Origin of the sequence: Cyanobacterium aponinum PCC 10605 (assembly GCF_000317675.1) — a bacterium.
Lineage (GTDB): Bacteria > Cyanobacteriota > Cyanobacteriia > Cyanobacteriales > Cyanobacteriaceae > PCC-10605.
The window spans coordinates 461,371-692,056 of record NC_019776.1 but is presented as its reverse complement, the minus strand read 5'-3'; the positions used below and the strand labels follow the sequence as shown (position 1 = coordinate 692,056).

General features: G+C 35.2%; 199 protein-coding genes, 4 tRNA genes and 1 pseudogene (1 of these 204 cut by a window edge). 121 read left to right on the top strand and 83 right to left on the bottom strand.

From position 1 onward, the window contains the following. A protein-coding gene (locus CYAN10605_RS02860) for a glycosyltransferase family 4 protein (RefSeq protein ID WP_015218436.1) crosses the window boundary here: on the bottom strand, positions 1-148 show its 5' portion. 1,043 nt of this gene lie to the left of the window's left edge; only the first 148 of its 1,191 coding nucleotides appear in the window; the start codon lies at positions 146-148; its stop codon lies off the left edge, out of view. 91 nt (positions 149-239) lie between these two features. Between CYAN10605_RS02860 and CYAN10605_RS02855 the strand changes: the two genes are divergently transcribed. After that, positions 240-878, top strand: coding sequence for a bifunctional 4-hydroxy-2-oxoglutarate aldolase/2-dehydro-3-deoxy-phosphogluconate aldolase (locus CYAN10605_RS02855; protein WP_015218435.1), 639 nt, complete (start codon positions 240-242; stop codon positions 876-878). A gap of 126 nt (positions 879-1,004) precedes the next feature. On the opposite strand, the gene CYAN10605_RS02850 is transcribed toward CYAN10605_RS02855, so the two are convergent. Next, entirely contained in the window at positions 1,005-2,795 is a 1,791-nt protein-coding gene (locus CYAN10605_RS02850; protein WP_015218434.1) for an ABC transporter ATP-binding protein, read from the bottom strand. A 57-nt stretch (positions 2,796-2,852) separates the two neighbouring features. After that, a complete protein-coding gene (hisG, locus tag CYAN10605_RS02845) occupies positions 2,853-3,482 on the bottom strand; it encodes an ATP phosphoribosyltransferase (RefSeq protein ID WP_015218433.1) in 630 nt (209 codons plus the stop codon). A 57-nt stretch (positions 3,483-3,539) separates the two neighbouring features. Here hisG and CYAN10605_RS02840 point away from each other — a divergent pair, with 57 nt between their 5' ends. Continuing rightward, positions 3,540-4,253, top strand: a complete 714-nt coding sequence (locus tag CYAN10605_RS02840; RefSeq protein WP_041922411.1) for a response regulator transcription factor — start codon at positions 3,540-3,542, stop codon at positions 4,251-4,253. Between the two features lie 45 nt (positions 4,254-4,298). After that, the gene (locus tag CYAN10605_RS02835) at positions 4,299-4,871 is read left to right on the top strand and encodes a DUF8196 domain-containing protein (protein ID WP_015218431.1); all 573 of its coding nucleotides are present in this window, start codon (positions 4,299-4,301) and stop codon (positions 4,869-4,871) included. Between the two features lie 333 nt (positions 4,872-5,204). Here the strand turns inward: CYAN10605_RS02835 and CYAN10605_RS02830 are convergent, their stop codons facing one another. Beyond that, entirely contained in the window at positions 5,205-5,555 is a 351-nt protein-coding gene (locus tag CYAN10605_RS02830; protein ID WP_015218430.1) for a DUF1830 domain-containing protein, read from the bottom strand. A gap of 563 nt (positions 5,556-6,118) precedes the next feature. After that, positions 6,119-6,961 carry a diaminopimelate epimerase gene (gene dapF / locus CYAN10605_RS02825; protein ID WP_015218429.1) on the bottom strand — a complete coding sequence of 281 codons (843 nt, stop codon included), beginning with the start codon at positions 6,959-6,961 and terminating at the stop codon, positions 6,119-6,121. A gap of 40 nt (positions 6,962-7,001) precedes the next feature. Here dapF and CYAN10605_RS02820 point away from each other — a divergent pair, with 40 nt between their 5' ends. Then, a complete protein-coding gene (locus CYAN10605_RS02820; RefSeq protein ID WP_015218428.1) occupies positions 7,002-7,211 on the top strand; it encodes an Hfq-related RNA-binding protein in 210 nt (69 codons plus the stop codon). Positions 7,212-7,406: 195 nt separating this feature from the next. On the opposite strand, the gene gifA is transcribed toward CYAN10605_RS02820, so the two are convergent. Further along, positions 7,407-7,607, bottom strand: a complete 201-nt coding sequence (gifA, locus tag CYAN10605_RS02815; protein WP_015218427.1) for a glutamine synthetase inactivation factor IF7A — start codon at positions 7,605-7,607, stop codon at positions 7,407-7,409. Positions 7,608-7,878: 271 nt separating this feature from the next. On the opposite strand from gifA, the gene CYAN10605_RS02810 reads away from it, so the two are divergent. Next, positions 7,879-8,115, top strand: a complete 237-nt coding sequence (locus CYAN10605_RS02810; protein WP_015218426.1) for a hypothetical protein — start codon at positions 7,879-7,881, stop codon at positions 8,113-8,115. A gap of 46 nt (positions 8,116-8,161) precedes the next feature. After that, positions 8,162-9,415, top strand: a complete 1,254-nt coding sequence (locus CYAN10605_RS02805; RefSeq protein ID WP_015218425.1) for a dihydroorotase — start codon at positions 8,162-8,164, stop codon at positions 9,413-9,415. Between the two features lie 118 nt (positions 9,416-9,533). Here the strand turns inward: CYAN10605_RS02805 and CYAN10605_RS02800 are convergent, their stop codons facing one another. The 4 genes from CYAN10605_RS02800 to CYAN10605_RS02785 all read right to left on the bottom strand — a co-directional run bounded on the left by CYAN10605_RS02800 (position 9,534) and on the right by CYAN10605_RS02785 (position 14,562). Beyond that, positions 9,534-10,268 carry a DevA family ABC transporter ATP-binding protein gene (locus tag CYAN10605_RS02800; protein ID WP_015218424.1) on the bottom strand — a complete coding sequence of 245 codons (735 nt, stop codon included), beginning with the start codon at positions 10,266-10,268 and terminating at the stop codon, positions 9,534-9,536. A 144-nt stretch (positions 10,269-10,412) separates the two neighbouring features. After that, a complete protein-coding gene (gene ureC, locus CYAN10605_RS02795; protein ID WP_015218423.1) occupies positions 10,413-12,152 on the bottom strand; it encodes an urease subunit alpha in 1,740 nt (579 codons plus the stop codon). A 52-nt stretch (positions 12,153-12,204) separates the two neighbouring features. Further along, positions 12,205-12,897: an SDR family NAD(P)-dependent oxidoreductase gene (locus CYAN10605_RS02790; protein WP_015218422.1), complete on the bottom strand. Its 693-nt coding sequence runs from the start codon at positions 12,895-12,897 to the stop codon at positions 12,205-12,207. A 186-nt stretch (positions 12,898-13,083) separates the two neighbouring features. Continuing rightward, on the bottom strand, positions 13,084-14,562 hold the full coding sequence (locus tag CYAN10605_RS02785; RefSeq protein ID WP_015218421.1) for a DUF4335 domain-containing protein: 1,479 nt from the start codon (positions 14,560-14,562) through the stop codon (positions 13,084-13,086). Positions 14,563-14,739: 177 nt separating this feature from the next. Here CYAN10605_RS02785 and CYAN10605_RS02780 point away from each other — a divergent pair, with 177 nt between their 5' ends. After that, positions 14,740-15,036: a 2Fe-2S iron-sulfur cluster-binding protein gene (locus CYAN10605_RS02780; protein WP_015218419.1), complete on the top strand. Its 297-nt coding sequence runs from the start codon at positions 14,740-14,742 to the stop codon at positions 15,034-15,036. A 120-nt stretch (positions 15,037-15,156) separates the two neighbouring features. Here the strand turns inward: CYAN10605_RS02780 and CYAN10605_RS02775 are convergent, their stop codons facing one another. The 8 genes from CYAN10605_RS02775 to CYAN10605_RS02740 all read right to left on the bottom strand — a co-directional run bounded on the left by CYAN10605_RS02775 (position 15,157) and on the right by CYAN10605_RS02740 (position 27,131). Beyond that, the gene (locus CYAN10605_RS02775; RefSeq protein ID WP_015218418.1) at positions 15,157-16,539 is read right to left on the bottom strand and encodes a UDP-glucose dehydrogenase family protein; all 1,383 of its coding nucleotides are present in this window, start codon (positions 16,537-16,539) and stop codon (positions 15,157-15,159) included. 136 nt (positions 16,540-16,675) lie between these two features. Next, positions 16,676-17,605: a UDP-glucuronic acid decarboxylase family protein gene (locus tag CYAN10605_RS02770; RefSeq protein ID WP_015218416.1), complete on the bottom strand. Its 930-nt coding sequence runs from the start codon at positions 17,603-17,605 to the stop codon at positions 16,676-16,678. Positions 17,606-17,827: 222 nt separating this feature from the next. Beyond that, positions 17,828-18,526 (bottom strand): bifunctional demethylmenaquinone methyltransferase/2-methoxy-6-polyprenyl-1,4-benzoquinol methylase UbiE, encoded by a 699-nt coding sequence (ubiE, locus tag CYAN10605_RS02765; RefSeq protein WP_015218415.1) that lies wholly within the window; start codon positions 18,524-18,526, stop codon positions 17,828-17,830. A 223-nt stretch (positions 18,527-18,749) separates the two neighbouring features. Beyond that, positions 18,750-21,986 (bottom strand): efflux RND transporter permease subunit, encoded by a 3,237-nt coding sequence (locus tag CYAN10605_RS02760; protein WP_015218414.1) that lies wholly within the window; start codon positions 21,984-21,986, stop codon positions 18,750-18,752. A 253-nt stretch (positions 21,987-22,239) separates the two neighbouring features. Beyond that, positions 22,240-22,581 (bottom strand): hypothetical protein, encoded by a 342-nt coding sequence (locus CYAN10605_RS02755; protein WP_150108923.1) that lies wholly within the window; start codon positions 22,579-22,581, stop codon positions 22,240-22,242. Positions 22,582-22,604: 23 nt separating this feature from the next. Beyond that, on the bottom strand, positions 22,605-24,752 hold the full coding sequence (locus CYAN10605_RS02750; protein ID WP_015218412.1) for an FHA domain-containing protein: 2,148 nt from the start codon (positions 24,750-24,752) through the stop codon (positions 22,605-22,607). Beyond that, the gene (locus CYAN10605_RS02745) at positions 24,752-25,960 is read right to left on the bottom strand and encodes a glycosyltransferase family 4 protein (RefSeq protein WP_015218411.1); all 1,209 of its coding nucleotides are present in this window, start codon (positions 25,958-25,960) and stop codon (positions 24,752-24,754) included. Before CYAN10605_RS02745 ends, CYAN10605_RS02750 begins: the two co-directional genes overlap by 1 nt. A 265-nt stretch (positions 25,961-26,225) precedes the next feature. After that, positions 26,226-27,131 carry an alpha/beta fold hydrolase gene (locus CYAN10605_RS02740; RefSeq protein ID WP_015218410.1) on the bottom strand — a complete coding sequence of 302 codons (906 nt, stop codon included), beginning with the start codon at positions 27,129-27,131 and terminating at the stop codon, positions 26,226-26,228. Between the two features lie 90 nt (positions 27,132-27,221). Here CYAN10605_RS02740 and CYAN10605_RS02735 point away from each other — a divergent pair, with 90 nt between their 5' ends. Next, positions 27,222-27,659 carry an ATP-binding protein gene (locus CYAN10605_RS02735; RefSeq protein ID WP_015218409.1) on the top strand — a complete coding sequence of 146 codons (438 nt, stop codon included), beginning with the start codon at positions 27,222-27,224 and terminating at the stop codon, positions 27,657-27,659. A gap of 29 nt (positions 27,660-27,688) precedes the next feature. On the opposite strand, the gene CYAN10605_RS02730 is transcribed toward CYAN10605_RS02735, so the two are convergent. Together CYAN10605_RS02730 and CYAN10605_RS02720 are read right to left on the bottom strand one after the other, a co-directional pair. Continuing rightward, positions 27,689-28,651 carry a pentapeptide repeat-containing protein gene (locus CYAN10605_RS02730; protein WP_015218408.1) on the bottom strand — a complete coding sequence of 321 codons (963 nt, stop codon included), beginning with the start codon at positions 28,649-28,651 and terminating at the stop codon, positions 27,689-27,691. A 343-nt stretch (positions 28,652-28,994) separates the two neighbouring features. After that, positions 28,995-30,008, bottom strand: coding sequence for a DMT family transporter (locus CYAN10605_RS02720; protein WP_015218407.1), 1,014 nt, complete (start codon positions 30,006-30,008; stop codon positions 28,995-28,997). Between the two features lie 349 nt (positions 30,009-30,357). Here CYAN10605_RS02720 and CYAN10605_RS02715 point away from each other — a divergent pair, with 349 nt between their 5' ends. Beyond that, positions 30,358-31,404: a PstS family phosphate ABC transporter substrate-binding protein gene (locus CYAN10605_RS02715; RefSeq protein ID WP_015218406.1), complete on the top strand. Its 1,047-nt coding sequence runs from the start codon at positions 30,358-30,360 to the stop codon at positions 31,402-31,404. 121 nt (positions 31,405-31,525) lie between these two features. On the opposite strand, the gene CYAN10605_RS02710 is transcribed toward CYAN10605_RS02715, so the two are convergent. Then, positions 31,526-32,308 (bottom strand): type 1 glutamine amidotransferase, encoded by a 783-nt coding sequence (locus CYAN10605_RS02710; RefSeq protein ID WP_015218405.1) that lies wholly within the window; start codon positions 32,306-32,308, stop codon positions 31,526-31,528. Positions 32,309-32,571: 263 nt separating this feature from the next. On the opposite strand from CYAN10605_RS02710, the gene CYAN10605_RS02705 reads away from it, so the two are divergent. From CYAN10605_RS02705 to CYAN10605_RS02690, 4 genes are all read left to right on the top strand, one after another. Beyond that, a complete protein-coding gene (locus CYAN10605_RS02705) occupies positions 32,572-33,396 on the top strand; it encodes a hypothetical protein (protein WP_015218404.1) in 825 nt (274 codons plus the stop codon). Positions 33,397-33,744: 348 nt separating this feature from the next. Then, positions 33,745-33,816 (top strand) — tRNA-Asn (locus tag CYAN10605_RS02700). A 430-nt stretch (positions 33,817-34,246) separates the two neighbouring features. After that, positions 34,247-35,932: a bicarbonate transporter BicA gene (gene bicA, locus CYAN10605_RS02695; protein ID WP_015218403.1), complete on the top strand. Its 1,686-nt coding sequence runs from the start codon at positions 34,247-34,249 to the stop codon at positions 35,930-35,932. 254 nt (positions 35,933-36,186) lie between these two features. Further along, positions 36,187-37,566 (top strand): cation:proton antiporter, encoded by a 1,380-nt coding sequence (locus tag CYAN10605_RS02690; protein ID WP_015218402.1) that lies wholly within the window; start codon positions 36,187-36,189, stop codon positions 37,564-37,566. Between the two features lie 435 nt (positions 37,567-38,001). On the opposite strand, the gene CYAN10605_RS02685 is transcribed toward CYAN10605_RS02690, so the two are convergent. The 3 genes from CYAN10605_RS02685 to CYAN10605_RS02675 are packed head-to-tail and all read right to left on the bottom strand — an operon-like array spanning position 38,002 to position 41,658. Next, positions 38,002-38,721 carry an SOS response-associated peptidase gene (locus tag CYAN10605_RS02685; protein ID WP_015218401.1) on the bottom strand — a complete coding sequence of 240 codons (720 nt, stop codon included), beginning with the start codon at positions 38,719-38,721 and terminating at the stop codon, positions 38,002-38,004. 5 nt (positions 38,722-38,726) lie between these two features. Continuing rightward, the gene (locus CYAN10605_RS02680) at positions 38,727-39,044 is read right to left on the bottom strand and encodes a YbjQ family protein (protein ID WP_015218400.1); all 318 of its coding nucleotides are present in this window, start codon (positions 39,042-39,044) and stop codon (positions 38,727-38,729) included. Between the two features lies 1 nt (position 39,045). Continuing rightward, the gene (locus CYAN10605_RS02675; RefSeq protein WP_015218399.1) at positions 39,046-41,658 is read right to left on the bottom strand and encodes a hypothetical protein; all 2,613 of its coding nucleotides are present in this window, start codon (positions 41,656-41,658) and stop codon (positions 39,046-39,048) included. 491 nt (positions 41,659-42,149) lie between these two features. Between CYAN10605_RS02675 and rplC the strand changes: the two genes are divergently transcribed. The 33 genes from rplC (at position 42,150) to CYAN10605_RS02515 (ending at position 61,212) form a co-directional block, all read left to right on the top strand. Continuing rightward, positions 42,150-42,830, top strand: a complete 681-nt coding sequence (gene rplC / locus CYAN10605_RS02670; protein WP_015218398.1) for a 50S ribosomal protein L3 — start codon at positions 42,150-42,152, stop codon at positions 42,828-42,830. Between the two features lie 46 nt (positions 42,831-42,876). Then, positions 42,877-43,512, top strand: coding sequence for a 50S ribosomal protein L4 (gene rplD / locus CYAN10605_RS02665; protein WP_015218397.1), 636 nt, complete (start codon positions 42,877-42,879; stop codon positions 43,510-43,512). After that, positions 43,502-43,840, top strand: coding sequence for a 50S ribosomal protein L23 (locus CYAN10605_RS02660; protein ID WP_015218396.1), 339 nt, complete (start codon positions 43,502-43,504; stop codon positions 43,838-43,840). Before rplD ends, CYAN10605_RS02660 begins: the two co-directional genes overlap by 11 nt. 65 nt (positions 43,841-43,905) lie before the next feature. Next, positions 43,906-44,748 carry a 50S ribosomal protein L2 gene (gene rplB, locus CYAN10605_RS02655; RefSeq protein WP_015218395.1) on the top strand — a complete coding sequence of 281 codons (843 nt, stop codon included), beginning with the start codon at positions 43,906-43,908 and terminating at the stop codon, positions 44,746-44,748. A gap of 42 nt (positions 44,749-44,790) precedes the next feature. Continuing rightward, positions 44,791-45,069: a 30S ribosomal protein S19 gene (gene rpsS, locus CYAN10605_RS02650; RefSeq protein WP_015218394.1), complete on the top strand. Its 279-nt coding sequence runs from the start codon at positions 44,791-44,793 to the stop codon at positions 45,067-45,069. Positions 45,070-45,174: 105 nt separating this feature from the next. Beyond that, positions 45,175-45,528, top strand: coding sequence for a 50S ribosomal protein L22 (gene rplV / locus CYAN10605_RS02645; RefSeq protein WP_041922623.1), 354 nt, complete (start codon positions 45,175-45,177; stop codon positions 45,526-45,528). Positions 45,529-45,557: 29 nt separating this feature from the next. Next, positions 45,558-46,280 carry a 30S ribosomal protein S3 gene (gene rpsC / locus CYAN10605_RS02640; RefSeq protein WP_015218392.1) on the top strand — a complete coding sequence of 241 codons (723 nt, stop codon included), beginning with the start codon at positions 45,558-45,560 and terminating at the stop codon, positions 46,278-46,280. A 116-nt stretch (positions 46,281-46,396) separates the two neighbouring features. Beyond that, a complete protein-coding gene (gene rplP / locus CYAN10605_RS02635) occupies positions 46,397-46,813 on the top strand; it encodes a 50S ribosomal protein L16 (protein ID WP_015218391.1) in 417 nt (138 codons plus the stop codon). Positions 46,814-46,816: 3 nt separating this feature from the next. Then, entirely contained in the window at positions 46,817-47,050 is a 234-nt protein-coding gene (rpmC, locus tag CYAN10605_RS02630) for a 50S ribosomal protein L29 (protein WP_015218390.1), read from the top strand. 12 nt (positions 47,051-47,062) lie between these two features. Beyond that, positions 47,063-47,311, top strand: coding sequence for a 30S ribosomal protein S17 (gene rpsQ / locus CYAN10605_RS02625; RefSeq protein WP_015218389.1), 249 nt, complete (start codon positions 47,063-47,065; stop codon positions 47,309-47,311). Between the two features lie 87 nt (positions 47,312-47,398). Next, positions 47,399-47,767 carry a 50S ribosomal protein L14 gene (gene rplN / locus CYAN10605_RS02620; RefSeq protein ID WP_015218388.1) on the top strand — a complete coding sequence of 123 codons (369 nt, stop codon included), beginning with the start codon at positions 47,399-47,401 and terminating at the stop codon, positions 47,765-47,767. Positions 47,768-47,770: 3 nt separating this feature from the next. Further along, entirely contained in the window at positions 47,771-48,127 is a 357-nt protein-coding gene (rplX, locus tag CYAN10605_RS02615; RefSeq protein ID WP_015218387.1) for a 50S ribosomal protein L24, read from the top strand. A gap of 65 nt (positions 48,128-48,192) precedes the next feature. Continuing rightward, a complete protein-coding gene (gene rplE / locus CYAN10605_RS02610) occupies positions 48,193-48,735 on the top strand; it encodes a 50S ribosomal protein L5 (protein WP_015218386.1) in 543 nt (180 codons plus the stop codon). Between the two features lie 27 nt (positions 48,736-48,762). Continuing rightward, positions 48,763-49,164 carry a 30S ribosomal protein S8 gene (rpsH, locus tag CYAN10605_RS02605; protein ID WP_015218385.1) on the top strand — a complete coding sequence of 134 codons (402 nt, stop codon included), beginning with the start codon at positions 48,763-48,765 and terminating at the stop codon, positions 49,162-49,164. A gap of 45 nt (positions 49,165-49,209) precedes the next feature. After that, positions 49,210-49,749, top strand: a complete 540-nt coding sequence (gene rplF / locus CYAN10605_RS02600) for a 50S ribosomal protein L6 (protein WP_015218384.1) — start codon at positions 49,210-49,212, stop codon at positions 49,747-49,749. Positions 49,750-49,751: 2 nt separating this feature from the next. Next, positions 49,752-50,120, top strand: coding sequence for a 50S ribosomal protein L18 (gene rplR, locus CYAN10605_RS02595; RefSeq protein ID WP_015218383.1), 369 nt, complete (start codon positions 49,752-49,754; stop codon positions 50,118-50,120). Positions 50,121-50,131: 11 nt separating this feature from the next. Further along, entirely contained in the window at positions 50,132-50,671 is a 540-nt protein-coding gene (gene rpsE / locus CYAN10605_RS02590) for a 30S ribosomal protein S5 (RefSeq protein WP_015218382.1), read from the top strand. A 28-nt stretch (positions 50,672-50,699) separates the two neighbouring features. Further along, positions 50,700-51,173 carry a 50S ribosomal protein L15 gene (rplO, locus tag CYAN10605_RS02585; protein WP_015218381.1) on the top strand — a complete coding sequence of 158 codons (474 nt, stop codon included), beginning with the start codon at positions 50,700-50,702 and terminating at the stop codon, positions 51,171-51,173. 186 nt (positions 51,174-51,359) lie between these two features. Next, the gene (secY, locus tag CYAN10605_RS02580) at positions 51,360-52,673 is read left to right on the top strand and encodes a preprotein translocase subunit SecY (RefSeq protein WP_015218380.1); all 1,314 of its coding nucleotides are present in this window, start codon (positions 51,360-51,362) and stop codon (positions 52,671-52,673) included. A 110-nt stretch (positions 52,674-52,783) separates the two neighbouring features. Further along, complete coding sequence (locus CYAN10605_RS02575) at positions 52,784-53,338, top strand: adenylate kinase (RefSeq protein WP_015218379.1); 555 nt, start codon at positions 52,784-52,786, stop codon at positions 53,336-53,338. A gap of 138 nt (positions 53,339-53,476) precedes the next feature. Next, complete coding sequence (gene infA / locus CYAN10605_RS02570) at positions 53,477-53,704, top strand: translation initiation factor IF-1 (protein WP_015218378.1); 228 nt, start codon at positions 53,477-53,479, stop codon at positions 53,702-53,704. A gap of 146 nt (positions 53,705-53,850) precedes the next feature. Continuing rightward, a complete protein-coding gene (rpmJ, locus tag CYAN10605_RS18040; RefSeq protein ID WP_015218377.1) occupies positions 53,851-53,964 on the top strand; it encodes a 50S ribosomal protein L36 in 114 nt (37 codons plus the stop codon). Between the two features lie 87 nt (positions 53,965-54,051). Beyond that, positions 54,052-54,432, top strand: a complete 381-nt coding sequence (rpsM, locus tag CYAN10605_RS02565) for a 30S ribosomal protein S13 (RefSeq protein ID WP_015218376.1) — start codon at positions 54,052-54,054, stop codon at positions 54,430-54,432. A 132-nt stretch (positions 54,433-54,564) separates the two neighbouring features. Next, on the top strand, positions 54,565-54,957 hold the full coding sequence (gene rpsK / locus CYAN10605_RS02560; RefSeq protein WP_015218375.1) for a 30S ribosomal protein S11: 393 nt from the start codon (positions 54,565-54,567) through the stop codon (positions 54,955-54,957). Positions 54,958-55,066: 109 nt separating this feature from the next. Beyond that, positions 55,067-56,056: a DNA-directed RNA polymerase subunit alpha gene (locus tag CYAN10605_RS02555; RefSeq protein WP_041922409.1), complete on the top strand. Its 990-nt coding sequence runs from the start codon at positions 55,067-55,069 to the stop codon at positions 56,054-56,056. 260 nt (positions 56,057-56,316) lie between these two features. Continuing rightward, positions 56,317-56,667 (top strand): 50S ribosomal protein L17, encoded by a 351-nt coding sequence (rplQ, locus tag CYAN10605_RS02550; protein ID WP_015218373.1) that lies wholly within the window; start codon positions 56,317-56,319, stop codon positions 56,665-56,667. A 21-nt stretch (positions 56,668-56,688) separates the two neighbouring features. Beyond that, the gene (gene truA / locus CYAN10605_RS02545) at positions 56,689-57,513 is read left to right on the top strand and encodes a tRNA pseudouridine(38-40) synthase TruA (RefSeq protein WP_015218372.1); all 825 of its coding nucleotides are present in this window, start codon (positions 56,689-56,691) and stop codon (positions 57,511-57,513) included. 18 nt (positions 57,514-57,531) lie between these two features. After that, on the top strand, positions 57,532-57,987 hold the full coding sequence (rplM, locus tag CYAN10605_RS02540; protein WP_015218371.1) for a 50S ribosomal protein L13: 456 nt from the start codon (positions 57,532-57,534) through the stop codon (positions 57,985-57,987). After that, a complete protein-coding gene (gene rpsI / locus CYAN10605_RS02535; protein ID WP_015218370.1) occupies positions 57,987-58,385 on the top strand; it encodes a 30S ribosomal protein S9 in 399 nt (132 codons plus the stop codon). The genes rplM and rpsI overlap by 1 nt, the downstream gene beginning before the upstream one ends. A gap of 172 nt (positions 58,386-58,557) precedes the next feature. Further along, a complete protein-coding gene (gene rpmE, locus CYAN10605_RS02530; RefSeq protein ID WP_015218369.1) occupies positions 58,558-58,794 on the top strand; it encodes a 50S ribosomal protein L31 in 237 nt (78 codons plus the stop codon). 111 nt (positions 58,795-58,905) lie between these two features. Next, the gene (locus CYAN10605_RS02525) at positions 58,906-59,175 is read left to right on the top strand and encodes an urease subunit beta (protein WP_015218368.1); all 270 of its coding nucleotides are present in this window, start codon (positions 58,906-58,908) and stop codon (positions 59,173-59,175) included. A 614-nt stretch (positions 59,176-59,789) separates the two neighbouring features. Next, complete coding sequence (locus CYAN10605_RS02520) at positions 59,790-60,881, top strand: RNA polymerase sigma factor, RpoD/SigA family (protein ID WP_015218367.1); 1,092 nt, start codon at positions 59,790-59,792, stop codon at positions 60,879-60,881. A 73-nt stretch (positions 60,882-60,954) separates the two neighbouring features. Beyond that, the gene (locus tag CYAN10605_RS02515) at positions 60,955-61,212 is read left to right on the top strand and encodes a type II toxin-antitoxin system HicA family toxin (protein WP_015218366.1); all 258 of its coding nucleotides are present in this window, start codon (positions 60,955-60,957) and stop codon (positions 61,210-61,212) included. 108 nt (positions 61,213-61,320) lie between these two features. On the opposite strand, the gene CYAN10605_RS02510 is transcribed toward CYAN10605_RS02515, so the two are convergent. Both CYAN10605_RS02510 and CYAN10605_RS02505 read right to left on the bottom strand, forming a co-directional pair. Continuing rightward, entirely contained in the window at positions 61,321-61,500 is a 180-nt protein-coding gene (locus CYAN10605_RS02510; RefSeq protein WP_015218365.1) for a hypothetical protein, read from the bottom strand. 2 nt (positions 61,501-61,502) lie between these two features. After that, positions 61,503-61,844, bottom strand: coding sequence for a hypothetical protein (locus CYAN10605_RS02505; RefSeq protein ID WP_015218364.1), 342 nt, complete (start codon positions 61,842-61,844; stop codon positions 61,503-61,505). A 135-nt stretch (positions 61,845-61,979) separates the two neighbouring features. Between CYAN10605_RS02505 and CYAN10605_RS02500 the strand changes: the two genes are divergently transcribed. Further along, a complete protein-coding gene (locus CYAN10605_RS02500; protein WP_015218363.1) occupies positions 61,980-62,858 on the top strand; it encodes a cold-shock protein in 879 nt (292 codons plus the stop codon). A 183-nt stretch (positions 62,859-63,041) separates the two neighbouring features. Here CYAN10605_RS02500 and gltB read toward each other — a convergent pair whose 3' ends face one another. Then, positions 63,042-67,700: a glutamate synthase large subunit gene (gene gltB / locus CYAN10605_RS02495; protein ID WP_015218362.1), complete on the bottom strand. Its 4,659-nt coding sequence runs from the start codon at positions 67,698-67,700 to the stop codon at positions 63,042-63,044. Between the two features lie 264 nt (positions 67,701-67,964). On the opposite strand from gltB, the gene CYAN10605_RS02490 reads away from it, so the two are divergent. The 5 genes from CYAN10605_RS02490 (at position 67,965) to CYAN10605_RS02470 (ending at position 73,282) form a co-directional block, all read left to right on the top strand. Further along, entirely contained in the window at positions 67,965-69,104 is a 1,140-nt protein-coding gene (locus tag CYAN10605_RS02490) for a hypothetical protein (protein WP_015218361.1), read from the top strand. Between the two features lies 1 nt (position 69,105). Continuing rightward, positions 69,106-69,957, top strand: a complete 852-nt coding sequence (locus CYAN10605_RS02485) for a DNA adenine methylase (protein WP_015218360.1) — start codon at positions 69,106-69,108, stop codon at positions 69,955-69,957. A gap of 287 nt (positions 69,958-70,244) precedes the next feature. Next, a complete protein-coding gene (locus CYAN10605_RS02480; RefSeq protein WP_015218359.1) occupies positions 70,245-70,973 on the top strand; it encodes an SDR family oxidoreductase in 729 nt (242 codons plus the stop codon). Between the two features lie 280 nt (positions 70,974-71,253). Continuing rightward, complete coding sequence (folE, locus tag CYAN10605_RS02475) at positions 71,254-71,973, top strand: GTP cyclohydrolase I FolE (protein WP_015218358.1); 720 nt, start codon at positions 71,254-71,256, stop codon at positions 71,971-71,973. Between the two features lie 283 nt (positions 71,974-72,256). After that, positions 72,257-73,282: a daunorubicin resistance protein DrrA family ABC transporter ATP-binding protein gene (locus CYAN10605_RS02470; RefSeq protein WP_015218357.1), complete on the top strand. Its 1,026-nt coding sequence runs from the start codon at positions 72,257-72,259 to the stop codon at positions 73,280-73,282. Between the two features lie 403 nt (positions 73,283-73,685). Here CYAN10605_RS02470 and CYAN10605_RS02465 read toward each other — a convergent pair whose 3' ends face one another. Further along, positions 73,686-74,837, bottom strand: a complete 1,152-nt coding sequence (locus CYAN10605_RS02465; protein ID WP_015218356.1) for a DUF58 domain-containing protein — start codon at positions 74,835-74,837, stop codon at positions 73,686-73,688. 40 nt (positions 74,838-74,877) lie between these two features. Further along, the gene (locus tag CYAN10605_RS02460; RefSeq protein WP_015218355.1) at positions 74,878-75,162 is read right to left on the bottom strand and encodes a DUF427 domain-containing protein; all 285 of its coding nucleotides are present in this window, start codon (positions 75,160-75,162) and stop codon (positions 74,878-74,880) included. A gap of 127 nt (positions 75,163-75,289) precedes the next feature. Here CYAN10605_RS02460 and CYAN10605_RS17710 point away from each other — a divergent pair, with 127 nt between their 5' ends. The 8 genes from CYAN10605_RS17710 (at position 75,290) to pipX (ending at position 84,145) form a co-directional block, all read left to right on the top strand. After that, the gene (locus CYAN10605_RS17710; protein ID WP_015218354.1) at positions 75,290-76,699 is read left to right on the top strand and encodes an SGNH/GDSL hydrolase family protein; all 1,410 of its coding nucleotides are present in this window, start codon (positions 75,290-75,292) and stop codon (positions 76,697-76,699) included. Between the two features lie 362 nt (positions 76,700-77,061). Then, the gene (locus CYAN10605_RS02450) at positions 77,062-77,958 is read left to right on the top strand and encodes a carbohydrate ABC transporter permease (RefSeq protein ID WP_015218353.1); all 897 of its coding nucleotides are present in this window, start codon (positions 77,062-77,064) and stop codon (positions 77,956-77,958) included. A gap of 70 nt (positions 77,959-78,028) precedes the next feature. Then, positions 78,029-78,868 (top strand): carbohydrate ABC transporter permease, encoded by an 840-nt coding sequence (locus CYAN10605_RS02445; RefSeq protein WP_015218352.1) that lies wholly within the window; start codon positions 78,029-78,031, stop codon positions 78,866-78,868. Between the two features lie 3 nt (positions 78,869-78,871). Further along, the gene (locus CYAN10605_RS02440) at positions 78,872-79,993 is read left to right on the top strand and encodes an ABC transporter ATP-binding protein (RefSeq protein ID WP_306302776.1); all 1,122 of its coding nucleotides are present in this window, start codon (positions 78,872-78,874) and stop codon (positions 79,991-79,993) included. Between the two features lie 185 nt (positions 79,994-80,178). Further along, the gene (locus tag CYAN10605_RS02435) at positions 80,179-80,952 is read left to right on the top strand and encodes a DUF8623 domain-containing protein (RefSeq protein ID WP_015218350.1); all 774 of its coding nucleotides are present in this window, start codon (positions 80,179-80,181) and stop codon (positions 80,950-80,952) included. A gap of 91 nt (positions 80,953-81,043) precedes the next feature. Next, complete coding sequence (locus tag CYAN10605_RS02430) at positions 81,044-82,237, top strand: Coenzyme F420 hydrogenase/dehydrogenase, beta subunit C-terminal domain (RefSeq protein ID WP_015218349.1); 1,194 nt, start codon at positions 81,044-81,046, stop codon at positions 82,235-82,237. 343 nt (positions 82,238-82,580) lie between these two features. Next, entirely contained in the window at positions 82,581-83,414 is an 834-nt protein-coding gene (locus CYAN10605_RS02425; protein WP_015218348.1) for an inositol monophosphatase family protein, read from the top strand. 461 nt (positions 83,415-83,875) lie between these two features. Continuing rightward, a complete protein-coding gene (pipX, locus tag CYAN10605_RS02420; RefSeq protein ID WP_015218347.1) occupies positions 83,876-84,145 on the top strand; it encodes a transcriptional coactivator PipX in 270 nt (89 codons plus the stop codon). A 344-nt stretch (positions 84,146-84,489) separates the two neighbouring features. Here the strand turns inward: pipX and CYAN10605_RS02415 are convergent, their stop codons facing one another. The 9 genes from CYAN10605_RS02415 to CYAN10605_RS02375 form a co-directional block, all read right to left on the bottom strand. Beyond that, on the bottom strand, positions 84,490-86,376 hold the full coding sequence (locus CYAN10605_RS02415; RefSeq protein WP_241212793.1) for a glycoside hydrolase family 10-like protein: 1,887 nt from the start codon (positions 86,374-86,376) through the stop codon (positions 84,490-84,492). A 489-nt stretch (positions 86,377-86,865) separates the two neighbouring features. Beyond that, the gene (locus tag CYAN10605_RS02410) at positions 86,866-87,441 is read right to left on the bottom strand and encodes a TerB family tellurite resistance protein (protein WP_150108922.1); all 576 of its coding nucleotides are present in this window, start codon (positions 87,439-87,441) and stop codon (positions 86,866-86,868) included. 92 nt (positions 87,442-87,533) lie between these two features. Then, a complete protein-coding gene (locus tag CYAN10605_RS02405; protein ID WP_015218344.1) occupies positions 87,534-90,014 on the bottom strand; it encodes an EAL domain-containing protein in 2,481 nt (826 codons plus the stop codon). Between the two features lie 592 nt (positions 90,015-90,606). Next, entirely contained in the window at positions 90,607-91,680 is a 1,074-nt protein-coding gene (gene mraY, locus CYAN10605_RS02400) for a phospho-N-acetylmuramoyl-pentapeptide-transferase (protein WP_015218343.1), read from the bottom strand. A gap of 137 nt (positions 91,681-91,817) precedes the next feature. Then, the gene (locus tag CYAN10605_RS02395; RefSeq protein ID WP_015218342.1) at positions 91,818-93,692 is read right to left on the bottom strand and encodes a two-component system response regulator; all 1,875 of its coding nucleotides are present in this window, start codon (positions 93,690-93,692) and stop codon (positions 91,818-91,820) included. A 380-nt stretch (positions 93,693-94,072) separates the two neighbouring features. Continuing rightward, complete coding sequence (locus tag CYAN10605_RS02390; RefSeq protein WP_015218341.1) at positions 94,073-94,930, bottom strand: PfkB family carbohydrate kinase; 858 nt, start codon at positions 94,928-94,930, stop codon at positions 94,073-94,075. An 87-nt stretch (positions 94,931-95,017) separates the two neighbouring features. Continuing rightward, complete coding sequence (locus CYAN10605_RS02385) at positions 95,018-95,836, bottom strand: uroporphyrinogen-III synthase (protein WP_015218340.1); 819 nt, start codon at positions 95,834-95,836, stop codon at positions 95,018-95,020. A gap of 247 nt (positions 95,837-96,083) precedes the next feature. Next, positions 96,084-96,773: a uroporphyrinogen-III C-methyltransferase gene (gene cobA / locus CYAN10605_RS02380; RefSeq protein WP_015218339.1), complete on the bottom strand. Its 690-nt coding sequence runs from the start codon at positions 96,771-96,773 to the stop codon at positions 96,084-96,086. A gap of 159 nt (positions 96,774-96,932) precedes the next feature. Beyond that, positions 96,933-97,385: a hypothetical protein gene (locus CYAN10605_RS02375; protein WP_015218338.1), complete on the bottom strand. Its 453-nt coding sequence runs from the start codon at positions 97,383-97,385 to the stop codon at positions 96,933-96,935. Between the two features lie 222 nt (positions 97,386-97,607). Here CYAN10605_RS02375 and argC point away from each other — a divergent pair, with 222 nt between their 5' ends. After that, on the top strand, positions 97,608-98,666 hold the full coding sequence (argC, locus tag CYAN10605_RS02370) for an N-acetyl-gamma-glutamyl-phosphate reductase (protein WP_015218337.1): 1,059 nt from the start codon (positions 97,608-97,610) through the stop codon (positions 98,664-98,666). Positions 98,667-98,898: 232 nt separating this feature from the next. Here argC and CYAN10605_RS02365 read toward each other — a convergent pair whose 3' ends face one another. Beyond that, the gene (locus CYAN10605_RS02365; protein ID WP_015218336.1) at positions 98,899-99,789 is read right to left on the bottom strand and encodes a S66 peptidase family protein; all 891 of its coding nucleotides are present in this window, start codon (positions 99,787-99,789) and stop codon (positions 98,899-98,901) included. 447 nt (positions 99,790-100,236) lie between these two features. Here CYAN10605_RS02365 and psaA point away from each other — a divergent pair, with 447 nt between their 5' ends. The 4 genes from psaA (at position 100,237) to CYAN10605_RS02345 (ending at position 107,077) form a co-directional block, all read left to right on the top strand. Further along, positions 100,237-102,489 carry a photosystem I core protein PsaA gene (gene psaA / locus CYAN10605_RS02360; protein ID WP_015218335.1) on the top strand — a complete coding sequence of 751 codons (2,253 nt, stop codon included), beginning with the start codon at positions 100,237-100,239 and terminating at the stop codon, positions 102,487-102,489. A gap of 283 nt (positions 102,490-102,772) precedes the next feature. Further along, positions 102,773-104,989 (top strand): photosystem I core protein PsaB, encoded by a 2,217-nt coding sequence (gene psaB, locus CYAN10605_RS02355; protein ID WP_015218334.1) that lies wholly within the window; start codon positions 102,773-102,775, stop codon positions 104,987-104,989. 334 nt (positions 104,990-105,323) lie between these two features. Further along, complete coding sequence (gene bchI, locus CYAN10605_RS02350) at positions 105,324-106,397, top strand: magnesium chelatase ATPase subunit I (protein ID WP_015218333.1); 1,074 nt, start codon at positions 105,324-105,326, stop codon at positions 106,395-106,397. Between the two features lie 350 nt (positions 106,398-106,747). Further along, on the top strand, positions 106,748-107,077 hold the full coding sequence (locus CYAN10605_RS02345; protein WP_015218332.1) for a DUF3082 domain-containing protein: 330 nt from the start codon (positions 106,748-106,750) through the stop codon (positions 107,075-107,077). Between the two features lie 277 nt (positions 107,078-107,354). On the opposite strand, the gene CYAN10605_RS02340 is transcribed toward CYAN10605_RS02345, so the two are convergent. The 3 genes from CYAN10605_RS02340 to CYAN10605_RS02330 form a co-directional block, all read right to left on the bottom strand. After that, a complete protein-coding gene (locus tag CYAN10605_RS02340; protein WP_015218331.1) occupies positions 107,355-108,434 on the bottom strand; it encodes a Gfo/Idh/MocA family protein in 1,080 nt (359 codons plus the stop codon). A gap of 174 nt (positions 108,435-108,608) precedes the next feature. Further along, positions 108,609-110,039, bottom strand: a complete 1,431-nt coding sequence (locus CYAN10605_RS02335; RefSeq protein ID WP_015218330.1) for an isochorismate synthase — start codon at positions 110,037-110,039, stop codon at positions 108,609-108,611. 86 nt (positions 110,040-110,125) lie between these two features. Further along, positions 110,126-111,193, bottom strand: coding sequence for a cation:proton antiporter (locus CYAN10605_RS02330; protein WP_015218329.1), 1,068 nt, complete (start codon positions 111,191-111,193; stop codon positions 110,126-110,128). Positions 111,194-111,452: 259 nt separating this feature from the next. On the opposite strand from CYAN10605_RS02330, the gene menA reads away from it, so the two are divergent. The 3 genes from menA to mnmE all read left to right on the top strand — a co-directional run bounded on the left by menA (position 111,453) and on the right by mnmE (position 114,988). Beyond that, the gene (gene menA, locus CYAN10605_RS02325) at positions 111,453-112,382 is read left to right on the top strand and encodes a 2-carboxy-1,4-naphthoquinone phytyltransferase (protein WP_015218328.1); all 930 of its coding nucleotides are present in this window, start codon (positions 111,453-111,455) and stop codon (positions 112,380-112,382) included. A 124-nt stretch (positions 112,383-112,506) separates the two neighbouring features. Beyond that, on the top strand, positions 112,507-113,481 hold the full coding sequence (locus tag CYAN10605_RS02320) for an acetyl-CoA carboxylase carboxyltransferase subunit alpha (protein WP_015218327.1): 975 nt from the start codon (positions 112,507-112,509) through the stop codon (positions 113,479-113,481). Positions 113,482-113,563: 82 nt separating this feature from the next. Next, on the top strand, positions 113,564-114,988 hold the full coding sequence (mnmE, locus tag CYAN10605_RS02315; protein ID WP_015218326.1) for a tRNA uridine-5-carboxymethylaminomethyl(34) synthesis GTPase MnmE: 1,425 nt from the start codon (positions 113,564-113,566) through the stop codon (positions 114,986-114,988). A gap of 619 nt (positions 114,989-115,607) precedes the next feature. Here the strand turns inward: mnmE and CYAN10605_RS02310 are convergent. Both CYAN10605_RS02310 and CYAN10605_RS18755 read right to left on the bottom strand, forming a co-directional pair. Next, a complete protein-coding gene (locus CYAN10605_RS02310; RefSeq protein ID WP_015218325.1) occupies positions 115,608-116,105 on the bottom strand; it encodes a hypothetical protein in 498 nt (165 codons plus the stop codon). A gap of 8 nt (positions 116,106-116,113) precedes the next feature. Continuing rightward, positions 116,114-116,266, bottom strand: coding sequence for a hypothetical protein (locus tag CYAN10605_RS18755; protein ID WP_165776071.1), 153 nt, complete (start codon positions 116,264-116,266; stop codon positions 116,114-116,116). A 195-nt stretch (positions 116,267-116,461) separates the two neighbouring features. Between CYAN10605_RS18755 and CYAN10605_RS02305 the strand changes: the two genes are divergently transcribed. Both CYAN10605_RS02305 and CYAN10605_RS02300 read left to right on the top strand, forming a co-directional pair. After that, a complete protein-coding gene (locus CYAN10605_RS02305; protein ID WP_015218323.1) occupies positions 116,462-116,860 on the top strand; it encodes an acyl-CoA thioesterase in 399 nt (132 codons plus the stop codon). Between the two features lie 221 nt (positions 116,861-117,081). After that, positions 117,082-118,809 (top strand): ABC transporter ATP-binding protein, encoded by a 1,728-nt coding sequence (locus tag CYAN10605_RS02300; RefSeq protein ID WP_015218322.1) that lies wholly within the window; start codon positions 117,082-117,084, stop codon positions 118,807-118,809. A gap of 189 nt (positions 118,810-118,998) precedes the next feature. Here CYAN10605_RS02300 and CYAN10605_RS02295 read toward each other — a convergent pair. Together CYAN10605_RS02295 and CYAN10605_RS02290 are read right to left on the bottom strand one after the other, a co-directional pair. After that, positions 118,999-119,085 (bottom strand) — tRNA-Ser (locus tag CYAN10605_RS02295). A gap of 130 nt (positions 119,086-119,215) precedes the next feature. Further along, positions 119,216-119,288, bottom strand: a tRNA-Thr gene (locus CYAN10605_RS02290). 257 nt (positions 119,289-119,545) lie between these two features. On the opposite strand from CYAN10605_RS02290, the pseudogene CYAN10605_RS02285 reads away from it, so the two are divergent. Further along, positions 119,546-120,771 (top strand): annotated as a pseudogene (locus CYAN10605_RS02285) (RNA-guided endonuclease InsQ/TnpB family protein). A 315-nt stretch (positions 120,772-121,086) separates the two neighbouring features. Here the strand turns inward: CYAN10605_RS02285 and CYAN10605_RS02280 are convergent. The 3 genes from CYAN10605_RS02280 to CYAN10605_RS02270 form a co-directional block, all read right to left on the bottom strand. Next, entirely contained in the window at positions 121,087-122,511 is a 1,425-nt protein-coding gene (locus CYAN10605_RS02280) for a GAF domain-containing sensor histidine kinase (RefSeq protein ID WP_015218321.1), read from the bottom strand. A 72-nt stretch (positions 122,512-122,583) separates the two neighbouring features. Then, on the bottom strand, positions 122,584-123,540 hold the full coding sequence (locus CYAN10605_RS02275) for a glycosyltransferase family 2 protein (protein ID WP_015218320.1): 957 nt from the start codon (positions 123,538-123,540) through the stop codon (positions 122,584-122,586). 279 nt (positions 123,541-123,819) lie between these two features. Beyond that, positions 123,820-124,716, bottom strand: coding sequence for a universal stress protein (locus CYAN10605_RS02270; protein ID WP_015218319.1), 897 nt, complete (start codon positions 124,714-124,716; stop codon positions 123,820-123,822). 478 nt (positions 124,717-125,194) lie between these two features. Here CYAN10605_RS02270 and CYAN10605_RS02265 point away from each other — a divergent pair, with 478 nt between their 5' ends. The 3 genes from CYAN10605_RS02265 to CYAN10605_RS02255 all read left to right on the top strand — a co-directional run bounded on the left by CYAN10605_RS02265 (position 125,195) and on the right by CYAN10605_RS02255 (position 130,041). Continuing rightward, positions 125,195-127,489 (top strand): ribonucleoside-diphosphate reductase subunit alpha, encoded by a 2,295-nt coding sequence (locus CYAN10605_RS02265; RefSeq protein ID WP_015218318.1) that lies wholly within the window; start codon positions 125,195-125,197, stop codon positions 127,487-127,489. 435 nt (positions 127,490-127,924) lie between these two features. Further along, complete coding sequence (gene pstB / locus CYAN10605_RS02260; protein WP_015218317.1) at positions 127,925-128,734, top strand: phosphate ABC transporter ATP-binding protein PstB; 810 nt, start codon at positions 127,925-127,927, stop codon at positions 128,732-128,734. Between the two features lie 389 nt (positions 128,735-129,123). Continuing rightward, positions 129,124-130,041 (top strand): NAD(+) kinase, encoded by a 918-nt coding sequence (locus CYAN10605_RS02255; protein ID WP_015218316.1) that lies wholly within the window; start codon positions 129,124-129,126, stop codon positions 130,039-130,041. A gap of 112 nt (positions 130,042-130,153) precedes the next feature. Here the strand turns inward: CYAN10605_RS02255 and pflA are convergent, their stop codons facing one another. Further along, the gene (pflA, locus tag CYAN10605_RS02250; protein WP_015218315.1) at positions 130,154-130,897 is read right to left on the bottom strand and encodes a pyruvate formate-lyase-activating protein; all 744 of its coding nucleotides are present in this window, start codon (positions 130,895-130,897) and stop codon (positions 130,154-130,156) included. Positions 130,898-131,276: 379 nt separating this feature from the next. Beyond that, complete coding sequence (locus CYAN10605_RS02245) at positions 131,277-132,779, bottom strand: cryptochrome/photolyase family protein (protein ID WP_015218314.1); 1,503 nt, start codon at positions 132,777-132,779, stop codon at positions 131,277-131,279. A 141-nt stretch (positions 132,780-132,920) separates the two neighbouring features. On the opposite strand from CYAN10605_RS02245, the gene CYAN10605_RS02240 reads away from it, so the two are divergent. Together CYAN10605_RS02240 and CYAN10605_RS02235 are read left to right on the top strand one after the other, a co-directional pair. After that, positions 132,921-137,345, top strand: coding sequence for a PAS domain S-box protein (locus CYAN10605_RS02240; protein WP_015218313.1), 4,425 nt, complete (start codon positions 132,921-132,923; stop codon positions 137,343-137,345). 187 nt (positions 137,346-137,532) lie between these two features. Then, entirely contained in the window at positions 137,533-138,414 is an 882-nt protein-coding gene (locus CYAN10605_RS02235; RefSeq protein WP_015218312.1) for a carbohydrate ABC transporter permease, read from the top strand. Between the two features lie 80 nt (positions 138,415-138,494). Here the strand turns inward: CYAN10605_RS02235 and ureE are convergent, their stop codons facing one another. Together ureE and ureA are read right to left on the bottom strand one after the other, a co-directional pair. Then, complete coding sequence (ureE, locus tag CYAN10605_RS02230) at positions 138,495-138,947, bottom strand: urease accessory protein UreE (protein ID WP_015218311.1); 453 nt, start codon at positions 138,945-138,947, stop codon at positions 138,495-138,497. Between the two features lie 224 nt (positions 138,948-139,171). Beyond that, positions 139,172-139,474, bottom strand: coding sequence for an urease subunit gamma (gene ureA, locus CYAN10605_RS02225; RefSeq protein ID WP_015218310.1), 303 nt, complete (start codon positions 139,472-139,474; stop codon positions 139,172-139,174). Between the two features lie 469 nt (positions 139,475-139,943). Here ureA and CYAN10605_RS02220 point away from each other — a divergent pair, with 469 nt between their 5' ends. Beyond that, positions 139,944-142,073, top strand: coding sequence for an EAL domain-containing protein (locus CYAN10605_RS02220; RefSeq protein WP_015218309.1), 2,130 nt, complete (start codon positions 139,944-139,946; stop codon positions 142,071-142,073). Between the two features lie 208 nt (positions 142,074-142,281). On the opposite strand, the gene CYAN10605_RS02215 is transcribed toward CYAN10605_RS02220, so the two are convergent. The 3 genes from CYAN10605_RS02215 to CYAN10605_RS02205 all read right to left on the bottom strand — a co-directional run bounded on the left by CYAN10605_RS02215 (position 142,282) and on the right by CYAN10605_RS02205 (position 146,252). Beyond that, positions 142,282-142,992 (bottom strand): PHP domain-containing protein, encoded by a 711-nt coding sequence (locus CYAN10605_RS02215; RefSeq protein ID WP_015218308.1) that lies wholly within the window; start codon positions 142,990-142,992, stop codon positions 142,282-142,284. 197 nt (positions 142,993-143,189) lie between these two features. Further along, the gene (locus tag CYAN10605_RS02210; RefSeq protein WP_015218307.1) at positions 143,190-145,289 is read right to left on the bottom strand and encodes a glycosyltransferase family 2 protein; all 2,100 of its coding nucleotides are present in this window, start codon (positions 145,287-145,289) and stop codon (positions 143,190-143,192) included. A gap of 387 nt (positions 145,290-145,676) precedes the next feature. Then, complete coding sequence (locus CYAN10605_RS02205; RefSeq protein ID WP_015218306.1) at positions 145,677-146,252, bottom strand: Uma2 family endonuclease; 576 nt, start codon at positions 146,250-146,252, stop codon at positions 145,677-145,679. Between the two features lie 148 nt (positions 146,253-146,400). On the opposite strand from CYAN10605_RS02205, the gene CYAN10605_RS02200 reads away from it, so the two are divergent. Beyond that, positions 146,401-148,983, top strand: coding sequence for a glycogen/starch/alpha-glucan phosphorylase (locus CYAN10605_RS02200; protein ID WP_015218305.1), 2,583 nt, complete (start codon positions 146,401-146,403; stop codon positions 148,981-148,983). 58 nt (positions 148,984-149,041) lie between these two features. Here CYAN10605_RS02200 and CYAN10605_RS02195 read toward each other — a convergent pair whose 3' ends face one another. Further along, on the bottom strand, positions 149,042-151,681 hold the full coding sequence (locus CYAN10605_RS02195) for a trans-splicing intein-formed DNA polymerase III subunit alpha N-terminal partner DnaE-N (protein WP_015218304.1): 2,640 nt from the start codon (positions 151,679-151,681) through the stop codon (positions 149,042-149,044). A 167-nt stretch (positions 151,682-151,848) separates the two neighbouring features. On the opposite strand from CYAN10605_RS02195, the gene CYAN10605_RS02190 reads away from it, so the two are divergent. The 6 genes from CYAN10605_RS02190 (at position 151,849) to CYAN10605_RS02165 (ending at position 158,821) form a co-directional block, all read left to right on the top strand. Further along, positions 151,849-152,214, top strand: a complete 366-nt coding sequence (locus CYAN10605_RS02190) for a nucleotidyltransferase family protein (RefSeq protein ID WP_015218303.1) — start codon at positions 151,849-151,851, stop codon at positions 152,212-152,214. After that, positions 152,201-152,704, top strand: coding sequence for a ribonuclease toxin HepT-like protein (locus CYAN10605_RS02185; RefSeq protein WP_015218302.1), 504 nt, complete (start codon positions 152,201-152,203; stop codon positions 152,702-152,704). The genes CYAN10605_RS02190 and CYAN10605_RS02185 overlap by 14 nt, the downstream gene beginning before the upstream one ends. A gap of 112 nt (positions 152,705-152,816) precedes the next feature. After that, a complete protein-coding gene (locus tag CYAN10605_RS02180; protein ID WP_015218301.1) occupies positions 152,817-153,248 on the top strand; it encodes an EVE domain-containing protein in 432 nt (143 codons plus the stop codon). Positions 153,249-153,452: 204 nt separating this feature from the next. Next, positions 153,453-156,413: a dynamin family protein gene (locus tag CYAN10605_RS02175; protein ID WP_015218300.1), complete on the top strand. Its 2,961-nt coding sequence runs from the start codon at positions 153,453-153,455 to the stop codon at positions 156,411-156,413. 30 nt (positions 156,414-156,443) lie between these two features. Then, positions 156,444-158,204, top strand: coding sequence for a dynamin family protein (locus CYAN10605_RS02170; RefSeq protein ID WP_015218299.1), 1,761 nt, complete (start codon positions 156,444-156,446; stop codon positions 158,202-158,204). A 26-nt stretch (positions 158,205-158,230) separates the two neighbouring features. Further along, complete coding sequence (locus CYAN10605_RS02165; protein ID WP_015218298.1) at positions 158,231-158,821, top strand: hypothetical protein; 591 nt, start codon at positions 158,231-158,233, stop codon at positions 158,819-158,821. 484 nt (positions 158,822-159,305) lie between these two features. Here the strand turns inward: CYAN10605_RS02165 and CYAN10605_RS02160 are convergent, their stop codons facing one another. Both CYAN10605_RS02160 and CYAN10605_RS02155 read right to left on the bottom strand, forming a co-directional pair. Beyond that, a complete protein-coding gene (locus CYAN10605_RS02160) occupies positions 159,306-160,970 on the bottom strand; it encodes a GAF domain-containing hybrid sensor histidine kinase/response regulator (RefSeq protein ID WP_015218296.1) in 1,665 nt (554 codons plus the stop codon). A 282-nt stretch (positions 160,971-161,252) separates the two neighbouring features. Beyond that, the gene (locus CYAN10605_RS02155) at positions 161,253-161,483 is read right to left on the bottom strand and encodes a type II toxin-antitoxin system CcdA family antitoxin (protein WP_015218295.1); all 231 of its coding nucleotides are present in this window, start codon (positions 161,481-161,483) and stop codon (positions 161,253-161,255) included. Positions 161,484-161,640: 157 nt separating this feature from the next. On the opposite strand from CYAN10605_RS02155, the gene lepA reads away from it, so the two are divergent. From lepA to CYAN10605_RS02125, 6 genes are all read left to right on the top strand, one after another. Continuing rightward, positions 161,641-163,449 (top strand): translation elongation factor 4, encoded by a 1,809-nt coding sequence (gene lepA / locus CYAN10605_RS02150; RefSeq protein WP_015218294.1) that lies wholly within the window; start codon positions 161,641-161,643, stop codon positions 163,447-163,449. 288 nt (positions 163,450-163,737) lie between these two features. Next, entirely contained in the window at positions 163,738-164,154 is a 417-nt protein-coding gene (locus tag CYAN10605_RS02145; RefSeq protein ID WP_015218293.1) for a cupin domain-containing protein, read from the top strand. Positions 164,155-164,245: 91 nt separating this feature from the next. Then, on the top strand, positions 164,246-164,578 hold the full coding sequence (locus CYAN10605_RS02140) for a HesB/IscA family protein (protein ID WP_015218292.1): 333 nt from the start codon (positions 164,246-164,248) through the stop codon (positions 164,576-164,578). Between the two features lie 9 nt (positions 164,579-164,587). Next, positions 164,588-165,847: a glucosylglycerol 3-phosphatase gene (gene stpA / locus CYAN10605_RS02135; RefSeq protein WP_015218291.1), complete on the top strand. Its 1,260-nt coding sequence runs from the start codon at positions 164,588-164,590 to the stop codon at positions 165,845-165,847. 66 nt (positions 165,848-165,913) lie between these two features. Beyond that, positions 165,914-166,471, top strand: a complete 558-nt coding sequence (locus CYAN10605_RS02130) for a Uma2 family endonuclease (protein ID WP_015218290.1) — start codon at positions 165,914-165,916, stop codon at positions 166,469-166,471. Positions 166,472-166,495: 24 nt separating this feature from the next. Next, positions 166,496-167,053 (top strand): Uma2 family endonuclease, encoded by a 558-nt coding sequence (locus tag CYAN10605_RS02125; RefSeq protein WP_015218289.1) that lies wholly within the window; start codon positions 166,496-166,498, stop codon positions 167,051-167,053. Positions 167,054-167,068: 15 nt separating this feature from the next. Here the strand turns inward: CYAN10605_RS02125 and ggpS are convergent, their stop codons facing one another. After that, positions 167,069-168,559, bottom strand: a complete 1,491-nt coding sequence (gene ggpS, locus CYAN10605_RS02120; protein ID WP_015218288.1) for a glucosylglycerol-phosphate synthase — start codon at positions 168,557-168,559, stop codon at positions 167,069-167,071. 584 nt (positions 168,560-169,143) lie between these two features. Between ggpS and rpsL the strand changes: the two genes are divergently transcribed. The 7 genes from rpsL (at position 169,144) to gloB (ending at position 177,774) form a co-directional block, all read left to right on the top strand. Next, a complete protein-coding gene (gene rpsL / locus CYAN10605_RS02115; RefSeq protein WP_015218287.1) occupies positions 169,144-169,518 on the top strand; it encodes a 30S ribosomal protein S12 in 375 nt (124 codons plus the stop codon). Between the two features lie 58 nt (positions 169,519-169,576). After that, positions 169,577-170,047, top strand: coding sequence for a 30S ribosomal protein S7 (gene rpsG / locus CYAN10605_RS02110; RefSeq protein WP_015218286.1), 471 nt, complete (start codon positions 169,577-169,579; stop codon positions 170,045-170,047). A gap of 253 nt (positions 170,048-170,300) precedes the next feature. Beyond that, positions 170,301-172,376: an elongation factor G gene (fusA, locus tag CYAN10605_RS02105; RefSeq protein ID WP_015218285.1), complete on the top strand. Its 2,076-nt coding sequence runs from the start codon at positions 170,301-170,303 to the stop codon at positions 172,374-172,376. A 38-nt stretch (positions 172,377-172,414) separates the two neighbouring features. Further along, entirely contained in the window at positions 172,415-173,644 is a 1,230-nt protein-coding gene (tuf, locus tag CYAN10605_RS02100; protein ID WP_015218284.1) for an elongation factor Tu, read from the top strand. 286 nt (positions 173,645-173,930) lie between these two features. Beyond that, positions 173,931-174,248 carry a 30S ribosomal protein S10 gene (rpsJ, locus tag CYAN10605_RS02095; protein ID WP_015218283.1) on the top strand — a complete coding sequence of 106 codons (318 nt, stop codon included), beginning with the start codon at positions 173,931-173,933 and terminating at the stop codon, positions 174,246-174,248. Positions 174,249-175,180: 932 nt separating this feature from the next. Beyond that, the gene (locus tag CYAN10605_RS17705) at positions 175,181-176,599 is read left to right on the top strand and encodes a diguanylate cyclase (protein ID WP_015218282.1); all 1,419 of its coding nucleotides are present in this window, start codon (positions 175,181-175,183) and stop codon (positions 176,597-176,599) included. 401 nt (positions 176,600-177,000) lie between these two features. After that, positions 177,001-177,774 (top strand): hydroxyacylglutathione hydrolase, encoded by a 774-nt coding sequence (gene gloB, locus CYAN10605_RS02085; RefSeq protein ID WP_015218281.1) that lies wholly within the window; start codon positions 177,001-177,003, stop codon positions 177,772-177,774. Positions 177,775-177,889: 115 nt separating this feature from the next. On the opposite strand, the gene dndD is transcribed toward gloB, so the two are convergent. Further along, entirely contained in the window at positions 177,890-179,869 is a 1,980-nt protein-coding gene (dndD, locus tag CYAN10605_RS02080) for a DNA sulfur modification protein DndD (RefSeq protein ID WP_015218280.1), read from the bottom strand. A 693-nt stretch (positions 179,870-180,562) separates the two neighbouring features. Here dndD and CYAN10605_RS02075 point away from each other — a divergent pair. Together CYAN10605_RS02075 and CYAN10605_RS02070 are read left to right on the top strand one after the other, a co-directional pair. Then, positions 180,563-180,886, top strand: coding sequence for a thioredoxin family protein (locus CYAN10605_RS02075; protein ID WP_015218279.1), 324 nt, complete (start codon positions 180,563-180,565; stop codon positions 180,884-180,886). A gap of 65 nt (positions 180,887-180,951) precedes the next feature. Further along, entirely contained in the window at positions 180,952-182,130 is a 1,179-nt protein-coding gene (locus tag CYAN10605_RS02070; RefSeq protein ID WP_015218278.1) for an LL-diaminopimelate aminotransferase, read from the top strand. A 90-nt stretch (positions 182,131-182,220) separates the two neighbouring features. Here the strand turns inward: CYAN10605_RS02070 and CYAN10605_RS02065 are convergent, their stop codons facing one another. Next, the gene (locus CYAN10605_RS02065; RefSeq protein ID WP_041922404.1) at positions 182,221-182,487 is read right to left on the bottom strand and encodes a DUF2283 domain-containing protein; all 267 of its coding nucleotides are present in this window, start codon (positions 182,485-182,487) and stop codon (positions 182,221-182,223) included. Then, positions 182,480-182,746: a DUF4258 domain-containing protein gene (locus CYAN10605_RS02060; protein WP_015218276.1), complete on the bottom strand. Its 267-nt coding sequence runs from the start codon at positions 182,744-182,746 to the stop codon at positions 182,480-182,482. Before CYAN10605_RS02060 ends, CYAN10605_RS02065 begins: the two co-directional genes overlap by 8 nt. Positions 182,747-182,854: 108 nt before the next feature. Between CYAN10605_RS02060 and nadC the strand changes: the two genes are divergently transcribed. Continuing rightward, positions 182,855-183,697 carry a carboxylating nicotinate-nucleotide diphosphorylase gene (gene nadC, locus CYAN10605_RS02055; RefSeq protein ID WP_015218275.1) on the top strand — a complete coding sequence of 281 codons (843 nt, stop codon included), beginning with the start codon at positions 182,855-182,857 and terminating at the stop codon, positions 183,695-183,697. Between the two features lie 110 nt (positions 183,698-183,807). On the opposite strand, the gene lipA is transcribed toward nadC, so the two are convergent. Next, entirely contained in the window at positions 183,808-184,701 is an 894-nt protein-coding gene (gene lipA, locus CYAN10605_RS02050; RefSeq protein WP_015218274.1) for a lipoyl synthase, read from the bottom strand. Positions 184,702-184,799: 98 nt separating this feature from the next. Here lipA and CYAN10605_RS02045 point away from each other — a divergent pair, with 98 nt between their 5' ends. The 3 genes from CYAN10605_RS02045 to CYAN10605_RS02035 all read left to right on the top strand — a co-directional run bounded on the left by CYAN10605_RS02045 (position 184,800) and on the right by CYAN10605_RS02035 (position 186,721). Further along, complete coding sequence (locus tag CYAN10605_RS02045) at positions 184,800-185,354, top strand: response regulator (protein WP_015218273.1); 555 nt, start codon at positions 184,800-184,802, stop codon at positions 185,352-185,354. 3 nt (positions 185,355-185,357) lie between these two features. After that, positions 185,358-185,564 (top strand): hypothetical protein, encoded by a 207-nt coding sequence (locus CYAN10605_RS02040; RefSeq protein WP_015218272.1) that lies wholly within the window; start codon positions 185,358-185,360, stop codon positions 185,562-185,564. Positions 185,565-185,692: 128 nt separating this feature from the next. Then, positions 185,693-186,721 carry an AI-2E family transporter gene (locus tag CYAN10605_RS02035; protein ID WP_015218271.1) on the top strand — a complete coding sequence of 343 codons (1,029 nt, stop codon included), beginning with the start codon at positions 185,693-185,695 and terminating at the stop codon, positions 186,719-186,721. 271 nt (positions 186,722-186,992) lie between these two features. Here the strand turns inward: CYAN10605_RS02035 and CYAN10605_RS02030 are convergent, their stop codons facing one another. From CYAN10605_RS02030 to CYAN10605_RS02020, 3 genes are all read right to left on the bottom strand, one after another. Beyond that, the gene (locus tag CYAN10605_RS02030) at positions 186,993-187,538 is read right to left on the bottom strand and encodes an NUDIX hydrolase (protein WP_015218270.1); all 546 of its coding nucleotides are present in this window, start codon (positions 187,536-187,538) and stop codon (positions 186,993-186,995) included. A 132-nt stretch (positions 187,539-187,670) separates the two neighbouring features. Then, positions 187,671-188,915, bottom strand: a complete 1,245-nt coding sequence (locus CYAN10605_RS02025) for a bifunctional cobalt-precorrin-7 (C(5))-methyltransferase/cobalt-precorrin-6B (C(15))-methyltransferase (RefSeq protein WP_015218269.1) — start codon at positions 188,913-188,915, stop codon at positions 187,671-187,673. Between the two features lie 290 nt (positions 188,916-189,205). Beyond that, on the bottom strand, positions 189,206-190,702 hold the full coding sequence (locus tag CYAN10605_RS02020; RefSeq protein WP_015218268.1) for a helicase C-terminal domain-containing protein: 1,497 nt from the start codon (positions 190,700-190,702) through the stop codon (positions 189,206-189,208). Positions 190,703-191,033: 331 nt separating this feature from the next. Here CYAN10605_RS02020 and pgl point away from each other — a divergent pair, with 331 nt between their 5' ends. Then, positions 191,034-191,747 (top strand): 6-phosphogluconolactonase, encoded by a 714-nt coding sequence (pgl, locus tag CYAN10605_RS02015; RefSeq protein WP_015218267.1) that lies wholly within the window; start codon positions 191,034-191,036, stop codon positions 191,745-191,747. A gap of 33 nt (positions 191,748-191,780) precedes the next feature. Further along, positions 191,781-192,296 (top strand): FHA domain-containing protein, encoded by a 516-nt coding sequence (locus CYAN10605_RS02010; RefSeq protein ID WP_015218266.1) that lies wholly within the window; start codon positions 191,781-191,783, stop codon positions 192,294-192,296. Positions 192,297-192,482: 186 nt separating this feature from the next. Here CYAN10605_RS02010 and CYAN10605_RS02005 read toward each other — a convergent pair whose 3' ends face one another. Both CYAN10605_RS02005 and lepB read right to left on the bottom strand, forming a co-directional pair. Continuing rightward, positions 192,483-193,439: a PhoH family protein gene (locus CYAN10605_RS02005; RefSeq protein WP_015218265.1), complete on the bottom strand. Its 957-nt coding sequence runs from the start codon at positions 193,437-193,439 to the stop codon at positions 192,483-192,485. Between the two features lie 150 nt (positions 193,440-193,589). Beyond that, complete coding sequence (gene lepB / locus CYAN10605_RS02000; protein WP_015218264.1) at positions 193,590-194,153, bottom strand: signal peptidase I; 564 nt, start codon at positions 194,151-194,153, stop codon at positions 193,590-193,592. A gap of 272 nt (positions 194,154-194,425) precedes the next feature. Between lepB and CYAN10605_RS01995 the strand changes: the two genes are divergently transcribed. From CYAN10605_RS01995 to CYAN10605_RS01980, 3 genes are all read left to right on the top strand, one after another. Continuing rightward, positions 194,426-194,860 (top strand): CAAD domain-containing protein, encoded by a 435-nt coding sequence (locus CYAN10605_RS01995; protein ID WP_015218263.1) that lies wholly within the window; start codon positions 194,426-194,428, stop codon positions 194,858-194,860. Between the two features lie 390 nt (positions 194,861-195,250). Further along, positions 195,251-196,234 carry a GntR family transcriptional regulator gene (locus CYAN10605_RS01985; RefSeq protein ID WP_015218262.1) on the top strand — a complete coding sequence of 328 codons (984 nt, stop codon included), beginning with the start codon at positions 195,251-195,253 and terminating at the stop codon, positions 196,232-196,234. Between the two features lie 509 nt (positions 196,235-196,743). Next, positions 196,744-198,492 (top strand): R3H domain-containing nucleic acid-binding protein, encoded by a 1,749-nt coding sequence (locus CYAN10605_RS01980; RefSeq protein WP_015218261.1) that lies wholly within the window; start codon positions 196,744-196,746, stop codon positions 198,490-198,492. 173 nt (positions 198,493-198,665) lie between these two features. On the opposite strand, the gene CYAN10605_RS01975 is transcribed toward CYAN10605_RS01980, so the two are convergent. Beyond that, entirely contained in the window at positions 198,666-199,730 is a 1,065-nt protein-coding gene (locus CYAN10605_RS01975; protein WP_041922402.1) for an ABC transporter ATP-binding protein, read from the bottom strand. 288 nt (positions 199,731-200,018) lie between these two features. Here CYAN10605_RS01975 and CYAN10605_RS01970 point away from each other — a divergent pair, with 288 nt between their 5' ends. Further along, positions 200,019-201,701, top strand: a complete 1,683-nt coding sequence (locus CYAN10605_RS01970) for an alpha/beta hydrolase (RefSeq protein WP_015218259.1) — start codon at positions 200,019-200,021, stop codon at positions 201,699-201,701. 153 nt (positions 201,702-201,854) lie between these two features. Here the strand turns inward: CYAN10605_RS01970 and CYAN10605_RS19495 are convergent, their stop codons facing one another. From CYAN10605_RS19495 to CYAN10605_RS01945, 6 genes are all read right to left on the bottom strand, one after another. Further along, positions 201,855-202,148: a hypothetical protein gene (locus tag CYAN10605_RS19495; RefSeq protein ID WP_306302775.1), complete on the bottom strand. Its 294-nt coding sequence runs from the start codon at positions 202,146-202,148 to the stop codon at positions 201,855-201,857. Between the two features lie 24 nt (positions 202,149-202,172). Continuing rightward, complete coding sequence (locus CYAN10605_RS01965; protein WP_306302774.1) at positions 202,173-203,411, bottom strand: phytoene desaturase family protein; 1,239 nt, start codon at positions 203,409-203,411, stop codon at positions 202,173-202,175. Between the two features lie 1,086 nt (positions 203,412-204,497). After that, on the bottom strand, positions 204,498-204,710 hold the full coding sequence (locus tag CYAN10605_RS01960) for a hypothetical protein (protein WP_041922401.1): 213 nt from the start codon (positions 204,708-204,710) through the stop codon (positions 204,498-204,500). A gap of 347 nt (positions 204,711-205,057) precedes the next feature. Beyond that, positions 205,058-205,633 (bottom strand): CPBP family intramembrane glutamic endopeptidase, encoded by a 576-nt coding sequence (locus CYAN10605_RS01955; protein ID WP_015218257.1) that lies wholly within the window; start codon positions 205,631-205,633, stop codon positions 205,058-205,060. Positions 205,634-205,726: 93 nt separating this feature from the next. Further along, entirely contained in the window at positions 205,727-206,203 is a 477-nt protein-coding gene (locus tag CYAN10605_RS01950) for an NUDIX domain-containing protein (protein ID WP_015218256.1), read from the bottom strand. 422 nt (positions 206,204-206,625) lie between these two features. Then, positions 206,626-208,221 (bottom strand): flavin monoamine oxidase family protein, encoded by a 1,596-nt coding sequence (locus CYAN10605_RS01945; protein WP_015218255.1) that lies wholly within the window; start codon positions 208,219-208,221, stop codon positions 206,626-206,628. A gap of 146 nt (positions 208,222-208,367) precedes the next feature. Between CYAN10605_RS01945 and cobM the strand changes: the two genes are divergently transcribed. Together cobM and CYAN10605_RS01935 are read left to right on the top strand one after the other, a co-directional pair. Beyond that, positions 208,368-209,153: a precorrin-4 C(11)-methyltransferase gene (cobM, locus tag CYAN10605_RS01940; protein ID WP_015218254.1), complete on the top strand. Its 786-nt coding sequence runs from the start codon at positions 208,368-208,370 to the stop codon at positions 209,151-209,153. Positions 209,154-209,394: 241 nt separating this feature from the next. Then, positions 209,395-210,606, top strand: a complete 1,212-nt coding sequence (locus CYAN10605_RS01935; protein ID WP_015218253.1) for an RNA-guided endonuclease InsQ/TnpB family protein — start codon at positions 209,395-209,397, stop codon at positions 210,604-210,606. 17 nt (positions 210,607-210,623) lie between these two features. Here the strand turns inward: CYAN10605_RS01935 and CYAN10605_RS01930 are convergent, their stop codons facing one another. The 5 genes from CYAN10605_RS01930 to CYAN10605_RS01910 form a co-directional block, all read right to left on the bottom strand. Beyond that, a complete protein-coding gene (locus CYAN10605_RS01930; RefSeq protein WP_015218252.1) occupies positions 210,624-212,210 on the bottom strand; it encodes a site-2 protease family protein in 1,587 nt (528 codons plus the stop codon). A 169-nt stretch (positions 212,211-212,379) separates the two neighbouring features. After that, positions 212,380-213,273 (bottom strand): N-acetylmuramic acid 6-phosphate etherase, encoded by an 894-nt coding sequence (murQ, locus tag CYAN10605_RS01925; RefSeq protein WP_015218251.1) that lies wholly within the window; start codon positions 213,271-213,273, stop codon positions 212,380-212,382. A gap of 88 nt (positions 213,274-213,361) precedes the next feature. Beyond that, a complete protein-coding gene (locus CYAN10605_RS01920; RefSeq protein WP_015218250.1) occupies positions 213,362-213,901 on the bottom strand; it encodes a DUF8196 domain-containing protein in 540 nt (179 codons plus the stop codon). A gap of 108 nt (positions 213,902-214,009) precedes the next feature. Next, a complete protein-coding gene (locus CYAN10605_RS01915) occupies positions 214,010-214,390 on the bottom strand; it encodes a DUF3110 domain-containing protein (protein ID WP_015218249.1) in 381 nt (126 codons plus the stop codon). Between the two features lie 167 nt (positions 214,391-214,557). Further along, on the bottom strand, positions 214,558-215,460 hold the full coding sequence (locus CYAN10605_RS01910) for a D-alanyl-D-alanine carboxypeptidase (RefSeq protein WP_015218248.1): 903 nt from the start codon (positions 215,458-215,460) through the stop codon (positions 214,558-214,560). A gap of 71 nt (positions 215,461-215,531) precedes the next feature. On the opposite strand from CYAN10605_RS01910, the gene CYAN10605_RS01905 reads away from it, so the two are divergent. Continuing rightward, positions 215,532-216,182 carry a lysophospholipid acyltransferase family protein gene (locus CYAN10605_RS01905; protein WP_015218247.1) on the top strand — a complete coding sequence of 217 codons (651 nt, stop codon included), beginning with the start codon at positions 215,532-215,534 and terminating at the stop codon, positions 216,180-216,182. A 421-nt stretch (positions 216,183-216,603) separates the two neighbouring features. Then, positions 216,604-220,197, top strand: a complete 3,594-nt coding sequence (gene mfd, locus CYAN10605_RS01900; RefSeq protein ID WP_015218246.1) for a transcription-repair coupling factor — start codon at positions 216,604-216,606, stop codon at positions 220,195-220,197. Between the two features lie 601 nt (positions 220,198-220,798). On the opposite strand, the gene CYAN10605_RS01895 is transcribed toward mfd, so the two are convergent. Beyond that, a tRNA-Lys gene (locus CYAN10605_RS01895) sits at positions 220,799-220,870 on the bottom strand. Between the two features lie 152 nt (positions 220,871-221,022). Between CYAN10605_RS01895 and CYAN10605_RS01890 the strand changes: the two genes are divergently transcribed. The 4 genes from CYAN10605_RS01890 to CYAN10605_RS01875 all read left to right on the top strand — a co-directional run bounded on the left by CYAN10605_RS01890 (position 221,023) and on the right by CYAN10605_RS01875 (position 224,014). Continuing rightward, on the top strand, positions 221,023-222,546 hold the full coding sequence (locus CYAN10605_RS01890; RefSeq protein ID WP_015218245.1) for a YifB family Mg chelatase-like AAA ATPase: 1,524 nt from the start codon (positions 221,023-221,025) through the stop codon (positions 222,544-222,546). Between the two features lie 73 nt (positions 222,547-222,619). Next, complete coding sequence (hetL, locus tag CYAN10605_RS01885) at positions 222,620-223,339, top strand: heterocyst differentiation pentapeptide repeat protein HetL (protein WP_015218244.1); 720 nt, start codon at positions 222,620-222,622, stop codon at positions 223,337-223,339. A gap of 24 nt (positions 223,340-223,363) precedes the next feature. Beyond that, positions 223,364-223,582, top strand: coding sequence for a DUF167 domain-containing protein (locus CYAN10605_RS01880; protein ID WP_015218243.1), 219 nt, complete (start codon positions 223,364-223,366; stop codon positions 223,580-223,582). A gap of 126 nt (positions 223,583-223,708) precedes the next feature. Continuing rightward, positions 223,709-224,014, top strand: coding sequence for a 2Fe-2S iron-sulfur cluster-binding protein (locus CYAN10605_RS01875; protein ID WP_015218242.1), 306 nt, complete (start codon positions 223,709-223,711; stop codon positions 224,012-224,014). On the opposite strand, the gene CYAN10605_RS01870 is transcribed toward CYAN10605_RS01875, so the two are convergent. Further along, entirely contained in the window at positions 223,987-224,688 is a 702-nt protein-coding gene (locus CYAN10605_RS01870; protein WP_015218241.1) for a TrmH family RNA methyltransferase, read from the bottom strand. The two genes, CYAN10605_RS01875 and CYAN10605_RS01870, sit on opposite strands and share 28 nt — an antisense overlap. Before the next feature lie 457 nt (positions 224,689-225,145). On the opposite strand from CYAN10605_RS01870, the gene CYAN10605_RS01865 reads away from it, so the two are divergent. From CYAN10605_RS01865 to CYAN10605_RS01850, 4 genes are all read left to right on the top strand, one after another. After that, complete coding sequence (locus CYAN10605_RS01865; protein ID WP_015218240.1) at positions 225,146-226,714, top strand: polysaccharide biosynthesis/export family protein; 1,569 nt, start codon at positions 225,146-225,148, stop codon at positions 226,712-226,714. A 476-nt stretch (positions 226,715-227,190) separates the two neighbouring features. Next, on the top strand, positions 227,191-228,834 hold the full coding sequence (locus CYAN10605_RS01860) for a serine/threonine-protein kinase (RefSeq protein WP_015218239.1): 1,644 nt from the start codon (positions 227,191-227,193) through the stop codon (positions 228,832-228,834). 93 nt (positions 228,835-228,927) lie between these two features. Further along, complete coding sequence (locus CYAN10605_RS01855) at positions 228,928-229,860, top strand: LysR family transcriptional regulator (RefSeq protein WP_015218238.1); 933 nt, start codon at positions 228,928-228,930, stop codon at positions 229,858-229,860. A 431-nt stretch (positions 229,861-230,291) separates the two neighbouring features. Further along, entirely contained in the window at positions 230,292-230,483 is a 192-nt protein-coding gene (locus tag CYAN10605_RS01850; protein ID WP_015218237.1) for a hypothetical protein, read from the top strand. Positions 230,484-230,686 lie beyond the last annotated feature (203 nt).

The window sequence follows — 230,686 nt, the reverse complement described above, 5'->3', positions numbered from 1 at the left end:
CTAAAATGGGAGAATCTCCTGATCTAACCGTAATTAAATGAACTTCATGACCTAACTTAACGATTTCAGGGTATAATTCAGCAACATGACGAGCAATGCCCCCCACAATTCTCGGTGGAAACTCCCATGATAATACCAGTATTCTCACTTTTGTTGTCCCTAAACCAATAACTACTAATCAATTATTCATTATTAGTTATGAACGAATAATTATCAATTTTATTTTCTCTTTATTACCTATGTTAGATCGTTGGCTGTCTGTTTTACAAAAAAATCGTTTGATTGCGGTGATTAGGTGTAACAATTTGGAGTTAGGCAAAAAACAGGCTCATGCTATGGCAAAAGCAGGAGTTAAGTTAATTGAGGTGACGGGAAATAGTTATCAACCATTGGAGTTAATTTCCACTTTAAGAGATGAGTTACCTTCTTGTTATATCGGTGCTGGTACAATTTTAAGTCATGATTTTTTGACAAATGCGATCGCATCTGGAATACAGTTTTGTTTTACTCCTCATTTTGATCCAGATTTATTAGCTTTAGCTCATTATCATAATATCCCGATGATACCGGGTGCTTTGTCTCCCACAGAAATTATCACAGCTTTTAATTATGGAGCAAAAACCGTTAAAGTTTTCCCCATTCAGTCGGTGGGGGGTGTTACTTATCTGAAAAATATTCTTGCCCCTTTACCCCATATTCCTCTTATTCCCACAGGGGGGGTAAATATCAGTAATGCTGTTGATTATATCAAAGCAGGTGCGATCGCAATCGGACTAGCCAGTGATTTATTTCCCACTGATTTAATAATGGAGGATAACTGGCAAGAAATTACAAATCGGACAAAGAAACTATTAGAAAATCTGGAAAAACTGCAATAAATGGATTCCAAAAAAGCAAAGGTGAATAGTGAATAGTAAATAGTGAATAGTGAATAGTGAATAGTGAATGGTTGATAATTACTCGTTACTCATTACTTTCTTCTAAAACCTGACACCTATTATCTATCAACTGCCCAACATTTGTAGTTTATAAAGTCCTGCATAAATGCCATTTTGCGCTAAAAGTTGATCATGGCTACCAGACTCAATTAATTCTCCCTGTTTCAGCACGAGGATTTTATCTACGTTACGGATAGTTGATAAACGGTGAGCAATGATAATAGCCGTTTTACCCACTAATAGTTTTTCCAACGCCTCTTGAGTGTCTGCTTCTGTCGCAACGTCAAGGCTGGAGGTGGCTTCATCTAAAACAAGAATGTTGGGGTTACGAATGGCAACCCTAGCAAAGGCAAGAAGTTGTTTTTGTCCTCCAGAAAGGTTCGCTCCTCTTTCTCTCAAAATGGTATCATAACCATCAGGTAATTGGCGAATGAAGCGATCTACGTTGGTTACTTTTGCCGCTTCTTCAATTTCTGTGAGAGAATATTCTTCTCCAAGAGTGATATTTCTTCTCACATCCCCTGCAAAGATAAAACTTTCTTGTAAAATCACCCCGATATGACGGCGTAACTCCGCTTGGGTTATGTCACGAATGTCTATCCCATCTACTAAAATTCGCCCTTGATTTGGCTCGTATAAACGGCATAGAAGGCGAATTATGGAACTCTTTCCTGCTCCAGTTGGCCCCACAATGGCAATTTTTTCGCCCGGGTTAATGGTAAAGTTGAGGTTTTTCAAAATATATTCATCGGGTTTGTAAGCAAAACTCACGTTTTCAAATCTAATTTCCCCGACTTTTCCTTGATCTGCATTTTCATCAAAGCTAATATTATCATGGCGATCTTGAATTTCCACAGGAATATTCATCAATTCGCTAATTCTCTCAATAGCAGTGAATCCTGACTGAAACATTGTAAATTTATCCGCAAACTGGCGTAGGGGATCAAATAATCGTTGAGCGTAGAGAATAAAAGCCGACAAAATCCCAAAAGTTAAGCTATCCTGAAGAATAAAAATTCCCCCGATCCATAAAACGGCTGCGATCGCAACTAAAGAAATCCACTCTAGGGTTGCTGATACTGCGGAATCATGAAAAATGGTTTTATCAATAGCAATACGATAACGTTCATTTACAGTGCGAAACAGTTCACTATTATACTTTTCTCTTTGAAATAGTTGAACTACATTAATCCCCATAACATTTTCCTGCAACATGGAGTTGAGAACAGATAATTCCTCCCTTGCAGTGTAGTTAGCTTTGCGATACTGTTTTTGAAAGTAAATAATTAAGCCAGTGACAGGAATCAAGAGGAAAACTAATAAGGAGGCTAATTGCCACTGTAAAGTAAAGATAGTGACGATAATTGCCAAAATATAGACCACATCGCTTAAAATTCCGATCGCACCTGTGGCGAATACGTCTCCTAAAGCCTCCACATCGTTAGTGATACGAGTAACTAATTTACCCACAGGGGTTTTATGGAAAAAATTAGAGGATAAAGAAGTAACATGATCAAATAAATCTTGACGAATAAAAGCAGTAATTTCCTGCCCAACTTTTTGAACTAAAAAACCCTGCCACGCTTGAAAAAGAGTGCGAATAATAATTGTAGAAAGTAAAATAATTGCTAATAAATTTAAACCACTAGATATTGAATTAGAGTCTAAAAAAGACCATGTAGGCTCTTTTCTTAATAAAGAAATAGCTTGTCCCACAATCAAAGGCTGAATTGCACCAGAAGCGGCAAGGGGAATTAATAAGATTAAAGATAATAATAAAATAGATGAATTTCGTTTTGCATAGGGGACAATTTTTAAGATTAATCCCCAGTCATTTTCTTTAGTTTTTGAAAACATATTTTCAGCAATGAGTAGTGAGTGAAAGGCAAAAGCATTTCTCTATTCTACCAATTCTTAATTTCTAATGATTTTCTTCACCCATTCACTAAGTTGATAACTATTGAGACGATAGGTAAGAGGATTTGCCACTAAATAAGCACTGCTTTCAAATAAAATATCTATTTCAATTAAACCATTTTCCCTCAAGGTTTTGCCCGTAGAAACTAAATCCACGATCGCTTCTGACATACCTGTAATCGGACCTAATTCTACTGAACCATAAAGGGGAACAATTTCCACAGGTAAATCTAAAGCCCGAAAATGCTCCTTAGCACAATTAACAAACTTAGAAGCAACAATCCCATGAGCAGGTAAATCACTGGAACTACGATAAGAACTAGCAGAAGGAACAGCCACAGACATACGACAATAACCAAACCCTAAATCAGCAATCTGTGCAACATCAGCTTGTTTTTCCTTTAAGACATCATAACCAACAATACCTAAGTGAGCTTGACCATATTCCACATAAACAGGTACATCTTGAGCCCTTACCAATAAAGCCTTTGCTAAACCTTGAGGATCTTCTATTTGTAATTGACGGTTACTTTCTTCCAAAAATAAGCTAAAATCTAATCCCGCTTGTTGACAAAGTTTAATACTATCTTTTAAAAGAGCCCCTTTCGGCAATGCAATGGTTAACATAAGTGGTTAGTAGTTTGACAATTAATTATTAAATATCAGTTAAAAGCAGTCATGTCAATGAGGATTTTGTTAGTAGAAGATGAAATCGAGTTAGCTACAACTTTACAAGGGATTTTACAACAAGAAGGTTATCACGTAGAAATATCCCATGATGGGGAACAAGGTTTAAATTTAGCCCTAAAACAAAACTATGATTTACTGATTCTCGATTGGATGTTACCTCATAAAAGCGGTTTAGAAATTTGTCAGCAAATACGTCATCAACCTTTTTTTATTAAAACTCCTGTATTATTTTTAACCGCAAAAGATACTTTAGATGATCGGGTTTTGGGATTAGATGCAGGAGCAGATGATTATTTAGTGAAACCCTTTGAATTAAGGGAATTGTTGGCTAGGGTGAGGGCTTTATTGAGGAGAGTTAGCACAATTACTGATAGTCAAGAAGAACAAAATAAGCTCGAAACAAGAATCAAAGTAGCCGATTTAGAAATAGAGGTTGAAAGTCAAATTGCCTATCGTAACGGCAAAATGATTAAGTTGTCAGAAAAAGAGGTTAAATTACTACAATTTTTCAGCCAAAACCTTCATCAGTTAGTTACTCAAGAAGAAATCTATAACTATCTTTGGACAACAGAAGAAGCTCCTAGTAGTAATGTCGTAGCGGCAATGGTGAGACTTTTACGAAAAAAAATTGAGTCTAATCAAGAGCCTCCCTTAATTCATACTATTTACGGTAAGGGCTATTGGTTTGGCTTAGAAAAAGAAAGTTAATATACAATTATCTTATGTAAGCAATTAACCAGAAAACAAATAATCATGACAACCACTGCCGATGATGTCTGGAAAATTTTAGCCGAATTAGCAGAGTCACAAAAAGAAAGTGATCATCGTTTACAAGAAATAGAGCGTATTCTCAAAGAAAAATCCTTAGAAACCGATCGCCAAATTACGAGATTAAGCAAAGAAATCGGTAATTTAGGGGGAAAATGGGGGCGTTTTGTGGAAAATATGGTTGCTCCTGCCTGTGAAACATTGTTTATCAGTCGTGGTATTCCTGTCCATCAAGTTAGTCAACGGGTGAAAAAGAAGCTCGATGGTAGGGTTTTAGAAATAGATATTTTAGTGACTAATCAAGATCATGTTTTAGTCGTAGAGGTTAAAAGTAGCTTAGGGGTTGAGAATGTTAAAGAATTGATGGAAGATTTACAAGAATTTAGGGAGTTTTTCCCTGAATATAGTCAAAAAAGAGTATATGGTGCAGTGGCAGGAATTGAAATCGAGGAAGGAGCGGATAAATATGCTTATCGTCAAGGTTTATTTGTTTTAACTCAGTCTGGAGAAAATGTAGTTATTGTCAATGGTGATGATTTTCAGCCAAAAACTTGGTAATACTATCAATATATTTAGCAAGGGCATTTTACAGATTGATGAAAAAAAGCTACGTCACAATTATTGATTGAATAGATTTGATTATCAAGCTAAGAAAGAGGCAATAAATATTTCATTATGCCCCTCTATTTCACTGTTAAATGATCCCAAATTCTGTTTTTCATTAATAGACTTTTCCGAAAATAAAAAGTTAAATCAAGTTTAGTAGATAAAGCATCATTTTTATTTTTTATTCGGTTAGAGATTATTTCCTAAATTCGGTTATTGTCTAGTATATTTAGGGTTTTTTATATAATTAAATTATTGTTAATAATGAGTTGTAATTAAATTATTTCAAGTTAAAACGACTTCTAATTTTTCTGATTCATCTTCCTTTCTTTTATTGTACAAACTACTATCTTCATCTTCTTTTTTTTCCTCAATTTTTTCTTCACTAATACATAAACGTTTGCAAGGAATTGTATCCGACAAAATTGCACTAGCCATCATTCCTGAATGAATTTCTAAGAGAGCTTCTGGTAATGTTTCAAACATTAATCTTTGTCCGGGGAATACTACTCTCTCAAAATACCAATTTTCGATATTTGTAATTCTTGCTACTTGAATTTGGCTAGTCGCATTGACGTAACAACAGAGAATACTATCATTTTCATTGTTGGGAATTGCGTCCAGTATTTGAGCCATAATAACCATTAATTTTTTTATTTTCTTTTATCTTGACACTATCTAAACTAACATTCCTTGATCCCAATTAGTTGTAAAGATGATTACTAATTTCATTTAATTTTCTTCTTTGTCTTTTTTTCATGATATTTTCGGCAAATTATTAAAAAATTATTAAAATTGTGTTAGTTAAATCAAAAATAATGACATAGAATTGAATTGAGTTTAGTAATTATTTCCTCTATTTCACGCTGTTTTGTTTATATTATCTTCAATTTTCTTTGATGGCAAAGTAAAAAGGGCAAAGGGCAAACCCCCCTTTATCAGCCCTCTTGAGGGGGGAGGGCAAAGGAAAAATTAAGAATTAGGAATTAAAAACCCCGAACACTCATTATTTGTTACTCATTACTTTCTCTCAACACCTGCTGTTCCTGCAACCTGAAACCTGACACCTACCCTTATCCAATATTCTTAAACCGAACTGAGGTTACTTAATAGACATCTCCAACAATCCTCAAAATAAGGGAACCAAGCCCTAACTACGAGCCTATATTAATATTTTCTGAAGATGTCTAATTATTAGCTTAAGCAATTTGTCCTGAAAATACTTTGGTTGCGGGGCCAGTCATATAGACATGGTTATCTTTTTCTGACCATTCTATTTCAAGACATCCTCCGGGTAATTCTACGGTAGAGATGCGATCGCATCTTTCATTTAAGACACCCGCCACCACGGTAGCACAAGCACCCGTACCACAAGCAAGGGTAATTCCCGCACCTCTTTCCCAAACTTTCATTTTTAGATAATTATGACTAATGATTTGGATGAATTCTGTATTGGTTTTTTGAGGAAACACGGGATGATTTTCAAATTTTGATCCAATTTCATTGAGATTGATTTGCTCAATATCTTCAACAAAAACTAAACAATGAGGATTACCCATACTCACACAACTAACATGATAAGTGCGATCGCCTACTATTAATGATTCATTGACTACTTTTTCCCCAGTTTTGCCAAGGGTAGTAGGAATTTTCTCCGCTTCTAATTGGGGTTCTCCCATATCCACCTTAACTTGTCCATTACCCATAATAGTGGGGCAGATTAAACCTGCTAGGGTATGAATACGATAGGTTTTGCCGATTTCTTCTTTTCCTTCCAATTCAGTGATAAACTGAGCAAAGCAACGAATGCCGTTACCACACATTTCTGGTTCTGAGCCATCAGAGTTAAAAATTCTCATAGTATAGTCAGTATCTCCCTCTCCTGCTAAAACAAAAATCACTCCATCCGCTCCAATGCCAAAATGGCGATCGCACATTTTTACAGCATCTTCCTGAGAAACGAGGGGTTGAGACTGGTGACGATTATCTATCAAAATAAAATCATTGCCGAGTCCGTGATATTTGCTAAACTTCAGTGTCATAGTCTAAATATTCCCAATTTTTAGTTAACAATAATTAATTATGACCGCATTTGATACAGGATTTCCTAGCGTTCGTCAAATTCAATCTTTCATCAAAAACAAAACCCCTATCGAGATTGGCTTAATGACCAATAAGACTCTGGAAGGGGTGGTAAAATGGCAAGATCAAAATTGTCTTTCTTTAGTAACTACCAGCCAAGAAAAAATCCTTGTTTGGATTCAGGCGATCGCATATATTAGGTATAGATAATTTATGTTACGCACAATGAAATATTAATTATTTTAGGAAGGTGTCGGGTGTCAGGTGTCGGAATTATAGTATTAAAAAATAAAAAACCGATCAGTTAGACGAAGACATCTTCCCTAAGTTTATTTATTATCGCCATGCTGTCAAATCACAATAACTTTTACTTTAATTATTTTTATCAAACCTAAAACCTATTATCTAACTTAAAGAAGCATGGGAGCGATCATAACTAACACGGAAACTAGAATTAGGTTTTCCCTGAACAGGATTCCAGTATTCTGAACCGTTTATATCCATCCCAATTTCTGAAGCGGTGCGTCCTAACATTGACTGTTGACGATTTTTGATAAATTTATGATGACGCATCATTAAACTACGGGCTTGACTTTCTGCACTCATTTTCTTCTCTCCTTTACTTTCTTAACTCTATTTAAGCATATTTCTGTATAAAATTTTACAAAATAGATAACTTTTTACAAAAATTTACCTGAGAATTTTTATGAGGTTTTATCAATTTGTGAAATCGAGATTTGCATACTATGTAAAGTGAAATGTTAAGAAAAACAGTATTTATCACCCTTTTTGTTTTTGAATGGGTTAAACTTCTGAACATCCTAAAAAATGAAAAAGTGTTTACAATTGTTAATAAAAGTCGAGGGGGGTAAAAAATATGATTTCTTGTTTAACTTGTGACTCCAATCAGCTCGATTATCCTTGTAGCGAAAAAGTGTCCGCAGAAATAGTCGCAGAGGCGATCGCATCTTTAGTGGAAAAAACCCACTATGAAGGAAAATCTTTAGAAGACCTAATCAAAGAAGTATTGGCAGAAGATCAAATATTAGATCAAGTACAAAGACGATGGTTGAGTAAAATAGTAACTCAGGCATGGAAAAGTTTAACCGATTAAAGGTAGATACTTTTTCACCGTTATTGAGTTGTAAATAGGAACCAAGGTGAATCAAACACTGCTTTTTCAACAAATTAGAACTTTAGATCCTGTATCTGGATTTGACCAAGTAACTGACATCTTAATTGATGATAATAAGATTCAAGAAATCAGCCCAAAGATTGAATTAACAGACGATTCAGCGAAAATAATTGATGGTAATGGCTTAATATTAGCCCCTGCCCTAGTAGATTTATTTTGTCATAGTGGTGAACCGGGATACGAAGAAAGAGAAACTCTACAAACCCTTAATGCTTCTGCAAAAGCAGGGGGAGTGTCAAGGGTGGCGATTTTACCCAATACTTTGCCAGTTGTAGATAATCCCAATACGGTGACATGGATTCAAAATAAAACTAAATCCCTAGAAACAAACTTTGATTGTTGGGGTAGTTTAACCAAAAATTTAGAGGGCAATACCATTGCCGAGTTAGCAGATTTAGCAGAGTCAGGAGTAGTTGGTTTTACAGATAATCGTCCCCATAGCAATTTACAGTTAGTACGTAAGTTATTAGAATATGCTCAACCTTTTCATTTACCTATTGCCCTTTGTCCTACAAATCTACAACTAAAAGGAAAAGGGGTAGTTAGAGAGTGTCGCACTTCCATTCGTCTTGGTTTAATCGGAAATCCAGAGATAGCGGAAACGGTTGCTATTGCTTCTTTGTTGGAAATAGTGGCATTAACAAAAACCCCCATTCACTTAATGAATATTTCGACAGCTAGGGGCGTGGATTTAATTAAAAGGGCAAAAGAAGAACAATTACCTGTTACTGGGAGTGTTAATTGGCATCATCTTATCCTCAATATTGAAACCATTGCTAGTTATAATCCTCATTTACGTTTTGATCCCCCCTTGGGTACTGAAATTGATCGTTTGGGCTTATTGGAAGGGATAAAAACAGGTGTGATTGATGCTATTTCTATTAATCATACTCCTTATACTTACGAAGAAAAAACCGTTGCCTTTGCAGATGCTCCATCAGGCTCAATTGGCTTAGAATTAGCTTTACCTTTACTATGGCAAAATCTTGTGATTACTGGTGAATTATCCGCTTCACAATTATGGAAAGCCTTAAGTGTTAATGCCTTGAAATGTCTATACCAAGAACCATTAAAAATACAAATTGGACAAAGGGCAGAGTTTATCGTTTTTGCCCCCCAACAGCCATGGCAAATAACTCCGAATCAACTAAAATCTCTTTCTTACAATACTTACTGGTTGGAAAAGGAAATAAAAGGTAAAATCCTCTGTAATTATTGACAACAATAAATTTTTGTTTAATAATAATATATATTCCTAATTCCTAATTCCCCCCCCTCCTGGGGGGGTCCCCTTTTTCGGAGAAGGTTTTTATTTTTCAAAAATATAGTCCTAGTCGTTACACTTGGGATTCTGTCAATAGTTTTCCATCTTCTAACTCAATAATACGATCTGCTACATCCAAAATGCGATCATCATGGCTAACGATGAGAATAGTACAGCCTTGCTGTCTAGCCAACTTTTGCATAATATCCACCACATCTCGCCCTGATTTACTGTCTAAAGCGGCAGTGGGTTCATCTGCTAGTACCATTTTTGGATGAGAGACTAAAGCACGTGCGATCGCAACTCTTTGTTTTTGACCACCAGAAAGATTTTCAGGATAGTAGTTAATACGATCTCCTAAACCAACAGCATTCAACATTTCGATTGATTTTTGTTTTACTTCTTCATGGCTAAATTGAGAATGCAACTCTAAAGACATTTGTACATTTTGTCGGGCGGTGAGAGAGTTTAATAAATTATGAGCTTGGAAGATATAACCAATATTTTTTCTAATATTAATAAGCAGTTTTTCAGGAGCATTTATCAATTCTTGATTAAATACTTTCAAAGAGCCATAACTAGCACTGCGTAAAGCCCCCATGAGGGTTAAAAGAGTTGTTTTTCCTGAGCCTGAAGGACCTTTTAAGATAACAACTTCTCCTTTTTTTAGAGTTAAATTAATATTAAATAATATTTGCTTTCTGATACTACCATGACCAAAATAAAAGTCTAAGTTTTTAATTTCAACTACTTTATTATTATCTAAATTTTCGGGATTATTATTAGTATTTTCTGTTATAGTGATCATGATTTTTACTAATAAATTATGTAGGATAAGCAGATAGAGTTCGAAGTTCGGAGTTGCTAATTGCTAATTTTTTATTCCCATTGCCTATTACCCTTCTCCCCTTTTAAGGGGAGACACAGAGGGGTTTGCCCCTTGCGATTATGGTTAGAACAAAAAATAGCGTTGTGCCATTGGTAAAACTTCTGCTGGTTCGCAGGTTAGTAATTCACCGTCTGCTCTTACTTCATAGGTTTCAGGATCTACTTCCATTTTAGGGGTATAGTCATTAAGTTTGAGATCTTTTTTGGTGAGGTTACGGGTATTTTTGACAGCAATGGTGGGTTTTCTTAGCCCTAGTTTTCCTTTTATATCTAAGTCTAATGCCGCCTGAGAAATAAAGGTTAAAGAAGTAGATGCGATCGCACCTCCATAACTAGCAAACATGGGTTGAGAATGAACAGGTTGAGGAGTGGGAATACTAGCGTTGCTGTCTCCCATTTGACTATAAGCAATCATACCGCCTTTGAGAACTAATTGAGGTTTGACACCGAAAAAGGCGGGTTTCCATAAGACTAAATCGGCTAATTTACCAACTTCGATCGAACCCACATAATCAGCGATACCATGGGTAATAGCAGGATTAATGGTGTATTTCGCTACGTAACGCTTGACTCGAAAATTATCATTTTCAGTTGTCCATTTTCCCCCCCCTTCTAAGGGGGGGTTAGGGGGGGTTAAAACACCTCTTTGGACTTTCATTTTATGGGCAGTTTGCCATGTACGCATTATTGTTTCTCCGACTCTCCCCATAGCTTGAGAATCGGAAGCAATCATACTAAAAGCACCTAAATCGTGCAAAATATCCTCGGCGGCGATGGTTTCTCGGCGGATACGGGATTCGGCAAAAGCCACATCTTCGGGAATTTTTTTGTCAAGGTGATGGCATACCATTAACATATCTAAATGTTCTTCCATGGTATTGACAGTATAAGGGCGAGTGGGATTAGTGGATGAAGGTAAAACATTCATTTCCCCACAGACTTTGATAATATCAGGGGCGTGACCTCCCCCTGCTCCTTCGGTATGATAGGTATGAATAACTCTATTTTTAAAGGCGTTAATTGTGTCTTCTACAAATCCTGCTTCATTCAAAGTATCGGTATGAATCGCAACCTGAATATCATACTTGTCAGCAACGGTTAAACAAGTATCGATACTCCAAGGAGTTGTACCCCAGTCTTCATGAAGTTTCAAACCCATCGCCCCTGCTTTCACTTGCTCGATTAATCCTTCTGTTTGACTGCTGTTACCTTTACCTAAAAAACCTAAATTCATGGGAAAAGCGTCAGCCGCTTCTAACATCCTTGATAAATGCCATTCTCCGGGGGTGCAAGTGGTGGCTTTTGTGCCTGTAGCAGGTCCTGTACCACCGCCAATCATTGTAGTAATACCAGATGCGATCGCAGTTTCAATTTGTTGAGGACAAATAAAATGAATATGAGTATCAATACCTCCTGCGGTGAGAATCATACCCTCCCCAGCAATGACTTCTGTGACAGCCCCAATAACAATATCTACGTTGGGCTGTGTCTCTGGGTTTCCCGCTTTGCCAATTTTTTCTATTTTTCCGTCTTTGATGGCCACATCTGCTTTTACAATACCCCACCAATCCACAATCAAAGCATTGGTAATCACAGTATCTACTGCCCCTTCTGCCCTTGAAACACCTGATTGCCCCATGCCATCACGGATTACTTTACCCCCACCAAATTTGACCTCGTCTCCATAAGTGGTGTAATCTCTTTCTACCTCAATGATTAATTCTGTATCTGCTAAACGGATGCGATCGCCTTTAGTAATACCATAAGTTTCTGCATACGCTCTACGATCCATAAAATAGCCCATAGCGATCCTTTCTCCTTATTGATTGCCATTTTTTTATCCTATAATAAAAAACTCAACAATTAGAATCAAACATTCCGGGCATATCAATCTCTTTTACACACGAATAGGGGGAAGTGGATAATAAAAATTTAATTGCTTCCCATACGTCAATTAAAGGAATTTGAGTTTCTTGTGGTTGGGGGTATTCACTCTCCGATAGATAACCTAAATTAAGAACACTAGGACTTATCATTTGATGTTTTAGAATTTCTCTCAAGGAATGAACCATACCTCTTAAGGCAAATTTTGTGGCTGAAAAAACAACTTCTTTTCCCCCATGATTTTCAAGACCCCAAGTTGATCCTATAAAGATTATTTTACCCCCTTTTTTCAGGAAACCTTGTTTTAAAATAGAGCGAATTAATTCTATATTGGCAGTTATGTTTACTTGTATTAATTGATAAATCTCCCCATATTCTATTTCTTCAAAACTATAATCTGAACTGAAAGCTGTTTTTTCCCATATGCCAACATTGAGAATTAGGGCATCCATAATTTGGTTATTTAAAATCTTGGAAATAGTTGAATTAATTTTTTCTGTTTGATTTAAATCAAACTTTTGCCATTGAATCGGATATTCAGAAGTTAAATAAACTGGCTTGTTGCGAGAAATCCCTGTAATTTGAAAATCTCCTACTTCAACCAATTTCTTGGTTAAGTAACCACCTAATCCACTACTTACACCAGTAATAAAAATATGTTTCATAAAGATGAGAGAAAATCGTTAAATTTAGGAAAAATTTATTTAAAATCAATTTAGACTCATTTTATATCAATTAAAAGCACTGTTGCCTGTTAGCTAACTTAACCTACAATTTTAGCTCGAACTTAGGTTGAAATCCGAATTCACGTTCATCTAAAAACGTTTTCAACAAACCGTAACATATTCACTTTACTCTTTAAAAGTTTGTACGTTACCATTTGGACTAAGAATTAAGCGAATTGTTGCTTGAGAATCTTCTTCTAATGAAGACGCTATTTTTTTTCCTAATAAAGGCATATTAGTACGGTCTAAATAAATAATTGCAACTTGTCCTATGGGGGTCACTTTTGTTAATTGTCCTTCTGAATTGATTTGTAACCTATATTCAATACTCTGCTGTAAATTTTCAGGGGGTTGCCATTGGGAAATAAAGTATTGTTTAACTTCGACTTCTGCACTGGTGGGAGGAAGTTTTTTCGCCACTAACTTAGATGTGTCTAAATTATTGATATTTTCTGGTAGAGTCGGATTTTTGATCACGATAGGAGGTGTTATATCATTTGTTTTATTTATATTGTTTAATGCAAATTGGGAAGGAGAAACGTCTTCAGAGGTAAAGGAATTAAGGTTTGGTACAGAGGAATTAGAAGATGATAAAACAGGTAATTTGTTAAGTTTGGGAGGAGATGAAGGAATCGTATTCGAGTTGGAAGAGGATGGTTGTAATGAAATCGTCTGAGACAAAGAAGGTTGACTATTCATTCCCTGAGAATTATTATTTACGGTTGATGGGGGCAAATCATTAACTGAAGGAGGGGGAGGCGTTTCCATAGTCAGAGTTGCCTGACTATTATTTTCAGGAAAATTTTGGGGAATTTCTGCCGTAGGGCTATTGTCGGGGGGGCGAGTTATGGTTGATTCTGGAGGTGGGAGAGATTCTCTGTTTCTTAGTTCTTCTGGTACTTCTGGGGTTACTATTGATGGAAGGCTTTGTGGATCGAGAGGAGAAGGAGGAATAACTTTTTCTATGTCATCATCAAATTCTTCTGCTTCTGATGATTGAGATGGATTATCTATCGGATTTTGTTGTAGTGCTAAATTTTGTTCATAACGCCACCAAAACCAACCGCCAATGATACATACAAGGGCTGTAATAAAAATACTTAATCCTAAGTTACTCGAAATCGCTTCTCCTAATTCTTGATTGCTCTTGGTTACGTCATAGTAATAGGCTTCTAGGGCGTTAATCAGGTCAAATAATTGGGTATTTGTCAGGATAACTTCTACTGTTTCTCTCTGTGGTTCTATACCGTGATAATAAAGTTTATGGCTATAATCTGATTCTCTACTTAAACAAATAAACTCTGTGTGTTCATCTTGAGGTATATCACAAGTTTGATTATCTCTAACTATTTGTCTATCATCCAAGTATAAGTTTATATATTCATCTACTAATTGTCTTAATTTTTCCAGTAAAGTGCGATCGCCTATTATACTACTTCTATTATCTTTTGGTATTCTAGGATCGTCGAAGTGTAGTTGAAAACTAAAGTATTGAGGAAAAGATTGATAACGCCATTTTCCCCAAAAAGGTTGAGGATTATAAATTTCAAGAGTACAGGTAGGGGGCGTATAGCGACGAAAAGAACTGGAATTATTAATGACCATAATCAGTATTGATTTTGGGTTGTGGATAGCTAATATTGAATAATTTTAAACCATCTTCAAGTAATTCAATACAAAATTTAAGACTACTCATTTGCTTCAATTATATATAAACAAGTCTATTGTTTAAAATTTCTTTATATTGTGATATAAAACTTAACAGTATAGGAGGAGAAAAAAATGCCGACGATTAAATTTATCAAAGAAAATAAGGAAGTAGTTGCCGCCGATGGTGCCAATCTTAGAGAAAAGGCTTTGCAGAATAATATTGATATATATAAATGGCGTGGTAAGTTGATCAATTGTGGTGGTTATGGTCAATGTGCTACTTGTGTGGTAGAAATTGTCGAAGGCATGGAAAATTTATCTCCAAAAACAGACTTTGAGACCAGAAAGTTGAAGAAAAAACCAGAAAATTACCGTTTAGCCTGTCAAACTCTGGTTAATGGTCCGATTTCTGTTAATACTAAGCCTTAATTTATCTTTCCGTCAATGTTTTAAGAATATTGGTTTAGGTGGGTTTCAAGTGTTAGGTGTCAGGTGGCAGGTTTTAATTAATTACTAATTGCTAATTCCTATTAAAAATGATTAAAACGGTTAAGACTTGCCTATACCGACGTAATGGAAACCAGTTTTTTCAATAGCTGTTTTATCAAGAAAGTTACGTCCATCAATAATTAGGTGATTTTTCATCAGTTTGCTGATTTTTTCTAAATCTAATTTTAAAAATTCTTGCCAGTCGGTGACTAATACCAAGGCATCACAACCGTCAGCCAACATCTCGGTACTACTTTCAATTACCACCCCAGAGAGTCCATGGCTTAAACCAGTTTGGGAGACAATAGGATCATAGGCTTTGACTTTTGCCCCTAGGCGGTTTAATTCCTGAATAATATTCAATGCTGGTGCATCTCGCATATCATCAGTATCGGGCTTGAAGGTTAAACCTAGTAAACCGATGACTTTTCCTTTGAGAATTTTTAATTCTTGTTGGAGTTTTTCGATAACGATACTCTTTTGGCGTTTGTTGACGTTTACTGCGGCATTAAGTAATTCTGTTTCGTATCCGTAGTCATGGGCGGTGTGAATTAACGCAGATACATCTTTAGGAAAACATGAGCCCCCCCAACCAATACCTGCTTGTAAGAATTTGGGACCAATACGAGAATCTAAGCCGATACCTTTTGCTACTTGGGTAACATCAGCACCAACGCGATCGCATATATTTGCTACTTCATTAATAAAACTGATTTTAGTGGCTAAGAAAGCATTAGCGGCATATTTGATCATTTCCGCAGAACTTAAGTCTGTGACGACGATAGGCACGGGAGGCAAATCTGGATGGTCACTGAAGGTGCGATCGACCAAAGGTTGATATAATTCTTTCATAAGTGCGATCGCTTTTTCATTACTGCTACCTAAGACGATGCGATCGGGGTTAAAGGTGTCATATACAGCAGTTCCCTCACGTAAAAACTCAGGATTACTTACCACATCAAACTCTGGCATACTATTTTCTGTCATAGTAAAACCTTCCCCTACAGTGGCAGTATGTTTTTCCTTAAAACCTTCTAAAACAATCATGCGAACCCAATCCCCAGAACCAATTGGAACTGTGGACTTGTTAACAATAACTTTATAACCACCATTAAGATAATTCCCTATACCTCTAGCTACGGCTTCAACATAACGAGTATCACTTTCTCCTGTAGGTAAAGCAGGGGTTCCAACTGCAATAAATAAAATCTCTCCATGATTAACTCCCGCTCCTAAATCAGTGGTAAAGTTGAGTTTTTTATGCTTCATACAAGATAGCATCAACTCAGATAAACCCGGTTCATAAATAGGAGATTGTCCTTGCTTCATTAACTTAACTTTCTCCTCATTGTTATCAACACAGATAACATCATGACCAATATGAGCTAAACATACTCCTGTAACTAAACCAACATAACCAGTTCCAATTACACAAACACGCATTGATTGAACTCCTCAAAATTTTAATACTAGAAAAATAAAAGTTTTATGCCAAAAGCCTTTTTATTACTCATGACAAATTTATTACTCATGACAAAGAGCTTAAACCTCGTGAATAAATTAACAGCAATTCTTTCGCTTAATGACAAATTCTTTGACGAAAATCCTCAATAGTCATTCTTAAACCATCTCTAAGAGGAATAGTCGGTTGCCAATCAAGATATTGCTTTGCTTTAGTTATATCAGGTTGTCTCTGTTTGGGATCATCTTCTGGCAAAGGTTTGTAAACCAATTCTGCTTCAGGATTAACCATTTCCTGAATAGTTTTCGCCAATTCTAAAATGGTGTATTCCCCCGGATTTCCCAAATTAACAGGCCCCACATAATCATTGTTCATTAATCGCATTAAACCTTCTACCAAGTCAGAAACATAGCAAAAACTGCGAGTTTGTGAACCATCACCATATACAGTTAAAGGAATACCCCTTAAGGCTTGAGCAATAAAATTACTCACTACTCTACCATCATTTTCCAACATTCTTGGACCGTAAGTGTTAAAAATTCGAGCTACCCTAATTTCCAGTTTGTGTTCACGGTAGTAGTCAAAAGCAAGAGTTTCAGCAACCCTTTTTCCTTCGTCATAGCAACTACGAAGCCCTATACAGTTAACGTTACCACGATATTCTTCAGGTTGCGGGTGTACATCGGGGTCTCCATATACTTCAGAGGTGGATGCTAACAAAAATCTAGCCTTTACTCTTTTGGCTAACCCAAGCATATTTAAAGTTCCCATCACATTAACTTTTGTTGTTTTAACAGGATTAAATTGATAATGAATGGGTGATGCTGGACAAGCTAGATGATATATTTGATCTACTTCTAGCCGTATTGGTTCAGTAATATCATGACGAATTAACTCAAAGTAGGGATTATTAAACCATTTTTGAATATTGGCTTTTGTACCAGTGTAGAAATTATCGAGACATAATACTTCGTTTCCTTGTTCCATGAGGCGATCAATCAAGTGAGATCCCACAAATCCAGCACCACCAGTGACTAAAATTCTCATAATGTAGTTATTGCAGTTTTTGATCAAAAATTACTTATAAATTAACTTGTGTCAGTTACTTTGAGCAAATATGTTTATCATTAAAAAAAATTGGAGACGAAGAACAAATTCAGCAAGGTCAGAGAGTTATTGTAATTTTCAATAGTCTTTAATTGATAAGTATTTTGGACTTTTCTCCGCTTCCTGTTGCTTATCCTCATGACACCACTTTTTTATCGACCTCTACTTAGCTAAAACCAAAACTCCCATCATTTCTCCTAATAGTGGATAATGAACTGATTGAGAAAAACCTATTTGCCGTGCCAATTCGATTTGGCGATCGCCTCTGAGGAAACGCTGTAAACTAGGATAAATATAGGCATAATCTTCTTTCTTGCCCAACCAATCCGCCATAGTCACCACAATATTATCTAAATACCATTTTTGTATATTCGCAACAAAATAGTTGGAAGGTTGATGAAAGTCAAGAATCGCCGCTCTTCCATTGGGTTTTAATACCCGATTGATTTCTCTCAAACAAGAAGGAATATCTTGAACATTTCTTAAACCATATCCCATTGTGACGCAGTCAAAAGTATTATCTTGAAAAGGTAAACTTAATACATCTGCTTTAACCCATTCTATATCGTCATACCCTCTGTTTTTTGCCTTAACACGGGCAACATCGAGTAACTCAGAGGAAAAATCAACTCCAATAACTCTCCCTTTAATTACCTGTTGACGCAACAAAAAAGTTAAATCACCGCTACCACAACATAAATCTAAAGCAACACTTTGAGGTTGAGGATTAGTCCATTTTACCGCCATCAACTTCCAGATGCGATGTAATCCTAGACTCAGCCAATCATTGAGTGAATCATAAACAGGGGCAATGCGGTTAAACATTTCTTGAATTTCTTGAGGTTGCGGAGTCGATTTCATTTACACCAGTCAAAAAGTCTATTGGTTTTCTGATCAAGTTTACAATAACTTGAGTAAGGCAATTAAGAATTAGTAATTAGTGAATAGTGAATAGTGAATAGTTGATAATTAATAACTCCTAACTCTCATCCTCATTACTCATTACTCCCCTAAACTTGCAACCGTCAAACCTGACACCTGCCCTTATTCGATATTTTTAAGCCCAACTGAAGTTATCATATTTTTAACTCAAGGCTTTTTTAGAAGTAGGAGAGGGAATAATATCTTCTTTATAAATAACTGGATTAGTGGAAAAACTAAAAGGTTGATGTAATAAGAGATAGAGACAGGGAATTAAAAATAGAGTTAGTAAGGTTGCCAAAGATAAGCCAGAAAAAACGACAATACCTAAAGGTTGTAAAAATTCCCCTCCTTCTCCAGCCCCTAAAGCGAGAGGAAACATCCCTAAAACCGTCGTAATGGTTGTCATTAAAATCGGACGTAGTCTTTGAGACGCCGCTTGAAGCATTGCTGTATATCTACTAGGAATTTTAATATCTGGATTTTCCAACTGACTTTGATAAATTTGATTAGCTAATTCCACCATCACAATAGCGTTATTCACCACGATACCAACTAATAATACTGCCCCCACTATTACCGTTGCCCCAATGGGAGTTTGAGTCACATATAAGCCGATAATCCCGCCAGATAAGGCTAGGGGAAGGGTAAACATAATAACTAAAGGATCAACTAAAGAATTATATTGCACCGCCATAACGACAAAGACCAAGAAAGCGGCTAATCCTCCTAAAATGGGTAAAGTGGATTGTAGTTGATCATTACTAGTGGCGGCAATACTTGGTAAAATTCTTACTCCTTGGGGTAATTCAATCTCATCAACAATTTTTTTCACCTCTGCTAGGGCAGGTCCTAAACTCGCATTTTCGGCTAAACTTCCTTGAATGATATAAACTTGTCTTTGGTTGATACGTTGAATTTCCGAAGGGGCTTCTCCTTTGCGAATAGTGGCTACATCTCCTAAACGAATTAAACTATTATCGTCAGTGAATAAAGGCACTTCTAGTAAACTATCAGCATTTTGGACTAATTCGGGATTAAGTCTGACTCGAATATCAATCAATCGATTATCTTTTTGCAGTTGAGAAACCACTAAACCGCTAACGGTAGTTTGTAAAGAGTCAGTAATATCGCTTATATTTAAGTTATAGTTAGCTAAACGAAGCAAATCAGGCTCAATAACAATTTCTGGTTGGGTTGGGTCCGCATCGGGGCGAAAATTACTTAATTTTGCTTGTTGATCAAGAATTTCGATTACTTTTCTTCCTGCTTCTTCAAGAATTTGTTGGTCATTTCCCTGTAAAATAACATCAATATCTGCTCTTACAGGAGAGTTATTTAAAATTAGTCCTCTGACACTACCCGCAGAGACTCGCAGACGAATATCAACTAAATTTAATTCTTGCAGTTTCTGATTGAGATTGCTGATATATTTATCAATATCAGTATTAGGTTTGAGGGTAATATTACTAGAACCTCTCAAGACATTTTCACTGGTGGAGCTAGAAAATAAAAATCCTCCAGAGGTTGTGAAAACATATTCGGTTTCTGGCTGTTTAAGGACGATTTCATCTACTAACCCCATAACTTTTCTGTTGGTGGGCAAAGTAGTGCCGGGAGGAAATTGGGCAAATAGGTTTACTTGTCCCGTGTTAATACTCGGTAAGATTTCTTGGGGGAGTTGTTGTGCCAATGACCATGATGTTAAACCAAAACTCAGGAAAATAGTCAAGACGATTAACCAACGAATTTTGAGTAAAAAACTCAGTGTTGCGGTATAACCATTATTAGCCGCACTAAAAGCCTTATTAAACCAAGAAATTACGAAGAAACGCCTTATTTGACTGGAAAATTGAATTGCTAACAACCTAGATGTAAGCATAGGAACAACGGTTAAAGCAACAACGATGGAAGCGGCAACGGCAAAGCTGATGGTTAAGACTAATTCGTTAAATAAAAGGGAAATAAAGCCACCAATCATTAAGAAGGGTAAAACTGCCACCAGGTTGGTGCTAGTTGAGGCAACTAGGGCGGATTCTACTTCGGAAGCACTTTTAACAGATTGATTGAGGATTTGACGGCGATAAATTCCTTTTTCTTCTACTATGGGGTCATGGATTAGTTTTTCTGTTCCTTCGATAATGGTTTCTAGCATCACAATGGAGTTATCCACCACGATACCAACCCCTAAAGCTAATCCTCCTAAACTAAAGATATTCAGGGTTAAACCAAACATTTTCATCATGATTACCGCCGCCAAAGTGGCTAGGGGTATGGAGATGACGATAATCAATGTTTGACGTAATGAACCTAAAAATAATAAAACTGCGATCGCAGCTAATGCAGTACCAATTAAACCTGATGTAATAACGTTGTTGATAGAATTGCGGATGAAAATAGACTCGTCAAGGGTGGGTAAAATAACTATATCTTCTGGGATAACATTGCCGTTACGTAATTCTTCTATTTTGGCTTTGACATCTTCTACCACTTCGATGGTATTTGCTTCGGGTTGCTTTTGAACACTGATTTTGACAGCAGGTGTACCATTTAAAGAGACAAAAATGCGTTGCTCTTGGGCTCCATCAATAATATCTGCAAATTCTGTTAAATAAACTCTATTATTAGAATTAGGTACAGCAAAAGAAATATTTTCAAAATCTTCCACACTTTTAAATTTTCCGATAACTCTGGTTAAGGGTTCGTTTTCTTCCCCAATTAAACGCCCTCCTGTTATATCCTGATTCGCTTCTTCAATTTCGTCTAAAACATCTTGTAAACCAATGCCCAATGCTTGAAGGCGATCGAGGTCTAGGCGTACTCCAATTTCTTCATTTACGCCCCCAGATACATCCACACTAGCCACCCCCGGCACAACGGTTAATTCTCTGGCTAATTCTTCCTCTGCAAATACTCTCAAAGGTAAAATATCTCTGGTGTCAGAAGTCAAGGCAAACTCGTAAATAGGCAACTGGGAAGGCTCATACTTGAAAACCCTAGGAGTGTCAATATTTTCAGGAAGTCGGTTTGTTGCCCTATTTAATGCCGCCGTTGTATCGTTTAAGGCTTGGTCAACATTTCCCCCAACTCTAAAAAATAGATTAATACTGACTCTATTTTCTCTGGTTTGAGAAGATACTAATTCTACCCCTTCCACTGCCGAAAAAGTTTCTTCTAAGGGTCTTGTAATCTCCTCTACGGCTATTTCTGGAGCTATTCCTTCTGTTTCAACCCTTACACCAATACGGGGATAAGTAATCGAGGGTAACAAATCCACTTGAATAGTCGTGATAAAAAATATACCAACCACCATCACCGCAAGGGTGAGCATAATTGTAGCAATGTGGCGTCGGATAGATATAGCACTAATGCTAAAAGAAGACTTACTGGATGAATCCATGGGAATAATATGTCTGCGAGAGTGTAGATTTTTGCAATTTCAAAACTAAGGTAGCACATACTCATTCAAGTTTGCGTGAAAAGTGTTTTGAAGGGATTAGGCAATAGGGAAATAGTCGGATATTTCGATTAATATATTGATAGTTAAAAGTTAGTTTCCCTCACTTCTTTTTTTTCCTTCTCATTAATTCCCCTAAATTTGAAACCTGCCTAAATCAAACATTAATTGTGTTGAAATGAGGTAACATCAGTTTTTAATTAGCTATTTTTACATCAATAATTAACATTACTTGATCACTTAATTTGCAGTCGATATTGCCTTGACATTCTGAAGCCAAAATATTAGTTTTTTCATATAATAATTCTACTTTTTTGTTAATTAAATTAGACTGTTCACAAATAGAAAAATCTGCTAATTCAACAGTAATATTTCCTTCCATATCTAAAAGTTCTACATAGCAGCCGCGATCCCCTGTATTCATATTAATAATAGTTGCTATTGTTGGTGGAATTGCTAATACTCGAGAAATCGAATTAACTCCGATGGATAAAGCTGAAAAAAGTAAACCTACTAATATTTTTTTCATGATTTTCAATATAACTATAGATATAATTGTATCTATATCTTTGCTAATTTTTTAAACTCTGTAATTTCCTTGCTTAAACTTTTTTCTTTTTCTTTTAAAGATTCTAAATTAGCCTTAATTATAACTTGTTGTTTTTCTGTTTCCGATATATAATCACCATAAATTTCTTGTACTCTTTCTAAGGCACTATCAATTCTATTCGCTTCATATTCGAGGGCTAAATTTATATCTTGAATTACTTTTTCAATTAGATTTTTACTCAGAGATTGATAATAAGTATTAACTTCTTTTTTGAGTTTATCTTCTGCTTCTTCTAACTTTAAATTATTATCTTGATTATAAGAATTAGTCAGGAAAAAAATAAGAGCAAAAACAGCTAAACCAAGTAAAAAAGGAAAACGTTGAAACCATTGAGAAAGTTGTCCAAAAATTTCATTTTTTCCCATTTTCTGCCCCAATATCGCTAACAGCATAGTTGCCATCATCATAATTTGCATCATATTTGCTCGTAAGGTTTTCATAATATAGCCTCCCATAGAAACTTGTTTATGACGCACCTCACTTTCAATACCCATAAAAGAAATTAAAAAATTATTAGCAATGTCTAATTCAGCAGGGGGAGAAAAAGGAGATTCAGAAAATAAATCAGGTATAACATCAACATAGGTATAAACTCTTTTTAATAAATCATTTAAACCTCCATGATTATAGTTATTAATAATTTTATCCCACTCTTTTAAAGCCCATTTTTCCACACTATTGGTTGTGAATTTGATTAAAACTTCATTCAAATCCGCATTAACATCCCCATGAGTAGGAAGTAATTTTACATGAGGTTGTCCTTGTTTTTTGAAAATGGTTGGTTGTAATTCATCCACAAAATTTTGAATTTTTCCAACGATACTGCGTTTACTAAAATTATCTAAAACTGAACTTTTTGCTTGGGCTAAATCTGATTTAATTTGCTTGAAAAATTTATCTTTTTCTTCTTTGACATTACTTATGGCATTTTTGGTTATTTCTTTCCAATTTTTTTGAGTAATTTTGGTGAGTTTGTCTTGAGATTCTTTAATTTTTTCTTTTAATTCTTCATCCTCTTGAGTCAAAATTTCCTCTAAAGGCGATACTAAAGGGTTTAATTTAGCAGTTAATCTTTTTGCTAAGATATTTTCTGGTTGACGTTTAATAATATTGCTTAGTACTTTGATAAATTTATCTTGATTTTTTTGCTCAATTTTGCTTAAATTCTCTTGTACTTCTTCTTGATAAAAAGCCTTTAATTTAAGAAAAAATAATTCTATTTTGTACTCTATATTTAATGAATTTATCTGATTTTCTAAATTAGTATTGGTTTCTTCTAAATTTACATGACTTTCTTCAGCAAAATCTACTATGATAAAAACTTTAGAGAGAAAAGAAATATCTAAGTTAACTAAAAATTCTTTTTCATTATGACTCAAATTATTATTATCCAAAATTAGCAAAAGTAAATCACAGTCAATAATATATTGATATTCATTATTAATATTTTCTGAAAAATTAATGGATTCTTGACTAATTTCAAAACAAGGAATATTTGCTTTTAATTCTGGATAAGCTAGGGTAATAGTATCGGAATTATTTAAAATAGTACTACCATTTAATTTTTCTCCGTTAATGAAAGTTCCATTACTACTATTTAGGTCTGTAATTTGCCATCTTATTTCCCCTTGCTTATTTTCTATGGGATTTATTTCAGCGTGTTTCCATGAAATTCCTTGATAAATATTGCTATCTAAAAATATAGGATTTTCAGGACATCTGCCGATTAAATAATTATGATCTTTTTCAAGGATATATTCTTCTATAATTTCTGTGGAATCAACTATTAATCTTTTCAGAGTTAGAGTATTTTTTATTTGAGGAGAAATAGGTAAAGGGGAAGAAGGAGTTAAATCATATTTAATCTGATAGGTTTGCGTAAATTCTGAATAATTACTAATTAAGTCAAACAATGCTTGATTAAGGGTTTCATTATTACTAATAATTTGTAGAGTTAGTTTTTTTTCACTTAATGTTTTTTCTATATATTTAATTTTTTCAATTACTTCATTTAATTCAGGATAAGTGGCTAATTTTCTTCTGAGAAAACTTTTGATACTATCTATATTCTGTGCTAGTTTATCCGCTTTTGGAGCCATTAGTTTGTAACTACTATCTCAAACAAGTTTTTTAACTTTTTCGCTTCTATTTCTATATCATGATTATACTTAACTTTTTTCTTGCTTATTATTCCTATTTGATTTAATTTTTCTGGGGATAAACTCAATGCCTTTTCTAATTTTTCCGTTAAACTTTCCACATCTCCCGCAAAACATAACCATCCTGATTCATTTTCAACTACTAATTCAGGTATTCCTGCAACGTATGTACTAATAACAGGTCTTCCTAGTGCAAAAGATTCCATGATTACTACGGGTAAACCTTCGGCAAAACTGGGTATTACCATTAATTTTGCTTCGTTAATTTTCATTTTCACTTCTTCACTACTAGCCCATCCCGTAATATTTATTTGTGATTTGATGTGTAATTTTTCTGCTAATTTTTCTATTTCTTGCCTTAATTCTCCATCCCCAACAAGGGTAAGTTGACAAATTATTCCTTTTTGTTTTAATCTTGCGATCGCATCTAACAATAATAATTGCCCTTTTTGTGGACATAACCTACCAACGCAAACTAGATTATTTTCTGAAGGAATAGGAGTAATTTCTGCTTGAATAAACTTCTCATCTAAGCCACAGTGAATAACATGGACTTTTTGCCAGTCTTGATACTCACACCAACGATAAACTTGACTTTTGCCGTAGTTACTAATCGTCACCACAAATGTAGCTCTCTTGATTTTTTCAGAAAGTGCGATCGCATCTGGTTTATCAAACTCTTCAGGGCCATGAATAGTAAAGCTATAGGAGATATTTCCCAATAAACTTGTGAGCATAGCAACCGTCGTTGAATTTGTCCCGAAATGGGCGTGTATGTGCCTTATTTGCTCTTGTTTTAGCCAAAATGACAAAACACAAGCCTCTACCAAATATATTAAATTAACCATGACTCCTCGTTCCGAACGATAACCGATTTTGAAAGTCAGAATCAAGGCTTTTATAAAATTAAGAGGTTGAAACAAAATCACCCTCAGTAGATAAAACAGTAATCCTTTAATTCCCAACTCAAGAATAAATCTTGTTTTTAATAATTCTTCCTTATCTTCATCATCAACTAATTCATCACCAATTTTTCTAACGGAAAATCTTTTAATAGTGACTCCCAAAGATTCCAAAGCAATAATTTCTCGCCGAATAAAACTATGACTAACTTTCGGATATTGATTAATTAAATAAGCTATTTTCATCACAATGAAGAATTAATATCAATTTAGCAAGTAGGAATTATTATTGGAAATCTAAAAATGGCAAGACATTTTTTTTATTTCTTAAAAAAGTTTTCAGTTGGTAGGTATTAGATGTCAGGTTGAATAAAAGTTTAGAAATTATTATTTAATAATCCCCTCTTGCCTCTTGCCTCTTGCCTACCCTAACTAATCATTTACATACTCAAAGTGATAGAGCCACAATTTTTATACTCAAAGTAATAGAAGCCTTTACTATTATTTCTGATTAATTAGTAAAAGATTGACAAAAATTAATTGTTTCTTTGACAAAATCTTCCGTTGACTCATAGGGTAAAACATTTCTTCCTTTCAACTTCTTCCCTGTTAAATTAGGAATATTTTTCTGATATAATTCTATTCTTTGATCAGGTGTTTCTTTAAAACCTTCTTTACTTACACTTGTTGCTTTTTCGCCCATTAATAATAAAATTTTTTGATCTAATTTTGCCATTAATTTTGAGTAATCTTTTCGCCAAAAACCAGCCAGAAAAGAAAAAACAGCATAGCGACTCATAGAATTAGTAGCTGCTTTTTCTAACATATCTAGCCATTCATCATCAACATCCTTTTCTTCTCCAAACAATTCCTTGATAGAAAACGATTTAATAAAATCTCGACGACGGGCATATTGGTAAAATAAAGAACCAATAAAACTATCAAAAAACAGATTCCAAATAATTTCACTAACCCTTAAATTTCCCCCGTTAATCATAATATTCCAAGCAGGAGGCCCAGACAAAATTAAACCCTTAATTAAATCACATTTTAAATCTCCAGCACTCATATAAATTGCAATAGGGAAAGATGCCCCTTGAACAACTAAAATAACTGGTTTTTTGACCACATTCATTATAAAATGATTGAGTTGACTAGCCCAGTCTTTTGGATCATAAGCTAAACGTACTAAATCACTTTCACCACACCCCAATAAATCAGGGTTATAGATAGGAATTTGTGACTCCGAAACAGTTGAGTTTGAAAGAAAACGATGCCAAAAAATACCCGACAAACCAACTCCGATAGGATGAATTAAAATTATGGCATAAGGAAAATTCGATTCTGTATTATAACTGGTGTAAGCACACTTATATTTATTCCAATTATAATACTGAGTTGAAGGTGTAATAGTCATAATATGGCTGGTATTAATTTAGGCTAGAATAACTTTATCTAATAGTAGTTTAATTTAGATTGAGATAAGAGCGAAAAATTGCGGGGGATTGTGGGAAAATTGGAAGTTACTCAACACATATCATTCAGAGTAAAAAGTGATTTAATCTATCTCAAAGAAGTTTTATCTCGATTTGAAACTCTTAGACAAGAATGGATTAGTGAGAAAGATTGGTTACAGTCTCAGTTAGCTTTAGCGGAGGCTTTTACTAATGCTGTGCGCCATGCCCATAAAAATAAACCCCCCGAAACTATTATTGAAATAGAAATTAATATCAGCGAAGAAGAAATAAAAATTCAGGTATGGGATTTTGGGCAACCTTTCCAGTTAGAATCATTGAAACAAAGGGTTAATCATCAAGGAGAATTTGCAACGGGAGGGAGAGGGGTTGAAATTTTGCAAAAAATAGCCGATGATTTAAGATACGATCGCATTTCTGATAATCGTAACTGTTTAACCATCAGAAAAAAATTATCTTTAGCTAACTAGATGAAAAAATAGAAAGTTTAATCTTAAATCTAAGGATGAATTGAACCATCTGGCATGGTTGTACCAGTCAAAATTACACCACTTAAAGCACTACTGCGTAAATTTGCCCCCCTTAAATCCCCATGGGATAAATAAGCATCAATCATACTCGCACGGTGAAAAGATGCCTCTGTTAAATTAGCTTTAAACAAACAAGCATAACTAAAAATACTATTTTTGATAATGGCATTTTCTAAAACAACTTCTTGTAAATTTGCCCCCGTAAAAACAATTTTATTTTTGTGAGGAGACTTAATATTTAACTCTGATAATTTTATTTGATAATCAACATTGGTATTTTTCAAGACTGCCCCACTGAAATTTGCACCCCTTAAATTAGCATTTTCCAAATTGACTCCCTGTAAAATACTTTCACTCAAATCAGCATTTCGCAAAATACTTTTAGACAAATCAGCACAACGCAAATTAGCCTCCTCTAAATCACATCCTTGAAGATTTGCACCCGATAAATCCGCCCTTGTAAAATCTGCCCCCGTTAAATTTACACCCGATAAATCTGCCCCTGATAAATTAGCCCTAGTAAAATTAGCCCCCATAAAATTAGCTTTTGTTAGTTTACAATTTTGTAAATTTGCATAACTAAAATCACTATTAATTAATGAAGATTTACTCAAATTACAGTAGCTTAAATCTGCTTGAGATAAGTTAGCACTGTTTAAGTTTGTCCAACTTAAATCCCCATAACTAAGATTACTATTACTCAAGTTTACACTGATTAATTTTGCACTTATAAAACGACTATGAATTAAATCAGCTCTGGATAAATTTCCACCACTTAAATCACTTCCACTTAAATTAGCCCAACTTAAATTACTTCTATTTAAGTCAATTTGGGTTATGTTTGCTCCAATTATATCTTCTCTGGATAAATCAGAATTACTAAAATTTCTTTCCCCTTGATCGTATAATCTGAGTATCTCATCGGCTGTCATGATTGCTTCTAAAATTAATAATTGCTATATATAAGTTATGGAGATTGACTAAGTAAAAAATTAAGTTTAGATTCACTTTCTAACTGGTACAATTCATTACAACCACCTATAGATTTATTATTAATAAAAATTTGAGGAACTGTTTTTTTTCCTTCTGTTCTTTGTATCATTAATTGTCTTGCTTAGTAAAAGGTATCAGGTTGCAGGTGTCAGGTGTCAGGTGAAATAAAAACTGTTAATTTATCAAAAATTTATTTTTGTTATAATTTGTCCAATACATTATAAGGTTTATAACAAATAGTTATTTTCTAATAATTTATCATCACTACTGTATAAGAGCTGATTATTCTTTATTAGTAGTTTGTGTTTGTTTTAATTTTTTTAAGAAAAAATACAGGTTTTCCCTAAACATAAATTTACTGATTTTTTCCCTTTGATTAATCAAATAAATACTAACTAAGGTTAGCCATACTCCTTGCCATTGTAGATCAGAAAGTTTTTCTTCTAGTAATAAATTACCAAAAGTTAGCGCAAATACGGGAGTTAAAAAAGTTAAAGCACTAAGGCTAGTTAAATTTCCCTTTGAAGCGAGGAAAAAAAATACCCCATATGCGATCGCGCTTCCGAAAATAGTAGCATAAGATAAAAGTAACCATGAGTTTAAATCAAGATTAATCCATTGATTCGTTTCATACTGAAAACTAAATAAAAATAACACCAAACCACCAATAACCAAATGCCAACCAGTTGCCACCACTGCATCCACATGACGACACACGAAAGGAATCATAATCGTGCCTCCTGCCATCGATAAAGAAGCTAGTAACATTAACCATTCACCATTATCAAATAAACCATTCCAACTCCAATTAAAACCAGTAAAATCCCCTTGTAAACCTCTTAAAATCCATTCATCAGGCAAACCAATTAAACTAATGCCCACAATTCCAGTTAATAAGCCTAACCATCCCCAAAAACCGATAACTTCTTTAAATAGCCAACGAGACATAATCGCCACTGCTAAGGGTTGAGAGTCAATCATCACAGAACCCAAACCAGCACCAGTACGCATCAACCCCTCCCCAATAAATCCTTGAAAACAGCAACCATCTACTAAGGCAAAAAAACAAATCCATAACCAACCCCGAAGGGAAATAGCTTGAGATTTGCCCAACATCAAAGCCACTAACAAAATTAGCAACCCTGCGGGAAAAATTCTCACCCCTGCCATAAATAAAGGAGTTGTTTGGGGAATAACGCTTTTCATCGCTACCATTGCTGTGCCCCAGAAAAAAAAAGGTGAAATTAAAATTACTGGCTGAAAAAATAACCAATGGGACTTGAATTTTAGATCCATTTATTTAATTCTATTTTTGTTACATTTCTTTATATTAATCAGAATTATGTTACTTTGTTTTGTTTTATGTCGTTACCTTATTGAAGAAAGAGTGGATGAGAAGGTAAATGACGGAGCATAAATATCGATTCGTTGTCAGAATAAGCTGTTTTATTGACTTAACTGGTTGTCTGCCAATTTCTCCCTAATTCCCATAACTTGTATAACTAAATTTAATAATCAATTTTAGTAAATTAAGAATAGGTTAAAAGTAGTATTTAGAATTAAGTTAACTTTAATAAATTTCCTGTATTTTTTTATAGAAAAAAGTATAAAATAAAAACATATCAAAAAAGTTTGAAATGACAATATGTTCAATATAAATGTCTTGACAACTGTAAAAAAAATTGGGATTCCTTTAGGAATTGTGGGACTAATTTCTGCTTGTGGTAGTCAATCTTCTCAGGAAAATCAGACAATTCTTATTGATGGATCTAGTACAGTATATCCAGTTACAGAAGCGATCGCATCTAATTTTAATCAGAAAGAAAATGCCCCTGTGGAAGTCAAAGTCGGCTTATCAGGTTCGATAGGAGGTTTTGAAAAATTTTGTCAAGGGGAAACAGATATAAATAATGCCTCTGTGCCCATACCTCAACGTTTTATGGAAGAATGTAAAAAAAATAATATTGCCTATATTGAATTACCCATTGCTTTTGATGCTTTAACAGTAGTTATTCATCCCAGTAATGATTGGGCAAATACGATGACAGTGGAAGAATTAAAAACTCTTTGGCAACCATCGGCGGAAAACAAAATTGAAAACTGGAGTCAGATAAACAGTCAATGGCCCGACAAAACAGTTAATTTATTTGGACCGGGAAGAGACTCTGGTACATTTGAATTCTTTACTTCCGCTATTGTCGGAGCTGAAGATAGTAGTCGTAATGATTATGTTTTTAGTGAAAATGACGAGGCTTTAGTTCAGGGCGTAATACAAGATCCTAATGCCTTAGGCTATTTTGGTTTTGCTTATTATAAACAGCATCAAGATAAACTCAAAGCAGTAGCCATTGACAATGGCAATGGTGGTATCTTACCCTCAGATGAAACTATTAAAAATAATACTTATCGCCCTTTAACAAGACCTCTATTCATCTATATCAACGCTAAAAAAGCTCAAGAAAACCCTGCCCTACAAAAATTTGTCAAATTTTATTTAGCAGAAGCTCAAAATGTTGTGGAGACAGTGGGCTATTTACCTCTACCAGAATCTGCTTATAATCTAGCCTTAATTCATTTTGAAAAAAATCACGTTGGTACGGTTTTTAATGGCAAACCAGTATTAAATGCTAGTATTGATGAACTTTTAACCAAAACTTATGCGTCTGAAGATAAAGAAGGTTATGTGTATTGATAAGTAACGGGGTTAGATAGGGGAAGTTAATTAAACACTTTTGCCCTCCCCCCTCGAGAGGGGGGATAAAGGGGGGTTTGCCTCTTGCCTTTTGCCTCTTACCCCTTGCACTTCCTGAAATTCACTGGTTTAACATTCTTTTAAGCATGGCCTTGCGGCCATTATCGGCTAAATAATCATCTAAGGGATTAAGACTGATTTTTTCTTGGTACTTGTGTTCGATCGCCTTTATGATTAACCAATCTGCGAGAAAAGGATTTTTGGGTAGAAGAGGCCCATGGGCATAAGTTGCGATCGCATTTTGATAAAAAGCCCCTTCATAACCATCCTCACCATTATTACCATAACCACTAACTACCTTGCCCAGAGGAGAAACATCTCCTAAATAAGTTCTGCCCCCATGATTTTCAAACCCTACAACAGTAGGCACTTCCCCCAACATTTCCTCTAAATCGGCTTTTAAAGTAGGAGCAACAATATCAAAAGCCACATTGCCAATGCAACGGGGTACATTTATGCCCGGATGTTTTGTTACTAAATCTAAAATACCTAATCCCTCAATCTTTTGCCCTAAAGCAGGTTCATAATATTTCCCTAGTAATTGGGGAGAACCACAAGTAAATACCCCCGGAATCCCTGAAGTTAATTTTTCCTTGATAATCTGGGCTTTTTCTCCCTGTAAATCACGCATCACTATTTCCTGCTGTCTATCTTGTGCCCCTCCCCCCACTATCAAATCAAATTCCTGAAAAGATGCGATCGAACTCTCTTGATCTAAGGCTAAAATAGAAACATCTAAATCTCGCCATTGACAACGCCTTTGTAAACAAATTACATTGCCGCGATCGCCATAAGTACTCATTAATTTAGGATAAAGCCAACCAATAGTTAACTGCATGGACATAGGAAAGAATTAAAAATTAAAAATTAAGAATTGAAAATTAGATGTTAACACCTAGCTTTTAATCTCTTATTGATTACCGATTATTTATTCTACATTGTAGATTGTCCATTATTCTTCTCAACTACTCGCTTTTTTCCTGCTAATTAAGACACAAAATTTGAGTTTATTTTGAATTTTCAAAAGTTTTAACTTATAATTGTTCAAGTATTTAGACCTAGTTAAAAATAACTGTTGGTCTGTTATTCACCTAACCACTTAACACTATGAATGGAAAAGTAATAGATAGTGGTGCTAACAGTATTCCATTAGTGTTACTGCCTTTAGCTTTCATCATTATTATTGTATTTGTTGCATGGCCATTATTAGTGGCAATATTTATATTTGCCCTTGGCTTGAAACTTTGGGAAAGATTCCGATTGCAACAATTATCAGAAGAAATAGACCCTTACTTCAATAATTTAATACAAGCGCATCAAGGTTGTGTAACCGTACTCGATCTTACCAACAAAACTGAATTAAAATCGAAAACTGCTCGTTGGTATTTAGATCAAAAAGCAGAAGAGTATGGTGCAGTCAAAAGACAATACGAAGATAAAGGAATTGTTTATTACTTCTTAACTGCAAGTACTTTAGGCAGTATTCTTGATGATAGTGAACCTGACGACAGTGATACTGATGAGGATATAAATATAGCATCTTCATCACAGCAAAGCTCTTCATCTTATTCTAGTATTTCTCCAGCATCTTCTCCAACTCCAGAAGTAAAATTAGAATCTGTTACCATCACGCCCCCAGAAAATTCTTCCTCCTCTCCCCCTCCTGTGAATGATGATTCCGTTTCTAACACTTCCCCAGAAGTTGAAACTTCAACTCAAGAAGAAGACACATCCAATAACCTTGACAATCAAGAAGAAAATGGTATGAGTCTCAATCAAAGTGACTTAGCCAAGCGTTTAGAAGTACATCCGAGTACAGTAGGAAAACGAAAGAGCGATCGAGATTTTGGTTTATGGAGTCAAAGCCGTGATCCAGACGGCATTCCTTGGCAATATATAGAAGACACTAAAATGTTCATACCTCTTAAATAACTTCATTTAAACCTAAAATTTTAATGGAGTAAAAGTTATTTCAATTAGTAATTAGTAATTAAGGCAAGGCAACATGCAAAAGGCAAGGGGCAATAGTGAATGGTTGATAATTAAGAATTAAAAATTAATAACTCTGAACTCGTCTTCCCTAATACCTCATCTCTTTCTCCCTCTCTCTACTCATTACCCCAAACCCTCAATAATCAGAACCCCTAACTGATTTTCCTTCCCCCTATCACCTCCTCCCATTCCTATATCGAAATCCAAAGAAAAATTAAAAAAAATTTTTTTCCTCTTGCTTTTTTTTATTTATCTAGCTATAATAAGTAAATGTGTTAAGCAACGCAATCCTCGATAGCTCAGCGGTAGAGCGGTCGGCTGTTAACCGATTGGTCGTAGGTTCGAATCCTACTCGGGGAGTATAAAATCTGGATACATAAAATAACTAGAGAAACAAATATTACTAATAAGGGGCTTTTTAGCCTCTTTTTTGTTCATAATTTTTTGATTTATCCGGCAAACTTCATTTTACTGAAATTCTGCATCAGTATAGTAGCACTATAAAAGAAAAATTTTAAAATCAATTTTAAGAAGTTTCTCTTCAATTGTTATTACTATTCCCTGTTCTCTATTTCTTTTTTTTTATTACTAATGGCTTTTGTCCAAATTCTATAAAAAAGCCTGACATAAGTAAAATTTATTAAAAAAATCAAAAAAAATAATTTAATCTTACTTTTCATTTCCTTTCTTTTGTTTTAAGATACTCGTATTGATTTTTTTCTATTTTAACTATAATTGCATTGATGCGAATCTATGAAATCATAGATTAATAACTAAAGAGGAAAACTAAATGCAAATAACTAATAAAATACATTTTCGAAATTTACAAGGTGATATATTTGGTGGCTTAACAGCGGCGGTTATCGCTTTGCCGATGGCTTTAGCTTTCGGTATTGCTTCTGGTGCAGGAGCTTCGGCTGGTTTATGGGGTGCTGTATTAGTAGGATTCTTTGCCGCTTTATTTGGTGGTACTCCTACTTTAATCTCAGAGCCGACAGGTCCGATGACTGTGGTTATGACTGCTGTAATTGCTAATTTTGCTACTCAAGAAAATGGGATGGCGATCGCGTTTACGGTAGTGATGATGGCAGGATGCTTTCAAATTCTATTCGGGTTTTTGAAGTTGGGTAAATATGTCACCATGATGCCCTATACGGTGATTTCTGGCTTTATGTCAGGGATTGGGATAATATTAATTATCTTGCAAACCGCACCGTTTTTAGGTCAAGCTAACCCCAAAGGTGGCGTTATAGGTACTATTCAAAGCCTTCCTAACTTAATTTCCAATACCAACCCGTTAGAAACCATTTTAGCGGTGTTGACTGTCGTAATTCTTTACGTTGTTCCATCTCGCTATAGAAGAGTTGTACCTCCTCAACTATTAGCTTTAATTCTTGGTACGGTAGTTTCCATCATTTTCTTTGGAGATGCGGATATTCGTCGTATTGGTGAAATTCCCACTGGTTTTCCTGAGTTACAAGTACCTACTATCGATGCCTCTCAATTCCAAAAAATGGTATTTGATGCCATGGTTTTAGGGATGTTGGGTTGTATCGATGCTTTGTTAACTTCTGTTGTGGCAGATAGTTTGACTCGTACCGAACACGATTCTAACAAAGAGTTAATCGGACAGGGTCTAGGTAACTTATTCTCTGGTTTATTTGGTGGTATTGCTGGTGCGGGAGCAACAATGGGTACAGTTGTAAATATTCAAACAGGTGGACGTACTGCTTTATCTGGTTTGACTCGTGCCTTTGTTTTATTTATCATCGTTGTTTGGGCAGCCCCTTTAACTTCTAGTATTCCTTTAGCAGTATTAGCAGGGATTGCCTTAAAAGTTGGTATCAATATTATGGACTGGGGCTTCTTGAGAAGGGTTCATAAAATTTCTTGGAAAGCAACAGCAATTGTTTACACTGTTATCGCTTTAACGGTATTCGTTGATTTAATGGTTGCAGTGGGTGTTGGTGTCTTTATTGCTAACATTATGACCATTGAAAAATTATCGGAATTACGTTCTAAATCAGTGAAAATGGTCAGTACCGCCGATGATGAAATCACTTTAAGTCCCGAAGAAAAACAAGTGTTGGATTTAGCTGGAGGTCGTGTACTATTATTCCATTTAGATGGTCCTATGATTTTTGGTGTAGCCAAGGCTATTTCCCGTGAACATAACGCTATCTCTAACTACGATGTTTTAATTGTTGATTTAAGCCAAGTGCCTTTACTAGGTGTTACTTCTTCCCTTGCTTTAGAAAATGCTATTCAAGAGGCAGTGGATAATAACCATGAAGTGTTTATCGTGGGTGCTACGGGTAAAGTCAGAAGTCGTTTGGAAAAACTTGGTATTGCTGGTTTAATTCCTGAATATCACTGGATGAGCGATCGCCTCTTAGCCTTACAAGAAGGTTTAAATATTGTCAGGGAGAAACAGAGTACTGATATTGATGTTGATCCTTCTCTTTCCAAAATTTAGGTTTTTAGGGTGTTAGGAATTGAGGGGATTTAGGAAGGAATTAGGATTTTTCCATGTTTATTTTTGTCTTTATGGTTGACAATACTCACTCTAAAAAAAGTATTGCTAACTAAAAGTTGACAATTAAATTATAAATTGCTGTTCTTGATTGGACTAATTTGTTTTTTTCAAAGCACTTAGTCACACAGGTAACGGTTAGCTTTGTGTTACCTAATTTACTAACATTAACCATTTCTTATCAATCAATAATCATGATGCTCAACTTTTCTGTATCAAATTTATTTTTTGCAACGGCAACAGAAGCCGATAAAGCTCCCTTGGTTTTAACAGGAGTTTTACTTACTCTCGCTATTATTTATATCACCAGCAAATTAGGTGGTGAGTTATCCCGTTTAGTTAATCTTCCTCCTGTTTTAGGGGAATTAGTGGGGGGTGTAATAGTAGGAGTTTCTGCCCTTAATCTGGTGGTTTTTCCCGAAACCAGTGAAGCTAGTACCTCACAAATCATGAATTTTTTGCAGTTTTTCACTCCCATGAATCCAGAGTTTCTCTCAGAAGTATTTGCTTCTCAGAGTGAAGTTATCTCGGTTTTAGCAGAGTTAGGAGTAGTAGTTTTATTATTTGAAATTGGTTTAGAATCTGATTTAAGAGAACTAAAATCCGTTGGTTATCAAGCTGCGATCGTAGCTGTAGTGGGTGTGGTTGCACCTTTTGCTTTAGGCACAGTAGGCTTAATTTACTTTTTCCATTTTCCCACTATTCCCGCTATTTTTGCAGGGGCGGCTTTAACCGCTACCAGTATCGGCATTACTTCTAAGGTGTTGTCAGAGTTGGGTTATTTAAAAGCCAAAGAAGGACAAATTATTGTCGGGGCGGCGGTAATTGATGATGTTTTAGGTATTATTGTTTTAGCGGTAGTAGCTAGTTTGGCAAAAACTGGAGAAGTTAATCTGACTCAAGTTATTCTCTTAATTGTTAGTGCCTCTGCTTTCCTTATTGGTTCAATTTTACTCGGTAAATTCTTTAATCAATCCTTCATGGCGATCGCAGATAAGCTAAAAACTAGAGGTAATCTGGTGATTCCTGCTTTCACCTTTGCTTTATTAATGGCATTTTTAGCCAACGTTATTCACTTAGAAGCGATTTTAGGGGCTTTTGCCGCAGGATTAGTATTAGATGAAACCGATAAACGTAAGGAATTAGATAAGCAAGTTATTCCCATTGCTGATGTAATTGTACCTGTTTTCTTCGTGACCGTTGGTGCTAGGGTTGATTTAAGTGTACTTAATCCTCTTATTCCCGAAAATAGAGCAGGACTTGCGATCGCATCTTTCTTAATTGTGGTAGCAATTATTGGTAAAGTTATTACAGGATGGGCAGTATTTGGACAACCTAATATTAATCGTTTAGCCATTGGTATCGGTATGATACCCAGAGGAGAAGTGGGGTTAGTATTTGCAGGTATTGGTTCAACCAGTGGCGTATTAAGCAAACCCTTAGAAGCGGCTATTATCATCATGGTCATTTTAACTACCTTCTTAGCACCACCTTTATTAAAATTAGTCTTGAAGAAACCTGAAACAGGAGTTCCAACAACCGATAACTCTGTTAAGGAATTAGCTTCAACTAAATAATTATATGAGTAGGGGTTGAATAATATTCACCCCTTAATATAAATCCTAATGCTTCTTCATCTTTAAATAAGTACTATATTACCTCCGTTGAATGTAAGAATGTAGAGTTGTTGTTGGTTTAAAGTGTCGGATAACAGGTTTCAGACTTTAATTAATTACTAATTATTAATTATTTTGTCTCTATCACTTTGAGTATATAAATTATTGATTAGGCTAGGCAAAAGGCAATTATTAAATAATAGTTTATGAACTTTTAGTTTTTATTTTACTATAAACACGATTAAACAAAAGTTATAGAACTTATTTTTATAAATTTATCATAACTACACTCTGAAGAGCCATTCTTTATGACATCTTGAAAACAAAGTTATTTTAAAATTAAATATTTATATTTATATGAAAATAAAGACTAATTATATTAGAAATTTTTTTCAATTAAAATAAACTTAATTGTTTACTAACTTTTTCTGGTTCGAGCAACTCAGGATAATTATTTTTAACTGAATTAACCGCTTCATTAATAGGATAAAAATGTAAGTTATCTTCCAAATTAGACTGTAAAATCTCTGATAATAAATTTGGATCTTGAATGCTTTTGTCTAACCAAATTTGATAAGCACATTTCTTCAAAATAATTGGCATTCGAGGATGAATTTCTGCCATAATTCCCCTTGCTTGAGTATTAATAATTGTTGCACTTTCAATAATTTCGCCTGTAGGAGATTGCCACTTTTCCCATAATCCCGCAAAAGCAAATACTTCTTTATTAGTCTTATAAAATAAAAGAGGATTTTTACCATAAACTTCTCGATTCCACTCATAAAAACCATTCGCAGGAATCAAACATCTTCGTTGAGAAAAAGCCTGTTTAAAAGAAGGCTTTACTCCTAAAGTTTCTAACCTAGCATTGATCAAATTTGATGAATTTTTACTATTTTTTGCCCAAGAAGGAATTAATCCCCAATGAAGAAAACAGGATTTCCATTTGTTATTTTCAGAAAGAGGATTTAATGAAGATTCTTCTTCTCCTAAAATCGCCAGTATTTTTTGAGTAGGTGCTATATTGTAACTGGGAGAAAAAATGGGACAACTCCCCAAAGAAAAAGTTTTTTTAATGGAAACAGAAGAAACAGAGAGAACGAATCTACCGCACATGATTTCTAGGATTTTATATTTTTAAAGCCGTTACCATAAACAATAATTTCAACTCCCCCAACAACCACTGTGGGATGACAAATTTTAACCCCTATAACTCCATCGTAACCTTTTTGTTTTGCTTCTTCATCTAATAGTTTTAATGCTTCTTTTAGTGCATTTTGAATTAAACTCTCATAATGAGTCATTTTACCCCCAGTAACGTTTTTGATGTTTTCAAAAAAATCTTTTGCTGCATTAGTCGCTCTAACAACAACTACCGTCATCAATTCTCCTACTTCTATTTGAGAATTATTAATTTGATGATCTAAAGCAATCAACATTTTACTTACCCTCTTTATTTTTTTTGCTATTTATTTTTGACAATCCTAATTTTATCAAATTTATAGGATTAAATATGATTAACAAGAAATAAATGATAGTTAATAATACTAATAGTGCTAATACGGATACAATCAACAATTTATATATAGAAATACCATAGTTATCTGCTATTAATCTTAAAGGTATTTCTCCAGTTATAATCTCTTTAATTGGGATAAATACTTTCCCCCAAAAGGTATTATTGTTTTTCCAATAATTTATTGCTTTTTGTACATTACTACTATTTACAATGCTGTTAAGAGTATCTTTATCTTTCAAAAGACTAGAATAGTCAGACAAAAATTTAATAAATATTTTTTTATCATCATTAGTTAATCTTGATATATAGTTTTCTACATCAATTAAGTATTCATATTGAAAATCCTGAGAAAAAGTTATCAATTCGCTCTTAAATAATTTTTGCCAAAGGTAAATTGAATCATTAATATTTTCACTATTTGTAGTTAAATCATTCAAAATAAAATTAATAGATATTTTTCGATTATTATCTAATAACAAATTTATCAACTTTTTCTGTTGAGCATTACTTATTTGATTTGCAAGTGAACTTATTTTTGATAAATAATCTATATTAAAATCAGAATTAAAGTTAATTAATTTACTGTCATATATAGTTTGCCAAAAATCTAAAGATTTTTTCATATCCGCACTTTTAGCTAAATCATTCAAAACAAATTTTTCGTTAATAACCTGCTTATCATTGAGTAATAAAGAAATAAGTTTATTATCTTCATCTTGGCTAAATTTATTTAAATATTGACCAACAATCGATAAATATTTTTGACTAATATCAGGAGTAAAAGATAACAAATTAATGCTATATACTTTCTCCCAAAATTTGAATAATTTTTTAATGTCAGCACTATTTACTAAATCCTGAAGAATAAATTTTTTATTGATAGAATTTTGAGGATTATCTAATAAAAGAGCAATCATTTTGTTTTTCTCCTCTTGTGTTGATTGATTTAAGTAGTTAGCAAGCCGTGTTAAATAACTTCGATCATTTTGACTACTAATTAAAGCCAGATCGTTTTTTGGTATCGTGTTGAAAAGTATTTTCAGAGACGCAATGTCTAGGTTGGCTAATTTACATATAATTGTATTGTCTTGTAGTGACAAAAGCTCATGTAGCAGACTTGGTGTGATGCTTTTGGGGTCAATAAGTTTATATAATTCCAAATTTATAACTTTGCCTAAGTCTTTTCCTGCTACATCAGCATAATCTGTAAGATATATGAGATTATACTTCTTCTTATCATCATTAAGAGTAAGTATTTCCCAATACGGGGAGGGTATAGATAAGCCCTTTTCCAGAGTCCCATTTTCAATCGCTTCTATTATCTCCCGTTGAGACATATTATATGAACTCTTATCCACTAAACTCACAATTTCATCTAAACTGTAATCTCTAACTAAATCATCGATTTTATTCACCAATGTAGAAGGCGCACTATTGCTAATCAAAGACAGCAATTTTTGATATTTTCTGGCAAAATCCTGCCATTGTTGATAAATATCACTAGCAATCTGTGTACTAATAGCTTCAACAGTTTCAGGTTTGAGTATATCTTTTATAATACCTTTTGTTTCATCTTTGATGCTATTTTTTGTTTCTGGGGCTTTGAGTTGCTTTGCTATTTCAGGTAACGGACCATTTCGAGAAGCCTCAATAAGTGTCCACGCTGTGTCACTTATAATCAAACTTCCACCAACAATCTCTCCCACACCCGGAGCTAATAAGAATGCAAAACGACCAGCAATTCTCTCAGCTATACCACCTAATATTCTTCTTGTTATTTGCTTTCCAAACTTCCTGACAACTTGCGTGGTGATAATTAAAGCGACTCCTCCAATGGCGAATTTCTCTGACGAAACTAGATTTTCTGTAACTTCTAAATTTTTTATCCGATCTTGTTTTATGTCTTGAACTTTATTTGTTTCTTCTGTCACTTGTGCAACAATGGACTGAGGATATTTGTTACCTAAGTATTTCACTAAACATTCTACACCCTGTTCTGTGGAATAGTAAATTTGTTTTTCAAGTTTCTTGCTAAAACTATCTGCTATGTCTTCTGACAATTGTGCGAAACTTTTTTTCAGGGCTTGATTTTCCTCAAAGGCAAGTTTGAAAACCTCTTCAATTAATTCTTGTGCTTGTGATTTATTAAAATTACTTGTTAGTTTTTTTAGCCAAGTTTTTTCTTCCTGTAGTTTTTTTGTAGCTTGGCTAACAGCTTGATCTATTGTTTCATCAATTTTTAATTTATTCCATTGTTCTTTGACTAATTTATCAATATCTAATTCTTTTCCTTCTTGTATAGAACCGGAAACAATGCTTTTCAGTTTAGGATATATGTCCTCTTTTTCTAAATTTTGACACTGGGAAATGAGAAGTTCTGTTTCTTGTGTATTACTACTTGCCTCTGCATTTAACTCTAGTGCGTAAACAGTGGATGTATTAAGGTAAAAGCAAACGATAAGTAAATAGCTAACAAACTTAATCAAATTTTTGGAAAAGAAACGCAAGAAAGATTTAGAAGTTGAAAAAAGCATTACAAAAAAAGATTACAAAAAACAAGATATTACAATTGTTGTCTCCCGTCATTGTAACAGTCTTATCTCGTACAACAACGTTAATTTTTGAAAACAAGAAGTTAATATTTCTGACAAAATGCAAAAAAAGGTAATTAACTCTTGCGTTATTCGTCACTGATGACCTATAATGATTATTTGTGACTAAAAGTACATAAAATTAGTCTCTCAAAGATACTGAGGTAAAAAAAGACTTTTCACCAAGTCCTACCTTAAGTCTATTGAGTGTAAAGACTATATCTGATCTAATACTTAGATTGGTAATTGATTACAACAGTCTGCTAACAAATCAGTAATCAACAAAGACAGTAACTTAAAATGCCTCTGTCATGACAACTCGGTTAATTAATCCTTGATTTAGCCAGAGTAATTATATGCCAGAGAAGAAAATACTGCTCTTGAATTGATACAAGATCTATCCTGTAGTTTAGAAATATAGAGGGATAAATCCCGTGAGCTTAGGCGTACTCGGTACAAAGCTAGGCATGACCACTGTTTTTGACCCTGAAACAGGAAACGCAATCCCTGTAACAGTTATTCAAGCAGGTCCATGTCGAGTAACTCAAATTAAAACACCAGAAAAAGACGGTTATACCGCTTTACAGATAGGATACGACGAGTTACCAGATCGTAAACGTACCTTAAACACAAAAGAACCTAGAGAAATTAATAAATATCTCACCAGTCCTGAAGCTGGTCACTTAGCGACAAAAGGACTTCCTGCATTACGTCATTTGAAAGAATATCGTCTCGATGATGTTTCTGGTTATGAACTAGGACAAACCATCGGTGCTGATTTATTCTCTGAAGGGCAGTTAGTTGATGTAGGTGGTAAAACCATCGGTAGAGGTTTTGCTGGTTATCAAAAGCGTCATAACTTCAAAAGAGGTAATATGACTCACGGTTCTAAAAACCATCGTTTACCCGGTTCAACTGGTGCGGGTACAACCCCCGGACGTACTTACCCTGGTAAAAGAATGGCGGGACGTTATGGTAACACTCAAATTAAAGTCCGTAAATTAACTGTAGTCAAAATTGATTCTGAACGCAATTTAATCTTAGTTAAAGGATCAATCCCCGGTAAACCCGGAAACTTAGTTAGCGTAACTCCTGCAACCATTGTGGGTCAATAGTAAACTAACTAAATCGGCGTAGAATATAACACTTAATTAAAATATTATGGTTAATTGTGTAGTCAAAAATTGGCAAGGAGAGCAAGTAGGTGAAACTACTTTAGAGATGAAAGTCGCTAAAGCAGAAAACGCCGAACATATTGTTCATCGTGCCTTAGTTCGTCAACTACATAATCAGCGTCAGGGTACTGTTTCCTCTAAAACTAGAGCAGAAGTTAGAGGGGGTGGGCGTAAACCCTGGAGGCAAAAAGGAACTGGTAGAGCAAGAGCTGGTTCGATCCGATCGCCCCTTTGGCGTGGTGGTGGTGTCATCTTTGGACCTAAACCCAGAGATTTCGACATGAAAATGAACCGCAAGGAAAGAAAATTAGCCATCAGAACCGCTTTTATGGATCGTGTGGAAGATTTAATCGTGGTGGAAAACTTCGATCAAATTGCAACCCCGAAAACCAAAGAAGTAGTATCTGCCCTCACTCGTTGGGGTGTGGAAGAGGATGCAAAAGTTTTGATCGTTGTAAATGATTCTATCCCCGAAAATCTCTACTTATCAGCTCGTAATTTGCCCACCGTCAAAATGATTAAACACGATTGTTTGAATGTTTATGATATTTTGTACGCTGACAAAATTGTAGCTACCTCTGAGGCAATAACCAAAATACAGGAGGTTTACTGTGGCGAATAGCAGATACGGAAAAACAACCAAAGTCAGAAAAACTACTGCTGAACTTGCTGATATTGTCATCCGTCCCATTGTGACTGAAAAAGCCACCTATATGATGGAAGATAATAAGTATGTTTTTGAAGTAGTTAAAACATCAACCAAACCAGAAATCAGAGCTGCTATCGAGAGCTTATTTGATGTAAAGGTGGTCAAAGTTAACACCATGAATCAACCCCGTAAACAACGTCGTGTTGGTCAAAATGTTGGCTACAAACCCCAGTACAAAAAAGCGATCGTTACGTTAGCAGAAGGTGATTCTCTGCAAAGCACATTTTTCCCTGATTTATAATTCCCCTCTGGAATTAGTCAAGAAAAGGGATTTGCTCATCGCCAATATAATTAATTAATGGAACTATGGGTGTTCGTACATATAGACCATATACACCGGGTAGAAGACAAGCGGTATCTTCCGACTTTTCGGAAATTACCAAAAGTACTCCGGAAAAATCACTAACTAAATATATTCATCGTAAAAAAGGTCGTAACAACCGAGGAGTAATTACCTCTCGTCATCGTGGCGGTGGTCATAAAAAACTCTATCGTATTATCGACTTTAAAAGAGATAAGCGAGACATCAAAGCTGAAGTCTTAGCCATCGAATACGATCCTAACCGTAACGCTCGTATTGCCTTAGTGCAGTATGAAGACGGTGAAAAAAGATATATCCTCGCCCCCGCAGGAATCCAAGTTGGTGCAACTATCATCGCCAGTGAAACTGCACCTTATGAAATTGGAAACGCTTTACCCCTTGAAAAAATTCCCCTCGGTACAGAAGTTCACAACATTGAACTCACCAGAGGTAAAGGTGGTCAAATCGTCCGTGCGGCTGGTGGTTTTGCTCAATTAATGGCAAAAGATGGGGACTATGTTACTCTCAGACTTCCTTCTAAAGAAGTACGTATGGTGCGTAAAGAATGTTATGCCACCATTGGTAGAGTCGGTAACATCGAAGCCAGAAACCTCAAATTGGGTAAAGCGGGTAAGAGTCGTCATTTAGGTATCAGACCTCATGTCCGAGGAAGCGCAATGAACCCTTGCGATCACCCTCACGGTGGTGGAGAAGGACGTGCGCCTATTGGTCGTTCTGGTCCCGTTTCTCCTTGGGGACAACCTGCATTAGGTAAGAAAACCCGTAAGAAGAAAAAACTCAGCAATAAATACATTGTTCGCCGTCGTAATGCTGGTAAAGGCAAGTAAATTAAGTCTGAGAGCTTAACCGCAAAATAGGGAAAAAAATTCATGAGTCGTTCACTGAAAAAAGGGCCTTTTGTTGCCGACAGCTTACTCTCCAAAATTGAAAAATTGAACAGTAAAGGAGATAAGCAAGTAGTTAAAACTTGGTCAAGAGCCTCTACTATTATTCCCCAAATGATTGGTCACACTATTGCTGTTCATAATGGCCGTCAACACGTTCCTATCTTTATCACTGATCAAATGGTAGGACACAAGTTAGGGGAATTTGCACCTACTCGTACATTTCGTGGTCACGCAAAAAGTGACAAGAAAGCGAAACGTTAAGAGTTTTGGTTAACTGACTAGGGACATAGTTGACTGAAATAACAATCAGGTCATCTATTAACTATCAACCATCAATTAATAACTATGGCTAAATCTAAGACAAATATTGAGGTAGATACCTCCCAAGAAGTAAAAGCGATCGCCCGTTATATCAGAATGTCACCTTTCAAGGTGAGACGGGTATTGAATCAAATTCGTGGGCGTAGCTATCGAGAAGCCTTAATCCTCCTCGAATTTATGCCCTACCGTGCTTGTGAGCCAATTGTTAAAGTCCTTCGCTCTGCTGTAGCTAATGCAGAACATAATCAAGGCTTAGATCCCAATGACCTAGTCATTTCTCAAGCCTTTGCTGACGGTGGACCTACCTTAAAGCGCTACCGTCCTAGAGCGCAGGGTCGTGCTTATCAAATCCGTAAGCGCACCTGTCATATTACTGTGGCAGTAGCTCCAATGGCATAGTCAACCCGCACTTATTCAATAAAGATAACATGGGACAAAAAGTACATCCAATTGGTTTTCGACTCGGTATTACCAAAGAACACTCTTCTTGCTGGTATGCCGATAAAAGAAATTACCCGAAACTTCTTCAAGAAGATCACAAAATTCGTCAGTACATTGACAAAAATCTAGCTAATGCTAGTATTGCTGATGTCAAAATTGAGCGTAAAGCAGATCAAATAGACCTTTCTATCCATACCGCTCGTCCGGGGGTAGTTGTGGGAAAAGGTGGTCAGGGTATTGAAAAAATACGTACTGACTTACAAGCTCTCCTCAAGAATCAGCGTCAGTTCAGAGTTAATGTAATTGAAGTAACTAACGTTGATGCTAGTGCCGCTTTAATGGCAGAGTTTTTAACTTCACAATTAGAAAGACGTGTTTCTTTCCGTCGTGTGGTCAGACAAGCCATTCAAAGAGCCCAAAAAGCAGAGGTGTTAGGGATCAAAATTCAAGTGAGTGGTCGTCTCAACGGTGCTGAAATTGCCCGTACTGAGTGGATTAGAGAGGGTCGTGTTCCTCTTCATACCCTAAGAGCTGACATTGACTATTCTTACAAAACCGCTAGTACTATCTACGGTATTTTAGGGGTAAAAGTTTGGATTTTTAAAGGTGAAATCATCCCTGGTGAAGAAAACTTGAATCTCACTGCTAATCGCAACAAACCCTCACGGAAAAAACCCCGTCGTCAGAAATTTGAGGATCGCTCTGAATAGTTAACAGGCAAAAGGCAAAAGGCAAGAGGCAAAGGTAATAGAAGAAACTCTAAAGCCTAAAACCTAATACCTAAAGTCTAAAACCTAATACCTAATACAATCATTAACTAGAAATCATGTTAAGTCCAAGAAGAACTAAATTCCGAAAACAACATCGGGGCAGAATGAAAGGGAATGCCTACCGTGGTAATTCCATTAATTTCGGTGATTTTGCACTTCAGGCGATCGAACCTTGTTGGATTACATCCCGCCAAATTGAAGCCGCAAGACGGGCTATTACCCGTTATGTTCGCAGAGGCGGTAAACTTTGGATTCGTGTCTTTCCTGATAAACCCGTTACTATGCGTCCTGCTGAAACCCGTATGGGTTCTGGTAAAGGTAATCCCGAATTTTGGGTCGCCGTAGTCAAACCCGGTCGCATCATGTTTGAAATTGCTGGTATTCCCGAAGCAACCGCCAGAGAAGCTATGCGTTTAGCGGCTCAAAAATTACCCATTAAGACCAAATTTGTTACCAGAGCGGAGGAATACTAAATTATGGCTTATAGAAGCATTGCCGAAGCAAGAAACTTAAGCGATGAGGAGTTAACTGCAGAAATTACTTCTGCAAAACAAAAACTTTTTCAACTAAGACTTGCTCAAACCACTGGACGTTTAGAAAAACCCCATGAGTTCAAGCACACCAGACGCTGGGTTGCTCAATTGCTCACCATCCAGACTGAACGTCAAAAAGGAATTGTCAGAAAAACCACTAGCAACATCGGCGCATAGGAGTAAAAATTAATGGCAGTAAAAGAAAGAGTGGGGGTAGTTGTCAGCAACAAAATGGATAAAACCGCAGTAGTTGCTGTTGAAAACCGTTCCCCTCACCCCAAATACCGCAAAATTGTCGTTAAAACGAAAAAATACAAAGCTCACGACGAGCAGAACCAATGTTTAGAAGGCGATCGCGTGAGAATCAGAGAAACTCGTCCTCTCAGCAAAACCAAACGTTGGGAAATCGCTGAAATAATTAGTCGTAAAGCTCTATAGGGGTTGAAACCAGTTCAGCCTTCTTAGGTTGAAAAATAGGACAAATAATCATTTTCACCCTCTCATTTAAACCATTAGTAAACGACCATGATTCAACAACAAAGTTATCTCAATGTAGCTGATAACAGTGGTGCTCGTAAGATTATGTGCTTAAGGGTTTTATCCACTGGTAACTGTACCTACGGAGGCATTGGAGATGTTATTATCGCCGTAGTGAAAGACGCCATCCCTAACATGGCTGTAAAAAAATCCGATATTGTCCGTGCGGTTATTGTAAGAACTAAACATTCTTTACGCCGTGAGAGCGGTATGAGCATTCGTTTTGATGACAATGCCGCCGTGATTATTAACAAAGACAACAACCCCAGAGGAACTCGTGTGTTCGGTCCTGTAGCTCGTGAGTTACGTGACAAAAACTTCACCAAAATTATTTCTCTGGCACCGGAGGTAATTTAATCCATGAGATCATTAAAAACAAGCAAACAAAAACCCGCCCGTTATAAAATGCACGTCAAAAAAGGTGACACCGTGCAAGTAATCTCTGGTAAAGACAAGGGTAAAGTGGGTGAAATTCTTCAAGCTATTCCTAGTGACAGTACTGTTATTGTTAAAGGAGTAAATATTAGAACTAAACACCAAAAACCTCGTCAAGAAGGAGAATCTGGGCAAATAGTTACCTACGAAGCTCCTATTCATAGTTCTAAAGTGATGCTTTATTCTGAAAAGGAAAAAGTAGCTAGTCGCATTAACTATGTGATCACAGAAGAAGGCAAAAAAGTAAGAAAACTGAAAAAAACAGGCGAAATTATCGACTAATTGTCAGTTAATTTTTGTCAATAAGCTCTTTAACGGTTTATCTATCAATATCAATTAATACCGTAATGTCCAAATTAAAAACTTACTATCAAGAGACAATTGTTCCAAAATTAAAAGAACAGTTTGGGTACACCAACATTCACCAAGTACCTAAAGTAACTAAAGTTGTTATTAACCGAGGTTTAGGGGAAGCATCACAGAATGCTAAAGCACTGGAGTCGTCTCTGAGTGAACTAGCTGTGATTACCGGACAAAAACCCGTTGTTACCCGTGCTAAAAAGGCGATCGCTGGTTTCAAAATTCGTCAAGGAATGCCTGTAGGGGCAATGGTGACACTCAGAAGCGATAAAATGTACGCTTTCTTAGAGCGTTTAATCAACCTTTCCCTCCCCCGAATCCGTGACTTTCGAGGCATTAGTCCCAAAAGTTTTGACGGTAGAGGCAACTATAGCTTAGGTGTTAAGGAACAACTCATCTTTCCTGAGATTGAGTATGATTCCATTGATCAAATTCGTGGTTTTGATATTTCCATCATTACCACCGCTAACACCGATGAGGAAGGACGCGCATTACTCAAAGAAATGGGTATGCCCTTTCGTGATAAATAATGGAAGTACAAGAGGAAGAAAAAAAGAATGCCAGCACACGACACTATTTCAGATATGCTGACTCGTATTCGTAACGCTTGTGCGGTACGTCATTCCACCGTTGCTATTCCTAGTACGAGAATGACCCGTAATATCGCCGATGTACTCAAAGAAGAAGGATTCATTGGTGGTTATGAAGAAGTAGGCGAAGGAGTCAAGAAGAATATCGTTGTTTCCTTAAAATATAAAGGAAGAAACCGTCAACCCGTAATTCATAACATTCGCCGAGTAAGCACCCCCGGTTTAAGGGTTTACAGCAAGAAAAAAGACTTACCCAGAGTCTTAGGCGGTATTGGCGTAGCCATTATTTCCACCTCTAGCGGTATCATGACCGATCGAGAGGCAAGAAAACAAGGCATTGGCGGTGAAATCCTTTGCTACGTTTGGTAAGAGTCGAATATTAACTGTCCATTATCAATTATCAATTAACAAATCATGTCTCGTATTGGAAAACGTCCTATCACGATACCAGCCAAAGTAGAGGTGACTATTGACGGGCAATTAGTTCAAGTCAAAGGACCTAAAGGTGATTTATCAAGAACCTTACCAGCTTTGGTAACTCTCACTCAAGAGGGACAAGAAATCAAAGTAGTTCGGGATAACGATTCCCGTAAAGCCAGAGAAAGACATGGATTATGTCGTACTTTGGTGGATAACATGATCCAAGGCGTTAGCCAAGGATTCGAGAAAAAACTAGAAATTCAAGGGGTTGGTTATCGGGCTCAAGCTCAAGGGTCAAAACTTACTCTTAACGTGGGTTATTCTAAGCCAGTAGAAATGGAAATGCCTCAGGGTATCTCCGTTGCCGTCAATAACAATACTGAAGTTGTTGTTTCTGGTATTGATAAAGAATTAGTGGGAAATGTTGCCGCTAAAATTCGTGCCGTTCGTCCCCCTGAAGTATATAAAGGCAAAGGTATTCGCTACTCTGGTGAATATGTAAGACGTAAAGTAGGTAAAGCAGGTAAGAAATAACCATGACCATTAATCGTAAAAATCTCGTTAAGCGTCGTCATTTACGCATCCGGAAAAAAGTTCAAGGTACCCCTGAGCGTCCTCGGTTAGCAGTTTTCCGCTCTAACTTTCACATCTACGCTCAAATCATTGACGATGTGGCTCAACATACCTTAGTTGCGGCTTCTACCCTTGATAAAGAGTTAAGAGAAAAATTAAAAGATGCTTCCACTTCTAATTGTGATGCGTCAGCAGAAGTTGGTAAATTAATCGCTCAAAGAGCTTTATCTAAAGGCATTGATAAAGTGGTATTCGATCGCGGTGGTAATCTTTATCACGGACGAGTAAAAGCCCTTGCTGATGCCGCTCGTGAATCAGGTCTTAACTTCTAAAGGTATTTATTATGGCAAAAGAACAAGAACGCAAAGGCAAACAAAGAAAACGTAATAAGGAAAAAAAAGACAACTCTTGGCAAGAAAGAGTAGTACAAATTCGCCGAGTTAGTAAGGTTGTGAAAGGGGGTAAAAAACTTAGCTTCCGTGCGATCGTAGTTGTCGGTAACGAAAAAGGACAAGTGGGCGTAGGTGTTGGTAAAGCAGGAGATGTTATCAACGCTGTGCGTAAAGCCGTTTCTGACGGTAAAAAACATATTGTTAACGTTAACATTAATAAATCTAACTCCATTACTCACGTTAGTACTGGTATGGCTGGAGGAGCTCAAGTATTTATGCGTCCCGCCGCTCCTGGTACTGGGGTAATTGCTGGGGGTGCAGTTCGTACTGTATTAGAGTTAGCTGGTATTAAAAATATCTTGGCAAAACAACAGGGATCTAATAACCCTTTAAACAACGCAAGAGCGGCAATTAATGCCCTTCAACAAATTCGTAGTTTCTCCTCTGTTGCCAAAGAAAGAGATATTCCTTTAGAACAAATTTTCTCCTAAACAGTCTTAATCATACTTTGCGATTATTATGAAACTTCATCAAATAGCGCCTAATCCCAAATCTAAAAAACGTCGTCGCCGTATCGGTAGAGGTATTTCTGCTGGACAAGGTGCCAGTGGCGGTTTTGGGATGAGAGGTCAAAAATCTCGTTCTGGTACAGGTACTAAACCGGGGTTTGAAGGGGGTCAAATGCCTCTTTATCGCCGTGTACCTAAATTAAAACACTTTAAAATCATCAATCCTAAGCATTTCACCATTATCAACGTGGAGAAGTTGGCTAATTTAGCTCCTAATACCGAAGTAACTTTAGAGTCTTTAATGGAACACGGTATTGTTACTGCTAATGATGGTCCTTTGAAAATCTTAGGTAATGGCGAGCTTAACGTTGCTTTAAATGTTAAAGCAGCCGCTTGGAGTAAATCTGCCCAAGCAAAAATTGAGGCAGCAGGTGGTTCTATCACCTCTACTACCCCTAAAACTGAATCAGGCAATAATGACTAATTAATGTCAAGATAGTAGTACCAAGAAGAGAACAGGGAACAGGGAACAGATTAGAGGTAGAGTTGAATATATAGCAGTTGCGAAAACTTAGCTCTGAACCCCGAACTCCTAACCCAGTCAATACCTGTTCATCGTTCATTATTCATCATCAATTGTTAATTATTCACTATCAGTATTAATTAAGTCATGGTTGTTAGTAGAGAAAAAACTCCAACCGCCCAAGAAACTTTTTTGCAGATGGCTCAAGCCGCAGGGTTACGCAGTCGTTTACTGATAACTCTGGGTTTACTTATCCTAGTGAGACTTGGTATTTATATTCCAGTTCCGGGTATAGATAGAGATGCTTTTGCGGCGGCAATTCAAAATCTTCCCTTTTTAGGGTTCTTAGACATCTTCACTGGGGGAGGTTTAAGCACTATTGGGATCTTCGCTCTAGGTATTTTACCCTACATCAATGCTTCTATTATTATGCAGTTGATGACTTCGGCTGTACCTGCTTTAGAAGATTTACAGAAAAATGAGGGTGAAATGGGACGTAGAAAAATCGCCCAAATTACTCGTTATGTTGCTTTAGGATGGGCAATTATCCAAAGTACTGGGGTGACAGTAGGTCTGTTGCGTCCTTACGCTTTAAATGATAGTCCTTGGTTTGTTGTTGAAACTGTATTGGCTATTACCGCAGGATCTATGTTTGTGATGTGGATTTCCGAGGTAATTACCGAGAGAGGTCTGGGTAATGGAGCTTCCTTATTGATTTTTGTCAATATCGTGGCGGTGTTACCTCAAACTTTAGCTAATACTATTGACTACGCTCAAACTGGAGGTCGTCAGGCGATCGCACAAGTGACAATCCTTGTCTTAGTATTTTTAGTGATGATTGTGGGAATTGTCTTTGTACAGGAAGGAACTCGTCGCATTCCCATTATTTCTGCCCGTCGTCAGGTAGGCAGAAGACTTTATCGGGAACGTACTAGCTATTTACCATTAAGACTTAATCAGGGTGGGGTAATGCCAATTATTTTCGCTTCGGCGGTGTTGGTGTTACCTTCTTCTGTATCTGGTTTTGCAGAAAATACCGCTTTCAGTGGTGTTGTTAATCAGGTTGCTTTAGCTTTACGCCCCGGTAGCATTTGGTATGTGGTGGTTTACTCCGTGCTAATTCTCTTTTTCAGTTATTTTTATGCGTCTTTGGTATCCAACCCCGAAGATATTGCTCAAAATTTGAAGAAAATGGGAACAAGTATTCCGGGTATTCGACCTGGGAAAGCTACGGTTGCTTATTTAGAAGGAGTTTTAAATCGTTTAACCCTTCTAGGGGCGATTTTCTTAACGGTGGTTGCCACTGTACCTACTTTTGTGGAACGGGCAACGGGAGTAACTACCTTTCAAGGCTTCGGTGCGACTTCTTTACTGATTTTGGTAGGGGTTGCCATCGACACTGCGAAACAAGTTCAAACCTATGTCATCTCTCAGCGCTATGAGGGTATGGTTAAACAATAGGTGAGAGTTCAGAGTTCGAAGAGTTTGCCTTCGGCTCTTGTACTTCCTCCCGCCGTGAACGGAGTTCGGAGTTTTTTTAACCCAATTCCTAATATCTAATTATTTAGAATATGACAAAAATTATTTTTTTAGGTCCTCCGGGGTCTGGTAAGGGTACTCAAGGGGCTTTGATAGCCGAAAAACACGGTATTCCTCATATTTCCACCGGAGATATTCTCAGAGGTGCGATCGCCGCTCAAACTCCCTTGGGGGTAAAAGCTAAAAGTTATGTCGATAATGGCGATTTAGTGCCTGATGAGTTGATTCTTGACTTGATTGAAGAAAGATTAGGACAAGATGATGCTCAAAAAGGATGGATTCTCGATGGATTTCCCCGCAATGTACCTCAAGCGGAATTTTTAACGGGTTTACTCAAGAAGTTAGACCAAAATTGTGATGCAGTAGTTAACTTAGACGTGCCAAACGAGGTGATTTTGCAACGTTTGTTGGCCAGGGGCAGAAAAGATGATAACGAAGAAACTATCAATAATCGTCTTGATGTTTACCGTCAACAAACTGCTCCTCTAATTGACTATTATCAACAGAGTAATCTCTTAAAAACAGTAGATGGCGATCGCTCTATGGAGGAAATCACCGCCGAAATCACAACCATAGTTAAGTCCTAAAAAATTAATTTCTGTCAAATATGGGGTTAAAACTTTAATATTTTAGTCATTCGCTATCATATACAAGGTTTAATCTCAGAAAAAACTGTTTGATAAAATTGACAAAAATTATAGACAAAATCAAGAGGATAATTAACTATGTCTAAAAAAGACTTAATTGAAATGGAAGGGACTGTGACAGAATCACTGCCTAACGCCATGTTTAGAGTAGATTTAGATAATGGTTTCAACGTTTTAGCTCATATTGCGGGTAAAATTCGTCGTAACTACATCAAAATCTTACCGGGCGATCGCGTCAAAGTCGAACTAACTCCCTATGACTTGACCAAAGGTCGAATCACTTATCGACTTAAAGGGAAAAAATAAAAATCATTAATAAGTAAATCTAATATAAAGATCAAAAAAAGAGTAGAAATTTACTCAAAAAAGATCTTGACTTAGATCACCTATTTATGTTTGACAGAGATCCCAAATCCTGTTATAATCAAAAGCTTGCAGTGTAAACTACGATTATGAAAGTAAGAGCATCAGTTAAAAAGATTTGTGACAAATGCCGAGTTATTCGTCGTCGTGGACGAGTAATGGTTATTTGTTCCAACCCCAAACATAAACAACGTCAAGGATAAGAACTGTTAACAACAGTTTAGCTTATTGTTTAAAAAACAACCAAATTTTTTGCCAACTACAGCAAGACAAAGAAAGGAAACGAAAACATGGCTAGGATATCAGGTATTGATTTGCCTCGTGACAAACGAGTAGAGATTGGACTAACTTATTTATATGGTATTGGCTTGACCACCTCCCAAAAAATTTTAGCGGCAACAGGGGTAAATCCTGACACCAGAGTAAGAGATCTCAGCGACGAGGATGTTACCAAATTAAGAAACTACATCGAAGAAAATTACCAAATTGAAGGGGATTTGCGTCGTTTAGAAGCAATGAACATCAAACGTTTGGGTGATATTGGTACTTACAGAGGTCGTCGTCATCGTCAGGGTTTGCCTGTGCGTGGACAGAGAACCAAAACTAATGCCAGAACCCGTAGAGGACGCAGAATTGCGATCGCAGGGAAGAAAAAACCGGGTAAAAAATAAAATAAATCCCATCAAACTTAAATCTTGCCTCTGGCAGATGCAATCTTATTTGTTAACTAAAAATAACAATAAACTTACTAATTCTATTAACCACAGCAATTGAAACTAATTAGTTAAAGAGGTAAATATACCATGGCAAAACCCACCAAAAGGGGAGGACCAAAAAAACAAAAGAAAAATATCCCTAGTGGTACAGCTTATATCAAATCTACTTTTAACAATACCATTGTAACTATTACCGATACTACTGGTAACGTTATTTCTTGGGCAACTGCCGGGTCTAGTGGTTTTAAAGGAGCAAAGAAAGGAACACCTTTTGCCGCTCAGACTGCCGCTGACAGTGCCGCTCGAGTAGCAATGGATAACGGAATGAAACAAGTGGAAGTGATGGTAAGTGGTCCTGGTGCAGGACGTGAAACTGCTATCAGAGCATTACAAGGAGCAGGATTAGAAATCACTTTAATTCGTGATATTACCCCCATTCCCCACAACGGCTGTCGCCCTCCCAAAAGACGTAGAGTCTAATCAAAAAACAAACTTCGGATAATCTGCTAAGGCAAAATAAAGCCAGAAAAAAGTAAAGATTATCACCAACATCTGAAACCTGACTTCATCAACTGAGGAAATAACCACTGTGGCTGTGTTTAAAATCGACTGCGTAGCAAGTAAAACTCAAAAAAATCAAGGTCAATACGGAAAGTTTGTGCTTGAACCCTTAGAAAAAGGACAAGGCATAACTATGGGTAATTCCTTGAGACGAGTTCTTTTATCTAATTTAGAAGGTGCAGCAGTAACTGCCGTTAGAATCGCCGGTGTTAATCATGAGTTTGCTGTTGTCGAAGGGGTAAGAGAAGATGTGATGGAAATAATGCTCAATATGAAAGGGGTTATTTTCAAAAGCTATAGCGATTCTCCTCAAATTGGTCGTGTTGTAGCCACTGGTCCTTGTACCATTACTGCCGCTCAATTCGATCTCCCTTCGGAAATAGAAGTAGTTGAACCAAGTCAGTATATTTGTACTCTGGGGAAAGGTGGTAAGTTAGAGATGGAATTTCGGGTCGAGAAAGGAAAGGGTTATCGTGCTGTAGATAAAGGCAAAGATGAAAATAGTTCCCTCGACTTTTTACAAATTGATTCAGTGTTTATGCCTGTTTCAAAAGTAAACTTTGTGGCGGAAGAAATCCGTTATGAAGGAGAAATTGCTGATCGTCTGATTTTAGAAATCTGGACTAATGGTAGTATTAAGCCAGAAGAAGCCCTTTCTTCAGCATCAGAGATTTTAGTTAATCTATTCTCTCCTTTAACAGATGCCACAACAATTTCAGGACAACAGGAAGAAACAGTAGAGCCAGAAGACCCCACCAGTCAAATTCCCATCGAGGAGTTAAATTTATCTGTCCGTGCTTACAATTGTTTGAAACGGGCTCAAATTAACACTGTGGCGGATTTATTGGAATATTCTCAAGATGATTTACTCGAAATTAAAAACTTCGGTCAAAAATCAGCAGAAGAGGTTATTGAGGCTTTACAGCAACGTTTAGGAATTACTCTTGGAGAGGGTAAAATGAAAGACCCTCCGGCTGGGGAGTTGATCCAAAGTGCTGAACCTGTCACCAGTCCTTAAATTCGATAATTTATAGGTATTAAAGAATAGATTCTGATTTCACTGATTCAAGTCAAAGACTCTGGATTTGTGAAATTTAATCGTGTTTACCGAAGTTCGATGCTGAAAAAAGTAGTTACTTTAATTATCAGTTAATAATTGGTCATTAAATAACCCCGAACTCCGAACTCCAAACTCCGAACTTCAGTAATACTGGCTGAATTCAGCAACAATATTTAATTTTTAAAATTCTTAGTTTCTTAATATTTTAGGAGGAAATTATGCGTCACCGTCGTAAAGTACCTTTATTAGGCTTACCAGCTGACCAACGCAAAGCCCTTCTCCGTGCTTTAACTACCCAGTTACTCAGAGAAGGCGAAATCGTAACCACTAAGGCTCGTGCCAAAGCTGTTCGCACTACTGCGGATAAAATGATTACCTTAGCAAAAGATGGTTCTCTATCTGCTCGTCGTCAGGCTTTAGGTTATATCTATGACAAAGATTTAGTCAACGATATTTTTGCTAAAGCTACAGAGCGTTATGGAAATAGAAATGGTGGTTATACTCGTGTTGTTCGCACAAAAAGCCGCCGTGGGGATAATGCGGAAATGGCAATTATTCAATTAGTTTAATTTCTCTTTAGTCTCTGATTCATGGTTGATTCTAGTTCCACAAATAAACAACGAATTGCTTTAGTAATTCAATATGTCGGTACTAATTTTCATGGTTGGCAGAGACAGCCACACTATCGCAGTGTACAAGCAGAAATTGAAGATGCGATCGCATCTATAGTAGGACATAAAGTAACGATTTATGGAGCGGGAAGAACTGATAGTGGAGTTCATGCTTCTGCACAAGTGGCACATTTTGAAGTGTGTTCTCCCATTCCAGCACAAAAATGGGCAAAAGTTTTAAACAGTTGTTTGCCTGATGGTATCTTAATTAGAGCTTCCTCCGAAGTTGCCCCCCATTGGCACGCCTGTTTTACCGCTACTTATCGTCGTTATCGTTATACTATATATACTGGTAAAATTCCCAACCTATTTTTACAACCCTTTACTTGGCATTACTATTATCAGCCGTTAAACGAAAATTTGATGGCAGAAGCACTGAAACCCATGCTCGGACACCATGATATGAGTGCCTTTCGTCGAGCTGGTTCAAAACGTTCTCACTCTTTGCTAGAAGTACAAGAAGTTAGTTGTGTTAGATACGAACAAGATCTAATCAATATTGAAATTCAAGCTAGTGGCTTTTTATACGGCATGGTGAGACTACTGGTAGGGATGTTAGTAGAGGTTGGTGCGGGGACAAAATCCTTGACACAGTTCCAAGATATTTGGATGAATTGTCGTCGGGAAGAAGTGAAATATTCAGCCCCTGCTAAAGGATTATGTTTGTTAAGAGTAGGTTATCCCGAATTTCCCTTTCCTGAATCAGTTTGGTTCAATGCTCAACCTATTTTTACTTTTAGTTAATAAGAGTCTAAAACGAAAATGAATAAAACAATAGTTCCAGCTATAGACAGTATAGAAAAGAAATGGTATGTAGTGGATGCCGAAAACCAACGTTTAGGCAGATTAGCCACTGAAATTGCCAATGTTTTAAGAGGTAAAAACAAAGCCTCTTATACCCCCCATTTAGATACTGGGGATTACGTCATTGTGGTTAATGCAGAAAAAGTAGTTGTTACAGGCAGAAAAAGTGAACAAAAACTCTACCGTCGTCATTCTGGCCGCCCCGGTGGAATGAAAGTAGAAACTTTCGCTCAGTTACAAAAGCGTATTCCTGAAAGAATTATCGAAAAGGCTGTTAAAGGTATGTTACCTAAAAATAGCTTAGGTAGAAGTTTGTTTACAAAACTTAAAGTTTACACCGGACCTAATCACCCCCATGAGGCTCAACAGCCTGAAACTTTAACCGTTAATACTATTGCAGGAGGTAGCAAATAATGTCTAATCAAGTAGTTTATTTAGGAACGGGCCGTCGTAAAGCCTCTGTTGCTAGAGTTCGTCTTGTACCCGGCACTGGTGCAGTAAAAGTAAATAACAGAGAAGGTTCTGAGTATTTTCAGTTAATTCCTAACTATATTCAAACCTTAAAAGCACCCTTAGAAACCTTAGGGTTAGAAAATGAATATGATATTATCGTTAATGCTCATGGTGGTGGCTTAACTGGTCAATCTGATGCGGTTAAGTTAGGGGTTGCCCGTGCTTTGTGTCAGTTAGATCCTGATAATCGCCAACCTTTAAAAGCTGAAGGTTACTTAACCCGTGACCCTCGTGCAAAAGAACGTAAGAAATATGGCTTACGCAAAGCTCGTAAAGCACCTCAATTCTCTAAACGTTAATTTTTGGCAGTTTTTGCCTATTTTTTCCGATTTATCGATTAGATTCAGTTAATTTAAGTCAAGTAGGAATAGGGAATCAGTCACGGTAATGGATTTTTAGATTACACTCCAGACTCGGTGAATTATGACTCCTGACTCCTCAATCAATTTATAATTTTTAGGAGATAAAACAATGCCCAAAGAAGGAATACACCCCCAATGGTATCCTGATGCCAAAGTTATTTGTAACGGTGAAGAAGTGATGCGTGTGGGATCTACCCAACCTGAAATTAATGTAGAGGTTTGGTCTGGTAATCATCCCTTTTACACTGGTACTCAGAAAATTATTGATACGGAAGGAAGAGTCGATCGCTTCTTACGTAAGTACGGTATGCTTGGTAAGCAGGAAAAGAAAGATTCAGAAAGCTAAGACTCGTTACCAAAATAAATCGATTAAAACTCCTCACTGTTGCTTTTTGTGGGGGGTTTTCTTTTTTGGGATTAAAATATTATTGATGTATTTTATTTTATAGCTAAATATATGATACCAGGTGAAATATTTACCCCAGAAGGTTCGATCGAACTTAACCAAGGACGAGAAACCTTGAAAATTACTGTTGCCAATACAGGCGATCGCCCTATTCAAGTTGGTTCACATTTTCCCTTTGCTAAAGTTAATTCTGCTCTCAGATTCGATCGAGACAAAACCATCAGTATGCGTTTAAATATTCCAGCCGGTACTGCCATTCGTTTTGAACCAGGAGACGAGAAAGAAGTAGAATTAGTCAAAACTCAAGGAACTTATCAATAAATTGTAGTGGTATCAGCTCCTATCAATTACAGAGTCGATTCTCTGATTAATGCTCAAAAAAACTTAGTAGGGGGATTTTCCCCATTAGTTTGATTGAGTGAAATATTGATTGAAAAAATAGTTGATATTCCTCTTAGATTAAAAACTTATGTTATGAACAAAAACCCCAATTTATCAGCAAATATGGGGTCAAATGTAAAAACAACTGAAATAATCAATCAGAATAATACTTACCCTGAAAAATGAAGATATTAATAATATATTAAATCTAATAAATACCCAAGAAAAATGAATATGAACATGGATAATGTAAATTCTTAACAAGATATTATCGTGAATATCTTATTTAAATTAATTAAATGATTAGTTTATTTTTGAAGAGAATTATTATTACAAAATATTAAGTTTTAAGAAAACCTTAAGAAAATATACAATCTCCCGTCTAATTGTAGTCAAAAAGGACTTTTTTTAGGTAAATTAGAATCTATAGATCTGTTATTATCATTGACTAAATATTTTTGGTATTAACCATCACAAAATAACTCGTAAAAAAGTGATTTAGTTAACATCATGGTGATAGCAAATTGATCAGTGCGAAAAAGAGGAGTTATCAAATGAATCGAACCAGCAGTACTGTAGATTATCAGAATGGGTTAGTAAACGAACCTCTTGACGAGGATTTGCACCAAGTTATAGCTCATTTTTCGGTCATAGAAGATGATAGTGGAACGAAATCTCGGAGACAAAAAACAAAAATTGAGGATTCGATCGGCTCATTTTTTAAAGAAATGGCTCGTTATCCTCTTTTAAGTGCCGAAGAAGAAGTGAATCTTGCCTATGCCGTCAAATTTCTGAGCGACTGTGAGGAAAAGCAACAGGAATTACATCGTCAATTGGAAAGAACTCCTAGTAAAATGGAATTAGCCAAAGCAATGGGGCTAGAAAGTGAGCGACAGTTGGACAATCGCCTTTATAAAGGAAGAACAGCAAAAAGAAAAATGATTCGCTCTAATTTGCGTCTAGTCGTCTCAATTGCTAAACGGTATCTAAATCGAGGAGTACCATTTTTAGATTTAATTCAGGAAGGGGCAATTGGCTTAAATCGTGCGGCCGAAAAATTTGATCCAAACAAAGGCTATAAATTTTCTACCTATGCCTATTGGTGGATCAGACAAGCGATTACCAGAACTATCGCTAATGATTCTCGTACCATAAGACTTCCCATTCATATCGTTGAAAAACTCAATAAACTAAAAAAAGCCCAGCGAATACTTAAACAAGATTTGCAACGTCAACCGACGGAAAAAGAGTTAGCGGAAGAAATGGGTATTACGCGTCAGGCGTTACATCAATTATTACAGTTGAAAAGACAGTCTTTATCTTTAAATCATCGTGTGGGCAAAGGTGAAGATACGGAACTGATGGAATTATTGGAAGATACTAATCTCCTTTTACCCGAAGACAAAATGAATGAAGCGATGATGCACCAAGAAATTGTGTCTGTGTTGAGTGATGTTTTAAGTGAAAGAGAGAAAGAAGTAATTGTTTTGCGTTATGGTTTAGCTAGTTCTAAAGCTCACACTTTAGAAGAAGTCGGTAAGATTTTTGATTTATCTCGGGAAAGAGTCAGACAAATTCAAACTAAAGCTATGCGTAAATTAAGAAGACCACAAGTTGCAAGAAGATTAAAAGGATGGCTTTCTTAATCGAAAATTATCGAAAATTGTAATATTTTTTCCTCCTAAATATAGGGGGATTTTTTTTATACAATTTAAAATTGTGGCTTATGGTTGTCGATCAATTTTCCTTTCCATAGTAGATGCGATCGCACTTACAGTTTCAGGGAAGAAATTATCTACAATAGTGCAAAAATATGACTGGGTTTTAAAGCGTGTTAAAGGTAGTCATCATATTTTTGACAAAGAAGGATTAGAGACAACTTTATCAATACCGATTCATAGCAATAAAGATCCGAAAATTGGTACTCTTAAAGCTATTTTAAAACAAGCTAATTTAACTGAAGATGATTTGTTTTAATTATTTACTGAAAAACGGTCGCATCCTAATTTTTAAATTTTCGATGTAATCTAAATTATAGTTTATCTTTTAAGGGATTAAGGGATTCCATCGCATCTCCTCAAATTATTAGCTTAAAACCTTGTTTAAATATTGTTTACGTTGATTACGATTTTCTTGCTCTAAAAGTGCGATCGCCTCATCTAATTCTAATCCTGCTAATTCCATTTCCCAACAAGCACGACGAGCTTTTTTTAGAGTTTCGGCAATTTTTTCAGGATTTGGAATTTTTGGTTCTTGATTATTCATAATTATAAGTTCCAATCTGTTTTAATTTCTTTTATACTTTGCTCTAAGGCTGGAATTTTGACTTCACTACTGACAATAGCTTGATGAATAAATTGTAGCAAAGAGCTTGAGATTTCTGGTTGAGATTCAGCAATATGTATTTGTAAATTAGACAATTTAGTAAAACGAGTTCTTGCTTGTTCGCTTATTTCGGTTAATTGTTCTAAACTATCGTAAGTATCCAAATTCTCACCAAAACGCTGTAATAACAAAAACTCTACTTTTTTTGCTTCGTTCAAAATGTCTAACAATTTATCTTTAAGATGATTGATTATTCGTTTATTTTCTGGAGATAAATCAGCCATTATTTATCATACTTTTAAAGGACTTAAAAATTCTTATACATATAAGATGCGATCGCATAATATTAGGGTATAGTTATATGAGATATAGTATCATAATAATATCCAGTAAGTGAGCTTATAGAATAGGTTTTGTTTATGGCAATAGACTTTGGCAGTGTCAAAAGCTACAATTCAAATAGAGGATTTGGATTTATTACTGGTCGTTTTTTAAATCCCCATAGAAGAGTTTTTTTTCATATTAAGAAAATTAAAGCAAAACATCCTGAAATTGCTGAGAAATTGGACAATGAGGAGAATTTTCAAGGACTAAATTTATGGTATGAAATTGAACAGACTCAAAAAGGGGAACAAGTTAAGGAGTGTTGGCTACATAAGGATGAGATACCCGAAAATCATGTCAGTGAATTATCTGATTTAATCGGAAAAGTAGAAAATATCTGGAAAAACATAGACTCATCAAAACCTAGTTGGCTTGATATTGTCACAATAGAGTTAGTTGGAACTAATCGCAAAGATGAATTAAGTCTTCAAAGAAATAACTTAGAGAATCAACGGAGGGAGGCGGGGGAAAGAAAACGCAAAGATGTTGAGGTTGAACGCTTAAGACAAATAGAACTTCAAAGAGAAAGAGAACGTCAAGAAGTTGAACGTCAAAAACAGATTCGGGTTGATAAAGAGAATGAAGTTAGAAAGCTAAGTGCGAAATACTCTTTGAGTATTGATGAAGCTGAGGAGTTATATCTATTATTAGAAGAAATGCGTCCCAAAAATTTTACACATAGTAAACAGCTTTCAATGTATATTGTAAAACAGAAACTGGGTTATAAGTACAAAAATATATCGGGTATTTTGACAATGCAAGATGGAGGAAATGAATGGGATTTTCACGGAGGATTCCCACCAAAAATTTATAGCAATATTTGTAAAGAACTCGGATTAGATAACCAACATACAAAGGCTAGACCTATCGATTTTAGATCATTTAAGGATGTTTCGCCAACAGATAAATTCTAATAGACATCTCCAGAAACTATCATTTTACAACGACAGAATAAGGGTTGTAATCCGATTTTTAGGAATTGTTGGAGATGTCTAATATGCTCTTAAACTTTTGAGGGATATAAGTTTTAGTTTTTGCCAAAGGGGGAAGTTCGGTTATTAAACAGTCTCCCCCTTTTTAGGAGAGATTTAGGGGGATTAACTTCCGCCGACACGGGCTACATCTTGGGCGTTGGCTTCAAACGCCGCATTTAACGCTTCATCACCGCTTAATCCAGAATTAATTGCCTCTTTTAATGCTTCTAAAACTCGCTTGTAATCACGAGGCATTACTTTGACAAATTTACTGATATTTTCCTCCCAATTATCGAGAACTTTTTGGGCTTTTTTACTATTAGTAAATTGTTGATGTTTGACAATTAATTGTTTTAATTCGGCAATTTCTGAAGCATCCTCAAGGGTTTCTAAACCAACCATCTCCGTATTGCAGTGGGTAGCAAAATCCCCCGTTTCATCGAGGATATAGGCGACACCGCCACTCATTCCTGCGGCAAAGTTACGCCCCGTTTTACCGATGATAACCACTTTACCACCTGTCATGTATTCGCAACCATGATCGCCCACTCCTTCCACAACGGTAGTTACACCTGAGTTACGGACACAGAAGCGCTCTCCTGCAACCCCTGAAATATAGGCTTCGCCACTGGTTGCACCATACAAGGCTACGTTACCGACAATGATATTCTCATCCGCTTCAAAAGTAGCTTTTTTGTCGGGATAAACGATGATTTTACCACCGCTTAAGCCTTTGCCGATATAGTCGTTAGCGTCTCCTTCTAATTCAAGGGTAACTCCTTTGGGTACAAATGCACCTAAACTTTGTCCTGCACTACCAACGAAATGCAAATGCACGGTATCTTCGGGTAAGCCTTCCCAATGTTTTTTGGTAATCTCGTTACCTAAGATTGTGCCGACTACACGGTTAATGTTTTTAATGGGTAAGGTGGCTTTTACTTTTTCGCCATGCTCGATCGCACCTTTGCATAAATCTAGTAAAGTAGTCATATCGAGGGATTGATCTAAACCGTGATCCTGTTTTATGGTACAGTGACGGGGCATATTTGGATCAACTTTGGGTTGATGGAGAATAGGAGAAATATCAATACCTTTCGCTTTCCAATGCTCGATCGCACCTTTGGGATTTAAGACATCAGTACGTCCTACCATCTCATTCACCGTGCGGAAGCCTAACTCTGCCATGATTTCCCGCATTTCTTGGGCGATAAATTTCATGAAATTGACAGTATAAGCAGGATCACCCGTAAATTTAGCACGAAGTTCGGGGTTTTGGGTAGCTACCCCCACAGGGCAAGTATTCAAATGACACACACGCATCATGATACATCCCAAAGTAACTAAGGGAGCGGTTGAAAAGCCGTATTCCTCAGCACCTAACAGAGTTGCGATCGCAATGTCTCGCCCTGTTTTCATTTGCCCATCGGTTTCTACCACAATACGACTGCGGAGGTTATTTAATAACAAGGTTTGGTGAGTTTCCGCTAATCCCAATTCCCACGGTAGTCCTGCGTGTTTAATAGATGTGCGAGGAGAAGCACCTGTGCCTCCGTCATAACCAGAGATTAACACAACATCCGCTTTGGCTTTGGCAACCCCTGCTGCGATCGTACCTACCCCTACTTCTGACACTAATTTTACATTAATACGGGCGTTGCGGTTAGCGTTTTTCAAGTCATGGATTAACTCCGCTAAGTCTTCAATGGAGTAAATATCATGGTGAGGAGGAGGAGAAATTAAGCCCACTCCGGGGGTAGAATAACGTACCTTCGCAATCCAAGGATAGACTTTTTTACCCGGTAATTGCCCACCTTCACCCGGTTTTGCACCCTGCGCCATTTTAATTTGTATCTCTTTAGCTTGGGATAAGTAAAGACTGGTGACACCAAAACGCCCACTAGCTACCTGTTTGATAGCACTATTTTTCGAGTCTCCTTGCTCATTAGTCCAAGTATAGCGCTGGGGGTCTTCCCCTCCTTCCCCTGTATTAGATTTACCGCCAATGCGATTCATGGCAATAGCGAGAGACTCATGGGCTTCTTTGGAAATTGAACCGTAACTCATCGCCCCTGTTTTAAAGCGCTTCATGATGTTTTCGATAGGCTCAACTTCTTCAATAGGTATGGATTCCCGTTGTTTAAACTCCAATAAGTCACGCAAACGGAAGAATTGCTTACCATGATCGTTGATCATCTGGGAGTATTTTTTGTATAATTCGTAATCTCCCTGTTGCACTGCCTGTTGTAAGGTGTGAATGGTTTGAGGGTTAAATAAATGTGCCTCGCCGTCTTTACGCCATTGATATTCCCCTCCTGCATCAAGGGTATGCCCGTTAACTTGTCTGTCAGGGAAAGCATGACTATGACGCATGATGGTTTCTTGGGCAATCACGTCTAAACCAATGCCTTGCAAACGGGATGCTGTCCATGTAAAATACTTATCAATGAGATCTTGATTAAGTCCGATCGCCTCGAAGATTTGCGCCCCTCGATAGCTTTGGATGGTAGAAATACCAATTTTAGAGGCAATTTTAATGATGCCTTTGGTGACTGCTTTGATATAATTTTTACAAGCGGTTTTATGGTCAACATCGGTGACTAACCCTTGTTTAATCATATCTTTAAAGGTTTCAAGGGCAAGGTAAGGATTGATCGCACCGCAACCATAACCTAATAATACAGCAAAATGATGGACTTCTTTGGGTTCGCCTGATTCAAGGATGATACCCACTTGAGTCCTTGTGCCTTTACGAATGAGATGATGATGTAAGCCAGATACGGCTAATAGGGCAGGTATGGGAGCGTTGTAAAAATTTACATCTCGATCGCTCAAAATAATATGGGTGCATCCCCTTTCAATGGCTTGATCTACCTCCTCAAAAATGCTCTCTAAGGTGCTTTCTAGCCCTTTTACCCCTGATTTGGGGTCAAATAAAATTGAACAGGTGTGAGCTTTAAATCCGTGATTATCATTGGCTTTGGTGATGGGAGGATTTAAGGCAGGGTTGTCGAAATGATGGATACTAGGACAATCTAGGCTTTTGAGAATTGCTAATTCTTCATTGGTAAGAATGGGAGTTTTGAGGGCGATGAGATGACAACTTTCGGGAGTAGGCTCTAATAAGTTACCTTCTTTACCGATGGTTGTTTCCGCAGAGGTGATAATTGCTTCTCTGATGGGGTCAATGGGGGGATTTGTCACCTGAGCAAACAGTTGTTTAAAGTAATCATACAACAATTTGGGGCGATCGCTCAATACTGCTAACGGCGTATCGATACCCATTGCACCAATCGATTCTACTCCATCTTTACCCATAGGGGCGAGGAGCATTCTTAAGTCTTCAAAAGTATAACCAAAGGTTTGTTGTAAGGCGATCAGATCTTTATCATACAGGCTGGAAGCCTGTTTCACAGAAGGGGTTGGTAATTCTTCTAGTCTATATAAGTGATCATCTAACCATTGTTGATAGGGATGTTGATTGATAATGGGTGCTTTTACTTCCTCGTCTGGCACGATGCGCCCTGCTTCCATATCCACTAAGAACATTTGTCCGGGTTGCAGTCTGCCTTTACTTTCTACTCTTTCAGGTTCGATGGGCAATACCCCCGCTTCCGATGCCATGATGACTAATCCATCTTTAGTAACAGTATAGCGAGAAGGACGTAAGCCGTTGCGATCGAGGATCGCGCCTATTTGTTTCCCGTCTGTAAATGCGATGGAAGCTGGGCCATCCCAAGGTTCCATTAAGCAAGAATGGTATTGATAAAAGGCTTTTTTCTCCTCACTCATAGACTCATGGCCACTCCAAGGCTCAGGAATCATCATCATTACCCCATGAGAGAGACTACGCCCACTTAATACCAACATTTCTAAGGCATTATCAAAAATTAAAGAATCACTACCATTGAGGTTAATTACAGGCTGAAGTTTCGCCATATCATCTCCAAATAAATCGGATTTAAACAGGGATTGACGCGCGTGCATCCAGTTAATGTTGCCTCTAAGGGTGTTTATTTCGCCGTTATGGGTGATGTAGCGGTAAGGGTGAGCGCGATCCCAACTGGGGAAAGTATTGGTGCTAAAACGAGAGTGTACAAGGGCTAGAGCAGTTTCTAACTCAGGATTACTCAAGTCTAAATAGTATTTTCCCACTTGCTCAGGGCGCAACATTCCCTTATAAACGATGGTTCTGCTGGAAAGGGTAGCAGGATACCAATACTCATCAACTTTTGTTGCTTTAATGGCATTATGAGAGCGTTTGCGAATTACATATAATTTGCGTTCAAATACTAGATTATCAGTAATTGTGGGATTTTTAGCGATAAATACCTGTTGCATAAAAGGCTCACAATTCAAGGCACTTTTACCCAAATCTGAGTTATCCGTAGGCACGTCACGCCATCCTAAGACTTTTTGTCCTTCTTCTGCCACAACCTGCTCAAATATTTTTCTGGCTTTATTTCTTGCTTCTTTGTCGGGAGATGCAAAAATCATACCTACGGCATAATCTCCCATAGGAGGTAATTCTATGCCCAATTTTTGGGCTTCTTTACGCATAAAACCATCGGGTAACTGCATTAAAATTCCTGCACCATCCCCTGTATTCGGTTCTGCACCACAACCGCCTCTATGATCTAAATTAATCAAAATAGTCAATGCCTGACCTACTATTTCATGAGATTTCTTCCCATATTTATTGACAACAAAACCGACACCACAGGCATCATGTTCGTTTTGAGGATCGTATAATCCTTGTTTTTTGGGGATGTGATTATTGACCATAATTTCTTCCTAAAATGTAGAGTTTAACTAGCTAAAAATCTAAAGAAATTCTTAAGCATAGCCCTTTTTTCTCTTTGCTTTATTAACTAAACATTATAGAAAGATTTATCAATTACCTCACTTTTTTTGTCAAAAATTTAATATAAGATTAAGTTTTTTAAAGTTTATCGGGTTTAATTATTAAAGAGTTGATCACATTTGTAATAATAGACAATCAAATATATAGAATACGCATTCAATTTTGTTTTGCATCAAAAAAAATTTATGAATAATATTTTAAAATTTAAAGGTGTGATTAAAAATGTTATTTATAATCCTCGCTTAATTCAAAGTTTAAAACTTTATAGTTTTCAAGAATTTAATATTAATATTTGTGACGGTTTTGGATTAATTCAATTAGAAGATAAAAATATAGCTTATTCTAAATGGGTATCTCCGAAACGTACGAGAAGTTATCCTTTTGCGAGAATGTATAATACTTACAGTCAATCAAAGGTGATAACTATTATTCCGATAATTAAAGATGAAGGAAAAGATGGTGATTTAGACAAAATAGGATTTACGACATTTTGTTGGATGAATTTGTTAAATATTTATATTATTTTAGGCTATTACGAAGACGCAGAAAAAAGTCAAAAAAAAGGCCAAATTTCAAAAGATAAATTATCAGAACAAAAATTTAATAATAATTTTATTAAGCAACAAATAGAAAAAATATTTAACTATAAACAAAGTGCTTTACATTGGAACAAAAATTTATTTGAAAATGAATTTATAAATATTTTCAATTTAGCATTAAATTGTTACAAAAAGATAGAAAATAAGACAGGTGTTAAAATACATAATCAAGATAGATTAAGAGAATATTTAAAAGATATTCAAACAGATTTTGAGGAATTTAAGAATATTTCTTTAAAATTTTCACAACAAGCAATTAATAGAGAAATACAAACTGAACATAATTTAGAGTATTTAGTTGATGGATGCAAAGGAGTTTTCGAGATTGAAAATGATTTAGGAGGAATTTATCATCTTACTGCTGATGAAATTATTATTGATAAACAAAATTATATTATTCAAGAATCAAAAAATTCATCAAAAAAATGTTTACCGTCATTAGATGATATACAAGATGGATTATTTAAACTGATTTTATATTCTAATTTAGATCATCTCTATTTAGAAGATCAAGAATTACAGTTTAGTTGTCGATTAAAATTGACAGGTAATAACATTAAAGAGGAAATTTTATTATCAGAATCTACAGAAAGTCAGGAATTAGAAAAGTTTATCGAAAATAATATTTTTATATTGACTAATCAAGAAGTAGGTATAATTTATAAGCTATTGCTAGAAGTAAAACGAAATAAAAAGTTAAATATACTAATTACAAATAATGGTTAAAATGATTAAAAGTCCATTACGTTATCCAGGGGGAAAAAGTCGAGCAATTGATTATCTTTGCCAACACCTACCTGATGATTTTAGTGAATATAGAGAGCCAATGGTGGGAGGTGGATCAATGTTTATTTATTTAAAACAAAAAAACCCCGGTTTAAAAATTTGGATTAATGACTTAAATCCAGAATTGTATTTGTTTTGGAAAATTGCTCAATCTGATTTAGTTAATTTAGTTAATGAGATAAAAAAATGTAAAGAAAATTATCAAGATGGAAAACAACTTTTTCGAGAATTGACGACTGTTAATATAGAGAATTTAACAGACTTAGAAAGAGCAACGAGATTTTTTATTTTAAATAGAATTACTTTTTCTGGTACTGTAGAATCTGGCGGATTTTCTCAAGGTGCTTTTGAAAAAAGATTTACTGATTCTTCGATCGAACGTTTAGAATTGTTAGAGCAGATTTTAAAAGATATTACTATAACTAATTTAGATTTTGAGAATGTGATTAAAGATAATAGTAATAATGCTTTTCTATTTCTTGATCCACCTTATTATAATAATGCAAAATCAAAATTATACGGAAAAAAAGGTAATCTACATTCAGAATTTAATCATAAAAAATTTATTAACATTATAAAAAAATGTCAACATAAGTGGCTAATTACTTATGATAATTGTAAGTTTATCAAAGATAATTTTGTGGAGTATTATCTTCAAGAATGGGAGTTACAATACGGAATGAACAATTATAAAAAATCTTCTGTACCGAAAGGAAAAGAACTATTAATAATGAATTATTTACCTTCTATTCAAGATAAACAAAATCAACAATTAACACTTAATTTTTATTAATCAGGAAATTTATGAACTTAATTTAAGAGTTATGATTAACGAATCTTGAATGTCTATGGTTAAATTTCATTAATTAGCATAGATTTATACCAATGCTTTAGGGGCTTGAGATAAAAAAAAATAAATAATTAACTCAGAAATAAGTTATGTCAACTCAATAGTGTTATAATTGCCATTGGTGATTTTGGCAAATAAGTCGTAATTCATCTTTAATATTTTCAACTACTTGCTAAAGAGGGAATAACCTAATTTAGCCGTTAAAAATATCTAGTAAACGCAATAATATCATGGAAAATGCCCCGAACCGACTTAGAGCGATCATTACTGGTGCTAGTAGTGGTATCGGCAAAGCCACAACTCTAGCATTTGCGTCATCAGGAATAGATCTTTGTTTAGTCAGTCGTGATCAAGCAAAATTGCAACAAGTCGCAGATCTAGCTTCTGAATACGGGGGGCAGGTCAAAATAGTGTCCACTGATTTGGCAAATTTATCAACGGTGCAAACTGTCATTAAGGCTATTGCTGAAGATTTTGGCCCCATAGACATTTTGGTTAATAATGCGGGAATGGGTTATACCAATTTGTTAAAAGATACTTCTTTGGAAGACTGGCAAAAGGTTTTAGATTTAAACTTGACCAGTGTTTTTCAATGTGTCATGGGGATATTGCCTTCTATGAGAGAAAGAGGCAAAGGTACGATCGTTAATGTAGCTTCGATCGCAGCTTCTAATTTCTTTCCCGAATGGGGACTTTATTCTGTGAGTAAATCAGCCTTAGTAACTTTTGGCGAATGTCTTGCTATTGAAGAAAGAGCCAATGGTATCAGGGTAACGACTATCTCCCCGGGAGCAGTTAATACTCCTATTTGGGAGACGGAAACAGTACAAGCCTATTTCGACAAATCGGCGATGCTAACTCCAGAAACAGTGGCTCAAACTATTTTACACACTGTCTTGTTGCCTCAAGGCGCCGTAGTAGAAAAGTTAACCATTGCACCTAGTGGCGGTTCTTTATAAACTCGTTGACTATCAACTTAATTTTATTCGTCTGAATGTTTTTATTCTTACTGAGGTTTGACCTTCATTCTCAAACAAAACCAATCAGGATTGATGACAAATTCTTCCCATAATCTACCAATATACAAGATGACAAAATTAGAACTCAAGGGATAGTTGACCTTGATTTTTTAGATTATACTTATCTTGACGGTTAAGCATGGCTAAGAATTTAGGAATTAACATTCAAATTCATTTACTTTTACTTTTGCACTAATATCAATTTTTCCTAACTTAAACTATGACAGAATTTTCTAACAACTCCAACTCCAAGAATGTACCTAACAATCATGATTCCATCACCACTGAAACATATAATAATGTAGCCAGTCGCCCCGATCGCAACACTCATAATGGCAAAGAAGCCCAAATTCATGAGGCAAAAGAAGAAAACAAAATACAAATGATGGATGCGGTACGCAATATTTTGGACGCAGTAGGAGAAGACCCAGAAAGAGAAGGGCTTTTAAAAACCCCAAAAAGAGTTGCTGAAGCAATGCAATTTTTAACTCAGGGTTATAACCAATCTTTGGAAAAACTTGTTAACGGTGCTATTTTTGATGAAGGTCATAATGAAATGGTCTTGGTCAGAGATATTGATTTTTTCAGCCTTTGCGAACATCATATGTTACCTTTTATGGGACGGGCTCATGTTGCTTATATTCCTAATCAAAAAGTAGTAGGTTTAAGCAAATTAGCGAGAATCGTGGAAATGTACTCCCGCAGATTGCAAGTACAAGAACGTTTAACCCGTCAAATTGCTGAGGCAATCCAAACTATTCTCGATCCTCAAGGGGTAGCAGTAGTTATGGAAGCAACCCATATGTGTATGGTAATGCGTGGTGTACAAAAACCGGGTTCTTGGACTGTTACCAGTGCGATGATTGGAGAATTTCAGGATAATGACAAAACTCGTCAGGAGTTTCTCGACTTGATTCGTCATAAACCTAGTTTCCTCTAATTACTAATTTTAAGGTTTCAGGTTGTAGGTGTTAGGTTTGAGTTTAGAATGCTCAAACCCTATTAACCTGAGTTCGATATACAATTGTCGGTTAAGGTAGGCAAGAGGCAAAAGTGAATAATTAATAACTTTCAACTCTTAACTCTGAACTCTGAAACCTGAACCCGTCTTCCCTCCATCTCCTTCTCCCCTGAACTTCTAATTCCCCTCAATGTATTTTGCTGATTTTGCGATAAATATGAGACTATAGTTAAAGATAATGTCAGTCTAATATGGTAGTCAGATGAGTAGTGATGTAATTGTCGTTGAAAAACTGCATAAAAATTACGGACAAGTTCAAGCTATAAAAAATATCTCATTTAGGGTCAAGGCAGGAGAAATTTTTGGTTTACTAGGGCCAAATGGTGCGGGAAAAACCACGACTATTCGTTGTTTAACTACATTGGCTAAACCTGATGGAGGAGAAGTTTTAGTTGGGGGCGTTTCTGCTATTACTCAACCAAAAAAAGTGAGAGAAATTATTGGCTATGTTGCCCAAGAGGTTGCCATTGATAAGGTTTTAACGGGTAGAGAATTATTAAATTTACAGGCTTCTCTTTATCATTTACCTGCTTCTTGTCGGAAGGAAAGAATTGATCAGTTATTACAACTTCTAGGTTTACAGGAATATTGCGATCGCCAATGTGGCACTTATTCTGGGGGAATTAGAAAGAGACTAGATTTAGCCGCAGGTTTATTACATAAGCCGAAGGTGTTAATTTTGGATGAGCCTTCTGTGGGTTTAGATATTGAGAGTCGTATGATTATTTGGGATTTTCTACGACAATTAAAAAAATCTGGTACAAGTGTTTTAATTACCAGTCATTATTTAGAAGAAATAGATGCTTTAGCTGACAGTTTAGCGATTATTGATCAAGGAGAAGTGATTGCCCAAGGCTCTCCTTCTAGCTTAAAAGATCGTTTAGGGGGCGATCGCATCACTTTAAGAATTAGAGAATTTACCCCTGAATCAGAAGTGGAAACAGCAAAAAATCAGTTGTCTTCTTTGCCATTTGTTCAAGAAATTATTATTAATCAAGCTCAGGGCAATTCTTTAAATTTAATTGTCAAACCTCAAAATAATTCTTTGACGACTATTGAAAAAACATTAACAGAAGCTAATTTGCCTATTTTTAGTATCAGTCAATCTCGTCCTAGTTTAGATGATGTTTATCTTGCCGCAACGGGTAGAACTTTGATGGATGCGGAAATAGAGGGTATTAATAAAAGAGATTTAAAAGCAGAAAAAAAACAAGCCATGAGGGGCTAATGGTAGTTGGAGGTTAAAGAAAAAGTAGTGTTAACCTGAGTTCGGGATAAATTTTCATCTATGAATGATGGAGAAAAAAAGGCAAAAGGTAAGAGGCAAGAGGCGAACCCCCCTTTATCCCCCCTCAAGAGGGGGGAGGGCAAAGGAAAAATTAAGAATTAGGAATTAAAAACCCCGAACACTCATTATTTGTTACTCATTACTTTCTCTCAACACCTGCAACCTGCAACCTGAAACCTGACACCTACCCTTATCCAATATTCTTAAACCGAACTGAGGTTAGTGTTAGGGAGATAGGGAATAGAAAACAGGCAAAAGTTCAGAATACTCATAAGTTGAAGACTTTAAGCAAACAGTTATTGTTACAAGTTAACTACATACTTGTAATTTATTAAACGTGTATCTACTGTAAATGTTTTTGTAATTGACTGACTAAACTGTTTTCAGAATCATAAATTATTCCCTTGAGAGAAGAAGAAACAATATCTTTGTTAAACAAAAAATAACGACTTCCTAAAGGTAAAGAATTTAGGTAATTGGAGTTATTAGAAATCCAAATTAAAGGTAATTGGGGAATATTATTTTTCATGATACCGCCATAATTAACTCCTGCCAGAGTTTCGAGGGTTACTTTTCTTCCATGAATCAAGCCCATATCCCCAATCCAGACTTTAACTTCTAATTGTTGACGACTGGCGTAACAATACATTGACGCAACTGCTATAACTGCATTCTCGAAATCTTGTCTATCCCAATCTCCAGAGTTATCTAAACAGATAGTAATTTCTTCGCCTCCTGTAATGGTTTCTAACTCTCTTACCTGTAATTCTCCTAAACGAGCGCTTGTACGCCAATGAATTAAACGAATAGGGTCTCCATAACGATATTGCCTTAAAGCCTTTGTAACTCCTTCTGTGGCATGATTATAAACTTGATTGCTGTCTCTTTTTCTTGCTTCTTCTTGACCTAAGTTATCAATCAAAGGACAGTTTTGTAAGGTGAGAATATGGGGATAAACGATCGCACTTGTCTTAACTTGATAGTAACGACTACAATAAAACAAACCAAAGGGAGCGGCGGTTCTCAAACTAAGATAATCCCAATGATATATACCTCTGTTATTAGTCTGTAAATAAGCGGTTAAAAGTATTTCTTGCCCGGGTGGTAGGGTTTCAATATTATGTTTTATTTCCTTGCCCAAGGTTGGGGGAATGTGTTCTACAATGGAGATTAAAGTTTTGTTTTTTTGGGTAGGATTATTAATCTTCAGAGAAACGGTTAATTCATCTCCAGCACTAACAGAAGCGATGGCTAAATGCTTAATTTGCAATTTTTTGAGAGTATTAATTGCTACAACAAAATTCAATCCCAACAAAGAAAGTAGCATTCCACTCAAAACATAAAGCCATCCTGCCATTGTATTCGTTGCCGCCCCGAAAAAACTTAAGGCAATACCGATTAAAACCCACCCCCCATAAGCGGGAGTTGCCCAATGATATTCTAGCCACCGAATCAAATTTAAAGGGCTTTTAGTTCTACTTACAGAATGGTTCATGAAGATATTATTGTAATTTGAGGGATATATAAATTCAAGTTTAATTTTCTATTTTGACTCCACGCCAAAAAGCAACATAACCTTTGATATTTAACGCTTTTTCTTTCGGATTGGGGTAATACCAAGCGGCATCTTTATTTTCTTCCCCATTTACTTTTAATGTGTAGTAACTAGCAACACCTTTCCAACCGCAGGTAGTGTGAGTATCACTAGAAATAAAATACTCTGATTTAATGCTATCAGGGGGAAAATAGCTATTTCCTTCAACTATTTCGCAATTGTCACTTTCGGCAACAATAACTCCTTTCCAAATTGCTTTTGTCATAATAATTGAATTTTTACAATGGATAGTAATTATTCTACATCGTTTCTTAGTGAAAACAATGACGGATAAGAACAACAAAGATTACAATGATCTTAATTTATTAACCCAATAGTAAGAATAAATAATCATGACAGTTATTTTTTTTGGAGACAGTTTATTTGATATTGGTAATTTGACCACTCTTGCCACTCCTTTTGGCGTTGAACTCTATCCTGCTCCCTTCTACAATGATGGAAAAGCATCCAACGGACAGGTTTTATCAGAAGCGATCGCAGCTAGAATAGGGGTAGATGTAGAATCCCTTATTCCTTACTCTAGTCCAACATCTCCTTTAAATCCTCTTGAAGAAAATATAGTTTATGCCATTGCTGGTGCAACCACAGGGGTTTTTGGTTCAGCAGGACTTAATTTACAAGACTTTTCCATAGGCTTAGCTTCTCAAATACAAATATTTTTGGAGAATTTACCATCAAATAACACAAATGCCGAAACCATAGAAGTTTTTATTACGGCTGGAAGTAATGATATTTTAGAAATACTTGCCAATCCTAATTTTGCAAATATTTTCATTACCCCCGAAAATGATGATAACGAGGCTTTAATTAACAATACCGTTAACAACATTGTTAATAATATTTCTCAAGGGATATATTCCATAGAAAACCAGACAGGGGATATTTTCGTCGTGGGAGTTTCTCCTCTAGGAGATATACCCTTTGCCTTGCAAATAGACCAACAAATAGATAATAACATTCCTCTTGATCTTGCGGGACAAACTAATCAGCTTTTAAATACCATTGCACAGCAGGTTAATCAAGAATTAATCAACATTTTTGATAATCCTCTCAATGACGTTGCCAATGTCACAATAATTGATGGTTTTGAAGTCTTTACCAATGCCGTTAATAACCGACAAAATGACCTAGAAAGCCCTCTGATTAATCAAATTAGCTATCAAAATTATCTCGCTGGGAATACTGGTTTAGGAGAAAATTTGACCGTAGAAGATTTCTTTTTCCTTGATGGTAGCCATCCCACTTCTGTTTCTAATGATTATTTAGCCGATGAAATTATCTCCCAAATATCTGAATCAAAACTAGATACTCCTATCTATCGCTTTCAAAATCGCAACATTGAAGGTGCATATCTATACGTGGGAGAAGAGGAAAGACAAAGCGTTTTAGCCAATTACCCGGATTTTGTTGAAGAAGGATTAGCATTTAATGTTGCCGATGAATCTGATGATGAATTAATGCCTATTTACCGTTTTCAAAATCTGAATCTTCAAGGTGCATATTTGTATGTGGGAGAAGAAGAAAGACAAAATATCCTCGAAAACAACTCCAATTTTGTCGAAGAGGGTATCGCCTTTTATGTGTATGGAGTTAATAGTAATCAAGCAGATAGTATCTATCGATTTCAAAATCAAAATACTCCCGGTGCTTATCTCTATGTTGGCGAAACGGAAAGACAAGACATTCTTGCTAACTATAGCAATTTTCAAGAAGAAGGTATTGCTTTTGAGGCTCTTATCTAAAACAATCTGAGTTCTGAATAAATTTTATTGGTTATGGTAAATAAAAGGCAATTAAAAATTAGTAATTAGTAATTAATTAAAACCTGACACCTGTCACCTGAAAGCTACCTTTATTCGATATTCTTAAACTGAACTGAAGTTAAAATAAATTTGATGTCAATAAAATGGGATAAAATATCTTTTTTCTCTTGCAATTACTTATTTTAAAAATATTATCTTCAAAATTTTTATTTTTCCTTAACTTTCAATTAAATCAATTCATAAAGATTTTTAATCCACTGAAATTTTTGAAAATTGTGTCATAATTTGATGAAATTCTGATTAGCAGTTATACTATTTTTGTAACTATTTACAACTAAATAATGAGATTATCAACAAATAATTATAACCAAGAAAAATATATCGGTTGGTGGTTGATAATTCCTGCGTTAATTATTCTGACTCTCGTTTTTATTTACCCTATTACCCGTGCTTTCTGGATGAGTTTTTTTCAACAGAATTTAGGTACGGAATTAGAATCAATTTTTGCTGGTTTTAGTAACTACAGCCGATTATTAGGAGATGGGCGTTTCTGGCAAAGTTTAAGAAATACGACTATTTTTACCGCCGTTAGTCTCACCCTTGAGTTAATTCTGGGAATGGTTTTTGCTTTGATTCTCAATCAAGCATTTTTTGCAAGAGGAATTGTGCGTACAACTGCTTTGATTCCTTGGGCTTTACCTACTGCGATTATGGGTTTAGCGTGGGCATGGATTTTTAATGACCAATATGGAATCGTTAATGATATTTTAATGCGTTTAGGTTTCATTTCTGAAAATATTAATTGGTTGGGTGAACCTAATCGGGCGATGTTATCTCTTATCGTGGCTGATGTGTGGAAAACAACTCCCTTTATTGCCATTATTCTATTAGCAGGATTACAATCTATTCCCTCAGATTTGTATGAAGCCCACCAGATGGATGGTGCATCTCCATGGCAGAGTTTTTGGCAAATTACGATTCCTTTGCTAACTCCCCAAATTTTGATTGCTCTTTTATTCCGTTTTGCTCAATCTTTCGGAGTATTTGATTTAGTGCAAGTAATGACTGGGGGCGGTCCTGCGGGTAGTACGGAAATGGTAGCCATTTATATTTATGCTACAGTTCGTCGTTATCTGGATTTTGGCTATGGTGCTTCTTTAGTTGTTGTTACTTTTTTACTGTTAATTTTAGTGGTTGCTTTGACATTTTTTCTGATTTCTAAATTACAAAAAAATTGATATTTAGTATTCGATTTTAGGATTCTGGTTGTAGTCATAATCGTTAATTTTTCTGAATCTTTAATTCTCTATGATTAATACATTAAATAAGCAAAAAATTATTTTATGGCTAGGCATAATTTTCATGATACTATTTTGTTTAGCACCAATGTTATGGCAAGTTTTAACTTCTTTTAAAACCAATGAAGCTATAATAAAAATTCCTACAGTTTACTTCCCTAATTTAGAACAATTAACTCTTGAGCATTATTTCGATTTGGGTTTTGTTTTTCTTCGCTATATGTTCAACAGTGCTTTTGTTTCTCTAATTTCCACTATTCTTTGTGTTGTTATTGGTGCACCTTCCGCTTATGCTTTAGCTAGATTAAATTTACCGTTTAAAAATATTATTCTGTCTTTGGTTTTAGTAGTTAGTTTATTTCCTTATGTTTTACTTTTTCTGGGTTTATTAGAAATAGTTAAATTTTTTAATTTAGGTAATAATTATTTATCTTTGATTATTCCTTATACTGCAATTAATTTACCCCTAACTATTTTAATTTTACGCAGTTTCTTCCTACAATTACCAAAGGATTTAGAAGACTCTGCCCGTATAGATGGTTATAAAACAACGTCTATTTTGTGGAAAATTGTTTTACCTCTAACTTTACCTGCTTTGGTGACAACAGGAATTTTAACCTTCATTTTTGCTTGGAATGAGTTTATTTTTGCTCTCACTTTTATCACTAGAGATAGTTTACAAACTATTCCTATCGCTGTGGCTAAAATAGGAGGCAGTAGTGCTTTTGAAATCCCCTACGGTGCGATCGCATCTGCTACCATTTTGGGAACATTACCTCTGATAATACTTGTCTTAACATTTCAACGCCGTATTGTTCAAGGTATTACTGCAGGGGCTATCAAGGGCTAGTTTTTGCAATTAGTAGTTAGTAATAATGAATTAGTGATTAAAATTATGGCACAATTAAAACTAGAAAATCTCAAAAAACAATTTGCACCCAATGTAATTCCCGTCAAAGATATTAGTTTGACTGTTAATGATGGTGATTTTATCACTCTTTTAGGACCTTCTGGATGCGGAAAATCTACCTTACTCCGTCTGATAGCAGGATTGGAAAAACCTACCAATGGTAAAGTTATCCTTGATGAAAAAGAGTTAAACAATATTCCTCCGGGCGATCGCAACATGGCTATGGTATTTCAAAGCTACGCTTTATATCCCCACATGAGTGTATTTGACAATATCGCCTCTGCCCTAAAAATAAGAAAAATTCCTCCAGAAGAAATCAAAAATAGAGTTAGTGTGGTTAGTAGTAACTTAGGCTTAACCGATTTACTCAATCGCAAACCAAAACAACTTTCAGGAGGGCAACGACAAAGAGTAGCCTTAGCCCGTGCTTTAGTCAGAAAGCCAGATGTTTTTCTTTTAGATGAACCTTTAAGTAATTTAGACGCATTATTGAGAGAAAAAGTAAGGGCAGAATTAAAACAACTATTTGCTAATCAAAATAAACCAGTAATTTACGTTACCCATGATCAAACTGAAGCCATGACCCTATCAAGTAAAGTAGTGGTATTATTAGATGGGTTAATCCAGCAAATTGATACACCTGATCGCATCTATAATCAACCAGCCAATAAATTTGTGGCAGGATTTGTCGGTAGTCCACAAATGAATCTTTTAAACCTAGAATGTAAACAAGGGAGTGCTTTACTAGGAGAAACAATCATACCCCTTCCTAAAGGTAATGAATCTCTTTCCGAAGTTGATTTAGGTATTCGCCCTGAAGACATTACCCTTGCTACGGAAAACCATAAAATAACCGTAACAGGCAAAGTTTTATTAACCGAAAATTTCGGGCGGGAATTATTAGTTAGTGTCGAAATTCCCAACTCCAATCACTTCCTAAGAATATTAATCAATCCTGAACTACAATGGAATGAAAATAATATTAAATTAGCCTTAAATCCGAATAAATTACACTGGTTTTGTACAAATACAGGTAATTCAATCCTATCAGGAATTAATAATTAAGAGAAAGTAAAAGAGTAAAGGGCAAAGGTAATTAATTAATAAATATGAAATCTTCTTACGGATTGAACCATATTTAAACCCCACTACCTGAAACCTGAAACTTGACATCTTTTTTTATAATCATTAATCATACTTTTATCAATATTTAGTAAAAATAAAAATAGATATTTAACATCACTAATTTTATGAACAAAACAAATAAATTTTTGCTTTTAATCCTATTAGGTTTATCTTTAAATATCACCCAATTTAAACAAGTTAAAGCCCAATCAAATAATATTCCATCAAACCTATTAGAAATAGTAACGAAAATTGATAGTGCCGCTAATAATAAAGATATTGAACTATTAGCAGAAAATATTTCCCCCGAATTTGCTTCTTCCGATGGAATCAATTCTGAGTCTTTACAAGAATACTTAGAAAAAATGTGGTCAAAATATCCCGATTTGAAATATACAACCAGCATTGAATCTTGGGAAGAAAAACAAGGGGAATTATCAGCAGTAACTTTAACCAAAATAGAGGGAAGCTATGAAAGTGGTGGCAAAAAATTTGTCCTCAATTCTGAAATAAAAGCTAATCAATATTTTTCTAATAATCAACTAATTAAACAAGATATCATTAGCGAAAAAACAGAAATCACATCAGGGGAAAATCCTCCTCAAGCGAGAGTAAATTTACCAGCAAAAGTAAATGTCGGGCAAGAATTTGATTTTGACGTAATTTTAGAAGAACCTGTTGGTTCTGATATTGTATTAGGGGGAGTATCAGAAGAAAAAGTATCTCCTTCTCTTTATCTTGAACCTTCTAGCATTGAATTAGATGCTTTAACTGCAGGAGGAATTTTTAAAAGAGTTAAGTTACCTGTTACCGATAATCAGGATCACTGGTATTCTGTTATTCTTATTCGTGATGGTGGTATTCGTATGATTACCCAACGAGTTAAAGTGAATGAATAATGAATAGTTACCTAAAATCTCATATCTGACACCTGAAACCTGAAACCTAATACAGACTTTTACTAATATTTTGACATTAATTTAAACAAAAATGACCGTAATCAATTCTCATCGTAAAGCTAAAGCCTTAAAACAAGGTAGTCGTCGCCCTGCAAAAGACTTATGTAGTGAATGCGGATTGTGCGATACCTATTATATCCACTATGTAAAAGAAGCCTGTGCTTTTATTAATCAACAGATTACTGAATTAGAAACCATTGCCCATGGGCGTAGTCGAGACTTAAACAACGAAAATGACCTTTATTTTGGAGTGCATCAGGAAATGATGTCTGCAAAAAAAATTGAACCCATTGAAGGGGCGCAGTGGACTGGTATTGTGAGTACGATCGCCTGTGAAATGTTAACCCAGGGGCTTGTAGAAGGAGTTGTGTGCGTTCAAAACAGTGATGAAGATCGTTTTCAACCTAAACCGATTATTGCCACCACTACAGAGGAAATTCTGGGAGCAAAGGTGAATAAACCTACTCTATCCCCTAATTTATCGGTGCTTGAACAGATTGAACAGTCGGGGATGAAACGCTTATTGGTAATTGGGGTTGGTTGTCAAATTCAGGCTTTAAGGGCAGTAGAGGATAAGTTAGGCTTAGAAAAACTCTATGTTTTAGGTACTCCTTGTGTAGATAATGTCACCCGTGCAGGATTGCAGAAATTTTTAGAGACTACCAGTAAGTCTCCTGATACTGTTGTCGCTTATGAGTTTATGCAGGATTTTCGGGTACATTTTAAACATGAAGATGGCAGTGTGGAAAAAGTACCTTTCTTTGGTTTAAAAACTAATCAATTAAAGGATGTTTTTGCTCCTTCTTGTATGACCTGTTTTGATTATGTCAACTCCCTTGCGGACTTGGTAGTGGGCTATATGGGAGCGCCTTTTGGTTGGCAGTGGATTGTTGTTCGTAATGATATTGGTAGGGAAATGCTTGATTTGGTAAAAAACCAGTTGCACACTCAACCTGTTATCTCAAGAGGCGATCGCACCCAAGCCGTACAAAACAGTATTCCTGCTTATGATCAAGGCGTAACACTACCCATGTGGGCGGCAAAACTAATGGGAGTAGTGATAGAAAAAGTAGGACCAAAAGGCTTAGAATATGCCCGTTTTTCCATTGACTCTCACTTTACCCGCAATTATCTTTATGTTAAACGTAATTATCCAGAAAAACTAAAAGATCACGTTCCTGAGTATGCGGAAAAAATTGTTTCTCAATATAAACTTCCTGATTAAAAATAAAATTTAATTGTTAACTAAAAGTTGACAATATAGATAAAATAAAGAGCTTTGACAATCAAAAGTTCGCACAAGATTGGTAAGAATTAGGAATATCGTATAAGAGTAGGTATCAGGTGGTAGGGGTTGAGTATATTCAACCCTTACGGTGTTAGGGAGTTCGGAGAGTTCGCTGTGCTAGTACACTCCTTTCAGTCGTGAACGGAGTTAGTTAGGGGCGAATGGCCATTCGCCCGTACAGGAGTTAGAAGTTATTAATTCTCAACTATTCACCATTGCCCATTGCCCTTTATCAGATTTCAACTAAAAAAAATCCAATCAATTCTCAATTAACTTAAAAATGAGCGAATCTTCAAATCTTCTTAAAAAACAAAAACTTCTTGATATTGCTATTTTAGCCGCCCAAGAAGGAGGAGCTATTTTAAAACAATATTGGGGTAAACAATTAGATATTAGAGAAAAAGGTAGGTCTGGAGACTTAATTACAGAAGTAGATCAAAAATCTGAAGAAAAAGTATTAAGTGTCATAAAAAGACATTATCCTGATCATGGTATTCTTGCCGAAGAATCAGGCACAATTGGCATCCAAGAAAGTGAATATTTGTGGGTAATAGATCCTCTTGATGGTACAACAAATTACGCTCATGGTTATCCTCAAGCGGCTGTTTCTATTGGCTTACTGGCTTCGGGAAAACCCTTAGTTGGAGTCGTGTATAATCCCATTCGTGAAGAGTTATGGAGTGCGGCTGACGGTTTAGGGGCAACATTGAATCGTGTACCAATTAGGGTTTCCAGAACAAATAACTTAACAAATAGTTTATTAGTAACAGGCTTTGCTTATGATCGTAGGGAAACAGAAGATAATAACTATGCCGAATTTTGTTATTTGACTCATTTAACTCAGGGAGTAAGGAGAGGAGGAAGTGCATCTTTAGATTTATGTGATGTAGCCACAGGCCGACTGGATGGTTATTGGGAAAGAGGATTAAAACCTTGGGATTTATTAGCGGGAGTTGTAATAGTTAAAGAGGCAGGAGGATTTGTCACTGCCTATGATGGCTCTGAATTCGATTTAGATAGTGGAAGAATATTAGCCACTAATGGTTATATTCATTCTCAACTCAGTAACGCTCTGGGAAATACTCCCCACAATACTGCTTTTTCTTTCCGTTAACTAAGTGGGTGAACAAAATTAATTGTAACCTCAGTTCGGTTTAAGAATATCTGATAAGGTTAGGTGTCAGGTGTCAGGTTGCAGGTTGCAGGTGTTAGGGTGATGAGGAGATGAGGGGAGAGGGTTAAGGCAAGATGTAAAGGGGTAAGGGTAATTAGTGAATAGTGAATAGTTGATAATTAAAAATTAAAAATTAAGAATTAAAAACTCCTAACTCTCATGCTCGTTACTTGTTTTCCCCTATCACCTCTCCCTTTTCTCATTACTTATTACCTTCGTCAATCTGAAACTTCTCCAAATCTGATATTGTGGGATTGGACTGACATAATAAGAAGGGCTAAGTGAAAGTAAACAAAAGTTAAGTTATTTATACCTAGCCATAGAATAATTGTCCCATAAGCGATAAAATCTAGTATCGTCCATGATAAACCGCAAAAATGAACCCTGACTAGATAACCTTAATGAGTACAGAAATATACATAAATCACCCTAATTTTGGTCTTTTATATCGGTTGTGTGTTATCGATAAAAATGAGGAATTATTTACTACTCTTTACGCTCAACGTCTCTTTTTTAAAGTAGTAATACAGTCACAATCCCCACTATTTGAGCCTTTAAGTAGAACAGAAGCTCGTATTTTAATGGAGAACAAATTACGCCGTTTAAGAGGTAACGGAGAGTGGCAAACCTATCAAGAAGTTAATAAACTCTATCAAAATACTTTTCAATAGACTTCTTGCAACCTGAGTTCGACATAAAATTTTCGGTTAAGGTAGGCAACAGGCAAAAGAAAAAAATCGACTACTGTCCCATAGAAATTGATTTTAATTTTGCGTTGGTGTCTAATAGTGTTAGTTAAATTTGTCTTATTACTTATATCTTACACTTGAGTAAAGTTTAGCTGGTCAAGGTGGGAATTGCCGAGCCAGAATTCAGGAGTCAGCAAAAAAAAGATTTTCTGATTTCCTGTTATTCAGTATTTTTGCTTTGATGCTACAATATCTCAGGCTTTTGACGGAATTTTCGACCTGAGACCTACCTAAATGAGAGATTATTACCTCTCACTGAGATGAATTTAATTTTGTGTCAAAAAAACAGTTCTTTCTCCATATTTTAGTAGAGATTCAAGAGTAGCTAAACGATTTTTCCATGTTTCTACTTGTTCGGGATTTGTTTGGCTATGTTTTGCTAAAAAGTGGCTGAATCTTACTTTAAATATAGATAAATCTTTTTCAAGATCTTTTAATTTAGCTGGTGTAGGATTTTTGGCTAAATCAGAGAAGCGATCGCCTAATTTATCTGCTTGTGCTGACCATTGTTGTAAGTAAGCGGGATCAATGTTAATTTGATTATTAGCTAATAGAAAAATCCATTCTTTTTGTAATGCTTGATAACGCTCTTGTGCGCTTTGAAAGGGGTCTCGATAAGGAATAGGAGATGCAGTTGTTCCCTGAGTTTGTTGGAGCATTTTTTGCAAAGTGGGTTGAAAATTCTCCGCCGCAAATAAGGCATACCCAGTAGAGGGCATATTACGAATGGATTGAACTTGGTCAAAAGTTTCGGTATCAGGTACGCTTAATAAACGAATGCCCGGAATAACTAAGCCTGAATTTTTCCCTGCTAAATCTTGTATGGATTGGGTTCTAGCTTCAAAACTTCCTGTATCTAAAGCATAGGTCATAAGTACCATAACATCAACCCAACCACTGTAAATCCATTCTTCCCAGTGTTGTTGTAATACATTTAGTCTCTGGTTTCTTTCCATCGGAAATACTGCCGCCGAAAGTATTAAATCTGGGCGTTTTTCTTTGAGTCTTTGGGAAACTTCTGCTACGAAACTATCTATTTGTTTAATTTTAAAACCAGTCCAAACAGACCATGCAGAGGAAGATTTTTGAATTTTTTTCGGATCTACTCCATGGCTTTCTTTAAAGAAATGACGACTGGCGGCGGTGTAACCAAAGGTTTGTCTAGTATGATTATCTTGGAAAGGATAACGAATATAATCTAATTGAATACCGTCCACATCATAGTTAGTGGCAATTTCTTCTAAGAGGGAATAAAGATAATTTCTAACATAGGGATTAGCTGGATCAAAAAAGGCTTTTTTAAATCCGGGGGTGTGATTAAAAACAGCACCATTTTCATCTTTTAACACCCACGTCGGATTGCGAGATAAAACTGGTCCTAGATAGTTTTGTGGTTGTCCTAATATTTGATTATGTCCCTGATTTGCCGCCGCAAAAATCCAAGCCCAAGCGTGTAATTCCATATTTCTTTCATGGGCTAGTTCGATCGCAGCTTTGAGAGGATCCCAACCTTTAGTCATGGGGTTTTGTTCAGGAGCAACTCGGCTAGGATAAATAGGATAACTGGCGTTAATAGTTTCAAAGAAAACGGTATTAATTCCCGCTTCTGCCATTTGATTAAATAAAGGTTCTAAATCAGCTTTAGATCTTGCCTTGACTATAGTACCTCGATCGAGCCAAATAGCCCTTATTTCCGATTGAGCAAAAGGTCTATCTACAGGGTAATTATCCCATAATTCTCTTCTAGCATCTAGCCACATTCTACGAGCTTGGGGAAAGTTTTGACGGGCTAGGGTGGGAAATTCTATTAACAATTGTTGAGCAGATGCGATCGCTTCGTAAGCCCTATTATTACTGTAACGACTATTAGACTTTGTTTCTGTATAGCTAACATTAGTATATTGACGATATTTAGCCAATTCTTGCACTACAGCACTCATAGATCCTTCATACTTTGTATTTTGAGCTTCAGCAGTGATTAAAGTACTTTCGACCCGATAAATGAGATTCTGTAACTCATCCACCATTTGTTCAATTTCTCTGAGAGAGACTTGACTAACAGCAACGGAAGGGCGTTGAGAAATCGATAATGGCTTATTCTGTGCACTGACAACTTCTGTAAATGTGGGGAGAATGTTGATTAAACCTAACATAAATACGGTCTGTCGGATCTGAGTCCAAAGGCTTTTTCTGTTGAATAACATTATTTTCGCTACTTTAACTATATAAATTGATGTTGATCAAAGTTTTAAGAAATATTAAATCACTCCCCACACAATAATAACAGATGGTGTTCAATCAGTGAATAACTCGTAACAATAGACCTCTTGCAACATAAAAATTAAGATAAAGTTAGCGCAATTTAAAAACATTTTATTCTCACTCTCCTCAGAAAGGTTAGGTGTTAGGGTATTGATGTGTTTGAGTTCGGAGGTGTCAAGTTTCAGGTTGCAGGTTGCAAGTGTTAGGGGGATGAGGGGATGAGGGGAGAGGGAGATAAGGTGTCGGGTTTCAGGTTTCAGGTTTCAGGTTTTAGAAGAAAGTAATGAGTAACGAGTAATTATCAACTATTCACTATTCAATATTCATTAAATTGCCCTTTTCGCCATCACTCATCGATGAAAATTTATCCCGAACTCAGGTTAAATAATTTTTTTCAGAAAAAACTTTTTCACATTTCCCATAAAGGCTTTAAAAGGATGTTGAAATTTATCTAACTCATAATCTGCCCTTTGTTCTATCTTTTGCACGACTTCAGGATCAAGATTTAACAATTGAATCAGTTGACGATATACCATTTTTTCATCAGCACAAATCAAATTACCTTGATTGTCAGGACTAGCTTTAATCACCACATAAGCTAATTTTGCACATAAACAACGGTCTTCATTAGTTTTTAGTTGGGATACTAAATCAGAAAGGGGTATTGGATTTTGTTTATAGCGATTTAAAATGTCTTTAAAAGCAATTTCTGCATTAACTCTGGCTTGAGTTTGTTCAGCAACAGTAAATGAAGATAACCCCATAGTATTATAAAAAGGGTCAGGATCATCAAAGTAAATCGGTTCTGGTTCAGGAGGAAGATTCGACTTAAATTTTTCTAATAGTATTTCCGTTTCTTCTTCACTCAATTCATTATCAGCCCATGCTAAAGCACAAACTATATTAAGAATTAACAATTGAGATTCTGGCAAAAATAAACTAGGATTGTCTGACATTCTATAATATTCCTTTTTCATTGATAGTTAATAATATAATCAAGTATATTTAACCTGAAAATTATTTTGGCTAAAAAAAATTTACGCAGTAGCTAGGAATTCGTTAACTGGTGATCTCCTTTATTTAAGAAAGTAGTAATATCTTTAGAGGGTAAAGGACGACTTAGTAAATTACCTTGTATTTGATGACAACCCAAATTTCTTAGTAATTCCATTTGTTCTAGTTTTTCCACACCTACAGCCACTAGACGGGAATTATAACCCTGACAAAATGCACTCATACATTGCACTAAAGATTGATTTTGAGAGTTATTATCTAATTGAGTGATAATAGAAGGGCTAATTTTTACAGTGTTAAAGGGTACTTTTTGTAAATAAACAAGGGAAGAAGTACCACTGCCAAAACCATCAAAACAGAGGCGAACTTTTTGTTCTGATAATTTATTCAAAATTTGATAGGCATAGTCAGGATTGTGTAAGAAACAGTTTTCCGTGATTTCCAACTCCAGTAAATGGGCAGGTAATCCAGTTTGTTCGAGAATTTTGATAATTGTTTCTAAAAAGTTGGGTTGGCAGAATTGACGGGCAGAAATGTTAACCCCGATAGGTAGAGGTGAAATGTTTTCGTGAGTCCACTTTTGCATCTGCATGGTGGCGGTTTGTAAAATCCAAATCCCTAGGGGCAACATAAAATCAGTTTCTTCTGTTAGACGCAAAAAGTGACGGGGAGTAATTTTTCCTAACTCAGGATGCTCCCACCGCAGTAGAGTTTCTAAGCCCGTTAGTTCCCTTGTGTTAATATCTGTTTGAGGTTGATAACAAAGGAAGAATTGTTGTTCTTTTACGGCTGTACCAATTAAGTTTTCTAGTTTCAGAAGACTAGCACCTTTTGGAGTGAGGTTAAATCCTGTTGCTCCATAATTAGGATTGCTTATTTTCACTTGTTCAAGGGATAGTAAACCGTTTTTGGTGATTAAGGATTTATCTTCCCCATCTATGGGATAAATCAATAAACTTAATTTCAACTCTAGTTTAACTTGTTTATTGGCTGTTTGTTCTTGTAAGTAGCTAGTAAGAGTTGAGGATATTTTTTTTGTAATTCTAGCAGGATCTCTTGGTCCTCTGATATGGGGAAATAAAACAGCAAATTTGTCTTCATCCCATCTGGCTATTAGATCTCCTGTTCTAAGGCATGATTGAAAAATTTGAGTAAAGTTTTTTAGTAGTTTCTCACTTTCATCTTTTGGGTGTTGATTTTGATATTCTTGCCAGTTTTCGATTTGTGCAAACAAGACTCCCATTAGATATTGATAACGTTGAGCATTTGCGATCGCAATTTCTAATTGTTGTTCAAATAAATTTTGATTGGGAATATTTAAAAGAGCATCATGAAATGCTAAATAATTGGAATAGTCTTGTGTAGAACTTACCTGCTTATTAGGATTACGAAGTACAAAACAAAAAATTTCTTTATTCTGATAAGTAATTAAACTAACACTCGACTCTAAATTTACCAAAGTACCATCAGGACGACGATAAAGATACTCTTCTAGTAAATCTTGCTTCGTTTCTTGTACTTGAGTTAAATCTTTATTGAAACTGGCTAAATCACTAGCAACAATATTGTAGAGAGTTAAATTACTTAAGTCTTCGGAAGAATATCCTAACAATTTAGAAAAACCATCGTTGATTTCAATAATTCTGCGATTACTGGCATAGGCAAGAAAAACTCCCTCAGAAATATGTTTAAGAATGGCAAGGTAACGAGATTGACTATCTTTTAATTGAGCTTCAGTTTGTTTTCTTTGAGTAAAGTCATAAATATAACTTCTTACCAGTTTTTTTTCAGACAAATAATGAACATACTGCTCAAAGACTTCTGAGCCGATTTTTACCTCTCTGAGAAATAAATTTCCTTGCCTGTTATTGTACTCAGTTAATAAACCCGAAAGAATGGGATGGTCTAATTTATCCTCATGAATTGTCTCAAACTTAATACTGGCGGCAGGATTTATATAAGTAATATTTCCTTCCCAATCTAGCTCAATAATAGGATTTGGACTTAATTCAGGGAATGAGGCTAAACGAATCAACTCTTGTTGGTCTTCAGGATTACTAGAATTTTCCTCTTTACTAATCATTGTTTCACTGGATTGATTAGTTAGAGTTACTCGTGAAGCGGATATGCGGTCTAAGTTTTCTGGATTGAAAAGATCAATGCTAGAATCGCTAGGGACAATATAATAATTGGCTTTTGCATCAGTACCAAAACGAATACTATCTCCGTGTTTCAACTCATGGGAAATAGTTGAATGCCCGTTGACAAATACACCATTAGTACTTTTTTTTCCTTGTAAATCTCCATCTATTAAGCGATAAGAAAAATTTTCTCCCTCTTCATCCATTTTACGAATTAAAGTGGCGTGGGTTCTTGAAACTTGATAATCGTAAAGAATAATGGGGTTATGAGAATCTCGCCCGATAGTGTAGTTGCTTTCTTCTAAAAAGACGATTCTTCTGCCTTTTCTATCTTCAATCACGAGAATGTGACGAAATTCTTGTGCTTCACTCATTATGGATTTACCTAGAATAACTAATTTATGTTAAATAAATGTCAACTTTTTTCTTATGGCGGGTTGTTTTGAATACTTTGATTTGACTAATCTATCTTTATCTTTTATCAATTATAGTTCACTAAGTAAATTATATTTCACTTGATATTTTACACTCCCGTCACTAAACCAGACGGGTTATAGTGAGGGACTCTTGGTTCATTGATTCGCCGTTAGAAGTGACCTCAGTTGTTTTGGGGGAATGTTTGATTTAGCGAGTTTTCAGGCTTTAATTAATTGCTAATTAACCTGAGTTTTGGATAAGCTGAAAGCATTATTTTCTCCTAGTCAGAAAACCTTATAGCTTCTTCTTAGAAATAACGATAAAATTGCCTTAACCCGAATTGACGTTAAATAGTTAAGAATTAAGAATTAAAAATTAAGAATTAAGAATTAAAAACCACGAATACTTACTACTTATTTATTATTTATTACTTGTTTCCCCCTTTCCCCTCATCACCTCATCCCTCCATCCCCTAACACCTGCAACCTGACACCCGCAACCTGACACCTGACACCTACCCTCATCCAATATTCTTAAACCGAACTGAGGTTAATTACTAATTGAGACTACCATCAAGACTAAAATTGTATTAATGATATAAAAAATACCCACTATTTGTGTTTCACTCCAGCCGCTTAATTCTAAGTGATGATGAATAGGCGCCATTTTAAATAATCTTTTTCCTTTTCCTTCTGAGTCTTTTGTTGCTTTATAATATGTTACCTGTGCAATAACAGATAAAGATTCAATAAAAAATAACAAACTGATAATAAATAAAGCCCATAGGTTTTCGCTTAAAATACCCACTCCGGCTAATCCTGCCCCTAAAGCCAGTGAGCCAGTATCACCCATAAATACAGAGGCTTTATTGCGGTTGTGTAACACAAATCCTAAACAACTACCACTAATGGCTAAACAAAAAATCAGTAAATCAGGATGGGAGTTAGCTATTAATATTCCTAAACCTAAAAATGCGATCGCACCTGTGCCTCCTGCTAATCCATCAACACCATCCGTTAAATTAGTAGCATTACTCTCGGCTACCATGACAAAAACAGCAACAAACCAAAAAAGAAAACTTAGAGGCAAAATGATGTTGAATGGTAGAGTAACATTTGTGATAGATGCCGGTTGAGTGAAAAACATCCAGACACAAAAAATAATGGCAAAACCCACTTGTAAAATTAATTTTTGTTTAGGAGTTAAGCCTAAATTTGTTTTTTTACGCAAAATTTGCCAATCATCAACCCAACCTATAAAGCTATAGGCAAAAGTTAGTAATACTAAGGCAATGACATTAGGACTGAAATTTGCCATGATTAGAGCAATAATTAAGCCAGTGGGAATGAAAAAAATTCCCCCCATTGTAGGAGTTCCAGCTTTTTTGAGGTGACTTTGAGGGCCGTCTTCTTGAATAATTTGAGAGGCTTTAATTTTCTGTAGTATGGGAACAACGATATAACCTAAGATACCGCTAATGAGCGTCGCTATCCACAGAGGCAGAGTTTGATTTTTATCTAAGGATACAAAAGAAAGTGTAGAGAGAATTAAGGTTAGCAAGATTAAAAGTAACCATCCTGTAGGATTTAAAATGCGATTAACTGATAATGTATTAGTTTTCATAGTTATTGATAATTAGTCATCAAGAAGAAGTGTTTACCTTATAAAAGACTCTACCTCAGAGGGTTATTTCAGGTTGTCAAAATTCTATAATAAAATGGTCTTGATTTATTTGATTAATACGATTTTTTTTGATAGGTTTATTCAAAAACTGAGGCCAAAAAATCAGTGGCACTATTGACATCTAAAGGAGGAGAATAGAAATAACCTTGAGCAAAATCACAACCAAGATAAGTTAAAATATCTTTCTGCATTTTATTTTCTACTCCTTCGGCTACAACTTCCATTTCCAAACTATGAGCTAAAGCTAGAATCGTTTTAATAATAGTTTGACTACTCACCTGCGTACCAATTTTGTCCACAAAACTTTTATCTATTTTGAGAGTTTTAATCGGCAAAGAATGTAAGCGACTAAGGGAAGAGTATCCCGTACCAAAATCATCAATACAAAGGTTAATTCCCCTATCATTTATCTTGTTTAAAATCTCAAAGGTTGAAGAAGTTGCATCTTCTAAACATCCCTCCGTAATTTCTATTTTTAGACAACTCTCAGGAAATAATTTTTGAGTTAAAAAATAGTCTATTTTTTCTGTAATGTTACTTTGAGATAAATTAATAATTGATAAATTAACATTGACAAATATATGGGGAAAATTCCGAAAAGAAGAAAACCAAATTCCCAATTGATGACAGGCTTTTGTCAATACAAAATCGTTTAGCCAATTGATTAAGCCTATTTCCTCTGCAATGGAAACAAATAATTGTGGAGAAATAAAACCAAATTGGGGATGATTCCAACGAATTAAGGCTTCAAAACCTTTAATAATATTATTTTTTAAGCAAAAAATCGGTTGATAATATAAGTCTAATTTTTCTTCTTCCAATGCCTTTCTTAAATCGTTTTCTAACTCTAGCCTAGATAAAGCCTGATTTCTGGTAGTTTCATCTAAAATAACATAAGTTCCCTTCCCATTTTTTTTTGCCTGATATAAGGCAACATCTCCATCCCTTAAAATATTAGTAACATCTACTTTTTGATAATTATGAATTGCCACCCCAATACTCGCATTAATAAACAATTTATAATTATTAACAATGAAAGGTTTTTGTAATTCTTGCAACAGTAACTTAACAGTATTAGTGACACTTTCTACACATTTATCATCTTGTAAGAGAATAATAAACTCATCTCCTCCAAAACGACTAACAAGAGAATTTTCAGGAGAAAAATGTATCAATCTTTCAGCAACCAAGACTAATAATTGATCTCCGATTAAATGTCCTAAACTATCATTAATTACTTTAAAACGATCTAAATCAATAAAGAGAATAGAATGAAAAACATCTGCGTTGCTCAAGTTTTTTTTGTTTGCTTCTTGAATTAAATCAGTTAAATAAGAATTAAGCCAGCTACGATTTGGTAATTTTGTTAAATCATCATAGTAGGCTTTATATGCTAATTCCTTTTCTCTTTGTCTTAACTCTAATAATGCTTGATGTAAATGTTTTGTTTTTTCATTAACTTTATCCTCCAAATTTTTATTCAATTTAATTAGTTTTTTTTCAGCTCTTTTTCTAGCTTTTACCTCTGCTTCTAATTGTTTATTTTTATGGCTTAGTGTTTTGTTTATATTGACTAATTTTAAATGTATTTTAACTCTATATAATACCTCTTCTGGTTGAAATGGTTTTGTTATATAATCAACTCCACCTATTTTTAAGCCCTTTATTTTATATTCTAAATCGTCTAATGAGGTCATAAAAATAATGGGAATATTTGCGATCGCACTATTCTTTTTTATTTCAATACAAGTCTCAAATCCATTAATTTCAGGCATTTTTATATCTAAAAGGATTAAATTAGGCTGTATTTTTAAAGCTTTTTCTATTCCTTGATAGCCATTTTTACACTCAAAAGTTTTAAAATTTTCCTGCTCTAAAATCTTAACCAAGACTTTTCTATAGGTAGCGTTATCATCAATGATTAGAATTAAATCTGAGTGTTTATCTCCCATAAGTTATTAATTTATTTATAGCTTAATCAAAAATTAAGCAGTTTTTAACCTTTAATTAACTAAAATTTTTATACTGACTCTTATTATTATAATCAAGAATTTAAAGTATATGAAAATATTTTTTACATATAACAATCCATACTCTTTTATTAATTAAAAACTATATTTTACGAAAAAAATAACTTTAAGAAAAAAATTATAAATGATGGTTATTTTACAACACTTATAATGAATTAAGACAAAATACTTTCTATAATCTTTGTTTAATGTTTTTTATAGCAAAGTAAAGGCTAAAAGTTTATAAATTATTATCCAATAATTCCTTATTTTTTAAACTAACCAATAATTTACATATTCAACATAATAGAGCCTAAATAATATCATTGAAATTGATTTAAAATAACTATTGCTCCCGAATGACTAGCAATATAAGCACCAATTTTATTAGCTTTAGCAATTATTTCAAGAGGTTTTAAACCTTGTAAATATCCAGTTATAATAGCCGCCGAAACCCCATCTCCTGCACCCACTGAATCTGCATTAATATTTTTTTTTGCTCTTGATATTTCTCCACTATATTCTCCTGTTTTATCAATCCATTTAGTGCCTTTCTCTCCTTGAGTTAAAACTATTAAATCTAATTGATAGTTATTTAACCAAGTTGAAAGATTGCGATCGAAGTTAAGATGATTAATGAGATATTCTGCTTCAAATAAGTTAAGTTTGAGAATATTAGTCTGATAAATACTTTGTAGAATTATTTGTTGGTCAATTATCGGATTACGCAGGTTTAAATCTAAAAATTTTATCCCTTTAAATTGACTGATAATAGTGTTTATTGTTTGACGGCTGACAGTATTTCTTTGAGCTAAAGTACCAAAATATAAAACTTGGTAATTGTGTAAATTATTGAGTAAATTATGATCTAAAGCTAAATAATCCCAAGCAACATTTTCTTTAATAAAATAGCTTGGCTCTCCACTTTTGGTTAAATTAACCATTACTTTGCCTGTTTCTTTTTCCTGATCCCATTGTATATAATCAGAACTAACCCCTTTTTGGTGTAAATTTTTGACAATTTCCGCTCCTAAAATATCTTGCCCAATTCTCGTTAACAGAGTAACTTCTGCCCCTAGTTGTACACAGTTAACACTAAAATTAACAGGGGCTCCTCCTAAAACTTTCTTATGGGGAAGAAAATCAAATAATGCCTCGCCAATGGCTAATATTTTATTCATGATGATGATCAAAAAATCGGAAACAATGGCAAACTATGAAATATTAGTAAATTTTGCTATAACCAACAAGGTCATAATTTGAATGATTTATGAGGTGTATTGCTTTTTCACCAGAGAATCAACTAATCCTTCCAGAGTATATTCTTGGGCTTCAATATCAACTTTACCTAATAATTCTTGACAAGTCATAGATGTTTGAGGACCTATAGATGCGATCGCAACTTCTGTTAATAATGATGATAAAGTTAACTGGGGAGTTGTTTGTAAGGCTTGAGTCACAAGATAATGAAAATTACGGACGGTTTTTGAACTAGCAAAGGTGATAATACTAATAACTTCTTTTACTAAAGCGTCCCATACTGTATTATCTATGGTATCAGGACAAGTGGATTGATAAGCGGGTATTTCCACAACTTCTCCCCCTTGTTGAGTTAATTCTTGTACTAAAATTTCTCTACCTCCCGTTTCTACCCTAGGAAATAGAATTTTTTTGCCCTCAATACTTTCAGGAAAATGAGTCACTAGAGAATCAGCGATAAAATCAGGAGGGATAAAGTCAGGAGATATATTATATTTCTCCAAAAAATGAGCAGTTTTTTTGCCAACCACAGCTATTTTTAAGTTTTTGAGATAATTAATATCCTTCCCAAGATGATGTAACCTTTCCAAGAAATACTCAACCCCATTAGCAGAAGTAAGAATTAACCAATGAAAATCGGCAATATGATTAATCGCTTTATCTAGGGGTTGCCAACTAGAGGGAGGTTTAATTTCCAAAGCTGGCATTTCCAAAACTGTCGCCCCTTTGGCTTCTAACATTTGCCGAAAACTATTTCCACTTTGATAGGCACGGGTAATTAAAATTGTTTCTCCTGCTAAGGGATATGATTCTCGATAATTGGACATTATTTGACTCTACAATATATATACTAATTTCACGGATGGTTGGGAGAGAGGGTTTGGAGTTCGGAGTTATCGGGTGTCAGGTTTCAGGTTTCAGGTTTTAGAAGAAAGTAATGAGTGTTCAGAGTTTTTAATTCTTAATTCTTAATTTTTAATTATCAACTATTCACCTTTGCCCTCCCCTCTCGAGAGGGGTGATAAAAGGGGGTTTGCCCTTTGATAATCTATTTACTAATTACTCCTTCCTTACTTATCTAACCACTTTACCAATAACAATAATGCAGGGAGATAAAGAAATATTAACTGTTTGCTCAACAATATTCCCTAGTGTGCCTTTCCATATTTGTTGTTGGCTGTTTCCTGCTTGTTTAATAATCGCAATGGGGAAAAGATGCGATCGCCCGTACTCTTGGAGTTTATCGACGATAATAGGTAAATTTTTACTACCCATTAAAATAACAAGGGTGTCAACTTGGCTGAGGACTTGCCAATTCAATAAATTAGGATCATGTCCTGTGACAACCATAAAACCATGACTATTTTCTTTTTCTGTAAGGAATATATTAGCTAACAAAGGAGCGGCAATAGAAGAAGAAATCCCCGGTATAAGTTCATAGTCCGTATTAATAGCTTGTAAAGTTTCAATTTCTGGATTTATTCTCCCAAATATCCCCGGATCACCTCCCTTGAGTCTAATTATAGTTTTATATACGGGTGCATATTGTGCCAATAATTGGTTAATTGTTTCTTGGGGAGTACTTACTTTTCCTCCTCTTTTACCCACAGGGATTTGTAAACAATTTTCCGGGACAAGCTGAAGAATTTGATTATCAATTAAAGCATCGTAGATAATAACGTCCGCTTGAGAAATGAGACGATGAGCTTTTACGGTCAAATGATCAGCATCACCAATACCAGCACCGATAAAAAATACAGTCATTCAATCATTAAAAATTAGGAATTGAGCAAATACTAAAAAATAGTTGACAATTAATCAAAAAAGTTATTCACTGACAACTAAAAGTTGACAATATATATCACCTCAACACCACAATACCCAGATAAACATCATATTTTTAATTTAAGATATACCAAATCATTAAGCAGAAGGTAATCTTTGGGTACAGGGGCGAATCAAGGGACCGGGTAAAATGCGATCTCCTTCTACTCCTACAGGAATACCTCTTAATTGTCGTAAAGCATTAATTGCCTTAACACAGTCACAGCCAAACATTTGTACTGCGGTATCGCTTTCTTCTTCTGTTACATCCAATAATAGATGTCCTTCTTCATTTTGCTCTACATTAGGGAATTGATTCACAGATTCTTGTTGATCAACTTGGGGAAAAGCCGCTAAATATTGATTTCCTGTACAGAAACTGCGATCGCAGTTTAAGTTACTAGGACTAGGATTAGATGTAGAAATAGAACCTTCAGAGTTTAATAAGTCCAAGGCTTGAACAGAATCTCCATAGACTAGATTAAGAAAAAGAGTTCCAATCACAGCGGGAGACGAGAGTAATAAAATTTTCAGCGAAGAATTAATATTCATAATCAAAACTTATTCACTATCACACCAGAATAGATCAATTTTTATCAATTTTACCAAGATTCTATTGATTTATATTTAGGCAAGTTTCAGGTTTTAATTAATTGCTCATTACTCATTGCTAATTGCCTCGAACCCTATTTTTTCCGAAAGAGGCGATCTAATTTGTAGGTTTCGTATTAAAATTCAGCAAAAGTGTGATTAAATTTATCGTCTTCAGCAATTATGAGTAATTCAGGTAAAGTTTCTGTGGGGATTGTAGGTGCGTCTGGTTATGGTGGCGTACAATTAGTTAGGTTACTATTAGACCATCCAGAGGTTGAGGTTGTTTATTTAGGGGGTGATAGTAGTGCTGGAAAAGATTATGGCGATTTATACCCTCATCTATATAATAAAGTCAAAACAAAAATAGAGCCTATCAACCTAGATGCGATCGCATCTCGTTGTCAAATAGTGTTTTTAGGACTTCCTAACGGTTTAGCCTGTGGTTTTGCTCCTCAATTAATTGCCAAAGGCTGTAAAGTATTAGACTTATCCGCTGACTACCGTTTCAAAAACCTAGACACCTATACGGCATGGTATAAAACCGAAAGAGAAGATAAAGATATAGCATCCACCGCAGTGTATGGTTTACCTGAATTATATCGAGAACAAATCAAAAACAGTAGTTTAATTGGTTGCCCCGGATGTTACCCAACTGCTAGTTTGTTAGCTTTAGCCCCCTTATTAAAACAAGGTTTAGTTTTACCAGAAACAATTATTATCGACGCAAAATCTGGAACATCAGGAGGAGGAAGACAAGGAAAAATAAATTTGCTTTTAGCAGAAGCAGATGGTTCATTGGGAGCTTATGGAGTAGCAAAACATCGTCATACCCCAGAAATTGAACAAATTTGCTCAGATTTAGCTCGTAGAGATGTAAAAATTCAATTTACGCCCCATCTCATCCCCATGCCGAGGGGAATTCTTGCCACAGTTTATGGCACATTAACTGACCCTGGATTAGTAACCGATGACATAATTACTGTTTATAAAGCCTTCTACCGTAACTCTATTTTTGTAGAAGTTTTAGATAAAGGAATTTACCCGCAAACAAAATGGGCTTGCAGTACAAACGTTGGATATATAGGTATTGAAGTCGATCCTCGTACAGGTAGAGTCATTGTTATGTCAGCAATTGATAACTTAATTAAAGGACAAGCAGGACAAGCCGTACAATGTTTAAATATTATGATGGGATGGGAAGAAAATCTCGGTTTGCCCACTCTTGGTTTTTATCCCTAAATAATCTCAAGTCGGTTTAAGAATATCGGATAAGGATAGGTTTCAGGTTTCAGATATTAGGGGAATGAGTTCGGAGTTAGAAGTTATTAATTATCATCAACTTAATTATCATCAACTATTTACCTTTGCCCTTTGCCCCTTGCCCTTTGCCCTTTTAACTTTGCTCTGTACATCGTTACCCTTTGTTTATCTTTTCCAGTTTATCTTCCTAAAAGTCTATGAAATTAGGAAATTAGAGAAAACTTAAAATCCCTGTTTCTCCATCTATTTCTACTTTCCCCCCCACTGGTAAACAGGCATTATCCCCATCATGTCCAAAAGGTAAGTTGCTAATAATCGGTATCTCCAAGCCCTGAAGGCGATCGCACCATACTTGTTCTACAGTCCAACTGGGAATACTTTCAGGAGCATCACAACCACTGAAACGACCTAAAATAACTCCCTTAACTTTGTCCAAAATGCCCATTAAACGCCACTGGGTAATCATGCGATCAATTTTATAGGGAGCTTCCTGCACGTCCTCTAAGGCTAAAATTACGTCATTAAATTTGGGACATACAGGGGTACATAGTAAGTGGGTTGCTACAGTTAAATTCGCTGGTAACAGCCTTCCTGTAGCTTTTTTGCCTCCCCATCCTTTCCCTTGTAACTCCGGCAATTTTTCCCCTTCAATATAATTAAATAAACGCTCTATTGACCATTGAGACTCCTGAGCAATAGTTGTTAAAACTGGACCATGAAGACTGATAATGTTCTCATTATAAAGACTCCATAACAGGCTTGTGACATCGGAAAAACCGATGAACCATTTCGGAGGATTAATTTTTGCCCACTGCCAATTTTCCAATAATCTTGCCCCTCCATAACCTCCTCTGACGCAGATTATTCCTTTATATTCAGGGTTTGTCCATGCTACTTCTAAGGCTTGACGACGAATAGCATCATTTCCAGCCAAATATCCTTCCCTTGCTTCATAATTTTCCTCTAAAACAATTTCATAACCTCTTTCTTGCCAAATTTTTAATCCTTCTTCAAATCTTTCCTTTTCTCTTTCTCTTAATGTACCACTAGGTGCGATCGCAATTAAAGTATCGCCTTTGTGCAATGGGGGAGGAACAAACATAATGTACTCAAAAAAAAGTTATTATCCTAAAAAAATATTGTTTATTGTCGATTGTAAAGACTTAATTGTCAATGATGAAATGTTAGAGAAAAAATTTATTATTCATATTTGTTTTTATCTATAGTAAAACTGCTAAATTTTATTATCTACATCAACTAATCAAAAGTTAAGAAAAAAGATAGAAACGCCCATGAATATTAAAGATTAACATCCGTTCTTTAACTTTTTATCCCCTTAAAAGAGCATAACTAAAACATTGATAGATTTTATAAAGAAAAGTAACAAAATCTTGACTTAAATGAGAAAGGATTAAAAACCAAAGCCTTATCTGAGGGAATGTTAAACAAATTTTAAATATTGTTAAGCAAGAACCACAATGGTGACAAATAGCCCTTATCATCTTCAGTAATGTAGTAGTTTAAGTATTTGTCGAGAGAGGAATCCCTCATGACAGTAAGCCCTCAAAAAGAGGCGAAAGCTAAAGTAATCGTAGATAAAGATCCAGTACCTACCTCTTTCGAGAAGTGGGGTAAACCCGGACACTTTGATCGTACTTTAGCTAGAGGTCCCAAAACCACCACTTGGATTTGGAATCTTCACGCCGATGCACACGATTTTGATAGTCAAACCAGTGACTTAGAAGATATTTCTCGTAAAATCTTCAGTGCTCACTTTGGTCATTTAGCAGTAGTATTCGTCTGGTTAAGTGGGATGTACTTCCACGGAGCTAAGTTTTCTAACTACTCCGCTTGGTTAGCAGACCCCTTAAATATTAAACCCAGCGCACAAGTTGTCTGGCCTGTTGTGGGTCAAGACATTCTCAATGCCGACGTAGGCGGTGGCTTCCACGGTATTCAAATTACCTCTGGTTTCTTCCAATTATGGAGAGCATCTGGTATCACCAACGAGTATCAGTTATACTGCACCGCCATCGGTGGTTTAGTTATGGCTGGTTTAATGCTCTTTGCTGGTTGGTTCCATTACCATAAAGCCGCTCCCAAGTTGGAATGGTTCCAAAATGTGGAATCCATGATGAACCACCATTTAGCAGGTTTACTCGGTTTAGGCTCTTTAGGATGGGCAGGTCACCAAATCCATGTATCTTTACCTATTAACAAGTTATTAGATGCAGGTGTTGCTCCTAATGAGATTCCTTTACCCCATGAGTTCATCCTCGATCCTGCGAAAATGGCTGAGTTATATCCCAGCTTCGCGCAAGGTTTAACACCATTCTTTACTTTGAATTGGGGTGTTTACTCTGATTTCTTAACCTTCAAAGGTGGTTTGAACCCTGTTACTGGTGGTTTATGGCTCTCTGATACCGCTCACCATCACTTGGCGATCGCAGTATTGTTCATCATCGCAGGTCATATGTACCGCACCAACTGGGGTATCGGTCACAGCATGAAGGAAATCTTAGAAGGTCATAAAGGACCCTTCACTGGTGAAGGTCACAAAGGACTCTATGAAATCTTAACCACATCATGGCATGCACAATTGGCAATTAACCTCGCTTTGTTAGGTTCTTTGACCATTATTGTTGCTCAACATATGTACGCAATGCCTCCTTATCCTTACCTTGCTACCGACTACGGTACTCAATTATCTATCTTCACTCACCATATGTGGATCGGTGGATTCTTGATTGTAGGTGCTGGAGCTCATGCTTCTATCTTCATGGTTCGTGACTACGATCCTGCTAAAAATGTTAATAACCTCTTAGACAGAGTACTTCGTCACCGTGACGCTATTATTTCTCACCTCAACTGGGTATGTATCTGGTTAGGCTTCCACAGCTTCGGGTTGTATATTCACAATGACACCATGAGAGCTTTAGGTCGTCCTCAAGATATGTTCTCTGATAGCGCTATCCAATTACAGCCTGTTTTCGCTCAATGGATTCAAGGACTTCACGCCGCCGCGGCTGGTGCAACTGCTCCTTTCGCTAGTGCTGGTGTTAGCCCTGTATTCGGTGGAGACGTTGTTGCAGTCGGTGGCAAAGTTGCGATGATGCCTATTACTTTAGGTACTGCTGATTTCATGGTTCACCATATCCATGCGTTTACCATTCACGTTACCGTTTTAATCCTTCTCAAAGGTGTGTTGTACTCCCGTAGCTCTCGCTTAATCCCTGATAAAGCTGAGTTAGGTTTCCGCTTCCCTTGTGATGGTCCTGGTCGTGGCGGTACTTGTCAAGTATCTGGATGGGATCATGTCTTCTTAGGTTTATTCTGGATGTACAACTCCTTATCTATTGTTATCTTCCACTTCAGTTGGAAAATGCAATCTGATGTGTGGGGTACTGTATTACCTGATGGTAGCGTCTCTCACATTACTGGTGGTAACTTTGCCCAAAGTGCAATTACTATCAACGGTTGGTTAAGAGACTTCCTCTGGGCACAAGCCGCTAACGTAATTAATTCTTACGGCTCTGCTTTATCTGCTTATGGCATTATGTTCTTAGCAGGTCACTTTGTCTTCGCTTTTAGCTTAATGTTCTTATTTAGTGGACGTGGCTACTGGCAAGAATTAATCGAATCCATTGTTTGGGCTCATAATAAACTCAAGTTAGCTCCCGCTATTCAACCTCGCGCTTTGAGTATCGTTCAAGGTCGTGCGGTAGGTGTAGCTCACTATCTCCTAGGAGGAATTGTGACTACTTGGGCATTCTTCCTCTGTCGGATTTTATCCGTAGGTTAAGAATGTAAACTTTCACTAATTTAGTGGGAAAATCTACGGCAAAATAAGTTATAAAATAACAGATAAAGCCGTTTTAACTAACAATAATTGTTAATAGTTGAAAGTCTATATTTATCTTAGATTCTTCACTATTAACTAACATTTAAAAATCAATTTAATTCCTTGCCTAGTTTCTTTTAAAGAAATTTAATTCCGAGGGCTAGGCAAGATAAAATCCAAAATTGACCAGCGTATTTTAAACGTTGACTCTGATTGTGTAACAGGAGAATTCCTAAAAAAAGCTATGGCAACTAAATTTCCCAAATTTAGCCAAGATTTAGCCCAAGATCCAACTACACGAAGAATATGGTACGGAATTGCTACTGCTCATGACTTTGAAACTCATGACGGTATGACTGAAGAGAATCTTTATCAAAAGATTTTTGCTTCTCACTTCGGTCATTTAGCAATCATCTTTCTTTGGACTTCTGGTACTGTATTCCACGTTGCTTGGCAGGGCAATTTTGAGCAGTGGATCAAAGATCCTTTAAACGTTCGTCCCATCGCCCATGCGATTTGGGATCCTCATTTCGGTCAAGGTGCAGTTGATGCGTTCACCCAAGCAGGAGCTTCTAGTCCTGTAAACGTAGCCTACTCCGGTGTTTACCATTGGTTCTACACCATCGGGATGACCAACAATCAAGACTTATACCAAGGTGCGGTATTCCTTTTAATTCTTTCCGCTCTCTTCTTGTTTGCTGGTTGGTTGCACTTACAACCTAAGTTCCGTCCTAGCCTTTCTTGGTTCAAAAATGCTGAATCTCGCTTAAACCACCATTTAGCTGGTTTGTTCGGTGTTAGTTCTTTAGCTTGGACTGGTCACTTAGTACACGTGGCAATCCCCGAATCTCGTGGTGTACACGTAGGTTGGGATAACTTCTTAAGTGTTAAACCTCACCCCGCAGGATTAGCTCCTTTCTTCACTGGTAATTGGGGCGTTTATGCTCAAAATCCTGATACTGCTAGTCATGTATTTGGAACTTCTGAAGGTGCGGGAAGTGCGATTTTAACTTTCTTAGGTGGTTTCCATCCTCAAACTGAGTCTCTTTGGTTGACTGACATCGCTCATCACCATTTAGCGATCGCCGTTATCTTCATTGTAGCAGGTCATATGTACCGCACTAACTGGGGTATCGGTCACAGCATCAAAGACATCTTAGCCGCTCACAATCCTCCTCAAGGAACTCCTTTTGGTGGAGCATTAGGTGCAGGACACAGAGGACTTTATGACACCATCAATAACTCTTTACACTTCCAGTTAGGTTTAGCCCTTGCTAGTTTAGGAGTTATCACTTCTTTGGTGGCTCAACATATGTACTCTTTGCCTTCCTATGCTTTCATTGCGAAGGATTACACCACCCAAGCGGCACTTTACACCCATCACCAGTACATCGCTGGTTTCTTAATGGTAGGTGCTTTTGCTCACGGTGCTATTTTCTTTGTCCGTGACTACGATCCTGAAGCGAACAAAGATAACGTTTTAGCTCGTATGCTCGAACACAAAGAGGCGATTATTTCTCACTTAAGCTGGGTATCCTTATTCTTAGGTTTCCACACTTTAGGACTTTATGTTCACAATGATGTTGTGGTTGCTTTCGGTACTCCTGAGAAACAAATCTTAATCGAGCCTGTGTTTGCTCAATTCGTTCAAGCGGCTTCTGGTAAAGCTCTCTACGGTTTTGATGCTTTACTATCTAATCCTGATAGTGTTGCTTCCACCGCTAGTGCTGTGTGGTTACCTGGTTGGTTAGATGCTATTAATAGTGGTACTAATTCCTTGTTCCTCAATATTGGACCTGGAGATTTCTTAGTACACCATGCGATCGCCCTCGGTTTACACACCACCACCTTAATTCTTGTTAAAGGTGCTTTAGATGCTCGTGGTTCTAAATTAATGCCCGACAAAAAAGACTTCGGTTTCTCCTTCCCTTGTGATGGACCCGGTCGTGGCGGTACTTGTGACATCTCTGCTTGGGATGCTTTCTACCTCGCTATGTTCTGGATGCTCAACACTTTAGGTTGGTTAACCTTCTACTGGCATTGGAAACACCTCGGTATCTGGACAGGTAATGTTGCTCAGTTCAACGAAAACTCTACCTACTTAATGGGTTGGTTCAGAGATTATTTATGGGCAAACTCTGCTCAGTTAATCAACGGTTATAACCCTTACGGTGTAAACAACCTCTCTGTTTGGGCGTGGATGTTCTTATTCGGACACCTCGTTTGGGCAACTGGTTTTATGTTCTTAATCTCTTGGCGTGGTTACTGGCAAGAATTAATCGAAACCATCGTTTGGGCTCATGAGCGCACTCCTTTAGCTAACTTAGTTCGTTGGAAAGATAAGCCCGTTGCTTTATCCATCGTTCAAGCTCGTTTGGTTGGTTTAGCTCACTTTACTGTTGGCTATATCCTGACTTATGCGGCGTTCTTGATTGCTTCTACTGCTGGTAAATTCGGTTGATAATCGGTTTTATCTATCAGTTAAGTAATTAACAATTCAACCCTCTACCTACTTGGTGGGGGGTTTTTGTTTTGGGGTTACTAATTTAAAGTGCAAATTTATACCTGATAAAAAATACCAATCTTCAAATTATTTTAAAGTAAAGGCTAAAAGTTATTGATTTAGCCCTTGTGTGAAACCTATAAGAAGTCTATGATAGAAGAGTTTGCATTTTCGCTAAGATAGAGATCTAAAATTATCGTAGTCAGTGAAAATTAGTCTGCAAAATTAAGGACAATTCTCACGTAATTGCAATTTTATATCAAACTTTTAGAAAATTTTATTTTTTAATATTATGACAGCAACTTTAGAAGCACCTCCAAAAAATCGTCGTTTAGTCTTTCCCTTTACCGCTATTGTTGGTCAAGAGCAAATGAAACTTGCCTTGCTACTTAATGTCATTGATCCCAAAATTGGTGGGGTAATGATTATGGGAGATAGAGGCACTGGAAAATCCACAACTATTCGTGCATTGGCTGATTTATTACCTGAAATTGAAGTCGCAGAAAATGACCCCTACAATTCTTCTGCCACAGATTTTGAGTTAATGGGTGATGAGGTAAAGGAAAAAATCCAAAATGGAGAACAAGTTGCGATCGCACGTAAAAAAGTACCAATGGTTGACTTACCTTTAGGTGCAACAGAAGATCGTGTTTGTGGAACTATTGATATTGAAAAAGCGTTATCTGAAGGGGTAAAAGCCTTTGAACCGGGGTTGTTGGCAAAAGCTAATCGAGGAATTCTTTATGTGGACGAAGTTAACCTTTTAGATGATCACCTTGTAGATGTTTTACTCGACTCTGCCGCCAGTGGTTGGAACACGGTAGAAAGAGAAGGTATCTCTATTCGTCACCCTGCCCGTTTTGTGTTAGTTGGTTCAGGTAACCCAGAGGAAGGAGAATTACGCCCTCAGTTGTTAGATCGTTTTGGAATGCACGCAGAAATTCGTACGGTAAAAGAACCAGATTTAAGGGTGCAAATTGTTGAACAAAGAGCAGAATTCGATCGCAATCCCCAAGAATTTATGGCAAAATACAAAGAAAAACAGGAAGAGCTACAAAGAAAATTAGTAGATGCTCAAAATCTCTTACCTCAAGTAACTATTGATTATGATATTAGAGTCAAAATTTCTGAAATTTGTTCAGAATTAGACGTTGACGGTCTTAGAGGAGATATTGTAACTAATCGTGCCGCAAAAGCGATCGCAGCCTTTGAATCTCGTACTGAAGTAACTGTCGATGATATTCGTCGGGTAATGCCCCTATGTTTACGTCATCGTCTCAGAAAAGATCCCTTAGAAACTATTGATTCTGGTTATAAAGTAGAAAAATCTATCAATCGTGTTTTCGGTTTGGAAGTAACAGAGTAAGTCATACGGTTAATGATTTAAGCCTTGAAGTATTGGGGAGAAGTTCATTAATTATTAATTGCCCTACCCCTTGCTTCATTGATTTTTTAAATCTTTGTTAACCTGAGTTTTGGATAAGCTGAAAGCATTATTTTCTCCTAGTCAGAAAACCTTATAGCTTCTTAGAAATAACTTAGAAATAACGATAAAATTGCCTTAATCTGAACTGACTTAAACAAGGGGCTTAAGCCCCTTGCTAAAAACCCCTACCACCTGCAACCTGACACCTGACACCTAACCTTATCGGATATTCTTAAACCGAACTGAGGTTTTGTTAGAATCCCCTTAAAGATTGTGATTAATTAGAGTTTATGACAGACAAAGAAAAAAAAGAACCAATCATCCCTAGCCCAGAAGCAGAACAGGAAAAAATAACCCCCTTACGTTGCATGACAGGAAGTGCTATTTCTGGGGGTTTAGCAGTGGCGGCTTACTTGTTAACAAAATCCGTAATATTGACCTATGTTAATATGCCGATTAAATTTAATAATCCCTTAGCGGCAAATATTGCTAGTACGGTAAGAACATTAATCATGGGAGTAACTACCATGGCGACTTTTTTGTTTTTAATGGTAGCAGTTGGCTTATTTGCATTAGGGGTAAAAAGATTTATTGAAGAGAAAAGAGAACCAATTAATTGAGGTTTTTTAACTCATATGAGTAGGGGTTGATGAAAAAATGATGTCAAGGAGGTAAAGAACAGGCAAGGAGCAACAGGATTAATTTTGATACTTTCGCTATAAGAATTGATTTTTATTTTAAATAATGCTTAAAGCCTTTGTATGAGAAGGTTTTTAATTACCAAAAGCAGAGCCTAGATAGGTTTTTTGTATCGAATACAGTAGTGTTGCGTTACTAATTTCTAATGCTTATGGAAAAATTTGACCACAAACCTAAAACCTAAAACCTAACATCGAACTAAAGACTAATAATCTCGTCGTTTAATTGCCCTAAATCTAAAGAAGAATCTTGCCAAACCTTTCCATCTAAAGCTAACTGCTCAATATAACTAGCTAGACGTAATGCCTTTAATGCTTGTTCTCCTCCCACAGAGGGCTTGTTACCTCCTCTCACGCAACTAACAAAATGCTCTAATTCTGCGTGTAAGGGTTCAATATTGCTGGTATAAACTTTTTCAATTAAACCATCTTGACGATATAAAATTTGTCCATAATCAGTGGTATAGTTAGCTGTTGTTTGACGATGAATTAAAATCTCATTATTGAGAAAATCTGCTTCTGTTAAACTATTTCGGCAATGAGCTACAATACGACGGATTTTACGGTGAGTAACTTTACTAGCGGTAACAGTGGCAACAATTCCATTGGCAAAATTAAGAGTTGCTGTGACGTAGTCTAAATATTGAGATTCGGGTGCTCGGCTTCCTGTGGCACTCAATTTGGTAACGGGAGAAGCGGCTAACTCTAAGAGTAAGTCTAAGTCATGAATCATCAAGTCTAAAACCACTGATACATCATTTGCCCTTTGAGAATATGGACTCATGCGATGGGCTTCTAATGCTAATAAATTTTCTGTTTTTAAAACTTTACTTAATTCTTGGAAAGCAGGGTTAAATCTCTCAATGTGACCTACTTGTAAAATACAATTAGAGGCGGCAGCAGTATTAACTAAAGACTCTGCTTCAGCGATACTAGCGGCGATGGGTTTTTCAATTAGAACATGAACCCCTCTACTTAAACATTCCAAGCCAACTTGATGGTGAAGTCTTGTGGGGGCGGCGATACACACTGCTTCCACATGAGGTAACAGTTCTAAATAATTTTCATAGAAATGTACTCTATATTTACTGGCAATATCTAAGCCTCTTTCGACATTAACATCAGCAATACCAACCAATTCTACATCCTTAAGTAAGCTCAAAACACGGGTATGATGTTGCCCCATATTTCCCACACCGATAACACCTATTTTTAAAGGTTTATTGTAATTATTTTTCTGTATGGGCAAATTATCTGTAGATAATCTTTGATTTTTCATTTATTTGACACTCCTCGACACAATAATATTTTAATTTTCTTGTCTAAATAGATATATTTACTTAATTAACTCAGATACTATCATAGTTATCAAATTTGTGCTGAATTTTTTTCTATTTTGTTCATGAGCCGATTTTAACCTAACAAAATTTTTATAAATCATCAATACATTTAACTAAATTAGAGCTTGTAAAAGGGCTTGAAATTTGAGTTTTATTTCTGTTAATTCTTGTTCTGGTTTTGAGCCTGTAACAATTCCTGCTCCGGCATATAAACGGGCATAATTTTCTTTAATTAAAGCAGATCTAATTCCCACTATAAATTCACAATTTCCTTGTAAATCTAACCAGCCAATAGGGGCGGCATAAAGAGAGCGATCGAACTTTTCCGATGTTTCTATTTCTTGACAGGCTACCTCAATTGGTACTCCAGCGACGGCGGGGGTAGGATGTAATTGTCTAACAATTTCTAAGGGATTTATTTCCTCTTTTATTTCTGCATAAATTGGTGTCCATAAATGTTGAATATTTGATAATTTTAACAGTTGTAAGGATGCTTTTTTTGGCTGTAAACCCATGGCAGATAGTTGATTAAAAATAAAGTTACTTACAGCTTGATGTTCTCTTTTTTCTTTTTCACTATCGAGTAAATTATTCCCGATTAAAAAATCCTCATCTTCATTCTTTCCTCTTGGTGCAGAACCTGCCAAAGCATCACTAACAAGTTGATTATCTTTGATAGAAAGCAGTCTTTCTGGACTAGCTCCAATAAAATATTCTTGATCTTCATTACCAATAGAAAAAATATAACAATCAGGATGATTATTTCTTAAATTTTCTAAGGATTTTACGATGTTGAATTTATTTTCTGTTTTTATTTCTAAAGCGTGAGCAACTACAATTTTTGTTAATTTTTCTGATTTAATTGCTTCTAAACCTTTATTTACTTTATCTATAAATCCTTGATATTTAGCGTTCTCTAAATGAGAGTTTATTTTATTTTCTTGAGAATAATTAACTTTATAATTTAATTCTATTTTTTCACTAAAATTATCTTTTAAATAATCAAGAATTTCTTTTTTATTTTGATTATAAGTATTAATAGTTACTGAGTATTTATTATCTTTTTTTATTAATTGAATAAATGGTAAAAAAATAGTAGCTAAAGGAAAAGATTTATTATCAAAATTATGGCTTTGTTCAAAAAAGCGAAAATAAGTAAAAAAATGTGGCTGATAATTATCCTGATCTTTATTTAAAATGTGGATTAACTTTTGATTATTATTAATAAATTCTTGGCACTTTTGAAAACGGTCAATATCCTTATCTTGCTGACAAATATTTTTATCTATGTTTAGACTTTTAATTGCTCCTATGGCTGCGATCGCTTCTTTTTTGCGTTGATTTTGCCAATAAAAAACAGGCTGTTTATCTGTTTGTAAAACTGAAATAAAAATGAGAGGGTCTATGGGTTCTACTTCACAAGAAATAGAAAAAATAGGGGATGGCGATGAATTATTTTTAATATTAAAACTAGAGGAAAAAATTAATTTTTTAAATTCCTGAATATAGTCTAAAACAGAAAGATGATTAGGAATAATTGCCATAAAACTAAGGTTATTAATAAAACAAAAATTAAAATCAAGTTTTCAATATGAGTGCCTTTATAGAAATGGTAACGAAGATTAGTTTTTTATGCTTTTAATGGTATGGGGGATTGGCAATTAGATGATGAGGGGAGAGGGAGAAATAATTTACCAATTCCCCATGCAGGAATATACTTGGCTGCGATCGCAACTACAATCATCACCCCAGAAACCATTAAAGATTTAGGATTAGAAACAATATCCTTTGGATTTACCAACATTCCCACAGAAATTAAGAAAAAAGGTACAAATAAAGTGTTGCCAATAAACTGAATACGATTCATTAAAGGACTAAGACTAGGAATTAGGGGACGAATACCAATCCCCGCCAAAAAAGCTCCAATAATCGGCTCAATTTCAATTAATTTGGCACAATAAGAAACCACAAATAAAGTCGCTACCACAAAAGTAAACTCCGCCCCCTCATCATGACCAAAACGACGAAAAAACCACCTTCCCACCACTGGAACTGCCCACAGAGCGGCCACAGTATAAATAATCAAAGCAGGAATTAAAAATAACCAAAAACCAAGACTTAATTCTCCCTGATCAGCTTTTACGACTACAGCTAAAACTAACAAAGCAACAATGTTAACAATTAAAGTTCCTCCCAAAGTAACTGTTACCGCAGGAGTACGAGCAATTCCCCTTTTAATGACAATAGGTAAAGAAAGTAAAGTATGGGAAGAAAAACAGGATGCGACTAAAATTGAGGGAAGAATGTCATAACCTAAAAGAAAGGTAAAAGCCATAGTACCCAAAATCATTGGCACAATAAAAGTGGCAAAACCAAAAATACTTGCCTTACTAGCATTGGACTTGAGATCATCCAAGCTAGTCTCTAAACCCGCCATAAACATTAAAAATAAAAGTCCTACCGTACCAAAAAGCTCAATGGTTTGATCTCTTTCCAACAAACCAATACCGTCAGGACCGATGATAATTCCTGCAATAATTAAACCAACAATGCCGGGTAATTTTATCTTTTCAAATAAGAGAGGGGCGATCAACAATACCGCCATCATCACTAAAAAAATAGCAACAGGGTCACTTAAGGGTGAGGGTAAGAATCCCATTACTAAGTTATTGATAATAGAGGAGAGTTTTGTCAACATTTGCTTTTTTTCCAGTTAAACCTTCATAATGATAGCCTGATTTTTTGTTGGCTTATTTGACGAGGTTAACCAGACAAAGGATAATTTTCATGGAGAGAAAATTTTAAACACATATAACTCAGATCCTGCATCTAGCCAAAAACGAACTGGTGAAGGTAGGGAACAGGAAACTTCGGATCTGGAAACAGTGATAAAATTCACTATAAAATGCCCAAATTTTATTTTAATTTCTATTTTGCAAGAGGTCTAATCATTAACTATGAGCGTAGCAGAAGAAAAAATAAAGCCCATTGTTGAGGAAATACCAAGTAAAGGTAAATTATGGTATGCGGCGATTAAACCACCTATGTACACTGTGGCAGTGATACCGATATGTTTTGGGACTGCTTTGGCTTATGGAGAAACGGGGATATTTAACCCTTTAATTTTTGTTACTTTTCTTTTCTCTGCTATTTTAATTATCGCTTGGTTAAATTTGAGTAATGATTTTTTCGATTCTTACACGGGAATAGATGTAAATAAAGCTCATTCTGTTGTCAATTTAACGGGCAATGCTCCCCTTATCTTCTGGATTAGCAACATCTGTCTTGCTTTAGGTTTAATGGGAATTATCATGATTAATCTTTGGCTTGGAGATTGGACTGTAATGGGTTTAATTTTTGCTTGCTGTTTTTTAGGCTATACTTATCAAGGACCTCCTTTTCGCTTCGGTTATTTAGGTTTAGGGGAAATTATTTGTTTTATTACTTTTGGTCCAATGGCGATCGCATCTGCTTATTATAGTCAGGCTCAGAATTTTTCTGTTAGTAGTTTATGGGCTTCTGTACTGATTGGCATTTCTACCTCAATTATTTTATTTTGCTCCCATTTTCATCAGGTGGAAGACGACATCAAAGCAGGGAAAAAATCGCCCATCGTGCGTTTAGGTACTGCTAATGGTGCAAAGGTATTAACAACTTCTACTTTAGTTTTTTATGGCTTATGTATTTTATTTACTTTTCTTCATTTATTACCCTATAGCAGTTTAATTGTTTTTCTTTCATTACCCCCTGCCATAAAAATGATTAATCATGTGCATGAAAATCACGATCGCCCTTCCTTAGTACAAAATAGTAAGTTTATTGCAGTTAAATATCACTTTTTTAGTGGTTTATTGTTATCCGTATCTTTAATACTTAATAATAGATGATGATTAATTAGGAATTAGTGGTTAGTAATTAAATAACTTGTCACCATTGAATATTTACTTCTTCCTTTCTCCTCTTTTTCTTTTCTCTCAAATTATAAAGAAATATATATAAAATTAAACTATTATGGCAAAAACAGCACAAAAAAGAACTTTTTTACTAGAATTTGAAAAACCCTTAGTAGAACTACAAGCGAGAATTGACCAAATTAGGGAATTAGGAGAAGAAAAACAACTAGACGTATCAGGACAATTACAAGAATTAGAAGGCAAAGTAGAACAACTACGGCAGGAAATTTTTAGTACCTTAACTCCTGCTCAAAAACTACAAATTGCTCGTCATCCTCGTCGCCCCTCAACTCTCGATTATGTACAGGCTATGTGCGATGAATGGTTAGAACTTCATGGCGATCGCAGAGGTTCAGATGATCTAGCTCTCATTGGTGGTATTGCTCGTTTAGAGGGCAGAGCAGTTGTAATTATTGGTCATCAAAAAGGCAGAGATACAAAAGATAATGTTGCCCGTAATTTTGGTATGGCATCCCCCGGAGGTTATCGCAAGGCGATGCGTTTAATGGAACACGCTAACCGTTTTTCTATGCCTATCATTACTTTTATTGATACCCCCGGTGCTTATGCAGGAGTGGAAGCGGAAAAATTAGGACAAGGAGAAGCGATCGCTAGAAATTTAAGAGAAATGTTTAGTCTTGAAGTTCCCATTATCAGTACTGTTATTGGAGAAGGAGGTTCAGGAGGTGCATTAGGTATTGGAGTTGCGGAAAAATTGATGATGTTTGAACACTCTGTCTATACCGTTGCTAGTCCCGAAGCCTGTGCCGCAATTTTGTGGAAGGATGCAAAAAAATCGGAACAAGCCGCCCAAGCCCTAAAAATTACTGCCTATGATTTGAAAGACTTAGGTATCATTGATCAAATTTTACCAGAACCTCCCGGATGCGCCCATTCTGACCCCCTTGCCACCGCAGAAATTCTTAAACAAGCTATTTTAGAAAACTTAGAATATTTATCTCAATTACCCACAGATAAATTAAAAGAATTACGCTATCAAAAATTCCGTAATATTGGTGTTTTTATTGAATGAGTCTCAGTTTAGCATAAGAATATCAAATAAGGAGAGGTGTCAGGTTTCAGGTTTCAGGTTTCAGGTTTTGGAAAGAATAAAAATGATTGAAGTAAAAAGTTATCGAGATTTAACAGTATGGCAAAAATCACAAAAAATTGTTCAACAAGAAACCATAGTTGCGATCGCATCTGCTGTAGTACCAAGCCAAGGTAGTATTGGTGTTGTCCGATTAAGTGGTCAGACAGCCTTAGAAATAGCAAAAAGGATTTTTCACCCTCAAGGCAAAAAACAATGGGAATCCCACCGCATTCTTTATGGTTATATCAAACATCCTGACCATAACACCATCATTGATGAAGCATTGTTGTTACCCATGTTCTCTCCCCGTTCTTACACAAGGGAAGATGTGATCGAATTTCACTGTCATGGGGGTATAATGCCCGTACAGCAAGTATTAGAATTATGTTTGGAACAAGGGGCAAGGTTAGCAAATTCAGGGGAATTTACCCTCAGAGCCTTTTTAAATGGTAGAATTGACCTCACTCAAGCCGAAAGTATTGCCGAGATTGTCGGAGCAAAATCTGTAGAGGCTTCTACCGTTGCGTTAGCATCTCTTAGGGGAAAACTGGCACAACCGATCAAAAATATTCGGCACACCCTTTTAGATATTCTGGCGGAAGTGGAGGCAAGAATTGATTTTGAGGACGATTTACCGCCCCTCGATGAAGACCAAGTTAAGCAAAATTTACAGGCTAGTTTAGAACAAATTAAACAGATTTTAGCTACCAAAGATCAAGGGGAATTATTACGTAGCGGGATTAAAGTTGCGATCGTTGGTCAGCCAAATGTAGGTAAATCAAGTCTTTTGAATGCTTGGAGCAGATGCGATCGTGCGATCGTCACCGACTTACCCGGTACAACTAGAGATGTGGTAGAATCCCAATTAGTAGTAAAAGGCATACCCATTCAGGTATTAGACACTGCAGGAATAAGAAACACTGAAGACACAGTAGAAAAAATTGGTGTAGAAAGGTCACTACAAGCCGTCAACCAAGCAGACTTAATTCTATTTACCATCGATGCCAGTCAAGGATGGACAGAAAAAGAAACAGAAATTTATGAAAAAATAAAAGGACTAAACATTATACTTGTCATCAATAAAACCGACTTAGGAAATCCTGACACTATCAATTATCCTTCAGAAATAAAGCAAATAGTCAACACCGCCGCCGCTAAAAATGAAGGCATAGAAGCATTAGAATCAGCCATTATTAATACCATAGAAAAAGGGAAAACCACCGCCAGAAATTTAGATATTGCCATTAACCAGAGACAAGCCGCCGCTTTAACTCGTGCTAAACTAGCCCTAACTCAAGTAGAAGAAACAATCAAAAACCAATTACCCCTCGACTTTTGGACTATCGACTTACGTACAGCTATTCAGGCATTAGGAGAAATAACAGGAGAGGAAGTCACAGAATCTGTTTTAGACCGCATTTTTAGCCGTTTTTGTATTGGCAAATAACATCTATTTCTCTGTTGAATGCAGGAATATCAGATTTAGGAAACCTGAGTTTTGGATACGCTGAAAGCATTATTTTCTCGTAGTCAGAAAATCTTATAGCCTCTTCTTAAAAATAACGATAAAATTGCCTTAACCCGAACTGACGTTAAATATATTCAACCCCTACAACCCAAAAATCCTAAGCCCCTACTTCCCCCTCTCACCCCATTGGTAAGAAGTTAAGCAAAAGTGATTTTTGTCAATGATTTGTTTATAAAAACTAACAATCGCTCTAATCCTTTATTATCCATAACTTAGCGGATTTGACCACCTTAGACTAAATACTCAGAATTTGTTATTCTTATGATTTATGAAAAAGTGCGATCGAAACCCAAAAATAGACCCATCTCACCCAAGTCAACAGAGAAAAGTCTTAAGAGACAGAGTTAGCAAAGAATTGAGCTTATAATTAATAATTGTAACTATATACTTGACAAATTGCACGCAACTTTAACCTCTAACTAATGCTCTCACCCTCTCCCCTCATCTCCTCATCACCCTAACACCTGCAACCTGCAACCTGCAACCTGACACCTAACACCTAACCTTATCGGATATTCTTAAACTGAACTGAGATTAATTACCTTTGTTTTATTTCTTCGGGAATATCCATTTCAATTAATTCATTGAGGTTGTCAATAGCTTCATTTAAACAGTTAATTTCTGAATTATATCTATCTATCTCATTGCTCATTCTCTGCTTCTTTTTTGAGAGAATTTGATTTATATAACTGAATAAATTGGTTATTAAACTTTTCACATCCATTTTATTATCCCAACAATAATTAACTAATTCTTTTGTTGTCATACTTTTCTTAAAATCTTCTGTTTTGTTCTGAGTATTTATTTCCAATCTTACTTCTCTTTCGGGATTCATTAGCAAGTCTATATCTATATTCTGACAACGAAAGCTATGATTATTTAGAGTATCATATTTCTTAAAAAACTTAATTACTAATTCTAATGCTTGTTCTAATTTTTCACAATAATTTTGTCTTTTTTCCTCTTGATTTTCTCTCAAATAAGAACTTAAAGAGTTAATACAATTTGTAATTTGTTTCATGTAAGACTCTAACATAATTAACCTCATTTATTATTTTCTACAGGAATACCACGATAAATAGTTCTTCCACCTACTTGATGGATATTGACATCAATGACAGAGTTACTGGCATTAACAGGCATAAAACTAGCTAATTCAATTACAATCAACATTAAGCAGATAGCGATTACTGTCAAAATACTTTTAAAATAGCGGCCAGTGTAGCTGTACTTTCGGCATCGTATCTCATTTTTATAATCCTCAAAACTATGATTTTGATTCATGGTGATAAATTGTTTACCTAACTATGTTCTATTTATATATCAGTGGCAAATGGGTAATTTATGCAGTAAAGATTAAAATACTTTTATGTTATATAAGTATAAAAAATAATGAGTAATTTTATTTATTCCAGAAAAATTCATTTTGCAGATACAGACTCAGCCGGAGTAGTTTATTTTTCCAATTTACTGTCAATTTGTCATGAGGCTTATGAGGAAGTTTTATTAAGTTTAGGCATAAATTTAAGTAATTTTTTTACAGATAAGCAATTAGCAATTCCCATTATTCACGCAGAAATCGATTTTTTTAAACCTTTATTTTGTGGTGATTTGATTAATATTCAATGTCAAGTAAATCCTATTAGTGATAAAGTTTTTGATGTTAATTATTTGGTAGAAAAAGATAAAAACCTAATTGCAAAAGCTGTTACTAGACATATTTGTATCAATCCAGAAACAAGAGAATCACAATTTATTCCTAGCTATTTAAAAACACTTTTTAATGAATAGATATGGCTATTTTACTGTAAGGGGGGTTTCTTTTAAGGGGAGACACAGAGAGGTTTGCCCTTTGCCCCTTAACCTTTTCGCCATTACTCACAAATGAAAATTTATCCCAAACTCAGGTTCACCCCAACACTTTCATTGTCTAACTGAGTAGATATTGGGATTGTTACCTTTTTCCGCTAAACTGCATAACAGTCAATATATTAATTTATCTATATTTAATTTTGTTTTCTCAATCTAGTTATAAATTACTTATTCCTTATATTCGTAAAGAAGGAAAAACCATTTCCATTGCTATGGGATGCACAATTTTTTTTACCATATTTTGGCCTATCTTAGCATGGTTAGCTGGGCGTATTGGCGGTTATGTGGGTAAAGGAGATTTAACTTCGATAATTTCTTTGGCAGGGGTTGCCGCAATTGTTTTTTTATTGCGAGGTTTCGCCCAATATGGGCAAGATACTTTTATGGCAAAAGCGGCTCTAAAAATTACCCTCGATTTACGCAGATTAGTTTATAGTCATTTACAAACCCTAAGTTTAAACTATTTTCAAGTAGCAAAAACAGGGGATTTAGCCTATCGTTTAACGGAAGATGTCGATCGCATCGGAGAAGTTATTAATAAAATATTTCACCAATTTATACCAAGTATTCTACAATTAATTGTCGTTTTAGGCTATATGGTTTATGTTAATTGGCAGTTGACCATTGCTACTTTTATTGTTGCTCCACTAATGGCATTTTTAGTAACTTGGTTTGGAAATAAACTATTAAATTTAACTCGAAAAAGCCAAAATAAAGTTTCTAATCTATCCGCATTGATTACTGAAGTTTTTTCAGGTATTAGATTAGTTCAAGCATATACTGCTGAAGAGTATGAAATTAATCGCTTTGTTTTAGAAGCAGAAAATAATAGAAGGGCAAGATTCGCCGCCGAAAAAACTAAAGCTTTACAGTTTGTGGTAGTTGGATTTTTAGAAGCAATGAGTATTATTTTTCTTCTGTTTTTAGGAGGATGGCAAATTTATCTTAATAATCTTACTGGGGCGGACTTTATTAGTTATATTACTGCGGTTGCTTTACTAATTGATCCTATTTCTATTACTACGAATAATTATAATGAATTTAAGCAAGGAGAGGCTTCTGTTGAAAGAGTGTTTGAGTTGTTAAATATTCCTCCTTTAGTTACTGAAAAAAAAGATGCGATCGCACTTAAGAATATTCAAGGATTAGTAGAATATAAAGATGTTTCTTTTACTTATAATGAGGAACAAAAAGTATTAGAAAAAATTAATTTAATAGCAAAGAAAGGAGAAATAATTGCCCTTGTAGGGTCATCAGGAGCAGGAAAAAGCACTTTAGTTAATTTACTTCCCCGTTTTTACGACGTGACAGAAGGAGAAATTTTAATTGATAATATTAATATCAAAAATGTCACTTTAAAAAGTCTGAGAAAACAAATTGGAATTGTGCCTCAAGAAACAAATTTATTTTCAGGAACTATAGCAGAAAATATCGCTTTTGGAGAAAAAAATTTTGATATACAAGTAGTAGAAAAAGCCGCAAAAATAGCCAATGCCCATGAATTTATCTCTGATTTAAGTCAGGGTTACTATAGCTATGTAGGAGAAAGAGGTGTAAGCCTTTCCGGAGGGCAAAGACAGCGAATTGCGATCGCACGAGCTATTTATTTTGAACCAAAAATATTAATCCTCGATGAAGCGACATCTGCCCTAGATTCAGAATCAGAAGTATTAGTACAACAAGCATTAGAAAGAATTATGACTGAACGCACGGTGTTTGTTATTGCTCATCGTCTAGCTACTGTCAGACAGGCAACTCGTATCTTAGTTTTAGATAAAGGTAAAATAGTAGAATCAGGGACTCATGAAGAACTAATCAACCTAAAAGGACGATACGCAGACTTTTACAGCCAACAATTTGACAATTAGACTTTGCCGAAAAATTGCTTTCTGTGGTGAGGGGAAGCAATAGACAAAAGTTTTAATTATCTTCCTAGCAAAACACATTGTGAGGTTATGAAGTATGCCTCACCCTACATTGCTGAAATAGACACACTTTAGCAAACAGCAACAAAGCTAATATTTAAACTAAAAAATATTTTTACTTATTTCTCTTAACGGAGAGGGAGGGATTCGAACCCTCGTTGAAGTTACCCCCAAACAGCATTTCCAGTGCTGCGCCTTCAACCACTCGGCCACCTCTCCAAGATGACACATCTACTAATTATAACACTTTTGTTAAAAAATTGCCAACTTCCATAAGAGATTATTTTTGAACTTAATTTATTAATCTGTGTAATGATGAAAGATTAACTATTATTCAACACTGGTTTACAGCTACCTATGGGACTTGAACCCACGACCTACTGATTACGAATCAGTTGCTCTACCAACTGAGCTAAGGTAGCAAAAAAGCTAAAATGACTTGTTTATTGTCTATTTTGCTTGAGTTAATAATTATTTTAGACTAAAACTGAATCAAAAAACAAGATTGGGACTGAGTTTAGCTTAATTGGCGAGAAGCCTCACGCCTAATTTTCGACTAAAAAAATACATCAAATAGGCGTGGGATGAATCGCCCAACAAAAAAAATATCCGAAGGATTCCACATTTCCTCGAATTTGTGTTAACATAAATTATATCAAACCTCGTTTGCTCTAACTTAATGTTAAAAGTCATTAAAATCAGAATTTATCCAGATTCATCTCAAAAACTAGCACTGGCAAAAGCCTTTGGTAGTTGTAGATGGCTTTGGAATCATTTTTTGAATTTAATGAATGAGACTTATAAACAGACAGGTAAAGGTTTATCAGGTTACGATGTTAAGAAGTTAATCCCTGAGCTAAAAAAACAGGAGGAAACTTCTTGGTTGTCTGAAACTTACTCTCAGTGCTTACAACAGGTTTGTTTAAATCTTGGAGTAGCCTTTAATAATTTCTTTGAAAAAAGAGCAAAGTATCCTAATTTTAAAAGCAAACATGGTAAGCAGTCTTTACAATACCCTAGTAATGTCAGTATTAAAGGCGACTGTCTTAATGTTCCTAAAATTGGTTTGGTTTATGCAAAAATTCACCGTCCTATTGATGGAAAAATTAAAACCGTAACTATTACCAAGAATTGTTGTAATCAATATTATGCCTCTGTCTTGGTTGATGATGGTAAAGATAAACCAAAAGTAAGCTCTGAAGGTAAAGCTATAGGAATTGATTTGGGATTAAATCATTTTGCTATTACCAGTGATGGGAGTAAGTTTGATAACCCAAAAATATTAAAAAACATGAAGTTAACTTAAAGAGAAAACAGCAACAATTATCCCGTAAACAAAAAGGGTCAAATAATCGAAATAAAGCAAGATTAAAAGTTGCTAAAGTACATAAAAAAATTACTAATTGCCGTGAGGATTTTCTACACAAACTATCTCGTAGGATAGTAAACGAAAACCAAGTTATAGTGCTAGAAGACCTCAATGTTAAAGGTATGATAAAAAATCATTGCCTAGCCAAAGCTATTCAACAGGTAGGTTGGGGGCAATTTTGTACCATGCTTAAATATAAAGCGGAACAAGAAGGAAAAACATATATGGAAGTAGATAGATTTTTCCCCAGTTCTAAAACTTGTCATGTATGCCTTAAGAGAGTAGATAGTTTGCCTTTGGACATAAGACATTGGGAATGTCCAAAATGTAAGACAAAGCATGACAGGGATATAAATGCGGCAATTAACATCCGAGATGAAGGACTACGAATATTAAAGACGGGGCTTACAAGGAGCGGAAATAAATTCCGCACACAGCCCCTCACCTCTGGAACGGGGGATAAAGCCTATTGCCCAGATGTAAGACGTGGTAGAGGAGGACGTAAGAAATCCACTACACCGCTATCTGTTGGGTAGGAAGCCCACACCGTAATCTTCGATTCGGTCTTGGGTAGTTCACATATAGAGACATAAATGCTGGATTGGTAATTTTGCAAAGGGGATTAAATGCCGTTGGGCAAGCAGAAACTCATACTTGGGGAAAATATACCTCTACTTTGATTGGATCAATCCTGTCAGCGCAAGTATAATCAATCCTTGCCTTCGGAGTGAAGGTTGCAATATCTTTTAGGACTTTGTTATAATGTCAAGCAATATTACTTATTACTTATTACTTATTACTCAAGTAGCTCCTCACCTATGGGGAGCTTTTTAATTAAATTTATTTATAATTCAATCCATAGGAGAAATAGGCAGAGATAAAATAAAGCGATAACCAGACTCTACTGAACCCTGTAAATATATACTACCCCCTTGTAAATTGGCTAAATAGGCACTAAAAGATAAACAGACTAAATCATAGTCTAAGTTACTTAAGTTAGTATTTTCTGGATTTAAACGATCTTCATCTCCGATTAAATTAGAACTCAATTCTTTATTATTCAAAACTTCTTCATAAAGACCAATTTTTTCTAAGGAGATTCCCTCCCCTAACCAAGGATGATTAACTCGACAGCTAATCTTTAGGATGTCTCCTCGATGGGAAATATGTAAATGAATTTCCCCTCCGCTTCTTGAACCCTCAATAATGGTATTGACTAAATAATAAAGGGTTTTTTTTGCTTTTTCCCGATCTAAATTCCATATTTTTTTACCCGGTTCAATGGATAATCGAAGAGTATGCTCTTTATTTTGTGCAGATGATTCTAAACTTTGAAGTACCTGAGTTCCAAGGTTTTCTAAGTCCACTGGTACATACTCTAAATTGACTTCACTTTTAACGTTGCCTAGTTTTGCAATTTCATCTACAAGAATACTCATCTCTTGTCCGCTATCATGGATGATTTGTAAATACTCTGCTTGTTTGCTGTTAAGTTGTCCATAAATTCCTTGTTTTAGCACACTGGACATTCCTATAATCGATGTGAGGGGAATTGACAATTTTTGAATAAGTTGGTTGAGCAGTTGAAAACTTAGCTCTCTGATATATTTTTCTGAGTTAGGAGTAGGCTTGATAGCTAACTCGTCGGTTGATGATGTACATTCTGTTTCTGGAAAATCTTTCTGACTTTTATTTTTCGTCTCTTTTTTATCGAAGTTTAGATGTAGTGAATTTTTGATTATGCTACGTTCATATTCTGCTAAACACCAACGGGCAGTAATCATTAAAAAATTAATTTCTGTTTGGATAAATTGTCGGGGTTTGGTATCTATAATTTCCAAGCAACCAATACATTCTCCTGTCTCTGTAATTAGTGGAACTCCTAAATAAGCAACGATACCATATTGACTAGCTAGTAACGAGTAGCTAAAAAATGAGTCTGTTAATGTATTGTTTATTGTTAAATAATTGCTACTATCTATGACATAAGTGGCAAAGGCATCTTGACGAGGGATTTTTCGAGATATAGCTAAATCATTCATTAATCCTAAATGGGATAATCCATAGGCGGATTTCATTTTATATTCTTCTTCTATTAAGATTCCTAGGCAACAAATAGGCACATTCAGGGAATCGGCGGCGGTTTGGGTTGCTTCATCGAATACAGGTATCGTTTTTTCTAAGTCTAATCCCAAGGCTGCGATCGCATCTTTCCGTTTGTTTTCAATTTCTGGGGCTATATCTTTCTGCCAATGACAAAATAAAGGTCTGCTCATCCGTTTTATTAGATCAACTATATCTTTAAGTATAGTGTTTTCCGAGCCTATAGATTTGTTTATTTTGATTGATTATTTTTGATTGCCACTATTAAAATAAATGTCTCGAATACGATAGATGGGGCGTTTTTGGGATTCATGATAAGTACGCATGAGTAATTCCCCTAGTAAGCCAAAAGAAAATAGTTGAACTCCCGTTAAAATTAATAATACACATAAAATTAACAAGGGGCGATCGCCTATACTCCTTCCTAAGCCCAATTTCAGAAAAGAAAGATAAATGCCAATAAAAAAGCCTAATATCATGGAAATTAAGCCAAAAAACCCAAAAACGTGCATGGGGCGAGTGAGAAATTTTTTGATAAAAAAGACAGTGAGTAAATCCATAATTACTCGAAAAGTGCGTCCAAGTCCATACTTACTCTTACCAAAACGGCGAGGATGATGATTTACAGGAATTTCCGTAATTTTTGCCCCTTCAATATATGCTAAGGCTGGTAAGAAACGGTGCAACTCTCCGTATAAGTTCATATCAGCAATTAATTCTTTACGATATGCTTTGAGAGAACAACCATAGTCATGTAACTTTACCCCCGTAATTTTGCCGATAATCCAGTTAGCGATTTTTGAGGGTAAAAGGCGAGTAAGAGCATCATCTTGACGATTTTTACGCCAACCACTAACTAAATCGTAGCCTTCTTCCAATTTTTGTAATAATAAGGGTATATCGGTGGGATCATTTTGTAAATCTCCATCAAGAGTAATAATGACATTACCTCTCGCATTTTCAAAACCTGCCGCCATAGCTGGGGTTTGCCCGTAATTACGTCTTAGTACAATTGCTTTAAGACAGGAGGTAGTCATTAGAATATTTTTTAATACTTCGGTTGAACCATCTTGAGAACCATCATCAACACAAATGATTTCATAAACTAGGTTTGTATTATTTAAACTTTTAGTAATGGCATTAATGAGTAGAGGAATATTTTCCGCTTCGTTATAAATAGGAATGACTAATGATAAATCCATCTTGTTGTAATTGACTGAATCTAAATATATTTTTGACCCTCTAACTCTTTTCTAAAGCGATATTTAACCCCATTTCAGCATAAGAATATCTGACAAGGGTAGGTGTCAGGTTTGACGGTTGCAGGTGTTGGAGAAAGTAATAAGTAACGAGTAATGAGTAATGAGTGTTCGGAATTATTAATTATTAATTATTAATTATTCACTATTCATCTTTACCTCTTACCCATTCGCTGTTTACCCTCACAAATAAACAAAACTATCGAGCAGAACAGCTTAATCCTACTGTTTATTCATCGGAAAGTAAATAAGGGGAAACCAACTACAGTTTAAAAGATAATTTGCATTATTACCAACCGCTAATTGAACAAGGCGATTAAAAATACTATCTTCTTTAAGATTATCAGCAAGTGCGATCGCACTAACGTCATGAGCAAAAGCAATCTTAAAAGTTTCCTCTAAAATATTACCCCTCTTTACTAAAGTTTGAACATTAATAGGAGAAGACACAAAACTTTTTTGAATTTCAGCTAACTTATTTTCTGCCTCTTTTACTTTATTTTCCGTCAAAATTTCACTACGAGAAACTTCATCAATCACGGACAAAAATAGACATTCTTTTAAAGTATTACCTTTATCTATTTCCACATAGCCTCTAATTTTTTCGAGGATGTAACGATGATGGGGTGCATGATTATAAGGCACTAACCAAAAACTATTAAGATTACGACATCTCAGTGCAAATTCATCATTTCTATATACGGACATTAATTGAGGACGTAAAATCATCATCGGAATCCTCAATTTATTCCTTAGTTTAGCAGTTGTTGAACCGAAAAATATTTGTTCTAAAGAAGTACTTACAGGTGAGCCAGTAATCACTAAATCAATGTTATATTTCTTGATCGTAGCCAAAATATTATCTGAGGGATTTCCTGATAAAACTTCGATATTGACTTTCATATTTTCAGGTACATTGTTTAAAGCAGGAGATAATTTCTTTTTCGCTTCTTCTACTTTATCTCTGTCAATGCGAGGTATTTCTCCTTCATTCCAAATAGCAACACTATGTAAAAAAGTAATCTCTTTAAATCCTCCTTCCCCTAACGCCGAGACAAAATGAATCATTTTATCTAAGCCATCAGTAAAATCTGTGCATACTAAACCATGATTAAACATAACAATAGTTTTATTTTTGCTTCAATATAATTTCTGCTTACTCTCAGATTAGCATTTTTGAAGGATTTTAATTAAAATCTTGTTCTTTGACGAAAAAGGTTTTAGGTTTTAGATTGCAGATTTTAAATTAAGAAATGGGAATCAAGAATTAAGAGTTATTTCCCCTCTCTCTCTTTTTCTCTTTCTTTATCTATTTGTAAGTTTCAAATATAATACAAAATTCTTAAGATTTCGTTAAGAGATATTTTGTTATGATTAGTCTGCGAGAAAAAAATAAAAATTACCCTTCACTTCAAACAAAATTAATTTGTCTGGCGAACAAAATCTTAAAGAAAGAAAAAATAAATTTTATTGACTAAATTTTACATATGGTGTATGGAGTGATCCACCTACCCCATATATGTGGTATAAAAGAGAAGTCTAAACAAAAAAACAATAGTCATTGAGTAGAAATACTTAAGGTAGCGAGGCAGAAGTAATGTTATTGGATACTCAAGAAAATATAAATTCTGGTTATTCTTATCAAACCAATCATAGTCACAACAAAGAAGCAAAAAATGCCGGTCAGATCGAAGTTATAAAAAGAAGTGGTACGTCTGCACCTCTTGATGTCACCAAAATCCGCAAGGTGGTAGATTGGGCGTGTAATGGTAAGGAGGTGAATTCTATAGCTTTAGAGTCAGGATTGAAAACCCGTTTACGTCATGGAATTACCACACGGGAAATTCAGGATAATTTAATTAATTGTGCTTTAGAGTTATGTGATTTAGATCAACCCGATTGGCGTTATGTGGCTGGAAGACTGCACATTTGGAGTTTATGGAAAGAAACTCTAGTTCATCGTGGTTATAATTACGGTAATTATGCTCAAACCGTTCAATCTTTTGTAGAACAGGGCAAATATGATGAGCGTATTTTAACTTATTCTACGACAGAATTAGAAGAAGCAGGAAGTTGGATTAATGCCGATTGGGATTTAGATTATGATTATGCTGGTGCTGTTTTATTAACCAGTCGTTATCTTCTGCCTCAAGAATTGCCCCAAGAAGCGTTTTTAACTTGTGCATTACTTTTGGCTATGGTAGAGTCTCCTGATTCTCGCTTATATTATGCTCGCAAATTTTATGAAGCGATCGCATCTCGTCGTATTTCTTTAGCCACACCAATTTTAGCTAATTTAAGAATACCAAACGGCTCGTTAACCAGTTGTTTTATCGTTAGTATCGATGACAACTTAGAAAGTATTTTTAGGGAAATCACCAATACAGCTCGAATCTCGAAAAATGGGGGTGGAGTGGGGGTAAATGTGTCTCGAATCCGTGCCACAGGAAGCTCAGTAATGGGCAAGAAAAATGCCTCTGGGGGGGTTATACCTTGGATTAAATTACTCAACGATACAGCCATTGCCGTGAATCAGGGAGGCAGACGTGCCGGAGCGGTAACTGTGGGTTTAGATATTTGGCATTTGGATGTACCTGAATTTTTGGAAATGCAGACAGAAAACGGGGATCAAAGACGTAAGGCTTATGACGTATTTCCGCAGTTAGTAATTGCTGATGAATTTATGCGTCGGGTAGAAAATAAGCAAGAATGGACTTTAGTTGATCCTTTTGAAGTACAAAACGAGTTAGGCATTGACTTAGCCCCTCTTTGGGGTGTGGAGTTTGAAAAGGCTTACTCTATTATTGAAGCTAATCTCGAGACGAAAATTAAACTCTATAAAAAAGTTAATGCTAGGGAATTATTCAAAGAAATTATGCGGGCGCAGGTGGAAACAGGAATGCCTTACCTTGCGTTTAAAGATGCTATCAACAAAGCCAATCCTAATAAACACGATGGTTATATCCCTGGTGTGAACTTGTGTACTGAGAGCTTTAGTAATGTTACCCCTAATAAATATGCTCACTGTTGCAATTTAGTTTCCCTCAACCTTGCCAATTTAGAGGATAGCGATATTGAATCGGTGTGTACTTTGGCAGTGAGAATTTTAGATAATACCATCGATATTACTATACCCCCTTTTGAAGATGCAAAGAATCATAATGATCGCTATCGTACCATTGGTGTTGGTGCTATGGGATTAGCGGACTGGTTGGCAAAACGGGAGTTGAGATATAATAATTTGTCAGAAATTAGTGACTTATTTGAGAATATTGGTTATCACTGCACCCAAGCCTCTATGTTATTGAGTAAGGAAAGAGGTGCTTATCCTGCTTTTGAAGGTAGTGATTGGAGTAAAGGCTTATTAATTGGTAGCAAACCTGTCACTTGGTTTGAAGAAAATGCTTCTCAACCTATTCGTTGGCAGAAGTTAGCTATTGATATTCAAAAATATGGTATCCGTAATTCTCACATAACTGCGATCGCACCTAATACTTCTTCTTCCTTGGTTCAAGGTTGTACCGCTAGTGTGTTACCTGTTTATAGTAGATTCTTCTATGACAAATGGGCTAAAGGAACTGTACCCATTGCACCGCCTTACGTTCAGGATAAATATTGGTTTTACCAAGAAAACAAAACCCTTCATCAAGATCAAGTAGTAAGCGCGATCGCAACTATTCAACAATGGATAGACACTGGGATTTCCATGGAACTACTGTTCAACTTAAATCAGGGAGTATATTTTGCAGATGAGCCTGAAAGATCATTGAAAGCAAAAGATATATTTGATACTTTAATGATGTCATGGGAAAAAGGTTGTAAAGCCGTTTACTATGTACGCATCGTGCAAAGAGACTCATTTAAAGAAGAATGTACCGCTTGTGCGAATTAAGCTATAACGAAACAAAATATCACCTAGAATGTCAGTAGAAAGCCCTCATCATAAACTCAACAAACCTAATCGTTTTGGTAAAGGTGAGGAATTTTGAGATCTACTTTGACACAACCCTGCTTTTTTAGGGGAGACACAAAGGGCAAAAGGCAAGGGACAAAGTTAAAAAGGCAATGGGCAACAGTGTTTAATTAACTTCCCCCTTTCACCTCTTCCCCTCATCATCTCTTCTCCTCAACACTCCAAACTGAGGTTAAATAATTAAACGGCAACTATTAACCTGTTCTTAACCGAATATTTCTTCATAACAATATATAATTATGGAAGTATATAAATATTTACGATACTAATACAAGACTACTTGATAAAACTTTTAAGGCAAAGTAGTCATTAAAAAATCTGATTCCATACTTATCTATATAATAATTACCTAACATGAATAACTTATCTTCCTCTGATTTTTACGAGGACGTAGTTTTAAGGGCAGAAAACGTTGACGTTTACTACGGCTCTCACAAGGCTGTTGCAGGAGTTAATCTGGATATACCCAAAAATAATGCGATCGCATTTATTGGTCCTTCAGGATGTGGAAAAAGTACAATTTTACGCTGTTTTAACCGCATGAATGACCTTGTGGCTAGTGCGAGAATTAAGGGTAGAATTACCTTTAAAGATAAAGATATTTATGCCAAAAATGTTGATCCTGTGTTAGTTAGAAGTCGAATTGGCATGGTATTTCAAAAACCTAATCCGTTCCCGAAATCTATCTATGAAAATATTGCATGGGGTGCAAGAATCAACGGTTATAAAGGCAATATGGATGACTTAGTAGAAGAGTCATTACGCAAAGCGGCTTTATGGGATGAAGTAAAAGACAAATTACGTCAGAGTGGTTTAGCCCTTTCAGGAGGACAACAACAACGTTTATGTATTGCCAGAACTATCGCTCTACAACCAGAAGTAATCTTGATGGATGAACCTTGTTCGGCTCTTGATCCTATTTCTACCTTAAAAGTAGAAGAATCTATTCACGAATTAAAAAGAAATTTTACCATCGTCATTGTTACCCATAATATGCAACAGGCTTCAAGGGTTTCAGACTATACAGCCTTTTTTAATGCCAAAAGTATAGAAGGGGGTAGCGGTAAGCTAGGATATTTAGTGGAATATGATCAAACAGACAGAATATTTCAAAATCCTGCGGAAGAAGCCACTCAGGAATATGTTAGTGGACGTTTTGGTTAATAACTAACCTGAGTTCGAGATAAATTTTTATCTATGAATGATAATGATGGCGAAAAGGGCAAAGGGCAAGGGGCAAGGGGCAAGGGGCGAACCCCCCTTTATCCCCCCTCGAGAGGGGGGAGGGCAAAGGAAAAATTAAGAATAAAAAACTCCGAATACTTATTACTTTCTTCTAAAACCTGCAACCTGAAACCTGACACCTGACACCTTATCCCCCTTATCCCCTCATCCCCCCATCTCCCTCTCTCCTCAACAGTCCAATCCTATATTCTCTTGTAGAACTGAGGTAAAAATATATCCTGATAGCAACTTTTAATGATAAAATAATTTGTCAACTGTGCTATACAGACTACGGCAAATAAAAACTTAATTGATCAGGAAGAATATTGATGCCCAAAATAGGCGTAATTTACAACGATATTAAACCCATTGCTTGTCAAGTCGCCACGGAGTTAAAGGAAAAATTGACAGCCGAAGGTTATCAAGTTCACCTCGCTACTGGTTACGCCGGTATTTTAGGATATTCCAGACCCGATCGCCCCGTTTGTTATAGTGCCATTGAAAAAATTGCTCCTTTCGGCTTTGACCAAGATATGAAATTTGTCATTGTTTTGGGAGGAGATGGTACAGTTTTATCTGCTTCTCGACAGGTTTCTCCCCACAATATTCCTATTTTAGCCGTCAATACAGGGCATTTAGGCTTTTTAACGGAAATCTACCTTAACCAACTACCAAAAATATTAGATGCCGTTTTAAGAGACGAGTATGAAGTGGAAGAACGTTCCATGATGCGGGTTCAAGTAATTCGAGATGGACATTTACTCTGGGAAGCCCTTTGTTTAAATGAGGCTGTCATACATAGAGAACCATTGACAAGTATGTGTCATTTTGAAATTGCCATTGGCAGACACGCCCCCGTTGACATTGCCGCCGATGGGATAATTATATCAACTCCCACAGGTTCAACGGCTTATTCTTTGAGTGCAGGAGGCCCTGTGGTTACTCCAGATGTACCCGTATTTCAGTTAGCACCCATTTGTCCTCATTCTCTTGCTTCCCGTGCGTTGGTTTTCTCTAATCAAGAACCTGTAACTATTTATCCTGCCACTCCCAATCAAATGGTGATGGTGGTTGATGGTAATGCTGGTTGTTATATTTTACCAGATGATCAAGTAGTAATAGTGCGATCGCCCTATCCAGCCAAATTTATCCGCTTACAGTCTCCCGAATTTTTCCGTATTCTCCGAGAAAAACTAGGTTGGGGATTACCTCATATTGCCAAGCCAACCTCTGTAGAAATTCCCTAATAATAATAATATGATACTACCTCACCTGAGTTCGATATAAAATTGTTTAGCGGTGATAGGGAAAAGTATTTTTTTTGAGATAAACTGCGGTTAAATTTATTGAAAATACATTTTATTGAACATTTAAACCATTTCTTTTAAATATTTCTGAAACTTTAGCAATCAATTCGGGGGAGGGTGTTTGGGTATCTTTTAGTTGATAGTCATATCCTAACTGTTCCCATTTATATTCACCCATTTTATGAAAAGGTAAAACTTCAACTTTTTCAACATTTTTTAATCCTGCTACAAACTCAGCTAACCCTTGAACATTATGATCAGGATCTGTTAGATTAGGCACTAAAACAAAACGAATCCATGTTGGTTTATTAATTTTCGCTAAATAATTGGCAAAATCAAGGGTGGGTTGCAGAGAAACACTTGTTACTCGTCGATAAATTTCAGGATCATAAGATTTAATATCCAACAACACTAAATCCGCCGATTCTAATACTTCCTTGGCTTGATTTAACTGCACATATCCAGAAGTATCCAAAGCCGTATGAATTCCTTTTTTATGGCACTCCTGAAAAATTGCTTTGACAAATTCTGGTTGCATTAAAGGCTCTCCTCCTGTCACTGTAACGCCCCCCCCTGAATAATCGAAATAAGAATGATATTTCTCAATTTCCTCGATTAACTCCCCCACTGTTATTTTTTTTCCATTTTCTATATGACGACAATCAGGATTGTGACAATATAAGCATCTTAGAGGGCATCCTTGGGTAAAAACAACGAAGCGAATACCAGGGCCATCCACTGTGCCACAACTCTCTGTGGAATGAATTAAACCAGTAATCAAATTATTATCATTCATACAATAAGTTGGTTAAATTTCTGATGTTTGATGAGGTTCTTTTTTTGCCCTCTAATATCATTCTATGTCAACTTACTTTGAGTAGTTAATTTTATCTAAAACCCTCCATTTAGGAGATATTCTTGGCTCTTCTACAATAGTTATGATAAATTAATAGAAACTAAATTATGTAACTTTTATTGAACAGTGTTTATAGGAAAATAAAAACTCAAAGTTTATAAATTATTATTTAATAATTGCCTTTTGCCCTCCCCCCTCTCGAGGGGGGATAAAGGGGGGTTTGCCTTTTGCCTACCCTAACCAATAATTTACACGACGAGAAGTAATAGAGTCATATTTTTATATCGAACTGAGGTAAGATATGGTAAATTTGAAGACTTTATTCTATAGTTGAACTAGCTAAATTATGTATTTTATTTAATTCATCGGGAGACATTTTTTCTAAATGTTTTAACACCAAATTCATTCTTCCTTGAGAGCGCAATTTTTCTTCATGACGGGCTAAAAAATCCCAATACAAATAATTAAAAGGACAAGCATTTTCTGTAGTTTTTTCCTTGGGATTATAAGAACAATTAGAGCAGTAATCACTCATTTTATTGATATAGTTAGCCGAAGATGCGTAGGGTTTTGATGCCAATAAGCCACCGTCAGCAAACTGCCCCATTCCTAACACATTAGTTTGCATTACCCAGTCATAAGCATCTATATAAGCACTGTGAAACCAATTTTCTATTTCTTGAGGAGAAATACCTTTAATTAAAGCATAATTACTAATTATCATTAATCGCTGAATATGATGAGCATAACCTGTATTTTCTGTTTGTTTTAGTACTTGTTTTAAACAGTTCATTTTTGCTTGGTTACTATCCCAAAAAAAAGATGGTAAGGGGTGTTGATGATTAAACCAGTTTGCTTGAAAATAATCTTCTTCTACATAATGGTAAATTCCATACATATATTCTCGCCAACCTAATATTTGTCGAATAAATCCTTCTACAGAATTTAAAGGAAATGATTTTTCATAATAAGCCCTTTCTACTGTTTTAATAACTTCTAAGGGTTGTAATAAACCCACATTAAGATAAGGAGAAATAAGACTGTGCCACATAAATTCTTGGTTAGTTATCATTGCATCTTGATACGTTCCAAATTTTTCTAAACGATAATTAATGAAATTATCTAATACTTTTAAAGCATCTTTTCTTGTCACTGCCCAGTTAAATTTATCACTATTACCATAGGTTTTTATGTCTAGCTTGTTAACTTTTTCTATTACTTTTTTTGTTATATTATCCAGCTTAAATACCAGAGGTTGAGGAGGGGATAAGTTATTTTTAGGAGGTTTTCTATTTTCTTTATCTAAGTTCCATTTTCCACCTACTGGTTGATTATTTTCTGTTAATAATATTTGCCATCTTTTTCTACTTTCTCTGTAAAAATCTTCAAGAATTAACCTTTTTCTTTTATCTGCCCATTGTTTAAATTCTTCTGGTTGCCATAGAAAATTTGGGTTAGGATACAGTTTTACTTCACAGTTTAATTTTAGGTTTTTAATTGATTGTAAAAAGGTGCGATCGCACGGAGTTATTGTTCTGATTTCTGTGAGACTATATTTTTGAATTGTATTAAATAAACCTTCATCAAAATTTTCGACTATTTGATAATTTATTTGCCAATTATTTATCCTTAATTCTTCAGCATAATGACGCATTGCTGACCAAATAAAGATTAGTTTTTGTTGATGATAATTTCTTTTTTTGATATGATTTAGTGATTCAATTAAAATAACTATTACTTCTTTTTTGTTAGCTTCTAATTCCGCTAAAATAGGATGATTTTCAATCAGTTGATCCCCTAAAATCCAAACACCAATAGTCATAATTTTTATGAGAAATTTTCTATAATTTTATTTTAATGATAAAAGGTGTAATTATTACGATCACCTTTAGTGATACTGCTCGATCGAATCTATTTTTAAGGTAAGTTAATAATATATTGACATGAATTAGAGATTCGATTTATGTTTTCCCTGTCACAAAACCACCCTATTAACTATAACTTTCTTCGGGTTGCCTTAGATACTTCTTTGCTCGATGTGATTAAACTATTAAGTAATAGTCACAAAGATAGACAAAATCAGGGATTAAGTTGTGTTGTAGTAATTAATCAAGAAAGATTAGTCGGCTTAGTTACGGAAAGAGATATAGTTAAAATATCCTCCCAACAGTTGCCTTTAGAAAAATTGGTTGTCGCTGAAGTAATGACAAGGGATTTAATTACCTTTTCTGTGGATAAGTTAGGTAATATAACAGATTTAATTGATGTTTTTCGTCAATATAATATTCGTCACTTACCCATTGTTAACCATAATCGAGAAGTTTTAGGTATAGTTACCCCTGAAAGTATCCGTAGCGGTTTGCAACCTCTGGATTTACTCAAGCATCGTTATGTTTATGATGTAATGCGTCGCAATATTATTTGTGGCTACCCTCAGCAAAAAGTAATTGATTTAGTTCACATTATGGCACGTAATGTTATCAGTTGCATCGTCATTGCTGAAGAGATAAACAAAAATACAGTAAAACCCTTGGGGATTATTACCGAAAGAGATATTGTGCGTTATCAGGCTTTAGGTATTAATATTACTCAGATTAGTGCCGAGGAAGTTATGACACAACCTCTAACGATGATAAAAAAAGAAAAATCCTTATGGGATGCCCATTTAATAATGTCAGAGTATGGTTTTCGTCGTTTAGTGGTGGTGGATGATGAGGGAGATTTACAGGGCATTATTACTCAAAGTAGCATTTTAGAGGGAATAGATCCCAGAGAATTACAGGGAGTTATTAAAGTTTTAGAAAAACAAGTTGAAGTTTTACAAACAGAAAAAACTCAATTATTAAAGGAATTATTAAGCCAACAAAAGCAAAATTTACAATCAGCCGAGAGGAGGGGAAAGTTAATTTCTGATATTGCCCTGAGAATTCGCACCTCTTTAAATTTGAAAACCATTTTACAAACTGCCGTTGATGAGGTTTTATCTCTCCTCGATACGGAGAGGGTTATTATTTATCATTTAGAAGGCAACCATAATCATATCACTGTAGAAGCATTAAAAAATAATTCCTTCTCCTTAGCAAATTATTCCCTCGATGATGAGTGTTTGAGACAAGAATTTTTACAATCGGGCAATTTATGGAAAACAAAAGTTATTAATGATATTGATGAAGAAGCGATCGATTCTTGCTATCATCGACTAATAAGTAGATTTGGGGTTAAAGCCTGTCTAATTACCCCTTTAATAGTTAATAGTAGTCTTTGGGGATTATTAATTGTCCATAATTGTCATCAACCTCGGCAATGGCAAGGAGGAGAAATCGAATTTTTAGAACAATTGTCAGTACAATTAGGTATAGGAATTCAACAAGCCACTCTCTTACAACAACTGCAAGAAGCCAGACAAAATTTAGAAGTTAAAGTCACTAAACGCACAGCAGAATTGCAAAAAATTAATGATAAATATCAACAAGAGTTAATTAAATCTAAACAAACTCAAGTCAACTTACAAAAAACAGAAAAAACCCTTGCAGGAATTTTAAACGTGGCTAATGATGCCATTATCTCCATTAATCCTCAACAAGAAATAATTATGTTTAATCAAGGGGCATCAAAATTATTTCAATATACTCCTGATGAGGTAATGGGAAAACCCCTAGATATATTAATCCCAACACGTTTTATCACTATCCACCGTCACCATGTGGATGAATTTCAATCCCAATCAAAAATTCCAATTTGTCGAGAAATGGGGGAAAGAAAACAACGATTAGTTTTTGCCCGTCGTCGGGATGGTAGTGAATTTCCCGCAGAGGCTTCTATTTCTAAATTGATAACTGATGAAAAAGAAGTTATCTTAACAGTGATTTTAAGGGATGTTAGTGAAAAAAGAGCCATGGAAGCTCAAATCAGGGAATTAGCTTATTTTCTGGAAGTTAGTTTAAATGAAATTTACGTTTTCTCCGCAGATGATTTAAAATTCCAATATGCCAATTCTACTGCCTTACAAAATATTGGCTACGAGAAGGAAACGTTGCAAACTATGACTCCATTGGAGATTAAACCAGAGTATGAGAAGGAAAATTTTATCGAATTGCTTCAACCTTTATTAACGGGAAAAAAAGAAAACATACAGTTTCAAACTATTCATCGCCGCAAAGATGGTAGTGATTACCCTGTAGAGGTGAATATGCAATTAGTTAAACAGGAAGGTAAATCAGTCTTTTTGGTTGTTGCTAATGATGTTACAAAAAAACAGGAAGTAGAAAATGCCTTGAGAGAAAGTGAAAAAAGGTTTCAAATGATGGCAGATAATGCACCTGTATTAATTTGGTTATCTGGCAAAGATGGTAATTGCACTTATGTTAATAAAACTTGGTTGGAGTTTACAGGTAAAACTTTAGCCGAGGAAATTGATACTGGTTGGTTAGATAATGTACATCCAGAAGATAAAGATAAATGTAAGGAAGTTTATTACTCTTCTTTTGAAGGACATTTTCCTTTTCAAATGGAGTATCGTTTGCGTCGTTATGATGGGGAGTATTCTTGGTTTTTAGATGTGGGCGTGCCTCGCTATGATAATGATAGTAATTTTTTGGGTTATATCGGTTCTTGTACTAATATAGGCGATCGCGTTCGTATTGAAAAAGAATTACAAAAGCAGTTGCAAAAAAGTATTTTATTGACAAGGTTAACCGACAGAATCAGACGTAGTTTAAACTCGGAAGAAATATTTTTGACGGCGGCAGAGGAGATATGTAAGGCGTTTGGAGTAGATCAGACTCTGATTTTTACCTGTGAGTCAGGAAGTGCAGAAAAGCAACCAAAAACTATGAGGTGTGTTTCTGAGTATATTCTAGGAAAATATCCTTCTTGTTTAAATGTAGAAATTCCTGTGATTAATAACCCCTACATGGAATTAGTTTTGGAGAGGGAAAAAGCGATTCCTATAGATAATATCGAAAATCATCCCTTATTCACCAATGAAAGGGAAAAAGAAATTGTCGCTAAAATGCAACTAAAATCTCTTCTTGCTTGTGGTACTTTTTATCAGGGTAAAATTAATGGTAGCATAGGTTTACATCACTGCGATCGCATTCATATTTGGAGTAAAGAAGAAATCGAACTTTTAGAAGCGGTTGCCGCCCAATTAGGAATAGCCATTGCCCAAGGGGAATTATTGCAAAGGGAAAAACAAAGACTACAACAACTGGCGCTCAAAAATAAGGAATTGCAAAAGGCAAAACAGGAAGCCGAGTTAGCCAATCAGGCAAAAAGTGATTTTTTAGCGATTATGAGTCATGAAATTCGCACTCCTATGAATGGGGTTATTGGCATGACAAATTTATTAGCAGACACACCTCTTAATTCTGAGCAATTCGACTTTGTTAAAACTATCCGTCATAGTGGTGAAAGTCTCTTGGTGATTATCAATGATATTTTAGATTTTTCTAAGATTGAATCAGGAAAATTAGAGTTAGAAAAGAAACCTTTTAATTTAGAAGAATACATCCAAAGTGCTATCGATTTATTTAGTTTTCAAGCCCAAGAAAAGAAAATAAAACTTACCTACAAATATCCTAATTATATTCCTAAAAACTTTCTCGGAGATTTTATCAGAATTAAGCAAATACTTATTAATTTAATTGGAAATGCTCTTAAATTTACGGATAAAGGTTCTGTAGCTGTTTATATAGAAGGGCAAAAACAAGAAAAAAATAATTATAAAATACAGTTTGCAGTTCAAGATACAGGTATCGGAATTCCTCCAAAAAAACGCGATCGTTTATTTAAGGCTTTTTCTCAAGTAGATGCTTCCACATCTCGAAAATATGGCGGTACAGGATTAGGATTAGCCATTAGTAAACGTCTAGTAGAAATAATGGGCGGTACAATGTGGGTTGAGTCGGAAGAAGGGCAAGGCCCTACATTTTATTTTACGATAGTTCTTCCTTTGGTGGAGATAGAAAAAAATACTTCCCTTAGTCAGATTAATTCTTTTGAAACCATCACCACTCTTCCTCAATATTTAATTCTCTTAGCTGAAGATAACAAAGCTAATCAAAAAGTAGCCTCTTTAACTCTGAAAAAATTAGGTTATCAAGGAGATATTGTTAATAACGGTTTAGAAGTAATTGAAGCAGTGCAAAAAACAAATTACGATCTGATTTTTATGGATATACAAATGCCTGAAATGGACGGTTTACAAGTCACTCGTTGGATTCGCTCTCATCTTACCCAACAACCGTATATCGTAGCGATGACAGCTAACGCTATGGAACGCGATCGCACCATTTGCTTAGAAGCAGGAATGAATGACTATATAGCGAAACCTTTACAAATAGACGCTTTAAAACAAATATTGGATAAATTTCAAAACCAGAAATAAGAAAAAACGCTCCCCTCTACTGTGGGAGAGGGGTTGGGGGTGAGGGCAAGATAATTTTGCCCTGACTTTGAAAAAACCCTAGATTTCTCCCTCTCCCCTCATAACCTCATCTTATCCGATATTCTTAAACCGAACGAAGGTTAATTACTGTAAACTAAAAAAATAAAATATAACCTAAAAGTTAAGTGTGAATAATCAAACAAAAAAGATAAACTTAATCACTCAATTAAATTGGAAACCTTGGTTATTTTTAACACCAGCCTTAACCCTATTAACTATTTTTTTATTCATACCTATTTTAATGGTATTTTACTTAAGTTTTACTGATGGTAATATAATTCAAATTAGTTGGATTGGACTCAAAAATTATCGAAAACTATTAATAGATCCAGATTTTTCTCAAATTATTTTTAATACAATTTACTTCTCAATTTTTACTATTATTCCCAGTTTAATTATTCCTTTATTTTTAGCGATATTACTCAATCAAAATTTACCTTTAAAAGGATTTTTCCGCACAGCTTACTTTCTTCCCTCCATAACATCTTTAGTCGCTATGGGATTAGGATTTCGTTGGTTATTTCAAAATAATGGCACTATTAATCAAATATTATTAAAACTTAATTTTTATCCCATCAATTGGTTAAATAGCACATTTTGGGCTATGCCCGTACTTATTCTTTTTAGCACATGGCGACAAATAGGTTTTAACTTAGTCGTTTTTCTTGCAGGATTACAAATAATTCCTCAAAATCGCTATGAAGCCGCCGAATTAGACGGTGCAAATTTTTGGGCAAAAATATGGTACATTACCTTACCCGCCTTAAAACCAACCCTTATTTTTGCGACTATTACTACAACTATTTTTACCCTGAAATCCTTTGAACAAGTTTACATAATGACAGGAGGAGGCCCCTCTAATTCCACGAATATTTTAGCTTTTTATATTTACGAATTAGCTTTCCGCCAATTTAATTTCGGCTACGCTTCTGCCACTACCACAATTCTCCTGCTAGTAGCTTTAATTTTAGTTTCCCTGCAATTATTTACCACCAAAGATAATGAGTAGAGAGAAAGGGAGATGAGAGAAGAGGGTGAGAGGGAAAACTAATTCTTAATTCTTCATTTTTCCTTTGCCCCTTGCCCTTTTTACTTTTCATGTTTATAAGCCCCCAATTCCGGATAAAAAGGTGCAGTTTCCTGACAAAAACTAACCCCTAATTTAGATAACATAGATTCTAAAACATGATTAGGAGAAAAACGTAAATAATCACTATTAATTTCTAAACTAACATGACGATTTCCTAGATGATAAGCCGCTTTTAGCAAATTTAATGTATCCAATGCCTTCACTGTGATAACGGGTTCTAATTTTGCTTTTATCTCGACAAAAAAACTCTCATCATCATTAGTTAATATATCTCCTTCCATCAGCACATTTCCCCTTTCTAAATTTAATTTAATATATTTATTTTCATTTTCACTAATCGTATCAACCCGTATTTTTTGTTTAACTTTTGTTCTTTCTTCTGCTGTTAAATATATTTCTAAATTCACCTTATTACGAAGAAAAAATTTACTTTTTTTAGTCAGAATAATCATCTCTCTAAATTATAGTAATAGACCAAAATTAATGACTGTTCAGAGTGTGGTTATGATAAATTAAGAGAAACAGGACTTCTATAACCTTTATTGAATAGTGTTTATAGTAAAATAAAAACTGAAAGTTTATCAATTATTATTGAATAATCGCCTTTTGCTTTTTGTTTTTTGCCTCTTCCCTACTTTAACCAATAATTTACACGACGAGAAGTGATAGAGCCAAATTAATTAATCGGGTGATGAACAGTTACTAATTTTGTACCATCAGGAAAAGTAGCCTCTACTTGAACTTCTTCCACCATTTCTGAGATACCCTCCATTACATCATTTTTAGTTAATAAAGTACGCCCGTAACTCATCAACTCTGCCACTGTGAGCCCTTCCCTTGCACCTTCTAAAATAGCCGCAGAAATATAGGCAACAGCTTCAGGATAATTTAGTTTTAAACCTTTTGCTTTTCTTCTCTCTGCCAATAAACCCGCAGTAAAAATTAACAATTTATCCTTTTCTTGAGGTGATAATTCCATAATTTAATAATAATTGATAATTACTATATTTTCTAATAATATAATGGAGAAAGTGAAAATAACCAAATATCTTGATATGAAGATATACTGTGCTTACTTGGGTTTTTATATTTTTTAAGCAATTAGCTATCAACATAATAACTACAATGGTTAGCCTTTACTTTCAGTACTATTTTACTGTCACTTATTATATAGCGTTCGTCAATCATTTGTAATAATCAATTATTGAAAATCCTTAAATGATTAAGCCCAGTCGCTTCTAACTTTTTAACTTTTAATTTCCATCTTCCAACAAAATATTATGAATCAAATGAAATTATTATATAAGTTGTCTGATTAACAATTAAATCAGCTAAAATTTCTCATAATAGTTATAAATATTTTTCTTTACTAATTCTGAAAAAAATATTAATTATAAACAAGCTATATTCTTTTAAAACTTAATTCAAAAGAAAGGTAAAAACAGTTAATGAAGATTAATCAAAATTATATTAAACACATTTTAGCAGTTGAGTGTGGCAGTTGGAAAAAAACTTTTTTCCTAGATAAAGATAACTATTCCATTGGGCGAAATTCTACTAATACTTTTTTCTGTCATCATCGAGTTATTTCTCGTAATCATGCACATATTATTAGAGTAAATTATCAAAGTTTAGTGGATTCAGAGCGATCGGAAAATGTTTTTTGGTTAATGGATGGAGATTTTTTCGGAAGAAGAAGCACCAATGGTATTTATGTCAACGGTAAAAAATGTTTTTGTGCAAAGCTAAATCCGGGAGATATTATCTTTTTTGGTGGAATAGATGTTAAAGCAAAATATGATATTGTCAACCTTCAATCAAAGACTTTTTATAGTATTGCTTACCCTGACTATGAATCAATTTTTGCTGAAAAAGTATATAATTCAGAGATGTCAGATTTAAGCATATTTAGTGCTTTTACCGATGAAAATTTTGCTATTTTAGAGCTTATTTCTCAGGGTGTATTTATTGTTAATTTAGAATCATCTGAGATTGTTAAAGTAAATCAGAATTATGCTCAAATGTTGGGCTATTTAAGTTCAGAAATAATTGGCTTAAAATTGGAAGAATTAGATTGTTGTGAAAAGGAAATAATTAACCATGATTTATCAACTTTAGCTCAAAATAATGTTAAGAGTTGTAGATATTCAATTCATCAAGGAAAAGAGAAAAAACTAATCAATGTTTTAGTGAAAAGTGTTCCGATTAATTATCAAGAACAAAAATGTATTTTAGTATCCGTTGAAAATAATAGTAATTTACAGAAGTTAGAAGATGCTTTGCGTTATCAAAGTTCTCATAATTTGAGTACCAATTTAGGAAATAAGAATTTATTAGAAAAACAATTAGCATGGTCTTTAGGTTTTAATAGTTTAAAAGAAAGTAATATTGCCTTAATCAAAATAAAAGTTAATCAATGGGATAATATCAGTAATTATTTTTCTCAAGAAATTGTAAGTAAGTTATTAGAAAACTTAATTTTTATAATTAAAAAACATCTTTCTTCTATTGATTGTTTATGTCAAATATCTGCGGATGAATTCATTATTTTAAAAGAGGAAATCATCAATGAATCTCAGGTTAATACTATTATTGAGCAAATTTTAACTGATTTAAAACAACCTATAACAATTAATGGAAATTCAATTATTTTAAATGTTAATTTAGGTGTCACTATTCATCCTCAAGATGGCAAAAATTTTCATGAGCTAATAAAAAATACTAATATAGCTTTAGAAAGCAGTTATGAATATGGTAATAGCAATTGTCAATTTTTTACAGAAAATATAGCTAAGACAATAACTATCAAAAATAAAAATTTCATGTTAATGAACGATGTAATTAGTAGTAATAAATTTGTCTTAAAGTATTCTCCTATAGTCAGCGCAAAAACAGAAATTTTAAGTGGTTTTAATGCAACAATTAATTTTGTAGAAGAAAAAACAGATTTGCAAGAATTAGATATTTTATTAAAAGTTCAAGAATCCAATTATGATGAAGATTTATTATTGTGGTCATTGGAACAAATACTAAAAGATTATAATTCATGGATGGAAGATAGACAAACTTTTGACCTCAAAATAAGTTTAAAAGTTCTCTTATCAACTCTAATGAAAGATAATGTCATTGATAAAGTTAGTGAGTTAATTACTCCTGAAAACCAGTTTCCTTCTGTAGAATTAGAAATTGTGTTGGATAATAGTTTGGTTGAAGAGAATTTCATTATTGAGCGTTTAAATATACTTAGTAATAGTTCTTTAAACTATGGTTTATTTAGTCCAGATATTCAGACATTTTTTGCTTTTATGAGGGAGAAAATAAAAGTAAATACCTTGAAAACTTCTCCTCGTTTGATTAAAAATTTAGAGGGCAATTCAGGAGAAGAAAAATTAATAAGTTGTGGGGTTGATTTAGCTCAATTTTTAAATGTAGATTTAGTTATAGAAGGGGTTAGCACTGAAAATCAGAAAGATATTTTATCGAGCATTGGTTGCGACAGGATGCAGGGTTTATTCTTTTCTCCTGCTTTAGAATCAGAAAAAGTACCTTATTTTTTAGAAAAATCAAGGGTTGAATAATTTTTTGTTTTTGAGCAAATATTCAATACTTGGTAGTTTAGATTTAAGAGTTAGAATTGTTGCTTTTGTTGAAAATGGTAACTGTATTACAACAGCTTGTCAGGAATTTCAAGTTTCCTAAACTTCCATCTGTCGATGGTTGAGTTAAGGAAGAACTTATAAGTAATTAATCTTACTATGAATTGATAAGCCACAATATTTCAATTTCCTAAAGACGAATTAAAATATTGTTACCATGGGTATCTGTACCGCAAGTGGTATATAAATTGTATCTACGGGCTAATTTTAAGGCTTGAGTTGTCTGTTTAACACTAGGTATCCAAGGTTGGGGATTACCGTAGGCATAATAGACTTCTACTCCGTCAATACCAACTTCATAAGCCTCTCTAATCAATTCCTCGGCACTACGACGATAACGAAAGGGGTGAGCTAAAACGACTAATCCTCCTGCTCGATGTAAGGATTTTATGACTTTTTCCGCTTTGGCATTTTTTCCTTCGGGATTTTCCCCTGTTAGATATTTTTGTAAATGTTCACTTTCAGGGTCAAAACCGTAACCTAAAATGTGTACATTTGTTCCGTTTAACTCTGAAGTAATTTCAATTCCAGTCCACAAATAGGGTAGGCTAACTCTTGGATTAAATTTTGATTTCTCTTGTAACCATTTATACGCACGATAAAAACCTTTGACGCTGTGATGATCAGAAATAGCTAAACCTTTTAAGCCAAGTGCGATCGCTTGTTCTATTAAGGATTCAGGGGTTAATTGACCATCAGAACAACTTGTGTGTAAATGAAAATTATATTGATAAGGACAACTATTATTATCTACTCTTTCCCATACATTCGCCAATCTCACAGTATCTTGAGGACGCTCATCTAGTAATTGAAATGGATTTGTTTCTGCTTTTAGTAACATTGTCTTAGCAACTATTACGAATTATTAAGTTTAATTTAACAAAAATTTTCCGTAATTGACTGTAATTTTTGAAAAAATTGGCAAAATATTTGTTATCTCGATCATTCCTTTTTTTTATATAAGTCTAAATACTTAGTCCCTATATATTCTTTTTTATCAATAATTAAATTGGTAACTAATTTTTCAGAATCAGGGGTTTAGTAGTTAATAATATCTAACTCAGCCTTGATACTTAAGTGTTTATAACGTCCTAACTTATTTTGTTTTTTCTGAAAAGGAAAGAGCAGAATTTTATTTTTCACCACATTTAATAAGATTAAAATAGACTGTATTTCATTAGGTACAATTTTAGTTTGCCATCGGTGAGGACTACAAAATAAAAACTCTACTAATGTGCGGTACTCAGATAAATTTAGTTGCGGATATTCTATCAATAAATCTACTTTTCTACTTCTAAAATTCACGTCTTTAACTATGCCGTTTAGGGTTAAATTTAACTCATTAAAATGTAATTCAACCGTTGAATCATGTTTAATTAATGGCAAAGAATAGTTATCAGGAAAAGATATTTTTACTCCTTTTTCAGAGAGGGAATAACTAAAGCCATATAATTGTATATTGTTATTAATCTTGATGTTAATGGAAGTATTAATATTTAACCACGGATAAAAATCTTTTTGAGGTTTTTCGACAAAAGCTAATATTGCCACAGTTAAAAGTATTAAATAGTATAAATTCCAAAAAATACCTATTTCTAAACTGCTGTAAGCAAATCTTAATTCTACTATCAAGCTATTAACTGATTCACTATTAAACAATAAATAAATACAAACAATTAAACTAGATAGTGTAGAAATAAAAGCATAAATTAGAGGTAGAGCTAAATTCCAACGAAAAATAGCTTTATCGGTGCAAATTCCTTTCGGAGTAACTTTAAAACCTCCAGAAAAAGGCTTAACGAGAGTTTTAATGATTGCTAATGAAACGGGAAAAGCTAAAATTAAACTATAAATATCAGCGACAATTTTTGCAGTTGAATTATCACAAATTCGATAAAAAATCGTAAATTGAAATACCATTAATGGTAGAAAATATGAGAGCCAATCATGAACATTGGTGACTAAGGGAGGCATTTTAAATATAAAACAAAGGGGAAAAATAACAAGAGAAATTAAGATACTAATACTGGTAAACCAGTGAATAACTCCCGTTAGATAAATAATTCTTTGATGAAAATTTAAACCTTTAATGGTGAGAGGATTTGCAGAGACAAAAAAACCTTCCATTGTGCCTTGAGCCCATCGCATTCTTTGGCGAAATAAAGCAGGAATATTCTCTGGCACTAATCCGGCGCTTAATCTTTCTGTTAAATAAATTACTTCATATTTTTTCCCTAGTAAAAGAATTGTTGTAAAGTAGTCTTCGGCAACAGAATCAGTATAAAAGCCATTCACTTCATTAAGGGCGGATCTTCTGACAATAAAAGAGCTACCATAACACATAACGCTGTTATAATAGTCTCGCATTGGTTGATTAAGTCGAGAAGAGCATTCTTCTGTGGGATGTCCAAGGATATTCTCTAAGCCTAGATTTCGGGCAACGGTGTCTTGATTATAGTAGTGTTGATGGGTTTGTAATAAGCCTAATTCTGGTTTTTGGAAAAATCCTACTGTGCGAGTGAGAAAATTTTTACAAGGCACAAAATCTGCATCAAATACTGTCACTAAATCCCCGTTAGTTAATTTTAAAGCATGATTGAGGTTTCCTGCTTTTGCGTGTTGATGTTCTTCTCTGGCGATATAGTTACAACCTAATTGAAAGGCTAATTCTTCTACTTCTTTTCTATTGCCGTCATCTAAAAGATATACTTTTTTGTGGGGATATTCTATGGCTTGACAGCCAATTATTGTACGTCTTAAGATTGCGATCGATTCATTATAGGTTGGAATAAAAATGTCAACGGTGGGGGAATATTGATTTTCTTTAACGGTTGCTTCCCAAAAATCGGCTTCTTGATGACGATAGTTTCTTTTGATACCTAAAAATAACTCGAAATGGGGAACAATTAAAGTAATAAATTCAAGAATAAAAATAAATAAACTAATTGCAGTTGTGAGTTTTGTTGCTAAATTTAGGGTATAAAAACCTCTCCATAGAAGATACCTCACAGTCAACAAAAAGAAAACAGAAACTAATATTCCTCTACCTAATGGTGATTTCTTGTCGAAGAATTGAAGAATAATAATACCAAAAACAAACACACCTACGGTAGGTGCTAAATATAAAAAATCATTCATATTTTATGGTAGTGATTATTTTTTGAATAGTTTTTTGTAGTTTAAATAAACTCAAAATCACCAATAAATTTGTTTCAAGATATATCCTGAAAATAACCTTGTGATATTTGACACATCAATCTTAACAAATCTTTATAATTGTTTGAGGATGATAAAAGGAGGAAACTCGATTAACTCTCTATTCAACTAATGAATCTCGATTATAGATTATAACGTATCTAACATCGTCAGATGTTAATAAGCCACAGACAACGAGCAATAGGGTTAGTGTTGACGTTTTTTTAGCAATAATCGATTTTTGTGTTAAATTCGGCTGTTTTCTAATGTTATTGTTATTTTCGATTAAATCTGAGATGCGGTCACTGAAGATGTTTAGGAGCGTCAAATTTATTTGACATCAATATCTTCATATAAATCTAACACAGAGCAAGTAAAATTAATGCTATTTAAAGTTAATTTTTCTCCCTCTGAAAATGAGCTTAATTCCCATGAATTACAATTTTTTCTAGTGAATAAATCAACCCGTTTTTTTGTTTGAGAAATCAAAACATATTCTTGTAAAGTTTCTATGGTGCGATAGTCAGCAAATTTATCGCCTCTATCAAAAGATTCTGTACTTTCTGATAAAACTTCAATGATAATTTGTGGTGCTTTTTTGTAATAATTTAATTCTCGATCTTTTTCGTTACAGGTAACTATTACATCGGGATAATAAAACACATTTAAACGATCGATTCTTACTTTCATATCTGAAATAAAAACTCGGCAATTACTACCTTTTAAATGAGCTTTTAAGAGAGATGCCACATTAAGGGATATTGTAACATGAGCAGAACTTGCACCAGCCATTTCATAAACCTCACCATTGATATATTCATGCTTTGTTAAGGCTTTTTCCTCTTGGGTCAAATATTCTTCAGGGGATAAATTAGAACCTTTAATTGTTTCTTGAATTGCAACCATGACTTAAATCTGTATGGGATTTTATTTTTACTTTATCTTAACTTTCTTGATCATAATTTTATTATTTATTAACCTGAATTTGGATAATAACTTGTTAGGCTATAGGGGAAATACTGATTCAAGAAAATGATCTAATGAGGAGGTATCAATGAATATTTTTGATAATTTTATGAAAAAAACCACCGAAATCACAGACGATAAAAAAACCTCTAACAATTCTCTTCCTCCTAACAATAATAATGTTACTGTAGAAGACGATCGCACCGGTTTAAGTATTCCTACCCTAAAAAGGGCGATCGCAGATAACCTGTTTTACATCCAAGGGAAATTCCCCACTATTGCCACAGAAAACGATTACTACATGGCTTTAGCCTATACCATCCGAGACAGAATGTTACAAAGATGGGCAGTCACCGTTGATAGTTACTTACAATCAAAAACCCGTGTAGTTTCTTATCTTTCCGCCGAATACCTTTTAGGACCTCACTTGGGCAATAATTTAATCAACTTAGGCATTTATGATCGAGTTAAACAAGCAGTAGAGGAATTAGGCTTAGATTTAGAACATCTGATCGCCCAAGAAGAAGAGCCGGGGCTTGGAAATGGAGGGTTAGGGCGTTTAGCGGCCTGTTATATGGATTCTTTAGCTACTTTGGAAATACCTGCTATTGGCTACGGTATTCGTTATGAATTCGGTATTTTTGACCAAGAAATTCGAGATGGTTGGCAGGTAGAAATTACAGACCAATGGTTACGTTACGGTAATCCTTGGGAAATTCGTCGCCCTGAAGTAACCTACGAGGTGAAATTAGGGGGTCATGTGGAACATTATACCGACTCTCACGGGCATTATGGCAGTAATTGGGTGCCTGACTTGGTGGTGAAAGGGGTAGCTTATGATACTCCTATTCTCGGTTATCAAGTTAATACTGCTAATACTCTGCGTCTCTGGAAATCCGAAGCTCCAGAATCCTTTGATTTTCAAGCCTTCAATGTGGGGGATTATTACGGGGCGGTAAATGAAAAGGTTATTTGTGAAAATATCAGTAAAATTCTTTATCCCAATGATGAACAAATACAGGGTAAAGAGTTACGACTAAGGCAACAATACTTTTTTGTTTCCTGTTCTTTGCAAGATATGATTGCCTTACATTTAAGACGAGGTGGTAAGGTTGAAAACTTTTATGAAACTTTTGTCGTTCAATTAAATGATACTCACCCTGCCATTAGTGTAGCAGAGTTAATGCGTTTATTACTCGATGAACACGAATTAGATTGGGAAACTGCGTGGGATGTCACTACTCGCACTTTTGCTTATACTAACCATACTCTCTTACCCGAAGCCTTGGAGAAATGGAATTTAGACTTATTTGCTTCAATTTTGCCCCGTCATTTAGAAATTATCTATGAAATTAATCGCCGTTTCTTAGATGAAGTTGCAATCCGTTTTCCGGGGGATGAAGGCAAGTTATGGAGTTTATCTTTAATAGAAGAAGGAGAAGAAAAATCTATTCGCATGGCACATTTAGCCTGTGTCGGTAGTTTTGCCATTAATGGGGTGGCTCAATTACATTCAGAGTTGCTCAAAGAAACGGTTTTGAAAGATTGGTATGAGCTTTATCCTGAGAAGTTTAGCAACAAAACTAATGGGGTGACTCCTCGTCGTTGGATGGTGTTAAGTAATCCCCGTTTGACGGAGTTAATTACCAGTAAAATTGGCGATGGTTGGATTAAAAATCTTGAGGAGTTGAAGGGTTTAGAGAAATTTGCTGATGATGGGGCATTCCGTAAACAATGGATGGATGTTAAATTGGCGGTGAAGAAAGATTTAGCCTCTCAAGTTGAACAACAGCAGGGTATCAAAATTAATCCTGAGTCGTTATTTGATGTGCAAGTAAAACGGATTCACGAATACAAAAGACAACATCTCAATGTTTTACATATCATCACCCTCTATAACCGTCTCAAGCAACATCCTGATTTAGATATTGTACCCCGTACTTTTATTTTTGGCGGTAAGGCCGCACCTTCTTATCATGTGGCTAAGTTGATGATTAAATTAATTACTTCTGTGGCGGAGGTGGTTAATCATGATCCTGATGTGCGCGATCGCATCAAAGTGGTATTCATGCCAGATTATAATGTTACTAACTCGCAAAAAATCTATCCTGCGGCGGATTTATCAGAACAAATTTCTCTTGCAGGCAAAGAAGCATCAGGCACAGGTAATATGAAATTTTCTCTTAACGGTGCGTTAACCATTGGTACTTTAGATGGTGCAAATGTGGAAATCAGGGAATGTGTAGGGGAAGAAAACTTTTTCCTTTTCGGTTTAACCGCCCAAGAAGTCGAACAACTTAAATCCAGTGGCTATAACCCTTGGGACTACTATCATGATAGTCTAAAACAGGCGATCGACCAGATTTCTTCGGGATTTTTCTCCCACCGTGATGGTAGCCTATTTCAACGTCTGGTTAATTCTTTACTCTATGATGATCGTTATTTACTCTTTGCGGACTATCATTCTTACATTGAGTGCCAAGATCGTGTGGCAGAAGCCTACAGAGATAAAGATAAATGGGCAAAAATGTCTATTTTAAATGTAGCACGGATGGGCAAATTTTCGAGCGATCGCAGTATCAAAGAATATTGCGAAGACATTTGGAAAGTAAAACCTGTACCTGTTGAATTATATGATTTATGCCCTGATGGAGAATGTAAATTAGTTTAACTCAAGGGGCAATGAGCAAAGGAAGAATGAAAAATTAAAAATTAAAAACTTCTAACTCCTAACTCATTACCCCCATGTCATCCACAGAATATAGTTCTAATTCTTGTTCAAAAATATCATTGATAGCTAACATTTGACCATCTTTTGTCATCATTTTATGGTCTTTTGTTGCCTTAATAATTCGACCATCCTCCAATTCATATTCAAATAATTCCTGTGAGCCTCTGTCATGCCATTGAGCAATATTTTGAGTATAAATAAAGCCATTTTTATCCACACTATAAACTTGACAATTAATCTTTTCTTCTACTATTTTACCTATAGAAATTGCTCCATATTCTACTGTTAAAATTTCTGTATCATAACTCAAACAATACTCCGCAAATTTTACCATTTGCTCAAACAAATTTTCTGCGATCGCCTGATTTACTCCATTTTTTACCGCACCATCAATAAAAATTTCTCGATGTTTTTGCATTTCAGAAGCCTTTTTCTTACCCATAGCACGGCGTAACAAGTCTGCTTCTCCCAATGAATATCCTGCCAAATCTTGTGCCATTTTCATAATTTGCTCTTGGTAACATAAAACGCCATAAGTTTCCGTTAAAATAGGCTTCAACATGGGATGCTGAAACTCAATTTTTTCTCTACCATGTTTGCGATTAATAAAAATAGGAATCAATCCTGCATCTAATGGACCTGGACGATATAAAGCTAAAATAGAAGAAATATCCTCAATGCCAGACGGTTTTAAATCCCTTACAATCTGTTTCATCCCGTCAGACTCTAGCTGAAAAACCCCTTCCAAATCTCCTGATTCAAGCAGTTGATGGGTTTTAGCCACATCAGCAGGTAACTTTTTACTTGTGCCTTTTGCCAAAATTTCTAAAGCTTTTCTCTCCCCTAAAGGCAACTCATCTACTTCTATTTTTATGTGGCGATTATACTGAATTAACTCTGCTGTTTTTTGAATTGTAGTCAAATTCTTCAAGCCTAAAAAATCCATTTTTAATAAGCCTAAAGACTCTAAATCTTCCATAAAATATTGAGTAATAACCGCCCCTTCATTATTTTTTTGTAGAGGTACAATTTCATCTAATGGTTGACTAGAAATAACAACTCCTGCGGCATGAACTCCAAAAGTTTTATTAGTTCCTTCAATTCTAATTGCCATATCAATCCAACGCTTAACTTTTGGATCTGTATCGTATTTTTCCTTAAATTCTGGAGAGGGAGTTTCATCAGAAATCATCACCTTTAATTTAGTAGGTTTTCCCCTCGAAACGGGAATCAGTTTCGCCATATAATCAGACTCAGCATAAGGAATGCCAATCACTCTAGCCACATCTTTTAACACTGATTTAGACGTTAAACGGTTAAAAGTAATAATTTGAGCAACGTTACTTTCTCCGTATTTATCTGTGACATATTTAATCATTTTATCCCTTTTTTCTATGCAAAAATCCGTATCAATATCAGGCATAGATTTACGTTCAGGATTTAAAAATCTTTCAAATAATAAACCATGATGAACAGGATCAATATTGGTAATTCCCAACGCATAAGCTACCAGAGATCCAGCCGCAGAACCTCTACCAGGTCCTACAGGAATATTATTATCTCTAGCATATTTTATATAGTCCCAAACTACTAAAAAATAAGTGGAAAAACCCATCTTTTCCATCATCTTTAATTCATACTCTAAACGCTGACGATATTCGGGATTTATTTCACTACGTTTAATACATTTAAGTCTTTTTAATAAACCTTGCCATGTCACTTCTTCTAAGTAGCTTTCTGGAGTATGCCCTGCCGGTACTTTAAAATCGGGAATACGAGGTTCTCCTAACACATTATAAGGCTTAACTTTATCGGCTATTTCTAAAGTATTAATGATAGCTTTTTCAACGGTTTCACTATCAAGATGATCCCTGAATAATAGCCTCATTTCTTCAGGAGATTTAAGGTATTCTGTGCCTGAATATCTAAGTCTTTTTATCTCGTCAATATTTTTATTAGTTTGAATACATAAAAGAGCGTCATGGGCTTCTACATCATAACAGGAAATAAAGTGAGAATCATTAGTTGCTACTATTTTTATGTCTAATTCTTCACTTATTTTAACAATTTCAATATTGACAATTCTATCTTCTTGAGATCCATGATCCTGAATTTCTAAATAAAAATCATCACCAAAAACATTCTTATACCACTTAGCAACTTCCCTCGCTCTTTTATCATCCCCTTGTAAAATTGCTTGGGGAATTTCTCCCCCTAAACAGGCACTTGTTACGATTAATCCTTCATGATACTTTTCTAATAATTCTTTATTAACACAAGGGCGAGAAAAAATCCCCTTTCCTTGCATTCCTTCCAAGTGAGAAATAGTGGTTAATTTAACTAAATTTTGATAACCTTTTTTATCTTTTGCTAAAACAATTTGATGATATTTTCTGATTTTTTTGTGAGGAATTGTTATATCATCGTTAATTACATACATCTCGTTACCGATAATCGGCTTTATTCCTTTATTCAAACAATTTTTAATCAGTTGTATTGCTCCATACATTACACCATGATCCGTAACTGCGATCGCAGGCATATTTAATTCTGTAGCACGTTCTACCAAAGCAGGAATTTGAGAAGCGCCATCGAGCAAACTATAATCAGTATGGATATGTAAACCAACAAAAGACATTTTTTAGTGAATAAAGAATTAAGAATGAAAAATTAAAAACGGACATCTCCAGAGTTTAGGCAAGAAACCTTAAGCACAGGAAAAGATGTTAAATTATGGGAGAAGTCTAATTAATTATTATATACCAGCCTAAGCATTTGTTACTGATTAAATAACTTAATTTATCTATGACTACCGAAGATATTTATATTAAGTATTGGCAAAATAAAATAATTCAACAAAAACAAAAAAATCTCGAAGAAAAGAAAAAAGCAAGGGAAGTTTTAAATAAAATAAAACAAGTTTTAATCGAAGAATTTAGCGTAAATAAAATTATCCTATTTGGCTCATTGCTAACAGATAAATTTGACGAAGAATCAGACATTGACTTAGCGGTAGAAGGTATTAAAAAAAGTGATTTTTTTCATGCTTTTGCGGTAGTAAATGACTTAGGAATAAAATATATGGTTGATTTAAAACCATTGGAAGATTTAGAACCTTATTTCTTGGAAAAAGTATTAAAAAAAGGGGAATGTATCTATGAGAAAAATTAATGTTAATCAAATAACCGAAATAATCACCGATATTGAAAATGAGTTATCCAGGATGAATCAACTAGAGAAAGACATAAAAGAAACTTACGAAAAAATACCCCAATATCCAGAATTAACTATTACGCTATTTGAAAGTTTAGCTCTAAAATTACATAATTTTTACACTGGTTGTGAGCGTATTTTTCAAATCATAACTGATGAATTAAATGGAGGAAAACCATCTAGTTTTGATTGGCATAGGCGTTTATTAGAAAGGATGGCAAATGAGCAAAATGATCGCCCTGGTGTAATTACTAAAAACACAGTAAAACAACTAAAAGATTATCTGGGTTTTCGACATATTGTGAGAAATATTTATGGTTTTGAATTAGATATTGATAGATTAGAAACTTTAGTTAATAACTATTTTTCTGTTTGGCATAATTTTAGGGAAGATATAAACAACTTTTTAAATTGGCTTCATCAATTAAAAGATGTAATTAAATCCTAAATCAATAAATATAGTTAAACAGACATCTTATCTGTAAATAAAATCATATTCAAGATAAAATATTCAAAAATTTAGCAATAAAAAAAGAGGAAAAATTGTGGCATATTGGTTAATGAAATCCGAACCTAATGTATATAGTATCGATGATTTAGAAAGAGAAAAAAGGACGATTTGGGATGGAGTGCGTAACTATCAGGCAAGGAATTATTTACAACAAATGCAAGTGGGAGATATAGCTTTTTTCTATCATTCTAACTGTAAATCTCCCTCAATAGTTGGTTTAATGATGATTATAGAAGCAAATTTACCCGATCCAACCCAATTTGACCCAAAAAGCTCATATTTTGACCCAAAAGCAACTGTAGAGCATCCTAGATGGTTTACGGTTAGGGTTCAATATCAGGAAAAATTTTCTCAGGTAATTTCTTTAACAACTTTAAAAACTAAGTTTTCAGGAGATGAATTATTAATAGTAAGAAAAGGAAATCGTTTATCGGTTATACCCGTTGCTGAAGAGATAGCCCATAAAATTAGACTTCTTTAATTTATAAAATTATTTTATTTCTCTGAGATGAAGCCAATCATGAAGTAAAAAACAATACATTAATAGTCAATAGATTGTAAGCCTTAAATTAACTAACTTTTAATAAATCTCGTCTTTTTTTGTATCATAGTGTCCTCTCTTTTGGTATTGTATTATTTAAGTTTCAAACTATCTGCATCTTAATCAGTTTCAAAAAGATTAATCATGATTCGAGTATCTTCTAATTTTTCCTTTCTCCAGCCTCAGAATCAACAATTAGCCCATTTAGCTTCTTTGGCGGAGTATTTTTTATATATTGACCCAAATACTTGCTTATTTAAACTGAGACAGTTTGGAGAGTTATTAGCGAAACAAGTCGCTTTAAAAGTAGGTATTCATATTAATAATAAAGAAGAACAATTTTTCATTCTCAAAAAATTAGAAAATAGTGGTTTATTCCAGCATCAAATTAAAGATTTATATGAACAATTAACTCTTTTTCATAAAATAAGAATAGAAGGAAATAATGCTACTCATCTCAATTATGATAAACCTGATTATGATACTGCTTTAACTCATATTCAATACGCTTGGGAATTAGGTATTTGGTATTATCGCTCATTTTATGATGATAATTTTCATTTCCAAAAGTTTGTGACTCCTCCTAATCCTACCCTTGAATTTGAAAAGGAATTAAATGAATTAAAAGAGGAGGCAGAAAGAATCAAAAAACGAGCTGAGGCTGACGCAAAACAGAAAGAAGAAATAGGAATTTTACAGCAAAAAACTGAGTCTAAATATCAGCAAATCTTACAACAAAAACAAGATGCGATCGCACTTCTGGAATCTCAGAAAAAAGAGGAAATAGAAAGATTGAGACAGGAAGCCGAATCAAAATATCAAGACGCCTTACAGGAAATAGAGAATTTACAACAAGAAATTAATAATAATAAACTAACGGAAGAAGAAATCAATAACCGTATCAAAAAAGCCATAGAAATAGAGGGTAATATTAACAGTTTTACAGCTATGTTAATGGGTCATTTTGACAATGATAACACCGTAAAAGGATATGAAAATATTAGTCATAAATTAGAAAATATTACCAATGCCATAGATAAAATTTCTCTCTTAATTGGCGATTATCAAGAAACAGAAATGGAACTCCATAATGGAGAAAAAGTTAAGGCTGGATTAGGCATAATTAGTGAGGCAAAAAACCTTCAACAACGGTCAAAAGATTTAAAACATGGAATCTTTAATGTTCTAGTTTTAGGAACATTTAGTAATGGTAAAAGTACCCTTTTAAACGCTATGTTAGGCAGTCGTAAATTACCGATGGATAATTGTCCTGCTACCGCCATTATTACTATATTAGTCTATGGAGAAGAAGAAAATGTTAAGCTATATTATAGCAACAATCAACAACCTAAATACATCTCTTTTGAGGAGTTTGATAAACAATATGTTTTAGATCTTGAGGATCAAGAAACTTTAAATACAACCCATTATATTAATCGCTTTAAAGACATTGAATTTGCGGAAATAGAATGTAATTATAACCTGTGTAAAGGAGGAGTAAGATTAATCGATTCTCCGGGAATTGGGGAACAAATTGCTCGAACAAAATTAACCACAGAATTTTTACAACAATCCCATGCGGTTATCTTCATTTTTGATGCAACCCACATATTAAGGCAGGAAGAAAGGGAATTTATTAAGGCTAATTTTAAACAGGGTAATAATAACGAAAATATCTTTTTTGTGGTCAATAAAATAGATTTAGTCGATGATGATGACGATGATTATACCAACAATCAAAGAGAAAAAACAAGAACAGCTTTTGCTAATTTTATTAAGGATTTGTATTTAGATGAACAAGGCAACTTAGACGGAGATTTATTAAATAATCGCTTATTTTTAATCAATTCTAAATCTGCATTTAAAGGTAGAAGAAAAGATCCAATTAAGCAATCATTAGTAGAAGAATCAGGAATCTTAGAGTTTGAAAAAGAGTTAGAAAATTTCTTAACGACAGGATCAAAATTTAGGGCTGAGGTTAGTTCTGTGGTTGACTTATTAATATTAACTATTGATAAATTAGAACAGAAAATAATTCAACAAGAAAAATTATTAGGTGAACCTTTATCAGTATTAGAAGAAAGAAGAATTGTTGCGGAGAAAAAGTTAAAGCTATTAGAAGAAAGGGAAAATCGGATTAAAGAAATTATCGATTTATATGCCAATACTATCCGAGATAAATTATGTTTTGATTTAGAAACTTATGTCATGAAAATGAAAGAAGATTGGGAATCTGATTATAAAAAATTCACCAATTTAGATAAGCTAAACTTTATTAGTCTTTTTTCAGCGACGATAGATGAATTAACTCGCAGTGCAACTACAAAAGCAATTAATGATGATTTAAAAAAATATGTAGAGTTTAAATTTGAATTTTGGGCTAATCGTATTCCAATTATTATTAATAAAGATTTAGATACTTTGCAGAAACAATTAGATACATCTATTCAAGACTTTGCAAGGGAAATTTCTTTGATTGAATCTCTTTTTACGGGAGAAAATTTAATTGATGTAATAGAAAATCGTGCGGATACAGTAATGCAGTTAATAATTAGTACAATACTAGGTGATTTTAGTACGATGAATAGTAGTGTAATGGGAGATAATGATTGGTCAAATTTTTTCTGGGAAAGTATCAAACAAACTGTTTTAGTAACATCTATTTTATTAATATTTCCTGCCGCAATTGAATGGTTTGTTTTAATTGGGACAGAAATTTTTACATTTGTTCGTAAAGGAGAGAAATCTAAAAATAAATTAATGATTAAAATAGGACAAAAGGTTTTTGAAGAAGTTGAAATCAAGTTACCAGAATTAAAAAAAGTTGTTATAAAAAAAATAAACGAGCAATTTGATAGTCTAAAAAATCAAATAACTTCTGCAATTCAGCAACAAATAGAAGAAGTAAGAAAAGAACAAGATAAAATTATTCAAGATAAAAAAGATAAAGAATTTTCTATCGAAAAAGAAAAAATTAGAATTTCTGCCATTAAAAACGAAGTTATATATTTATTTAACGAGATTAGTAAAAATACCTATGATAGAGAGTATTCTTTAGAAGAAATAAAATGGGTTTATCAAGGAAAACAACTCATTAAAAATTAAATAAAATATATTTTTCGTCAATAAAATAGTATGGTAAATCGCTTTTATTTTAATGACCCAAATTGTTATGTTGCCCCAAATGAGCAATTTAATTTTGTTTATTTTGCTCATGAGGTTAAATATATAGCAACTCAGCTAATAAGTATATCCGCTAGTTTTAGTGATATTAAACTAAAAACAGAAATACAAAACTTTGAATCCTTAATTAATCGGTTTTATGAATTACAGTATCATTTATTAACACATAAAAAAAGAATTTCTGTATTTGGCATTTTTAAATCTGGTAAATCTACCTTTATTAATGCAATTTTAGGTCAAAAAATATTACCTAGTCGTAATGATAGAGCAACAGGTGTAATTACTACTATTAGCCATGACTCTAAAGAATATGCTAAGATTCATTTTGATTCTAGGCTAGGACAAATTACGGAAATAATTAGTATTGATAAAATTAAAAAGTATATTTTATTAGATACTTCTGATGTTATTGCTAAACCTCCTGAAAATATCAAGAAAGTAGAAATAAAATTACCGACTTTTTTTTTATATGAAGATTGCGATTTAACAGATACGCCCGGATTATTAGATAATGAAGATTTAACTCAATTAAGTTATCAAGAAATTGAAAAATCAGATCTAGCTATTATTGTATTAAGAGCCGATAAATTATTATCGGAAAAAGAACAAGAAGCCGTTGATAATGTAAATAATTTACTTCAAGGGAATGTCATATTTGTTATTAATAGAATGGGGATTATTTGGGATGATGATGATGATGATGATGAAAATAATGAACAAATTAAAAAAATATTAAAACGAGCTAATAAAATATTAGAAAATACTGGTAACTCAATCATAGGAAACCCTTTATTATTTCCTATCGATGCTTTATCTGTTCTTAAACAAGATGACTCGGAAATGGCTATTCATTATCAAAAAAATATTAATAATTTTAAACTCCAGTTAAAATATTTGTTTGATTCTTTTATTACAGAAAGATTAATTTTATTACCGAGACTAGGTAAGATTCAAAAACATTTAAAAAATGTGCTTAGTTACTGTCAATTTGAAATTTTTACTTTGCAAGAAAAGGTAAAAGAATTAGAAGGGTTAAGGGCAAAAGTTTTAGAGAAAAGAAACGTTAATTTTCTGAACAAACTAGAATCAATTAGATTAATTTTAAAGCAGGAAAAGCAATCTATTTTTAATCATTTAAAAACAATAATAAATGAAGTAATTGGTAAAGCAAAAAATTTGATAAAAGAAGATAAGCCGATATGGGTAAATCAATTAAAAGAAGAATGGAATGTTGCCAATAAATCATTTATTGATTATCTAAACACAAGTGTCATAAATTGCAATAACAAAATTGACGAAATTGACATTTTTCCCGAATGGAGCTATAGTGCATTTTTACAGCATTTAGAGCTAGAAGAAGATTTAATTACTAATGTTAGTAATAACATCGGAGATTGGGGGTCTTTTACACTGAAATTTGCACGAAATGTAGAAAATTTTATCTCTAATAAAAATACTAGATATGAAATTTTTAACAATGTCAAAAAAGAAGTTTTACAAAGAGAACAAGTATTAAGAAATAGTGTTGATCAATATTTTCTTTTAATCGAGGAAAATGTAAAAATTTATGAGCGAGACAATCAACCTACTATCGAAGCATCGGAAAATTTACTTTCTCTTTATTATGATATGAATATCTATCAAGATATTATTTTACAATCAAAAAACTTCTTAGATTTTATTGATAAAATTATTAATGATTTAAAAAATTAAGAATTATAATTATTTATTTTAAGTTTATGCTAAAAATCACTCAAGATATACAAGACTGGAACAAACAATTTGAGATCGTATGGCAACCTTTTGCTAATAAAATTATTTATATTTTCTCCTCTGAATATCCGCAAAAACTAAAGTTAATAAAATCTAATGAGGATTTGAATAATTATATTCATGATATAGTTAAATTCTATTTAAAAATGTGGCAAGATGAGAAAGAAGATCAAGGAATTTGGTTAGAGATTTTGATGCGAGAATATCCCATAATTGCACAAGATTTTGTGGACAGTTTAAATCAAATGGAGATTAATATTCCCTCTCAACCAGTGTTTTTATGGTCAATCAAAGAAATAGGTGCGATCGCATCTGCTATGCTCATAGGAATAATAATCTTATTATGGGGACAAAATATGAGTAATTTTAACATTGATTTAATTACCTTAAGACAGGGAATAATTAGTGTAGGTTTTATTTATACAGTGTTTTCTGTAGTGAAAAAAATTAGAGAAAAAAGAATCGAAGATGAAACCAATAATTTAATCAAAAAATTGACTTCTCAAATAGAAATTTATCATGAAAAATTGGGAGCAATTATCAGGACTATTAATTAATATTTGTTTTAATTAACATCTGTTTTATGAACATATTTGCTAAAATCATAGATATAAAATATCAAAAAATATTTACCTTAGAACTGAAATTAATAAATGATTCAGAATTTGACATAAATTTAATACCTTCTAACTGTTTTTTGAGTTATTCTAACAACAATTTAAGTTTCGGTATTTGTAAATAGGTATCGCCAAAAAGACTCGACCGTATCTCTATTAAAGAGTGTATTATATACTATAATCTTAAAAAAAATTAGTGTTATTCCAGTTATTAAAAACAAAAGAATAAAGGGCGATCGAGATTTTATTTAATGGGATAAAATATCTTTAATAGTAGTTATGTTAACAATAAAAACAATAAAATAAATAAAAAAGATTAGGACTAAGTATTATTTCTTTTTGGGAAATAGCAAAATTAGTCAAAAAAAACGTCTTCAATACCAATATCTGTTAAGAAAAATCATGATAAAAACAAATAAAAAAACTACTCGGATATCTTGTCTTGATTTTCCGTTTTTAGCAAAGGTAATTGAGCTAAAGGCATAGTAAATGTTACAGTTGTACCTAAAAATTCTCCCATACTATAAAACGATATTTTTCCCCCCATGGCTTCAACTAAACGTTTGGAAATAGCTAAACCTAAACCTGTACCTCCGTAGGCTTTCGTACGTGAACCATCAACCTGATAAAATGTTTCAAACAGTCTTTCTTGTTTATCTAAAGCAACTCCTATCCCCGTATCCTCTACACTTATCTTTAACACTCCGGGTAAAATAACATCATTAATTTCGATTTGTTTATGTACTATTTCCCCTTTTATTTCAATGCCTCCCTCTTGAGTAAATTTTAAAGAATTACCCACTAAATTTAACATTACCTGCAAAAGTCTTTGATAATCGGCGTAAAGTAGTATTTCATCGTAGGTGGAGGGTAGCTCAATATGAAAATAAAGATTTTTCTTCTCTGCTTGGGAGTGAGCGAATTTCTGAATTTCATCACAAATCTGATTCCAAGAAATGGATGTCAGTTCAAATTCCATCTTCCCTGCTTCAATTTTGGCAATGTCTAAAATATCATTAATCAGATTGAGTAAATGTAGTGCTGAATTATATGCTTGATCAATAAACTCCCTTTCTTCCTCCTTATCATCAGCCATATCATCTAAAACCAATTTGAGAAAACCCAATATACCATTCAATGGAGTCCTCAATTCATGACTTGTACTAGCTAGAAACTCACTTTTCAACCTTGATGCTTCTTTCGCTTCTTTATTGGCAATTTCTAGCTTTTGATAAATAGTAGCGTGCGCCATAGCTGTACCCACTTGATCCGCTAATTCCTGTACTAATTCTTGTTCGGCTTCATTCCAACTACGGGGGCGATCGCACTGATGTAAACAAATGATACCATTCAATTCCTGTTGATAGAAAGTAGGCACTAGCAAAGTAGATAAAGCATCACAATCAGCACAATGACTAGAATTAAAAATCACTGCATTACGAGACATAATCGCCTCTTTCATTTCTTCATGGTCGCTGTATTTGATCTGCATGGCTAACAATGATTTATACTTAGGCTCACAATACTCTGCTTTCACCTGCAAAATTTCACTATTAGAGTTTGTTGGCATAAGTAACAAACAACGACTAGCTTTTAACGCCTCACCAATACTATCAACGGTTTGTTGTCCGATGGTTTCTAAATCAAGAGTACGACGAATCTTACGGGCAATATTAGTTAATAATTTCTGATAAGGATCGGGATTTGTCGGTAAGGCGGATGTGGATTCAATGGACAAGTGAGAAGCATTATCCAAACTTCTACCCATTACCAAAACAGATTCTACCGCACCATCACTCAAGATGATAGGACTAATAATCAACTCAAAGGGCAAACAAAACTGCTCATGACAAAAAACATAATTACATTGCTCCGGTATTTTCCGTTTGATTACCCGCCGAATACGCTCTAAATAAGTCTCTTTTACTAAAGGTTGAAAAGTCTTTTGATCCAAATTACTTTGATTATAAATATCAGATTTCCAATAAAAGGAAAGATATTCCCCTTGTGCATTTTGAGTGAAAACTAGCTCTGCTCCCAATTGAGAGAAAATATGACCATTATTATATTCCACAATATTCGACATCATGATTTTTGTGATCTGTTCCTCTCATCAATTTATAACTATTTGCCTATTTAAACTGAGACCTATTAAATTCAACTTTAATTAATTCTTAAAAACTATTTAAACGCTTACCAGATTAGAAGTTACCTACTTTTTCCCGATGATTTAGATGTGTCCTAAGCTAAGACATATTTTACTTCCCATTTTGATTAAATTTTAAAAATGACTCAAACGCCTAACTTTTCCCCTTTCCCTCTTCCCTCTTCCCTACCTTAACCAGTCAACTTAGGTGCAAACTAGCTTAGTTTAGTCATTCCATTCCCCTCTAGGTGGCACAGGAGGATTACGGCGGAGACTACGGGTTAAATCATCATCCTGCTGTCTTTCACCCCTCAGCCATTGTTTTAAAGCGGACTCAATAATTCTACTAGGATCATTAGTAAGATGGCTTACCTTTTCTAATAATTCAGAATCGATGTGAATGGAAATTTCCACCTTTTCTGCTCCACGTCCTTCTGACAAAGTGTTATTATTCATAATAATTACTTTTAATCTTATACTTATCTAATCTAACAAAATCATCTTAATTCTATTTTCCTAAATAAAGAGCGTTTTTCCTAGCTCACCATTACAATAAGTTAAGAAACGTTAATTTTTGACTAGCCCATTTATTGAAATCAAACCAACGACATCTATGACTGACACTCCCGTAAAACGCCTGCGCAATTTTTGTATTATTGCCCATATTGATCACGGTAAATCTACTTTAGCAGACCGTTTGCTACAGGTAACTGGTACTGTGGCAGATCGGGAGATGAAGGCTCAGTTCCTTGATAATATGGAGCTAGAAAGAGAAAGAGGCATTACTATTAAACTCCAAGCCGCACGGATGAACTATAAAGCGAAGGATGGAGAGGAATACGTTTTAAATTTAATTGATACCCCTGGTCACGTGGATTTTTCCTATGAGGTATCTCGCTCTTTAGCCGCTTGTGAGGGTGCTTTATTGGTAGTTGATGCTTCTCAAGGAGTAGAGGCTCAAACTTTGGCAAATGTCTATTTAGCCCTTGATAATGACTTAGAAATTATCCCTGTGTTGAATAAAATTGATTTACCCGGAGCAGAGCCTGAAAGAGTCATCAATGAAATCGAAGAAGTTGTCGGTTTAGATTGTAGTAATATTATTCACGCTTCAGCGAAAACAGGTATTGGTGTTGACGATATTTTAGAAGCTATTGTCGCTCAAGTACCACCACCTCAAGATACTTTAGACAAGCCTTTTCGAGCTTTAATTTTTGATAGTTACTATGACCCCTATCGGGGAGTTATCGTCTATTTCCGTGTGATGGATGGCAGTCTTAAAAAAGGCGATCGCATCCGTTTAATGGCATCAGGCAAAGAATACGATTTAGATGAAATTGGGGTACTTTCCCCCACTCAGGTGCAAGTTGACGAACTTCACGCAGGAGAAGTAGGCTATCTCGCCGCCGCTATTAAAAGTGTGGAAGATGCACGGGTAGGAGATACCATCACCCTAGTCAGTAAACCAGCAAAAGAACCTCTCCCCGGTTATACAGAAGCAAAACCAATGGTATTCTGCGGTTTATTCCCCACTGATGCAGATCAATATGCAGACTTGAAGGACGCTTTAGAAAAGCTAAAACTCAATGATGCCGCCCTTTCCTTTGAACCTGAAACATCTTCAGCCATGGGCTTTGGTTTCCGTTGCGGTTTCTTAGGCTTGTTACACATGGAAATTGTCCAAGAACGTTTAGAAAGAGAATATAATCTTGATTTAATTACTACCGCTCCTTCTGTAGTTTATCGAGTTACTACCACCGATGGCGAAGAAATCGAAATTGATAATCCTAGCGCCTTACCTCCTCCACAAAAACGAATCAAAATCGAAGAGCCTTACATCCGAGTAGAAATGATTACTCCTGAAACCTACGTTGGCCCTCTGATGGATTTATGTCAAACTCGACGAGGGGTATTTGTGGATATGAAATATTTTACCCTCAACCGTACTAATTTAATTTATGAATTACCTTTAGCAGAGGTAGTTACAGACTTTTTTGATCAATTAAAATCTCGTTCTCGTGGTTATGCCAGTATGGAATATCACTTAATTGGTTATCGAGAAAATCATTTAATTCGCTTAGATATTATGGTAAATAAAGATCCTGTGGATGCTTTAGCCATGATTGTCCATCGAGACAAAGCCTATCAGGTTGGACGAGCTTTAACGGAAAAATTAAAAGAATTGATTCCACGTCATCAATTTAAAGTGCCTATTCAAGCTGCGATCGGGTCTAAAATTATTGCTAGTGAACATATTCCTGCTTTAAGAAAAGATGTTTTAGCGAAATGTTATGGCGGTGATATTAGTCGTAAGAAAAAACTACTACAAAAACAAGCCAAAGGTAAAAAACGGATGAAGTCCATTGGAACTGTAGATGTACCTCAAGAAGCCTTTATGGCGGTTTTGAAACTGGAATCTTAAGGTATCGGGAAATGAGGAGAGAGAGACAAGTTGTCAGGTTTCAAGTTTCAGGTTTTAGAAGAAAGTAATGAGTGTTCGGAGTTTTTAATTCTTAATTCTTAATTTTTCCTTTGCCCTCCCCCCTCTCGAGGGGGGATAAAGGGGGGTTCGCCCCTTGCCCTTTTAACTTTGCCTTTTTTCCATAGAAGTGAAGAAAAAGAGTTGCACAAAATAAGAAAACAATTGCTATCTTAAGTTAAGATTACCATACCCATAACTTAAAACAGAATCATTTGCAATACTCTTATTATGGCTAAAACTCAGACTCAAAACAAAACCCAAGAAATACATTCCACCACTTCTCATCCTCACAAATCAGAAATTCAGGTTACAGAAACTCGCCCTTGGGGAAGTTTTACCACCCTAGAGGAAGGATTTGGCTACAAAATTAAACGTATTGAAGTTAACCCAGGCCATCGTCTAAGTTTACAAATGCACCATCACCGCAGTGAACATTGGATTGTTGTTTCTGGCACTGCTAAAGTCGTTTGTGGAGATGAAGAAAAAATATTAGCGGCAAATCAGTCAACTTATGTGCCTCAATGCACCGCCCACCGTTTAGAAAATCCGGGGGTTATTAAATTAGTGATTATCGAGGTACAAAATGGCGAATATTTAGGGGAAGATGATATTATTCGTTTTCAAGATGACTATTCCAGAGGGTAAAAACTCTATTAGGAATTAGGGATTAGTAATTAGGAATTATTTTTAACTCCCTACCCCTTACTGCCTCTAACAGTAAACTTAAATGTAGATTATGATCAATATTAGTAAAAGAGCGATCGCAGAACTAAAAAGAATTCAAAAAAATCAATATCCTGACTGTAATCATATCCGAGTTGGTATCAATCAAGGAGGATGTCTTAACTATGCCTATAATATCGAATTTGCACAGGAAATTAACGAAGCAGATTTAACCTTTAACCACGATTCAGGAATGGTGATAGTAGCTAATTCAGAAATTTATTCCCGTCTGCAAAATTTGACGATTGACTATTTAGAGGATTTAATGGGGGGAGCATTCCAATTTAAAAATCCTAACATTGCTCATCATTGCAGTTGTGGATTATCTTTTGACCTAGAATCATAAAATCCTCTCATGACTTATTCTAATCTCAACCAATTTTCTTTATCTTTAAATCATGATTTATGTGCAGAAAAATTAATTAACACCAAAAATAAATTAATTATTCAAGACTTGGATGGAGTTTGCATGGGGTTAGTCAAAAATCCCCTTCATCGAGTTATTGATTTTAATTATGTCAAAGCCGCCCGTAACTTACATAATCATTTTTACGTATTAACTAATGGTGAACATATTGGCAAATTTGGCGTTAACCACATTATTGAAAAATCCGCCCCTAATCCTGAGATAGTAAAAAAAGAAGGTTACTATCTATCTGGTTTAGCAGGAGGGGGAGTTCAATGGCAAGATAATTACGGTAAAATTACTTATCCGGGGGTAAAGCAGGAAGAATTAACATTTTTATCGGCGATTCCAGCTATTTTTGAGGAGAGATTGCGGAATTTTTGTCAAAATCAAGCTCCGTTTTTAACTAAGGAAGTGATTAACGAGGCTCTTGACGCAGTAATTTTAGTTAACCAAGTTTCTCCTACAATTAACCTTAATACTTTTTTCTCTTTATTTGTAGATCATCCTCATCTTTATCTTGCCCTACAAAAAGAGATAAAGGCACTGATGGATGAGTTACTAGACAAAGCTCAAAAAAACGGCTTGAAACACTCTTTCTTTCTCCATTTAGCTCCTAATTTAGGCAGAGACGAGGAGGGCGTCGAAATAATGAAGGAAGCCACAGAAAACGATTCAGGCACGACAGATTTTCAATTTATGCTCAAAGGTGCAGTTAAAGAAGCGGGAGTTTTATATATTCTCAATCATTACTATTATTTACATACGGGAGAATATCCTCTTGGTCAAGATTTTAGCCCCCAACAAGCACCGAATAATCATCAAGAGTTAGTTAATTTAGTGATTGATAAATTTTCTCCTGAATCGATGCCCTTAATTATGGGAGTGGGAGATACCGTTAACAGTCAAGTAACTTGGCAAAATGGAAAAAAAATAGTGAAAAGAGGAGGAAGCGATCGCAATTTCTTACAATTGATTCAAGATATAGGTAAAGGGTTTAATATTGATAATATCATTGCTTATGTTGATAGTTCTGGTGGGGAAGTCAAAAACCGTAAACCGATTAAAGTAGAAAATATTGACGGTAACTTAATAGTAACAGAAGGAATAGCCCATCCAGATGATCCCGATGAGCCATTAAATGTTAACTTTGTATTTCCTGAAGGACATCGACAATATTGTCAGTTTTTTCAAAAAATCACTGGTTAAAAATTAAAAATTTATAATTAATGAATAATTACTCTCTATTTATTACTCATTACTTAATTAAAAACTATGGTGACAACAGTTAAACCGAAATTAACCTTAGAAAACTTTTTACAACAACCCGAAACAAAGCCAGCCTCTGAATTTATTGATGGTAAAATTACTCAAAAACCCATGCCTCAAGGACAACATAGTAGAATACAGTATAAACTTTGTGCTGTAATTAATAATATTGCAGAAACCGAAAAAATTGCTTGTGCTTTTCCCGAATTGCGTTGCAATTTTGAATCAAAGTCGATCGTGCCTGATGTGGTAGTATTGGAATGGGATAAGATTCCGTTAACCGATACAGGAAAAATTGCTAATCGAATAAATACTTATCCAGACTGGTGTATCGAAATTCTATCTCCTGAACAAAGTTTAACTCAAGTGTTAGATAAATTGTTACTTTGTTCTCAATTTGGTACTCAATTAGGTTGGTTAATTAACCCAGAAGAAGAGGCTATTTTCGCTCTTTTACCAGAACAAAAATTAAGGTTATTTAAAAATAATGATCCTTTACCTGTTTTAGAAAAAGTTAATTTAAAATTAACAGTAAATGAAATATTTAATTGGTTAAAATTTTAGTGAATATTAATAATAATAAAAACTATGCTAACTCCTACAAAATGGACATTAGACGATTACCATAAAATGATTGATGCGGGTATTTTATGCGATCGCATCGTTGAATTTATCAAAGGAGACATAGTGGAAATGAGTCCAGAAAAACCTTTACATCGATACACTAATCACAATACTGTTAAATATTTACGGAGTCTTTTACAAGAAAAAGCCGAAGTAATGGAAGCTCATCCTATCACTCTAACAGACTCTGAGCCAGAACCAGATGTTGTTATTACTCGTACTCCTGATGAATTATATTTCACCCGTCACCCTTACCCCGAAGATATTTATTGGTTAATTGAGATAGCTGATTCTACTTTGGCTAAAGATTTAGGTATCAAAAAACAGATATACGCCGAGGTTGGTATTCAGGAATATTGGGTAATCGACTTAGTAAACCAGAAAATTCACGTTTTTCGCCATCCCAATCAAGGGGATTATCAAAGCAAATCAGAATTAATAGAGGGAATTATCTCCCCCTTAGCCTTTCCTGATATTAGAGTTACGGTTGCAAAATTAATAAACTCTTCTCCTGACACCTGACACCCTATACCTAAACTATTCATCAACTTCGTGACTTAATTCCTTAAATACCTCCAAGAGGCGATCGCCCCAATATTTTACGTCATATTTCGTAACAACTTCGTACATTTTTTGCATACGCTCTTTCTGTTCTTCCACAGACATAGCCAAAGCTCTGTCAATAGCCTTATCCATTAAATCTGTAGAGTAAGGATTAGTTTGAATGGCATTGGCTAACTCAACTGCCGCTCCTACAAACTCAGATAAAATCAAGACACCGTTTTCTCCTTGATGAGTAATAATATACTCTTTTGCTACTAAATTTAAACCATCCCTTAAAGGAGTAGTCCAACACACATCAGAAATTTTATAGTAGCACAGTAATTCAGAAATAGGAATCACCTGAGTAAATAAGAGAATCGGAGTCCAATCTAAACGTCCAAAATGCCCATTAATTTGCCCTACTAACTGTTCAATTTGACTTTGAGCTTCCTCATACACTCTCATTCCCGCCGCAGGAGAAACACAACTAACTATAAAGTGAATGTTTCCGTGTAAATCAGGGCGACGCTCTAATAAACGTCCAAATGCTTCTAACATCTCCTTATTACCCTTGACATAGTCAACTCTACCCGCCGCAATAATTAGCTTTTTCCCCTCAAATTCAGCTTCCAATTCCTTCAAACGTTGCTGAGTTTCTGGTTGATTTAACACCGACAAGAAAAAGTCAGGATTTGTACCCACTGGGAAAGCATCGACTTTGACATATTGATTTTTATACTTTAGTTTAGTTACCATTTCTGGTTCGGCTAAAGCTGTACCAACGGGAATAATATGACCAGAGACAGGTTGTCTCTCAACAATTTCCACAGGCAACAAACTTCGGGCAACATTAACAAAATTTTCTGAGTATCTAGGAATATGAAAACCCACTACATCACAAGAAAGTAAACTATTAATAATTTCTTCACGCCAAGGTAAGATATTGAATATATCAACAGAAGGGAAAGGAGTATGATGGAAGAAAGCAATTCTAGCATCAGGCTTAATTTGTCTAATATAGTGGGGTACTAACCACAAATTATAATCGTGAATCCAAATCAAAGCATCGTCGGCCGCTTCATTACACGCCGCTTCCGCAAATAGACGGTTGACTTCCCGAAAGTTTTCCCAATTAGAAGACTCATAAGTGAAATGATAAGGGAAAGAGTGAAGAATAGGCCAAAAAGCCTCTTTAGAGGTAATATGATAGAAATCTTTAACCTGCTCTTTAGTTAAACCAATGCGTAAAACAGTATAGTTAGTTTCCTCCTCATCACTGGTAATTCTTGGCTCAAATTCCTCTTTCTCACTTTCATCTACTTCTCGCCATGCAATCCATGTACCCTTTTCTGCATAAGAAAAGAAACCCTTTAATGTTGGTACAATACCGTTAGGACTTTTCTTTTGACGATAGACAACTTTCCCGTCTTCTATTACTTCATCATAGGGTTGACGATGATAAAGAATAACTAAAGATGATTTCATAATTTTCAGTTCCTCCGCTTAAAAAGTTCCATTTTTCGATCAAAAAAGACAAATTATTACTAATTAGCTCATGGCAATAAATAATCAGTAGTAATCTGTTTTCACATTTTATTGTTAATTTTTATTATTGCTAATATCAACCTTTTCTACTTCTGCTTAATATTTTATTTATGCTCAATGGGAAAATCTGAAATAAGATTGAGAACAGTGTTACCAATAGAAGTATTGAAGGTTTAAAGCATACCTTAAAGATAACATTTTTTTTTGAAAAGAGTCAAATTATTTTTGAAAGGCTGATATTTTTGATATTTACTAATATTTTATTTATTTCTTTTTCCCTTAAAATAAGAGCTAAATCTGTTTTTATTATCATTTATCAAGCTCTATTAATACCTCAACTTTTTCAAGAAAAAATAATAATAATTTTTCCCTCTATTCTCATGACCTTTTAGGAAAATTAATTTTAGAAAAACTATTGACAAACCCATAAAAAATGAGATAAGATTATAGATTGTCACTGGTATTTTATACTAGAGGCAAATTATATTTATATATACAAAAATGCTGTATAAAAAACATCTCTCATGCCAACTATTCAGCAACTAATTCGTAGCGAACGCATACTCAGCACCAAGAAAACTAAATCACCCGCTCTGAAAGAATGTCCTCAGCGTCGTGGTGTATGTACAAGGGTTTATACAACAACCCCCAAAAAACCTAACTCTGCTTTAAGAAAAGTGGCAAGGGTTCGTTTAACTTCTGGATTTGAAGTCACAGCTTATATTCCAGGTATTGGTCATAATCTTCAAGAACACTCAGTGGTGCTTATCAGAGGTGGAAGGGTAAAAGATTTACCCGGGGTTAGATACCACATTGTTAGAGGAACTCTCGATGCTACTGGAGTAAAAGACAGAAAGCAAGGACGCTCTAAATATGGTGCAAAACGTCCAAAAGCCTAGTAAACCTTAACCATGAGGTTAATTTCATTAGAAGAAAACAGATTAAAGGTATAAGTTAATGTCTCGTAGAAGTAAAGCGAAAACCGTAGAAGTACCACCAGATCCAGTGTACAACAGTCGTTTAGTAAATATGACTGTACGTCGGATTATGAAAGATGGTAAAAAGTCTTTAGCGGCGAAAATTCTATATGATGCGTTGAGCATTATTGGCGAAAGAACTGGGGCAGAACCCATGGAAACTTTTGAAAAAGCCATTAAGAATTTAACTCCCTTAGTGGAGGTGAAAGCTAGACGAGTAGGTGGTGCTACTTATCAAGTACCGATGGAAGTACGTCCCGGTAGAGGAACAAGTTTAGCCTTACGTTGGTTGACTCAATTTGCTCGTAAAAGAAGCGGTAAAAGTATGTCCATGAAATTGGCTAACGAAATTATGGACGCGGCTAACGAAACTGGTGCGGCGATTAAGAAAAGAGAAGAAACCCACAAAATGGCTGAAGCCAATAAGGCTTTTGCTCACTATCGTTATTAAAATTCTTACAGAATTGAAGGAACAGGCAACAGGCAACGGGGAACAGTATTTAATGTTTTCCTGACTCGCTGTTTAAACTGCACTTCCATTTTGTTAAGAATCTTTCAAGTATCATCCTTACAATTTTTCCGCTTTATGACCATTGCCACTGATGTAAATTCTTTGGTAATAAATGTAAAGAAAAGTGTAGAATTGTAAAGGTAATTTTTTACAAACATCCCAGATGTTTCACTCTTAAAAGAAGGAGGTAACTGTGGCACGGACAATTCCGCTTTCTTTAGTCCGTAATATTGGTATTGCGGCTCATATTGATGCGGGTAAAACCACAACGACAGAAAGAATACTATTTTACTCTGGTATTGTACACAAGATCGGAGAGGTTCATGATGGCAATGCTGTGACAGACTGGATGGAACAGGAACGGGAGAGGGGAATTACCATCACCGCCGCTGCGATTAGTACCAGTTGGAAAGAGCATCGTGTTAACATCATTGATACTCCGGGTCACGTTGACTTTACCATTGAAGTTGAGCGCTCTATGAGGGTTCTCGATGGTGTAATTGCAGTATTTTGTTCTGTGGGTGGTGTACAGCCTCAGTCAGAAACGGTTTGGCGTCAAGCGGATCGTTATCATGTACCTCGTATTGCCTTCGTCAATAAGATGGATCGCACGGGAGCAAATTTTTTCAAGGTTTATCAACAGGTCAAGAATCGTTTGCGAGCTCCTGCTATTCCAGTTCAAATTCCCATCGGTAGTGAAGATGACTTCCGAGGAATTGTAGATTTAGTTGCTCAAAAAGCCTACATTTACAAGGATGATCTCGGTCAAGATATTGAAGTGGTAGAAATTCCTGATGAGGTCAAAGAGTTAGCACAGGAATATCGTGGATATTTATTAGAAGCGATCGCAGAATCTGATGAGAGTCTTTTAGAAAAATATTTAGCTGAAGAAGAAATTACCGAAGACGAAATAAAAGCGGTTATCCGTAAAGGTACGATCGCAGGGACTTTAGTTCCGATGCTATGCGGTTCAGCTTTTAAAAATAAAGGCGTACAGCTATTGCTTGATGCGGTAGTGGACTATCTTCCAGCACCGACAGAAGTACCAGCTATTAAAGGTCTTTTGCCCTCTGGGGAGGAGGAAATTCGTCATTCTAGCGATGAGGAACCTTTCTCTGCTTTAGCTTTTAAAATCGCCTCAGACCCATTTGGTCGCTTGACTTTTTTAAGGGTTTACTCTGGAGTTCTGACCAAAGGAAGCTATGTTTATAATTCAACCAAGGATACAAAAGAGAGAATGTCTCGTTTGATTGTGTTAAAAGCAAATGAGCGTATTGAGGTAGATGAATTAAGAGCAGGAGATCTCGGAGCTGCGATCGGGTTGAGAAAAACCATCACGGGGGACACTCTATGTGATGAAAATCATCCAATCATTTTGGAATCTTTATATGTTCCAGAACCAGTTATCTCTGTGGCAGTTGAGCCAAAAACGACTCAAGACATGGATAAGTTGTCTAAAGCTCTACAGTCTCTATCAGATGAAGATCCTACCTTTAAAGTTAGTGTTGATCCTGAGACTAACCAGACTGTAATTGCAGGGATGGGAGAATTACATTTAGAGATTTTAGTTGATCGCATGTTGCGAGAGTTTAAAGTTGAGGCGAATGTAGGACAACCCCAAGTAGCCTATCGAGAAACCATCCGTAAAGCAACCACCGTAGAAGGCAAATTTATTCGCCAAAGTGGTGGAAAAGGTCAATACGGTCATGTGGTGATCGAGGTTGAACCAGCAGAGGCAGGAAGCGGTTTTGAATTTAATTCAAAAATCGTGGGCGGAACTATTCCCAAGGAATTTATCCCCGCCGTAGAGCAAGGGATAAAAGAAGCCTGTGATTCTGGAATCATTGCTGGTTATCCAGTCATTGATCTTAAGGTCACATTGATAGACGGATCATATCATGATGTGGATTCTTCGGAAATGGCTTTCAAGATTGCAGGTTCAATGGCAATTCGGGATGGTGTAGAAAAAGCAGATCCAGTATTGTTAGAACCGATGATGAAAGTAGAAGTAGAAGTACCAGAAAATTTCCTTGGAGATGTAATGGGAGATCTTAACTCCCGTCGTGGTATGATCGAGGGAATGAATAATGAAGACGGCTTGGCGAAGGTAACTGCGAAAGTTCCTTTAGAAACAATGTTCGGATATGCGACTGATATTCGTTCAAAGACCCAAGGACGTGGTATATTTAGCATGGAATTCAGTAACTACGCTGAAGTTCCTAGCAATGTGGCGAATACCATCATTGCCAAAAATAGAGGAATTCTATAAATTAATTAATTAGCTGAAAAAAGGAAAAGACACAGAAAATGGCACGCGAAAAATTTGAAAGAACGAAACCTCACGTTAATATTGGTACTATCGGTCACGTTGACCATGGTAAAACTACTTTAACCGCAGCTATTACCTTAACTTTAGCGGCGGCTGGTCAGGCTAAAGCTCGTAAATACGATGAAATCGATGCAGCCCCTGAAGAAAAAGCTCGTGGTATTACCATCAATACTGCTCACGTAGAGTATGAAACCCCTGATCGTCACTACGCTCACGTTGATTGTCCCGGACACGCTGACTACGTTAAAAACATGATTACTGGTGCGGCACAAATGGACGGTGCTATCTTAGTAGTATCTGCGGCTGACGGTCCTATGCCTCAAACCCGTGAACACATCCTCTTAGCTAGACAGGTTGGTGTACCTAACTTAGTTGTTTTCTTAAACAAACAAGACCAAGTAGATGATGAAGAATTATTAGAATTAGTTGAATTAGAAGTTCGTGAGTTACTCAGCGAATATGGTTTCGACGGTGATAATATTCCCATCGTTGCTGGTTCTGCGTTAAAAGCAGTTGAACAGATGACTTCCAACGGCGCTACTCAAAAAGGTGAAAACGAGTGGACTGATAAAATCTGGGCTTTAATGGATGAAGTAGATGCTTATATCCCCACTCCTGAGCGTGATATTGACAAACCTTTCTTAATGGCAGTGGAAGACGTATTCTCTATTACTGGTCGTGGTACTGTTGCCACTGGTCGTATTGAGAGAGGAAAAGTTAAAGTTGGTGAAACCATCGAGATAGTTGGTATTCGTGACACCCGTAGTACCACTGTTACTGGGGTTGAAATGTTCCAAAAAACCTTAGACGAAGGTATGGCTGGAGACAACGTTGGTGTACTTCTTCGTGGTGTTCAAAAAGATGATATTGAGCGTGGTATGGTATTAGCTAAACCCGGCTCTATCACTCCTCACACCAAATTTGAGGCTGAAGTTTACGTTCTCAAAAAAGAAGAAGGTGGTCGTCACACTCCTTTCTTCCCTGGCTATCGTCCTCAGTTCTATGTTCGTACCACTGACGTAACTGGAACTATCAGTGATTTCACTGCTGACGATGGAAGCGCGGCTGAAATGGTTATGCCTGGCGATCGCATCAAAATGACTGTAGAATTAATCTGCCCCATTGCGATCGAACAAGGTATGCGTTTTGCGATTCGTGAAGGTGGTCGTACCATTGGTGCTGGTGCTGTATCCAAAATTTTACAGTAATTAAAACTGAATAATGCTCGAGGGCGTGCTTTAGATTAATTTCTCCGGTGCGCCTTCATTTTGCGTCAATGAGATGCAAGAATCTCTGGTTGAAGTAGGTTTTACGGTTTTAGGTAGCAGAAAAGAATGTAGAATGTAGGACGAAATGATAATTGGTACTGAATATTTACCCATTACTCATTACTTCAAAAAACTCTGAACTCCGAACTCCGAACTCAAAACTTATATCTTTTTCAATTCAATTTTAATCATTAATCATCGTACCTTGAAAATTTAGGAAAATATCATGGCAACTTTACAACAACAAAAAATTCGTATTCGTCTCAAAGCGTTTGATCGTCGTTTACTGGATACTTCTTGTACTAAAATTGTAGAAACAGCTACTCGTACTAATGCTCAACCTATTGGACCGATTCCCTTACCTACAAAGCGTAAAATCTATTGTGTGTTAAGATCTCCTCACGTTGATAAAGACTCCAGAGAACACTTTGAAACTCGTACTCATCGTCGTGTAATTGATATTTATCAACCTTCTTCTAAAACTATCGATGCGTTAATGAAATTAGATTTACCCGCAGGTGTTGATATTGAAGTAAAACTTTAAAAATTTCTTACTAAACTAAACTTAGGTAAGCTATAAGCTAGTGTGCATCTGAATTTACTGGTGAAAGTAGGCAACTGGCAACGGTTAAGCCTGTGATTTCTTTCTTAAGAATCAGTAAAACAGTAAGTTAAATGAGTTTTAGTTTACCTTAATCATGAATAAAAGAGGGGTTGGTGTGTTGAAAATTAATTTCACTGCTACCCCTTTTTACTTTAGTCCGATGCAAAAATATTAAGTGAACCTCAGTTCGGTTTAAGAATATCCGATAAGGTTAGGTGTCAGGTTGCAGGTTGCGGGTGTTAGGCTGATGAGGAAATGAGGGGAGAGGGTGAGAGGGGGAAGTAGAGGCTTAGGGTTTTGGGTGGTAGGGGTTTTTAGCAAGGGGCTTAAGCCCCTTGTTTAAGTCAGTTCGGGTTAAGGCGATTTTATCGTTATTTCTAAGAAGAAGCTGTAAGGTTTTCTGACTACGAGAAAATGATGCTTCCAGCTTATCTAAAACTCAGGTTAAGTAAGGGTAAGTTTCAGATTTCACCTGAATCCAAGAAAAGAAATATTGAAAAATAAGGCATTGAGACTCGTAATCAATAAAATTTGACTTTTAAAAAATAATTAACTTGAAAAAAATATTTAAAAAAATATTTAAAATCAATTTAGATACAGTTTATCTGAATTAAAGGCACTTTTACTTATTATATGCTCCATTTCTTTCTCTCTACCGATAATTTTATGTCCAACTGAGATAATTTTAGGTAGCAGGTATTAAGTTTCCGACATGATAATAAAGTATATTGTTGTGTACTTACAGTATTTTTTTGTGTCACTAATCCAAAAGGTTTGAAATCTAATTGTCAATATTTTATAAATTAAGATGATAAATTGTATTAACTATTTGATAATTAAGTAGGAGGATAATTCTCTTTAATAGTATTTTTATGCCGAAGCCATCCTGTCTTAATATAGGGGCATACTTCCTCATTGTCATGGGGTTAACAGTTTGTTTTGGTTGGTATAACCAGATTGATTCTTTGATTCAAATTCATCCCGATTTTGTGCCGATGCAATTTAACACAGCATTGGGATTTGTTTTTTTAGGATTATCTATTTTTGGCATTAATTATGAATATTATTTTGCGGCTAGATGTTTCGCTTCATTAGTTTTTTTGTTGGCTTTTTTAATCTTAATTCAATATATTTTCGGTTTTAACATAGGAATTGATCAGCTATTTATAGAGCATTATATTACTGTTGCGACTTCTCATCCGGGTCGTATGGCCCCTAATACTGCCCTCTGCTTTTTGTTAAGTAGTTTATCTCTTTGGTTTTTGACGTATTTCCCCCCACGCATTAAATTTCTCTCTACAGCTAGTATTCTTAGTGCATTCGTAACTGGATTTGGTACGGTTGCTTTTTTTGGCTATTTATCGGAAGTAGAAACGGCTTATGGTTGGGGTATGTTAACTCAGATGGCTATACATACTTCTGTCGGTTTTGTCGTGGCTGGATTTTCTCTGATTGTTGATTCTCAATGTATTTCTTTAAGGCGTTTTCAACGATTACCTTTTCTTATGTTGCCGATTACCAGTGGCATCGTTGGTTTAACTATTACTATTTCTTTTTGGCAGAGTTTGGAAGGGTCTGAATCAATGATTAGGGCAGAGTGTGTTAATTATCGTCACAATTTGATTAGTGAAGGTATTTTAATCATGGGAGTTATTTTTTCCATTGTTTTGGGAGCAACAATTTGGTTAACTCAAAAATATAAGGAACAGGTGATGAAGTTGAAACAAGCACAATATCAGATTTTACAGCTTAATAGTCAATTGGAAAAAATTTCTTATTTAGATGCTTTAACGGGAGTTGCAAATCGTCGTTTATTTGATGTGAAATTATCTCAAGAATGGAAAAAAGCATACAATAATCAATCTTATTTAGGCTTAATCATGCTCGATATAGATTATTTTAAAAATTATAATGACTATTATGGACATCGAAAAGGGGATGAATGTTTAAAACAAGTTGCAGAGGCTATTTGCGAGGTTGTGAGAAGTGAAAATGATTTAGTTGCTAGATATGGGGGGGAAGAATTTGTCATTATATTGCCCAATACCGATAAACAATCTTTAGATGCGATCGCGCTAAGAACATTAAATAGTATCCGTCAAAAGTCAATTCCCCATGAAAATTCGCCAATTAGTAAAAGCATAACAGCTAGTTTAGGAGGTTATACTATTATTCCCGAATATGTTGGTTTATCGGAATTAGAAAATTTCATGAATAAAGCGGATCAAGCCTTATATGAGGCGAAAAGTAAGGGAAGAAATTGTATTGTTATTAGATCATTAGATAAATAGCTCAGACTCATCTAAATGGTTCTGATAGTATTAAACTCCTTATCTAGTAAGCGTTTGAATCATTTTTAAGAATTAATTAATAACCTGAGTTCAGGATAAATTGTCATCTATGAGTGATGGCGAAAAAGGCAAAGGTAAATAGTTGAGAATTAAGAATTAAGAATTAAAAACTCTGAACACTTATTTCTCATTACTTGTTTCCCCCTCCTCCCTCATTCACCCATCCCCTAAACACCCTGACACCTGCAACCTGCAACCTGCAACCTGAAACCTGAAACCTATCCTTATCTGATATTCTTAAACCGAACCGAGGTTTAACAGGTTTTAGCTTAATCTAACTTGCAGTATGAGTTTAAAAGTTGTCAAGATAAAGGAAATGTTATCTAAAAAATAGAAAAGCAATGGATATTATTAGAATTCCCGTGTTAAGTGATAATTATGTATTTTTAATTTACGATCGCAATACTAATGAAATTGCTGTAGTAGATCCTGCGGTATCAGAGCCAGTTTTAGCGGAAATAGGAAAATTAGGGGGAAAACTAACGGCAATATTAAACACCCATCATCATTTAGATCATGTGGGAGGAAATAAAGAGTTATTACAACATTTTCCTGAAGCAATAGTTTACGGAGGAAAAAAAGATAAAGGTAGAATACCCCGTCAAGATGTGTTTCTGGAAGACGGAGATGCGATCGAATTTTCAGGTAGAAAAGCTCATGTTTATTTTGTTCCAGGACATACTTTTGCCCATATTGCTTATTACTTTCCCCCAATCAATGAATCAGAATCTGGAGAATTATTTTGTGGAGATACCTTATTTGCTGGTGGTTGTGGGCGTTTATTTGAAGGAACACCGGCTAACATGGTTGACTCATTAAGTAAACTTCGTCAATTACCTGAAAGCACTAGAGTTTGGTGTGCCCATGAATATACCTTAAGTAATTTAAAGTTTGCTCTTACTGTTGATCAAGATAATCCACATCTACATAAACGTTATAAAGACGTTCAAGAAGCAAGAGAAAACAATGTCGCCACAGTGCCTTCAACTATCGGTATGGAAAAATTAACTAATCCTTTTATGCGTTGGGATGACCCAAAAATTAAATCTCTGATGGGATTTGAAGAACCAGAAAGGGTGTTTGCACGGTTACGAGGGATGAAGGATAATTTTTAATTCTCTTTCTCAAAATCAATTTTAATAAGTTTCTCATCAATTATTATACTGTTCCCTATTTCCTGTTCCCTACCCTCATTCTAACCATTACTCATTACCCCGAATCCTTGATGCTCTAATAAAAATATCCCTCTTTAATTCGTGTCTGATTTTTCTTATTATCATGTTCTAATAAGTATTCTTTTGCAATAACCTGTTTTTCTCTCAAAAAATTGACCTCTTGTTCTCCTATTTCTGTGTCTGTTGATAGCAGTATAACTTGATGGGAGGCAGTGGGAAAATAACGCTCGACGAGATTATAACGGTGAGATGAATCTAATCTTCCTAATGGGGTATCGATGGCGATGGGTAGATTTTTCTCGGAAACTCTTGCTAATCCCCATAGTAATGAAATCGCTAATATTTGCTTTTCTCCTGCCGATAGTCTATTCTTCTCGATTAAGTTTCCTTGTTCATTATATAATGATAGTGCAAAAGTATCAGATGCGATCGCAACTTTGCTGATGAAGTTGGATTTATGGAGTAAATAGCGAAAACAATTAGTAACCTCTGATTCAAGTTTATTTAATTTTCTTAAGGTTAATTTTTCCTGAAAAAGAGTTAAAGTTTGTTTGACTTTTGGTAACACATCGAAGATATGCTGAATTTGTTGATTTTTTAGGTTATCTTCTCCATAACTACCTAGTTTTTTTCTGGCTTCTATGATTTTTTGTGTGATATTATCAATATCTTTTTTCAAGGTTTCACATCTACTTTTAACAGAAATCAAGGTAGTTTCTTGTTTTTGGCATTCTTTTTCTAGTTGTTTATATTGAGTAGGAGAATCCATTTGAGCCAAAAGTTGTTCTGTTAAAATTAATTCTTCTTCTATTTGATTTAACTCTTCAATTATTTTTTTTGCTTCTTCTTGTTGAAGGGGTAATATTTGATGGAATTTATGAGCAAAATTAGTTAAAGTATTATCTTCTATAGGTAAATAAATTGTTTGAGAATTAAGTTGTTGACTTATGGTAAATTGTTCTTTATCTAAGTAATCTTTTATTTTTTGATAAGTTTCATTACTAATATTTATTTTCTCTAAAAAATCTAGTAGCTTATAATCTTTTTCTTGCCATAAAGTATGAGCGATATTTAAACTTTTTAATCGAGATTGTTCTTTTAATTGTATATCTAAATCATTTAACAAATTTTGAATTAAACCTAATGGTAGTAATTTAGCTGATAAATTTTTAAGATGCGATCGCAATGTTTCAATGTTATTTTCTAAAAGAGCCTTTTTTCCTTTTAACTGTTCTTTTTCTGTAGCTAATTTTATACCTATATCTCTTAAATTTTGTGAAACTTGACGATAATTTTTTTGAACCTTTTTTAATTGAGATTCTTCTTTCTTTAAATCTTCCAATAAATCTCTTTTTTCCAACTCTAATTTTGATAAATTATTTTCAATATCTGCTAATTCAGAACTATCAGAATACTTATCAATATCTTTTTGTTTACGACTGACTAAAACATCTAAATCAAGAGCTAATTTATCGGCTAACTCCAATCCGAGTAAAGATTTAATCGCATCTTTCACAGATGTAGTTGGCAATTCTTGTTCAGCTAATTCTTTAACTTGCTCCCCATCAAATAAAAATAAGCTAGAAATACCTAAAGGTAAAAACTTCTCAATATAATCATCCCAATTTTCCGTTAAATTTAGCTCTGGATAATGATCCTCTAAAATACTCAAATTATCACTTCCATCACGACTATTTTTTTCCCAAAAACGAATTATTTTTAATTCTTTCCATTGGTTATTAACTATATGCTCAAAAGTTAATTCTATGGTTGTTTTTTCTCCTAATCCAATATTTTTATTAATGCACTGATTTAAAAAATCTCTATAACTTAAGTTGTCACGACTACTACATTCTGCTCTCCTACCATAAAGAGCTAATCTAATACTATCCATGAGAGTAGTTTTGCCCCCACCATTCATTCCTCCAAAAAGAATAATTGGAGCATCATCATTATTTTTTGGAGCTAAATTAATAATATTTATTCCTTGATAAGGTCCAAAATTTTCTAAGATTAATTCTTTAAATATGAGCATTTAATAAGAAAATAAATAATTGTTTTTATTAACCTATATGTAAAATATAATAAGTATAATTATAGCGATTATGGTTCAATTATGATATGGAAAAAATAGATAATTCTGGTTCTTCTACAGTGGTTATGATAAATTAAGAGAAACAGGACTTCTATAACCTTTATTAAATAGTGTTTATAGTTAAATAAAAGTTTATAGTTAAATAAAAACTAAAATTTTATAAATTATTATTTAATAGTCGCCTATTGCCTATTGTCTCTTACCTACCAAACATCAATAATTTACACAACGAGAAGTGATAGAGCCATAATTCTTTTGGTTTGAGTATGATGAATTATTTTTTTTTAAAGTTTGAGTTGTATTAGCAGATAAAAACTACATGGGTTAGTTAGGGAAAGCATAAGAAAAATCTATAGGTGAGTTAATTTTCTCTTAAAGAAAATAATGTCTGAAAAAATTTTTAATTTCGATCTTGACTAATATGGGGATTTATTGGTTATAATAATATCAACACCTAACACCTAATACCTAATACCTGTAGAGGCGTTCATCTGAACGTCTCTATTCGTTTTTGAAGGTTTTTCCCAATTAGAGTAAGATAATAAATATTCTCATTTACCCTATCTATCTGATTAGATAAGTATAAATTTATTTTTATAGAGACAGAGATATTAAACTTAGGAAATAATAACAATGAGTAAAGTAATTGAAATTGAAGATTCTCAGTTCAAGAGTGCAGTTATAGAAGAAAATCAGCCTGTGTTGGCTTATTTTTGGGCTCAATGGTGTGGTCCTTGTCGTTTAGTTTCTCCTTCTATTAGTTGGATAGCAGAAACTTACAGCGATCGCCTCAAGGTGGTAAAGTTAGAAGTAGATGCTAGTCCTGAAAGTGTATCTCAATGCAAAGTGGAGGGTGTTCCTGCATTAAGATTATTTAAACAGGGTGAAGTAGTTAAAAGTCATGAAGGTGCTATTGGTAAAGATAAACTCAAAGAGTTTGTGGAAGCGGTAGTTTAATTCAATAAGGAATTAGGAATGAAGAATCAGGAGTTATTAGTTTTCAATAATTTTTCTCTACAAATATGCAGTTATCAGATAGACTAAAACCCCTAGAAAAAAATGTTTTTGCTGATATGGATAGGGCGAAAACAGAGGCGATAAGTTTAGGAAAAAATATTATTGATTTGTCTTTAGGCTCGTCTGATTTGGGTGCTTCTGAGCATATAATTAAGACTATTGGGGAGTCTTTGCATAATTCTGATAATCATGGTTATTTATTGCATGGTGGCACAGCTAATTTTCGGCAGGTGGCAGCCAATTGGTATGAAAAAAGATTCGGGGTTGCTGTAGATTGGGAAACAGAAGTTTTGCCTTTAATTGGTTGTCAGGAAGGCACTGCCCATTTACCTTTAGCTATTATAAACCAAGGTGACTATGCTCTTTTATTAGATCCGGGTTATCCTTCCCATGCAGGGGGTATTTATATGGCGGGGGGGAATATTTATCCTATGCCTTTATTGGCTGAAAATAGTTTTTTACCTCAGTTTAATGAAATTCCTGCGACAATACTTGCTAAGGCAAAAATGATGGTTTTGAGTTATCCCCATAACCCTACAACTGCGATCGCATCTTTAGATTTTTTTGACTCTGCATTTCGTTTTTGTCAGGCAAATAATTTGGTTTTAGTCCATGATTTCCCCTATATGGATATAGTTTTCGATGAGAATAAAGCACCATCTATTTTACAAGCTGATAGAAAAAAAGAAATATCGATAGAATTTTTTACCTTTTCTAAATCTTATAATATGGGAGGTTTTAGAATAGGTTTTGCTATCGGTAATTCCCAATTAATTAAAGCATTAAAACAAATTAAATCGGTAGTTGACTTTAATCAGTATAAAGGTATATTAGAAGGAGCAATAACTGCTTTAACTTCTTCTCAAGAATGTGTTGCTGAGACGGTAAAAATTTATCGAGAAAGAAGAGATTTTTTGGTGAAAGAATTAAATAATATTGGTTGGCATACTCCTACCCCTTTGGCGACTCTTTATCTCTGGGCAAAATTACCAGAAAAATGGCAGAAAGATTCCATCGCATTTTGTGTAAACTTAGTAAAAGAGACAGGGGTGGCTTTGTCTCCCGGTGCTGGTTTTGGCAGTTGTGGAGAAGGATATGTGAGATTTGCTTTAGTAAAACCTCCTGAAGTTTTAAAAGAAGCCGTTAACAAAATAGCCTCTTTTCTTGGTAGCAATTCTATTTGAATCATGACACTCTGGTTAGTGGAATTCGAGAGTTAGGAGTAAGTATTTTCAACAACCTGATAATTTCCGAGATTTTTTTATCTATCAATATTAAAAAACCATTAAGAAGATTTGGCTAAAAATATTAAACTCCTGTAACATAGCAATCTCATCTGATGATAGGAGAGATTTTAAAGATTGAAGTGATGAAATACTAATATTGCGTATTCCCAATAACTCAAAACCAATGACCTTATTATATTTATTATAATCAACAATTATACCTTTTTCTATTTCTTCAGAATCTAAAACATCATCTTCATGTAACTGTACATATATAGCATCAACTTCAGGGTCATATTCACTAATTCTAATCATGTTTGTAACTCCTATCAAAATAAACTGTAATAATTAATGGTGGATTTTTTCTGTGATTATAAACAACTTTTAAAGCCCTATTACTATATTCTTTAATACGTTTCCAGCAACAAGTTTCACAAATTGTAATGTCGAGGTTATCATAAACTTCTATATAATCTGGATTCTTAATTACCCGTTCAATCCATTCTAACTTTATTTGTTTTCTACCATAACTTTTTAATTGCTGTTTAGCGTGATTAGAGAAAAGATATTGCAAAAGAAAATACTCCTTAAATGGGAAAGCATTAACAGTATATTAGTTTTCGATTGAGTAGGTGACGAGAATACTTTAGTATTAAAAATGTTTAATTCTTAATTGTCAAAAATGATTCCTAATTCATTAATTTTAGATACGTTAATTAAAGACTGGCTGTTAGAAGATATTGGTAGAGGCGATCGCACTACAGAAAGTATATTTGCAGATAACAAAATTGGCAAAGCCCATTGGATTATTAAAGAAACAGGGGTAATAGCAGGTTTACCCATCGCTGAAAAAGTATTTGAAATATTAGATCCTATGGCAAAATGTGAAAGATTAGTTTTAGAGGGAGAAAAGCAGGAAAAAGGGACAAAAATCTTGACGATAGAAGGGAAAATTTCAGCATTACTAACAGGAGAAAGAGTGGCTTTAAATTTAGTCATGCGGTTAAGCGGTATTGCTACTGAAGCCCGAAAGTATGTGGAAGCAATCCGAGACTATCCCACTAAATTAGTTGATACTCGTAAAACCATCCCCGGATTAAGGATTTTGGAAAAATATGCTTCTGCAGTTGGCGGGGCAACCAATCACCGTATTGGTTTAGATGATGGAATTATGATCAAAGACAATCATATTCAAGGAGCAGGAGGAATCAAAGAAGCAGTGGATAAGGTAAGAAAAAATATGCCTTATCCTTTAAGTATTGAGGTAGAAACCAGTGATTTAACTCAAGTGGAAGATGCGATCGCATCTGGGGTTGAAATTATAATGTTAGATAACATGGCCATAGAAACCATGAAAGAAGCCGTTAAACTAATAAGGAAAAGTAACCCTTTAACTAAAATAGAAGCGTCAGGCAACGTTACTTTAGATAATATTCGGTCAATTGCCGCCACGGGAGTTGACTATATTTCCACCAGCGCACCTATCACTCGCTCATCATGGTTAGATATTAGCATGAGAATGTAATTCAAGGGCAAAGGTGAATAGTGAATAGCGAATAGTGAATAGTGAATAGTGAATAATTAAAAACCCCTAATTCTCATCCTCATTACTCGTTTCTCCCCAATACCTCGACATCATGACTCGTGAGCATGGTAAGAGCTACGAACTAAAGGCGCACTACGCACATGACTGAAGCCTAAAGAAGAAGCTATTTTCCCTAATTCTTCAAATTCATCGGGAGTCCAATACTTTTGTACAGGTAAATGAGCTAAAGATGGTCTGAGATACTGCCCTAAGGTGATGCGATCGCACTTTATTTTTCTTAAATCTTCCAAAGTAGCGATAATTTCAGCTAAGGTTTCCCCTAATCCTAACATTAACCCTGATTTAGTAGGAATATCCGGATTTATCTCTTTAACAATCTCCAATACTCGTAGAGAGCGATGGTATTTCCCTCCCTTGCGCACAGGATTTTGTAATCTTGCCACAGTTTCCAGATTATGGTTATAACAAGCGGGATTTGCCTCTACAATAGTTTTAACGCTGTCCCACTGCTGTTGTAAGGCATTTTTTCCCGTGCCAAAATCAGGAGTTAGCACCTCTATTAAAGTATCAGGATTCATTTTCCTAATCGCATCCATTACTTTTACAAACCAAAACGCACCCCCATCAGCCAAGTCATCCCTTGCCACAGAGGTTAAAACTACGTATTTTAGCCCCAATAAATTAACTGCCTCTGCCACCTTTTGCGGTTCATTTTCATCTAATATCATAGGTGCTTTACCCTTTTCCACCTGACAAAAGCCACAGTTACGAGTACACACATCCCCCATCAGCAAAAATGTTGCTGTACCTTGACTATAACACTCTCCCCGATTAGGACAACGTCCTTCTTCGCAAATTGTATGAATTTTTCTTTGCTTGACAATTTTTTGAACCCTTGAAATCTCTGATGCTTTACCAATGGGGGCACGTAACCAAGAAGGCAAATTAATTAAATCGGAGGTAGGAGAGCTTGTTACGGTCATACTTAAAGATAAGAAAAATTAGATAAAATAATCATATTTGATCATAGTTTAATATACTTAATAAGATTAGGGTCTTTAATTTAGACAAGGAGTTGATTGTGTCAAATCACAAAGTATTAGTTATCGATGACAGTATGGTCATTAGAAGAACCGTCAAGGGTATGTTACCAGATGATAAATTTGAGGTAGTTGAAGCCAAAGACGGCGCCCAAGGACTAGAATTAATTCATACTTGTAACCCTAACTTGATCATGTTAGATTTCTTTTTACCGAAAAAGAGTGGTTATGAAGTATTCCAAGAAATACAAAAAGATCCCCGCCTCAAAGCCATTCCTCTACTGTTAATGTCTGGACGGAAAGATGAAGTAACTGATAAAATACCTGAACCCTTTGAATTCTTTTCATTTTTAGAAAAACCTTTTGATCAAAAACAGCTAATTCAGGGTATTCGGGAATCTATGGAGAAATCCAAGAAACTTGCCCATTTACAACCTGTATCTAGTGCTACCGCTCAAACTACTATGGATAGTGGTGTTGATAGTGATCAATTACAGAAACTACAGGCTCAAGTTAAACATTTAGAGTCGGAAGTTGCACAAATGAAAAAACAAATTAATCAGTTAGTTTCTTTCATCAAGAAAAAATTACAGTAAATAATGTTGGTAAACCAGTTTTTTTTCCTTAGTAAAGTTATTCTTTTATCTACCCTTATTTCCTTTATAATTAAATACGGCTTAGATAATTGGATTTTAGAAATTAATGAAACTTTTTTAGCTATTTTTATTATTTCTTTTCCTGTTATCACCCTTGTAATTATCTTATTAGTAAAACATCAACGAGAGCTTAGTAAATGGGAAAGTTAAATTCATGGTTAACATAACAATAATCAACTATTGATTTATCAACGGAAATCTAAAACCTGAAACCTAAAACTTATTTAAAATTTATCGTTTTAGACAGTGAAAATAAACTAATATCAGCTTAACGAATTATGGATTTTGCCAAGTGGATCAGTTTTTGCAGTGTTATTATTCTTATCTATATCATTTGGCAAGTTAGAAAAATTTTGCTGTTAGTTTTTACTGCGGTTGTTTTCGCTATCACTCTTAACTTATTAGTAGAAAAATTCTGTAAATTAGGTTTAAAAAGAGGTTACGGGGTTATCATTGCTACCGTTATCTTTTTAATTGCGATCGCACTTTTTTTTGTGATTGTAGTACCATCCTTAGTTTTTCAGTTTCAGGAATTATTAACTCTTTTACCGCAAGGTATTGACAAAATCATATTTCAAATAGAAAAAATCAAAAATAATTTATCTCCTGAAATAAGTGATTCTTTTCCTGATTTAGAAGAAATATTGCCCCAAGTTCAACCCATTATTAATGATTTATTAACAAGAGGATTTAATTTTGTTTCAGGATTTTTAGGTGCTTTATTAAGTGGTGTTTTACTGATAGCATTAACCCTAATGTTTTTGGTTGAACCTACTCCTTATAAACAAGGATTTGTGCGTTTATTCCCTGCTTTTTATCGTCGGCGTATTACAGGTATTCTCAACCGCACGGAAAAAGATTTAGAAGAGTGGTTAAAAGATACTTTTATCAAAATAATTGCCGTTAGTATTTTAACTTTTATTGTTCTTTTTATTCTCGGTATTCCCCTAATCGCCGTTCAAGCATTATTAGCAGGTATTTTGTCTTTTACTCCTTATATTGGGCCTATTTTTAGTATTATATTCCCAGTTGCGATCGCATTTATTTATTCCCCTTGGAAACCTTGGGCAATTCTAATAATTTATATCTTAATTTTTTGTGGTGTTGATAGAATTATTATTCCAAAATTAAGACCTCATCGAGTAAATTTAATACCAGCAAATGTCATTATTGCTGAAGTGATTTTTGCCAGTTTTCTAGGATTATTAGGCTTATTTTTAGTTGTACCATTAACTATTATTAGTCAAATATTACTAGAAGAAATTTTAATTAAAGATATTTTTGATCATTGGCAACGAAAAAATTAAATGGCTCTATTACTTCTCGTCGTGTAAATTATTGGTTAGGGTAGGCAATGGGCAAGAGGCAAAGGTAAATATTGTTGGGGTGAATAGTGTTGGGGTGAATAATTAATAACTCTGAACACTCATTACTCGTTACTTATTACTTTCTCCAACACCTGCAACCTGAAACCTGACACCTTGTCTCCCTCTCCCCTCATCACCCCAACACCTGACACCTAACCTTATCGGATATTCTTAAACTAAACTGAGGTTATCATATATTCCAAAATCCCCGTTAGATAAAAGGGAGTGCCAAAAAATAACTACAAATAGTCTTGGCATCAATTTGATTACTTGTCATTGCTAAATCTTCAAATTCAGCAGGAGTCATTAAAACTACTTCTATATCTTCATCATCATCTTGCTTTGGTGGTTGAGCTAACTTTTCCAAATCCTGTGCTAGAAATGCAAAAATAAATTCATCAGAATACCCCGGAGCGAGGGGAAATTTACCTAAACTACGCCATTTTTTGGCTCGATAGCCTGTTTCTTCTTCTATCTCTCTTTTTATTGTTGTTTCTGGAGCTTCCTCTGATTCTACCGTACCCGCAGGAAATTCCAACAAGCGAGTTTTAACCGCAAATCGATATTGTCTAACTAATACTAATTTACCATCATTGGTGATTGGTACAGCTAAAGCACCTCCGGGGTGACGGATACATTCCCACTCTCCTTCAGCGCCGTTAGGTAATCTTAATTTGTTTACTTCAAATTGAAATTTTTTACCTTGAAAAAATAATTTTGAACCTAAAATCTGCGGTAACTCTGGTATTCCAAACATTTTAATTTATAATCAATACTTTCTTGTGAATAGTTTATCTTAAATCTTGCATTTACCCAAAATTTGATTAATAAAAATAAAATGATATTATTTGAATTAATTGATACAGGGTGATAGGAACAAAGATAATTTTTAATTTTTAATTGCTGTGATGATATTTACGGGATTTAAAGGATTAAAACGAGTCATTTTACCAATAGATAAAGATTTATTTATTTGAGAATTTATAATTTCATAGTCCCATTTATTTTCTTTAAACCATTCTACTGCAATACCTAAATTTTCTATTGTGGCTAAGGCAATTACTATTTTTCCTTCAGGATTAATTTTGTCTTTTATTATATTTAACAATAATTTTAAATTACCACTACTCCCACCAATAAAAACACGGTCTGGAGAGGGTAATGTAGCCATCACTTTTTCTGCAGAATTATGAATAATATTAATATTATTCACCATAAATTTTTGACAATTTTCTCTAATTAAAGAAATTGCGATCGCTTTTTTTTCTATAGCATAAATTTGACTATTTTTAGCAATTCTAGCCATTTCAATACTAACACTACCTGTTCCCGCACCCACATCCCAAATAACCTGTTTTTCTTGTAACGCTAATTTTCCTAATATCAATAATCTTATCTCATTTTTGGTAATTAAAGAAGGTCTATCTGGAAAGGTTTTAAAATAGTTATCAGGAATACCTATGATTGGTAATTGATTAATATTTATTGCGTTATCTTCAATTTTTTGCTTTAAAAAAATAACAATATTTAAATGTGAGATATTATCTAAATTTATATCTTTTTCACTATTAATTTTTGTTAATTTTTCTTGACTTTTATCTCCTAAACTTTCACATAACCAAATATCATAATCTTCTCCTATTTTTATCTGTTGATATAATCGCCAAATCACTAAAGGATTATTATTATTATCTGTTAATAATGCTATTTTTTCTGAACCCTTTTTTAATTCTTTAATTAAAAGTTCAATATCTCTGCCATGTAAACTAATTACTTTACAATCTTGCCAAGATGTTTTCAATTTATTAAAAGCTAGTTGCACACAACTTAAATTAGGATAAAATTCCAATTCTTCTTGGGCAAAATTTGCTAATAAAATTCGTCCAATTCCGAAAAATAATGGATCTCCACTTGCCAAAATAACAATATTTATCTCCTCTTTTTTTTTCTCTTTAATCTCAAAAATTACCTGATTCAAGTCTCCTATTTTTATTCTTTCTCCTTTATGCTCAGGAAAATAGCTTAAGTGGCGATCGCCTCCGACTAATATATTAGCACTACAAACAATTTCTAAAACCTGATCATTTAGACTTTTTTTCCCTTCTAAACCTATACCAACAACTTTTATCGTCACAACTTTTAATTAATTTCCTATAAAAAACTATGGATAGGATTATTATTATAGCCAATATTTATTTAACCTCAGTTCGGTTTGATAATATTGGGTGAGGGTAGGTTTCAGGTGTCAGGTTGCAGGTTGCAGGTGTTAGGGGTTTTTAGCAAGGGGCTTAAGCCCCTTGTTTAAGTCAGTTCGGGTTAAGGCAATTTTATCGTTATTTCTAAGAAGAAGCTATAAGGTTTTCTGACTACGAGTTGGGATGCTTTCAGCTTATCCAAAACTCAGGTTATTTATATTATTAATACTTAATTAATCCAATCTAAATCAAGATAATTAATTTTACCATAAGGTTCTAAAGCCTGTAAAATTTGACGACCATAAATACGGTAATTAACTCGATTATCTAACAAAGCTAATACTCCCTGATTTTGTCTAAGAGAAATACTAATTCTTTGTAAATTTTTAATGGCAATAGGCAGTAAATAGAGACGAAACCAATCTTTTTTTTGACTTTTAAAATAACTAACCTTAGCGGAGATAATGGGGTTTTCTAAAGAAGGTAAAGGTAAAGTTGCCATAATTACTAACTGAGGAGAAAGTAAGGCATCTTGATAATTTAACCAAAAATCAGTGTCACAAACTAAAATACTATTTAAGGCTAAATCAGTAGTTTTTAACTTTACCCTTGAACCAAAATTAGCCGCTAAACTAGCAGTAATTTGCCCTTGCAAAGGTACATCATCAATTATAACGATAATAGGACAATGATTTATTTTTATACCACTAATTAAAGCTAAAATTTCTTGATTAACTTTTGTCGCAAAACTAGGATTATTGGGAAAAGGAAAATTATCAGGAAAGTAGATTTTAAGGATTTTACCTTGAGGATTAGGAGAAAATTTTAAGCAAGTAAAGTCTTTTAATTTAAGTCCTAAATGGTTGCCATAATCAAGGGGGACTTTTTCTGGTTCTAAATAGTCAGCAATAATAATTAAGTTTTGGTCTAGCCATTTTTCCTCCATAATTGATTTTAACTCTAAAGGTGTAGCTTTCAATAAAAAAGATCCTTGGGAGCGGTTAATTATAAAATAGTGAATATATTTTTCCTGTGAAAATAAAGAGCTTAAAAAATCAATCAATAATTTATTATTACTTTGGCTATGAATCAAAATATCTTTAATTAGGTTTTTTTCTTGCTTTTCCAATAAATAACTATCGTAAGGATTGGGAGGATGAGAATAAATAAGTTGTAGTAAATTAGCTAGTTTTCCTCTGATTAAATCTTGATGAGAAAAATCTAAATCTTCAATCATGGAAAGTAGTTGAGAATAGCTAATAGTTAATGTTAAATATTCATAGGTAGTTTCTATTAAATTTTCACCTTTAACAATAATTGTGGTTAAATGATCTATGGCTTCATCTTTGAAAATTCTTTCTAACCAAGTTTTAGTGTCAACAATATATAATGTTGGTTTTTCTAATTCCTTATTTTTAGGATAGTAATTAAGAATTTTTTTATGATAATCAATATATTTTTGAATAAAGATACATTCTTCAAAGATAAATTCTAAAAGTGAATTTTCTTCAACGATTATAACAACAGAGTAAGGAGATAATAAAGCAGGAATTAAATAACTTAAATAATAATGTTTATGATTGATACCAGTTTGAATAATAGTAGAACTTTGGAGCCTTAATCCACGGGCTATCATTCTCCCCATTGTTAATTGATGTATCCATTCTTGTTCACTGTGAAGGCGGGAAAAATCTCTTAGTTGACTGTGGACTTTTGCTTCTAACATTGATAATGCGTCTATTTTTTACAAACAACAAAAAATAATTATTTTTTAGTCAATTAATAATTAATTAACTCCCCTCGGTATAAAAATCTCTGATTTTGGCAGGTTTTAGGTATCAGGTTTCAGGTTAAATTTCTCAAATACTGATTCATCAATATCTTTAATTCCTAATTACTAATTGAAATAACCTTTACACCACCAAAAATTTTATATTGAACTCAGATTAATTAATAATTCTCCCTTTATTAGTTAGTGTTTAAAATAAGGGAAGAATAGTTTATAGCTCTATTCTGGCTTTTATTCTGTAAACTTCAAAATTCAACATTTTTTATTTATGACCCAGATTAAAATTGTAGCCGATAAAAATGCCCTAGTTACTTCTGCTTCTGATTTCATTATCAATAAAATTAAAGAGACAATTGCAAACAAAAACATTTGTTCGATCGCACTTGCTGGAGGTAGTACCCCTAAACCAATTTATCAAAATATTGCCCAAAGTGATTTACCGTGGGATAAAATTCACGTCTTTTGGGGAGATGAAAGATATGTGCCACCCACCCACCCAGACAGCAACGAAAAAATGGCAAGAGAAGCATGGTTAAACCAAGTGGATATACCTGCACAAAACATTTACCCCATGCCAACTTTAGGGAATAATCCCATGGCAGATGCGTCTAAATATGAACAGGAATTAAAAGACTTTTTCGGTGTAGCAAACGGTTTTCCTAGTTTCGATATTATTTTATTGGGAATGGGGGATGATGGACACACTGCCTCACTTTTTCCTCATACTAACGCATTAAAAGAGTGCGATCGCCTCATTACTGTAGGAAATAAAGAAGATAACCAAAGACTAACTTTTACAGTTCCCTTGATTAATCACGCTCAATGGGTTATTTTCTTAGTATCGGGAAAAAATAAACAAGAAGCCTTAAAAGCCGTTTTTGATCAAGAGTCAGATAGTGACCAATATCCCAGTAAGAAAATACAACCCCAAGGGGAGTTAATCTGGTTTATTGACGAAGATGCAAATTCTATTAGGAATTAAGAATTATTTTGTTTTAGCATTAACCAAAAAAAGATGGTAGAAAATAACAATAATCATCAAGAAGAAAAACATTTAGAATCAGAAATTTTTACCGATGTTGTCACCAATGTGGTGGGCAATTTGGATGAGGTATTTGACTCCACTGAAAATATACTCACTTCCCAATCTCTCCCCTTCACCAACATTACCCCCGATAAAACTCATATACAACCGATAAGTGCTACTTTAACTCATGTACAAACAGAAGTAGAATTAGAGTTACCGATTCATTTACCTGTTGTTCATTTAGGTAAACCTAATGACCATACTCCCCCAGATATTGACCTTTCTGGCTTTCCTCACTCTCAAATTGTCTCCCGCACCCATGCCAAAATTTTTCAAGAAGGGGATGATTTTTATATAGAAGACATTGGCAGTGCTAATGGTACTTATATTAACCATGCTCCCTTACCCACAGGCAACCGTCACCGCTTAAAAAATGGCGATCGCATCGCTTTGGGCAAAGAAGATAAAGTTAGTTTCATTTTTCAGTTAAAATCTAGTTTGTAGTTTTCTGAGGATAAATAAGTAACCTCAGTTCGGTTTAAGAATATCCGATAAGGTTAGGTGTCAGGTTGCAGGTTGCAGGTGTTAGGGAGATAAGGAATTTTTAATTTTTAATTCTTAATTATCAACTATTTACCTTGTCATAACATATTTGACCATAAATTCGGTGAAATAATTTAATACTGTTATTCAGCAATGCTCTTTTTCGTAGGCGGCGACAATTTTTTGCACAAGAGGATGTCTAACTACATCTGCTTGAGTAAGGTAACAAAAACCAATACCCTCTACATTTTTTAAGATTTTGGTGGCAACTACTAAACCCGATTCTTGATGAGATGGTAAATCTGTCTGAGTTATATCTCCTGTTACAATCATTTTTGAACCAAAGCCTAAACGAGTCAATACCATTTTTAATTGTGCTGGAGTGGTATTTTGAGCTTCATCAACAATGACAAAAGCATTACTTAGGGTTCTTCCTCTCATATACGCAAGGGGGGCAACTTCTATTTTTCCCCTTTCCATCAAATCAGGAATTTTAATCGGTTCAATAAATTCATATAAGGCATCATAAAGAGGGCGCAAAAAGGGATTTACTTTCTGTTGTAAGTCTCCGGGTAAAAATCCTAATTTTTCTCCTGCTTCTACGGCTGGACGTGTTAAAATGAGGCGATCGCACTCTCCATTTAATAAAGCCTGTACAGCGATAACCGCTCCTAAGAAAGTTTTTCCAGTTCCAGCAGGACCGATACCAAAGGTAATATCATATTTTTTAATAGCCTTGACGTATTGTCTTTGACGAAAAGTTTTTGCTCGTATCAATTCTCCATGACGGGTTTTGGCTAACACATCATTTTGAATATCCTGATACTCTTCCACTCTTCCTGTGTCTAATGCTTGAAATGCAGTTAAAATATCTGGTTGAGTTATGGATTTAGCCGTATCCCAATAGGGTTTTAGAAAATTAACTACATCCATACTCCTCTGTACAGGTTTTTCTTTTCCGTAAATAACTAAATCTTGCCCCCGCAGTATTAAATTTGCTCCTGTATGACGGGCAATAAATTGTAAATTTTCTTCTTGAATACCTGCAAGTGCGATCGCACTTTCTATATTTGGTAAGGCAATAGTTTGAGTATTTTCAGTCATTTAAGAATTAGTAATTAAAAAAGGGCAAATGGTAAGAGGCAAGAGGCAAGAGGCAAGAGGCAAAGGTAAATAGTCGATAATTAATAACTTTTAACTCTTAACTCTTCAAACCCCTAAATCATCTCTCTTTAACATCTTAAGGAAAGAATATTAAATGATACCAATATGTTCTGGAGGCCAAAAAGTGAAAATAGCTTTGCCAATAATGTTTTCTACGGGTAAAAATCCCCAAATATGAGAATCATTACTGTTGTTACGATTATCTCCCATTACAAAGACATATCCTTGAGGTACTTTAATCGCATCTAAGTTGTATTGTGGGGGACTGAGAATATAGTCTTCTTCTAGGGGTTGATTGTTAACAAAAACTTTTCCTTCTTTAACTGCAACGGTTTCTCCTGCTTGAGCAATAATTCTCTTGATGAAGGCTTGATCTTGTTGATACCCCAAAATTTGTAGTTGCGGAGGGGGACTGAAAACGATAATATCTTGATTTTGAGGCTTAGTAAAATTATAAGATACCTTGTCCACTACGAGGCGATCGCCTATGGCTAAAGTAGGATACATAGACTCAGAGGGGATAAAACGGGGTTCAGCAATAAAAATCCGAATTAATAGGGCAAGAATTAAGCCGAAGGCAATGGTAGTAAAGTTTTCTTTGATTATTGTCCGAAGACTGAAATTTTGTTTTACCGTTTCTGAGGATTTGGTCATAAATTATAAGTATTGTTGAGAAAAATATAGTTATTATTTTGGGATTTATTACTATAAATTTAAAGTTAAGTTTATTGATTATCAATTATAAGACTTGAGGGTAATCTTCTGTAGTGATCCAAAAATGCTTATTCTAAACTTAATCTTAGGGAGAATTAATGTTAAGGATCATAAAAGAGAAACTCTTTGATAATATTAGCAAGAGTCAATAATTTAATCAAAATCAGACTCAAAAGAACTATCTAAAAATTTACTTTAGGAGATATTATTTTATGGAATCTAAAGTTCAAGACATGGAAACTAAACAAGAAACAATGGAAAAGAAAATTAGTAATGATGTCCCCGGAATGATGACTACCACTGGTAAATCTGCTGGTGATAGTAGTTGGCAAGAATATGTGGATTTGGTGGTGGACTTCTTAGCAAAAGTTCCTGAACAATTAGGCAGTTTCTTTTCTGATTACCAAAAACCCCTTACCACAACTGGTTTAATTGTTGCATCTGCGATTACCGTTTATATTACTTTATCTGTTTTAGATGCGATCGACAATATTCCCTTACTTTCTTCTATTCTTGAATTAGTTGGTTTGGGTTATAGTGTTTGGTTTGTTACTCGTTATTTACTCAAAGCGTCCACTCGTCAGGAATTATTTTCTGAGTTTGATAGCTTAAAGCAACAAGTTTTAGGTGGTAAAGCTGACAATTAAGCTAAGTGGTAGGGCTTGGGATATGAGGGAGTTCGGGGTTCGGAAAGGGCTGACAGGTGTCAGGTTTCGGGTTTCAGGTGTTTTTAATTCTTAATCCTTAATTCTTAACTATTTACCTTTCCTCTCCTCCCTCGAAAGGGCAGGGCTGTTTCAAAAAAAAAATTAGGTTAACTGAGATTAAGTAAAAGTAAGATATACAAGGATTTTTTTCTATTAGTTAAAACTTTATGAACAAAAATCCCCTCATCTCCCTCTCCCCCTATCTCCCACTCTTTTTTCTTTCTCGAAAATGAAACAGCCCTGCCTCGAAAGGGGGGATAAAGGGGGGTTTGCCCTTTGCCCTTTACCCTTGCTTGTTGCCTTGTCTTAATTTTTAACTCATCTGTACTGATGTTTAATTTTCGCATCCAAGCTGATAGTCATATTTCTCCTTCTCAACAGTTAATTGACCAAATTCAGTTTGCGATCGCATCTGGTCAATATCCCCCCGGTCATCGTTTACCTAGTACAAGACAACTAGCTCAAATCACTAATTTACATCGCAACACCATCAGTAAGGTTTATCGACAACTGGAAAAAAAAGGTTTGGTAGAATCCATTACAGGTTCAGGTATTTATGTTAAATCTCAAGGGGATGAAGGCAAAAAAAAAAATAAGCATTTAGTCGGATTAGAGTCGTCTCAGGCAGACATTATTAAGAGAACTATTGATCAATTATTAGAGCAAGGTAATAACCTAGAACAAATTAAACAACTTTTCTTCGAGGAAATTGAATGGCGTTTAAGATGTAGTGCCTTAATCTTAGTAACAGTTCCAAAAGTGGACATCGGTGCAGGGCAGTTAATGGTACTAGAATTAGAACAGGCTTTATTAGTTCCCACTCAATTAGTGCCTTTAGAAGAATTAAATCACATCCTAACTCAAACCACATCCGCCACAGTGGTAACAAGTCGTTATTTTGTACCTCAAGTATTGGAAATTGTCTCTCCAGAATCCATAAGGGTTATCCCTATAGATATTTATGACTACAAAAAAGAATTAACCATTATTAGACAGTTATCCAAAAATACGAATTTAGGAATCGTTAGCTTAAGTGGTGGTATTTTAAGAGTCGCAGAAATTTTAATTCATAGTCTCAGAGGAGATGAAATTAATACAATTACCGCTACTATTCATGATCAGCGAAAACTTAATCATCTTATTCGCTTTAGTGATGTAATAATGTGCGATCGCAACTGTTCCACCCTTGTCAAAAAAAACCTGCAAAAACTACAATCAGACTTGATCAGAATACCAAAAATTATTGCAACCAATAACTATATCAGCGAAAAATCGATTCAACTCCTAAAAAAAGAACTAGAAATTAGCAATTAAGAACAATTAAGAAAAGGACAAAGGAAGAATGAAAAATAGTTAACTTCTAATTCTTGATTTTTACTTGTTCAACATGAAACAGTTCAAGAGAAAAAAGAATGATTTAACCTCAGTTCGGTTTAAGAATAGGTGAGGTGTCAGGGTGTTTAGGGGAGAGGGAGACAAGGTGTCAGGTTTCAGGTTTCAGGTTGCAGGTGTTGGAGAAAGTAACGAGTAATGAGTAATAGACATCTCCAATAATAGACATTTTAAGGGCTGAAGCCCTTACTACGAGCCAACGAAAAATAATTTATGGAGAGGTCTAATGAGTGTTCGGAGTTTTTAATTTTTAATTTTTAATTCTTAATTCTCAACTACTTACCTTTGCCTCTTGTCCAAGAAAGTAAGAAATCCAATGGCGAACTTACTAACAAAACTGATATTAATAGTTATCATGGACACAAATAAATGTTTGACAAATTCACCAAAATACTTAAACTCTTTTTAAACCTACTTTATTAACATCAAGAATGGAATTAAAACTACCCCCTCACAGAATGCAAATTACCGATGATTTAGACAAATTGTTGGAGATACTGCCTTCAAACATAAAACAACCATTAGAAAATCATCCTCAAAAAAATTCCTTGATAGAAATAGTGTTGGATTTAGGCAGAAAACCAGAAGCAAGATTTTCTCATCGTACGGAATATCTAAGTGATCAATTAATCACCAGAGAGGATATAACTCATTGTGTGGCGAGGGTAGGAAATTTTAGTGCCGACAACAGAGCAGGAATTGAACGCACATTGCACCGCATTAGTGCTATCCGTAATCGTCAGGGTGACATTATCGGTTTAACCTGTCGTATTGGTAGGGCGGTGTTTGGCACTATTCTTATGATTAAAGAATTAGTTGAAAGTGGTCAATCTATTCTGTTATTAGGTCGCCCCGGAGTCGGTAAAACCACAGCTTTGAGAGAAATTGCCCGGGTTTTAGCCGATGAACTAGAAAAAAGAGTGGTTATCATTGATACCTCTAATGAAATTGCTGGAGATGGAGATGTACCTCATCCTGCTATCGGTAGAGCTAGAAGAATGCAAGTGGCACGGCCTGAATTACAACATCAGGTGATGATTGAAGCAGTGGAAAACCATATGCCTGAAGTAATTATTATTGATGAAATTGGTACGGAATTAGAAGCCCTTGCCGCCAGAACTATTGCTGAAAGAGGTGTACAGTTGGTTGGTACAGCTCACGGTAATCATTTAGAGAATTTAATCAAAAACCCTACCTTATCGGATTTAATCGGTGGGATTCAATCGGTAACTCTTGGCGATGAAGAAGCCCGTCGTCGTGGTTCACAAAAAACCGTTTTAGAACGTAAAGCTCCTCCCACCTTTGAGATTGCGGTAGAAATGTGGGAAAGACAAAAATGGGTAGTCCATGAAGATGTTGCTCAAACCGTCGATTATTTATTGAGGGGCAAACAGCCTATACCTCAGTTAAGACAGGTTAATGATGAGGGGGAAGTATCTATTACCAGAGATCCCAGTTTTTCTTCTCCCCAACAAGTTAGTACCAATCCTCCTACCCTAATTGATATTCCTAATAAACCCACTGGTTTAAGGGCGCAGGGAAAAATGACTCCTTTACCGATAGCTCCTCATCCTCAGTCCATTCATAATGACTTTGAGGAGATGTTAGCAAACTCATGGTATCAACTAGAAAAAACAGGACAAAAAATGAGGACTCCTGGTCCTAATGGAGAAGATTTCCCCATTTATCTTTATCCTTATGGTATTGGCAAGAGTCATTTAGATCACGTTATTTCTATTCTCAAGTTACCAATTGTGTTAACTAAAGATTTAGATTCGGCGGATGCGGTTTTAGCACTGCGATCGCAAGTTAAACATCATTCAAAGTTAGTACAATTAGCAAAAGAGCGTCAATTACCCATTAAAAGCATCAAATCTAATAGCATTCCCCATATTAGCCGTGCTTTAAAAGAATTAGTCAGTTTAGAGGATGGTAATGAGCCTGAATCTTTAGATATAAGGGTTTTGACAAGAGTAGGCAGTGACGATGAAATTGAGGCTTTAGAAGAAGCCCGTTTAGCAGTGGAACAAATTGTTATTCCTCAAGGGCAACCTGTGGAGTTATTGCCCAGAAGTGCCAAAGTCAGAAAAATGCAACATGAGTTAATTGAACATTATAGACTGCGATCGGACAGTTTTGGTGATGAACCAAATCGCCGTTTGCGTATCTATCCTGCTTAAACTTACTTGTTTGATTGTTTCAAGGGGTGAATATTCAACGCCCCTGCTTCCCAAATACCCAAGGCTGTTTTATTCTAAAATTTTCTGGTTAAGGCAGGGAATAGGCAATGGGCAATACTGAATAGTTGATAATTACTCATTACTCTCCTAAACCTGCAACCTGCCACCTCTACCTAATGTTTAATGAGAGGAAAAATTTGGGCAGATTCGGGTATAACATCTAATTTTACTTTTGTTCCCACAGGTAACTGCGTTTTCACATCCGTACGGGCATGAAGTCTTTTTCCTGACTTAGTTTCCAAGCAATAACGATACTCTCTACCTAAAAATTCCCTTTCCTGTATCACTGTTACCCCTTCTTCATCAGGATGCAAAATCACATCTTCTTGACGAAACATGAGTTCTCCTTCTTGATAATTCACAGGTAAATTTAAACTCCACTCCCCCAATTCGGTACACCACACATCCCCTTGTCTCGTAGCTTGTACAAAGTTTGCCTGAGTCACAAATTCCGCCACAAAACGGCATTGAGGACAAGTATAAATATCTTCTGGAGTTCCCAACTGTAATAGTTTTCCGTCTTGCATTACCCCAATTTTATCTGCGATCGCCATTGCTTCACTTTGATCGTGAGTAACAAAAATTGCGGCGGTGTTAGTGCTTTTTAAAATACTTCTTACCTCATGACGTAATCTTTCTCGCACTTGTACATCCAAATTACTTAAAGGCTCATCTAACAAAATTAATTCAGGTTGGGGTGCTAATGCCCTAGCTAAAGCAATACGCTGTTGTTGGCCACCCGATAACTCATGAGGATAACGCTTTTCTAAACCACTTAAACCTACTAATTGCAAAACTTCAGCAACTCTTTGTTTTATTTCCTGATTGTTAGGGCGAGGTTTTTTCGTTTTTAGACCAAAAGCAATGTTATCCGCAACACTTAAATGAGGAAAAAGAGCATAATCTTGGAACACCATCCCAGTTTTTCTCTTTTCGGGTTCAACCCACATAGAATCCCCCGCCACAATATTATTTGCTAAAAAAATACTTCCTTCAGAAAGCCTCTCAAAACCAGCAATCATCCTTAATAGAGTCGTCTTACCACATCCAGAAGGACCCAACAAACCTAATAATTCCCCTTGTTTTAAGTCAAAGCTAACCTGATTTACCGCAGGAAGTTGTTTTGCAGAGAATTTTTTACTTACTGCTTTAACTTGAAGAATTACTGATTCTACCATTATGTGCCTCGCCAATGATAACTGATATTTAATAAGAATTATTTTCAACAATCTTAAATATATCACTTTACCTTTCAAATTGCACATTTTTAGCAACATCAGTTCGGATTAAGGCAATTTTATTGTTATTTCTAAGAAGCTATAAGGTTTTCCAACCACGAGAAAATAATACTTTCAGCTTATTCAAAACTCAGGTTGTGTTAATTTTTATGAGATTTGAAAATAAAACAAAAATAAGTTTTAAGATTATCTTGAAATAGTTTTATCTTCACTATATTCTTAACATTTATGATTTTCTCTCGGATTTCTTTTGGAAAAAAATTAACCGCCATCAGTCTGAGTTTTCTGTCTTTAGGTATCTTTAACGTCAAAACCAGTTATTCTGCCGACAATATCTTTTTTGTTTATAGTCCATTAATAGCTTCTTTGAGAGTAGAATCTTTAGAAAAGTTTGCGAAAGATGGAACTGTTAATCAAAATTTAGGTTTTTACCTGAATTTAGCAAGGGTAAATGAACAACAAAAAGCTGAGTTTAGAAGGGCGTTAACTACTCCCGTAAAAGTTGACCCTGTTTTATTATCTCGTATTCTTAACACCGATGAAGCAGAAAGATTACTTAATTATTTTGGTTCAGTCATTAATATCCGAGGAGGAAGTAACGGAAAATTTTTGTTGCGAGGGGCGTTAATCAAATCCGCAATGGAAGAAGATGGTTTAACCCTTTTAAATGTCTTGCGTAATTTAGCGGTTGACATTCAAATTAATATTCCCCGAATTCTTAACTATAGCGAGCAAATTAACTTAGTAGTTAATGGTAGTGATTTGTTTGTCGATGAAGTAGCAAGATTAGGTGAAAAAGAAGCTGAATTATCTGAACCTGTTGACTTTAGTAAATTGACGGACATTCGTCAATTAGGATCATTTTCTGTGACTAATTCTCGTTTAAATCTTCTTGATTCCACCAGAAATAGAGAACTATACGTAGAAATTTTCCAACCAGCAGAATTAAAAGGTGAAAATATCCCTGTAGTTATTTTTTCTCACGGATTAAGTTCTCGCCCTGAAGATTTTAGCCGATGGGCAACTCATTTGGCTTCTTATGGTTATGTGGTGGTTTTACCCCAACACCCGGGCAGTGATACACAGCAAACAGAAGATTTCTTAGCTGGTTTCTCCCGTCAAATATTTCGTCTCAATGAGTTTATCGATCGCCCTTTAGATATTACGTTTGTATTAAATGAATTGACTCGTTTAAATAATCAGCAATTTGGTGGAAAATTAAACCTTGAAAGCGTAGGAGTGGGGGGGCATTCTTTTGGAGGTTATACGGCTTTGGCTGTGGCGGGGGCAAAAATCAATTTTCAACAATTAGAACGTAGTTGTAATTTAGAAATTGGTAATCTTAATACTGCTCTTTTACTGCAATGTCGTGCTTTACAACTACCTAGAAAAGATTATAATTTCCGAGATGAAAGGGTAAAAGCAGTATTTACTATTAACCCTGTTAATGCTTCTATTTTTGGCATTGACGGATTAAATAATATTGATATTCCCCTGTTTGTAGCTGCAGGTAGCTATGATCCTGCTACTCCCTTTGTTTTTGAACAGGCAAGGACATTTCCTTTTTTAACAGATCAAAATGTTTATTTACAACTACAAGAAGGACAAGCCCATGTTGATTTTTCCCAACTCGATGCAGGTATTACAGACTTAATCGAAACGGTGGGAAATTTAACTCTACCTTCTCCTTACCTACTGGATGAATATACTAACTCCATGACGTTAGCTTTCTTTCAAGTGCATTTAAGAAACGAAGAAGACTATCGAGTCTTTTTACAATCTAGTTATGCTCAATATTTGAGTCAAGGACAAGATTTTAAAACCTTTTTAATTACATCTCAATTTTTACCTGAGTTGAGGGATAAATACAAACAATTTTTGATGGACAACTATGACCTTATTTTCCGCTAGAGAAAAAATTTTGGGATTGCTTAATTGTGACACGAAACATTGTTGATTTACTCTAAATATCTAACACTCAAAATATTATTACCGTTGCCCATTCCCATTATCTATTGTTTATTCCTTACCCCCGATCTAAACTAAAAATTATAGCTTAATTCACTAATGCCAAAATTTCCATTGTTGGAAAATATTTGCCACAGTATTAGCTGTCATAATACCACTGGCGGCAACGGCAGGAACACCTATTCCGGGAAAAGTAGAGTCACCACAGCAATATAGATTTTTTACAGGAGTTGTAGCAGGGGCAAATAAAGATTCTCCTGCTTTCCATGCGGCACCATAAGTACCCCTATAACGTCTTAAAAAGCGTTCATGGGTTAAAGGTGTACCAACTAATTTCACTTCCCATCGCTCTTTTATATCTGGAATAAATCGGGCTAGGGCTTCCCACATAGGTTGCGATCCCGAAGGGATCTGCTACGCAGCACGCATCTCTTTCATTTCCTGATATTCTGGACTATTGGGATTCAAATCTGCCCATAATTCATAGGGTTCTGTAGCGGGGGTATAAACATGAATAGAGTGTTTACCCAGAGGTGCTAAAGAAGAATCTAAAAGAGAGGGAATCGAAACGGCAATCACATTTTGAGGAGCGGTAACTCCCCTTTGCCAATCATTAACAATCATGTGATGACAAGGTAAATCATTAGGAATATCTTTTCCGTCAATCCCCAAATGAAGGTGCATAAAACTAGGATTAATGGGAGTTTTTTCGCTTTTGCTTCTAGATTCAGAATCTAACATCCCTTCGGGAATAAGAGCTAAAGTATCCCAAATGGAGGCATTGGAAATAACAGCCTTAGTTGCTTTAATTTCTTCATCATTGCTTAATCTCACCCCTTTAGCTTGATTATTTTCAATAATAATTTCTGCCACATGGCTAGATAAAATTAACTCACCACCATTTTTTTTCAAACCTCTAATCAAAGCATCGACAATGGCTTCACTTCCCCCCACTGGATAATCAAGAGTGACATCAGGGCGATACCATTCCGCAAACATAAACGCCATTTCTGCCGCCGAAGTGCCATGGGCAGGTAAGCCAGATAACATAAAACAGAGTAAATCTAACCAATTACGGATAAATTCATCTTCCACCACCTCATCCATAATCGCCCCAAAATTACCTGTTAGTTTTTTCGCAGAAAATAGAGAAGGAATCATAGAGGAAAAGTGCGGAAAAAGAGTAAAAACTGCCCCTAAGTCATAACGAAAGGCTTGAACAGGAATAGCCATAGAAGCCTCTCCCAAAGGTTTCATCACCTCTTGCAACTTACGCCATTGTCTTCCTGCTTCTTCTCCCCGTAACTGCAATAATAGATTATGAAAATTATCCGCACCCACTGCAATATCAAAATAGCCTTCAGGCAACCAACATCCCCAGTTGTCGTAGTTTTTCCACTCAATATCTTCCCCAACGAGGTCTAAAACTTGCCGTAAAGGATTACTTGATGGAGAATAAGATAAACCCGAATAAAGAGAAGGACCTGAATCGAATTTAAAACCCTTATAGCGGAAACCGTGGGCGCATCCCCCAGCTAAATTATGACTTTCACAGACTAAAACATCATAGCCATACTTAGCCAAAATTGCACCGCAACATAAGCCACCCAAACCACTCCCAATAATAATGATTTCTCTTTTTCTACTCATCATTTGTATTTAGGGGTTGATGAAAAAGTGATGTCAGGAGAGTAGACAATAAAAGAACAGACAACAGTATTTATAATTGACATAAACTGCAGTTAAATTTAAATTGATTTTAAATATATTTTTCCTAAATTTAATAATTTTTTTGTGGAAAGTTTTGTCTATTATAGGTCTCAACTCCTTATTTTTCAACACTTTTTTCATCTAACTCAAGGGTTAGCTTACGCAAAAGTCTATGATTTATTTAGCTCTTCTATAGCAGGGTTTTTTCAAAGTCAGGGCGAAATTATCTTGCCCTCACCCCCAACCCCTCTCCCACAGTAGAGGGGAGCGTTTTTTCTTAATAATTGATTAATTAATACTTAAAAACTCCTGTATTTGTTCTGACGGGGAGACAATGAAACTGCAGTGAGGGTAGGTTTTAGGTTTCAGGTTTCAGGTTTTAAATACATAAACAGTATTTTATATTTACGAAATAAATAGCCAGACATATTATCTCAAAATGTTGATAATCCAATAGTTTTGCCTATTATTTGAACCATTGAGTAAATAGAGATAATGATAAATATTAGTGGAGACAAAACCTAACACCTAACACCTGCTACCTGCTACCTATAAGGTTTTTAGAGTTATTGTCCCCCCTTAAGGTATCTGTTACTATTTGTTAACCTGAGTTTTGGATAAGCTGAAAGCATCCCAACTCGCAGTCAGAAAACCTTATGGTTTCTTAGAAATAACGATAAAATTGCCTTAATCCGAACTGACTTAAACAAGGGGCTTAAGCCCCTTGCTAAAAACCCCTACCACCTGCAACCTGCAACCTGACACCTGACACCTAACCTTATCAGATATTCTTAAACCGAACTGAGGTTATTTGTTAGTTTCAAAAATTGACATTTTTGAGAATGAAAAAACCCTGCTTCTATAGTGAGCATGACAAAATACTACAAAATAACTGCTATAAACTTTAACTGACAAGGCTTTGCTCAGAACAAAAATGTAATTGCTATAAATTAACAACTTTAATTAAACTTGAAACATAACACCCTTTTTTTCAGAAAAAATTTATCGTATTCAACGTGAGACAGCCATTTACTTTGTATCTTCATACTCTTTTTGTCTTTCGTCTTTTTCCTGCTTAATTCCTTGATAGGTAAAGCCTAAAACAAAACCTAATACTCCTCCGCCAATAATGACGATATTACGACGATGTACTCGTTGAGAAATTTCTGAGACTGCTAAACCCAACATTAAGCCAATTAAAGCAGTCATAATTCCAGAAAAAAGCATTATTTTTAAATTCATATTCCCTCTTTTATTTTAAGTTTTATAAATTTTGAATAACTATTATTTTTCTATAAAAGTGTATATTTACATTATAAATTCTAAACAAAGAAGAACGAGTAAAGTAATAACAATATGGTGAAAAAAAATAAAATATGATTTAACCAATCATCAAAATTCCAGTCTTTAAACATTGAAAAATTCTCCTTTTGTTATATTGTTTAATTACGTTTTGTGAAGTTTTGAGCTTAAAGATTTTAGTTTAATATAACACTCCTAAATCATTTGTAAAAAAATCAATTATCACCTCAGTTCGACATAAAATTATCGGTGGAGGTGACACCTTAAATATTTTTGAGTAACATCCATTAAGGATGCTTTAATTTCCAGAGCAAACTAGAAACAAAATTAGTTAAACTGTGAGCAACAATCGGTACTAATAAATTACCTGTAATATAAGCACTGTAACCTAACACAAAGCCGATAATAATTGCCCAAACAACATAATGCCAACTGCTAACTTCACTCCAGTGTAAAATTCCAAAAAAGACGCTAGAAAGGATTAAAGCTAACCAATCATAACCAAAAGCAGGAAGCATAACTCCTCTGAATAATAATTCTTCACTTAATCCGGGGAGTAAACCCACCCAAATTAAATCGGCCAAAATTAGGGGAGAAATAATTAAATTTAGGTATTTTTCGGCACTGTGACGATAATCTTCCCATACTCTAGTTAAAATACTACTAGCAAGAATAATTGCGATCGCAATTAAAACTCCCATGGAAAAGTCATGAAGATTAAATTTGACTGGGATGAGATTTATTTTGCCTAATCGTTGCCATATTTGAGAGATGATGAGGAGAATTAAGGCGGTAATGCCCATAAATCCTAATATTTGTGTCCTAGTAAAAGAGTTTAAATTTGGTTGATTGCTTTCTGTCATGAACAATAAAAGGTAATGATATAGTCATGGATTTTTGATCCATTGATTAAAAGAATTTTAACTACTATTTTTTAACTCCAGCAGATTTTATAGTTAGGTGTTACTTTTTTTAATTTTTGGTAGAGGGCGAGTAGGAAAACAGATTCCTTTAGAATTGAAGTTGAGACGATAATTAAGATAGTCTTGTAGAATCAAATCATGGTCAAAGCAGAGATTAGAAGGTATTTTCTCAATGGGAAATATAGCTAAATTTTTGGCATCATCAGCAGGTATTGGTTGCCCCACTGCTTCAGCAATAAAAACAACACTCAAAGTATGTTTACGGGCATCTCTGGAAGGGTCAGAATAAACATATAACAAATCAAGAAGCTCAATATCAAGACAAGTTTCTTCTTTTGCTTCTCTAATCGCTGTTTCTTCCACTGACTCTCCATAATCCATAAATCCCCCCGGTATTGCCCACCCTAAAGGTTCATTTTTCCTTTCAATAAGAACGATAGGACGAGAATCATGGTCTTTTAATTCAATAATTATATCTACGGTGGGAGCAGGATTTATATAATTTGTCATGTTATTCTTTACTTTTTTATTTCCTGTAATTATAAGAAATATTTAAACTTAGTTAGGCATAAGAATATAAGATGGAGGCAGGTTTCAGATGTCAGAGTGTTGGGGGATTGGGGTGTTAGGGTTAGTGTTAATGTTAATTAAATACTTTTGCCCTCCCCCTCTCGAGGAGAGATAAAGGGGCAGGGCTGTTTCATACTAAAATCTTTGTTTAAGAGGGAGTAATAAGTAACGAGTAATGAGTAATGAGTAATAAGTTTTGATAATTTATTATGATTAATTGATTATTTCAAGATTTTTTATTCTTACTTAAAATCTGCAAGTCAAAAATCCCCCCATCTCCCTCTCCCCTTATCTCCCGCTCTTTTTTCTTTCTCGAAAATGAAACAGCCCTGGAGATAAAGGGGGGGTTTGCCTCTTGCCCCTTACTCTTTGCCATATAAAGCCCACTCAATTAAATCATAAGCACTACGAATCGCTCCTTCTTGCCATGCAGGAAGATGACTACACCAATCCCCAGCGAAGGCAATACGTCGATCGCACCTTGTAATTTGATGGAAATATTGGTTATATTTTTCAGGAGTCCAAGCCATCCAAGGGGAGTAAATATAGGGGATATTTTGCCAAGCAATCGTCATCAGATGACTAGACTCAGATTTTATTTGTGGATGAATGCGACTGGCTAATTCTTGTACCGCTAGACAACGAATATCAGGAGCGATTTTCCCGAGGGCTTCTCCATATTCCAACGCACTATAGGCTAACACTAATAAGCCTCCATTTTGTTCTAAAAAACCATTATTGGGATACCAAATTTGTTGAATAGGTAGATTAGTAAAAGTAATTCCTCCGTAAATCCCTAAATCTTCCTCCCAAAAACGTCGTTTCATCCATCCTGCAACTTTTACGGCAAATCTAGGAGGTAGAGCTTGAAACGCCTCTAGCCAAGCATCTCCCACATCAATACGCATATTTTTTAAAACAGGAGGTTGAGCAGTAATCACGATGCGATCGCATTTTAATTGAAAAGTTTGCCCAGAATCATTAGTAAGTGAACCTTTCAGGGTTACTCCCCCTTCATCTTGGACTATTTCTTCCACCCCATGATTGAGACGAATACAATCCCCCAAAGCCGACTCTAAAGCGCTAACTAAACCATCATTACCCCCTTCAATTTCAAACATTGTTAACTGCTCATCAATTACATCAGGGCTACGGCGAGGGTCATCATACCATAATCTCAAACCCAAAATCTGTTCCAACTCCAAAGCAGGGCAAGATTTTCCCTTATCATGGCGCCCCCCTCTTATTAGTTGATAGCCATTTTTTCCATCTTCTTGATAATTACCCTTTTCATCAACTCCCCCAAAAGTTTGTAACCAGTCATTTAAGGCTAAAGCCAAATCATGCGGTAAAGATTCTTGTAAATTAAGACTTGTAGAACCCTTAAAAGCTAACTCAGAGAGCCTTCCTAGCCCATCAAACAGCACCTGTCTATTTTTGACAAAAATATCCTGATTCGTCTGAGGTAGCCAACGGTGAAGCAAAGCACCCCGATTCAGAGTAAAATAAGGACGTAATGATAAACCAAAACGACGACAATAATGTAAAACAGCCCGATGATGATGAGAAATCCGCCCCGGCCCCGCATTAAAATATTGTCCAGAGGGTAAATTACATTTTTGAGCAGGAAAACTCTCTTCTTGGATTAATTCCCCTGGGCGAATAGTTAAATTTCTGCCCCCGCATCGAGATGATGCCTCTAAAAGAATAACTTTCGCACCTCTTTCCTTCAACTCCAAAGCCAAAACTAATCCTGCAATTCCCGCCCCCACAATCACAACTTGAGGATGATTGCCATTACTTATAGAAGGTATATCAGGAGGTTCACCCTTATCAGAGACAATATTATGTCCCCCTAATTGCCGTAATAATTCTAACCCCACCCCAACACCATACTTATTTTCCACAAGAGAAAGTAAGTCAGCAATAGTTTTTGTGATTGTAGTTTGCGAAGACATTTGATTTGCTGTTTTTATCAAAATTCAAGACCGAATAATGGTAAATTTGACCCAAAATATTATTTTCTACTCTCAAAATACATTAATTACTATTCAATAGAAAATAATTTTATCTTTAGCTAAACCTTACTTAACTATTTAACTGTATGACAGTATATTTTATTGGAGCAGGCCCCGGAGACCCAGATTTGCTAACCCTAAAAGCCTACAAAATTCTACAATCAGCTGATGTTATTTTATATGCAGATTCCCTTGTACCAAAACAAATTTTAAAAGATACTAAAGAAAATGCAGAGTTAATCGCCACGGGCAATAAAACTTTAGAAGAGATAATACCCTTAATGATTAAAAAAGAAAAACAGGGTTTAACAGTGGTGCGATTGCAGTCAGGAGATTTATGTTTATATAGTGCCATTCATGAACAAATGAGATTGTTAGCAGAAGCAGATATTCCCTTTGAGTTAATCCCCGGAATCAGTGCCTATCAAGCGGCGGCGGCAAAAATTGCTAGTGAATTGACGATTCCCGATTTAGTACAAACAATTATTTTAACGAGGGTAAGTGGTAAGGCTTCTCAAGTACCAGAAAAAGAAGAATTAGAGAAATTAGCCGCCCACGAAGCCAGTTTATGTCTATATTTAGCCGCCCGTCATGTGGAAAAATCTCAAGAGGATTTACTAAAACATTATCCTGCCGATACTCCTGTGGCTATTTGTTACCGGGTGGGGTGGGAGGATGAAAAAATCATTATTGTGCCTTTAACAAAAATGGCTGAAACTACCTATGATTATGGTTTTATTCGCACTACTCTTTATCTTATTAGTCCTGCATTAAAAATACTTCCTCAGCAACAATCTTTAAAAGGGGAGTCATACCAATCGAGATCAAAACTTTATAATCCTAGTCATAATCATTTATTTCGACCTCGATAGTGAAAATAACTTCAGTTCGGTTTACGAATATTAGATAAGGTTAGGTATCAGGTGGCAGGTGTCAGGTTTAACTTGATGTCGAAAGAAGTTCCACGCCTAGTTTTCCACAAAAAAGACAATTAAACGCGGCGTGTGGATGAATTTCGACCAGTAAATAAAATCGACCGTAGGGAGTCCACATAAAACAGAAATAATGAGTTATAATGAATTTATTGACAACCCTAGTTAGCAATAAACCTCAATGCACAGAGCAATAAAAGTCAGAATCTATCCCAACAAAACCCAAGCCAAGAAATTATCTCAGGTTATGGGTTGTTGTCGTTGGTGGTATAACTACGCTCTAAACTTGTGCATTGACACTTATAAAGCTACAGGTAAGGCATTAAAGCAAGTAGCCCTTAATAAGTATCTCCCTAAGTTAAAAAAAGAGGAAGATACGGCTTGGTTAGGGGATTGTTACTCACAATGTCTGCAATCAACGACTCTTAATCTGACTAAGGCTTTCAAAAACTTCTTTGAAGGTAGAGCCAAATACCCCAGATACAAGTCATATCAAGGAAGACAGTCTTGCCAATATCCCCAAAATGTCTCGATAGTTGATGGATGTCTCAAAATTCCCCAACTGGGCTTAGTAAAAGCAGTTATTCATCGGATATTTGAAGGTGAGATTAAGACTGTAACAGTAAGCAAAACTCCTACTGGTAAATACTATGCAAGTATATTATTTGATACCAAACAAACATTTCCTGAAGTAACAATTACGGGAAAAGTCTGTGGTATTGACTTAGGAATCAAAGATTTTGCTATTGTTCATGATGGCAGGAAAACCAGTAAGTACGCTAACCCTAGACACATCAAAAAACATGAAAAAAACTTAGCTCGGAAACAACAAAAATTAGCCCGTAAGAAAAAAGGCTCTAAGAATAGAGAAAAAGCTCGTAAGCTAGTTGCTAAAGTTCACGAACGCATAAGCAATGCCCGTCAAGACTTCCTACACAAACTCTCAAGAAAGATTGTGAATAACAATCAAGTGGTAGTCATTGAGCAGTTGAATATCAAGGGTATGGTTCGGAATCACAACTTAGCGAAAGCAATATCTGATGTCGGTTGGGGAACATTGATCAATTTCCTAGACTATAAACTCAAGCAAAAAGGTGGGTTATTAGTAGAGATAGACAGATGGTTTCCTAGCTCTAAAACTTGCTCTCATTGTCATTATCAAATGTCTGAAATGCCATTAGAGATAAGAGAATGGACTTGTCCAAGTTGTGGTAGTCATCATGATAGAGATGAGAACGCAAGTAAAAATATTAGAGCAGAAGGCATCAGAAAAATACAGACGGATGGAACAGCCGTCTCTGCGTCTGGAGGATCGGTAAGACCAAAAGGCGGACGTAAATCTGTCTTGAGGCACGAACCTGTGAAGGATGAAGCCCACACCATAAATCTTTGATTTTGGTGTTGGGTAGTTCACAAAAGACCTATTCCTAAACGAGAAGCAAGACTAGGGGTAATAGGAATAAGAGTTGTTAGAGATAAAAAGATTAAAAATAACCCCCATCCTGCACGGCTGTCATCGGGTTCAGTTAGTTCATTTAAACTAGGTCTTTCTAAATCTCTTTGCAGGAAAAGAATAATAATAGCCCAGTAAAAGGGTAAAGAGTTGACGGGGTTAAAAATGCTCACAATTCCTAAAATGATTAATGTGCCAACAGTAGTACGACGACAAGTTTTTCTACCATAAATAGCTTGTATTATTCTACCTCCGTCTAACTGTCCTGCAGGTAACAAATTAATAGCGGTAATTACTAAGCCCAACCATCCTAAAATGGTGAAAGGATGAACTCCAATGGTATCGGCTTCTAATCCTGACTGAAAGAATAATTTTGCTAATCCTCCCACTAAAATTGAACCTCGGAAAAAACTGGTAGGAATCTCAAAACTGCTGTTGGGGGCGGAGAGAATAAAGCCCAATAATAATATACCCAGAGATACTACAAAACTGGCGGCAGGTCCTGCGAAGGCAACGTCAAATAAAACACTACGATTAGGAATTAGAGATTCAAAACGGGTAATTGCTCCAAAACTACCTATTTGTAAAGATGGCAAGAAGAAGGGTAAACTTACTTTGACTTTATTTCTCTCTGCGATAATGCGATGGGCAATTTCATGGGCGAGAAGAATAAACCATAATCCTCCTGTTAATGGTAATACTTCTGGGTAACGGTCCCAACTCCCTACTAAGTCAAATCCTAACAAAAGTGCGATCGCTTCCATACTGGTGAAAATTGTCGCTAAAAATAATACTAAAGCCAGATTTTTTTGAGCTAAAGTCAATGGTTTTGGATCGTTGGCACTAGGTAAAATAATTACAACGGGTTTTTCCTCTGGAGTTTCTACCAAAAATAAACGGTATTTATCCCCAAATTTTTCTGTTAATTTTTCTGTTAAATGGCGGTGACTATATTCTGCTTCTCCTCGTAAATTACCTTTAAAAATGACTCCCTCTTGATAGGGAATAGTGTCAATAGCAAAAAAGGTATCGATGCCAAAAATAGTTTTTATTTCTTTTAAATCTTCTTCTTGAATAGGATTAAATTCTGGTTCTAACTGTGCTAATTTTACTGGAGTAAAGTTACTTTCTTTAACGTCTTCATCTTCTTGTTTTTCTAAAGATAAATTATTTTTTTCTTGGTCTTCTGTTTCTTTTTTATCATTATTATCGGAATCAGATTCTGAGTTTAAATTAGCTTTAAAAATATTATCAATGTTAGATTTGATTTGTTCTTTTGCTTTATTTCTAATCAAAGTTCCTAAATATATATAAGTACCTGCAGACAATACTAACAAGAAAATAACCCCAATTAAATTAACATAAATTCCTAATGTTAACAGTGCGAAAAAAACTAACCAGGGGGTCATTAAAGCAAGGGATTGCAACCACGCTAAAATACCAATTTCTCCATAAGGTTTAGCCCGATTATATCCCCATAATATGATCGCTATAGCCACTACAGAAACAACAATGATAACAACGTTATCAGATAAATTAAACATAATTATTTAAAATATTTAGTAATAATAAAAATATAGGAAAAAGCTATACAAATGATTTTTTATATCAATTACAAATTAACTATTAACAATAAAAAATTTAGGATTTAAGATTTTTTATTTAACCTAACACCTGACACTTTTTTTAAGCAATAATTGGTTATACTAATTTCTAATTGTTAATTGCTTGGCGTAAATTACCGTTATTTCGGGCTAATAAAGTTTCGGCTTCTGCTTTACTTGTATTAGTCCAGTGCATTAATAATGCTAATTTTACCTTAGATCCACTCGCAGATAACAAGTTTTGGGCTTTTTCTCTATCTAAACCTGTCAAATCAGAGATAATTCTCAATGCTCTATCTTCTAATTTACTATTGGTAACGGAAACATCTATCATGCGATTACCGTAAACTTTGCCCAATTGTACCATTACTCCTGTGGAGATAATATTTAATGCCATTTTTGTTACTGTACCTGCTTTTAGACGGGTTGAACCTGCTAAAATTTCAGCTCCCGTGAGCAAACGAATATCAATATCTGCTGGTATGGATACTTGTTCTTTTGGTACACAACTCATAGCAACTGCGATCGCACCTCTTTTTTTTGCTTCCTGTAATGCTCCGTGAACATAGGGAGTTGTACCTCCAGCCGTGATACCAATTACCACATCAAGGTTGCTGATATTATGGTCAATCATAGCTTTTGCCCCGTCTTCCCGTCTATCTTCGAGAGCTTCAGAACTTTTTACTAATGCTTCTTTTCCTCCTGCGAGAATGCCCTGTACCATGGTGGGGGGAGTACAAAACGTGGGGGGACACTCCGCCGCATCTAAAACCCCTAATCTGCCGCTCGTACCTGCCCCTATGTAAAATAATCGTCCTCCCTTGCCTAATTGTTGGGCGGTGATTTCGATAGTTTGGGCAATTTCTTGACGGGAAGATGCGATCGCATCCAGGGTTTTTTGGTCTTCTTGATTAAATAAGTCAACAATTTCAAGGGGAGAAAGTTGATCTAAATTAACACTAGCTTGGTTGATTTGTTCTGTTAAAAGATGTCCTCGGTTCATTAAAAAAATTAGGAAATAAGAATTTGTAGGATAATTAGTATGTGACACCTATTTTAAGTCAACACGCACCAACAAACAGACAGTTTTCTCACCAAGTTTTCGGTTGAAATTCTGCACCATTAACAATCACAACATTCTCTCCTGATTGGGTTAAAACAAACAAACCATGACGATAAGCGTATTTATCCGCCCCTTCTTCGATTTCAATTCCAGCCACTGCCCCATATACTTGTTTTTGATTATATTCAGGGAAAAATTCTTTAAATTTCTGTAAATCTTTGATTAATTCTTTCACATTATCCACCCCTAAACTACTTTTGACCTCTACCACTAAAACATGATTCTCATTTGTCCCCAAAACATCAATTTCTAAAACTCTACCGTCGAGCTTTTTTTTCACCCTTTGACTTACTTGGTGTACAGGAATACCCCGATTTAAAAATATCGTCTCACAAGCAGGGGCAACCATATTTTCCACAAAACGCCCCCATTTTCCCCCTAAATTGCCTATTTCTTTACTCAATCTTGCAATTTGGCGATCCGTTTCTTGCATACGGCGCTCTGTTTCTTTTTGAGCTTGTGCTAATTCTGCTAGAATTTTCCAAACATCATCGGCTGTGGTTGTCATAACTATATTCTGTATTTTCAATCATCTTCTCTATAAACAATTATATATTTCATCTGAAATATACTTCATTAAGGGCAATAGGTAAAAAAACTAAATGTAGAATGCGAGTTATAACAAACCCTCAAGTTGACGGCGAATTCTCTCTAATTCAAAAGCAGACATTTGGGCTTCGGAGGAGACATCATCAGGATAATCAGCACTCTCTTTCCAATCAGTATCTTCAACATTAATTTCTGGTGGAATTTCTAACATTCCTTCTGTTACTAATTTCCACTCATATCCTGCCCCTGTGCAAAATTCCTCTATTTCTTCGCTATTAAGAGATTCAACTGTCGGACTATAAAAGTCCTGAGCTTCCAACAGTAGGGCATAACGAGTGGCATCATCTTCTGATTCAAACATTAACACCATATCTTTATTTCCGATTTGTAAAGTATGGATGCCTTCATTATCTGTACCGACATTATAAAGAAGAACGTAAACTTTCATGTATTAAACCTCCTACAAAATAAAATTTAAAATAAATTAAACACCCGATAATGTTTAAAATCTTTACTATTGCCTATTACCCGACTTCTGCAAGAAGTCTATTAATTAGTAATTAAGAATTAAGATTATAATTTCACACCAAACACCAAACACCGAAAATTAAAGGATTACTGACAACGAGAAGTAGTATTAAGAATTAGTACAATTTCATCGATCGCGCGTACTAAGGCAGTGCCAGATTGGCGAGAGTCATTGGCAAGGATACTAAAAATTAAAGTACCATATTCTCGATGATCCAAATAACCAGATAAAGCCCGAACCCCAGTTAAAGTACCCGTTTTAGCATGGACAATTCCTTGTACAGGGGTTTGCTTCATACGATTACGTAAAGTGCCACTCATCCCCGCAGTTGGTAAGGAGGCGAAAAATAAATCTCGTTGGGGACTAGAATACATAACTCGCAAAGTATCAACTAAAATTCTGGGAGTGGCGAGATTACGACGAGATAAACCAGAACCATCGGCGAAGTGAAAACCACTGGGATTAATACCCATATTAGCTAAAATTTGTTTAGCCGTTGCACCACCTCCAATGCGTTTAAGTAAAGTATCTGCATAGTAATTATTACTTCTCAAGTTAGTTACCTCAACCCACTCTTTGAGAGATTTATTGGCACTAATATTTGTTTCGGGGGCTAATCTCTGTAAAGCCGCCGCAGTGGTTAAGATTTTCATGTTAGAGGCAGGAATAAAGCCTCGATCGGCATTATAATGGTAAAGCACTTCTCCATCAGATAATCTTTCAACTAAAATCCCCCAACCACCACCATAACGTTTAATTACTTCTTCAATGGCGGGGGCGATAAAAGCATTACAAGTCCCCACGGGTTGAGACTGTTGTGGAGGTGGTACTGGTATTAAAATTGATTGAGGGGTGATAGAAGCAGGAACTGATTGAGGTATCGGTTCAAAGTTGTTCAGTTCTGGTAATATAGTCTGGGCAGAAACTGAACTCGTTGTTGTCAGAGTGAGAATAGAAAACCAATTAAGAAGATGTCGCTTTTTCGGCATAAGATTTTATTGAAAAATTAAACGCAGATTTTCAGTATTTTAACAATATCTTTATATTTGAGTAGAAAAGAATGAGTCAGGATCAAACCAATAGTCAAATAGTCAAAACTAAAAAAACAGTTTATCATCTTGTCAACTCTTTTGTGGTAAAGCCCATTTTTGGTACTTATTTTCGGGGAAAAGTGACAGGTAAAGAAAAAGTACCCCTTGAAGGTAAACTAATTATCGTTAGTAATCATGCCAGTGTTTTTGATCCTCCTTTACTTTCTGCTGGGATTCCTCGCCCTGTTTCTTATATGGCAAAACAAGAGTTGTTCACAGAGGGATTTTTTGGTAATTTAATTAAAAGTCTTGGAGCTTATCCTGTCAATAGGGAAGGATTCGATCGCAAAGCCATTCGTCAAGCGGTTTCTCTATTAGAAGAAGGATGGGCAACAGGGATTTTTATAGAAGGCACACGCACCCCAGACGGTAGAATCCACAATCCAAAATTAGGGGCAGCCCTCATCGCCGCTAAAGCCCAAGCTCCGTTACTTCCTGTTGCTTTATGTGGCACAGAAAAAATAGTGGTCAAAGGTCAAAAGTTACCTAAATCAGTGAAAGTTCATCTTAAAATTGGTGATATTATTCCTCCCCCAACCTCTGGCAAAAAAGAAAATTTGGAGACTATTACAGCTCAATGTGCCTCGGCAATTAATCAGTTAGTTGATTGTTTCGATTAGGAATTGGGAAAAAAGGGCAAACCCCCCTTTATCCCCCCTCTTGAGGGGGGAGAGCAAAGGTAGATAGTTGAGAATTAAGAATTAAAAACTAAAAATTAAGAATACTTACTACTTATTTATTACTTGTTTCCCCCTTTCCCCTCATCACCTCATCCCCCCATCCCCCATCCCTTAAATACCCTGAAACCTACCCTTATTCAATATTCTTAAACCGAACTGAGATTAATTAGTCATTAGCAATTAATTAAAACCGTTAAACCTGACACCTGAAACCCGAAGCCTGAAACCTAACTAAATCATAGATTCATCCATCGAACTGGTGCGTAACTCCTATATAATTGTTATGGAAAATGATAGTTGAAGTTACTTGCAATAGCTATCTTCGTCTTTTGCCTTGTACTTTTTCAAAGAATCTTTGTTCATGTTAAATTCTGTAATTCGTGCGATCGCATCTTCTCCCTTAACCCAAGAACTTAGCCAGAAATTAAGCCAAAATAAAAGGTTAAACTTACAAGGTGCATCCAGATTGCCGAAAGGTTTAGTAACCTCTGCCCTTGCCCAACAAGAAAATGATAACTTGCTTGTAGTTTGCTCAACCCTTGAAGAAGCGGCTCGTTGGATGGCAAATATCGAGCTGATGGGCTGGAAACAAACTTTTTTCTATCCTACCTCAGAAGCAAGTCCTTACGAGGCTTTTGATCCAGAATCAGAGATGGTTTGGGGACAGTTGCAGACCCTTTCTAGTTTGATCAATCAAGATACTACACAAAAAATAGCTATCGTCACCACAGAAAAAGCCTTACAACCCCATTTACCTCCCGTTAAAGTTTTAAAAGAATATTGTCTCTATCTGTTTAAGGGCATGACTTTAGACAGTCAGGAGATTGAATTAACCTTAACCAAAATGGGTTATGAGCGAGTTAATTTAGTGGAAGTTGAGGGGCAGTGGAGTAAAAGGGGGGATTTAATCGATATTTTCCCTGTATCCGCCGAGTTACCAGTTAGATTAGAGTTTTTTGGTGATGAATTAGAGAAAATTAGGGAATTTGATCCTGTTTCTCAAAGAAGTTTAGATGCGATCGAGTCTTTGAGCCTGACCCCGACTACATGGCAGAGCTTAATTAGTCATAACTTACCCAGCATAGAAATTATTAAACCATATTTAAGCACTTCTGAGCAAGAGAATTTAGAAAATAATATTTATCCTGAAGGGATGACTCGTTTTCTCGGCTTTGCATTTGGCGATCAAGTCTGTTCTTTATTGGACTATTTGCCCCCCAATACCATAGTTGCGATCGATGAAGTGGAACAGTGTCAAGCCCATAGCCATATTTGGTTTGAACAAGCAGAAGAAAAATATCAGCTAATAACAGAATTAAAAAACACTAATGTGGGACAGGCTTCTGTAGGACAGGCTTCTGTAGGACAGGCTTCTGTAGGACAGGCTTCTGTAGGACAGGCTTCTAGCCTGTCACCAACTTATGAAAATCAAAAAGAAATCAAAATTCATAGAGAATTTAGGGAATGTTTAGAAAGCATTAATTACCCTCAAATTTTTCTCTCAGAAATCTATACAGACACCGATAAAGATAATAAAAATAGTTTAAATTTATCCAGTCGCCCTCTACCTATTTCTCCTCATCAATTTGCTAAATTAGCAGAAATTTTAAGGGGTAAAAAAGAGATTTATAACACCATTAATTTAAGTCAATATAATAGTTGGTTGGTTTCTGCTCAACCTTCTCGCACAGTGGCTTTACTGCAAGAACATGACTTTCCTGCTCAATTTATTCCTAATCCCCTTGATTTTGGGATGATTGAAAAACTGCAAAGACAGGGTATTTCTACCGCTTTAAAATATTCAGGGCAAGCAGAATTAGAAGGCTTTATTTTACCCACTTTTCGTGTAGCAGTTGTTACCGATAGAGAATTTTTTGGACAACATAATTTAGCCACTCCTACTTATATCAGAAAACGTAGAAAAGCCGCTTCAAAGCAGGTTGATTTAGATAAATTAAGACCAAAAGATTTTATTGTCCATAAATATCATGGTATTGGGCAATTTTTAGAGTTAGAAGTTTATGAAGGGAGGGAATATTTAGTAATTAAATATGCTGATGGATTACTCAGAGTTCCTGCCGATAGTTTAGAATTAGTAAGCCGTTATCGACACACGGAAACTAAGCCACCAAAGTTAAATAAAATGTCAGGTAAAGAGTGGCAAAATGTTAAAAATAAGGTCAAAAAATCCATTAAGAAATTAGCCGTTGATTTAGTAAAATTATATGCCACTAGAAACGAGTTAAAAGGTTATGCTTATCCCCCTGATTCTCCTTGGCAAACTGAGTTGGAAGATTCTTTTCCTTATCAAGCCACCCCAGATCAATTAAAGGCAATTATTGACGTTAAAAGAGACTTAGAAAGCGATCGCCCCATGGATAGATTAGTCTGTGGTGACGTGGGTTTCGGGAAAACGGAAGTAGCCATTCGGAGTATTTTTAAAGTAGTAACGTCAGGAAATAAACAAGTGGTTTTTCTCGCACCTACTACTATTTTATCCCAACAACATTATCATACTTTAGTGGAAAGATTTGCCCCTTATCCTATCAATATTGGCTTATTAAATCGCTTCCGCACAGCGTCAGAAAGAAAAGAAATTATCCAAAAATTAGCCACAGGAGAATTAGATGTTGTTGTCGGTACACAGTTGTTATTAAGCAATAAAATTAAATACAAAGATTTAGGCTTATTAGTAGTAGATGAAGAGCAAAGATTTGGAGTTAATCAAAAAGAAAAAATTAAAGCATTAAAAACTTCTATTGATGTTTTAACCCTCAGTGCCACTCCTATCCCTCGCACTTTGTATATGTCTATCTCTGGAGTGCGGGAAATGAGCCTTATTACCACTCCTCCTCCAAGTCGTCGCCCGATAAAAACCCATATCATGCCCTTTAATCAAGAGGTGATTCGCACTGCCATTCGTAATGAATTAGATAGGGGAGGACAAATTTTCTATGTTGTGCCTCGCATTGAGGGTATGGAAAAAATTATTACCATGCTAGAACAAATGATACCTAGTTTAAGAATTGCGATCGCCCATGGGCAGTTAGATGAAGGGCAATTAGAATCAACTATGTTAGGCTTTAGTAACGGAGAGGCAGATTTACTACTTTGTACAACTATTGTGGAGTCTGGCTTAGATATTCCAAGAGTAAACACAATTATCGTCGAATCTGCCCATAAATTCGGATTATCTCAATTATATCAGCTACGGGGACGAGTGGGGCGATCGGGCATTCAAGCCCACGCATGGTTACTCTATCCCAATGATGAAATTTTGTCAGATGTTGCCAAAAAAAGATTAAGGGCTTTACAAGAGTTTTCGCAACTCGGTTCAGGGTATCATTTAGCTATGCGTGACATGGAAATAAGGGGGGTTGGTAATTTACTTGGTGCTGAACAATCTGGGCAAATGGAGGCTATTGGATTTGAAATGTACACAGAAATGTTAAAAGAAGCCATTAACGAAATTCAGGGGCAGGAAATCCCCCAAGTAGAAGACACTCAAATCGACTTGAAACTTACTGCTTTAATTCCTAACCGCTATATTGCGGATATGGAACAAAAAATGGATGCTTACCGTGCTGTAGCTACCGTTACATCTCAGAGAGAAATAAAACAAATCGAAAGTGATTGGCAAGATAGATATGGAGAAATACCCGAATCAGCAAGGGAATTATTATTAGTAGCGGAGTTGAAATTGAAAGCAAAATCCATCGGTTTTTCCCGTATTAAACCCGAAGGAAAACAAAACATTATTATTGAAACACCAATGCAAGAACCCGCATGGCTACTATTAGCAGAAAAATTACCTCCCCATTTACGCAACCGCTTTGTGTATGGAAAAAATAAGGTCATTGTGAGAGGTTTAGGTACAATGAAGCCGAGTCAACAATTAGAAAACCTCAATAACTGGTTTACCTATCTTGTCAGTGAAAATAGTAACTTGGTTTAGATTAGGAATGGGCAAAGTTAAAAGGGCAAAGGAAAAACTAAAAATTAAGAATACTTACTACTTATTTAACCTGAGTTTTGGATAAGCTGAAAGCAGACCAACTCGTAGTCAAAAAACCTTATAGCTTCTTAGAAATAACTTAGAAATAACGATAAAATTGCCTTAATCCGAACTGACTTAAACAAGGGGCTTAAGCCCCTTGCTAAAAACCCCTACCACCTGCAACCTGCAACCTGACACCTAACACCTAACCTTATCAGATATTCTTAAACCGAACTGAGGTTATTTATTACTTGTTTCCCCCTTTCCCCTCATCACCTCATCCCCCCATCCCCCATCCCTTAAATACCCTGAAACCTACCCTTATTTAATATTCTCAAACCGAACTAAGGTTAATGACACCAGAGTAATTACGAATAATCTTGAGATGACACTCGCAATATATTCGGTTAATATGAAACAGTTGATTTAAATTAGATTAAACTAGTGCTGGTAGTTACGAATATTTTAGATCCTAAATCAATTTCAAATAAATCAAACCACTAATACGAATTGACCTACAAGCATTACTTTTTATTATTCAATGCTTTTCACAAAAAAATGGGTCGCCTGAGACTCGAACTCAGGACCAATCGGTTAAAAGCCGAGTGCTCTACCACTGAGCTAGCGACCCGTTCGCCGTTTTTCACGACATTAACTAATATAACTTAGGATTTAAAAAATTGCAAGGGAATTTAAAAAAAAATTTTAGGGTTGTTATTTTTCTGTTGTTGTAATATCTTACAGATAGCAAAGAATATCAGGACTAATGAGATAGAAAAAGAGATGCTTAGTCGGGTTTGGAGTGCAACAATTATAGGTATTGAGGGAGTGAAGGTAGGAGTTGAGGTGGATGTATCGGGGGGGTTACCAAAAACAACAGTAGTCGGTTTGCCTGATACCGCAGTCCAAGAATCGAGGGAAAGAGTCAAAGCCGCTCTTAAAAATTCTGGTTTTGCTTTTCCTGTGAGGCAAATAACGATTAATTTGAGTCCTGCGGATTTGCGGAAAGAAGGACCTATTTTTGATTTACCCATCAGTATTGGTATTTTAGCGGCTTCAGAACAGGTTGATCCTACCTATTTAGAGCAATTTTTATTTTTGGGGGAGGTTTCCCTTGATGGTAGCTTAAGAGCGATCGCGGGAGTATTACCAATGGCGGTAACAGCTTCTAAATTAGGTTTTAAGGGTATTGTTGTGCCAAAAGATAACGCCCAAGAAGCCTCTGTAGTGGAACAGATAGAAGTTTATGGCTTAAATAACATTAATGAAGTAGCAGATTTTTTACAAAATCCTTCTGCTTTTTCTCCGACTATTCCCGAACTTAATTTTGATGATAGTTTTCACCAAAGTAATTATAATTTGAGAGATGTTAAAGGACAACATCATGCGCGTCGGGCTTTGGAAATTGCGGCGGCAGGAGGACATAATCTCATCTTTGTAGGACCTCCGGGGGCAGGAAAAACCATGTTAGCAAGGCGTATGGCTTCCATTTTACCGCCTTTGAGCTTCTCGGAGGCTTTGGAGGTCTCTCAGATTTATTCGGTGGCAGGATTGCTGAAAAATCAAGGAAAATTAATTCAAGAACGTCCTTTTCGCAGTCCTCATCACTCAGCTAGTGGAGTTGCTTTAGTGGGAGGGGGGTCTTTTCCTAAACCGGGAGAAATTTCATTGTCACATAGAGGGATCTTGTTTCTTGATGAGCTGACGGAATTCAAGCGTAGTGTTTTAGAATTTTTACGTCAACCCTTAGAAGATGGATTTGTGACTATTTCTCGCGCCCGTCAATCTGTTGCTTTTCCTGCTCAATTTACCCTAGTCGCAAGTACCAATCCCTGTCCCTGCGGGTACTACGGTGATACTATTCAACCTTGTTCTTGTTCCCCACGTCAACGAGAGCAATATTGGGCAAAATTATCTGGACCTCTACTTGATCGCATCGACTTACAAGTTGTAGTTAGTCGTCTAAAGCCTGAAGAAATGACTCAACAAAAAGTAGGGGAAGACTCAGAGGTAGTTAAAGAAAGAGTAGCAAAAGCAAGAATAAAAGCTCAAAATCGTTTTCACAATGCTAAAATTTCCTGTAATGCACAGATGCGATCGCAACATTTACGGGAATATTGTTCCCTCGATGATACCAGTCGAACCTTATTGGAAAATGCGATTAGAAAACTAGGTTTATCCGCTAGGGCGATGGATAGAATTCTTAAAGTCTCTCGCACCATTGCCGATTTAGCAGGAGAAAATAATATACAACCACCTCATATTGCTGAAGCGATTCAGTATCGAACCATTGACAGGATGCAATAAGTGAGTAAAATAAATGCTCAAGATCTGAGTAAGATATATAGATAAGCAGATTAAGAAAATATAATTTCGTATTATGACCATTGAAATTTCGGAAATTTTAGACCAATATAAACATGGAGTAAGGGATTTTCAAGGGATAAAATTCATTGAGGGAGAGATACTAAAAGAAGATTTAAGGGAGATTGATTTTTCAGGGGCAGATTTTCGACAAACAAGATTAGGGTTGAGCAATTTCTCTCACAGCAATTTTTCAGGGGCAAATTTAAGTGAAGCTATTTTATGGGGTACTGATTTAAGCCATAGTAATTTATCAAAAACTATTCTGAGGGATGCAGATTTAAGTAATGCTCACTTACAGGGGGTAAATTTACATAATGCAAATATAATTAAAACGATGTTTTGCGGTGCTAATTTACAAAAAGCTGATTTTTCAAATGTGATCGCAGTTGATGCAGATTTTCGTTTTTCCTATGATCATCGTACAGATTTAACCGAAGCAATATTTAAAGATGCACTGTTATGCTATGCAAATTTTTCTCAAGCATTATTGTACAAAGCTAATTTTGACGGTGCTAAATTATGTCGATCGCATCTTTGTCGTAGAATTGATAATGACGAGGTTTTAACGGATTTAACTTCTGCTAGTTTTCGTAATGCAGACATCAGCTATGCTGATTTTACAGGGGCAATTTTAATTAATGCCGACTTAACGGGAGCAGATATAACAGGTACAATTTTTGACGATGCTATTTTACATGGTGCAATTATGCCAGATGGCTCAATTCACGATTAGTACTATCAACATCTGAGTATCTCTATGAAAATTAGTGTCCAAGTAAAACCAAGATCAAAAAAACAAACCATTGAAAAAAAAGACAATGATACTTGGATTGTTAACCTTAAATCTCCTCCCGTAGATGGTAAAGCTAATCAGGAGTTAATTACCGTCATTGCGAAACAATTTGGGGTAAAAAAATCCCAAGTAATCATCAAATCAGGTTTATCTAGCCCTAAAAAAATTATTGAAATTAGTTGATTATATTTAAAATCAAGTGAAATATTGTAAAGATTACTTAATATTATCAAGTAAATTAGAAATTAGGGGATCAATGAGCATTAAGATAAAATATCGAGTTTTAAGAAAATAATCATTGTTATTGCGATGGCAAATAGTTATAAAATAAAATTAATAAATGAAGAAAAAGGCATTGATAACGTGATTGAAGTCAATGCAGATGAGTATATTTTAGATGCCGCCGAAAGACAGGGTTTTAACTTACCTTACTCTTGTCGTGCTGGTGTTTGTGTCAGTTGCACAGCAAAAATAGTTGAAGGTACCGTTAATCACGATTATGACTTCCTTAAAGATAAGGAAATTGAAGCGGGATTTTTCCTTACTTGTAAGGCTTATGCTACTTCTGACGGTGTAATCAAAACCCATCAAGAAGATGCTTTACTGGATTTATAATCTCGCTTGATTTCTCCAGTTTCCGTTAGTGGTGGATAGGGTTTTTTGTTGGCTCTGTAAGCGAGTGCGGCTTCCGGATAAGCCCACTCAAAAATAGTTTTCTCATAAATTTCTTGAGACGTTCTTAGCTGTTGATAATACCCTTTTTCTTCTCTTTGTCTTTGTGCCTCAAACAAAATAATAGCAGTGGCAACCGAAACATTTAATGATTGTGTCATGCCCATCATTGGAATACTAATATGATAGTCAGCATTTTCTAAGGCTTCTTCGCTAATACCTTTTTTTTCTGAACCTACAACAAAGGCGGTGGGTTTTGTATAATCCATCTTACGATAATCTAGGGTGCGTACTGCGCAGCAGATCCCTTCGGGATCACCCAAATGAGTTGCATAAATAGTAAAACCCCTTTTTTTTAAGTGGTTAATCCCAGTCACAATACTAGAATGCCGAGTTTGTGTTAACCATCGCTCTGCACCTGCAGTTACTTTATTGATTAAGTATAGTTTTTCTTGTTGATTATTAACTAAATGAACTTCCATCGTCCCCACCGCTTCACAACTGCGTATTATGGCGGATAAATTACGAAAGTTATTGACATTATCGGTAATTAAGGTTAAATCAGGTTGTCTTCGCTGGAGAATTCGCTTTATTTTTTCCAGTCTTCGATAGTCCATGTGTTAGAAGATAGAGTGTTCAGAGTTAGGAAAGAGTTGTCAGGTTTTAGGTTGCAGGTAGTAGGGTGTTGGGGCGGTAGGGGTTGAATATATTCAACTGCCCTCCCCCTATTTAGAGGGGATAAAGGGGGGTTTACCCCTTGCTTTTTTAACTTTGCTCATTACTCTTTTCCCACAGTAACAAGAAAAATTTATCCCAAACTCAGGTTATTTTATCTTAAATTCTTCCCCCTTAGTTCGCTTTGGCGCAAAAAAACTATTTATCTTTTCAAAATTACTAAAAATGACAAACTTTGGCAGAAAATGAGATACAATGCTAGAAAATATTTTTGTGATTATTTCTCAAAACATATCACTATCAATAGAATATGTATAAATTCTTAATGAAGTCAGATTTTTCAATCAAACTATAATTTAATAGCTTTCATAATTAAAATCTTTTTACTATTACTGTATTATGCAAAAGATCTACTATTCCACTACAGCATTAGTGCTTTTGATGTTTAATTTACTGAGTTGCAATGTGTTTGCTCAAGAATTAGCACAACGTCAGCCTTTAAAACCTTTAACGGGCAATAACAACCCCAACACAGTTAATAGTGACTATCCTATATCTGCTTCACAAGACAGTTTAGCTCAGAGATTTCCTTATACTTTAGATGCAGGCGATGTTGTTTCACTAAATATTTTCAATGTGCCTGAGTATAGCAGAGAATATCAAGTGTTAGTTGATGGTACTTTGAATTTACCTTTAATTAATCGTGTTACTGTAGCTGGTTTAACATTGGCAGAAGCTGAACTTCTTATTAGTCAAGAGTATGTCTCCCAAGGTTTATTGAGAGATCCTATTGTTAGTATTGATTTAACTATTCCTCGTCCTATTACTATTGCTATGGTAGGTGAAATCCGCACTCCAGGCTCTTATTCCATTCCCTTTGAAACGGGAGGAAGCGGTGGGGGAGGTAGCAGTCAAACTTCTGGTAAAAAGTTTCCCACTTTAATTAGTGCTTTACAATTGGGTAATGGTATTAATGCTTCGGCGGATATTCGTAATCTCAGGGTAGAGCGTAATTTTAAGGGCAGAGAGTATATTATTCCCGTTAATTTATGGGATTTCCTTCAAAATGGTGATTTACAGCAAAATATTGTCCTTAGAGATGGCGATCGCATCATTATACCTAGCGCCCAAAATATCGATCCAGCAGAAGTATTGAGAACAGCGACTGCCAATTTTAGTGCGAATCTTAGCCTACCAATTTCTATTAGTATTGTGGGAGAGGTTAACCGCCCAGGGCCATACACCTTAACTGGTGACGACGTAAAAGCTAATAACCTTACCGATGAGTTGTCATTTGACAGTAATCGAGTAATTAACAGCGAACAAAGTTTAGCAGGTATTCCTACCGCCACTAGGGCAATTAAAACCGCAGGGGGATTAACAGCTAAAGCCGACATTCGCAACATAGAAGTAAGAAGAACATTACCTTCTGGAGAAGACCAAACAATAAAAGTTAATCTCTGGGAAATCTTACAAACGGGTAAATTCACAGAAGATGCAATTTTACAAAATGGCGATCGAGTTTTTATTCCTACAGCGGAATCTATTGATGATAGTGAAGTGCGTCAAGTGGCAGTAGCTAGTTTTTCCCCTAATACCATTAATGTTAGCGTGATTGGCGAAGTTAAAGACCCCGGTTTAAAGCAACTACCGCCGAATGTTAGCTTACAACAAGCACTACTTCAGGCAGGAGGTTTTAATAATCGTCGTGCCAATGAAGCAACAGCAAAATTAATTAGACTCAATCCCAATGGCACAGTTACAGAAAGAATGGTCAAAATCGACTTTTCTGCTCCTTTGAATAAGGAAAATAATCCACCTTTGCTTAACAATGATATTGTTTTCATTGAACGTTCAGGATTTGCGGTGGTTTCTGATGCTACATCACAGGTGTTAGATCCCTTTGCTCAAATTATTGGTCTTATAGCTAATACAGCACTCATTTTCGAAAGATTTGATAATAACTGATGTTACGCAAAATATAATTGCTTGTTTGAAGATGTCTGTTATTCGGTTAGGAATTGGTGGTTTAATAAATAGACTTCTTGCAGAAGTCAGGGAACAGAGAATAGAGTAGAAGCAACAATGACAAAATTGGTTTTAAACTGCACTAATTTTATCTTAATTTTTATTTTGCAAGAGGTCTAATAGTTGATAATTAATAATTAAAACTCTGTACCGTTTGCAAAACTAGTGCTTGAACTTTCTTGCCAAACTATTCTCCCTTATTCTTTTTTCCCATCACCTCCAATCCCAAGCCCTCAAAACGCCAAAAACAAAGTAACACAGTGCATTCATCGAAAGGAGCTGTTCCTGAGTGGAGCTAAACATATTAAGGATCTGCTTTATAGCACGTATCTCCATAAACTCTTCATCGCTGAATCAAAGATTAGGGATAAAATAAAATTGCAGAGAATAGAAAGCATAAGACTATCGCAATTATTATGAGTTACTGGAAAGCGGGGAAAATTATTCAAAAGGGAAGATATGTTATAGAAAAAGTATTAGGGGCAGGGGGTGCAGGTATTACGTATAAAGCAAAAGATGTTGTTAATGAGAATATAGTTGCCATTAAAACCCTCAACGCCAATATTCAAGCTCTACCCAATTTTGCCAAGCATCAGGAAAGATTTATTCAAGAGGCTTTTCGTTTAGCAAAGTGTAGTCATGTTCATGTAATTCGGGTGGATGATGTCTGTCAGGAAGAAGATTTGTGGTGTATGGTAATGGAATACATTGATGGTGGTAATTTAGAAACCTTAGTGAAAAAACAGGGGGGATTTTCTGAGTTTGAGGCTATTCGCTACATTTACCAAGTAGGCAGTGCTTTAACTTATATTCACAAGCAAGGAATTTTACACCGTGATGTTAAACCAGCTAATATTATGCGTCGCATAGAAAATAACGAGGCGGTATTGATTGATTTTGGTTTAGCAAGAGATTTTATAGAAGATAAAACCCAGATTCATACTAATTCCCGTACAGAAGGTTTTGCACCCATTGAACAATATCAGAGAAATGCGAAAAGAGGAGCTTATACCGATGTTTATGCTCTTTCTGCAACTTTATACTACATCTTAACCCTACAAATACCTTTTCCTGCTCAATTTCGCCAACAAGGTATTAATTTAATTTCTCCTCAAACCCACAACTCCAAAATAAGCGATCGCACCAATTTAGCCATTTTAAAGGGCATGGAATTGTTACCAGAAAATCGTCCTGAGTCAGTAGCAGAGTGGTTAAATATGCTTACCGAAGATGTTGAAATTCACTTGACAAATAATACCCCGACCCCCAATTACCCTATCATTCCCACCACGCCCGAAACCTCACAACCATCGAAAAATAACAGAGCTAACACTCATCATCCTCTACCCATTATTCCCATCATTCCCGTACCCAAAAAGAAAAAAGTAAGGAGAATTAAAGCTAGACCTCATCAAACCAATCAACCTCCCCAAGAATATACTTATGATCCCCTTTCTCCCACTCGTTTTGAAAATAATCCCATTATTCCTGTAAAATCTAACTATGACAATCAAGAGTCCATCATTGATACCCATTTAGAAGAAATCGTTTCCCAAACCGAAATATCATCCTCTGAAACTGTAATTGAACCGCAAAAGAAACCCAAAATGTCTGCAGTGGGTATAGACTATCATCATTTAGAAGAATTACTGAGTCAAAAAAAATGGCAAGAAGCAGACTTAGAAACACAAAAATTAATGCTCAAAGCTGTTAATAAAGAAGATTTTGGTTGGATCGATCGCCATGCCATGCAGGAGTTTCCCTGTGAAGATTTACACTCGATTGATCGCTTATGGACTAAATACAGTCAAGGCAAATTTGGTTTTTCCGTACAAAAAAGAATTTATCTCAGTTTAGGTGGAAAAAGATCCCATGATAAAAAAGTTTGGGAGAGTATGGGCGATCGCGTTGGTTGGAGAAATAAAGGTTTATGGCTATTCACCGAAGATCTCAACTATGATTTAAACGCACCTCAAGGACATTTACCAAGTCTTGCAATGTCAGGATTGTTAGAAGGTATCTACACTCTGATTTCTCGAACAATGGACTGTAATTTATAATTTCGTATTGATTTTAACAGAATCAAAAGTACCCTCCTCTGTAACTTAATAGTTTGTGGAGTAAAAGCAGTGGGCAGGAAAAAAGTCTAATCTATGAGAATTGAACAAATAAGAGCTTTTGTAGCCGTTAGTGAAACAGGGAGTTTTGGACAAGCGGCAAAACTTTGTGGTGTCACTCAATCAACTATTAGCCGTCAAGTACAGGGTTTAGAAAGTCATCTAAATACAGCTTTATTCCATCGACAAGCACAAGCAAAATTAACCGTTTCAGGAGAAAAACTGCTACCCCATGCCAAACGCATTTGTCAAGAATGGGATAAAATCGAGTATAAAATTCAACAACTGTTACAGGGAGAACAACCAGAATTATGCGTTGCAGGAATTCACTCTGTTTGTGCTTATTTTCTCCCCCCTATCCTTCAATCATTTTGTCAAAGTCATCCCCAAGTACAACTTAGAGTTACAGCCCTAGGAAGCGATCGCGCTTTAAAAGTATTACGAGATGGATTAGTGGACGTTGCAGTAGTGATGAATAATAAATATCTCACTTCCACCTCAGAAATGGTTTGCAAACATTTATATTATGAACCGATACAAGTGTTAGTTTCTAGCACCCATCCCCTTGCCACAAAAGACAGCGTTACCATAGTTGATTTAGCCCCCTATAGCCAAGTAATATTTAAAGACGGTTATGGAATGCAAAGAATTGTTCAAGAAGTATTTGCCGGACATGGTTTTGATTTAGAAGTGGCAATGGAATTAAATACCCTTGATGCTTTTCGGGGAGTTATTCGTCAAGGTAATTTTATCGCCCTTTTACCAGAATCTGCCCTACAAGAATCAAAATCTGACCCCTCTTTGAGCATTATTCCCATTACCTTAAAATCCCATCAATCTCAAATCCAACAGTTAACCAGAGAAGTTGTTTTAATTACCACAAAAGATCGTTTACAAATTCCCACAGTTAAAGACTTTTTCAATTTAGTTTATGATTATGCTAAAGCCATGAAAAATCAAAATTCCTAGACACATATCACGTTAAATTTCCACATAACAGAGGAGTAAAACTAAAACTATCTGAGTTCAGAGAGTTCGCTGCACTATTACACTCCTTTCAGTCGTGAACGGGGTTCGGGGTTCGGAGTAAAAGTAACTAGATATGGACGAAAAAAGTAGATAAATTGATTATATATTGAGGTAATACCTATCTCAAGAAAGCTGAAACAGTAATTGAATTCAGTTAAAAATCAGCTAAAATCCATAGAGTAATATTTTCCATTAATTTTTATCACTTTTCCCGGTTCTCTTTCTCCCCTTTTAAGGGGAGACACAGAGGGGTTTCCCCTTTTGCCTACCTTAACTGAAAATTTTATATGGAACTCAGGTAAAACTAATGTATGAATAAAAACAGATATTATAATTATTGAAAATAATCGAATAAGTTAAACTAATATCAAATGATAGAAATATTGACTAATCCAGATCCTAATACTGTATTTTGGTTGATGCTGTTGCATTGTATTATTGGATTAAGTGCGGGAATCGTTGCAGATATTAAAGGTTACTCTTTTCCTTTATGGTTAGGTATAGGTACTGTTGCAGGTACTTTTGGTTTAATTGCCTCTTTGACTTTAAAAAATCAAAATTAACCATTTAAAGTAAGACCCATTTGACTTATTTTATTGATTAATCATCGGGTAAAAAATACTAATTTTTTTTTGTTGTCCAAATAATATTTAGCTTGGAAAAAATTTAGTGATAAGGATAAAAAGATGGAACTAAGGAGCTAAATTTGGGTCTAAAAATGAAGAGATTTATAAGTCATTCTACTCCATAAAAAATATCAATGATA

Coding starts and splice junctions, on each gene's coding strand:
- CYAN10605_RS02690 (WP_015218402.1), top strand. CDS start 36,187: ATGCTCAACTTTTCTGTATCAAATTTATTTTTTGCAACGGCAACAGAA.
- CYAN10605_RS02340 (WP_015218331.1), bottom strand. CDS start 108,434: ATGAAAAATCAAAGATTATCTACAGATAATTTGCCCATACAGAAAAAT.
- pflA (WP_015218315.1), bottom strand. CDS start 130,897: ATGAATGATAATAATTTGATTACTGGTTTAATTCATTCCACAGAGAGT.
- CYAN10605_RS01960 (WP_041922401.1), bottom strand. CDS start 204,710: ATGAATTTAAAAATAATGCTTTTTTCTGGAATTATGACTGCTTTAATT.
- CYAN10605_RS17705 (WP_015218282.1), top strand. CDS start 175,181: ATGCCGAAGCCATCCTGTCTTAATATAGGGGCATACTTCCTCATTGTC.
- CYAN10605_RS01910 (WP_015218248.1), bottom strand. CDS start 215,460: ATGCCGAAAAAGCGACATCTTCTTAATTGGTTTTCTATTCTCACTCTG.
- rpsE (WP_015218382.1), top strand. CDS start 50,132: ATGGCAAAAGAACAAGAACGCAAAGGCAAACAAAGAAAACGTAATAAG.
- CYAN10605_RS02575 (WP_015218379.1), top strand. CDS start 52,784: ATGACAAAAATTATTTTTTTAGGTCCTCCGGGGTCTGGTAAGGGTACT.
- psaA (WP_015218335.1), top strand. CDS start 100,237: ATGACAGTAAGCCCTCAAAAAGAGGCGAAAGCTAAAGTAATCGTAGAT.
- rpmJ (WP_015218377.1), top strand. CDS start 53,851: ATGAAAGTAAGAGCATCAGTTAAAAAGATTTGTGACAAATGCCGAGTT.
- CYAN10605_RS01860 (WP_015218239.1), top strand. CDS start 227,191: ATGAGTTACTGGAAAGCGGGGAAAATTATTCAAAAGGGAAGATATGTT.
- CYAN10605_RS02485 (WP_015218360.1), top strand. CDS start 69,106: ATGATTAAAAGTCCATTACGTTATCCAGGGGGAAAAAGTCGAGCAATT.
- CYAN10605_RS02835 (WP_015218431.1), top strand. CDS start 4,299: ATGACAACCACTGCCGATGATGTCTGGAAAATTTTAGCCGAATTAGCA.
- gloB (WP_015218281.1), top strand. CDS start 177,001: ATGGATATTATTAGAATTCCCGTGTTAAGTGATAATTATGTATTTTTA.
- CYAN10605_RS02410 (WP_150108922.1), bottom strand. CDS start 87,441: ATGTCAGACAATCCTAGTTTATTTTTGCCAGAATCTCAATTGTTAATT.
- CYAN10605_RS02185 (WP_015218302.1), top strand. CDS start 152,201: ATGAGAAAAATTAATGTTAATCAAATAACCGAAATAATCACCGATATT.
- infA (WP_015218378.1), top strand. CDS start 53,477: ATGTCTAAAAAAGACTTAATTGAAATGGAAGGGACTGTGACAGAATCA.
- CYAN10605_RS02750 (WP_015218412.1), bottom strand. CDS start 24,752: ATGGCTCCAAAAGCGGATAAACTAGCACAGAATATAGATAGTATCAAA.
- hetL (WP_015218244.1), top strand. CDS start 222,620: ATGACCATTGAAATTTCGGAAATTTTAGACCAATATAAACATGGAGTA.
- CYAN10605_RS02525 (WP_015218368.1), top strand. CDS start 58,906: ATGATACCAGGTGAAATATTTACCCCAGAAGGTTCGATCGAACTTAAC.
- CYAN10605_RS02175 (WP_015218300.1), top strand. CDS start 153,453: ATGATTCGAGTATCTTCTAATTTTTCCTTTCTCCAGCCTCAGAATCAA.
- CYAN10605_RS01880 (WP_015218243.1), top strand. CDS start 223,364: ATGAAAATTAGTGTCCAAGTAAAACCAAGATCAAAAAAACAAACCATT.
- CYAN10605_RS02685 (WP_015218401.1), bottom strand. CDS start 38,721: ATGTGCGGTAGATTCGTTCTCTCTGTTTCTTCTGTTTCCATTAAAAAA.
- CYAN10605_RS02215 (WP_015218308.1), bottom strand. CDS start 142,992: ATGTTACTAAAAGCAGAAACAAATCCATTTCAATTACTAGATGAGCGT.
- rplM (WP_015218371.1), top strand. CDS start 57,532: ATGAATAAAACAATAGTTCCAGCTATAGACAGTATAGAAAAGAAATGG.
- CYAN10605_RS02030 (WP_015218270.1), bottom strand. CDS start 187,538: ATGTTTGGAATACCAGAGTTACCGCAGATTTTAGGTTCAAAATTATTT.
- CYAN10605_RS02710 (WP_015218405.1), bottom strand. CDS start 32,308: ATGTCCATGCAGTTAACTATTGGTTGGCTTTATCCTAAATTAATGAGT.
- rplB (WP_015218395.1), top strand. CDS start 43,906: ATGGGTGTTCGTACATATAGACCATATACACCGGGTAGAAGACAAGCG.
- CYAN10605_RS02200 (WP_015218305.1), top strand. CDS start 146,401: ATGAATATTTTTGATAATTTTATGAAAAAAACCACCGAAATCACAGAC.
- CYAN10605_RS02785 (WP_015218421.1), bottom strand. CDS start 14,562: ATGGTCATTAATAATTCCAGTTCTTTTCGTCGCTATACGCCCCCTACC.
- CYAN10605_RS01955 (WP_015218257.1), bottom strand. CDS start 205,633: ATGACAGAAAGCAATCAACCAAATTTAAACTCTTTTACTAGGACACAA.
- CYAN10605_RS01920 (WP_015218250.1), bottom strand. CDS start 213,901: ATGACAACCACAGCCGATGATGTTTGGAAAATTCTAGCAGAATTAGCA.
- CYAN10605_RS02365 (WP_015218336.1), bottom strand. CDS start 99,789: ATGTTTGTTCCTCCCCCATTGCACAAAGGCGATACTTTAATTGCGATC.
- CYAN10605_RS02510 (WP_015218365.1), bottom strand. CDS start 61,500: ATGAATAATCAAGAACCAAAAATTCCAAATCCTGAAAAAATTGCCGAA.
- CYAN10605_RS02180 (WP_015218301.1), top strand. CDS start 152,817: ATGAAATCCGAACCTAATGTATATAGTATCGATGATTTAGAAAGAGAA.
- CYAN10605_RS02165 (WP_015218298.1), top strand. CDS start 158,231: ATGCTAAAAATCACTCAAGATATACAAGACTGGAACAAACAATTTGAG.
- secY (WP_015218380.1), top strand. CDS start 51,360: ATGGTTGTTAGTAGAGAAAAAACTCCAACCGCCCAAGAAACTTTTTTG.
- rplE (WP_015218386.1), top strand. CDS start 48,193: ATGTCCAAATTAAAAACTTACTATCAAGAGACAATTGTTCCAAAATTA.
- CYAN10605_RS02855 (WP_015218435.1), top strand. CDS start 240: ATGTTAGATCGTTGGCTGTCTGTTTTACAAAAAAATCGTTTGATTGCG.
- rpsI (WP_015218370.1), top strand. CDS start 57,987: ATGTCTAATCAAGTAGTTTATTTAGGAACGGGCCGTCGTAAAGCCTCT.
- CYAN10605_RS02415 (WP_241212793.1), bottom strand. CDS start 86,376: ATGTTAGGTTTAATCAACATTCTCCCCACATTTACAGAAGTTGTCAGT.
- rpsS (WP_015218394.1), top strand. CDS start 44,791: ATGAGTCGTTCACTGAAAAAAGGGCCTTTTGTTGCCGACAGCTTACTC.
- menA (WP_015218328.1), top strand. CDS start 111,453: ATGAGCGTAGCAGAAGAAAAAATAAAGCCCATTGTTGAGGAAATACCA.
- CYAN10605_RS02425 (WP_015218348.1), top strand. CDS start 82,581: ATGAGCGAATCTTCAAATCTTCTTAAAAAACAAAAACTTCTTGATATT.
- ggpS (WP_015218288.1), bottom strand. CDS start 168,559: ATGAAATCATCTTTAGTTATTCTTTATCATCGTCAACCCTATGATGAA.
- CYAN10605_RS02345 (WP_015218332.1), top strand. CDS start 106,748: ATGACAGACAAAGAAAAAAAAGAACCAATCATCCCTAGCCCAGAAGCA.
- pstB (WP_015218317.1), top strand. CDS start 127,925: ATGAATAACTTATCTTCCTCTGATTTTTACGAGGACGTAGTTTTAAGG.
- mfd (WP_015218246.1), top strand. CDS start 216,604: ATGTTAAATTCTGTAATTCGTGCGATCGCATCTTCTCCCTTAACCCAA.
- lepA (WP_015218294.1), top strand. CDS start 161,641: ATGACTGACACTCCCGTAAAACGCCTGCGCAATTTTTGTATTATTGCC.
- murQ (WP_015218251.1), bottom strand. CDS start 213,273: ATGAACCGAGGACATCTTTTAACAGAACAAATCAACCAAGCTAGTGTT.
- CYAN10605_RS02850 (WP_015218434.1), bottom strand. CDS start 2,795: ATGTTTTCAAAAACTAAAGAAAATGACTGGGGATTAATCTTAAAAATT.
- CYAN10605_RS02205 (WP_015218306.1), bottom strand. CDS start 146,252: ATGGTTGCAATTCAAGAAACAATTAAAGGTTCTAATTTATCCCCTGAA.
- CYAN10605_RS02430 (WP_015218349.1), top strand. CDS start 81,044: ATGACCGTAATCAATTCTCATCGTAAAGCTAAAGCCTTAAAACAAGGT.
- rplN (WP_015218388.1), top strand. CDS start 47,399: ATGATTCAACAACAAAGTTATCTCAATGTAGCTGATAACAGTGGTGCT.
- truA (WP_015218372.1), top strand. CDS start 56,689: ATGGTTGATTCTAGTTCCACAAATAAACAACGAATTGCTTTAGTAATT.
- CYAN10605_RS02435 (WP_015218350.1), top strand. CDS start 80,179: ATGAACAAAACAAATAAATTTTTGCTTTTAATCCTATTAGGTTTATCT.
- CYAN10605_RS02800 (WP_015218424.1), bottom strand. CDS start 10,268: ATGATCACTATAACAGAAAATACTAATAATAATCCCGAAAATTTAGAT.
- CYAN10605_RS02705 (WP_015218404.1), top strand. CDS start 32,572: ATGAATGGAAAAGTAATAGATAGTGGTGCTAACAGTATTCCATTAGTG.
- psaB (WP_015218334.1), top strand. CDS start 102,773: ATGGCAACTAAATTTCCCAAATTTAGCCAAGATTTAGCCCAAGATCCA.
- CYAN10605_RS02780 (WP_015218419.1), top strand. CDS start 14,740: ATGCCGACGATTAAATTTATCAAAGAAAATAAGGAAGTAGTTGCCGCC.
- CYAN10605_RS02405 (WP_015218344.1), bottom strand. CDS start 90,014: ATGAGTGAAGCACAAGAATTTCGTCACATTCTCGTGATTGAAGATAGA.
- ureA (WP_015218310.1), bottom strand. CDS start 139,474: ATGGAATTATCACCTCAAGAAAAGGATAAATTGTTAATTTTTACTGCG.
- CYAN10605_RS01905 (WP_015218247.1), top strand. CDS start 215,532: ATGAGTCAGGATCAAACCAATAGTCAAATAGTCAAAACTAAAAAAACA.
- CYAN10605_RS02190 (WP_015218303.1), top strand. CDS start 151,849: ATGACTACCGAAGATATTTATATTAAGTATTGGCAAAATAAAATAATT.
- rpsG (WP_015218286.1), top strand. CDS start 169,577: ATGTCTCGTAGAAGTAAAGCGAAAACCGTAGAAGTACCACCAGATCCA.
- CYAN10605_RS01995 (WP_015218263.1), top strand. CDS start 194,426: ATGGAATCTAAAGTTCAAGACATGGAAACTAAACAAGAAACAATGGAA.
- gifA (WP_015218427.1), bottom strand. CDS start 7,607: ATGAGTGCAGAAAGTCAAGCCCGTAGTTTAATGATGCGTCATCATAAA.
- CYAN10605_RS02160 (WP_015218296.1), bottom strand. CDS start 160,970: ATGATGTCGAATATTGTGGAATATAATAATGGTCATATTTTCTCTCAA.
- CYAN10605_RS01865 (WP_015218240.1), top strand. CDS start 225,146: ATGCAAAAGATCTACTATTCCACTACAGCATTAGTGCTTTTGATGTTT.
- CYAN10605_RS02010 (WP_015218266.1), top strand. CDS start 191,781: ATGGTAGAAAATAACAATAATCATCAAGAAGAAAAACATTTAGAATCA.
- CYAN10605_RS02035 (WP_015218271.1), top strand. CDS start 185,693: ATGGATTTTGCCAAGTGGATCAGTTTTTGCAGTGTTATTATTCTTATC.
- CYAN10605_RS02775 (WP_015218418.1), bottom strand. CDS start 16,539: ATGCGTGTTTGTGTAATTGGAACTGGTTATGTTGGTTTAGTTACAGGA.
- CYAN10605_RS02195 (WP_015218304.1), bottom strand. CDS start 151,681: ATGTCTTTTGTTGGTTTACATATCCATACTGATTATAGTTTGCTCGAT.
- CYAN10605_RS02470 (WP_015218357.1), top strand. CDS start 72,257: ATGAGTAGTGATGTAATTGTCGTTGAAAAACTGCATAAAAATTACGGA.
- CYAN10605_RS02335 (WP_015218330.1), bottom strand. CDS start 110,039: ATGGCAATTATTCCTAATCATCTTTCTGTTTTAGACTATATTCAGGAA.
- CYAN10605_RS02715 (WP_015218406.1), top strand. CDS start 30,358: ATGTTCAATATAAATGTCTTGACAACTGTAAAAAAAATTGGGATTCCT.
- CYAN10605_RS02450 (WP_015218353.1), top strand. CDS start 77,062: ATGAGATTATCAACAAATAATTATAACCAAGAAAAATATATCGGTTGG.
- CYAN10605_RS19495 (WP_306302775.1), bottom strand. CDS start 202,148: ATGTGGGAAGCCCTAGCCCGATTTATTCCAGATATAAAAGAGCGATGG.
- CYAN10605_RS02125 (WP_015218289.1), top strand. CDS start 166,496: ATGCTAACTCCTACAAAATGGACATTAGACGATTACCATAAAATGATT.
- CYAN10605_RS02830 (WP_015218430.1), bottom strand. CDS start 5,555: ATGGCTCAAATACTGGACGCAATTCCCAACAATGAAAATGATAGTATT.
- CYAN10605_RS02240 (WP_015218313.1), top strand. CDS start 132,921: ATGTTTTCCCTGTCACAAAACCACCCTATTAACTATAACTTTCTTCGG.
- CYAN10605_RS02265 (WP_015218318.1), top strand. CDS start 125,195: ATGTTATTGGATACTCAAGAAAATATAAATTCTGGTTATTCTTATCAA.
- CYAN10605_RS02075 (WP_015218279.1), top strand. CDS start 180,563: ATGAGTAAAGTAATTGAAATTGAAGATTCTCAGTTCAAGAGTGCAGTT.
- CYAN10605_RS02790 (WP_015218422.1), bottom strand. CDS start 12,897: ATGAAACATATTTTTATTACTGGTGTAAGTAGTGGATTAGGTGGTTAC.
- CYAN10605_RS01855 (WP_015218238.1), top strand. CDS start 228,928: ATGAGAATTGAACAAATAAGAGCTTTTGTAGCCGTTAGTGAAACAGGG.
- CYAN10605_RS01935 (WP_015218253.1), top strand. CDS start 209,395: ATGCACAGAGCAATAAAAGTCAGAATCTATCCCAACAAAACCCAAGCC.
- CYAN10605_RS02740 (WP_015218410.1), bottom strand. CDS start 27,131: ATGACTATTACACCTTCAACTCAGTATTATAATTGGAATAAATATAAG.
- CYAN10605_RS01985 (WP_015218262.1), top strand. CDS start 195,251: ATGTTTAATTTTCGCATCCAAGCTGATAGTCATATTTCTCCTTCTCAA.
- tuf (WP_015218284.1), top strand. CDS start 172,415: ATGGCACGCGAAAAATTTGAAAGAACGAAACCTCACGTTAATATTGGT.
- ureC (WP_015218423.1), bottom strand. CDS start 12,152: ATGGGCTATTTTATGGATCGTAGAGCGTATGCAGAAACTTATGGTATT.
- rplX (WP_015218387.1), top strand. CDS start 47,771: ATGAGATCATTAAAAACAAGCAAACAAAAACCCGCCCGTTATAAAATG.
- CYAN10605_RS02170 (WP_015218299.1), top strand. CDS start 156,444: ATGGTAAATCGCTTTTATTTTAATGACCCAAATTGTTATGTTGCCCCA.
- CYAN10605_RS02680 (WP_015218400.1), bottom strand. CDS start 39,044: ATGTTGATTGCTTTAGATCATCAAATTAATAATTCTCAAATAGAAGTA.
- CYAN10605_RS02480 (WP_015218359.1), top strand. CDS start 70,245: ATGGAAAATGCCCCGAACCGACTTAGAGCGATCATTACTGGTGCTAGT.
- CYAN10605_RS02005 (WP_015218265.1), bottom strand. CDS start 193,439: ATGACTGAAAATACTCAAACTATTGCCTTACCAAATATAGAAAGTGCG.
- CYAN10605_RS02675 (WP_015218399.1), bottom strand. CDS start 41,658: ATGCTTTTTTCAACTTCTAAATCTTTCTTGCGTTTCTTTTCCAAAAAT.
- hisG (WP_015218433.1), bottom strand. CDS start 3,482: ATGTTAACCATTGCATTGCCGAAAGGGGCTCTTTTAAAAGATAGTATT.
- CYAN10605_RS02020 (WP_015218268.1), bottom strand. CDS start 190,702: ATGTTAGAAGCAAAAGTCCACAGTCAACTAAGAGATTTTTCCCGCCTT.
- CYAN10605_RS02745 (WP_015218411.1), bottom strand. CDS start 25,960: ATGAAAATAGCTTATTTAATTAATCAATATCCGAAAGTTAGTCATAGT.
- CYAN10605_RS01875 (WP_015218242.1), top strand. CDS start 223,709: ATGGCAAATAGTTATAAAATAAAATTAATAAATGAAGAAAAAGGCATT.
- rplR (WP_015218383.1), top strand. CDS start 49,752: ATGACCATTAATCGTAAAAATCTCGTTAAGCGTCGTCATTTACGCATC.
- CYAN10605_RS02460 (WP_015218355.1), bottom strand. CDS start 75,162: ATGACAAAAGCAATTTGGAAAGGAGTTATTGTTGCCGAAAGTGACAAT.
- pipX (WP_015218347.1), top strand. CDS start 83,876: ATGAGTACAGAAATATACATAAATCACCCTAATTTTGGTCTTTTATAT.
- CYAN10605_RS01965 (WP_306302774.1), bottom strand. CDS start 203,411: ATGATGAGTAGAAAAAGAGAAATCATTATTATTGGGAGTGGTTTGGGT.
- lipA (WP_015218274.1), bottom strand. CDS start 184,701: ATGACCGTAACAAGCTCTCCTACCTCCGATTTAATTAATTTGCCTTCT.
- bicA (WP_015218403.1), top strand. CDS start 34,247: ATGCAAATAACTAATAAAATACATTTTCGAAATTTACAAGGTGATATA.
- CYAN10605_RS01980 (WP_015218261.1), top strand. CDS start 196,744: ATGGAATTAAAACTACCCCCTCACAGAATGCAAATTACCGATGATTTA.
- CYAN10605_RS17710 (WP_015218354.1), top strand. CDS start 75,290: ATGACAGTTATTTTTTTTGGAGACAGTTTATTTGATATTGGTAATTTG.
- CYAN10605_RS02390 (WP_015218341.1), bottom strand. CDS start 94,930: ATGAATAAAATATTAGCCATTGGCGAGGCATTATTTGATTTTCTTCCC.
- CYAN10605_RS01950 (WP_015218256.1), bottom strand. CDS start 206,203: ATGACAAATTATATAAATCCTGCTCCCACCGTAGATATAATTATTGAA.
- ureE (WP_015218311.1), bottom strand. CDS start 138,947: ATGATTATTCTGACTAAAAAAAGTAAATTTTTTCTTCGTAATAAGGTG.
- CYAN10605_RS02305 (WP_015218323.1), top strand. CDS start 116,462: ATGAGTAATTTTATTTATTCCAGAAAAATTCATTTTGCAGATACAGAC.
- CYAN10605_RS02320 (WP_015218327.1), top strand. CDS start 112,507: ATGGCAAAAACAGCACAAAAAAGAACTTTTTTACTAGAATTTGAAAAA.
- rpsQ (WP_015218389.1), top strand. CDS start 47,063: ATGGCAGTAAAAGAAAGAGTGGGGGTAGTTGTCAGCAACAAAATGGAT.
- rpsK (WP_015218375.1), top strand. CDS start 54,565: ATGGCAAAACCCACCAAAAGGGGAGGACCAAAAAAACAAAAGAAAAAT.
- mraY (WP_015218343.1), bottom strand. CDS start 91,680: ATGAAAACTAATACATTATCAGTTAATCGCATTTTAAATCCTACAGGA.
- lepB (WP_015218264.1), bottom strand. CDS start 194,153: ATGACCAAATCCTCAGAAACGGTAAAACAAAATTTCAGTCTTCGGACA.
- CYAN10605_RS02520 (WP_015218367.1), top strand. CDS start 59,790: ATGAATCGAACCAGCAGTACTGTAGATTATCAGAATGGGTTAGTAAAC.
- rpsL (WP_015218287.1), top strand. CDS start 169,144: ATGCCAACTATTCAGCAACTAATTCGTAGCGAACGCATACTCAGCACC.
- rpsM (WP_015218376.1), top strand. CDS start 54,052: ATGGCTAGGATATCAGGTATTGATTTGCCTCGTGACAAACGAGTAGAG.
- CYAN10605_RS02245 (WP_015218314.1), bottom strand. CDS start 132,779: ATGACTATTGGTGTTTGGATTTTAGGGGATCAACTGATTGAAAATCAT.
- CYAN10605_RS02130 (WP_015218290.1), top strand. CDS start 165,914: ATGGTGACAACAGTTAAACCGAAATTAACCTTAGAAAACTTTTTACAA.
- CYAN10605_RS02140 (WP_015218292.1), top strand. CDS start 164,246: ATGATCAATATTAGTAAAAGAGCGATCGCAGAACTAAAAAGAATTCAA.
- folE (WP_015218358.1), top strand. CDS start 71,254: ATGACAGAATTTTCTAACAACTCCAACTCCAAGAATGTACCTAACAAT.
- CYAN10605_RS02385 (WP_015218340.1), bottom strand. CDS start 95,836: ATGTCCAATTATCGAGAATCATATCCCTTAGCAGGAGAAACAATTTTA.
- CYAN10605_RS01850 (WP_015218237.1), top strand. CDS start 230,292: ATGATAGAAATATTGACTAATCCAGATCCTAATACTGTATTTTGGTTG.
- bchI (WP_015218333.1), top strand. CDS start 105,324: ATGACAGCAACTTTAGAAGCACCTCCAAAAAATCGTCGTTTAGTCTTT.
- CYAN10605_RS02810 (WP_015218426.1), top strand. CDS start 7,879: ATGATTTCTTGTTTAACTTGTGACTCCAATCAGCTCGATTATCCTTGT.
- cobA (WP_015218339.1), bottom strand. CDS start 96,773: ATGACTGTATTTTTTATCGGTGCTGGTATTGGTGATGCTGATCATTTG.
- CYAN10605_RS02720 (WP_015218407.1), bottom strand. CDS start 30,008: ATGGATCTAAAATTCAAGTCCCATTGGTTATTTTTTCAGCCAGTAATT.
- CYAN10605_RS02375 (WP_015218338.1), bottom strand. CDS start 97,385: ATGAATATTAATTCTTCGCTGAAAATTTTATTACTCTCGTCTCCCGCT.
- CYAN10605_RS02280 (WP_015218321.1), bottom strand. CDS start 122,511: ATGAGCAGACCTTTATTTTGTCATTGGCAGAAAGATATAGCCCCAGAA.
- rplO (WP_015218381.1), top strand. CDS start 50,700: ATGAAACTTCATCAAATAGCGCCTAATCCCAAATCTAAAAAACGTCGT.
- CYAN10605_RS02270 (WP_015218319.1), bottom strand. CDS start 124,716: ATGTTTAATCATGGTTTAGTATGCACAGATTTTACTGATGGCTTAGAT.
- CYAN10605_RS02330 (WP_015218329.1), bottom strand. CDS start 111,193: ATGTTGACAAAACTCTCCTCTATTATCAATAACTTAGTAATGGGATTC.
- pgl (WP_015218267.1), top strand. CDS start 191,034: ATGACCCAGATTAAAATTGTAGCCGATAAAAATGCCCTAGTTACTTCT.
- rpmE (WP_015218369.1), top strand. CDS start 58,558: ATGCCCAAAGAAGGAATACACCCCCAATGGTATCCTGATGCCAAAGTT.
- CYAN10605_RS02445 (WP_015218352.1), top strand. CDS start 78,029: ATGATTAATACATTAAATAAGCAAAAAATTATTTTATGGCTAGGCATA.
- CYAN10605_RS02255 (WP_015218316.1), top strand. CDS start 129,124: ATGCCCAAAATAGGCGTAATTTACAACGATATTAAACCCATTGCTTGT.
- CYAN10605_RS02220 (WP_015218309.1), top strand. CDS start 139,944: ATGAAGATTAATCAAAATTATATTAAACACATTTTAGCAGTTGAGTGT.
- stpA (WP_015218291.1), top strand. CDS start 164,588: ATGACTTATTCTAATCTCAACCAATTTTCTTTATCTTTAAATCATGAT.
- rpsH (WP_015218385.1), top strand. CDS start 48,763: ATGCCAGCACACGACACTATTTCAGATATGCTGACTCGTATTCGTAAC.
- CYAN10605_RS02730 (WP_015218408.1), bottom strand. CDS start 28,651: ATGACAGCCGATGAGATACTCAGATTATACGATCAAGGGGAAAGAAAT.
- CYAN10605_RS02395 (WP_015218342.1), bottom strand. CDS start 93,692: ATGGGAGATAAACACTCAGATTTAATTCTAATCATTGATGATAACGCT.
- CYAN10605_RS01945 (WP_015218255.1), bottom strand. CDS start 208,221: ATGTCTTCGCAAACTACAATCACAAAAACTATTGCTGACTTACTTTCT.
- CYAN10605_RS02505 (WP_015218364.1), bottom strand. CDS start 61,844: ATGGCTGATTTATCTCCAGAAAATAAACGAATAATCAATCATCTTAAA.
- CYAN10605_RS02820 (WP_015218428.1), top strand. CDS start 7,002: ATGACCGCATTTGATACAGGATTTCCTAGCGTTCGTCAAATTCAATCT.
- rplF (WP_015218384.1), top strand. CDS start 49,210: ATGTCTCGTATTGGAAAACGTCCTATCACGATACCAGCCAAAGTAGAG.
- ubiE (WP_015218415.1), bottom strand. CDS start 18,526: ATGAAATCGACTCCGCAACCTCAAGAAATTCAAGAAATGTTTAACCGC.
- CYAN10605_RS01970 (WP_015218259.1), top strand. CDS start 200,019: ATGATTTTCTCTCGGATTTCTTTTGGAAAAAAATTAACCGCCATCAGT.
- CYAN10605_RS01930 (WP_015218252.1), bottom strand. CDS start 212,210: ATGTTTAATTTATCTGATAACGTTGTTATCATTGTTGTTTCTGTAGTG.
- rplQ (WP_015218373.1), top strand. CDS start 56,317: ATGCGTCACCGTCGTAAAGTACCTTTATTAGGCTTACCAGCTGACCAA.
- rplD (WP_015218397.1), top strand. CDS start 42,877: ATGGTTAATTGTGTAGTCAAAAATTGGCAAGGAGAGCAAGTAGGTGAA.
- CYAN10605_RS02760 (WP_015218414.1), bottom strand. CDS start 21,986: ATGGATTCATCCAGTAAGTCTTCTTTTAGCATTAGTGCTATATCTATC.
- CYAN10605_RS02155 (WP_015218295.1), bottom strand. CDS start 161,483: ATGAATAATAACACTTTGTCAGAAGGACGTGGAGCAGAAAAGGTGGAA.
- CYAN10605_RS02770 (WP_015218416.1), bottom strand. CDS start 17,605: ATGAGAATTTTAGTCACTGGTGGTGCTGGATTTGTGGGATCTCACTTG.
- nadC (WP_015218275.1), top strand. CDS start 182,855: ATGATTCCTAATTCATTAATTTTAGATACGTTAATTAAAGACTGGCTG.
- rplP (WP_015218391.1), top strand. CDS start 46,397: ATGTTAAGTCCAAGAAGAACTAAATTCCGAAAACAACATCGGGGCAGA.
- CYAN10605_RS01870 (WP_015218241.1), bottom strand. CDS start 224,688: ATGGACTATCGAAGACTGGAAAAAATAAAGCGAATTCTCCAGCGAAGA.
- CYAN10605_RS02275 (WP_015218320.1), bottom strand. CDS start 123,540: ATGGATTTATCATTAGTCATTCCTATTTATAACGAAGCGGAAAATATT.
- dapF (WP_015218429.1), bottom strand. CDS start 6,961: ATGACACTGAAGTTTAGCAAATATCACGGACTCGGCAATGATTTTATT.
- rpsJ (WP_015218283.1), top strand. CDS start 173,931: ATGGCAACTTTACAACAACAAAAAATTCGTATTCGTCTCAAAGCGTTT.
- mnmE (WP_015218326.1), top strand. CDS start 113,564: ATGATTGAAGTAAAAAGTTATCGAGATTTAACAGTATGGCAAAAATCA.
- CYAN10605_RS02465 (WP_015218356.1), bottom strand. CDS start 74,837: ATGAACCATTCTGTAAGTAGAACTAAAAGCCCTTTAAATTTGATTCGG.
- CYAN10605_RS01975 (WP_041922402.1), bottom strand. CDS start 199,730: ATGGTAGAATCAGTAATTCTTCAAGTTAAAGCAGTAAGTAAAAAATTC.
- CYAN10605_RS02500 (WP_015218363.1), top strand. CDS start 61,980: ATGGCAATAGACTTTGGCAGTGTCAAAAGCTACAATTCAAATAGAGGA.
- CYAN10605_RS01890 (WP_015218245.1), top strand. CDS start 221,023: ATGCTTAGTCGGGTTTGGAGTGCAACAATTATAGGTATTGAGGGAGTG.
- CYAN10605_RS02145 (WP_015218293.1), top strand. CDS start 163,738: ATGGCTAAAACTCAGACTCAAAACAAAACCCAAGAAATACATTCCACC.
- gltB (WP_015218362.1), bottom strand. CDS start 67,700: ATGGTCAATAATCACATCCCCAAAAAACAAGGATTATACGATCCTCAA.
- cobM (WP_015218254.1), top strand. CDS start 208,368: ATGACAGTATATTTTATTGGAGCAGGCCCCGGAGACCCAGATTTGCTA.
- dndD (WP_015218280.1), bottom strand. CDS start 179,869: ATGCTCATATTTAAAGAATTAATCTTAGAAAATTTTGGACCTTATCAA.
- CYAN10605_RS02040 (WP_015218272.1), top strand. CDS start 185,358: ATGTTGGTAAACCAGTTTTTTTTCCTTAGTAAAGTTATTCTTTTATCT.
- CYAN10605_RS02065 (WP_041922404.1), bottom strand. CDS start 182,487: ATGATTAGAATTAGTGAATATGACCCTGAAGTTGATGCTATATATGTA.
- CYAN10605_RS02210 (WP_015218307.1), bottom strand. CDS start 145,289: ATGAATGATTTTTTATATTTAGCACCTACCGTAGGTGTGTTTGTTTTT.
- CYAN10605_RS01915 (WP_015218249.1), bottom strand. CDS start 214,390: ATGAAAGTTTACGTTCTTCTTTATAATGTCGGTACAGATAATGAAGGC.
- rpmC (WP_015218390.1), top strand. CDS start 46,817: ATGGCTTATAGAAGCATTGCCGAAGCAAGAAACTTAAGCGATGAGGAG.
- rpsC (WP_015218392.1), top strand. CDS start 45,558: ATGGGACAAAAAGTACATCCAATTGGTTTTCGACTCGGTATTACCAAA.
- CYAN10605_RS02490 (WP_015218361.1), top strand. CDS start 67,965: ATGAATAATATTTTAAAATTTAAAGGTGTGATTAAAAATGTTATTTAT.
- CYAN10605_RS02310 (WP_015218325.1), bottom strand. CDS start 116,105: ATGTTAGAGTCTTACATGAAACAAATTACAAATTGTATTAACTCTTTA.
- CYAN10605_RS02070 (WP_015218278.1), top strand. CDS start 180,952: ATGCAGTTATCAGATAGACTAAAACCCCTAGAAAAAAATGTTTTTGCT.
- argC (WP_015218337.1), top strand. CDS start 97,608: ATGAGTAATTCAGGTAAAGTTTCTGTGGGGATTGTAGGTGCGTCTGGT.
- CYAN10605_RS02840 (WP_041922411.1), top strand. CDS start 3,540: ATGAGGATTTTGTTAGTAGAAGATGAAATCGAGTTAGCTACAACTTTA.